The sequence below is a fragment of the Pseudomonas sp. C7.1 genome (genome assembly GCF_056312395.1).
This window is the reverse complement of sequence record NZ_JBWDTL010000003.1, coordinates 1257672-1485597: the sequence shown is the minus strand read 5'-3', so window position 1 is coordinate 1485597 and position 227926 is coordinate 1257672. Positions and strand designations below refer to the sequence as shown.

The following is a 227926-nucleotide window of genomic DNA, read 5'->3' as shown; positions in this document are numbered from 1 at the left end:
GTAGGTCGCTCCCCACGGGCAAGCACAGCGTCTGCAGCAGCGAATACGTCAGTTTCGGGTACGCCTATCGCCACGGGTCACCTCCGACTATATAAGGTCTGATAATAAATGATTATCCGACCTTATTTGTTTAATATTGGAAATATCATACGTTGAACGTATTAAATATTACAGATCAGTTGCCCTTGGTCGACGAATCACCGCTGGACCTGCACGTTCTCGCTGAAAACGCCCAGCACGCCGCAGCCGCCTTTATCGCCGCCGGCACCGCGACCAACACCGTGCGCAGCTACCGCAGCGCCCTGACCTACTGGTCGGCCTGGCTGCAGCTGCGCTACGGACACGTGCTGGGCGATGCGCCACTCCCCGCGACCGTAGCCGTGCAGTTCGTCCTCGATCATTTGGCCCGGCCGTTGGCCGACGGTACCTGGGCGCACCTGCTGCCGCCGGCGATCGACGCGGCGCTGGTGACCGCCCGGGTCAAGGGCGGACTGGGGGCGCTGGCCTTCAACACCGTCAGTCACCGCCTTTCGGTGCTCGGCAAATGGCATCGGCTCAACGGCTGGGCCAATCCATGCGAAGAACCGGCGCTGAAGACCTTGCTGCGCGACGCGCGCAAGGCGCAATCGCGCCAGGGTGTGACGGTGCGCAAGAAAACCGCGATCGTGCTCGAGCCGTTGCAGGCGCTACTCGCCACTTGCACCGACGGCGTGCGCGGGGTACGTGATCGCGCGCTCCTCCTGCTGGCATGGAGTGGCGGTGGCCGCCGGCGGTCCGAGGTGGTCGGCCTGAAGGTCGGCGACGTGCGCCAACTGGATGCTGACACCTGGCTGTACGCTCTCGGCACCACCAAGACCGACACCGGCGGGGTGCACCGTGAGAAGCCGCTGCGCGGCCCAGCAGCGCAGGCCCTCGCTGCCTGGCTGGTGGCGGCACCTGCTGACAGTGGCCCGCTGTTCCGCCGGCTTTACAAAGGTGACAAGGTCGGCACCACAGCGCTGTCAGCGGACCAAGTCGCACGCATTGTCCAGCGCCGAGCGCAACTGGCGGGTCTCGACGGCGATTGGGCGGCGCACAGTTTAAGGTCGGGGTTTGTAACCGAGGCCGGGCGCCAGGGCGTGCCGCTCGGCGAAGTGATGGCCATGACTGAACATCGCAGTGTCACCACGGTGATGGGTTACTTTCAGGCAGGCACCCTGCTCGACAGTCGGGCCAGTCAGCTCCTCGGACCGACACCGGTCGCGAGCGAAGCTGCGCCAGAACCAGCAGCCGGGTCAAAGGGGGCGAGCGCCTTCTGCGCGTCAGCCATGACGAGCGCGGGAGACTGAGGCGGTTGAGTCGCTGATCGATAGGTCTGGTGGAGAGATAAAGCCACTTACGCAGATGCTGCGTACACCTGAAGTTACATGGGGAACAAGTCGATGGCAAAAATGCTCTTGCTGGGAGTACTGCTGTGGTAAGCCGCTCGCGGCACCAGCGAATTCGCTGGTAGGCTACAGGTGAGGTGTCGTTCGACGGAGGCATAGACTGAGAGGAAGAACCGCTCCAACGCATTGATCGCGGTGCCTTCATGATCCTCGTAGAAGTACGAGAGATAGCCCATACCATCGCGATCGTGGATGACCATGCCTTTCTGCAAATGGTAGGAGTGGTCCAGGCCGGTGATTTCGTCCGGGAGGAGCTGGAAAGTATCGTGATCGAACTCCTGATAGCTCTCTGGGTGCCGAAATGAATGAAAGTGCCTGCTGACAGTCCCCAACGTCGGAGCGCTGAACATGAACAAGTATGTCCTCGCTTCCAGTCGCAGGTTTTGGAAACTCTGGAAATAGCGAATGACCTCATGAAACCCGGCCCGGTTGATCGAGGTTTTTACTTCGATAATGGCAATCACCGCCTCCGCCGGTACCACAACCACCCCCCCTACTCGATAGAACGGGGCATACCGGTGCGAGTCGTAAATCAGAATGTCGCACTGCTTGGATAAACCGCCCGCGCTGTCGATGATGAAGCCCTGCTCCACACTGACCGCCCCCGGCAGGTGGTCTTTGAGGAACTGGCGAAGCACCGCTTCGGCCAGTGCGCCAGTGGTCGGGTTGTGGCGGGTGATGTACACCTTGGCCTGGGCGATCTTGCTGTACAGTTCCTGACTCGCATGATCAAAGTAGTGACTCATGCCTTCTCCCTTTAAAGGTAAGCCGCAATGCTGATGGCTGCCGCCGACCAAGCCCCATCGATTGTCGGTATGACGCACCATCTCGACAAGACGCCGCCGCGCGGGCAGTTGAACACCCGCAGCGGTTCATCCTGCGGCACCAACGCAGTGGCCTCCAAAAAATTACTAATGTACCAGTGCATCGTTGCTTATCGCTTGAAGATGACGTGACAGCGGGCTGCTTGCACGTTGCGCGATTTCTTCCGTTTGCTAGGCTGGAAACAGATCTCCGTCAGGCGCAACGCAGGGATCTTGCACGAGCGCCAACGCACTCAATGATCACCACTTGGCGCATCGTGCGCCGCTGCCCCGGGGTATCTATGGCAGCAGATCCTAGGCTGCTTGGGGGCTTCTGGACCGCAACCACAGCCCTGTGGGCATGACCGTTCATAAGTCCTTGGCTCCAGGAAACCCTGCAGCAAGACGTTTCGCTTGATCCGCGAAGTGCGAATCTGTGCAACTGAAAGCCACCCCATGCACGATTCATCAGTGATGATTGCCTGTCGGAGCAGCCCATGGCACTACTGCAAACTCTCTATTTCATCCCCGGTCTCGGTCAGGAAATCACCGATTTTCTGTTGCACACCGTGCCCCTGTGCGGATTCCACGCCATTCGGACACTCAGCCCACGCTGATCCGGACACCTGTTCCACGGTCATCCGGACAGGCAGTCGGAGCGCAGCGACGCAGGATATGCATTGTTAGTCTGAGGTGCCCGGCGTCGTCAATTTCTTCGCCCGCCTGCGCATCGACTCTCCCTTCAGGTTGATCCGGTAGGCGTTGTGCACCAGGCGGTCGAGGATGGCGTCGGCCAGGGTCGGATCGCCGATCAGTTCGTGCCAGTTGTCCACCGGCATCTGACTGGTCACGATGGTTGAGCGTTGGCCGTAGCGGTCGTCCAGCAGCTCCAGCATGTCGCGGCGCTGTTCGGTGGTGAACGGTGCCAGGCCCCAGTCATCGAGGATCAGCAGGTCGGTCTTGGCGTAGCTGCTCATCAGCTTGACGAAGCGGCCGTCGCCATGTGCCAGGCCCAGTTCTTCCAGCAGCCGTGGCAGGCGCAGATAGCGCACGCTGCAGCCGTCCCGGCAGGCCTGGTGGGCCAGGGCGCAGGCCAGCCAGGTTTTGCCGACGCCGGTGGGGCCGCCGATGATCAGGTTGAGGCCGTCGCGCAGCCACTGGCCGCTGCGCAGTTGCAGGATCAGCGCCTTGTCCAGCCCGCGCGGGGCGCGGTAGTCGATGTCTTCGAGGCAGGCGTTGTGCTTGAGCCGGGCCTGGCGTAGGCGGTTGCTCAGGCGCTTGTCGTCGCGCTCGGTCAGCTCGCGATCGACCAACAGGCCGAGGCGTTCTTCGAAGCTCAGGCTGTCGATGTCGGGTGTTTTCAGTTGCTCGGCGAGGGCTTTGAGCATGCCGTGCAGGCGCAGGGTTTGCAGCTTGTCCAGGGTCGGGTGAGGCAGCATGGTGGGATTCCTTTGTTCAGTGGTAGTAGCCGGGGCCGCGCAGGTTGGCGTGGTCGTCCGGTAGTAGGGGTAGGTTCTGTTGAGCCAGCGGCAGGTTTTCCAGGCCTTGGCGCAGAATCGATTCGAGGCTTTTGTAGCTACAGGCACCGAGGCTTAGGGCGCGCTGGCAGGCGGCTTCCAGCCGTTCTTCGCCGTGGTGCTTGCCCAGGCGCAGGATGCCCAGGCAAGCGCGGTAGCCATGCTGCGGATGCACGCGCCGTTCGAGGATGTGGCTGATTACGCCGGCGGTGTTCGGGCCGGTCTGCTCGGCCCAGCGGATAAGCCGTTGAGGCGTCCACTCGGCATGCTCGCGATGGCTCTTGGGCATGTGCTCGGTCTGCGTGCTGTGCCGGCCTTTGTGCAGGGAGCGTACGTGGCTGGCCACCCGCTGGTTGGCGTGGAAGCACTCCACGGTGCGGGCCGTCAGGCGCACCTCCAGCTGCTTCTTCACCAGCTGGTAGGGCACCGAGTAGTAATGCCCGTCAACCTCGACGTGGTAGTCGATGTGCACCCGCGCCTTCTTCCACTCGGCATAGACGTAGGGCTGCTCCGGCAACGGGCGCAGAGCCGGGCGATCCAGGCTGGCGAAGGCCGACTGCCGGGAGCCCGGCAGCTTCTTGAACGGCCGTTGGTTGAGCCGCTCCAGCAGCACGGCGATGGCCGTGTTGAGCTCGTCCAGGGAGAAGAACTGGCGATGGCGCAAGGCGGCGAGGATCCAGCGCTCGACCACCTGCACGCCGACCTCGGCCTTGGCCTTGTCGCGGGGCTTACGCGCCCGCGCCGGCACCACCGCCACGCCATAGTGCTCGGCCAAGTCGCGGTAGCTGGGGTTGATGTCCGGTTCGTAGCGATGGGCCTTGCTCACCGCACTGCGCAGGTTGTCCGGCACCACGATCTCCGGCACCCCGCCGAGGAAGGCGAAGCAACGGGCATGGGAGCCCAGCCAGTCGGGCAACTGCTGCGACCAGGTGGCCTCGGCGAAGGTGTAGCTGGAGGCACCGAGCACCGCGACGAACACCTGCGCCTGACGAATCTCGCCGCTGTGACGGTCGATCACCGGCACCGTCTGGCCGGCATAGTCGACAAACAGCTTCTCGCCGACGCGATGCTCCTGGCGCATCACCACATCCAGTTTGCCCTGCCAGGCCCGGTAGTGGTCGCAGAACCAGCTGTACTGGAAGCCCTGTGGCTGGCCCAGCCGATACTCCTGCCAGAGCAGTGCCAGGGTCACGCCTGGTCGGCGCAGCTCGGCATGCACCCAGGCCCAGTCGGGAGTTGGTCGTTGCTCAGAGGGTACCGCCGGCGGTGGCGGGAACAGGCGCCGCTCCAGCTCTGCGTCGGACAACTCAGTAGGGAGCGGCCAGGAGAGGCCGCAGGCCGTGAATCGGCAAAGGTAATCACCGGCACTGCTGTGACCTATGCCCAGACTGCGGGAGATCTTACGGACAGACAGCCCGCAATCGAACTTGAGGCGCAACACTTCACGGATTTTACGCATGGATAAACGCTCCACGACGACCTCTCTGCTTCGAAAAAGAGGCCAATGGTAGTGAATAAATCCTGCGTAGCTGCCTGCCAGAAAGTGTCCGGATGGCTGTGGAATCAGTGTCCGGATGCTCGTGGAATGGGTGTCCGGATCAGCGTGGAATCACTGTCCGGATGTGCGTGGAATGGGTGTCCGAGTCAGCGCGGAATCCGCACCCCTGCGTAGACGGCGTAAAGTGGCGCGCTACCTTCAGCATGTCGACCTATGGTTGCGCCACACACCGTACAAATCGCTCAGTGAGAGCCTGCTGCCGCTAGAGGCCTATGTGTATTTTTATCTTTCACATATCTCTGTATACCCCGGACCGGCAGAGCCCACAGAGCCCAGGAATTACTACCTTCCAGTGTACATTGATGACTTGCTCATCCAGCGTAAACTGAAGGGCTTGGGTCGACTGAGCAATCGCCAGGCCGCTTCCAGAATCGCCGCCGCTATGAACTGGCAGGAACATCGCTTCGGCAAAAATCTGGACCCCCTGCGTTCCCAGATGAAGAAGCTCTACCGTCAAGCCACTCGCTTTGTCCATGCCACTGAACTCACAGCACACACTAAATTGTACTCAGGCGAAAGCCTGGAACTGATAAGCGGAAGCTGCAGAGGTGTGGAGCACTGGGTGAGGGATCTCGCGATGCTTCGTTTGTTACAAGAAACGGGATGCACCACATCGGATCTGGCCAAAGCAAAATGCGCCGATCTTCTTCACGGATACAATGATGCGTGGTATTTCCAATTCGGCAAGGATAAGGAGATCTGCCTCACCGAAGGGAGCGCCACCCTCTTGCAGGCGTTACTGGGCCGACATCATCATTTGGCGAAATATCGCGTTGATCACCAACAGCTGTTCAGCATGGGAGACGCTGGAGTCGAATTCGAGATGAGTGCCCACGAGATAGAAGTCGTATTGGAACGCCGCTACCGCTTTGCGCTAATGCTGAGCAGCGTGAACTGCCCATCGGTTGTCAATCTTTACGATCCTGGCGCCACGCCCTTTCCGGAAGGATTTGTCAGTGAGCGTGCGGCGCTCATTCCACCCCTTGGAAAAATCCACAAGGTCGTCAACCTCCAATTTACGGCCGACTTTGATAGAGCACTTGAGCGCCCTACCTCCGCAGCCTCAGAAGACCAATATTTTTACGAAGATTGGGACGCTGCGATTCGCAACTCCAGACTGGCATTGGCAGAACCGGAGGATTTACACGCCAATGAAACACCTGCCGAAACACAGAATGCCAACCTGCGACAGAAGTGCGTGCTGATTGCCGGCGAAAGCATCGATGAAACGGCCTGGGCCAATTGGGGCGTAGACTAATTGTTTATCACTGTGACAGCGACGCATACGTCTCTCGCTGCGCCGGTTTGCTCACCTTCCACCGACCGAGCTCAGTGAAAACGGAGCGGGCTGTAAAATGGAATTCACAAGCGGCCTGCTGGGGAAGGACTATCAGCGCCCATGCAGCGGGTCCTACCCACCGGCGATAGACCACTTGACTGGGATTCGCCCTAGAGCAGGTTAGATCCGATTCGGATAGCCGGCGTATCTGCCTGGTCATGAAAAAAATAATTTCATGAGCTAGTATTTTCGTCATCAGCCAATTTCTTTCGCGTTCCCCTTTGAGTGAAGAAAATACTTCGTGCGTCCGTTTCGATTCAAGCCAGGCTCCCAGTTTTCTGTTGACACATGACCTTGCTTTCGCGCACAAATCGGATGGCGTTTGAACCCCGTACCAAAAACATAGCCAGTCAAGATAGCCGACGAATTGATACCCTTGCCTAGGCACATCACACCCCTCGATACTCCGCCAAATTCCGGCAAGCTTTTGCTTACTCAGTTTGATCTCAGGAAGAAAGCGCTTTCTAATTTTTCGGAAGATACACTTCAAAATCGGAACGAGGTCTTTGACTGTCAGCTCTATTACCGATCTTTTAACTGGCGAGCAACGACGGATGTTACTGATTCTGTAAAAGCCCACATTTTTATCACCCTGACCTGATGCCGCCCTAGCCTGAACCTCATTGAACAGCGCACGCTGATGCACCGCAAAATCGGTGATGGCCGAGGAAAACTGAGCGGCATTATCAAAGTAAATATTGGTCGGCTGATTGACATCAAAAAACACCTGACGGTCCCTGCCGCGCTCAAAAATTCGATGGGCCAAAATCAGGCGGTTCAGCCCGGATCTATTCAAATAGGACCGGCTACTCTGACTACCCTTGAGTCGCAGCAGATGGCCACAATGGTTGCAGCCGTATGGTCCACGGAACAACTTGCTGTTTAATGAGTAATCCATCGCCCCGCCGCAGGTCTGACACACTTGGCTCAACTCGACCTGATGGATCGGGCACTGCTTGATGAGTAAATATTGAAATATGGAATAGTGCACGCCACGCACCATGCATACCGGACAAACTCTTAAAGTGAGTGCAATGTGATCATTGCTCGGCACAGCTGACGGCACTAAAAAAAGTGCACTTTGCTGCGCTCTATCCAGGGTAAAGCACTCGTGAATCGCTACGGGGTTCACAGCCGCGCTGTGGGCGAGGTTTGGGAATCGGCTACGCTTGCCGTTACCCTCGCTCTTTGATGGCGCAAAGATTTTAACCAGCGCATCCCCGTGGATGACATTATAAAGTGCAAACCGGCTTAGAATCGAATATGCAGATTCGTAAGCCATGTACAGTGGGGCCACCGGACAGTACCTGGGGTTGATGCTCAGAGTTTTAGTATCCGGGACGATTATCATCATCAGGCGTTCGGATCTGCAGCTTTACTATTGCGCGTTGCGGCTTGAAACCAAGATTCACGGATAGATCGCAAGCTGAACTCCCTGGTAATGGTGTAGCCTGGGTGATCCATGTCGACACTATCGCGCAAAATAATCTCTATCGTTTTACTGAAATACTGCATCGGTATTTCCATTTTGCTTTTCAGCTTCAATTCCTTATAAGCATCACAAAAGGCATCCCACAGTATGTCTTTCACTTGCGCCAGCCTAAATCCATTGGCATATGCCTGTGGGACGAAGAACTTGGTGAACGTCCATGTGGAATTGGCCGGATAAGGGGTACTGTCAAAGAAGCCAAGGCAGGTCGCGAAATCTTCTTTTTCGCGTATGCCGCGGAAAGGGTGCTCGTAAAGCATGAACCTATTAACAATAGCCTCCCCCTCCACCCCGGTTTTGAGGAAGGCTTCCTTCTGGTCCAGCAGTTGCTGCTGCCCTACCAGGATGGGAAGCAATGTCACACCCTTTAGCCGCAGGTCATTGTAGATATCCTTGACCCAGTCAAAATGCTGCTGCTGAAGCCGCTGAGCTTCATCCATGAACAGAATAAAGACCTGCCGTGAGTCCTTACGCGCCGCTTGCTCCATGAAATTCACTAACCGAAGATGTTTTTTTGAGAGGCTAACATTGTCATTCCACTGTTTGTGACCGACCACCGCCAGCAGTGAGTTATAAAAATTACCTTTTGTGGCTGATATTTCTCGCTTCGCGTTGTAAATAACAACAGGAAAATCCGGAAAATCTTGCGTAAGGCATTGCTGGCAATAAAGCATTGCCCAGGTCTTACCGTAACGGGTATGCCCCCAGATGACTAAACCAGAGTCTCTGCGACGAATAACCTTAAGCACAAGCGCGTAAGTCTCACCGATCGAAAATGTCGGAATCAAATACCGCTGATTGCAGACAGGATGAAGATCAACCTCGACGGGTCGCGTATCCTGGATATCCATTTGCACCCTCTATTTCAAAAAGTGAAAACTTTAAACAGCTTTACTCTGTCGACTTGTGATTCCGATGCAGGGGGAGGCGTTTCTTCCTCGGCAGACAAACCTGATGAAACCATGCCAGTGTTTTTGTAGAGGTTCGTCGCGCTCTCTCGAGTCATTTTGTTACCTTTCAATTGAAACCTACGGACAGCTTCAATGAATGACTCACTTTCCGTAAAGCGGAATTGTCCGTCCTTCACGGCCTTTGAAATCTCGGTCTGCAATTTGTAGCTGTGTGGCGTGTTTGAGTAAGGTGGCGGCGGTGTCAGCACACCAATAAATGCACCAGACTCATCAAGCAAATTGATCGAAGAGACATCTCTACGAGAGTACTCAATGATCATTTTTCGCCCCGCCGAATTACTCCGCAATACGTCCGGATTTCGGTATTTCTGGTAAGCAAAGTTAATGAACGCGCCCCCATATTTGGCATTTGACTGCACGATCTTTGGCTCGCGAATTCTCGTAAACGCTGCCTCATTTTGATAACGAGTAGGCAGTGTGTTCGGCGGCAACGCCCTTGCCTCCATACGCATGAGGAACAAGTCCAATGGGGTGTGGCCTTGGATTGACGCGTGCGGCCGACCGTTATAGTCAGAGATCACAATGTCTACGGCACTTTCCAACTCTTCTAGAGACAGCAACATCTTCAAAGGGTTTTTGGACTTTGGCGATAAACGTGCCTTGATCTCGTCTGTGGATTCACTACCCGTGGTACCAATTATTTTGTGAGAAAAATTTTGCACTAAATAGAGAAAAAAACGCTCCACAATAGGGCGATCATTGGGCGTGTGCGGTCTGCCGAACTCCACCACACAGCCAAGCCTATCATTTAGCACCTCAATCACATGCTTCGCCTTATGCGCCCAAGCATTATCCAGTTTTAGTGTGGACCACGTTTGCCACGCGCCCGAACTTTCTGAGGGGAACCCCCCTTCATCGCGATAACGGGTATCAGGAATATTCAGCGGTGGACGAACGTGTGGACTCAGGGCTCGATAAATCGCCGTAAGCAAGTCGACTTGATCATAGTTGTGACCCAGTGCCAATGAATAGCCCAACACGCACCTTGAAAATTTTTCGATCAGACAAATTAGCCAGACCCTGAGAATTTCATATTCAACAGGCTCCCCATAGGCATCCCTTTCGCGAATAACCAAGCGAAGGTCCAATTTGTGTCCATCTACTTCAACTTGTTCCAAGATGTCCGATGGATCAATATCTCGGACGCTCTCGTTAGCTTGTGAGGCCTTCAACTCTTGCTCCGCTTTCAATTCTCGGTGTTTATCCTGCAACCACCTCCTAAGCCCGCTTATACCTTCGGTTTTTTGATTTAATGGGTATTCATGTTCGGTAACTCCAGCCTCAATGCACTTGCGCACGAACGCTTTATGAACCGCTATAAAGTAGTCGCCGCCAGATTTCCGGGGTTTATATCTACGGGCTTGCACTTTCAGCCAATCATCCACATCTGGATGTTTCTCAACGAAGTGCGTAAAAACGCCGGAATACCCTTGCGTTGCGGATGAACTGGGCTGCGCTGTCCGATTATATTTTCTTTCACCGCTGCGCTTATAAGGTATTGCGGCCACCCAGCCAGCGGGACTTCCGGATTTGTCCAGCGCTTCGCATTTGTCGATGACTCGATAAAGCGTTGAGCGGGGTATCCCGTATTTTTCTTGAATTTCCTCTAGCGATGCGCCTTCCTTCAAGAACGCCCGGATAGCTTTGATACGATTCTCCGTCGGACCTCGAAGGCCATCCGGCAGGACCGTTAAGTCAACCGCACGCCACTTATCACAGTCGTAACCTTCTCGTTCGCGTTCGGACCTAGAAAATCGTTGATCACTCATCCAGGGCATCTCCATGGCCTAATTGGGATGCCCCACTTAATTTTGTCGAACTCAAACTTTTGACGTTCAATCGGCCCTTTCTGACCAACTCGAACACCAAAGCTGCGCCCTTTTCGCCAAAATCCTGCTCCACCGCCTGCATAGCGCTGCTCACCGTAAGTCCATGCCTTGGGAGGAGTCTCATCACTTCGCGAAGATTGCGCTCAGTCAGTGCATCTCTCTGCTTGTTGATATAGGAAAGCATGAGCAGGTAGTTTTCGTAGCGGGTACGTTCAGATTTCAGGAAGTCAGTATCTAAAATTTCGCAGAGAAAGCCGTTATTGTCGGCATAATTCTGGACTTCAACGGTCGTGCTGGTTCCCAGGCATGACTTGGACACCACAATGATTGACGCGTGGCTATTCTCGAACGCAAGCGCAACCGGAATTCTAACTTTATCCAATTCGATGAAACGCTGGTTCACGGTCAAATCGCTCACCCAAGGATCAAACTCCACCTCGGCGAATCGCCACAGCGTGGGTCGGCAGAACAAGCTCACCTTTTCGTTTTGCTTATGACTGAACACCACGAATTCTGGAGCACCCGCTGGTCGTGAAGGATGGGAGAGTGGGTCCATAGCCTGCCTTTTTGACTAATACCTGTAAAATCATTAGCTTACGAAGTTGCAAAATTGCACATGCACTCGGAAGTTTCATAATTAGAGAGGAATTATGGGTGACAGATGGCTGATCGTTATATTTTATAAGAATATAAAATATATTATTTATTCTTGGGGAGATGGTTAGTCTAGAGTTTTTATATAGATCGACTTCGATTTATAACTGGATTCGCTTAGAAATGCTTAGGTGAGGTCGTCAAAGACGATGGATGCATTTCAAATGCTGAGTTTCAAATTTTGAAAGTCTCGAATTTTCGAAGTCGCAAGGCCAAGTCACTTGGCCCTCAGTCCCTGTCCAGCAAATGGAAACTGGGCAGTGCCACATGCCAGCGAATGGCGGCCAGGCGTATCAGCAGCACGGTGAGCATGGCCACGCCTGTATCCAGCCAGTGCGGCGTGCCCAACGCGCGCATGGTGATAAACATCACTGCACCAGCTATGCAGGCGGTGGCATAGATTTCTTTCTGGAAGATCAGCGGGATTTCGTTGCAGATCACATCGCGCATCACGCCGCCTGCAACCCCGGTCATCACGCCCATGATCACGGCTGTGCTATGCGGCACGTTGTGTTGCATGGCGACCTCGGTGCCGATCACGGTAAACACTGCCAAGCCAAAAGCATCTGCCAATAGCAGACCTTTTTCGTGAATCGGCTGGGTCAGCCGTACCCAGATCACCGTGCCCACCGCCGCCAGCGAAGCGACAACGATATACAGGTCGTTGCGAATCCAGCTGACCGGATGGTTGTCCAGAATCACGTCACGCAAGGTTCCGCCGCCCAGTGCGGTAACGATGGCAATCACCAGCACGCCGAACAGGTCCATGGATTTGCGCCCAGCCATCAGCGCGCCGGTGATGGCGAATACCGCGACGCCGAATAGGTCGGCCAGATAGAACAGCTGAACCATGCTGACCTCAGGACGACACGGGGGTACGCATGGTGACGAACTCTTCGGCGGCCGTTGGGTGCACGCCAATGGTTTCGTCAAATAGCTGCTTGGTAGCGCCAGCCTTGAGCGCCACAGCCAGGCCTTGCACGATTTCGCCAGCATCCGGGCCGACTATATGGCAGCCCAGTACGCGGTCTGTTGCAGTGTCCACCACCAGCTTCATCAAGGTGCGTTCCTGGCTCTCGGTCAGGGTCAGTTTCATTGGGCGGAAGCGGCTCTCGAACACGCTGACGTCGTAGCCCTCCTCCTTCGCCTGCTCTTCACTGAGCCCAACCGTGCCGATATTGGGCAGGCTGAACACTGCAGTCGGGATCATCTGGTAGTCGACTTTGCGGTATTGCTCTGGCTTGAACAGGCGCCTGGCGACCGCCATGCCTTCGGCCAGCGCGACGGGCGTGAGCTGCACGCGGCCGATCACATCACCAATGGCAAGGATTGATGGTGTGGTGGTCTGATATTGCTCGTCGACTTTGATAAAACCGCGTTCATCGAGCTGCACATGGGTGTTTTCCAGGCCAAGGTTGTCCAGCATTGGCCGGCGACCGGTGGCATAGAAAATACAGTCAGCCTCAAGCACGCGACCATCCTTGAGGGTGGCCAGCAGGCTGCCATCGGCTTGTTTGTCGATGCGGGCAATGTCGCTGTTGAACTGCAAATCCACACCACGCTTGCTCAGCTCTTCCTGCATGTGCCGACGAACTGCGCCATCGAAGCCGCGCAGGAACAGTTCGCCGCGATACAGCAGCGAGGCCTTTGCACCCATGCCGTTAAAGATCGAGGCAAATTCCACGGCGATATAACCGCCACCCACCACCAGCACCCGCTTGGGCAGCTGTTCAAGGAAGAAGACTTCATTCGAGCCAATAGCGTGTTCATGCCCTGGCACCTCTGGAATCTGCGGCCAGCCACCGGTGGCGACCAGGATGTGCTTGGCGCTAAAGCGTTTGCCGCCCAGCTCAACGCTGTGCTCATCAACAATGCGCGCGTGACCTTCCAACAAGGTCACGCCACTGTTAATAAGCAGGTTGCGGTAGATGCCATTGAGTCGCTCGATTTCACGGTTCTTGTTGTTGATTAGCGTGGGCCAGTCGAACTTGGCCTCGCCCAGCGACCAACCAAAGCCCTGGGCCTGCTCGAAGTCATCGGCAAAGTGCGCGCCATAGACCAGCAGTTTCTTTGGTACGCAGCCAACATTGACGCAGGTGCCACCCAGGTAGCGGCTTTCGGCCACCGCCACGCGAGCGCCATAACCGGCGGCAAAGCGCGCAGCCCTTACACCGCCGGAACCGGCGCCGATCACAAACAAGTCGAAGTCGTAGGTCATTTCAGCCTCCAGAACAGGCCACCAGCATACCCCAAGGCGCGTCAGTGCCTAAACTCGACGCATACGGAACAGGAGAACAGCAATGCGCCCTACCCTTACTCATGTGGCCCTGCATGTGCCTGACCTGGATGCCTGCGTGGCTTTTTATCAGCAATTCTGTGCGATGCAGGTGATCCACCAGCGCGCCGGCAAAGGCGCAAAGATTGTTTGGATGGCCGAACCCGGCAAGGAGCACAGTTTTATTTTTGTGATCATGCCCGGCGGGCAGGATCGGCAACTGGCGACAGATGACTACAGCCACTTTGGCTTTGCCCTGGAGAGCCGAGAACAGGTGGACAGCATTGCCGCGCAAGCACGGAGCGCGGGGTGCCTAGTCTGGGAGCCCCGTGACGAGCCCTTCCCTGTCGGCTATTACTGCGGCCTGCGTGACCCGGCAGGCAACTATGTGGAGTTCAGCTTTGGTCAGCCATTGGGGCCTGGCGCCGAGCATGTGCCATTGCCCTGAACGCCAACAGCCACCCTAGGGTGGCTGTGTGTTACCGCGCTAGGGCCTGAATCAATAGGCCTTGCCGGTTTTGTAGAGGTTTTCAAAGCAGAAGTTGGTGGCGTCGATATAGCCTTCTGCACCGCCGCAATCGAAGCGCTTGCCCTTGAATTTATAGGCCATCACGCAGCCATTCTGCGCCTGCTTCATCAGCGCGTCGGTGATCTGGATTTCCCCACCTTTGCCTGGTTCGGTTTGCTCAATCAGCTCGAAGATATCCGGAGTGAGGATGTAGCGGCCGATGATTGCCAGGTTCGACGGCGCATCTTCCGGTTTGGGCTTCTCGACCATGCTGTTAACCCGGTAGATGTCATCACGAATCATCTCACCGCAGATCACACCATATTTGTGGATCTCGTCCATCGGCACTTCCTGAACCGCCACGATAGAGCAGCGGAACTGGTTGTACAGCTTGACCATCTGCGTCAGCACCGCGTCGCCGTCCAGGTTCAAGCACAAGTCATCGGCCAGCACCACGGCGAACGGCTCATCGCCAATCAGCGGGCGGCCACAGAGAATCGCGTGGCCCAAGCCCTTCATTTCCACCTGCCGGGTGTAGGAGAAGCTGCATTCCTCAATCAGACGACGGATGCCGACTAGGTATTTTTCCTTGTCGGTATCGCGGATCTGGTGCTCAAGCTCGTAGCTGATATCGAAGTGATCTTCCAGGGCGCGCTTGCCGCGGCCGGTGATCATGGCAATTTCCGTTAACCCGGCTTCCAGCGCCTCTTCGACGCCGTACTGGATCAGCGGCTTGTTCACGATCGGCAGCATTTCCTTGGGCATGGCCTTGGTGGCTGGCAGAAAGCGGGTGCCGTAACCGGCAGCAGGGAACAAGCATTTCTTGATCATGGGGGACCTTGTGTAGATGGGGTGGAAATTGCGTGGGGCAGTCTATCAGGCTGCACTGGCCTTACAATGCCCCTGCGCGGGCCGACCAATACCTCGGTAGAGAAAACCCAGCTCAGCCAACTGCGCGGCATCGTAGATATTGCGCCCATCAAACAGCACGGGCATACGCATCAAACCACGAATGCGCGCAAAGTCGGGCTGGCGGAATTGCTTCCACTCGGTGACCAACACCAGTGCATCCGCGCCCTCAACAACGCTATAAGGCGATGTACTCAAGCGCAGTTGACCGCTGCTGATCGCCTGGCCGTAACGCTCTTCCAGAGCCGCTGTAGCAACCGGGTCGCACGCCTGAACGGTGACGCCGACAGCCAGTAAGGCATCCAGCAGTACCAGGCTGGGTGCTTCACGCAGATCATCGGTACCTGGTTTGAAAGCCAAGCCCCACAGCGCCACCACGCGCCCTTGCCAATAGCCGGAAAAATGCTCACGCAGCGCCTGGAACAACAGGGTTTTCTGCAGCGCGTTACGGGCTTCGACTGCGCGCAGGATGCCGGGTTCAATGCCCTCCTGCTCTGCGCAGCGAATCAGCGCCCGTACATCCTTGGGAAAGCACGAGCCGCCGTAACCGCAACCTGCGTAGATAAAGTGCGTGCCAATGCGTTTATCGCTGCCGATACTACGCCGCACATCCTCGATATCGACATCCAGGCGCGTGCACAGACTGGCCATTTCATTGATAAAAGAAATCTTGGTGGCCAAAAAAGCATTGGCGGCATATTTGCTGAACTCTGCCGCCCGTAGGCCCATGCACAGCAAACGCTCGTGATTGCGCAGAAACGGCGCATACAGCCGGCGCAACACCTCATGCCCCTGGGGTTCATCGCAGCCGACAATCACCCGGTCCGGCCGCATAAAGTCATCAATCGCCGAGCCTTCCTTGAGAAATTCCGGGTTGCTCGCCAGCGTCACCGCAAAACGCTTGCCGCATTTGCTCAGCCGACTATTAATACGCTGCGCTACACGCTCTGCCGTGCCCACTGGCACCGTTGATTTGTTTACCACCACGCAGCTCTGCCCAAGCAACTCGCCCAACTCATCGGCCACGGCCAGTACATGGGACAAGTCCGCCGAGCCGTCCTCCCCGCTCGGTGTGCCAACGGCGATAAAGATGATCTCGGCCTGCTTGATGCCTTGATACAGATGCTGGCTAAAACTCAGCTGACCGCTGCTCAGGTGGTTTTGCAGCATGGCTTCCAGCCCTGGCTCGTAAATCGGTGACTGGCCGCGTGCAAGCCGCGCCACACGCTGCGCATCACGCTCAACACAAACAACGCGATTACCCATCTCGGCAAAACAGGCTGCCGATACCAGCCCCACATACCCTGCACCAATCACACAAATCCGCATCGCCTGCACTCCTCACTGAGTTAGCGCGATTGCAGCTAAAGCAGATGGCAGACGTATGACATGAATAAGGCGCTCAGGTGACAGACCTTGATCATGGCGGTGCTAATTTTCAAACTTCACTAAACGTCTAGCAGGCCGTTGAAAAACTACCTACGTTGCTGATACTGCGTTGAAAACAGGCTCGGAATGCCACTTGTGGCTAACACGCTTTAGCGCGGCCCGAAGGGCGAGTGAAACGAGTAATGCTCATTTACAGCCAGTAAACTCCGCTTCCTCGCCTGTTTGACCAGCCGGAGGCTGTTACTAACGTAGCGCCTTGTCTCAGCTGCCTCGCCTACATGTAAGCGCGCGCCGTTTTTGGCACTGCTTAGCGCGGGGTTTGGCATAGAGAAAGCCGAGCCGCGCGCATGATTTTAGCTCGATGTTTGGCATAGCCGCAGATTAACCCGCCCCCCCGCCTACAAACTGCGGCACGACTTCCAAGTAGCGCCCCCCAGGCCCCGCAATAGCATGAACCCGCAACCCCATAATCTGGGCCATCGGTATATGCAGCTCATTACCCACAGCAGTAGCGCCGATGTTCTGCCCCATAGCGCCCACTCCATCAAATCCAGCAGAGCATTTCAAAACCAGCTGGCTCGCTGCGGCTGTTGGCCATGCGACGACTGTAAACTCCAGTACGTGCCTTGAAGGTACATTCGGCAACATCAGAACAAACTGGCCTCCCGGCCCTTCACCAACCTCGAATACCTCAACCCGGCCAGCGGTCATCGGCACATCAAGCTGGCCGGCCTCGGTCAACTCATGAAAGGTGTGCACGCCAATCGGGTGGCCCCAGTCTGCTGCCGTTGAAGTACCGTTCGATATGTAGTGAAAGCCTGAAACCAGATCGACGTAGTGGGCCGCTATTGAAGGCGGTGCCCCTGTTGGCGCGCCATTGCCACTCGCCACGTGTTGTACTTCAGCCATCATGTATCTCCTTGTGTAGCAGGGCTAGACCCAGTTGATAACGGAACTCGTAGGAACCTGCGTCAGAGCCGCGCCGGTGCGTGAGTTGTAAGAGCCGCGTAGGCTGGACGTCGGGAAGCCCACAAACTGCTGAGCCGTGCCGGACTTAAACCCCGTAGGGCTGTAAGCGTTTTGCACACTGCATATCGATGCCGGGCCGGACATCGTCCAGAGCGCAAGTAGCTTGTTTGAGTAGAGGTGCAGCCCTGCATATGCTCGGGCAAAACGCGGCCCGCCTAGCTCAAGGTAAGCCGACGGAGGCGATTGAGATTCAAGCAAAGTCCCAACAACAAGCGGCGCGAAGCCATCGTTCCGAATGGCTCTGTCTAACGGCTGTAGGCCGGTACTGGGTAGGTTGCTGCCTATGCCCTGCGCGCCATCCTGATCAACCTGTTCGCTGTCCACTTCCAGCACAACGTCAACCGTGGTGCGGAACTGCGCCACCCCAACCTGGTTAAGTGTGTCGCCGCGCAGCTCAAACGACACATCTGGGTTTGTGCTGCTAAACAGCTCCGGTCCGGCTCTGTAGTTCAGCTCTCTGCGCAACTCTGCCTCAGCGATAACAGCGCCGTTGAGGCTCAGGGTTTGCTTGATAACCTCGGTGGTAGTGCGGTTGATGTTGAACGAAACACTCCCCGCAAAGTACTCCGTGTCAAGCAGGGGCGAGCCCAGATTGGGGATCGGCGAGCCGTCGTCTGCAAAATAGGAGTTCACATTTGATTTTTCAGTGATGCCGGATGCGCTAATGCTAAAAACCGTATTGGCGGTCACCTCATTACTGCCGCCGCGTTCAAGCAATTGCACCTCGCCATCATCGTCAAACCAGGCGGCGATCACTGTGCTGCCATAATCCCAACGCACCACCCCATCGCGGGCGCGCCAGTTAATTGGCCATATCACAATATCCGGCGCATCTTCAGGAGTCACCACGGCTGCGGCGTACGTCACGCGCGGCGTCGTTATTGCACGCCCCTGATACTCGGCAAAAAACTCGGGGCCGTTATCGGTCTCAACCCACACGCCATCCAATAGCCCAACCGATTGCGCGTTCTGGCCCACTCTTGCCCGGTATTCATTCCACTGCACATCGTACTGCGTGCGGCTCGGAGCTATGGGCGCGCTGAGATACTCAAGTTCAGCAGTAAACACCTCATCCACTCGCGCTATGCGCACTAAAAAAAAGTCGGGTCCATAGCCAGTGGCGCGGAATATCGCCGCATCGCCACGGCGGGAGACGTCCGCCAGCTGCATTTGATCGGGCAACATAGCGCCAGTGACACCACCAGGAACCTCCGGATATAGGGTGACCGGGACTGCATCGTCGGGTGCCTGTAGCGACACAATAGACACCTCCACCCGGCGGCCCGTCGGGCCACCCGATACCCCCCTGATGCCCACAAAACAGCACTTTCCAGGTGCCTCGGCATAGATGAAACGAGCAGCCGCCTGCAGCTGATCAGCCACCTTTGACACCTTGCGCCATTCAACGCCATGGACGTAACCGGCACTCCAGCAAAGAATGTCCACCGGCCAGCTCCAACCGCGAGCCTCATCTGCCAGCGCTTCCTCGGGGGAACGAACAGCGCCAGGCGCATCAGGCACCGTTAGCAGCCAGTTGTCCCCGTTCTGCGGTGAGTTAATTTCGACCGTGGCACCGTTCGGCAGGGTCAGCTCTCGCCCACGTACAAGACCATGACAGGGGAAGCCAAAGGCTCGATAGTCAGGGAGGGTCAGCTCGATATCGATCATGGTTCGCCTTTCCCTCCGCCCGGAGTGGCCTTGACTGGGCGTTTAGCAAAGCGAATCTCGCCAACCTCGCCGTTTGCGTCGTGCATCGTGATGGCGTCGACCTGCGGCAGCTCCAGCGCGACCAGCCCGTCCGTTGTAATCAGCACGGTTGAACTGTCGTGATACGTCCGGGCGTACTCGGCGGTGTCACCCACGCTACCCTCAATAAGCGGCCAGGAAATTCCGCCGGCACCTGTCGGTGGGGCAACATCGGGCACGCTGACTCGCTTACCAGCACGCGCGCCGCGACGGGCAGCGACGGGCAGCCCCTCGCGGCGCTCCGGCTGCAACAGGCCCTGCAGGTCACTGATTAGCCGCTGATAATTCATGCAACCTCCATTAAAAGTTGGTCGCTCGGTAGCACAACGGGGTATGTATGCTCGCGCGTTGCCTCGGTCGGGTCACGATGCTCGGCCGCGATATCCGGCGTTGTGATCTGCAAACGGCGGGGGTGGCTTTCCGAACTGGGTGTTTCCCAGCCGTAGTTGCCGGCGAATCCGTCGATATCTTCGCTGTACGGGGGCGACGCGGGCCGGCCGCCCAACTGGGTCGCCAGTTGGGCAATGGACTCGGGCGGCTCGCCAAAATCGAATACAGCTCGGGCCGGCAAGGTGAAGCCAGCACCGGTCGCAACTTGGCCAACGCGGGTCAGCGCCAGCTCTAGTTCGGCCACGGCCTCGCCGCTGTCGTGATCCCAGCGCACGGCCCCGCGCCGCAGCTTGCCTTTTGCGCGCATGCCGAGCGCCTCGACCTGGACGGTATGCACCAGGTCGAACACGTCATCGGTGACCGGCACTTGGAATGCCAGGCGGCTCTGGCGGTGGCTGGCATGCATGCGCGTTTTCTCAAGGGCGAATGCGGTACGTAGGAGGTTCTCGCGGCGGGCCGGCTCGTCCTCATCAAGAATCCAGTCGCCCAGTTCGTCCTGCACCGCCGTATCGGGACGCGGGCCTTCCTCGTCTTCCCAGGCACCGCCGTCAAACTCGACCTCGTCGGAGTGACGGGCCGACCCACCGCGCATGCCGTAAGCCGCTACGGAGCCGGGAACCTCCAGCGCCAGCTTGTAGACTTCGGTCAGCGTCTGTGCCACGCGGGCACCCACACGCGCATTGAAGGCCAGCATATGCGGGTCGGCAGTAAAGCGGTTGCCCCAGGAACCGCCATTGCCGCATGGGTTGGGCATCGAGTGCGGCAGCGCCTCGTAGGTAAGCCCAAGCGTCGTCCAGTTTGCTTGATCGAGCGCCCCGGTCAGCATGCTCACGGTCGGTAACTCGGTGTCGTCGCCCAGCCAAACGCAGAACGACCCGGCCGGGTGCTCCCAGGCGAAGGTGTACTCGCGGTGGCGCAGGCGCTGGTAACGGTACTCGACTGTTAGCTCCACCCGGTTGATCAACTGATCGGCAGTTGCCAGATTGAGCTGCAGCGAGCCGTCAATGATTTCGTCGGCGGTGAAGCGGTAGTGTGCTGCCGGTGCAGCCTCCCACTCCGTCAGACGGAACTGGCCTTCAGCGCTGCAATCGAGCGACAGTGCGCGAGTGCTGAGCAAGTTAGCGGCGTAGCGTTCGGGGTCGTCGATCTGGCCGAACACGCCCTCGGCATAGTCGCCCGGCACCAGGGCGGCGATCTGCTCAGCAGTCATAGCAGCCAGACGCCGCTGGCGCTGACAGGTGGCTGTCATGGTGAGCACCTGGCTGGAAATATCGACGCTCGGCTGCATGGCCTCGCCGGTAAACCACAGCGCCTGCGCGGCGACCAGGTCACCCTCCAGACGTTGGTGATAAAAGGTCACTGGCTGCCCGGTGAAGGCGTCCGGCTCAAATACGCCCGGCTCGGGCAACAGTCGCAGCGTGCAAAGTCGGCTGCCCGACTCTTCGAACTCGATACTCGCCACGCCTGTCAGCCTGGCGGACACGTCTTCGCTACCGATCTGCACGCGCAAGCGCCAGACCTGATTGTCTGGCACGGTCACCACCTGGCTGACCGATGGCGGCCAGGTATTGAGCGAGGCGGTGTTAAGGGCGCTGAGACCGAGCATGCTTAGCCCCCCACCAACACATTGCTGGCCTGATCGACAAGGAGATTGCCGGCCGCGTCCGTCAATGCGCCATCCGGCCCCGGCTCGGGATCGGTGCCACCGTCTTGCTCCAAGGCTTCGACTCTGGCCGTCAGCGCCGCAAGCTGGCTGACCAGGTCGTGCAAGGCACCTGCGGTCAGTTCGATGAATACCGCACTACCGGCCGGCCACTCAGCGGCGGCCGTCCCCTCCTGGGCGCGGTCGATTGTCAGCACGCCTCCCGCCTGGGCCGTCACCGTGACGATTTCCCAGGCGCTACGTGCCGCATTGGTCAGCGTCACCTTGTACCAGGTGCCATTACCGAAGCTCAGTAGACCGGCCGCTGAGACAGGTACTGTCATCTGCTCGGCACCGGCCGGGAGCGTTGCGCTCAGCCCTGTTTGCCAATGGTTGATAAATCGCTGCATCACGCCTCCCGCGCGTCAAAAGACCAATCGACCAGCTCGCGACTGTCGTCTGTTTCGGTAACCGGCCCATCGGTGAGCACCATCAGTCGAGGCAGCCAGCCAACCCGGTACGCGCGGGCACCGGGGATCGGCGCTACGTTGGCCAGGTTGCCGTCCAGCACCAGGCTGGTATCGACCCAGCCGCTGCCCACGGCGGCGATTGCCCAGGGCTGTTCGTCCGGGCGGCGGTGCTGCGCAGACGGCAATTCGTAAACCAGTCCCGTCCCCCACCCACTTGGGGGCAACGCACAGCAGCTCCAGTGGGCGGCTGTAGTCGAGCGACTCAAGGGCTGGGTCGAGATGGCCGGTGGCGCTGATCGAAGTAGCCGTCTTGCGCCAGTGGGTTTGTTTGACGCCTCGGCCGCTGGCCATACGCAGCTCGCGGCTGCCGCCAAAGGATTCGTAGCGCTGCCGGATCGGTCCGGAGTGCGGCAGTATCTCGATGCCACCGAGGACGAGCGGGACAATGTGCTCAGTCATTTCCGACGCATTCCTACCGTGCCGTGCATCAGGCGTGCGCGTTCCAGATCGTCTTGGAAGCGCTGCACTTCGTTCGGTGTACCTTCCAGGGCATAGGAACCGCCCCATGGCATGGCCAAATTGAGCGGCTGGCGTTCGCCCATGCGCTCCAGACCCTGCGGCAATGCGGGGAAGTCGGGCACGAATGGCTCGCGGCCCGGCAGCTCGCCTGTGCGGTTCATGTAGTCGAGGTTTGCCGCGCCCAGGCGCTGGGCCGAGCGGGCGTTGAGCATGAATTCTTTACGCGATGCGGCGACCAGGACGCTGTCACTCACCGTGCTACCGGGGCCGTCGATCCAGCCACCCGTGGCGCGTTTGATCGGTTTGCCGGTGATGATTTCTGCAGCCTGGTCATTAGCTGCGCCGGATGCTTTCGCGGCATCTGCTCCCGCGCCGATGTAGTTGACCGGGATCACCATGTACTTTTTCAGGCGCTCGGCCAGCTCTTTGGCCTGTTGTTCCAGGTACTCGGCGGACTGCTCGAAACCCGTAAACTCGATATTGATTCGCTTGAATGCCTCGGCCTGGGCCAGCAGCTCATCCATGCCTGCCTTGATTTCGTCCACCCTCGCCTGAGCATCGATGCGCTCGACGTCGGCTTGCATGCCCTCCAGGGCCTTGGCCTCGTCACCGATCTTGGCCAACTCGGCGGCAATGCCTGCAAAGCCATAGCTATTGGCCCCTGCTTCTTTCAGCTCGCGCAGGATCTCGCCTGCCTCGCGAGCCTGGCGAATAGCCTCCTCAGTGTCGCCCGCCACCAGCGACTGGCGCGCGCCTGCCTTCAGTGCTGTTACGTCGCCGAACTCGGCCGGACCGTCATCAGCAGCCGGGGCGCGCATATCCTTGACGAGCTGCTCGAACTCTTTTGCCAAGTCCGCGCGAGACTTCATCGCGGCCTGGGTTTTCTGGTTGGCCGCTTCTAACTGTTTGTTGGCCGCTTCGTAAGCCAGGATTTCTTTGCCCAGCGCGTCCTGGATGTTTTTGAGGTTGTCGGCCTTGATCTTGGCTACAGCTGCCGAATGGCGACCCTCGGCGGCCTCGCGCTCGGCGTGCTCATCTTTGATTGCGCCCAACGCCTTGCGGTAATCACTGGCCCTGCGCTGTGACGCCAGCGCGTCCTGGTTGATTTCGTCGGAGGTGTCCTGCCGGCTGATCAACTCGCCCTGGGCGCGGTAGTGTTCCTCGGCCAGGCGCAGGCGCTCGGCATACGCTTTGCGCTCGGCATCGGTCATGCGGGCCAGCGACTCGGCCGGCAGAATCACCGCATCGGCATACTCGGTGGTTTTCGTCACTGTGGCCTGCAAGCTAGCCTGGTAATCGGCCTGGCTTTTTTGCAGCTCGCGGATGCCATCAATGGTGTCGTACAGCTCGACCAGCTTGCCGCCCGTCCAGGCGACCACGCCCAGGGCCAGTGCGCCCTTGGCCAGCTTGGCCACGTCCGCCAGGTTCTTTAGTTTGGGGATCAGGCCAGTTGCCTCAATGCCCATCGCCCCCAGCGCGGCACGGCCTGCGCCGCTCACGGCGGGCAGCTTGCCCAAGTGCCCGCCTAGCAGCAGCAACGGGTTTATCAACCCGCGTACCGCTAACCCGAGCGGCACTACTACGGTGGCCATAGCACCCACTGCCAGCGTGGTATTCCGGACGGCGGGATCTAGCTGGGCGAAAAATGCGGCAACTTCTACCGCACTTTGTCCCAGGCGTAACAACTGCTGCGCAAGGTCAACCAGCCCTTGGGAGACTTGCGGATCGCTGATAGTGGCAGCCAGATCATTGATCGCCTGAATCAACCCACTGGTATCAGCACCGGAAAGCGCCTTGCTTACTGCATCGCGCAGCCGGGTCATGGCTGCGCCCACGGTGTCTGGCAGCCCCTGAGACTCGGCGCGAATCACATCGAACTGGCTAACCAGCGCGTCGGTTACCATTGCTGCAGTTAGCTCGCCCTCGGCTGCCATCTTGCGAAGCGCACCGATAGGCACGCCCAAGCCCGCAGCCAGCGCTTGCATAAGGCGTGGTGCCTGCTCGGCCACGCTGTTAATTCGTCACCGCGCAACGCCCCGGCTCCCAGTGCCTGGGCAAACTGAATTACGCCATTTTGTGCCTCGGCGGCCGTCGCACCGGACACGCGAAACGACAGCGCCACGGTTTCCGTCAGCTTGAGAATGTCGTCCTGACTACGCCCCGCCTCTTTCAGTGGCCGGCTGATACGGCCGTAAAGGGTCACCAGAGAGTCAACCGGCGCAGCACTGCGCTGTGCGATGCCCTCCAGGTTGGCCAAGGTGCTGTTGAACTCTTCTTGTGAGCTGGTGGCCAGGCGCAAGCGTCCAAGCATGGACTGGTACGCATCCACGGTAGTGGTCAGCCCCTCGATACCCCGCAGCGCCGCCGCCATGCCGGCATAGACCCCGACAAAGGCCACAGCCCCCGCCATGCGGGCTTGCCCTAGGGCAGCTGTCCGACCATTGGTTTGAAATACCAGTTCGGCGGTACGCTGGCGTAGCCGCACCTTGGCCTGCGCCAATTCGGCCAGGCTCAGCCCGCCTTGGGTGGCTAACACGCGGTACTGCTGTTGTAGCGCCACGACCTCGTTGCGGATCTCGCGGTGTGGTCGCACGTTCAGCGCCTGGCGCGCACCGGCAATGCGCGCTTGCTGGTCAGCGGCCTGGCTCGCTTGTGCCAAATCAGCCGCTAAACGCTTCTGCTCACTACTCAGGCGGCTGGTATCCACCCCCGCGCTTTTCAGCGCGCCGGACAACTGGGCGAGCTGGCCTTTTTGCCCGGCAATGGCCTGCTCCATTGCCCGCGCTTCGCCCGTCATTGCGCGGTAGGCTTGCTGCTGCGCCCTGGTGGGCTTCTCGGCGCGGACCAGTTCATCGGCAAGCTCGCGGATGCGTGCGCGGGTTGCGTTGAGTTGGGCCTGGTTCTCAGCTAGGCTGGATTGCATATCCCGAAAGGCATTGATCTGCCCTAGCGGCTGCTTGAGGCGTTCCACCAACTCTTGATAGCCGGCACGAAAGTCCTGCAACTGACGGCGACCATCGCGGGCATCGACTGAAATGGAGAGGCGTACATCACTCATGGAAACAACCCTGATTATGCTGGTGTTGGCACTGCTGCTGTTTTACTGGCCGGCTGCATTCATCGGCGCGGCGCTGCTGATCGCTGCTATCGGCCTGTTGGTTGCGCTGGTCGGGTTTTCTCTGCCCAAACTTCATTAACGTCCTTTTTGCGCCGCCTCGGCCGCGCTAGTCGCTTCATCCAACGCCGCTAGCCAGGTGCCCCAGGGGTAACTCCATAACTGGGTGTGGCCGTGCCGGATCAGGGCGCTGGCGTTTCGTTCAAGTCGTTTGAGAGCCGTTCCAGGAGCCGTTTTCCGGTCTCTGTGATTCGCTCCCTTAGGCCGAAAAAATCCTTGTTTACCTCCCGGCAAGCATCAAACAGCTCGCGCACCTGGTTGGGTGTCAGGCTGTCCAGGTCGTTTTGCTTCACATCCGTCATGGCCATCAGGTCGGCCAGGCTGATTTCGGCAATCAGGGTGTCGCCCACCAGGTCGTCACCCGCGCCATCGGCGGTGCGCTTCAACCAGGCGCGAATCTCACCCACGGTCAGCTCGCGCACGGTCACGCTCAACGCGCCGAGGGCAAGGGTCTTTGTCAGGGTCATGCTCATAACCAAAGGCTCCAATGCCGGGCCTGTGCGGCCCGGCGTTGCGGGTGGGTTTAAAGGAAGGTGGCGCGCCAGAAAGGCGACTCACCAGCCGGGCGCGTCGGGTCGGCCAGCACCTCACCCTTGCTCAGCAACTTGCCGGGGTTCTCGCCATCGATCAGCGCCAGTTCCTCGGCGGGCGGTGCCTTCCAGCGGTGAATCTCGACAACTACCGGGCGGCCGCTTTCGGCTTCGTTAAGGCCGTCGAATACCAGACGGTACTCGGCACCGGCTTCTACCAGCGGTTCAATGCGCGTGGCCTGGGTGCTGGTGTAGGCGATGGTGGCCGGGGTCGGCGCGGTGATGACCGCGCTGTCCTTCGGTACGCTCAGGCCGGCCGCCGAAACATTCACCGCCGACAGTGCAATCGGGGTGCTGTCGCTGGTTTTGGTCAGGGTGATCGACTTAGGGCCTGGAAACTCGGTCATGCTCAGACCACCCGGCTGCAGCACGATGGGTTCGGCGGTCACCGTTTCGGGCGGCAGGTCAATAATCTTGCCCTGCAGCACCATGGCGAGGTTTTCCTCGGGCCATTCCTGCATCTGCACGTCGAGCGTGATGCCATCCAGGGTGTCCAGGGTGGCGAGGTTGCCGCCACCCGGTTTGCGGTGTTGCTTCCAGGCCATCTGGTTGGAACGGTTGGCGAACTTGAGCGTTTCAACGTCGCCCAGGTCGCGCAGCGGTGCGTCCACAACGCCCAGGCGCTGGGCGTGAACAACGCCAACGCCCTTAAATACTCGTGGCTGTGCCATGGTCACTTACCCTCTACGTGTTCGCCGACCTTGAAGGTTTCGACGATAAGTTTTGCGTCCGCCTCGGACACGGGAATAACCGCGCCCTTGGGGTGTTTCTCGCCGGCATGGCGGTGGCCGTTATCGCTGGTGATCTTGACCTTCACCTTGGCTGGCTCGGCTGGTTTCGCCTTGTCTGCGGCTTTTGCTTCAGTTGCCATGTGCCCCTCCTAGCGGGTGCGTGGGTGTTCAAATTTCACCGGCCAGGTCAGCACCCAGGCGGCGGTGCCGGCTTTATCCAGCCCGGCGTGGTAAAGGTTGGCGGCGCGCACATCCTTGGCGTTGATGCTGTCCTCAAGCGCCAGGCCGCATCGGCTGCCCGGCAACGCTGCCTGTAGGGTGCTGGCCACCTGCAGCACATTCAGGGCACGGGGTAGGCCCTTGGCATCACCGGCCAGCACCACCGCAACGGCGTGCCCGTAGGCGATCAACTGACCACGGCCATTCAGTTCAAACTTCGAGCCCTTCCAGGGCAATGCGGCAGGCGCGGGCTTTGGTTGCGTAGCGCTCCAGGTCGGCCGGGCTGAACCGCCCGCCATGCAGCGCGACCTCAACCTTGGGCGTAACGCCCTGGTACAACTCAGCGGTCCAGGCTTCGATGCCTTGCAGCACCTGGTCAGCGGTTAACTCAGTCATTGGCCAGGCTCTCTAGGTAGTCATCAATCAAACCCACAACGTCATCGCGATCCTGGCCTTCCAGGCCCAGGAACTCGCGCTGCTCGATCCCTCGGTCTGGGTCGCCGTACTGGTGTGTGGCCGCATAAATCAGCGGGCTACCCACCAACACGCTGTCGCCCTGCACCTCGTACGTGATGCTGTCCAGCAGGTGGCCATTGCCTTGCAACAGGCTCTGGCCGCTGTGCCGGGTTTCGGCGTACTCGGGCGACCAGTCCGGCCATCCCTGGCCGCCTGGGCTGGCTTTATCAACCGCAATGCGCCGCCGCGTCTGGCTCTCGACCTCTGCGCCGATCCCTTCCAGGAGCGGCGCGGTGTCCAGTTGTGCCAAGCGCTCCAGCCGGCCAGCCAGGCGTGGTTCAAACGCTAGGTTGGTGCTGATGGCGGCCCCAGTCACAGCAGGTCACCAAAGCGCTTGGGCTGGCTTTCAAACCAGGCCTCGCCGCTGCTTGCCTGCTCGGGCGGGGTTGGCAGGCCAAGGCCTGCGTCACCCGATGCCACCCGACGCAGGTAGCTGATGGCGTCCTCATAGCGCTTGCGCTTGTCCTCGGTCAGCGCACCGCCCTCGCTCGAAAGCAGGTACAGGGCGATATCGCCGACCAGGCCGGGAAGCGCTCAGGCACCACCGGCAACGGCAAGCGATGCTTGGCGCTGACGTAGCTGTCGATTTCGGCACTGGCGCGGGCCAGTGCGTCCTCAACCACCAGAGCATCAATCACCCCGTCATCATCACGGTCGGCCACCAGCAGCACGGCGTTTTCGCCGTACTGCTTGATAAAGCCCGCCAGGGTTGCGTAGGCCATGGGTTAAGCCTCGCCGCCCTGAGGGTCAGCTGGCGGCGTGTCGTCTTTCTGCTCGCCGTCCTTGGAGGCAGGTGGAGGCTCAGTAGCGGGGGCCGCTGCGGGTTCGCCGCTGCCTTGGCGGCCGGGCTTTTTCGCGGCTGCTTTGGCACTGCCTCCAGCCTTGGCCGCTTTCGCGGCTCGGGGCCTTCGCGGGCTTGGCCGCTGCCGCTGGTTTGGCATCCTTGCCAGGGTCAGCCGAGGTAGAGCCACCAACAGCGTCCGGCTCGGCCAGCTCACCATCGAGCAGCTCAACGGTAAGCACCGGGTCGGCCTGCGAACGCTCCAGCTCGGCCTCGGTAAAGCGGTCGGCCGGGTGATCGGTGGCGACTTTGCTGTGGGCGATGCCACAGCGGCGGAAGCCGTCCAGTTTCGAGGTGATACGAATGATCATGGCGGCGACCCCTTATGCGAGCCACGGGCAAACGAGCACCTTGGCGGTGTGATACCACTCGTTGCCGTCGTCGGTATCCTTCTCCAGGAGCTTGCGCGCGGCACCTTCCAGGCGCGGCGGAACCACCAGCAGGTTTGGCGTAATGCCTAGCGGGCGGCCACCGTCTGCCTTGAACTCACCCATAGCGGCGCGGGCGCTGCCATAAAACTCACCGGTAAGAGGCTGACGCGAGGCGTAGGCCATCTGCCAGAAACCAAAGCCGCCGTTGTTACGGGCACGCACGCCATGCACGTATTCGTCATGGTCAAAGACGTGATCGCTCTTGGTCGGGTCGGTTTTGCTCTTAAGCTCAGGCTTGATGCGCTCCTGGTAGATCAGCGGCTTGATGGCGCGGGTGGTATCCAGCAGGAACCACGCAGGGCCAGGGCTAGCGCCGGGAATATCGACGTTGCTGACCGACTCGGCCGAGCCTGTGCCGTCAACTTCCGGGAATACCGGGTGGTCGGTGTCGAAGAAATTCTGGCCGTCAAAGCACAGCGTGCTAAAGCCCGTCGGCCAACAGGGCAAACATCAGTTCGTCCGGGTGGCTGAGCAGCAGCGCGGCCCATTTCCTCGAACATCGGGCGGTAAATGCCTGCGGCGTCGTCTTCAATGGCGGTGCGTGGAACGGCCACGGTGCCTTCAAATTTCTTGTTGGTGATGGAGTAGCCGTGGGCGGCCATGTCCTTGAGAACACGCGCGCCAATCCATTCACGCAGTTTCGGGAACTGGCCTAGCCAGCCGTAAGTGTTGCTCGCAGTGGTACTGGGCACCACCGTGGCAATTTCTTTGAACAGACCTGGCGCAGACGCCAAGCCGCGTTGGTAGTCAGCGCGGTAGCCGACAAACAATGCTTGCAGCAGTGCGGGGGTTACAACGGCCATTATTTAGCCTCCGGGTTGATCAAGCTGAGGTATTCCGCCTCGGACATACCGAGCAGGCGCGCGGCATCCTTTTGCTCGGAGTTGAGAGCAGTGGTGGTTTTTGGCAGCTCATCACTGAGCACCTGCTCGGTGACGGATGGCGCGGCTTTTACGAACTCGCGGAAGCGCTCCAGACCGCCTTCTTGGTTACACGCTTTGACGTGGTAATCCTTGGTGGCAGGGGTGATCTTGCCGGCCTTGAGCGCGGCGGTGATCTCGCTATTGATGGCGGTTTCCAGCTCTTTTTCGTCGCGCTGGGTCAGGGCCTGCTCGGCGTTTTTGGCGCGTTGCTCCAGGGCGTTGTAATCGCCACGCGGCACAAACAGTTGCAGGGACGGGGATTTCTCGCTGTTCAACGCCGTTTCTTTGGCATCTTTAAGCGCTTGAATTGCCGCCACGGCTTGTTCCTCCGTGGCGTTTTCAGGCAAGCCGAGGGCTGCCCGGATGGCTTCTGTGAGCATCGGGGGTTTCTCCATCGATGGGACTTGTTCGGCGTTAAGCGCCTTGATCAACAGATTCGGCTTGTTGGTTAGGCCGAAACTGGAGAAGCGGTGAATGCGCCCGGTGTCGTCATAGGTGAAGACGGGCGACAGGTAGCGGTATTCGCGTTCGCTGATGGCGTTGCGGGCTTTGGCCGTCCAGTCCACGCGGGCTTCAAGCGCGCCGCGCTCGATTTACCCGGTACTCCCGCGCCCAGCCGGATGCCGGGGCATCATCGCCCTGGGGGGCTTTCAGCTCGGTGGCGTGCAGGTAGTCAAACGGCAGGTCAGCGCCCTTGCTATGCGCCAGGGTGTTGGCCATTACTTCGGCCGGGTCATACGTCCAGGTGCGGCTGTCGCGGCCAACTACGGACGGGCCAGGCGGAAGCACCTCGACCCATTCAGGCACATCAGCGCTCAGCTCAAAGCAGAGGGCTGTGGAAGTGGCGCGATTGTGTGGGGCGTTTTGTGTGTTCATGCCGCTAGTTTCGGCGGCATGACGGGGGCGGGATTAGAGGAAGGGGTTCAGTAACTGGCTAGGGCTGGTAAGCGGGGCGTTACGCCGTCTGCGATCCGGCAAGGGCTGCCCCAGGCTTCGGGTATGGCAGCGGTTCCTTCTTAATCTAGCCCGCCAGCCGGGCTTGATCAGATAGATATAACGGAACTGCAACAAGTTCCGGCGCACAGCACGGTGCAAATTGCCCCGCAAGTACTCCCCACGCTGGCCAGCCTTCTTATGGGCCGTGAGCAGCATCGGGTGATAGGCCTCACCGTCCAGCTCATAGAAGCTGGTGCGGTGGTGGCCCAGGTACAGGAAATTGGCCGCCTGGTACACCACGCCCCAGCCACCACAGCGCTCATCAGCAAACGATTGCTCCCAGGCCACCTTTGGGCAGGCCCGCTTGATGAGCTTGAACGCATAGCTCAGGGCGCGGCTTTCGCTGTTGCGCGGCGCTATGTCATCCAGCCACATGCGGTTTAGCTCCAGGTACTGATCAACCTGGGTCCCTGCCACGATCTTTTGCGCACCGGCCACCGGGTTTAGCGCATAGCCAAACTGCAACACGCCGCGCATCACACCCTCGACCCATACCCCCAAGTGGATGTAGGAGTTCATTACGATGCGGCCTGAATAGTGATTGGCAATGATGATGCGGTTTGCCTCGGCGCGCGGGATCAACGCGATATAGAAGGCGCTGCATCCAAAGCCTGCAAGCGCCAACTGGCCATTGAAATAGCCGACCTGGTCAGTGGTCGGCGGTGTGTACTCACCCGGCTGGGCTGGGTGATGGTCTTTCTTTGTCGCCATGAGCTACCTCGGTATCCAGGCGCTCTAAGGCGCTCTGGATTCGGGCAGCTCACGGCTGTCTGACTATTGATGACCCGGCAACGCGGGCACTTGATTTGCAACAAAGTGAAGCCAGCGGCTTTGGCCAGTAAACGGCCACAGCCACCGCAGCGAATATCAATCACGGCAAGCCTTTAACTGTATGTCTAAACAGTGTTAATTTGCCCGCGCTTCGTCGACGAGGCGGGGGCCTTAGCTGGGCTTGCAGGCTGGTTCTGCGGTTCGGCGGCCGGCCAAGGTGGTGGAACACCTCGGCCGGTCGGCCCTTTCTTATGGCCGCTAAGGGCGGCCAGCCTTTCTGAGTTGTTCTTCACGCCACTCAAGGCGTCCCCCGATACTGCGTTCTCCTTTAGTTCGCCCAGCAAGTGCGAGGCGTGTTCCTTCGATATTGCATACCAGCGTCTCTCGCCTGAACGATCACAAGGGCGTTAGACCCCCGTTAGAACGCAAAACGCCACCAACCCCACACCTTGGTGGCTCCCTCGCCGCCAAACAGCGCTTAGACGGCGTTTTAGGCGGTGTTAGTTTCCGGCTGTTTTTCTTCCAGGAGCTGCTGTGCTCTGGCCTTCCTGGACACGGCTCCGGGGTTGTAGTCCCAGCCTGGCTCGATGCCTTTGGGCACGCTGACTACCTGGCCGGTGCGTTGGTTTATGTACTCCTGCATGCCCAGGTCGGGCGCTTCGGTCATGTACTTGCCAGTGCCAATAAGGCGCTCGGCCTCGCGCTTGCTGATCTGGCGCACCCAGCACTTGCAGCCCCAGCCGTTGGGTGGAAAGTGCGACTGCCACCACGGGTGGTCAGCTGGCAGGATGATCCCGGCCCAACCCACATGCTCCGGCCGGTGCTCGCGGCTTGGCCCCAACTGGTACAGCAAATAAGGTTGCGTTGCCCTGGTGCGCTCGATGCGCTGCCACTGGCCGGCCGCATGGGCCTGGCGCAGGTTCACGTCATAGATGGGTGCGCAAACGGCGCGGGCTGCCCAACTGCACCTCGCGGGTTTCGCCGCTCAGCGGATCGAGCAGCTCGCCACGCCCCCACCATCCGAGTTTCTCCAGCAGCGGCTGTAACTCGCGCTTGAACTGGGCAAAGGTTTGGCCTGATTCGATCATTTCATCAACGTGCGAGCGGATCGCTTCCAGGATGTCCAGGCGCATGGCCTTGGCCACCGTCCAGGCCGTGACGTGTTCTTCGGCCCATACGTCGCGGTGATCAAACCCAACCTTGATGCCCTTGGCGCGGAAGTACTCCAGCGCATCCTTTGGCACTGGTACGGGCACATGTTCCTTGGTTGGGCCACTCACAGTGCGTCGCCTGCATCGCCTTGGCCGCGCGCCTTAAAGGCCGCACGGGCGAGCTGCTCGATCAAGACGCTATCGTCCATCTGCTCAAGCAAGCCGGCCAGGCCAGCCCGGAACGCATCGAAGTCGTCGGAGTCCTGCGCCAACTGCAACACCGGGTCGAGCACCGGCCGCATCACGGGCACCCAGTCGGCGGCGGCTTCATCAACCAGGGTGTCCAGGCTGTCGCGGGCTTTCTGTTCCTGGTTGAGTGCCTGGCGGTGGCCACCACACGCTGGGCAGTTGCAACGCTGCTCGGTATTGAGGGCAGGCCCGGCAACAGGCTGCTGGCCCGTTGGCTTGAGCAGCTGTGCGCCATCAGCCGGGGCGGACAGGCCGAAGCGCTCAAGAATCGCCGACTGTTCGACTTGCAGGCCGCGATCAATAAACGGCGTCAGGGCATCGGCCAGGGCCTTCAAGTCCTCTGGCTCAGTGACCTGGAATGCAACGCTCGGGTAGTTTTCCTGCGGGCCGAAGTTGTAATCGACAAACACGCGCACCAGGTCGCGGTTAATCGTTGCGGCCAGCTGTTTGGCGTCGGCCTTGAGAATGTCGAGGCGCACATCGTTGTGCACGGTGGCCTGGCTCTGGCTCGACCCGTCATCGGTGGTCATGGTCTGGCCGAGTACGGCCTTGCTGACTTGCCTGTCCAGCCACTCGGCCAGGCGCGCGAACAGTTCGGCACCGCCTGTTGAGTTGGCGATCTCCTGAAACTCGATGAGCATTTCTTTCGGCAGCACGGCCGCCGCGTCGGCGGCGAGCTGGGCCACTGCGCGACGTAGCACGGCAATATCGTCCGGCTTAGCACCTGGGCCATAGCGGCCAATGCGCAGCGGCATGCCAAACAGCTCGGTGTAGCGCATCCAGTCCTTGAGGCTGAATGCCTTGCACATATACGACACGGCCACCAGGCGCGCCAACCCGCCACGGATCGGCAGGCCCGACTTTAACTTGGGGATATGGATAATCATCCGGCCGGGCGGAATCTCGCGACCTTCGCCGGCTTCCTCACGGATCAGCAGCTTACGGCCGGTCAGTTTGTCGAACTGGAACCAGCGCGGGTCACGGTGATCGTATTTCACCGGCCACAGCTGCTCGCCTTTCAGCTCCCAGCCGGGCTCTACAGCCGAGAAGCCTTTACCCAAACCATCGAGCAGATCGCTCACCAGGTCGGAAAACTCCGGGGCATCTACCAGCTTGCGCACAGCGTCGGCGATTTCCTCTGACCGGGCATCCTCGCCACCGGCCTCAACACTGACCGGCACGCCCGCTACAGCCCGCTTACGGGTGCCCAACACCGAGGCATAGTGCAGGTCTTTCTCTTCCATCTCTTCGGCGAGTACCAGGTACTCCAGGATGTCGCCGGTAGCAGCGTTCTGCAGGATGGTGCGCAGGCGCGCCGGGTCGAGCGACGACGATACCGAATCAACGCCCCAGGCCTGGTGAACGCCGGTTGTAGTGGCCTGGATCACCTCTTGCAGCATGGACTTTTTCGGGAACGGCTTACCGCTCGCGTCCAGGATTGGCGACTCATCCATTACAGAACACCTCCAGCCGCCCAGGTATTCACCGGGTCGGCGTTGTCATCATCGAATCCGGGTTTGTTGTTGCGGTCAGGGCGCACGGGTTCATAGCCATAGCTTTCAACTTCAAGACGTGTGGCGGCATAACCCAGTGCCAAAGCAATCGCGGCGTCGCCGTGGCGCTGGCCACCTTCGCCCTGGGTGCGGCTCTTACCGAGCTTGAGGATGCCGTCGATCATCTGCAGCGCTCGCAAGTCATCGAGCACCAGGGCATCGCGCGGTATCTCCAGCAAGGCGTCCTCAAAAGCCGCCTTAAACGCTGGCATGTTGTCCATATACCAGCGGTCGGAGAGCTTCACTTGCTGGATGCAGCCGCCATAACGGTGGCCAGCGGCTTCGGCCAGATACCCGCCGTTGCCGGTGGCATCCATGGCCCCACCCATCAGGCGTGGTAAGCGGTCGACGATGTAGAACAGCACCTGTTCCTGTTGGCGATACGGCATATTGCGCAGCTCGACCAGGAACGGCACACGGCAACGCAGATCGAGGCCGACCGCATAGGGCGCGATCACAGTCAGGTCGCCGGTACGGCCGAAGTCTTCACCAAAGGCATGCAGCTGCTGCGGATCGAGTAGCTTGAGCAGGGGCAGCAGCTCGCGCTCGCACCAGTCACGAATCTCGGCCTCACGCAGGCGCTCATCCCAGTGGGTGAACTCATCCCGGCATTTTCAGGCGCACCACTGGCGCTTCGACCATGCGCGACTCGACCAGGGCGCGCGACAGTGCAGCGCCTGCCGACTCGGCCGGGATGCAATCCAGCTCCTCGGCCGCACCGTCGCCATAGAACGCATACACATCAGCGACCCAGGCGTCCTCGGCGGCCTGCGTCCACTCTTTACCCAGGCGCATGCACACGCGCCGGTACAGCCCATGGGCCACCGCATCGCGAAAGGTAATGCGCTGCACCACGCCCTTGCGCTTACCCGCGCGGATGTCCTGAATCAGGGTGTTAAAGGCGTTCTTCACCCCGTTATGGGTCGAGATAACGCGCAGCTGGCCGCCCCAGATCAGCAGCGCCAGGGCGGCTTTTAGCACTTCATCAAGCTGTTCGTGGAATGCCGCCTCATCGAGCACCACCCGACCTTGTCGACCGCGCAGGTTGGACGGCCGGCTGGTCAGCGCCACGATACGGTGGCCGCTGCCTGGGAAGGCAATGCCGAACGTTTTGATGTGCTTGTCGCCATCCTCCCAGATGCCTTCCTCAATTTCGCTGGCGGCGTGGTTGAACATCCGCGCCCACATTGCACAGGCCTGGATGTACTCAATGGTCATGTCCTGGTTGTAGGCGATGTAGTAGGTATTCATCCCGCCCGCGTCCTTGGCCGAGGCGGACAGCAGCACATCGTCTGCCGCTTCGGCCCAGGTGAGGCCGGTGCGCCGGCTTTTCTCGATGACCACCAGCGGGCCTTGCTCGGCGAGCCACTCCTGCTGGTACGGCAGCAGGACGGCCGGCACATCCAGGTCGGCGGTATTGGGGATTTGCTCGGCAAGGTTCACTTGGCCACCCCAAGGATCTCACGGCGCATCTCGGCCACGGTATCGGCGGTGAGGCCTCCTTTTTTGGCGATCTTCTCCACGGCATTAGCGGCGACTTCGGCACGCTCACGCACCTCGGCTTGCCATTTTTTCTGCACAACGGATGCGCGGCCCAGCTCGGCCACGGCCTTGGCCATCTTCGCCAGATCGACCTTGCCGTCCTGAGCCATAAGGCTGTTGAAAATCTGTTCCTGCACCAGGCGCATCAACGCTTCGTTGACTGCACCCTCATCATCAGGGGCGGCCGCTACCATGGCTTTTGCCTGCTCGCTGGCTGTCCTCAACGCGGCCAGGCGGCCTTCGAAGTTCTGGCCATATTCGTGCAGCGCTGATTTGCCGATGCTGTGGCCGCGCTCAGCCAAGGCAGAGGACAGCAGCTCGTATTGGCTGAAATTGTTCTCGATCAACGCCTGGTCAAGCCACGCCTTTACCTCGGCGGCAGAGCGCCAGCACCTTGCTTCTAGGTGGCATAGGTCAAGCGCTCCAGTATTTTTCCGGGCGAGCAATGCCTGCATTGCATTCGATGGTGTACTCGGCGATATCCACTCCATAGTGGGTCAGGCCACAGACCCACGGGCCGGACGGCTGTTTCTTCAGCGTTACCAGGCGGCGGTCGTGCAGGTAGTCCAGCTCGCGGCGCAGCTCCAGCTGCGTGGCGTCTGGATAGATTCCCTGGATGGTAGACAGCACCACCGCCTCATGCGGGTCAACCGGGCGCGAGGTATTCAGGGTCAGCAGGATGTACCAGCGCAGGGTTTCCCGGCGTGCTTTGGCTGCATCGATCATTGCGCGTTCCTTTTGAGCAGGATGTTTTCAAACTTGAGCGCCAAGCCATCCAGCTTGGCCTCGATCACAGACTGGCCACGCACCCAATCCTCGCGCCGGACATATTCCAGCGGCAGTTCAGCCTTGAAGTGGAGGAACGCGCGGTCCAGTTTCTGCAATGCTTCCGCGTCCTTGTCCTGACGCTGCAATACCTTGGCGAAGCTATCTTCCCAGTGTTGGCTGGCGATCTTTCGCGCCTCATCCTGGCCAGCGAAACGCTCACCAAGACGCTTCTCGAACTGCCAGAGCAGCAACTTGACCAGCCCGGTGATGATCGTGGCGAACACACCCATCAACGTGGCGGCGGTGCCTAAATCCATTTGCATCAGTGCGTCTCCTGTACGGCATCAATCAGAAGGTCAAGCTGCGCGGCGGTGTTGCGGCACTGCTCGGCGTAGCGAGTGTGGTGCTCCAGGACGTCGCGCTGGCTGATGCCTGAATCGAGTTGCTCAGCGGCTCGGCCTTCGGCGACTTGCGCAGCAGCTCGGCCGGTATCTGAGGCCGTGGGCATTCCGGGGGCGGCGGCTCCGGTTGCTTCGTCATAAACGCGCACCCAACCAGCAGTGAACACGCAAGCAGGCAGAGGCTTAGGCGGCGCGTCGAGGGCGTCACGATAGAGGTCGTTAACACGGGCAATCTCCCCTGTAAGGCGGTCTGTGGTTTTTCGGTGGGTGCGCTGCTGCTCGGCCAGGTCGGCGGCTAGCTTGTCGTTGTGGGCTTGCTCTTCCTGCAGGCGTTTGGCGGCTGCTTTGGCACTGGCGGCAGCGCGGCGGGTCATATCAAGTTGCGCCCCTGCATGCTCCAGACGCAGCTGTTCTAGGGCCAGCGCGCCGTCACTTTTGGCTTGGGCATGCCCCTGGTCGTAGGCATCTTGCAGAGCTGACAGAAAGAACGAGAGTGCAAGAAGTAATAGGCCAAGCCCCAAGCCTGCCTTGAACCAGGTCGAGCTGAAAGCGCTCATAGGCCCGCCTCACAAAGCTTGCGCTCGGCCGCACGGCGAAGCACTAGCCCACCCAGTTTGCGACCACCGGCGCTCACCCAGTAACTGAGCTGTGCGCAGGCTGGCTGGATACGGCCAGCCTGCAGATGCAGCAGCAGGGTCGAGTGGCGGCCACTCTTGAGCCAGACAAAGCCGTCTTTTACGCCCGGTTTGCCGGGGCCGACGTTGTAGATAAAGGACAGAAAGGCCGCGATGCTTTTGATATCCATGCTCGCGATAACCTTGATGGGCACCCAGCGTTCAAAAACCTCCGCTGCCTCCTGGAGCGCGAGCTGGGTTTTCTGGTCGCACTCGGCATCTGTCGCCACGTCGCCAAGGCGCACGCCATACGTCCAGCCCTCACAGATTGTCGGGATGCCTACAGGGTCGAGGTACGCCAGCAGGTTGCGACCTTCGTAATGGGCGACAACGGGTGTGGCGGCAACGATTGCCAGCGCGATGCGGCTTTTAATGCCCACGGGGTGCACCTCCGATCAGCGCGCGTAGCTCGGCCAGGCGCTGATTGCCGAACTCAGGCGCGGAACTGGTGTGGTGAATGACGCTGTTTTTGGCTTCGCGACGGGGGGCCGCTGCTGGCTTTTCGCGTGCGCTTTGCGCGCGACGGTCGATGTGTGCCCGGTAGCTCTTGACCTTGGCAAAGCCAATCCGCACGTATTCCTCTACCAACGGCCGCAACTCGGCTGGGCAGCGCTCCATCATCAATTGGCGCTGCGCCAACACCGGCTCGGCCAGAATGGCGGCGGCCAGGTCGCGCGGGTTGGGCTGGGATACGGGGGCTTGAATGTTCATGCCGCCATAGTCGGCGGCATGAGAGGGGAGGCTTTAGAGGATGGGGTTCAGCGGTGCGGCTAGGGTTTATGGCCGGATTGATAGCTGGAGCGTGCACAACCATTGCTGTCATAACTTACGTGAGTGACAGCAAGGTACTTATCTTTCCAGTAGGTGCTGCTACCGGCACCCTGCGCGCCATCATTGTTGGGCTTGCCATACATGCTTTCCACATCCTTGCGAGTCATGCCAGGCACCACCTCGCCACGCACTTTCGCGGTGCGTAGATCGCGATCAGACAACCCTGTAGAGCAAGGGGGCGGCGCGACTGATCCACCCACCACCGTAACCCCTCCAGAGGTAGGCCGGGGGCTCGCATATCATCGGCCAGTTGCTTGAACTCCTGGCGCAGTAAGTCTCGCCGACTGCCTGGCTCCGGTGCCATCGTTGACGGTGTGCTGCTACCACTGGGGGCAGCATTGTGAGCCCGCACCACATCGGCCAGCACCTTTCCGTCCGGGCACTGCTGCTGAGTAAATGTCACTTTTCCTGAAGCATCCACACATCTGAACACGGTGGCCGCTTGAGCCGGCAGCGCTGTACAGCACAGTAGAGCAAGCAATAGACGCATGGTTCCCTCCTTAACAGTCAATGCAACTTTAACGCGAGACCCCTCGCAACCCAAGCAGGCGGCTAATCGAACAACCCTGATTGGCTGCTGCTCAAAGGCTGCTTGAGAATAATCCAGACGCGGCGATCACTCAGACGATACGTGCGGGCGAGCTCTGCAACCACCGTATTAGCGGAAACACCGTCACGCACAGCCTGTTCAAACTGGCGATGCATTTCAAGATCGCGCAACCGGCGTAGTGCCACGTCACACCGGGGAATGTACACATCATCACGCTCTGGCATGAGTTGTGTCAGCCGTTGCGCGGCCTCTTCGCCCACAATATCGGCCAAGGCGGCAACCCGCGCCTGCCCCGATGGGCCAAAGCCTTTGGCAAAGAACCAGGACGTGCCGCCAATTTCGTCTACCAGCTTCATCGCCGCTGGTAGCCCTGCAATGTCGGCAATACGGCGGACAGTCTCCGGCAACAACTCGCGTACCTGCTCAATATTCACTGTACAGGCCTCCCGTGGCGTTTGGCATCGTAGGTCAGTGCAGCAATCAGGCGGCGCAGCTGGTCGGCGTCGCACCACTCGACACGCTCAACCTTGAACATGCGCAGGGCCATCGCATCGGCATAGCTCCAGGGGCGATTAGCTTCGGCTAGGAAGGCCTCGATCTTGGATACCTGGGCGGCACGGTCAGGTGCTGGCTTGGGGGCTGCGCGTCGGGCTTTCTTCGCAGGGGCTGGCTTAAAGCCCAGGCGCTCAAACTCGGCCAGAACCTCACTGGTCTGACGCTTGTCCAGGTCTTTTGCCGAACGCACGCGGGCAATGCGAAACAGCAACGCCCGGTAGGTGTCGTCATCGAGGCCGAGCTGCTGCTTGGCAATATGGATTTTAGCCAGGCTCATTGCAGCCGCCCGCGACGCTTCAGAACTGACGGAGTTTCGTAGTAACACGCCTTGCAATGGGCGGCTAAGCCGTCCTTTCTCCGCGTTTCCCGGAAAAAGAACTCTTCGTCAGCAGGCCAGTATTCACTGCACTTGCTGCATAGCTTTTCCGGGCCATACCAGGCGGCTCGTTGAGTGGGCGTCGCATAATCGGCAGGTTGAACATTCATACCGGGTTCCTCGGGTTCATGGCATCGCGGAATGCCTGCGGGTCGCGCCTGGCCATGCCCGCCATGTAGCGGGTCATAAGCGTTATCACTTCCTCGACTTCCTCATACTCACCAACCTGCTGCATCAGCGCCCAGTCGGCACGGGTGCCCCGGTAGGTGGTCAGTTTTGTCACTTCCGCGCCCACACGCTCTCGATGCGCCGCGTCGCGGTTGCGCTTGTCCTGTTGGCGGTCGGCATCCTGCTTGCGGATGCGCTCCGTCCGTTTTGTCTTACTCATCTTGGCTGCTCATCAGTACCGGGCAACCACACCCGGCAGACCGTCGCCCTGGTGGGCGAGGTTTCGCTTAGTGCAGTGCTAGTGGCGCTTGCCCCTGGACACCATGGTTAAGCTGTACATCGCTGGCAGCACATAACCCAGCAGCTGCATCGTCCATGGCGCGCTGGCTCAAAGCCTTAGTTTTGGCATTGCGATCCACCGTCTTGCCCTTCTCGATCTCGGGGTGGTGCTTGAGCATGTACGCATCAGCGGCAGGCGATGGCTCAGCCCCTGCGAACTCGGAGACCTTGGAGCTGACTCCCCACACCCAGGCCTCGCAGAACTGATCGGCGCGCTTGGTTTTGGTTGTCGACTTACAGCGCTTGAGCGCCGTGCCGATGTAGTCGCGACGCGCCTGGCGTACCTGACGTAGCAACACTGCCATCGTGTAACTGGCCAGCTCGGCCATTTCACCGATAAAGCGCCACTCACCGAGTCCAGCCATAAACAGCAGGCGGCAGGCATAGGCTTTAGCCACCGTGCCGGCCAAGTTCGCCTCCCACTGCACGGGCTTCATTTTCGAGCCGCTCCGGGTGCCGTGCTCCTCGATGTCGATCATGTCCACGTCCGACTGTTCGAGCTGGTACTTCTCCATCAGCGCGCGGGCCTGGCGCATTGCTGCAGCGGCTTCGTGCGGGTTGCTGCTATTGGCCAGGCTCAAGCACTTCTTGATCTTGTCCAGGGCTTTCTTGTGATCCATGTTGCTCTCCGTACTCGGCTGCTCATCAGTACCCAGCAACCACGCTGGGCAGACCACCACCGGCTAGGCCGGGGCGGTTTCGCTTAGGGGTTCAGTGCGTCCTCCAGGGCTTTGCCGGTGGCCAGCTTGACCGTGACTTTGGCCGGGATCTCGATGGCCGCGCCGGTTGCCGGGTTGCGACCAGTACGGGCGGCACGCTGGCTGGCCTTGAGTTTGCCGAGACCGGGCAGCGGCACGTCGCTCCCGGCTTTAAGGGTGCGGGTGGCGATGATGGACAGACGGTTAAGCACCGCCTCGACTTGGGTTTTATTGATCGGCGTACCGCTTACACCCACTTCCTGGGTGATGGTGTCGATCAGGTCTTTTTGCGTCAGTTGCATGGTGATTCCTCGCTTAGTGCAGGGTTGGTTTGGGTTCGGTGGTAGTTGCATTGCGCTTGGCCTGGCACTTCGGGCACTGGCACGGCCGCTTGGCTGCCTTGTTCAATATTCCTTGGGCGACCTCGACCAGGCCTTTGGCGAGCAGCGCCGCTGCCGTTTCTTCGCCGCTGCCTTCGTGACGGATGGAAATGCCACCGTCCAGGTCGTTGATGGTGATGGTGTGTTGAGCCATGGCGTGGGCCTCCTAGCGTTGGTGTTTGAAGCTGATGTGATAATCGCGAGCGCGCTGGCGCACGGCCTTTTCGGTCATGTGCAGCTGCTTGGCGATCCACTTCGGCGGTTCGCCCAGGGCGGCGCGCGCCATGATCTGCGCGGCCTGCTTGGTTTCTAGGTCGCTGGCCGTATCTGGTGCTGGTTCAGGCTGCGGTTCCGGTTGCAGCACCGGCTCGGCCACTGGCTGGAACAGATGGGCATAGACCGGCGTTTTCTCGGCGTTGATGACGAATACCGCTGGGGCATCGCTCATGTGGTAGCCGATCTGCTCGATCTTTCCGCCATTGGCCAGAAACGCCTGGGTTGCCTGTTCAATGCGCAGTGCCTCGTTTTCCAGATGCGCGGAACGCTGCGGCAGTGGATCGTTGTGAGTTTCGTTGTAGCGCTGCATTCAAGCCCCCAGCGCCCGGAAACCCGGCCCATTGCGTTCGCCCAGGTACTGGATGTAGCGAGCAAGAGCGGTCATCCCTTCACGCTGACTCGCTGCCTCAGGGACACCAGGCACGAACAGCGTTTCGTTGTCGTGACGAGATAAGCGCGCCGTGACCTCGATGGTGTCGCGGACCTTTTGGTCTGTGCCCGTGGCGATTCCGATGGCTCCATCGGGCACAGACGAGCCGAACTGGATGTGCCCGGAGGCGAAGCAATAGGCGATGACTTTGGCGGTACTGGGCTTAGGCTCGACGGCTTGATCCAGGTATTCGATACCATCACGTGGGTGGTACGGGTTGCTGTGCTTCTCACCGTCCAGCTTGATCAGCAAGTGCGAGCCGCTGGCGCCGGTAATCGTTCCAGGCTTGCCGTAGGCATTGACCCGGCCGCCTTTTTTGGCCGCGACGTGGTAGTTGGTGCGGATGTATTCCAAGCTCATCTCACACCCCCGCAATATCAAGGCTGATCGGGCGGTACTGGTCGGTATCACCCACCCGCTCATAGAGGCGGATATAGGACTTGGAGCCAATCACCTGGCAGGCTTCGCCGATGGCAGTCATGGCGCGCTGCCAGCGTTCGTCACTGATGGCAAATCGGCGCAAGGCCAGCACCCGGGCGGTGCGGATTTCACCGTTGGTGTCCGCACGAAAGGCATCGTTCACCAGGGCGATTACTTCGGGTCGCGCGTTCTGCGTCCACTCCTGGAAGCATTCGTCGATCAGGGCGCGCGCGGCTTGCAGGCGCTCATCAAAGGCAATGCGCTCCTGCACCGCACGCTGGATTTTGTAGCGGCCGTCAAAGCTAAACAGGGTGACATTGCCTTTCTTGCCGCCGACCTTCGCGCCGTACTGCTCGGCGCTCATTTCTACAAAAGCCTCGATGTCGCCAAAGGCCTCCGCCTTGTAGTCGGCCAGCTCGCCGTTTAGCTCGCTGGCACGGTCAACCAGGTGCTGCACCAGGCGGTCGCGCTCGATGTCGATTGGCTTGATCAGGCTTTCAGGAATCAGGTGGCCCTGGGCGTTTTTCCGGTAGCCGGCCGGGGTGCTTTGTTGTGCGTTCATTCTGTTGTCCTCAGTGGAAAGTCAGGTCGATGGCAGCCGGGGCGGCGGTGTTCAGGTTGTCGCGGTAGCTAATGGGTTCGCGCCACTCCAGGGACACGCCCTGGAACATCACGGTGAAACGGGTGCTACCTGCCGATGGGTGACGCTGATAGCCCTCGGTCAGGCGGTCACGCACCAGCCGCTGGCCGTCTTCTGGGCCTACAACCAGCAGGTTCGCCACCGGGTCAATGCGGTGCAGGCGAATACCCATGGCCTGCAAGGTGCGGCTGGCGCTGTTGAACACGCGTAGGCGGTCAGCCAGTTGCGGGGTAAGCACTTTCAACGGCCGTTCAGTGGATGCGTGCATGGGCGTTCTCCTGGGCGGTGCAGGTGGGGTTGTTTGCGCAGAACTGGCAGGCGCGCCAGTGCTGCATCGCGCTGGGGTTGTGGGTTGGCGCTGCTTTTTCGCGGTAGCTTTGGCACTGCGAGCTGGTGACAACCTCGCCCAGGGCCACACATTCCAAGCGGCCAAGCACGTCCATCACACGGCGCTCTACGCCGGCCGTGCTGGGTGATGGGTAACGATTGGCCAGCACCAGACTTACAGCGGTGCGGCTCATACCGATGCGCTGGCCGGTTTTGGTCATGTTGCTGCGGGCCACTTCGGCACCCAGCAGTTGCACAAACAGCGGGGGTTGTTCGCCCCAGGCTTCAAGGCGGGCGGCGTTCATTCGTCCACCTCGGCTGGCTGGCGATAAACCACCTCACCCAGGTTGGGATCGAACACCTGACCAACGCGCTGGATCATCGGCGGGCGCGGGCCGGTGTCGGCACCATGGGCCAGGCGATAGCGCGCCATGGTGGCGGGAGTACCCGGTTTACCGACCACAACCAGCACCAGGTAATCGGCTTTATGCAGCCACTGTAGGTAAGACCTGGCTGTGTTCAGGCTCACGGCCTCGCCGCAGGCAAGGGTGCTCTGCACCAGGTCGCGGGCGTCCACTTCACGCAGGATGCGTAGGCTGCGCCACATGGCCTCAACACCTTGGCCTTGCGTGTTGAGCGTGCCGTCGCGGTTGAGCTTTGGCGCTTCTGCCCCTACGTCCTTTTGCAAGGTGTAGGTAGCCGCCGCGTAGGTCTTGCCGTTTTTCAGCACGTACCCGCCGGCAATCAGGCAGCGTAGGAAGGTCAGGACGGTGTCGTCTTCAACCTTTGCTGCTCTGGCTAGGCCGTACACGCTGGCACCGTCACGGCGCTCGCGCAGGGCTTCCCAAATGCGCTGGCGGTTGCTTTTGCCGCCCAGCATTTGCAGGTCAGCGGGCTTGCGTCCTGTCGCCATTACCCCCCCCCTCCGTGGCGGCTGACCGTTGTACCAGCCACGCTTAGCCCAGGTGGCCAAGTCCATGCTGTTCAGACCCAGCGCCTGGGCTTCGCTGTGGACGCGGTACAGGTTGACCGCCACGCGGCGCAGGCAGCCTTTGACCTCGCGGTGCAGGTCGGCCAACAAATCGTCAGCCATGCTCACTTTCGGGTAACTAACGCGGGCCAGTTGTTGCACATCCACTGTCGTGGCAGGTTGGGCTGGTACCCACTCCAGCACGCGGTTATGCAAACGCTCCAGCTTGGCCAGGCTGGCGGGCACGCGCTCTTCACCGATCAGCACGATGGTGCCCTGGCTGGCGTTATAGAGGTCGGTCAGGACGTTGGCGGCGGCCTTGTCCAGCAGGTACTGCACGTCATCAACAATCAGCGGGCGACCGCTGCGGCTGAGTTGCTCGGCGATCTGGTCAACCATCTCGCTCAGGGTGCGCCCTGGCAGGATGCCCATGTCGCGCAGGATGGCCAGCAGAAAGGCCTTTTTTGTCCAGGTGTCGCGGCACTCAACGTAGTATGCGCGGTGTTGGTTCGCCGCCCAGGTGGCAGCCACCGACTTACCAAGGCCGCTGGCCGCATACATCACGATCAAGCCTGGCAAGCCCTGCGGACGCAACATGGCGCGCTCGATGGCGCTGGCCAGCAGGCCCACATTGGTCAAAGGTACGATTTTAGAAACACTCATTGTTGTAGCTCCCTTGGTCAAGCGCGGGCCTGTTCGTCCGCGAAGTCAAAAACGCTTTGGATAGATTTGAAGCCCTGCTGGCGCGGGTAACTCTCGTGCCACTTGGCTTCGGCTTCGGTCAGCTCGCCACCGCTAGCCTGGCGACGGTCGAGGTCTTGCCAGAACCAGTAGCGGGCCATGTCATCGCCGGGAATTTGGAAGGCGTCTTCTTGCTCGGCCATATGCAGGGCGGTGTACTGCTCGGCTTCCTCCAACTGGGCCAGTAGCAAGTTGCTGCTCGGCGCAATCGCCTTGGGCACCAGTTCCAGCCGTTGGCCTGTAGCCTTCTCAATCTTGTCGATACCGCGCTTGATCTGGCCCTTGGCCAACTTTTCGCGGGCCTTCTGGATGCGGTTCATTGGCAGGTAATCGTCGGCATTGCCGTCGACCAGCGCTTGGCCGATCAGCTCACCAGCCAGCGTGCGCACCCAGATACGGGTTGCGTCATGCACGTCATAGGCAATGCGTACGTCTTCGCCGTGCAGGCTGCGCAATTCGTTCAGGAAGTAGCGGTTGCCGTCCCATTCAATCTCGCCACGCACAGTGCGACGCACCACCTGCGGGCGCATCAGGTCACACACCAGCTCTGCGGGGGCCAGCATTGGCTCCCAGCCAGTACCGCGTGCCGCTTCCCAGGCCTCGTTAGGGCTCATGTGCCGCATGCGACCGGTCTGCAGGTCGCGCATCTTTTCCAAGCCACGGTGCGGCCGGTTGTTGTAGTCCTCGATCTCGACCGAGGCGACATCCATGAACTCAGTCATGGTCGGGATCAGGTGAGTGGTGCCGTGGTCGCGTAGTTGCTGGCGGCTGATCTTGTGCACCTTGTGGCCAGCGTGCCTGTCCATATCGGCACCGATGTAGCTGATCAGCTTCTTGGCAGCAGCCACCCAAATTGTCTGGTGGGAACGTTCGATCAGGCCGCGTGCCTGGCTGTTATAGGGCAGCGCATGCACCATTTCGCCACCTAGGCGATCAACCACCTCGCGCACCGCGTCATTGGCGAAGCCGCTGCCGTTATCGACGTAGAACAGGGCAAACATGCCGCCGCGCTCGATGGCATCGCGCAGGGAGTGCATCACGTCGATGCTGTTCTCTGACTCACCGACCGATACACCTAGGACACGCCGTGTTGCCACGTCCATCGTGGTCGTGACCTCCGGGCGGAACGGTTTACCGGTACGCGGGTTGATCACCTCGGAATCAAACTTGTGTCCGTCAGCCGTGTACACATCACCCGGCAATAGGTTCTTGGTCGTGCGGCGACGGAACGGCTTGAATGCCTTCAATTCCTGGGGGCTGTAGCGTCCGCGCTCGCGGACTTCCGGGCTCATCTTGGCCAGAAAGCGGCGCACCTGATGAATGCTCGGCTTGTCGCCCTGGCACTTGGCGCAGAACTCGGTATAGGCGCGCTCTGCGGCAGGCTTGGTCGGCCGCTGGTAGCAGCGCAGGAAGTCCACTGCCCACGCGGGAATACCCGTGTCTACTTTGCGGCGCACCGGGGCCAGGCCTGTTTCGCCATGCTTGCGGTAGTCAGCCAACCAGCGCTTGAGCGTGCGCTCGCTCAATGAGCGGTCAGCCGTCTTACGGTCATTGGCGCGCTCAACGCGATCAGATAGGTATGTGCTGAGTTGGCCATCACGCGCCAGGCCAATCAGGGTCATGATCGCCCGTTGCTGGCTGACCACCTGGCTCATCCGCTCGATTTCACGCACAAATGCCAGTCGGGCCGTCATCACGTTACGTTGATCATCGGTAAGGCGTGACGCTGATATGTCATCACGCAATACGACTTCTTTAACTTCTATAGGGGCTTGCTCTGCCTGTGGTTCGGCATCGCCAACCAGGCGCGCCAACAGGCCGGCTTGGGTCTCGGCTGGCAACACGGCGAAGGAGTACTCGACGGCCTTGGAACCAAGGCGGCGCTGGCCTTCCCAGCCATCCCTCTTTGCCTTTACTGCCACGTTTTGAGGTGTGCCCGGCATGCCCGGCAGCCCAGCCAACTCCGGGGCGGTGAACCACTTACGCATGGTTATCTCCCAAGATCTTTTTCAGCTCGCGCGCCTTGCGGCTGGCATCCGAAGCAACGCGCTCCAGTCGACCCAGTTCGGCATCCAGTGCTTCGCGGCCGTAGGCCACCCGACCGCCCCGTTGATTGACCTGCCAGTTGGTCAGCAGATGGCTCGCGCACACCTCTTCCAGCAGCGCCGCTCTATAGAAAGGAAGGTTATGGTCGGCGCGGGCCGGGCTGGCCCAGGCGTCCAGCATGTTCTTGCTCACGTCATCGCCGGACAGGCGCGACATCCGGGCGGCGATCTCGTAACGATCCAGATCGGTGGCTTTCAGCAGCTCGCCTACATACTCGCTGACCTGGGCGGCGTAGTTGCCGTGGCCAGGTATAGCCAGCACAGGCTGGGGAACAGCGAAGATGTCCAAGGTGCGGTCGTCTTTTCCGTGACGCATGTCTAGGCCTCCGTGCCGGTTTTACGGTGCCCAAGGGCACAAGCTGGGTTATGCTTTTGCATACGCGCTGGCATAGTTTCTGGGCGCTTTGGGCGCATACGGTTCGGGGTGCCATCGGCATTCCAGCGTTCCGGCCAGAGCTTCTCCACATCAAGGGCAAGAGCTTCGGCAATGGCCCGCTCCATGCGCGGGTAGGCGGTACGTTTCACGTTCTTTACGGCAGGGCCTGAAACGCGCAGTTTTCGGGCGAGTTTGGCCAGTGACGTACCGTTGGTGCGGAGCTGGTACTTGATCCATTCCCAACGCAGGGTGGGATCAAGTGGGATATCGGCTGTGTTCATGCTTGGCGTCCATTGCAACCACCTGGCAGGGTGGTTTTTTGGGGTGTTTAACGTTACCTACGGCATAAACATAGCGCGGATAAAAGTGCATGTAAATCGAATAAGCGCGTATTCGATTCATTTTTACGAGTGGCACGCTCGGAAATATGAATAGGGCTATGTAAATCAATGACTTACGGGGAATTGAACGAATCGAATGCATCAGGCCAAGAACATTCGATTCCTACCAGTGAAATCGAATGCTTTCGTGAGCGGCTAAAAGAGGTGATCGGCGCTGTTGGAGCACGCGCATTTGCGCGTAAGTGCGCGCTATCAGAAGGGGCTATACGCAGTTATCTGAGTGGCGACACCTATCCGACCCTAGACAGGCTTGAGCAGATAGCGGCAGCGGCAGGCGTTTCGGTTGTGTGGCTTGGATTCGGGATTGACGAGCGCCCGGCAATGGTCATCGAAGACGGCGCCTATGCTTACGTCCCTCTCTACGATGCTCGCTGTAGCGCAGGCAGCGGCGCATGGAACGAGCGCACCCGTGTCCTGGTGCAGCTGTCATTCACGCGCTACAGCCTGCGTAAGAAGGGCCTGACGCCCGCTGACCTGGCGTGCCTGCGCGTTGATGGCGACTCAATGACCGGGCTGCTGGATGACGGCGACACGGTCATGATCGACCAAAGCCGCAACACCCTTGAGGGTGAGGGTGTTTATGTAGTGATGCTTGATGAGCACCTGTACGCCAAGCGCTTACAGCGCGACTTCGATGGCTCGGTACGCATCATTAGCCACAACAAGGAGTATCGAGAGATCGTGGTGCCCAAGGATCGCCTGGCCGAGCTGCACATCGTCGGCCGTGCGGTCTGGGCAGGGGGCTGGCTGATCTGAGTTGCTAGGAGTTAGTGCGGTGCCAAAGACTTTGCGAAATCCGGCCTTACCCCTTGAAAACGGCCTGTTTTATTCATGCAGGCCTTTGGCACTGCCAGCGCGACCGGCCAACCGCCCCAACCCGCGCCGCGTCTGGCCCTCCGCCTTAATCCGGCTTCCCCCGCCATCATCCGGCAGCGCCCCCCCTATGCCAAACCTATAACCTCCCCACACTACATTTTTCAACGGCCTGCTAGAACCCCGCGCCCCAGAAATGCAGGGGACACCCCGCTGGCAATTCACTATTTACGTGGCCAGGCCCTGGCCGCTTGCCCTTCAAGCGACGGGTATATCGACTTTGTGCTTGCTCTGAGGCGAGCGTTCGAACTTCAACTTAAACACAGGCGTTGACAGCTCACACGGCAACCTTTACGTTAACGTAAAGGTCGGCAACCTAACACTCTGTACTAAATGCCGAACCAGATAACGACAATCAAGGTGAAACCATGAGCTATCCGTCCCTCAACTTCGCCCTCGGCGAAACCATCGACATGCTGCGCGAACAGACCCAGGCCTTCGTTGCCAGCGAACTGGCCCCCCGTGCCGCCGCCATCGACAGCGAAAACCAGTTCCCGGCAGATATGTGGAAGAAGTTCGGCGATATGGGCCTGCTCGGTATCACCGTCGAGGAAGAGTACGGCGGCTCCGGCCTCGGTTACCTGGCCCACGTGATCGCTATGGAAGAGATCAGCCGCGCCTCCGCCTCGGTCGCCCTCTCCTACGGCGCGCACTCCAACCTCTGCGTCAACCAGATCAAGCGCAACGGCACGCCTGCGCAGAAGGCCAAGTACCTGCCCAAGCTGGTCAGCGGCGAGCACGTCGGTGCCCTGGCCATGAGCGAGCCCAACGCCGGTTCCGACGTGGTTTCCATGAAGCTGCGCGCCGACAAACAAGGCGACCGCTACGTGCTTAACGGCAGCAAAACCTGGATCACCAATGGCCCAGACGCCAACACCTACGTGATCTACGCCAAAACCGACCTGGAAAAAGGCGCGCATGGCATCAGCGCCTTTATCGTCGAGCGCGACTGGACGGGTTTTAGCCGTGGCAGCAAGTTCGACAAGCTCGGCATGCGCGGCTCCAACACCTGCGAGCTGTTCTTCGACAACGTCGAGGTGCCGGAAGAAAACGTACTGGGCCAGCTTAACGGCGGCGTGCGGGTGCTGATGAGCGGCCTGGATTATGAGCGCGTGGTGCTCTCCGGCGGCCCGACCGGGATCATGCAGGCCTGCATGGACGTGATCGTGCCCTATATCCACGACCGCAAGCAGTTCGGCCAGAGTATTGGCGAATTCCAGCTGATCCAGGGCAAGGTCGCCGATATGTACACCCAGCTCAACGCCAGCCGCGCCTACCTGTACGCCGTGGCCCAGGCCTGTGACCGTGGCGAAACCACCCGCAAGGACGCCGCCGGGGTGATCCTCTACAGCGCCGAGCGCGCCACCCAGATGGCCCTGGATGCGATCCAGATTCTCGGCGGCAACGGTTATATCAACGAATACCCCACCGGCCGTTTGCTACGTGACGCCAAGCTCTACGAGATCGGCGCCGGCACCAGCGAGATCCGCCGCATGCTGATAGGCCGCGAGCTGTTTAACGAAACAAAGTAGCCACTGCGGTGGTGATTTATCTGTAGGCGCCAGCTTGCTGGCGATCCGGAATTACGCATCGCCAGCAAGCTGGCTCCTACAACACGCATACAATTCGACGGAGTGCGCCAGATGGCCATCCTGCATACCCAGATCAACACCCGTTCGCCGGAGTTCGCCGCCAATAGCGTGGCGATGCTCGCCCAGGTAAACGACCTGCGCACCCTGCTCGCCCGCGTTCATGAAGGCGGCGGAGCCAAGGCTCAGGAACGTCACACCTCGCGCGGCAAGCTGCTGCCGCGTGAACGGATCAACCGCTTGCTGGATATCGGCTCGCCGTTTCTGGAGATCGGTCAGTTGGCCGCCTATGAGGTGTATGGCGAAGAGGTGCCGGCAGCCGGCGTGGTGGCCGGTATCGGCCGGGTCGAGGGCGTGGAGTGCATGATCGTGGCCAACGACGCCACGGTAAAAGGCGGCAGCTACTACCCGCTGACGGTGAAAAAACACCTGCGCGCGCAGACCATCGCCCAGCAGAACCGCCTGCCGTGCATCTACCTGGTGGATTCCGGCGGTGCCAACCTGCCGCGTCAGGATGAAGTGTTTCCGGATCGCGAGCACTTCGGGCGGATCTTCTTCAACCAGGCCAATATGTCGGCCATGGGCATCCCGCAGATCGCCGTGGTTATGGGTTCCTGTACTGCTGGCGGGGCTTATGTGCCGGCCATGGCCGATGAGGCGATCATGGTGCGCAACCAGGCCACCATCTTCCTCGCCGGCCCGCCGCTGGTAAAAGCCGCCACCGGTGAAGTGGTCAGCGCCGAAGACCTGGGCGGTGCCGATGTGCACTGCAAAACCAGCGGCGTAGCCGACCACTACGCCGACAACGACGAACATGCCCTGGCCCTGGCCCGCCGCTGCATCAGCAACCTTAACTGGCGCAAACTCGGCGTGTTGAATAACCGTACACCGATCAACCCGCTGTACAGCAGTGAAGAGCTGTACGGGGTAATTCCGGCGGACGCCAAGCAACCCTTCGATGTGCGTGAAGTGATCGCCCGCACCGTCGATGGCAGCGTGTTCGATGAATTCAAGGCGCTGTTTGGCGCCACCCTGGTGTGCGGCTTTGCACATATCCACGGCTATCCGGTGGCGATTCTCGCCAATAACGGCATTTTGTTTGCCGAGTCCGCGCAGAAAGGCGCGCACTTTATCGAGCTGGCCTGTCAGCGCGGCATTCCCCTGCTGTTTCTGCAGAACATCACCGGCTTTATGGTCGGCCAGAAGTACGAAGCCGGCGGCATCGCCAAGCACGGCGCCAAGCTGGTCAACGCCGTGGCCTGCGCCAAGGTGCCGAAATTTACCGTGATCATCGGCGGCAGCTTCGGCGCCGGTAACTACGGCATGTGCGGCCGCGCCTACGACCCGCGTTTTCTGTGGATGTGGCCAAATGCGCGCATCGGCGTGATGGGCGCCGAACAGGCCGCCGGCGTGCTGGTGCAGGTCAAGCATGAACAGGCCGCTCGCGCCGGGCAAAGCTTCTCCGCCGAGGATGAAGCCGCACTCAAGCAGCCAATCCTCGAACAGTACGAGCGTCAGGGCCACCCTTACTATTCCAGCGCCCGGCTGTGGGACGACGGTGTTATCGACCCGGCACAAACCCGTGACGTACTGGGTTTGGCGCTTTCTGCCAGCTTGAATGCACCGATTGAGCCGACTCAGTTCGGCGTATTCCGCATGTGACCGTAGGGTGGATGACGCTTCACCCATCCACCAGTTGGGTGATCCAAGGTGGAAGAAAAGAGCGTCTTCCACCCTACATGAGGACAGATTGATGACAACTTTCAACACCATCGAGCTTGAGAAAGACCCACGCGACTTTGCCACGCTCTGGCTTAACCGCGCGGACAAGCACAACGCCTTTAACGCCGAGATGATTCGCGAGCTGATCCTCGCCCTCGATGCGGTGATGGCCGACAAAACCCTGCGTTTTCTGCTGCTGCGCGGCCGTGGCAAGCACTTCTCCGCCGGCGCGGATCTGGCTTGGATGCAGCACGCCGCAACCCTGGATTACAACGCCAACCTCGCCGACTCCCGTGAGCTGGCCGAGCTGATGCACAACCTCTATCAGCTGAAAATCCCGACCCTGGCCGTGGTGCAAGGCGCAGCTTTTGGCGGTGCCCTGGGGCTGATCAGCTGCTGCGATATGGCCATCGGTGCCAATGATGCCCAGCTGTGTCTGTCCGAAGTACGCATCGGTTTGGCGCCTGCGGTGATCAGCCCCTTTGTTGTGCAGGCGATTGGCGAGCGGGCTGCGAGGCGCTATGCCCTGACGGCTGAGCGCTTTAGCGGCGAGCGGGCGCAGGAACTTGGGCTGTTTGCCGAGTGCTATCCGTCTGCTGAACTGGATACCCAGGTAGAAAACTGGATCAGTAGTCTGCTGTTGAACAGCCCCCTGGCCATGCAAGCCAGCAAGGACCTGCTACGCGAAGTCGGCAGCGGCGTACTGACCCCGGCGCTGCGCCGTTACACGGAAAACGCCATCGCCCGTATCCGCGTCAGCCCCGAAGGCCAGGAAGGTCTGCGCGCCTTTCTGGACAAACGTCAACCCGCTTGGCAGGAGTCACAAGCATGAGCCTCAAACCTATCGACACCCTGCTGGTGGCCAACCGTGGTGAAATCGCCTGCCGCGTGATGCGCACGGCCAAGTCCATGGGCATCCAGACCGTGGCGGTACACAGCGCCATCGACGCCAGCGCCCGCCATGTGCGCGAGGCCGATCTGGCGTTCAACCTCGGTGGCGCCAAGCCAGCAGACAGCTATCTGTTGATCGACAAGATCATCGCTGCAGCCAAAGCCACTGGCGCCCAGGCCATCCATCCCGGTTACGGTTTTCTCTCGGAAAACGCCGGTTTTGCCCGCGCCATCGAAGCTGCTGGCTTGCTGTTTCTCGGCCCGCCCGCCTCGGCCATCGACGCCATGGGTAGCAAATCCGCCGCCAAGGCGCTGATGGACGCCGCTGGCGTACCGCTGGTGCCGGGTTATCACGGCGAAGCGCAGGATGTAGAAACCTTCTGCGCTGCCTCGAACGCAATCGGCTACCCGGTGCTGCTCAAGGCTGCAGCCGGCGGTGGCGGCAAAGGCATGAAGGTGGTCGAGCGTGAAAGCGAACTGGCCGAGGCACTGGCCAGCGCCCAGCGCGAGGCGCAGTCATCGTTCGGCGACTCGCGCATGCTGGTGGAAAAATACGTCCTCAAACCACGCCATGTGGAAATCCAGGTATTTGCCGACCAGCACGGTAATTGCCTGTACCTCAACGAGCGCGACTGCTCGATCCAGCGTCGCCACCAGAAGGTCGTCGAAGAAGCACCGGCTCCGGGTCTGTCGCCTGAACTGCGCCGCGCCATGGGCGAAGCTGCGGTCAAGGCCGCGCAAGCCATCGGCTATGTCGGTGCCGGCACCGTGGAGTTTTTGCTGGATGAGCGCGGCGACTTCTTCTTTATGGAGATGAACACTCGCCTGCAGGTCGAACACCCAGTCACCGAGCTGATCACCGGCCTCGACCTGGTCGCCTGGCAGATTCGCGTGGCCCGTGGCGAAGCGCTGCCGATCAGCCAGGATCAGGTACCGTTGCTTGGCCATGCCATCGAAGTACGGCTATACGCAGAAGACCCGGACAACGACTTTCTCCCCGCCACCGGCACCCTGGCGCTGTACCGCGAGGCCAATGCAGGCCCAGGCCGCAGGGTCGACAGTGGCGTGAGTGAAGGCGATGAAGTTTCACCCTTCTATGACCCCATGCTCGGCAAACTGATCGCCTGGGGCGAGAACCGCGAAGAGGCGCGCCTGCGCCTGCTGGCCATGCTTAAGGAAACCTGCGTCGGCGGGGTCAAGACCAACCTGGCCTTCCTTACCCGCGTGCTGGCCCATTCGGCCTTTGCCAATGCCGAGCTGGATACCGGTTTTATTCCGCGACATGAAGCGCAGTTGCTGCCGCCAGTAAGCGAGCTACCAACCGAGTTCTGGCAACTGGCTGCCGAGGCCTTTGTGCAGAGCGAAGCGCCGCTGCAGCGCCACGACGACTATCACTCGCCCTGGTCAACCAATAACGGCCTGCGTCTGGGGCTGCCGGCGGAAACCGACCTGCACCTAAGCTGCAATGGCAGCGAGCGCAAAGTACGGCCCAACAATAGCGCGCGCCTGAACGACGAATGGTTGATCTGTAGGAGCGAGCTTGCTCGCGATACCGTGATCGCGAGCAAGCTCGCTCCTACAGAGGTAGAGCATCGCCTGCGTGCCATTCGCCAGGGAGACACCCTGTATCTGCACTATGCCGGTGAGCTACACGCGGTCACCCGCTTCGACCCGATTGCCGAAGTCGAAGCCAGCCATCAGCATCACGGCGGCCTCACCGCGCCCATGAACGGCAGTATCGTGCGGGTGCTGGTCGAGACCGGGCAGCAGGTCGAAGCCGGCACCGCCCTGGTGGTGCTGGAGGCGATGAAGATGGAGCACAGCATCCGCGCGCCCCATGCCGGCATCGTCAAGGCGCTGTATTGCAACGAAGGCGAGATGGTCAGCGAAGGGGCTATGCTGGTGGAGTTGGACGAGACCAGCGCGTAGGGTGGACATCGCTTTTTATGTCCACCAAGGCATTCTCAGCGAAAGGCCATGGTGGATGTATAAAGCGACATCCACCCTACAACTTTGATGGGTATCGCGCGGCTCAACCCATCCTACAAAAAAGTTGCATAACCGTAGGATTGGTTGAGCGCAGCGATACCCATGCGGCTAAGCACAAGGTTTCATCGCCAGACCGAACAACCAAGGAACACATATGAACCTACCCAAACAAGTCCGCCTGGTCGAAGTTGGCCCGCGCGACGGTTTGCAGAATGAGAAACAGCCGATCAGCGTGGCCGACAAAGTGCGCCTGGTCGATGACCTGTCTGCCGCAGGCCTGGGCTATATCGAGGTGGGCAGCTTTGTCTCACCCAAGTGGGTGCCACAGATGGCCGGAAGTGCCGAGGTATTTGCGCAGATCCAACAACTGCCAGGCACCGTCTACGCAGCGCTGACGCCCAACCTGAAAGGTTTTGAAGGCGCGTTAGAAGCAGGCGTCAAGGAAGTTGCGGTATTTGCCGCAGCAAGCGAATCCTTTTCACAGAAGAACATCAACTGCTCGATCAGCGAGAGCCTTGAGCGCTTTGTGCCGCTAATGGACGCCGCCAAGCGACAGGGCATCCGCGTGCGCGGCTACGTGTCATGTGTACTCGGCTGCCCTTACGAGGGCACCATCGCCACCGCCCGAGTGGCGGAGGTAGCTCGCGAGCTTTACAACATGGGCTGCTACGAGATCTCCCTCGGTGACACCATCGGTGTCGGTACTGCAGGAGAAACCCGGCGTTTGATCGAAGTAGTCGGCAGTAAGGTACCGCGCAACAAACTGGCCGGACACTTCCACGACACCTACGGCCAGGCCCTGGCTAATATCTATGCAAGCCTCTTGGAAGGCATCAGCGTCTTCGACAGCTCGGTGGCGGGCCTGGGCGGCTGCCCTTATGCCAAAGGCGCCACCGGTAATGTCGCGACAGAAGATGTGCTGTATCTGCTGGAGAGATTGGGCATCGAAACCGGTATAGATATGGATCGGTTGATCGCCGCCGGCCAGCGTATTTGCACGGTACTGGATAAATCCAACGGCTCTCGCGTGGCGCGGGCCAGGCTGGCCAGTGCCTGATTGGCGTGTTACGCCAGCTGTACGGTTTTATTTACGCCCTGTAAAGCGCCGCCGTCAGGCTCGCTGCCGCTTGCCTTAGAGCGGTGCGCAGCGGCTACAGCCGCAGTGACTGCCAATCAGGATCAGTCCCGCGCAGCTCGACGCAAGTCATCCGCCAGCCAGTAGGCTTGCAGGTATAAGCCGATGCTAATCGCGCCGGCATAACAAGAACTTGAGGAAGCACGATGCAACAGCCCTTGTGGACACCCTCCAAGGAACGTATCGCGACGACGCGGATGGACGCCTTCCGCCGCTTCGTCAATCAGCGCCACAGCCTGCAACTGGCCGACTATCCAGCCCTGCACACCTGGAGCGTGGAACAGCGCGAGGCGTTCTGGCAGGCGATTGTCGAGTTCTTCGATGTGCGCTTTAGCGCGCAGCCCGAAGCCGTGTTACACGAAGGCAGCGCCATGCCCAGCGCCCAATGGTTTCCCGGCGCAACGCTAAATTTTGCCGAACACCTGCTGCGCCGCCGTGATAATCACCCTGCCCTGATCGCTATTGGTGAAGACGGCAGCCGCGAAGAGCTGAGCTACGCCCAGCTGGCCGCCCATGTTGCTGGTTTGCAACAAAGCCTGCGCGCTGCTGGCGTCGGCAGCGGTGATCGGGTCGCGGCCTTTATGCCTAACACCTGGCAAACCCTGGTCGGTATGCTCGCCGCCAGCAGCTTGGGCGCGACCTGGTCGAGCTGCTCGCCAGACTTCGGCACCCAGGGCGTGATCGACCGTTTCGGCCAGATCGAACCCAAGGTGCTGATCGCCGCCGCCGGCTACCGCTACGCAGGCAAGAACCTCGACCTGACAGTCAAACTCAATGAAATCCTTGAGCGCCTGCCCTCCCTTGAGCAGCTGATTGTGGTGCCCTACTCCAATGCCCAGGCCAAAGCCGCTGACTTCCACTCGGCGGCCAAGGTCGCGCTGTGGCAGGACTTCTACCAGACCGGCGGCGAGCCTGAATTCACCCAGGTGCCGTTCGACCACCCGCTGTATATCCTCTATTCCAGCGGCACCACCGGCGTGCCCAAATGCATCGTGCATGGCACCGGCGGTACCTTGCTGCAGCACGTCAAGGAACTCGGCCTGCACACCGATCTGACGGCTGAAGACTGTTTGTTCTACTACAGCACCTGCGGCTGGATGATGTGGAATTGGCTGGCCTCCGGCCTGGCCCTGGGCGCCACCCTGGTGCTGTTCGACGGCTCGCCCTTCCACCCCGGTGCCGAGCGCCTGATCGACCTGATCGACGCCGAAAACATCAGCATCTTCGGCACCAGCGCCAAATACCTGGCCGCCCTGGAGAAGGCTGGAGCCAGGCCGAGCAGCACGCACAAACTTGCATACTTGAAAGCCATTCTGTCCACCGGCTCACCGCTGTCCCACGAGAGCTTCGAGTACGTTTACCGCGAAATCAAAGCCGATCTGTGCCTCTCGTCGATCTCCGGTGGCACCGATATCGTCTCCTGCTTCGCCCTTGGCAACCCGGTGCTGCCGGTATGTCGCGGCGAGTTGCAGTGCAAGGGCTTAGGGATGGATGTGCAGGTGTGGAATGACGCAGGCAAACCGGTAACAGGCGAGAAAGGCGAACTGGTCTGCGCGCAGCATTTTCCGTCGATGCCGGTGAGTTTTTGGAAGGACACCGATGGCAGCAAGTTTCAAGCAGCCTACTTCGACACCTTCCCCGGCATCTGGGCCCATGGCGACTATGCCGAGATCAGCGAACACGGCGGTCTGGTGATTCACGGCCGCTCTGACGCGGTACTCAACCCCGGCGGCGTGCGCATCGGCACCGCCGAAATCTACCGCCAGGTGGAAAAGGTTGAAGCTGTGCTGGAGTCCATCGCCATCGGCCAGGAGTGGGAAGATGACGTGCGCGTAGTGCTATTTGTGCGCCTGCGCGATGGCGTCGCGTTAACCGATGCGCTGCAAGCGCAGATTCGTCAGGTGATCCGCGCCAACACCACGCCGCGCCATGTGCCAGCCAAGATCATTGCCGTGGCGGATATCCCGCGCACCATCAGCGGCAAGATAGTCGAGCTGGCGGTACGCAATGTGGTACACGGCAAACCGGTGAAAAACACTGACGCCCTGGCCAACCCAGAGGCGTTGGAGCTTTACCGCGACCTGGCAGAACTGCTGGTTTGAACCGCAACAACTGCAAACATGTCATTAAAACCGTGCATATACTCCAACTGTTCCCCGTTGGAGTGATGCTGTGGTTCTACGTTGGCTTGTGCTTGCCATCTCGCTCTTACCCCTGTTTCGGGGTGCTTCGGCAAAGGAAATACTTGAGCTGCATATGCCGGATACCCCGCCCCTGACCTTTATCAGTTTTCAGGGGGGATATGGCATGGTCGGGGATGTCGCGTTATCAGCCATATCCAGGGCAGGTTATTTGAGTCATCTGCACCTAACCCCCTGGCCCAGAGCCCAGCAGCGTGTCAGCAGAGGGGAAAACATGCTGATCATCCCCATGCCGCGATCACCTGAGCGGGAAAGCCTTTACACCTGGATTGCGCCGATCATGGTAATGGAGCGCGCTTTTTTCAGTTTGGATGCTCCCGTGGCAAATTTTTCCGAAGCCCGTGCCCGTTATCAACGTGTGGCCGTTGGGCATGGCACTGCGCATGCGGAAATCCTTAAAAGCCAAGGGTTTACTAACGAACAAATCGTCACTCTCAGGCTGGGAGCAAACCCAGAGCGCATGTTTGAACTGGGTCGCATCGACGCTTGGTTTACCAGCGTCCCCGAGGGTTTATACCAATGGCCCGGCAGCAAGAATGTGCTACGCATGAGCCCTGTAATGTCGAGTGTCGAACTCTACATGGCCTGCTCCAAACGCTGTGACAGCATCATCGTTGAAGAACTGCGCCAATCAGTTGAAGCGCTGTACCGTGAAGGAACTGCGCAAGCCATTCAAGATGCCTACCTGCAATAACGCTGACCGCATCAAAATACTCCTGCCATGTGCCATCTTGTGCTCGCCCAACCGGCATGCTGACTAGTCATAGAGTGATCACACTCAGATTCCCGAACGCCCAGGATCTTCCGGTGGCAGGTCTTCCTCAAGATCCTCCAGCGTCAACTCCAGCCCCCACTCACCTGCCGAAGCAGCAGGCGCTGCCGGCTGTGGCTCGGCAGCAACGGGCGCCGGTGCTGACGCGGCGGCGGCCTGTACCGGTGCAGCTGGATTGTCGCGATAAAGCTTGAGTCTTAGCCGCACGTTGTTCGCCGAGTCGGCGTTTTTCACCGCTTCGTCTTCATCGATTGAACCATCGTTGACCAGGTCGATCAGCGCCTGATCGAAAGTCTGCATGCCAAGATTCTTCGACTTTTCCATGATCTCCTTTATTTCGGAAAACTCGTTACGTTTGATCAGGTCGCGGATGGTCGGCGTACCCAGCAGCACTTCCACCGCCGCGCGGCGCTTGCCGTCGATAGTTTTGACCAGGCGCTGGGAGACAAACGCTTTGAGGTTGTTGCCCAGGTCATTGAGCAACTGCGGGCGGCGGTCTTCCGGGAAGAAGTTGATGATGCGGTCCAGCGCCTGGTTGGCGTTGTTGGCGTGCAGCGTGGAGATCGCCAGGTGGCCGGTGTCAGCAAAGGCCAGGGCGTGCTCCATGGTTTCACGATCGCGAATCTCACCGATCAGGATTACGTCCGGCGCCTGGCGCAGGGTGTTCTTCAGCGCAGCGTGGAAGCTGCGGGTATCCACCCCGACCTCACGCTGGTTGATGATCGACTTCTTGTGCTTGTGTACATACTCCACCGGGTCTTCGATGGTGATGATATGGCCGCCGCTGTTGCGGTTGCGATAGTCGATCAGCGCCGCCAGGGAAGTCGACTTACCTGAACCGGTGCCACCGACAAACAGCACCAGGCCGCGTTTTTCCATCACCGTCTTGAGCAGCACTTCCGGCAGCTTGAGGTCTTCGAACTTGGGGATTTCCATCTTGATATTGCGCGCAACAATCGACACCTCATTGCGCTGCTTGAAGATGTTGATACGAAAGCGCCCCACACCGGCAATGGAGATGGCCAGGTTCATCTCCAGCTCACGTTCAAATTCCTCGCGCTGCGCACTGTCCATCACCGAGTCGGCGACTGCTGCCACCTCACCAGCTTTCAACGGCTCGGCACTAAGCGCCTTGAGCACGCCATTGAACTTGGCGCAGGGCGGCGCCCCGGTGGAAAGATAAAGGTCAGACCCGTCCTGGCTGGACAGGATTTTCAGCATGGCGTTGAGGTCCATAACGAGATTTCCCGCGAGTTGGATGTATTACGTTAGGCCAAGATTACCCATCGCTCCTGGGAAAATCGGCGCGTGTACAGCTCAGGCGCTAAGCGGCTAAAAATGCTGGCACAATATGCCGATTGAATTCCGAGGACCCCGTCATGCCGAAGGCAATGGCCCGCCATATTCTGGTGAAAACCGAAGCAGAAGCCGCCGCGCTGAAAAAGCGCATTGCCGCAGGCGAGGCCTTTGACGTGCTCGCGCGCAAATACTCCACCTGCCCATCCGGCAAGAAAGGTGGCGACCTGGGTGAAGTGCGCCCAGGACAGATGGTGCGCGCCATCGATCAGGTGATCTTCAAAAAGCCGCTGCGTGAAGTCCACGGCCCGGTGAAAAGTCAGTTTGGCTACCATCTGGTGCAGGTTTTCTACCGCGAGTGACCCCGCTATGACACCCGAACACGTTGCTGCTTTTTGCCTGAGCCTGCCAGGTGCCCGCGAGGACATCAAATGGGGCGGCGTGCGAGTGTTCTCCGTGGCAGAGAACAAAATGTTCGCCCTGTTCCACCTGGGTAGCGATGACGGCCTGGCCTTCAAGGTCGATGCCGACCTGTTTCTCGGCTATTGCGACCGCCCGGGCATCTGCCCTGCGCCTTATCTGGCCCGCGCACGCTGGATCAGCATGGCCGCACCCTACCCGCTAAGCGATGGCGAACTGCGCGAGCTGCTAACGCGCTCCCATCAGCTGGTGGTGGCAAAACTGCCCAAACGCCTGAAGCTGGACCTGCTGCTCGATCAGCCTGCAGCGGATTCGTAACAGCCTCGTCATGCCGATGTAACCCTCGCCAAGCAGACTGCGCTGGCGCTGGTCTAGCCCACCCACCTTTCGATCATTCTCGCGGTTAACGGTGACGGGAAGACTGGCCATTCCCCTACCCGGAGGCCACCCTATGCATCGCTGCCTGTTGCCACTGCTGTGTTTCAGTACGCTTGCCCTATCCACCCCAACCTTTGCCCAGGCAAACCCGGATGAGCAGTTCAAACTGCTGGCACATAACGTGTTCCTACTGCCGAGTACGATAAAACCCGGCTGGGGCCAGCAACAGCGCGCGGCGTTGATCGCTGAGGCAGCGTATATCCAAGGCCAGGATGCGGTGATTCTCAACGAGCTATTCGACAACCCAGCATCAAACATTCTGCTCAATGGTTTGAAAAGTCAGTACCCGTTTCAGACGCCAGTGCTCGGCCGTAGCCGCACGGGCTGGGATGCGACGCTAGGCGCCTATTCGGACACCGCGCCGGAAGATGGCGGCGTGGCCATCGTCAGCCGCTGGCCAATCGAGCAACGCGTGCAATATGTCTATAGCCAAGGCTGCGGGGCGGATTACCTGTCCAACAAGGGCTTCGTCTACGTCAAACTCAATCGCAATGGCCAGGCCGTGCATATCATCGGCACCCATGCACAGGCGGCGGACACCGGCTGCCCGGATGGCAAAGGTGCGGCGGTAAGGGCCAGCCAGTTCGATGAACTGCAGAACTTCATCAGTGCCCGAGGCATTGCCCTCGATCAGCTGGTGTTTATTGGCGGCGACTTCAACGTAATCAAAGGCAGCAGCGAGTACCACGACATGCTCGCCCGCCTGCAGGTCAATGCACCCGACAGCTATGCCGGCAGCGACACCACCTTTGATACCCTGCGCAACGGCATCGCCAACTACCAATATCCCAACCACGCCCCGGAATACCTGGATTACATCTTCGTCTCGCGCAACCACCGGCAACTGCCCTTCTGGCACAACCAGGCCCTGGATACCCCGGCGCCACGCTGGACAGTCAGCCTGGCGGGCGCGACCTGGCAATTCCAGGATTACTCCGATCATTCACCGGTGGCCGGCTTTACCCGTGCCGACAGCACGACGCCAACCCGCGCCAGCAAGCCGCAGCAAAACCTCTATGGCGAAGTGGTTCTGCAAAGCACCACCACCGGCAAAACCCTGCGCGCCGGCAGCAGCAAGGCCAACGACTGGGTGAAGATCAGCGGTAATGGGCTGGAGCCAGAAAGCCTGTTCAGCCTGCGCAACTGGTACCACCCGGAGAGTTTCTGCATTCGCAATGGCGACTACATTGAAGTCGAGTCTCGCCGCCACCCCGGCTATTGGCTCAACTGGTGGCTGGGTGGTGGCGGCGGTAACTACGCCTATTACATGAAGGCAGGCGACTCATCCAACCAGCTGCGCATCGAACTGCCCAACAACAGCGGCTGCCTCAAGAATGGTGACACCATTCGCCTGCGCGACCGCGACACCGTGCGTGGGTCTGATTACTACCTGCAGAACTGGGCATCCGGCAGCTGGAAAGAGCACCTGTACCTGTGGAGCAGCTCAGCGGCCAACGCCGAACAGTTCCGCGTACACCTCAAACGCCCCGCACACTACCCAGACTGGAGCAGCAAACTGCACTACTGAGCGCATCACTGCGCGTGACTCGCGTTCAACGGCGACACGCTCACGCAGCGTGTCTAGGAACAGCTTCAGCACCGGTGATTCGTCGTCGGCACGATAGATCGAATACAGCGGCACCTCCGGTAGCGCGGGGGTCAGTGCGCGAAAAATCACCCCGGCCGGTGCCAGCTCGTCTATTCGACCGACCGCAACGACTCCAGCGCCTCATAGGCCCCCTGCGCCCAATGCGTCACCTGACCCTGCAGCAATTGCGAAGCCTCCCGGCGTTTGTCCTCTCCATCGCCGCTAAACGCCTGAACCGGCTGTTTGGCATGCTGCCCAACGGTCGCAAACACGTGCTTGCACTGATCAGCATTGAGCCCGAAAAACGTCGCCAGTCTGCCAGCCATGGCATCGGGCAGTTCGTTGTAGTTCACCGCCACCCCGGCCAATGCCTGGCAGTGTTCCAGCCCTCTGTGTAACAGTCTCCCCAGGCGTCGAGAGATAAAGTCTTCCGGGCTGCTGAACGGTAATCCATCGTCCAGTACGCTCGCGCCGATCATCCCCGGCACCATGTGCATGCCGGGACGACGCAGGTGGGACACAGCAATTTCCAATGGATCGCGGTACACGAATAACCAGGGCGTAGCGGGAAAACAGGCGCGCAGCAGCGGTAATTCACCAATACTCCAGGCGTCTAGCTTGATTACCAAATGCTGCTCAAGGTCTCGCCGCCGCTGGCCATAAGCCGATATCAGTCCCTTGAGCGCCATGCACTGTTCGGCGTGCGCCATGTCGCTGCGCAGCAGCGTATCCAAAGGCGGTGGTTCGGAAATAACGATGTGTTCGTCCAGTTGCGCAAGCATCTGGCTGATTAAGGTCGAGCCGCAACGGGAGGCATGAAAGATAAAGGCAGTGGGCGCCAACCCTGGGCTTTGTTGCTGCCACTGACCGAGTGCGCTTAAGGGCGTCTGGCGACGCAGCGCCTGGTTGAAAGGCAAACGCAGGGCGTCTTCCACGGCGTCACCGAAGAAGGGTTTGGATAATCGCGTATCGCCGAACCAGCACCAGTCAACCTGCCACTGCCCAGCCTCTTGCCACACGCGTATCGGCAGCCAGCCGTCTAGGTTCAGACTTTCCACTGCGCGCTCCATTGCCGGCGGCCGTTGCGCATGGCTGCCTGTAATGCCTGGCGCGTCAAGGGCAGCCCTTTTTCAGCAGCCAACCTGAGGGCGAAGTCAGTAAACGCCTCTACATCGTGGAGGGCCTGTAAGGCTTGGGTGAGCTGGGGATCAGCTTCTACGCAGCGTTGAAAGCGCACAAAGTCGCTTTGCTCGTTACAAGCTGCTGGTGTGCTGGCCAGCCCGTCGATGATCTGCTGTTGTAGCCACGGTCCTGGGCGGCAATCGAGAACCAGGTGAATGCGCGCTTGAGTGCCTCGATTATCGACACGATGAGGTCTCGATAAGTCGAGAAACCAGCACTCGCCTGCTGTCATCGGAATGCGTTGGTCGTCCAGCCAGAAATCCACATCCGCTGGGCTGAGCAGCGGAATGTGCAAGCGCAGGTCAGCGTCCGGCCCGCCCAGGTCGTAGTCACGGTGCTCATGGATACGCCCTCCAGGTCCCAGGCGTAGCAAGCGGGCAGAGACTATTTCCAAAGGCCAGTCGCCGAGCGCCTGGTGCCAACGACCATCTGCTGACCAGGGTGCCCGGAGCACGGGCTGACCGCGCCCTGGAGACAGCTCGGTCAAGGCATCAGCCGGCGCAATCAACGCCACACCGCTCCAGTCACCACTGTAGTAAGCGCTATTGAAATGCCCTTGCCAGCACTCATGTCCAATCGCGGCCAGTGCCTGCAACAGCAAAGGCAGGTCAACTGGCAGCAGCAGTCGGGAAAACGCCGGGCGCCTCATCGGTGCAGGCTGTTACTGAGGCAACGCTGCCATGGGTACGCCTATATCGCCCTCGGCCCAGGCCGCTTCGCGGTTGGCCAATGCTGTGGCAATCGACTGCACCTCGGTCGACTGCACCTCATCGGGCAGCGGGTCAAGACCGGCGCTGGCGAAGATCTGGCCATAGGCGTTACGCAGGTCGGCATAGGACAGGTCCCGGCGCAGATCAGCCTGCAGGGTGTTCAGTTCACCTTGGATCAGCTCCAACTCGCCCAGGCCCGCAGCCTGATAACGGTTGCGCAACTGGCCGACGATTTGCCCATCGATATCCGACAGCTGCTGGTTGGTCTTGAATTGACGCAATGCCTCGCGGTAGTTGGCATTGGCCACGTAGAGCTGCGCGAGCACGGCAATCGACATGGCCTGTCGCCGCGCGGCTGCCACTTCTTCACCAGCCTTGGCCACATTAATTGCGGCAGGCGCGGAGATCACGTTGAACAGATTCCAGGTGACTTTCACGCCGTAGTCGATCCAGCTTTGTTCCACCAGGAAGGAGTTGCTGTCGTAATGCCCCCCAACTGAGAACTCCAGCCCTGGCAACAGGCGCAACATCGCTTTACGCGTTTCGTCCGCACTAATACGTGTCAGATAATCTTGTTCGCGCAGTTCCGGACGGCTGGTCAGGGCTTCCTGCTCAAGGCTCTCCAAGTCGACTTTTAGTTCCGGGATCACGTATTCATCCGGGGTGGCCAGGGTTAGCTGCGTACCCAAAGGCAGATTGATCAGGGTGGCCAGTTCAGTCTTGGCCAGTGACAGCGCTCGCCGCTGCTCCTCAAGCTGACGGGTTGCCTGAATCAGCGAGCGTTGATAGCCCAGAGCCTGGACCGGATCACCGATGCGCTGCTCGCTCATGCTCTGACTATTGTCGCGGGCCGTTTCGACCCGGGCCATCAGGCTGTCGATCTGCTTGAGCAGGCGTTCGGCGGCCATGGCGCGCCAGTAAGCGGAACGTACATCCTGGATAATGGTGTTGATCACTTTGCGCCGGCGTTCCTGCACGATCAGGCGCTGATCACCCGCCTGCTTGGCGCTGATATAACTCACTCCAAAGTCGAGTACGTTCCAGACCATGGTCAGGTCGGCCACTTCACGATCACGGTCTTGCGAAGTCGAGGGTTCCAACGACTGGGTACCGGTTTCCACGCTTTCACTGCTCGATGCACTGACGTTATTGCGGCCCACATAGCCAGCGTCCAGGGCCATGCGCGGCAGCATGTCGAAACTGGCTAGGTCAAGCTGGCGGTTGGCCAGCGCCTCCTCCATGATTTTTAAGCGACCCTCGAGGTTGTACTTCACTGCCCGGGCCATGGCCTGGTGCAGGGTCAGCGGCCCGCTGAGGGGCTCCTGATCCTTGTACATGTTCAGCAGGTCGGTGCGGGCACGCGCCTCGCTGACGCTGCGCTCGATAGGTTCACTGGTGACCGCACAACCGCTCACGACCAACGCCAGCAGACTCATGCCGAATAACTTCTGACTTTTGTTCATTCCTTGGATTACCCCCAAATACCCCAGCTTTTATCATCAGGCCTGTATTTGGCTGATGCCGACCTGTTCTAATGCAGCTGCCAGGCTGTTGACCTGACGTTGTTCAGTGTCTTTAAGGTGTTGCAGTTGCTGGCCCAGGGTGGGTGCGCCAAATAGCCCAGACACGCCTTGGGGCCCATCACCGCCCAGCATCGACCGATTGCCGAAGGCATCCATTGAGTCGCTCTCGGAGGCGAAATCCTGGCTGAATAGGCCCGCAATCGTGCTACTGCCGAATATCCCGCCATCCCCACCACCGAAGCCGAGGAAGCCCTGGCCGGCGCCATTACCTGCCGCCTCGCTGCTGAAAACTTGAGCGATAAAGCTCGGCGCCAGTGCGCCACGATTGATAAAGATATCGCCAATTGGCCGAATACCGCCGCCTAGGTCCCGTTGCTCAAACAGCGGCGGGAAGCCCAGCGGCGAGCCAAGATCACCGGTTGGCGGGGTAAAGACGATCGGTTGCAACGGCACCTCAGCCGGAGGGACAACCGTGACAGGGTCTGAGATCAGAAACTCCGGTGGCGGTTTCACCTCGTTAGGTGCCACGGTATCGATCACATAATTGTTGGATACCGCCACACTCGCTCCGGCATTGCCCGCCAGATCACTGACATTACTGGTATCCAGAGTAATGAAGTTGCTCGGGTCGGTAAGGTCCGCAGTGGGGGTGAAGGTGGCGGTCCAGGTAAGACCGCCATCACTGCTGCTCAGGTTGCTCATCTCGCCGTTGGTAACGCTGAGGTCCGAGAGGTCGAAGTCACTCACCGCTTCGCTGAAGGTGATGGTGACCTGAGTTATCTCTCCCACACTCAGGTTAGGATCGGCCACCACGATGGTTGCGGTTGGCCGGGTAGCGTCGAGCACGTAGTTGGCGGAGATCGCGATACCAGCGCCTGCGTTGCCGGCGATGTCCTGCACATTGCTGCTGTCGAGCAGGATCAGGTTAGTGGTGTCGTTGACGCCGGCGGTTGGCGTCAGGGTCGCCGTCCAAGTCAGGCCGCCGTCACTGCTGGTGAGGTTGGACAAAACACCATTGGCGACGCTGAGGTCCGCCAGATCGAAACCGGTCACCGCCTCGGTAAAGCTAATGTTTACGGTGGTGGTCTGGCCGATGCCCAGCCTGGTGTCAGCCACGGTGATAGTAGCGCCTGGGCGAATGGTGTCGATCGCGTAGTTGTTGGAGTCCACCACGCCAACCCCGCTATTACCCGACCCATTGACCACCCCACTAGTGTCGAGGCTGATCAGGTTGCTGGTGTCGCTGATGTTGCTGGTCGGGGTGAAGGTGGCGGTCCAGGTCACGCCGCCATCGCTGGAGGATACGTTGCTCAATGTGCCGTTGCTGACACTCAGATCAGCATTGTTGAAGCCACTGACGGCTTCGTTAAAGGTGATGGTGACCAGTGAGGTTTCGCCGATAATCAGTGAGGTATCGGCAACCACGATGGTGGCTGTAGGCACCTGCGTATCGATGGCGTAATTGCCGGAATCGGTGGTGCCGGTGCCGGTATTGCCTGCCGCGTCGCTCACGCCGGTGTTGTTCAGCGTGATGAGGTTGGTTGCATCCCGGGTGTTAGCTGCCGGGGTAAAGGTTGCAGTCCAGGTGATGCCACCGTCGCTGCTGCTGACCGCACTTAGGGTGCCGTTAGCCACGCTCAGATCCGAATTGTCGAAGCCGGTCACCGCCTCGCTGAAGGTGATGGTCACCAGTGAGGTTTCCCCGAGACTCAAGGCAGTGTCGGCGACCACGATGCTCGCGGTAGGGCGCACGTTGTCGATGGCGTAGTTGTTGGAATCGGTGGTACCGCTGCCGGAGTTGCCCGCTGCGTCACTAACGCCGGTATTGTCCAGGGTAATCAGGTTGCTGGTATCGCTGATACTGGCAGTTGGGGTGAGCGTCGCGGTCCAGGTAATACCGCCGTCGCCGCTACTGACGGCGCTAAGCGTGCCGTTGACAACTGTAAGGTTGGCGTTGGTGAAACCGGTGACGGCCTCATTGAAGGTAATGGTAACCAACGAGGTTTCGCCCGCCGCGATGCTCGTGTCGGCAACGACTAAGGTCGCGGTCGGACGCACGGTGTCGATGGCGTAGTTGTTGGAGTCGGTGGTGCCGATGCCGGCGTTGTTCGCCGCATTACGTACGCCCGTGTTGTCCAGGGTGATCACGTTGCTGGTGTCGCTGATGTTGCTGGTCGGGATGAAGGTGGCGGTCCAGGTCACCCCGCCATCGCTGGAGGATACGTTACTTAGCGTGCCGTTGCTGACACTCAGGTCAGCGTTGTCGAAACCGCTGACCGCCGAATTGAAGGTAATGGTGACCAATGAGGTTTCGCCGATAATCAGTGACGTATCGGCGACCACGACGGTGGCTATCGGCACGTTCGTATCGACTTGGTAGTTGTTGGAGTCGGTGGTACCGGTACCGGTGTTGCCTGCCGTATCGCTGATGCCGGTGTTGTTCAGAGTGATCAGGTTGGAAGCATCGCTGACGCCCAGTGTCGGCGTCAGTGTTGCGGTCCAAGTGATGCCGCCGTCGCTGCTGCTGACCGCACTCAGGGTGGCGTTAGCCACGCTTAGGTCCGAATTGTCGAAGCCGGTCACCGCCTCGCTGAAGGTGATGGTCACCAGCGAGGTTTCGCCAACACTCAGGGCGGTGTCGGCGACCACAATGCTCGCGGTCGGGCGCAACGTATCGATGGCGTAATTGTTGGAATCAGTTGTACCGGTACCGGCGTTGCCCGCTGCGTCACTAACGCCGGTATTGTCCAGGGTAATCAGGTTGCTGGTATCGCTAATACTGGCAGTTGGGGTGAGCGTCGCGGTCCAGGTAATACCGCCGTCGCTGCTGCTCAAACTGCTCAAGGAGCCATTGGCAACGGTCAGGTCGGCCAGGGTGAAGCCGGTCACCGCTTCGCTGAAGGTGATGGTCACAAGCGACGTCTCGCCGATATTCAGGGCGGTGTCGGCGACCACGATGGTCGCGGTAGGTCGCAGGGTGTCGATGGCGTAATTGTTGGAATCAGTGGTGCCGCTGCCGGCGTTGCCCGCTGCATCGCTGACGCCGCTGTTGTCCAGCGTAATCAGATTGGTGGTGTCGCTCGTGCTGGCGCTCGGCGTGAGCGTTCCGGTCCAGGTGATACCGCCGTCACCGCTGCTCAGGCCGGTGACGGTGCCGTTGGCAACCGTCAGGTCGGCGCTGGTGAAGCCGCTCACGGCCTCACTGAAGGTGATGGTCACCAGCGAGGTTTCGCCGATGCTCAACGCGGTGTCCGCAACAACGATGCTGGCCGTCGGGCGAAGGGTATCGATGGCGTAGTTGTTGGAACTGGTAGTGCCGGTGCCGGTGTTGCCGGCCGCATCCGCCACACCTGTGTTGGCCAGCACGATCAGGTTGGTGACGTCGCTGATGCTCGCGCTCGGCGTTAGTGTCGCTGTCCAGGTGATACCGCCGTCGCTGCTACTCAGGCCACTCAGCGAGCCGTTGGCAACAGTCAAGTCGGCCAAGGTAAACCCGCTGACAGCCTCGCTGAAGGTGATGGTCACCAACGAAGTTTCGCCAACACTCAGGGCGGTGTCGGCGACCACAATGCTCGCGGTCGGGCGCAACGTATCGATGGCGTAATTGTTGGAATCGGTGGTACCGCTGCCGGCGTTGCCCGCTGCGTCACTAACGCCGGTATTGTCCAGGGTGATCAGGTTGCTGGTATCGCTAATACTGGCAGTTGGGGTGAGCGTCGCGGTCCAGGTAATACCGCCATCGCTGCTGCTGACGGCGCTAAGCGTGCCGTTGACAACTGTAAGGTCGGCGTTGGTGAAACCGGTTACGGCCTCATTGAAGGTAATGGTCACCAGCGAGGTTTCGCCGGCGCTCAGGGCGGTATCGGCTACCACGATGGTGGCGGTCGGGCGCTGGGTGTCGATGGCATAGTTATTGGAGTTGGTTGTGCCAACCCCCGCATTGCCATTGAGGTCTGCGACGCCGGTGTTGTTCAGGGTCACCAGGTTGGTGGCATCGGTGATGGGCGCATCCGGCGTCAAGGTTGCGGTCCAGGTGATACCGCCATCGCTGCTGCTTAGCCCGGAGACTGCGCCGTTAGCGACGGTCAGGTCGGCGGCGGTAAAACCGCTCACCGCTTCAGAGAAGGTGATGGTCACCAACGAAGTTTCACCAACCTTCAGCGCAGTGTCGGCCACCACAATGCTTGCCGTGGGCGCAACGGTGTCATTGACAACATAATTGTTCGAGTTAGTGGTACCTACCCCGGCATTGCCGGCCGTATCTTGCACGCCAGTGTTATCCAGGGTGATGACATTGGTGGTATCGGTAATGTTGCTGGCCGCAGTCAGGGTGGCGGTCCAGGTGATACCACCATCGCCGCTACTGACGGCGCTAAGTGTGCCGTTGGCAACCGTAAGATCGGCGTTGGTAAAACCGGTAACGGCCTCGGAGAAGGTGATCGTCACCAGCGAGGTGGCGCCAGAGTTCAGGCTGGTATTAGCCACCACAATGGTGGCGGTGGGCGGCGTCTCGTCTGGTAGGTAGTTGGTGTCGAGGGTACCACCGTCGCCGTAGATGTTATTTACAGATGACGGAGAATTACCTGTGGCACCGCCGGAGCTCGGTCCGCCTAAGCCACTGCCCCCGTTGTTACCGGCCAATGCAGCGAAGTTGGCGGCTGTTATCAGGATCGAACCTTTGTTCCAGATGGCACCGACACCGCGGCCGGCGTCGCCGCCGTTGGCGGAGTTACTGCCCACGCCCCCGCCACCACCCCCGCCTCCGCCTGCCGCAATATTATTGCTGATGACGGACGTGCCAGTAATTTTCAGCGTACCTGTAGCGGCGTTATAGATACCCCCAACGGCATTGCCACCGCTGCCACCGACAGCGTCCCAACCTGAACCTCCACCACCACCGCCGATCGAGATCGTACCGTTGGACGCCACCCCGCCGTTGCCACCATTGCTGTAGTTAAAAGTGCCCAGTCCGCCCAATCCGCTGGTACTACTGCCGCCACGCCCGCCCATGTAGGCAGGTGAGTAGCCACCACCATTACCGCCAGTGCCTCCGCTGCCCGTCCCACCTGCATAAGGGCCGGTGCCCGATCCAGCTGAGCCGCCGTTACCTCCACCCTGACCAGCTACACCGCCGCCACCGCCGCCGCCGCCGCCCACGTAACCTCCTGCAACGCCACCGCCGCCGCCGCCGCCAGCTGCAGCATTGGAGGTGACAGTCACGTTCTTGAGCGTGAGGGTGCCGGCGTTGAAAATCGCACCACCCATGGCTCCTAGCGCTCCTTCGCTGCCGTTACCACCGTTGCCTGACACTAGCCCCTTGGTAATCACCAGGCCATCAAGAGTGGCCGTAGTACCGGTCGTTACGCGGAGTATCTGGGTCCGGTACTGCCCGTCCAGAGTGACATCGGCGACGTTGTCGTTATTAAGGTCGCCATCGATGGTGATGTTTTTGTCGACCACCAGCGCACTGGTCAGCGCGACGGTCATACCGGCATTGAAGGTAACAATGTCACCGTTCTGCGCAGAGACCAGGGCCTCTCGCAAGGAACCAACGCCAGAATTTAGGTTGTTGGTCGCAGTCAAGATCGCCAACCCCCATTGGTATTCGCTCATGGCGCTGGCCGACAACACGTTGGCACTTTCAATGTTGCCGACGGCGATTTCTAGGTCCCAGTCGCCGCCCAGCCCCGTACGGTTATCAGAAGCCGCTACATCACGGCCAGTCAACTGCGCCAAGGATTCGACCAGGCTCAGACCACGATCCCCTTCGGCGGTGTAACAGCCGTAGATCAGGATATCGCCCCCGGCATTCATGTTCTGGCCAATCTGCGCCAGCACCTCGCTACGGGCCTGGACGTTGTCTGCCGACAGGTAGCTGTTGCCCAGCCACAAATCGCCAGCATTACCGTGGGCAATAATCTGCACCGAGCTGATGCCCTGGTGGCTCTTCAGATAGTCATCGATTTGTTGCAGGCCGTCCTTGCTGCCATCCAGTTCCACCACCAGGGTGCCGGGTGCAACGCCGTCGAGCAGGCTGGCGGTATCCTTGACTCGGGAGTCTACAAAAAGCACAGCCTTGCCCGGCAGAGCCGCCTCGGTGGCGTCGGTCTGGCCCTGAGGTGTTTGACTGTCGGAGGCCTGATCAGCCGTCGAGGTTTGGCTGGTGTCGCTGGCGGGCTGGGCGTCCTGCTGTGCGGCATCGGCCACGGTAGCGGCCACGGCACCGTCGAACAGCATTCGCGGCTCCAAGGACATGATCATTGGCGATGCCAGGGCCTGTGCGCCCTCGGTTACCCGCGACTTGTCTTTGCTCCACCACATAAGGTTCACCCGAACTCGAACGTCTCAAACATATCAATGAAAACCACAATCTAAAGGATTGCGGCGTCGGTTTTCATACGAATGACATTGGCCGCGCTGGAGGCGCCATCGCGCCAGAATGACAACGCGGCATACTTTTCAAACAGGTCCGGCGGCAATAGGGTCCGCCGGGCTTGTGGCGCAACTTCGGGCCTGACCTTGTGCAAGCCAGCAACCCCTAGGGACTGATCAAAGGCCGGCGCGTCGTAGGTCAACTGATTGAAGTCGTGCTCGAACCAGGGTTCGCCAATGAACGCGTAAACCAGACGCATCACCCGCTCCGGGGCTTGGCTCAGCAGGTCGTAATCAACGATCAGCAGCGACTCGGCATGCTCACCGTAGTAGGCCTCTTTGAGCGCCGTCCAGGCAAACCCCACCAGACGGTTGCGCTGCGCCAGGGTTTCGCAGCGGCTGTAGACGGTGCTGCGCTCGTCGTCGTCATTGAACAGTTTGGTGTTCTCGAAGGGGTTGGCGCGGTAGATCCGCTCCAGGCTGTCGAGCACCCAAGCGACATTGCGCACGCAGGCGATGGTCTTGGCTTGAGGAAACAGGTCCTGCAGGGCAGGTAGGCGCGCGCACCACTGACGGTTGGTGTCGAAGATGACGGGCTTATCGGCTTTATCGGCGTAGTAGGAGTCGAACAACCCATGTAACAAGCGGCGACGCAGGTCGGTGTCGATCACCGAGCCGAACTCGCTGCCTGCGCTGCATTGCTGGAGGACGCTGTTGAACAGCGAACCGACGGGGCTGGTCATCCCGGCATGAAAGCGCGGGTTCTGCAGGAGAATCGCAGAAAGCAGGGTCGACCCCGAGCGCGGTAAACCGGAAATGAAGTGAAACTGCGACATCCCTTTCACCGTTCGTCATCATTTTGTAGACCAAAGCCTAGACCAGTTAGCACGCATAGCCAGTAGTATTTCGGTATCAAATGCACGGCGCACTGTGAAAAACAGACGCGGGGGCTTGAGCCTGCGCGGATGAATCACTCAGACCAGCGCATAGCAATGTCTGCCCTTGCCGCGCGGCAGAATGAAAAGAGCCCGTCTACGCTAAGCGTGCGTGACTAGGCCGACCGTTGAAAGAACACGGGCTGATCGCCCTTTGTCTTTTCGCAGTCTTGTCACGTACCGCCAGTTCAATCGTTAAGGGATGAAAATTCTATGGAAGTATTTATCGGCACGATCCAGCCGTTCGCGTTTAACTTTGCCCCCAGGGACTGGGCACTGTGCAATGGACAAACGCTGAACATCGCGCAATACCAGGCGCTATACGCACTGATCGGGGTTACCTACGGAGGCAATAGCCAGAACACGTTTTTGCTGCCTAACCTGCAAGGCCGTCTGCCGCTTGGTCAGGGTACAGGCCCAGGTTTGACCCCCCGAATCATCGGCACAGTTTCCGGTACGGAAGCCGTCACCGCCACACTGGCCAACCTGCCCAATCACACACACGCACTTGCGACCATCACGGCTGCGACCACCGTGGAACTGGCAAACCCAGCCAGTAACCCGGTGAGCACGCCAACCGCTACCAACTCGTTTTTGGGGACTTCGGGGGGCGGTCCAGGGGCTGCGACTATTTACTCCGACCAGCTAGGTGCCTCACCCGTGCCGCTCAAGGGCATTAACACTACCGTCAGTGGTACGGTTTCCCCCACAGGTGCCGGTTCACCGATGCCGACCATGAATCCCTTCTTGACGATCAACTTCAGCATTGCCCTTCAAGGCATCTTCCCATCCCGTAACTGATTGACCTGCCGGAGGACGTTGGCCCTCCGGCAGCTTGGAGTACCTCTATGTTGCAACAGGTTCATAGCCGCCATTTCCAGCCGTTGCTGGGTCAAACCAGCAGCCTAACCCTACCCGACGGCAGTTGCTTGCCGGTGCAAATCGAAAACCTCGAAGAACTACCTCGGTCGAAGATGCCGCACAGCGAACGTATGCCATTCAACGTGGTGTTAAATAGTTTGGAGGCGACAGCCTTTGTGGACGGCCTCTGTACCTTGGAGGTGCCTGAACTTGGGCGGCTGGAAGGGCTGTTTGTCTCACGCACCCCTGCCCTGGGCCGCGATCCTGCGCTGGGTTATTTCTATATCGCGTTTAACTAAACGGCGGCATGCAGTGGCTGTATCGTTTTGCCCTGAGGCGGGGCAGCTACGGGGTAGCCAGCGTGGTGGTGAGCGGGCATCGCCAGCAAGCTGGCTCCTACAGGGGCGCTGTTGTGGCTTGATGAGGAGGCATGAGCCACTCAGCTGACGTTTGGGTACCACACCAAACGTTCCGCCGCCGGATTGCGCTGCTCGACCTCAAAGCCTAATGCCAGATAATGCTGGCGCGCGTGGGGATTGCTGGCCCAGACCACGGTCGCTACTGGGCAGCGAATCTGTTGAGCGGCGCTCTGCACGCCTTGTAACACCGCCCGACCATAGCCCTGGCCGCGAGCCTGAGGGATAAAGGCCAGGTACAGCACACGAATTTCATTGGGGCCAAAATCGGTACTCAAGGCGCCGATAGCGGTGCCGAGCTTTTCCACGACGTAATGCATGGCATCGGGAAAATGCTCCCCCAGTCCTTGTTCCTGTACCTGGAACTGCTGCGCAACGACCTGCTGAATGTGCTCAGGCTCGCCATCGATCCATTGCAGATCCGGCCGCGCTGCCTGGTAAAGGCCTTGCAGAAACGGCCCATCACTCGCTCGCGCTGGACGAATTACCAACCCATCTGCCGTCACTGACTTCATCCGTGCTCCTTAAAAACCGCTTTCCCTGACGCCTAACGCGGCTAGCTGACGCCAGACCGCGCTCAGTATTGATTCACCTTGCCCCTGCAACACCACTACACCACGCAAGGGTTGCTTCGGGGCTAGGGTGTCGCCAATAGCACTCAAGCGCACCCCATATTGCGCCTGCACCGGCTCGGCCCGTTGCTGCGCATTGCGGCGCACGGCAATCGGGCCGTGGTGATCGGAGGCCAATGCCTGTTGTTCCAGCCAGGCTACGCCGTTGGTATCGATTTCATCCAATTGCACGGCAATCGAGGGGTGCATCGGGTCATCGGCAATAAAGCGCCCCGTGGCCCCAGGCTCGACCCGCCATAGCTCGGCTTCGGCGAGGTAGCCGCGCAACCGCGAGTCGCGCTGGACCACCCGCGCCAGCGGCTGCGACGGAGACAACCATCGGCCCGCAACCAGATTCGCGAGCAGGTCGCGTACCTCGCCGGCATGGGGGGCACGTAACAACAAGCGCTCGCGCTGGGCGGCTAGGCCACGGTATTCGGCCACCGCTTCGGCTAGCTGCTGTTCGACGATACCGGCATCGGCTGCGGTTTCACTGCGTCCGGCCTGACGGCGCATCTGTAGCTGCAGAATCTGGATTTCCCTGCGCACGATAGCCAGACGCGAGGCCATGTCGGGGGAGTCCAGTTCAATCAACACATCACCCTGTGCAACGCTCTGGCCGTCCTGCACGTTGACCTGCTTAATCCGCGCAGCAACAGGCGCATGCAAGGTGCTGGCGCGCCCGGCTTCAAACATTGCCGGTACTTCTACTGCGCTGCGCCAGGGCAATAACAGAGCCAGCAATACCGCCAGTAACCCCATACCTGTTAGCAGCACCCGCGGGCTGTGAGCCTGTTCACGCTGGCTCCACCATTGCCGCCACTCCTTCGCGATGGGCATAAAAATGAACCACACCAGTTCCACTATCATTAGAAAAATGCCCAGCACCTTGAAGAACAGGTGATAGACCGCCAAGGCAATGCCCAAGAATAAGACGGCCCGCCACAGCCAGGCACCGTAGCCCCAGATCAGTAAGCGACGGCGCATCGTTGCCGACCATGGCTCTGGCGCCGCTGCGCCAGAGCCAAACAGGGCTTCACGCAGGCGCCAGCGACACAGGGCAAAGGCCCGACCTTGCAGGTTGTCCACCGCCCAAAAGTCACTGAGCAGGAAATATCCGTCGAAGCGCATAAAGGGGTTCAGATTAATGATCAGTGTGGTGATCCAGGTAGCGCTGGCCAGCATAAAGGCTGCGGTGCGCGCCGGTCCGTCGGGCAACAGTGACCACGCCAGCAAGGCGATGCACGCCAGGAGCAATTCTGCCAACACACCGCCTGCACCAATCAGCAGGCGTGCCCGCCGATCATTGACCCGCCAGGCGTCACTGACGTCGGTATAAAACATCGGCAACAGCACCATAAAGGCCACGCCCATGCTTTGCACACGGCAGCCGGCACGCTTGGCCATAAACGCATGGCCGAACTCGTGGCACAGCTTGGCAAAAAACAGCGCTACTGCAAATGCCAGCGCACCGCCCAGGCTGAACAGGTGCGGAAAAGTCGCGATAAACCGCTGCCAGTCCCGCGACACCAGAAAAACGCCCAGGCCCAGGGTCAGGGGGATGCCATAGCGCAAGATGCCGGGGCCGAAACGTGCGAGCCACGGCCAGGTGCGGTTGAGAAAAGCGTCCGGACGCCACAGCGGAATGCGGAAAAACAGGTATTGATGCAGCAGGATCTGCCACAGGCTCTGGCGCTGGGCCGCCGTTTTGAACTGATAACTGTCGCGCTGCTGCGGGTCCATCGCGCTGATCAGGTCGTGCCCACGCAAAAACACCAGCAACTGCTCCAGTGATTCCCCTGTGAGCGGCAGGCCCGGCTCACGATTTGCCGCCTGCAGTACCTGCTGTGAATCGCCCAGGGACCAATGACGCAGCAAGCGCATCGCCGCTGCGCCGAGCTTGAAATAGCGCCCGCGCACCGGGTCAGCCAGGGTCCATTGCGATGAGCCGTCCAGGTCGGGCGCGGCGGACGACAGTTGCAGGTCCGACCTCAGGCTAGGCAGGTTCATGCTACAGGCCTACGCTCTGGCGCAGAGCCGCCAGTGGCCGGCGCAGCAGGTAGAGCGCCAGCGGGGCACGGTCGCCAAAGATTTTCGCCGTGCCGCGCAGGCCGATGCGCGGTGCGGCGGCATTGAAGCGCGCATCCAGGCGATAGGCCAATTGCCCGGCAGCAGTGGGCTGCGCCTCATAGGCCGAACGCTCAAGCTTGGCCTGGTGACGCTGTAACGGATCGCTATCTAGAAACAACGACACAGGTGCGCCGGGCTCCAGGGCAATTGCATCGCCGACAGCCAGTTCAATACGTAACTCAGCCTGATTCGGATCAGCAATTTCCATCAACCGTTCTCCGGTCTGCACCGGCTTGCCGAGCCAGCGCTCGGCATCGGCAAACACCGCAATGCCGTCGCGTTCGGCACGCACTTCACTGCGCTTGAGTAGCTCGATGGCGTAGTCATGCTCGGCACGTTTCTGTTCGACCCGCGCCGCCAGCAGATCAAGCCTCGAACTCGACTCCGCATCGGCAAACGAGCGCTGGGAGTTGGCCTTGAGTTCGGCTTCGGCCACGCCCAGCGCACGCTCGGCCACATCGGCCTGAGCCTTGAGGCTGGTGCTTTCAAAGCGCAGCAAGAGGTCGCCGTTCTTGACGCTCTGGTTGGGCTTGACCAGAAATTCAGCGATCACCCCGTCCAGTGGCGCCGCCACCACTTGGCCGCCCAGCGGCACAACTTCGGCCGGGGCCAGTACCGACTGGCGTACCGGGATCAGCAATACCAGTAGCAGTGCTACCAGCAGCGCAGCCTGGCGTTTGCGCGTCCAGCGCAGGCGCCAGGGTTTGCGCGGTTGCAACGCCAGCCAGGCATGGCTGTAGGTATCGCCCAACTGTGACAGCAGCACCTGCTCGGGCGGTGACCAGGGTAAATCTCGCGCCAGCCACAAGCCGCCGAACACCTGGCCCTGATGATCGATCAACGGCAGCCAGAACACCTGGCCGGCCGACAAGCTTTGCCAGTCCGCCTGAATGGGCTCACTCACCTCATCGGGGGCAATGACCCGAGCCTGATTTAGCAGGCTTTGCTTGAACAGGTGCGCCACCGCCTGTTCGACAAAGGCCACGAACGGTGCGTGCGGCTCTACGGCGCTCACCCCCGTGACAGCCTCAACCTTGCCGGCAATCAACAGTGCCGCGTGACGAAAACCAAACAGGGCCTGGCCATCGTTGACCAGGCTGTAACTCAACTGTGCTGGCGTTCGCGCGGCGCGAGTCTGGCGCTCCAGATCGAGAAAGCGGGCGAACGCCTGCTCGGCGCTGCCCTTTAGCGGCGCGTTCACTGCCCCTCCGGGAAATGCGCCGTGCCGCTCATGCCAGACAACAAACCCGTGGCATCCGGCAAGCTCGCCACCAGCAGCAGAGTCTGGCTGCCTTCGTCGATACGCGCGCCCAGGCGCTTGACCGTCGCCTGCAACGGCTGGCCGGTTTCATCGGGGGTAAACGTGAAGGCTTGGCCGGGTTTGAGCCTGCTCATCCAGCGCGAGGGCACCAGCAGGTGGATCTCCAGAGTGCGGTTATCGACCACGTCCAGCAACGGTGCGCCGGCAGCCACACTTTCATAACGCTGGACCTTACGCGCCACCACCTGACCATCGAACGGTGCAATCACGCTGCAGCGTTTAACCTGTACTTGATACACCTGAGACTGCGCCTGGGCTTCGCTGAGTCGGGCCTCGGCCCGCGCCACCTCAAAGCGCCCGACTGAATTCAGCGCTGCCAATTGCCGGTTATGCGCCAACTCTTCATTGGCCCCCCGGCTCGCGGCCTGAGCGGCCTTGAGCTGAGCCTGATAGGCCGCGCAATCGAACCGCGCCAGGGTATCGCCCTTTTTGAAGGACTCACCTTCGCTGAATGGCAACTCAACAATACGCCCGGCCAACTCACTGGCCAGCACCGCCTGGTCCCGTGCGCGCAGCACCCCACGCGCCTCTGCGCCGCTTGGCGCCGTGATCAAGACACTGCTCTCGAGCAACGGATCATCGCTCGCAGAGGTCTGTGCCTGAACCCCGCTCGCCACTAAAGCCAACCCCACTACCCAACCACTCAAACAACGCATAACCGTTACTCCCTGACGGATGGGCGGAGTCTACGACAGCAGCGGGGAGCGTCAAGGGAATAGCCGCAAGGTGGAAGAAATCACGTGGTTGTAGGGGGCGCAGTTAAACCACGTCGACATGACAGATCAACGCAGGGGATGCTGCTTCAACAAATAATCCAGTAGATGCTCAATGCTTTGAGCGGGCGACTCGTGACACGTATTGATAACAAGGTCTGGTGAATCCGGAATTTCATATGGCGCATCAATACCAGTAAAGTCGCACAACTCCCCTGCCCGCGCTTTACGGTAAAGCCCTTTGGGATCACGCGCCTCGCAGGTAGACAAATCCGCTGATACATAGATTTCATGAAACCGCGTCTGACGGCTCGCCCTGCGTGCCAGCAATCGATCTTCCTGATAAGGCGAGATGAACGCAGTGATACAAATCAATCCTGCATCAGCGAATAGCGCCGCTACTTCGCCAACCCGACGGATATTCTCTGCACGATCTGCCGGTGAAAAACCAAGATTGGCATTCAAACCATTGCGGACGTTATCGCCATCCAAGGTGTAACAGGCATATCCAAGCGCTAGCATTTTTTCTTCAAGCCCCATAGCCAGTGTTGACTTACCGGAGGCTGACAAACCTGTTAGCCATACAACTGCCCCTTCGTGCCCGAAATGATGACGTCGCGTATCAGCGGAAACACGATGAGGAACAGACGTAAGATTCTTGCTGTGAGGCATACAGGTAAGGCTCTGATGATGAGGGCGGCTGCAAGAGCTGAGTGCACACGGTTATTGAGTTGACGCTGGTGCATCATGCTGCATAGCCATGGTTTTGTGCATCACCTTACCCATGACTTAGATGGGGCTCTTGAAGTCGAAGCGCTCCGCGACGCTGAGTTCGGAATAAAACATAGGGGCAGCACCTTACCCGGCGTTGCACTAATTCTATGAATTCAGGAAGCAGCATGTCGATCATGCCTTATCCCTAAGAACAGAGATTGCGCAAATCATGCACGCACAAAAAACCGGCTGAGAGTGCCGGTTTTAGTGGGTTTCAGGTTCATTAGGGAACATCTGAAATCATGTCAATGGTGCCCGAAGCCGGAATCGAACCGGCACGGGGTTACCCCCGAGGGATTTTAAGTCCCTTGCGTCTACCGATTTCGCCATTCGGGCGGTAGCGCTGCGTTGTGAGGCTTGGACTATATACAGCCCTTGGATGCCTCGCAAGGTCTCAAGCTTAAATGAAAAAGCCTCGTAAATCAGTGATCTACGAGGCCTTTCTAATTGGAGGCTGAGGTCGGAATCGAACCGGCGTTCACGGATTTGCAATCCGGTGCATAACCACTCTGCTACTCAGCCTTGAAACTAAACGGACCGTGTAAAACGGCCCGTTGAAATCTGGAGCGGGAAACGAGACTCGAACTCGCGACCCCGACCTTGGCAAGGTCGTGCTCTACCAACTGAGCTATTCCCGCTTGTCGTGTTGACGGGCGCCATTCTATAGCTTCAGAACGGCCCGTCAACCCCTTGATTCAAAAAAGCTTATTTCTTTTCCGGGGTGATTCGCAGGTGTGGCCATGCGGCCAGCAGGTACTGCGCCATCGACCACAGGGTCAGTACGGCAGCAATGATCAACAGTGCATAACCCAGCAAAACCCAGGCGGTGTACGTTGGCGGATTGGCCAGCAGGATGACCAGCGCCACCATCTGTGCGGCGGTTTTCCACTTGGCCAAATTGGATACAGCGACATGTGCGCGTGCGCCCAGCTCGGCCATCCATTCACGCAGTGCCGATACCACGATTTCGCGGCCGATGATGATCGCTGCAGGCAGGGTCAGCCAGAGGTTGGCGTGCTCTGCCACCAGCAATACCAGGGCAACCGCCACCATCAGCTTGTCGGCCACCGGGTCGAGGAATGCTCCAAAAGGCGTGCTCTGCTCCCAGCGGCGAGCCAGGTAACCATCCAGCCAGTCTGTTGCCGCAGCAACTGAAAACACCGCGCTGGCGGCCCAATAGCTCCAACTGAAGGGAAGGTAGAACAACAGAATAAACACCGGTATCAGCAATACACGGAGCACGGTAAGCAGGTTGGGGATATTCATCGGCACAACTTGGCGGTAAAGAGAACCGGCATTCTACTCACTGTGCAGGGCTGCATAAATCAACTCGGCGAGTTTTTTACTGATCCCAGGGGCTTTGGCGATTTCTTCGATGCTGGCGCGGGACAGTTCCTGCAGCCCACCAAAGTGGTTGAGCAGCTCGCGTCGACGCTTAGGCCCTACGCCGGCAACTTCCTCAAGAGTCGAGGTGCGCCGGGTTTTGCCACGGCGGGCGCGGTGCCCGGTGATGGCAAAACGGTGTGACTCATCGCGGATTTGCTGAATCAGGTGCAGCGCCGGCGAGTTGCCCGGCAGGGTGAACTCATGGGCAGCATCATTCAGGTACAGGGTTTCCAAACCTGGCTTGCGCGTGGTGCCCTTGGCCACACCAAGCAGGATCAGATCAGGCACCGACAGCTCTTCGAGTACTTCGCGGGCCATGGCCAACTGGCCTTTACCACCGTCGACCAGGAGGATGTCCGGCAGCTTGCCTTCGCCATCCTTGATCTTGCTGAAGCGCCGAGTTAGCGCCTGATGCATAGCGGCGTAGTCGTCGCCAGGCGTTACGCCCTCGATGTTGTAGCGGCGGTAATCGGATTTCAGCGGGCCTTCCGGGCCGAACACCACGCAGGAGGCAACGGTTGCTTCACCGCTGGAGTGGCTGATGTCGAAGCACTCCAGGCGCTGCGGCACTTCATCCATATCCAGCGCCTGGGCCAGGGCGTCAAAGCGCGCAGCAACGTGCTGCCGGTTGGCCAAGCGCGCCGCCAGCGCTTGCTCGGCATTGGTCACGGCAAGCTGCTGCCAGCGTGCGCGAGTGCCGCGCACACGGTAGCTGATGCTCAGCTCTCGGCCACGCAGCTCATCAATGGCGGCAATCAGCGTGGGGAAGTCTTCGTGCTGCGCATTGACGATCAGCTCGCTCGGCAGATCGCGCTCCTGGCTGCTCAGGTAATACTGCGCGAGGAAGGCCAGCAGTACAGCGCTGCCCTCCTCCTCAATCGCCACCTGCGGGAAGAAGTTTTTGCTGCCCAGCACCCGACCGCCGCGCACGCTGATCAAATGCACGCACGCGCCGCCAGGGTTGACCATGGCGGCGACCACGTCCACATCACCAGTGCCACCTTCCATGCTCTGCTGGTCTTGCACGCGGCGCAGTAGAGATATCTGGTCACGCAGGCCGGCCGCCCGCTCGAAGTCGAGGGCCATGGCGGCAGCCTGCATGCCACTGGACAACTCATCGGTCAGGGCATTGCTGCGCCCTTCAAGAAACATCACCGAGTGGCGTACGTCATCAGCATATTCAGCGGGCTCTACCAGGCCGACGCAGGGGCCTTTGCAGCGTTTGATCTGGTACTGCAGGCAGGGCCGCGTGCGGTTCTTGTAGAAGCTGTCTTCACACTGGCGCACCAGAAAGGTTTTCTGCAACAGGTTGAGACTTTCACGGATGGCGCCGGCACTGGGATATGGGCCGAAGTAACGGCCCTTCTGCTTTTTCGCGCCACGGTGGATGCTCAGGCGTGGGAAGTCACCGTCGGAAAGAAACACATAGGGGTAGGACTTATCGTCGCGCAGCAGAATGTTGTACGGCGGCCGCCATTCCTTAATCAGCGTCTGCTCAAGCAACAGGGCTTCGGTTTCGTTGGCGGTGATGGTGGTTTCGATCTGGGCGATTCGGCCTACCAGCGCGGCGGTCTTTGGCGCCAGCCCGCTCTGACGAAAGTAACTGGCCAGGCGCTTTTTTAGGTTCTTGGCTTTACCGACATAGAGCAGCTTGGCGTCCACATCAAACATGCGGTACACGCCAGGGCGGCCGCTGCAGGTGGAGAGAAACGCGCTTGAATCGAAGGCGGCGCGGCTGTCGTCAGCTGGTGGCATCAATCATGCCGTGGCGTACGGCCAGCAGGGCCAGCTCGACATCGCTGGTGATCGACAGCTTTTCGAAGATGCGATAGCGGTAGGTGTTTACGGTTTTCGGCGACAGGCAGAGCTTGTCGGAGATGACCTGAACCTTCTGGCAGCCGGCGATCATCAGGGCGATCTGGATTTCACGCTCGGACAGTAGATCAAAAGGCGAATTGCTGCTCTGCGGCTGGAACGACTTGAGTGCCAGCTGCTGGGCAATCTGCGGGCTGATATAGCGCTGGCCGCTGAATACCATGCGGATGGCCTGGACCATTTCTTCCAGCGCGGCGCCCTTGGTCAGGTAACCGGCGGCACCGGCCTGCAGCAGGCGTGTAGGGAACGGGTCTTCTTCGCACGCGGTGACTGCGACGACTTTAAGGTCGGGATGGCTGCGGATCAGTTTGCGTGTAGCTTCGAGACCGCCGATGCCCGGCATCTTGATGTCCATCAGGACAACATCGGGCTTCAACTCGCGGGCTTTCTTCAGGGATTCTTCGCCAGACTCGGCTTGACCAACCACATGCAAGCCGTCGATATCGGACAGCATCCGGGTGATGCCGGTGCGTACCAGGTCGTGGTCATCAACAACTAGCACCCTGATCAAGCGACACCCCGTTTGCATCAGCCGCCAAGAGCGGCTGGTTGGGTTGGAAGGCTGGAGATTTATTAAAACCCAGCTTGGCGCATAACCGTCAAGATGCAAGCGCCAACAAAGCTGCATTTTGACGGCCAGAGTAATTTGGCGGAAGCGGTGAGATTCGAACTCACGGAAGAGTTTCCCCTTCGACGGTTTTCAAGACCGTTGCATTCAACCGCTCTGCCACGCTTCCGGCGTTTGCGGGCGGCAATCTTACCCGAACGCAACACGCTGTCAAACTCTGTGTATTGGCTCTTTATCTGCCTCTGCTATGATCGGGCCTGACCTTGGTCACGGAACCATCAGCCATTTCAGGAGTGTCGCCATGAACGAACACAATTATGCACTTGACCACACGCAGGTTGAGCAGCAAGAAGTCAGCCGCGTCCTGCGCAACACCTATGGCCTGCTGGCCATCACCCTGGCCTTTAGCGGCCTGGTGGCGTACATCGCGCAGCGTGCCAATGTGCCTTATCCGAATATCTTCGTGGTGCTGATCGGCTTTTACGGCCTGTTCTTCCTTACCGCCAAACTGCGCAACTCGGCCTGGGGCCTGGTTTCGACCCTCGCCCTGACCGGCTTTATGGGCTACACCCTCGGCCCGATTCTCAATCGCTACATGGGCATGGCCAACGGTGCTGAAGTTGTCAGCTCTGCTTTTGCCATGACCGCCCTAGTGTTCTGCGGCTTGTCGGCTTACGTACTGACTACTCGCAAGGACATGAGCTTCCTCAGTGGCTTTATCACTGCAGGTTTCTTTGTTTTGCTGGGTGCGATGGTTGCTGGCTTCTTCTTCCAGATCAGCGGCCTGCAACTGGCGATCAGCGCAGGTTTCGTGCTGTTCTCCTCGGCCTGCATCCTGTTCCAGACCAGCGCGATCATCCACGGCGGCGAGCGCAACTACATCATGGCGACCATCAGCCTGTATGTATCGATCTACAACCTGTTCATAAGCCTGCTGCAGATTTTCGGCATCATGGGCGGCGACGACTGATTCAGGTTGCTGTGAAAGCCCGCTCCGGCGGGCTTTTTTATGCCTGCTGCGCGCATCTTGGCGGCTCAGGCTTTATCATTCCGGCAAATTGGCTTGCCAGGTTTGCTATGAAGTTCGCCATCGCCCTGTTCTCTGCTCCTCATGCGCCCTCCTCGCGCCGCGCACTGCGTTTTGCTCAGGCGGCATTGGCGGGCGGGCATGAGATTGTGCGGCTGTTTTTCTATCAGGACGGCGTGCACAGCGCGTCGAGCAATGTGGTCTGCGCGCAGGATGAAGTGGATCTACCGCGCGAATGGCGAGAGTTTGTGCAAACGCAGCAACTGGATGGCGTGGTGTGCATCGCCGCTGCCCTGCGCCGTGGCGTATTGAACGAAGACGAAGCGCAGCGCTACTCGCGCACTGCCGCCAACCTGGATGCACCCTGGGAGCTTTCCGGCCTCGGTCAGTTGCACGAAGCAGCGCAGCTGGCGGACCGCCTGGTGTGCTTTGGAGGGCCTTGAGATGAGTAAGTCACTGTTGATCATCAGCCGCCAAGCGCCCTGGTCCGGTCCCGGCGCGCGGGAAGCGCTGGATATAGCGCTGGCCGGCGGCGCCTTCGATTTGCCGATTGCCATGCTGTTTCTCGATGACGGGGTATTCCAGCTGAGCGGCGCACAGCAACCGGCCAACCTGCAGCAGAAAGACCTCAGCGCCAACCTACAGGCCCTGCCGATGTTCGGTGTCGAAGCGCTGTATGTGGCCCAGCGCAGCCTGGAAGAACGCGGCCTGCAGAACCAGCCCAGCAGCCTTACTGTCGAGAGGCTGAATGATGCTGGGCTAAGCGCCTTGATTGACCGCTACGACCAGGTGATTACGCTCTGATGGCTACCTTGCACGTACTCTCACACTCACCCTTTACCGATAGCCGCCTGAGCAGCTGCCTGCGCCTACTCGGCAGCCAGGATGCTCTGCTGCTCTGTGGTGATGCGGTTTACGCCCTGCAGGCCGGCAGCGCGCAGCGTCAGGCACTGGAGCTGATGCCCGAAGCCATTGCGTTGTATGCCCTGGATGAAGATGTTCAGGCGCGTGGCCTTACGCACCCAGCCCGCCTTACGCTGGTCGATTACCCCGCGTTCGTTGCCCTGAGCTGTCACTACGACAAGGTAAACACTTGGCTATGACAGCATTGAATGTTGAAGGCCGCTGCCTGGCGCTGGACAACGACGGCTATTTGCTTGACCTGGCAGATTGGTCCGAGGCCGCCGCGCACGCCCTGGCGCATCGTGAAGGCATCAGCCTGAGCACCGAGCACTGGGAAATCCTCTGGCTGGTGCGCAGCTTCTACGACGAGTTTCAGTTGTCGCCGGCCAATCGCCCGCTGATCAAATTTGTTGCCGGCAAACTCGGCCCCGAGAAAGGCAACAGCCTGAATCTCAATCGCCTGTTCAATGGCGCTCCCGCCAAACTCGCCGCCAAGCTGGCGGGCCTGCCCAAGCCGACCAATTGCCTATGAACCTTGTGACTCCGCCGGAACATCCCTTCGCTCAATTTGTGCGCATTCTCGGCAAGGGTAAGCGCGGTGCGCGCAACCTGAGCCGCGAGGAGGCCCGTGACGCCATGGGCATGCTGCTTGACGGTCAGGCCGAAGAAAGCCAGCTGGGCGCCTTTCTAATGCTGCTGCGGCACAAGGAAGAAAGCGCTGAGGAAATGGCCGGCTTTGCCGAAGCCGTGCGTGCGCGTCTGCAGGCGCCGGCCATTCAGGTGGATCTGGACTGGCCCAGCTATGCCGGGAAGAAGCGCCACCTGCCCTGGTTCCTGCTGGCCGCCAAAGCCCTGGCCAATAGCGGCATTCGTATCCTGCTGCACGGTGGCGGCCCGCACACCGCCGGGCGTATGTACAGCGAACAGCTGCTCGAAGCCCTGCACATTCCACTGTGTCGCAACTGGGATGGCGTCGAGCAGGCATTGGCGCAACAGCAGCTGGCGTTTATCCCGCTAGGCGACTGGATGCCGCAACTGCAACGGATGATCGACCTGCGCAATATCCTTGGCCTGCGCTCACCGATTCATTCCCTGGCACGCATTCTCAATCCGCTGGGCGCGCGTTGCGGCCTGCAAAGCATCTTTCATCCGGGTTATCAGGCGGTGCACCGCGAAGCCAGCCAGTTGCTCGGTGATAACGCGGTGGTGATCAAGGGTGAAGGCGGCGAAATCGAGATCAACCCAGATGCCACCAGCCACCTGTATGGCACAGCCAATGGCGACAACTGGGATGAGGAATGGCCGGCGCTGTCGGCGCTGCGCCACGTGAAACCGGAATCACTGCAACCCGCTCATCTAGCAGCATTCTGGGGCGGTGAAGTGGCGGATGATTACGGCCAGCTTGCCGTAATCAGCACCATGGCCCTGGCCTTGCGCGCCCTTGGCGAACCGCGTGAACAAGCCCTGGAGCGCGCAGCGCAGCTGTGGGTCGCGCGCAATCAGACGCTGGCCTGAGCCCCTTCGAACCAGGCCAGCTTCTCGCGCAGCTGCACCACTTCGCCGACTATCACCAGGGTCGGCGCGTGCACCTTATGCTCCGCCACCAACTCGGCCAGATTGGCCAGGGTGCCGGTAAACACCCGTTGGTTCTGCGTGGTGCCTTGCTGGATTAATGCCGCTGGGGTTGTTGCGGCGCGGCCATGGGCAATCAGTTGCTGGCAGATGATCGGCAAGCCCACCAAGCCCATATAGAACACCAGGGTCTGGCTGCTGGCTGTCAGCTCGTTCCAAGGCAAATCACTGCTGCCATCTTTCAGGTGGCCAGTGACAAAGCGCACGGACTGCGCATGGTCACGGTGAGTCAGCGGAATCCCGGCATAAGCGGCGCAGCCTGAAGCGGCGGTGATGCCCGGTACCACTTGGAAGGGAATGCCGTGGGCGGCCAGCTCTTCGATTTCTTCGCCGCCGCGACCGAAGATAAAGGGGTCACCGCCCTTCAGGCGCAGCACGCGCTTGCCTTCTTTGGCCAGGGTTACCAGGCGCTGATTGATCTGCTCCTGCGGCACGGCATGCTCGGCGCGCTGTTTGCCGACATAGATGCGCTCGGCATCGCGGCGGCACAGTTCGATAATCGCAGGCGCTACCAAACGGTCGTAGAGCACTACGTCGGCCTGTTGCATCAGGCGCAGGGCGCGAAAGGTCAGCAGGTCAGGATCACCCGGCCCGGCGCCGACCAGATACACCTCGCCCAGGGTGCGCGGGGCAATCCCGGCAATCTTCTCTTCCAGCAGACGCTGGCCTTCCTGCAACTTGCCGGCGAACACGCTTTCGGCGACCTGGCCCTGGAACACATCCTCCCAGAACACCCGGCGCTGCTGCACATCGGGAAACAGCCCTTTGACCTGAGCACGAAAGCGTTTGGCCAAGCCGGCTAACTGGCCGTAGGTGGCGGGAATCCAGGTTTCGATCTTGGCGCGAATCAGCCGGGCCAGCACTGGTGCATCACCGCCACTGGTGATCGCCACAATCAAGGGTGAGCGGTCGACGATGGCCGGAAAAATTACGCTGCACAGCTTCGGCGCATCCACCACATTGACCGGGATGCCCAAGGCCTGAGCTTCGGCCGATATCTGCGCATTCAGCGGTTCATCATCGGTGGCGGCAATAATCAGCGCCACGCCTTGCAGATCCGTCGATTGATAATCACGCAGCAGCACTTCGCCATTACGGGCGTTGGCCATTTCACGCAATTCATCGCGGATATCCGGCGCTACTACCCGCAGCGTCGCGCCAGCGTCACTGAGCAAGCGCGCCTTGCGCACGGCAACTTCGCCGCCACCGACCACTAATACCAGGCGATCCTGCAGTTTGTGGAACAGGGGCAGAAAATCCATGACGCACGCTCTCGATCGGGTAAACAAAACGGGGCGGCACTGGCCGCCCCGTCGCAGGTAACTGAAGCCTGTTAGCCAATGACTTCGATACCGCCCATATAGGGCTTCAGCACATCTGGCACGCGAATGCTGCCATCGGCCTGCTGATAGTTCTCCAGCACGGCGACTAGGGTGCGACCGACTGCGAGGCCGGAACCGTTGAGGGTGTGCACCAGTTCGGGCTTGCCGGTTTCCGGGTTACGGTAGCGCGCCTGCATACGGCGCGCCTGGAAGTCGCCGCAGTTGGAGCACGAGGAAATCTCGCGGTACTTGTCCTGGCTCGGCACCCAGACTTCCAGGTCGTAGGTTTTTACCGCGCCGAAGCCCATATCGCCGGTGCACAGCGCCAGTTTGCGGTATGGCAGCTCAAGCAGCTGCAGCACGCGCTCGGCGTTGGCAGTCAGGCTTTCCAGCGCTTCGAAAGATTTACTCGGCTCAACAATCTGCACCATCTCGACCTTGTCGAACTGGTGCTGACGGATCATCCCACGGGTATCACGACCGGATGCACCGGCTTCACTGCGGAAGCACGGGGTGTGCGCAACCAGCTTCAAAGGCAGCTGTTTGGCATCGAGAATTTCGCCGGCAACGATATTGGTCAGCGACACTTCGGCGGTCGGGATCAAGTACAGATCGGCTTCGCCTTCGCGGCTGATCTTGAACAGGTCTTCCTCGAACTTCGGCAACTGACCGGTGCCTTGCAGCGCAGGCGCCTGCACCAAATAGGGCGTGTAGGCCTCTTCGTAACCGTGCTCGCTGGTGTGCAGGTTGATCATAAATTGCGCCAGGGCACGGTGCATGCGGGCGATGGGGCCACGCAGCACGGCAAAGCGCGCGCCGGACAGCTTGGCGGCGGTCTCGAAATCCAGCCAGCCGTGCTGCTCGCCAAGGGCTACGTGATCCTGAATCGTGAAATCGAAGCTGCGCGGTGTGCCCCAGCGCGACACCTCAACGTTGCCCTCTTCGTCCTCACCGACCGGCACCGATTCGTGCGGCAGGTTGGGGATATTCAGCAGCAGGGTGTCGAGTTCAGTCTGAATGCTGTCGAGGTCACGCTTGCCCTGCTCCAGATCGCTGCCCATTTGGTCAACTTCGGCCAGCAGAGGCGCAATATCTTCGCCGCGTTGCTTGGCCTGGCCAATGGATTTGGAGCGACTGTTACGTTCGGCCTGCAGCTGCTCGGTGCGGGTTTGCACATCCTTGCGCTGGGCTTCCAGCGCTTCGAAACGCGCAACATCAAGGACAAAACCACGGGCAGCCAGGCGCTCGGCCACTTCATGGAGCTGGGTACGAACGAGTTTTGAATCAAGCATGTTCTGGTCTCAACACATCACAAGGGTTTGCATGGCCTTGGCCATGACGCGCAATGCCGCGCAGTTTAAGGCTTTAACCGGGTTGGGTGCCAGACCGCCCTAGCCAGCCCGGTTAGCAGGCCGTTGAAAAACGTAGGCGAGGCAGCCAGCGCAAGGCGAAAACAGGCGAAAAGCGGAGTTTACGAGCTGTAAATGAGCATTTGAGCCTGTTTTTAACGCCGCGATGGCAACGCAGATAGTTTTTAAACAGCCTGCTACTGATAAAGGCGTGCCAGGGCAAATCCGCCCCAGACGGCAAGTACACCGCCAACCACGCTGCACAGCAAGTAGACGAAGGCCTCGTTGTGGCGGCCGCCTTCAAACAGCTTGAGCAATTCAAGGCTGAATGAAGAAAAGGTGGTGAAGCCGCCCAGCAGGCCGATGATCAGGCCACTGCGCAATTCGATGGGCAGGTCGCTGCGCAGTAGAAACAGACCAGATAGCAGGCCAATCAGCAGGCAGCCGAGGACATTGACGGTGAAGGTACCCAAGTAAAAATGCCGGGGCCAATGCGCCACCACCCAGCTGGCGGTGAGAAAGCGCAACACAGAACCCACAGCACCGCCGAGCGCAACGGCCATCGCGACACGAATCATGGTTTTCTCCGCTGCCTGGGGCTATTACGGTCCTGGCTGTGCAAATGTTGCAGCTTGTCGCGAATCTTCAGTTCCAGGCCGCGCGGCACTGGTTGGTAGTACTCACGCGGTTCGAAGGCCTCCGGAAAGTAATCTTCACCCGCCGCATAAGCCTCGGGCTCATCGTGGGCGTAGCGGTATTCATCGCCATAGCCCAACTCTTTCATCAGCTTGGTCGGTGCGTTGCGCAGGTGCAGCGGCACTTCTTGCGAGCCGTGTTCGGCGGCATCACGCATGGCGGCCTTGAAGGCGTTGTACACGGCATTGCTTTTCGGCGCGCAGGCCAGGTAGACAATCGCCTGGGCCACCGCCAGTTCGCCCTCGGGGCTGCCCAGACGTTCCTGCACATCCCAGGCATTCAGGCATAGGGTCAGGGCACGTGGGTCGGCGTTGCCGATATCTTCACTGGCCATACGCACCACGCGCCGGGCGATATACAGCGGATCACAACCGCCATCGAGCATGCGCGCAAACCAGTACAGCGCGCCGTCCGGGCTGGAGCCGCGTACCGACTTGTGCAACGCCGATATCTGGTCGTAGAAGGCTTCACCGCCTTTGTCGAAACGCCTGCGGGTATCGCCGAGCAGATTGAGCAGCAGTTCGCTGCCGATCTCGCTGCCGTCTTCGGCCAGGTCCGCAGCGTTTTCCAGAAAGTTAAGCAAGCGCCGGCCATCGCCATCGGCGGCGGCCTGGAGGATCTTGAAGCTTTCTTCCGGCAGACTCAGCTGGCGTTCGCCCAGGCCTTTCGGGTCACTGAGGGCGCGGTCGACCAATTTGCGCAGCGCGCTTTCATCCAGGCTTTTCAACACATACACGCGAGCCCGTGAGAGCAAGGCGTTGTTCAGCTCGAACGATGGGTTTTCCGTGGTGGCGCCAATAAAGATCAGCGTTCCGTCTTCCACGTACGGCAGGAAGGCATCCTGCTGCGACTTGTTGAAGCGGTGCACTTCATCGACAAACAGGATGGTCTGGCGGCCATATTGCGCGGCATGCTGTTGCGCCACTTCTACCGCCTGGCGAATCTCCTTAACCCCGGAGAGCACGGCAGAAATCGTCTCGAAATGCGCATCGGAAACCTGCGCCAAGAGCCGCGCCAGGGTGGTCTTGCCGACACCCGGCGGGCCCCAGAAGATCATCGAATGCAGCGCGCCCTGCTCCAGCGCTTCACGCAAGGGTTTGCCGCGCGCCAACAAGTGCTCCTGGCCGACGTACTCATCCAGGCTGGCGGCACGCAGCCGGGCAGCCAGGGGTTGAGCGACGGGAGCCTTGCGAAACAGATCCATGACTGCGGTTTAACGCCTCTTGCTTTGGGCTTTTTACTCTTGAATCACGTCCACGCCGGCCGGGATCTCGAAGGTGAACTGCGCGTCATCCTGCGGCTCATTCATTTTCACGTTGAGAAATAGAATGTTGGTGCGTTGGCCAATGCTGTCGATCAGCTGCATATCGTTGAGCACCTTGTTACGGAACGACAGACGCAGGCTGTCGAACAGGGTGTCCTTGGATTTTGGCTTGAGGATGAAGTCGACTACATTGCCGCCTTCGTTGTGGCTGATTTCGAAGTTCTCACGGATCTTCGACACATCACCAGACAGCAGCAGCGCCGGGGTGTGGGTCAGGCGCTGATCGAGGGTCTGGATGGTCACCTGTTGCAGATCTGGGTCATACAGCCAGACCTTTTCGCCATTGGAGACCAGCAATTGCTCCATCGGCGCATCGGTGTGCCAGCGGAACAGGCCTGGACGTTTTAGCGCGAGCTGACCCGCAGTTTCCTGCAACTGGGTGCCGCTGCCATCCAGGGTCAGCTGAGAAAAGCGCGCATTGATGGTCTGCGCCTGGTTGAGCAGCTCGGTCAGGCGCTGCACGGCGATTTCATCGTCGGCCATGGCGGCAACGCTGGTAAAACTCAGTACGGTCAGTAACAGCATGCGAATCAGGCGCATGGGACTCCTTATCAGGTCGGGCTAGGCGTTAATCGCGAACAGGGCTTGGTGCTATGACCTCGCGAGAGCCATTAGTGTTCATTGAGGTGACGACGCCAGCCATTTCCATGGCCTCAATCATCCGTGCGGCGCGGTTGTAGCCGATCTTCAGCTTGCGCTGCACGGCGGAAATAGACGCACGGCGGCTTTCCAGCACGAAGTTGACCGCCTCATCGTAAAGCGGGTCGGATTCGCTGCCTTCACTGCCCTCGCCGCTGCCACCCTCAAAGCCGCTACCGGACTCTTCGGCGCCGGCCAGGATGTCATCGATATAGTCAGGTGTGCCACGCTGCTTCCAGGCCTCGACCACGCGGTGGACTTCTTCATCGGAAACGAAGGCGCCGTGTACGCGAATCGGCAGGCTGGTGCCCGGCGGCATATAGAGCATGTCACCGTGGCCCAGCAGCTGTTCGGCGCCACCCTGATCAAGAATGGTGCGCGAGTCGATCTTGCTCGACACCTGGAACGCCATACGCGTTGGGATGTTGGCCTTGATCAAGCCAGTGATCACATCCACCGACGGGCGCTGGGTGGCGAGAATCAGGTGAATCCCCGCCGCACGGGCTTTCTGTGCGATACGCGCGATCAGCTCTTCGACCTTTTTGCCGACGATCATCATCATGTCGGCAAACTCGTCGACCACCACCACGATGGTCGGCAGAGCTTTCAGCAGCGGCGCTTCGTCGTGCATGCTTTCGCGCTTGTACAGCGGATCGCTCAGCGGCTCACCCGCCTCCTCGGCATCCTTGACCTTGCGGTTGAAGCCGGCCAGGTTACGCACGCCCATCTTCGACATCAGTTTGTAGCGGCGCTCCATCTCGGCTACCGACCAGCGCAGGGCGTTGGCGGCTTCCTTCATGTCGGTCACAACCGGGCACAGCAGATGCGGAATGCCTTCGTAGATCGACAGCTCAAGCATTTTCGGGTCGATCATGATCAAGCGCGCCTCTTCCGGCGTGGACTTGAACAGAATCGACAGAATCATCGCGTTAACCCCAACCGACTTACCGGAGCCAGTAGTACCGGCCACCAGGAGGTGGGGCATCTTCGCCAAGTCGGTGATCACCGGTTTGCCGCCGATGTCATGACCCAGGGCCAGGGTGACTGGTGATTTGGCTTCGTCATACTCGGGCGACGACAGCACCTCGGAGAAGCGCACGATTTGCCGGTCTTCGTTAGGGATTTCGATACCAACGGTGGTTTTGCCCGGAATCACTTCCACCACGCGCACACTGATGATCGCCATCGAACGCGCCAGGTCCTTGGCCAGGCCGGAAATGCGGCTGACCTTGATCCCGGCTGCGGGTTGTATCTCGAAGCGGGTAATCACCGGGCCCGGATGAACCGACTCGACGATAACCTCGACGCCAAACTCCTTGAGCTTGATCTCAAGCAGGCGCGACATAGCCTCCAGGTATTCGGGGGAATATTTCTTCTGAACCTTTTCCGCCACATCGAGGATGGAAATTGGCGGCAGACTGCCGGCCAGGGCGCTGTCTTCAAACAGGTTGACCTGCTTCTCTTTCAGCACCCGCTTGCTCGGCTCAGGCGCTTTCGGCGCAGCCTGTGGCGCGATAACTGGCGCAGGGCGGTTAACTCGCTCGCTCATATGTTTGTTGAGTGATTCTTCGCGCTCAATCAGGCGCTCTTTGACTTTGGCCTGCTCGCGGCGATCCAGCACGATCGGCGCGGAGACTTCACTGACGCGCTCATCGACCTCGCGCAACTGCGCCACCAGTTGCTTGCGCTCAACCCGCGCACTCCACCAGCGATTGGTCAGACTCTGGATCAGTTCGATCAGGTCGAGGGTGATCTTGCCGGTCAGGTCCATCACCTTGAACCAGGACAGGTCAGTAAACACCGTCAAGCCGAACAGGAACAACGCGATCAGCAGCAGCGTGCTGCCCTGCACATTCAGCGCATTGATCGCCAACGCCCCCAGGCTTTCGCCCAGCGCGCCGCCTGCAGAGGCCGGCATGCTTGAGCCGGCGTGAAAATGAATATAGGCCAGCGCGGCACCGGACAACACCAAGAAAACCAGGCCAATCAGGCGCCAGGAGAACAGCCAACCGCTCCATTGCCACGGCTGATGGCGAGCCCGGAAGACCTGCAAGGTTTTTACCGCCAACAGCAGCGGGAATAGATAGGCGAAATAACCCAGTGCCATAAAGAGGATGTCAGCAAACCAGGCACCGGCGCGGCCGGCGGCGTTCTGTACCTGCTCGACATTACTGGTGTGGGTCCAGCCCGGATCGGCCGCATCGTAGGTCAGCAGGGCCATCCAGAGATAAAGGCAAAGTGCGCCCAGGCCAATAAGTGCGCCTTCTTTAAGCCGAGAAGGCAGCTGCTGACGCCAGAGAGGGGCTTGTGCGGTTGGGCTAGATTTCTTCAAAACGCATCTGTTCCTGCGCCAGAGGCGCCGAATAATTGGTTAACGGCAAAATATGCAGCGATTGTACGGGTTTATCCAAACCATACCAGACCGAGCTGTATGTATAAACAGCTACAGCGGTTGACTCCCGCTCCTTACCCGCTTCGGTGTAGCATATCCGCCAACATCTTCCGTGCGGCTCAATTTCAGTTTCAATTGGAGCATGCATTCTCTTTTGTGACAAAGGCTTATGAGGTGTTTTTATGAGCGAAGTCAAGCATTCACGCTTGATCATCCTGGGCTCCGGCCCTGCCGGTTATAGCGCTGCCGTTTACGCTGCCCGCGCCAACCTCAAGCCCGTGATCATTACCGGCATCCAGCCCGGCGGTCAGCTGACCACCACCACCGAAGTGGACAACTGGCCTGGCGATGTTGAAGGCCTGACCGGTCCAGCGCTGATGGAACGCATGCAAAAGCATGCCGAGCGCTTTGAAACCGAGATCGTCTACGACCACATCCATACCGCCGAGTTGCAATCACGCCCTTTCACCTTGAAAGGCGACAGCGGCACCTACACCTGTGATGCGCTGATTATTGCCACAGGCGCATCGGCGCAGTACCTGGGCCTGCCTTCGGAAGAAGCGTTTTCCGGCAAAGGCGTATCAGCCTGCGCTACCTGCGATGGCTTCTTCTATCGCAACCAGGTGGTAGCGGTGATCGGTGGCGGCAACACCGCCGTTGAAGAGGCGCTGTACCTGTCGAATATTGCCAAGGAAGTGCACCTGGTGCATCGCCGCGACAAGCTGCGCTCGGAGAAAATCCTGCAGGACAAGCTGTTCGACAAAGCAGCCAACGGCAACGTCGTACTGCATTGGAATCACTCACTTGAAGAAGTGCTGGGCGACAACACTGGCGTTACCGGCGCGCGCCTGAAAGATACGCAGAGCGGCGTGAGCAAAGACCTACCCTTGGCCGGCGTGTTTATCGCCATCGGTCATAAACCCAATACTGAGCTGTTCCACGGCCAGCTGGAAATGCGCGACGGCTACCTGCTGATCAAGGGTGGCAATGAAGGCAACGTCACCGCCACCAGCATCGAAGGTGTATTTGCCGCAGGCGATGTGGCCGACCACGTTTACCGTCAGGCCATTACCTCCGCCGGTGCCGGTTGCATGGCTGCGCTGGATGTCGAGAAATTCCTCGACGACAATTGATCCACCCAGGGCGGACGCACAGTCCGCCCTGCCCTCCTCTGTCCAACTCCGGCCCTGCCCATGCTGACGTGGCTGCAACGCGACTCACTGGATTTCCCGCCTCTTAACAAAGCCCTGCGCGAGCCCAACGGCCTGTTGGCTGCTGGCGGTGATCTGCGCCCCGAGCGTTTGATCCAGGCTTATCGGCATGGCTGCTTCCCCTGGTTTCAGGACGGTCAGCCGATTCTCTGGTGGTCTCCGGACCCGCGCACTGTGCTACTGCCTGACAAGCTGCATGTCTCGCGCAGCCTGGCCAAAGTGCTGCGCCAGGGCCGCTACCGGGTAACTTTTGATCAGGCTTTCGCTGAGGTTATCCGCGCCTGCGCCGCACCTCGCAGCTATGCAGCAGAAACCTGGATCACCAGCCCCATGCAGGACGCCTACCTAGAGCTATACAGGCGCGGTATCGCCCATTCGGTTGAGGTCTGGCGTGATGACGAGCTGGTTGGTGGGCTCTATGGCCTGGCCATGGGCCAGCTGTTCTTTGGCGAGTCGATGTTCAGTCGCGCGGATAATGCCTCCAAAGTAGGCTTCGTTACCCTGGTCGAACACCTGAAAAACTGGGGCTTTGTGCTGATCGACTGTCAGATGCCAACCGAACACCTGCTCAGCCTCGGTGCGCAGGCGATTTCCCGGAGCGAGTTCGCCGGCTATCTGAGCGTTCATCTTGATCAACCCAGCCAGGCCGACTGGGTCGCCTAGGCGAGTTTGCCAGCCTGGCTTACACTTGATTTAAGCCCGACCCTGAGAGTCGACCATGACTGAGCTGGCCCGCCTGAAGTTCTACGCCACTCAACCGCATCCTTGCAGCTATCTGCCCGACGAACAGGCCACCACCCTGTTCCTCGACCCCAGCCAGCCCATGGATGCGGATGTTTATGCTGAGCTTTCGGAAATGGGCTTTCGCCGCAGCGGCGACCACCTCTACCGCCCGCACTGCCAACGCTGCACTGCCTGCGTGCCGGCGCGTATTCCTGCCGCGCAGTTCAGCCCGAATCGCCAGCAACGGCGAATTTTCAAGCGCAATCAAGATATTCAGGTGCGCCTGGTGCGCCCGGCATTTACCGAGGAATATTACGCGTTGTACGTACGTTACATTGAGCAGCGGCATGCCGATGGCGATATGTACCCACCTAACCGCGAGCAGTTTTCAACTTTTCTCGTGCGTGATCTGGCTTTCTCGCGCTTCTATGAGTTCCGCCAGAACAACCGCTTGCTGGCAATTGCCGTGACCGATGTGCTGCCCAACGGGCTGTCTGCGGTGTACACCTTTTATGAGCCGAGCGAGGAACGGCGCAGCCTCGGGCGCTTTGCCATTCTCTGGCAGATTGCCGAAGCGGCGCGTCTCGGGCTGCATGCGGTCTACCTGGGGTACTGGATCAAGAACTGCCGCAAGATGAATTACAAGACCCAGTACCGGCCAATAGAGCTGTTCGTCAATCAACGCTGGGTAAGTCTTAACTGAAGCCCTTGGCGCAAACCCCAAATTTCGGGCACAATGCACGCCGCTTTTGCCTGGCGCCAGTTGCACCGGGCCATTCATTGGATACCGAGGGCTTTACTGCATGTCGAAAGAAGACAGCTTCGAAATGGAAGGCACTGTCGTCGACACCCTGCCCAACACCATGTTTCGTGTGGAGTTGGAAAATGGGCACGTCGTTACTGCGCACATCTCCGGAAAGATGCGCAAAAATTACATCCGCATTCTGACTGGCGACAAAGTTCGTGTTGAGCTTACGCCTTATGACTTGAGCAAGGGCCGCATTACTTACCGCGCCCGTTAACAGGCCAACGAAGCCCAGCTTCCTGGCATCTGTTACATCAAGCTCCAGTAAAAACGCCCGGCATTGCCGGGCGTTTTTGTGTGCGTAAGAAAACTACGCCTAGGCCATTTCCGCCGTGGTTTCAAAATCGAAGGTCAATTCACCACCTTCGATATCGATATGCACCACACCGCCGTGCTCAGCCAACTCACCAAACAGGATTTCTTCCGCCAGCGGACGCTTGATCTTGTCCTGGATCAAGCGCGCCATCGGCCGAGCACCCATCTGCACGTCGTAACCGCTTTGCGCCAACCAGTTACGCGCCGCATCGCTGACCTCCAGCGTGACGCGCTTGTCCTCAAGCTGCGCCTGCAGCTCGGTAAGGAACTTGTCGACGATGCTTTTGATCACCTCGTGACTCAGGCGGCCGAACTGAATAATGGTATCCAGGCGGTTGCGGAACTCCGGTGTGAAGCTCTTCTTGATCACTTCCATGGCATCAGACGAGTGGTCCTGATGAGTGAAGCCAATGGAGGCCCGCGCAGCCGTCTCGGCACCCGCGTTGGTGGTCATGATCACGATCACGTTGCGGAAATCCGCCTTGCGCCCGTTGTTGTCGGTCAGGGTGCCGTGGTCCATCACCTGCAGGAGCAGGTTAAAGACTTCAGGGTGAGCCTTTTCGATTTCATCAAGCAGCAGCACGCAATGCGGCGTTTTGGTGATCGCCTCCGTCAGCAGGCCACCCTGATCGAAACCGACATAGCCAGGCGGTGCGCCAATCAAGCGCGAGACCGTATGGCGCTCCATGTACTCGGACATATCGAAGCGAATCAGCTCAACGCCCAAGGCCTTAGCCAATTGACGAGCGGCTTCGGTTTTACCCACCCCAGTCGGGCCAGCAAACAGGAAGGAACCAACCGGCTTGTCAGGTGCTTTGAGTCCTGCACGCGACAGTTTGATTGCCGTCGACAGTGAATCAATGGCTGCGTCCTGCCCAAATACGGTGAGTTTCAGGTCACGCTCAAGGTTGCGCAGCAGTTCTTTGTCCGAGCTGCTGACATGCTTCGGCGGAATACGGGCAATTTTCGCCACGATGTCTTCGACCTGCGCCACATCGATGCGCGTCAGGCGTTTTTCGAGCGGTTGCAGGCGCTGATAGGCCCCGGCTTCATCGATTACATCAATGGCCTTGTCCGGCATATGACGGTCGTTTATATAGCGCGAGGCCAGCTCAGCCGCTGCACGTAGCGCCTCGTCGCTGTATTCGATGCTGTGGTGCTGTTCAAAGCGGCTTCTCAGCCCACGCAAGATGCCAATAGTGTCTTCCACGGAGGGCTCGACCACATCGACTTTCTGGAAGCGACGCGCCAGGGCACGGTCTTTCTCGAAGATGCCGCGAAACTCCTGGAATGTCGTTGAGCCGATGCAGCGAATTTCACCCGAAGACAGCATGGGCTTGAGCAGGTTGGAGGCATCCATCACCCCGCCCGATGCAGCGCCGGCACCAATGATGGTGTGGATTTCATCGATAAACAGAATGGCGTGCGGGCGTTTGCGCAACTCATTAAGCAAAGCCTTGAGGCGCTTCTCAAAGTCGCCACGATATTTGGTGCCAGCCAGCAGTGCGCCGAGATCCAGTGAGTAGACCACGCTGTCTGCCAGCAGGTCAGGCACCTGGTTATCGACAATGCGCTTGGCCAGGCCTTCTGCGATTGCGGTTTTACCGACACCCGCCTCACCCACTAATAGCGGATTGTTCTTACGCCGACGCGCCAAAATCTGCGCCACACGCTCGACTTCAGACTCACGGCCGACCAGCGGATCAATACGGCCCTGGCGAGCCAGCTCGTTCAGGTTGCTGGCATAAGCGTCCAGCGGATTGCTGGAGCTTGCGGACTCCCCACCCTCGTCGTCCTGCATTTCTTGTTCGGCTTCCGAAGGGCCGCCATGACCCGGCACCTTGGAGATGCCGTGGGCAATAAAGTTGACCACATCGATACGCGCAACGCTCTGCTGCTTGAGCAGAAACACCGCCTGACTTTCCTGCTCGCTGAAAATCGCCACCAGCACATTCGCACCGGTCACCTCACGCTTGCCGGAACTCTGTACGTGGAAAACCGCACGCTGCAAAACGCGTTGAAACCCCAGCGTAGGCTGCGTCTCGCGCTCTTCATCGTGTTGAGGGATAAGCGGCGTGGTGGAGTCAATAAACTCCTGCAGATCATGGCGCAGCTTATCCAGGTTGGCCCCGCACGCGCGCAGTACGCTGGCGGCGGCCTCGTTATCCAGGAGAGCTAGCAACAAATGCTCAACCGTCATAAATTCATGACGCTTGGTACGAGCCTCCTTGAAAGCCAGATTGAGGGTGACTTCGAGCTCTCGATTTAACATAGCTTCACCTCATGCCCAAGTGGCCGGCGTTAACCGTCCTTCTCTATTTCACAGAGTAGCGGATGCTGGCTCTCTCTCGCATATTGATTCACCTGTGTTGCTTTGGTTTCAGCAATATCGCGGGTAAACACTCCACACACTGCCCGCCCCTCTGTATGGACGGTCAGCATGATTTTGGTCGCCATCTCTCGATTCAGGTTGAAGAAGACCTCGAGAATCTCGACCACGAAATCCATGGGCGTGTAGTCGTCGTTAAACAAAATCACTTTATACATAGGCGGCGCCTGCAGGGCGGGCTTGGATTCCTGAACGGCTAAGCCGTAGGAATCGTCCTCATGCTCTGCGGGGCTATCCTGATTGAATGTTAGTCGAATCTGGCTACGTGCATGCATGCTGAATAGCTTCGTTGATGGGCGAATAGTCTGTGCTAGACAGAGTTTGAACGGCTTCTCAGCCAGATACAGCATTGCCTTGACTATCGGCAAAACGGTGTTACAAACAATGAATACCCAGCGTGGGTATTAAGGGGTTTCACAGCTTTGCTGGCTCACGTCAAGCACAGCGTGAAATTGAAGTGGATGATACTCCAGTGATGGAGTCCTTTGCAGAGGGATATCAGCATGGTTAGCGGTAAGGTCAAGTGGTTCAACAACGCCAAAGGCTATGGGTTCATCCTGGCCGATGGTCGAGATGAGGACCTGTTCGCCCACTACTCGGCTATTCAGATGGACGGCTATAAAACGCTGAAGGCTGGCCAGCCGGTAAGCTTCGATATTATTCAAGGTCCAAAAGGACTCCACGCCGTAAACATCAGTGCGGCTACTGCCGCCAGTGAAGTGCCCGCCGCAGTTAAGCAACATCAGGGCTCAACGGTTGAAGTCTGATTAGAGTCACCTGGGCAGTTAATCGCCCACAAAAAAGGCCGGTCATATGACCGGCCTTTCTTTATATGGCTGATTTGCTTACATGTGCGAAATCATTGCATCACCGAATGCCGAGCATGACAGCAGCTTGGCACCGTCCATCAGGCGCTCGAAGTCATAGGTCACGGTCTTGGCCGAAATCGCGCCGTTGGTGCCCTTGATGATCAGGTCAGCCGCTTCAATCCAGCCCATGTGACGCAGCATCATTTCGGCGGAGAGAATCAGCGAACCTGGGTTCACCTGGTCCTTGCCAGCGTATTTCGGCGCGGTGCCGTGGGTGGCTTCGAACATGGCAACGGTGTCGGACAAGTTGGCGCCCGGCGCGATACCGATACCACCTACCTCAGCCGCCAAGGCGTCGGACAGGTAGTCACCGTTGAGGTTGAGGGTGGCGATCACGTCGTACTCGGCCGGACGGAGCAGAATCTGCTGCAGCATAGCGTCGGCGATGGCGTCTTTGACAATGACGTTCTTGCCGGTTTTCGGGTTCTTGAACTGCATCCAAGGACCGCCGTCGAGCAGGGTTGCGCCGAATTCTTCAGCAGCAATTTCGTAGGCCCACTCTTTGAAGGCACCTTCGGTGAACTTCATGATGTTGCCTTTGTGCACGATGGTCAGCGAGTCGCGGTCGTTATCGACCACATACTGCAGGGCCTTGCGCGCCAGGCGACGAGTGCCTTCTCTGGAAACCGGCTTGACACCGATACCGCAGTTTTCGTCAAAACGAATCTTGGTAACACCCATTTCCTCTTTGAGGAACTTGATGACTTTGGTCGCTTCAGGGGAACCGGCTTTCCACTCGATACCGGCGTAGATGTCTTCCGAGTTCTCGCGGAAGATGGTCATGTCGACATCACCAGGCTTCTTCACCGGGCTCGGCACGCCTTCAAACCAGCGCACAGGACGCAGGCAGACGTACAGGTCAAGCTGCTGACGCAGGGCAACGTTGAGGGAGCGGATACCGCCACCGACTGGCGTGGTCAGCGGGCCCTTGATGGAAACGACGTAATCTTTGACCGCGTCCAGGGTTTCCTGGGGCAGCCAGGTGTCTTGATCGTAAACCTGAGTAGCTTTCTCGCCCGCGTAAACTTCCATCCAGGAGATCTTGCGCTCGCCGCCGTAGGCTTTCTGTACGGCAGCATCAACGACTTTGATCATCACTGGGCTGATATCGACACCGATACCATCACCTTCGATAAAGGGAATGATTGGGTTGTTCGGGACGTTCAGGGATGTATCGGCATTAACGGTGATTTTGTCACCGGTGGCAGGCACCTGGATCTTTTGGTATCCCATGCTGGACTCCGTCTTGTGGTTAAAACAGTCATATCGCCCCAGAGTAACCCACTTGAATCGGGCGAAACCATCTGTTCGTTGGTCTTATGCGCCAAGGCATTCTGCGACGTGTTGGCGCGGTGGTATACTTCGCAGATGACTAACAGGTCATAAGGCGCGGATCGTTCAAACACGCTGTCCGCCTCTTGAAACCGTCGAATTGCTACAACGATTCAATGGCTCGAAACGCTCAACACTCTACTGGTGCATCCAACATCACCGCGGCAAGACCTCGACTTCGGGCCCGTTCGCATGGGCCTCAGCGCTTACCTGCGCATGTCGAGTGCCTGTGCACGCTCAGCAAAGAAGAGAGTTAATTCAGAATGTCCACCCCTTCGAAGATCATCTATACCTTCACCGACGAAGCCCCGGCCCTTGCGACCTATTCGCTTCTGCCTATTGTAGAAGCCTTCGCAGCCTCTGCTGAGATTGCCGTCGAAACCCGCGACATCTCTCTTGCAGGGCGCATTCTTGCAAGCTTTGCCGACCAGCTGGATGCCGATAAGCAGATTGACGACGACCTCGCCAAGCTGGCCGCACTGGCCACCTCGCCAGACGCCAATATCATCAAACTACCGAACATCAGCGCCTCGGTGCCGCAACTCAAGGGCGCAATTGCTGAGCTGCAAGCCCAGGGCTACAACATCCCGAATTTTCCGGAAGATCCGCAAACTGACGCCGAAAAAGACGCCAGCGCCCGCTACAGCAAGGTGCTTGGCAGTGCCGTGAACCCAGTGCTGCGTGAAGGCAACTCCGACCGCCGCGCGCCTGCCGCAGTCAAAGCCTTCGTGCGTAAGCATCCGCACTCCATGGGCAAATGGAGCATGGCTTCGCAGTCCCACGCCGATTACATGCGCGGCGGCGATTTCTTCTCCAGTGAGCAGTCGATCACCATGGCCAAGGCCGGTGACGTGCGCATTGAGTTCGTCGGTAAGGACGGTCAGGTCGAGGTCAAGAAACAGCTCGCCCTGCAGGAAGGCGAAGTTTTCGACAGCATGTTTATGAGCTGCCGCAAGCTGCGCGATTTCTTCGAGCGTACCCTGCAGGACTGCAAGGAAAACGGCGTGATGTGGTCCCTGCACGTCAAGGCGACCATGATGAAGGTCTCCCACCCGATCGTCTTCGGCCACGCTGTCAGCGTCTATTACAAGGACGTGTTCGACAAATACGGCAAGCTGTTCGAAGAGCTGGGCGTAAACCCGAACAACGGCATCAGCAGCGTCTACGACAAGATCAAGTCGCTGCCGGCGTCGCAGCAGGAAGAAATCCTCGACGATATTCACGCCTGCTACAGCCACCGCCCAGAAATGGCCATGGTTGACTCGGTCAAGGGCATCACCAACCTGCATATCCCAAGCGACGTGATCGTCGACGCCTCGATGCCAGCGATGATTCGCAGCTCCGGGCAGATGTGGGGCAAGGACGGCAAGCTCAAGGACACCAAAGCGGTGATGCCGGAAAGCACCTACGCCCGTATCTACCAGGAAATGATCAATTTCTGCAAAACCAACGGCGCCTTCGACCCGACCACCATGGGCAGCGTACCGAACGTTGGCCTGATGGCGCAGAAAGCCGAAGAGTACGGCTCCCACGACAAAACCTTCGAAATGCGCGCCGACGGCACCATGCGTGTAGTGCTGGCCGATGGCACCGTATTGATGCAGCACGAAGTCGAAGCGGGCGACATCTGGCGCGCGTGCCAGACCAAAGATGCACCGATCCGCGACTGGGTCAAACTGGCCGTAACCCGCGCTCGCCAGTCCAATACCCCGGCCATTTTCTGGCTCGACCCAGAGCGCGCCCACGACCGCGAACTGCAGAAGAAGGTCGAAGCCTATCTGCAGGAACATGATCTGACCGGCCTGGACATCCGTGTTATGGACTACAACCAGGCCATCCGCGTCAGCATGGAGCGCCTTATTCGTGGCCAGGACACCATTTCGGTGACCGGCAACGTACTGCGCGACTACCTGACCGACCTGTTCCCGATCATGGAGCTGGGCACCTCGGCCAAGATGCTCTCCATCGTGCCGCTGATGGCCGGTGGCGGCATGTACGAAACCGGTGCCGGCGGCTCGGCCCCCAAGCATGTGCAGCAGCTGATCGAAGAAAACCACCTGCGCTGGGATTCGCTCGGCGAGTTCCTGGCCCTGGCGGTTTCCCTGGAAGAAACCGGGATCAAGACCAACAACCCGAAAGCCAAGCTTCTGGGCACCACCCTGGATGCGGCCACCGGCAAGCTGCTGGATAACAACAAGTCGCCATCGCGCAAAACCGGTGAGCTGGACAACCGTGGCAGCCATTTCTACCTGGCGCTGTACTGGGCTCAGGAACTGGCCGCACAGAACGATAATGCCGAATTGAAAGCGCAGTTCACGCCACTGGCCAAAACCCTGACCGAGAATGAAGCAACCATCGTTGCCGAACTCAGCGCCGTGCAGGGCAAGCCCGTGGACATCGGTGGCTACTACCGTTCCAACCCACAACTGACCAGCCAGGTCATGCGCCCGAGCGCGACCTTCAACGCTGCGCTCGCGGCTCTGAACTAAGGCGTAACGCCCTGCGCCCTCGGGCGTAGCAACACCGCAAACCCCGACCCCTGCGCCGGGGTTTGTGCATTCAGGGCAGTGCGAATCAGGATAAGATCGCCTTTTCTCATAACAGGTAGCACGCTTATGCAGTGGCAGCCGCACATCACCGTGGCCACGGTTATCGAAGACCAGGGCCGTTTTCTGTTAGTCGAAGAAATGGCCGAAGGTCGCGCCGTGTTCAACCAGCCTGCCGGCCATCTGGAAGCCAACGAGAGCTTGTTGCAGGCCGCATTGCGCGAAACCCTCGAAGAAACTGGCTGGGATGTCGAGCTGACTGGCGTCACCGGCATTTATCTGTATACCGCGCCGAGCAATGGCATCACCTACCAGCGCGTGTGCTTTGCCGCCAAAGCGCTGCAACAACGGCCTGACTATCAGCTGGATGACGGCATTATTGGCCCGCGCTGGCTGAGCCGTGACGAACTGGCTGCGCAACCCGAGCGCTGGCGCAGCGAATTGGTGCTGCGCTGCATTGATGACTACCTGAGCGGCCAGTGTTTTCCCCTGAGCCTGATCCGCGATTAACGGCCACGCCTCTGCGCCTGCTAGAATCGCCCTCTTTTTAAGCCCGTGCCCAGTATCCCCATGCCAGATCCAACTACTCAGCGCGTAATCGTCGGCATGTCCGGCGGCGTCGACTCCTCCGTTTCCGCCCTACTCCTGCTTGAACAGGGCTATCAGGTCGAAGGCCTGTTTATGAAGAACTGGGACGAAGACGACGGCACCGAATACTGCACCGCCATGGACGACCTGGCCGACGCCCAGGCCGTGTGCGACAAAATCGGCATCAAACTGCACACCGCCAACTTTGCCGCCGAATACTGGGACAACGTGTTCGAGCACTTCCTCGCCGAATACAAAGCCGGACGCACGCCAAACCCGGACATCCTGTGTAACCGCGAGATCAAATTCAAAGCCTTCCTCGACTACGCCCTGATGCTCGGCGCCGACCTGATCGCCACCGGCCACTACGTGCGCCGCCGTGATGTCGATGGGCGCACTGAGCTGCTCAAGGGCCTCGACCCCAACAAGGACCAGAGCTACTTCCTGCATGCGGTGGGCGGCGAGCAGATCGCCAAAACCCTGTTCCCGGTTGGCGAGCTGGAAAAGCCGGCGGTACGCGCCATCGCCGAGAAATACGCACTGGCAACAGCGAAGAAGAAAGACTCCACCGGCATCTGCTTTATTGGCGAGCGGCGCTTCAGTGATTTTCTCAAGCAGTACCTGCCGGCCCAGCCGGGCAATATCGAGACCACAGATGGCGACGTGATCGGCCGCCATCACGGCTTGATGTACCACACCATAGGCCAACGTCAGGGCTTGGGCATTGGCGGTTTAAAAGACGCCAGTGACGAGCCCTGGTACGTCCTGCACAAGGACCTGACGCGCAATGTGCTGGTGGTTGGCCAAGGCAATGAACACCCCTGGCTGTTCAGCCGCGCCCTGCTCGCCTCTGACATTTACTGGGTCAACCCGATTGACCTGAGCACGCCACGCGAGCTGACCGCCAAGGTGCGTTATCGCCAGAGCGATCAGGCCTGCACGCTGGAGAAAACCGCCAGTGGCTACCGCGCCGTATTCAACGAGCCGCAGCGCGCCGTGACCCCTGGACAGTCCGTGGTGTTCTACGACGGAGAAATCTGCCTGGGTGGCGGCGTGATTGAAACCGCCGAGCCCTGGACTGCGCGGGAGCAGCAAGCGTGAATCCAATCCGCGAACAATTGATCGCCCTCGGCGCGGTATTTGAATCGGCAGTGCTGGTCGACAAACTGGCGCACACCGGCCAGGTCAGCGAGCCGGCCGTGGCCTGCATGATTAACAGCCTGCTGGTACGCGACCCGAAAGACACACTGGACGTTTACGGCGGCGATGACCTCAACCTGCGTGACGGTTACCGCGCCCTGGTCAGTGCCCTGGAGCGCGACCCGGCCAGCCTGCAGCGTGATCCGCTGCGTTATGCCCTGGCCTTGTTGGCACTGGAGCGTCAGCTGGATAAGCGTGGCGATATGCTGCAAGTCATGGGCAGCCGCCTCGACCAGGTGCAGCAACAGGTCGAGCACTTCGGTCCGACCCATGAAAACGTCATAGCCAACTGCGCCAGCCTGTATCAGGACACCATCAGCACCTTCCGCCAGCGCATTCAGGTGCAAGGCGACATGCGCCACCTGCAACAGACCAACAATGCCGCGAAGATTCGCGCTCTGCTGCTCACCGGTATTCGTTCCGCGCGTCTGTGGCGGCAACTGGGCGGCCATCGCTGGCAGATGGTGTTCAGCCGCAGCAAGCTGCTTAAAGCGCTTTACCCACTGTTGCGCGCTTGAGCGCAGGCACACCCGCTCTTAGCGCCTTTTGCACCTGAGCTGCTGGCTGCGCTGTCGATTGCGCCCAGCAAAGGCAGCTCAACGGTCACCGTCCACGGCGATCAAGCCGTCGATTTCATGTATGATACGTGCCCTTTTCAATGCCCGACTGTCCGAGAACGCCCTCATATGCAGCCTTCCTCGCTCATGCAGCTTTCCTCGCTCACTGCGGTTTCCCCCGTTGATGGCCGCTATGCCGGCAAAACCAGCGCCCTGCGCCCGATTTTCAGCGAATACGGCCTGATCCGTTTCCGCGTACTGGTTGAGGTGCGCTGGTTGCAGCGCCTGGCCGCCCATGACGGTGTTGCCGAAGTCGCGCCCTTCTCCGCTGAAGCCAATGCCGTGCTCAATGAGCTGGCCGATAACTTCGCCGTCGAGCACGCCGAGCGCGTCAAGGAAATCGAGCGCACCACCAACCACGACGTCAAAGCCGTGGAGTACCTGCTCAAGGAACAAGCTGCCAAGCTGCCGGAGCTGGACAAGGTCAGCGAATTTATCCACTTTGCCTGCACCAGCGAGGACATCAACAACCTGTCCCACGCCCTGATGCTGCGCGCCGGCCGTGACGACGTGCTGCTGCCGCTGATGCGCCAGACAGCCGAAGCCATACGCGAGCTGGCGATCAAATTCGCCGACGTGCCAATGCTTTCGCGCACCCACGGTCAGCCTGCATCGCCGACCACTCTGGGTAAGGAGCTGGCCAACGTGGTTTACCGCCTGGAGCGGCAGATTGCACAAGTGACCGCCGTGCCATTGCTGGGCAAGATCAACGGCGCCGTGGGCAACTACAATGCCCACCTGTCGGCTTACCCGCAGATCGACTGGGAAGCCAACGCCAAGCAGTTCATCGAAGGTGACCTGGGCCTGCAGTTCAACCCCTACACCACGCAGATCGAGCCGCACGACTACATCGCCGAGCTGTTCGACGCCATCGCCCGCTTCAACACCATCCTGATCGACTTCGATCGTGATATCTGGGGCTATATCTCCCTGGGTTATTTTAAGCAGCGCACCATCGCGGGCGAAATCGGCTCCTCGACCATGCCGCATAAGGTCAACCCAATCGACTTCGAGAATTCCGAAGGCAATCTGGGGATCGCCAACGCACTGTTCCAGCACCTGGCCAGCAAACTGCCGATCTCGCGCTGGCAGCGCGACCTGACTGACTCCACCGTGCTGCGCAACCTCGGTGTTGGCTTCGCCCACAGCGTTATCGCTTACGAGGCCAGCCTCAAGGGAATCAGTAAGTTAGAGCTTAATACTCAACGTATTGCTGATGACTTGGATGCCTGCTGGGAAGTCCTCGCGGAGCCGATCCAGACCGTGATGCGCCGCTACGCCATCGAGAACCCCTACGAGAAACTCAAGGAACTGACTCGCGGTAAGGGCATCAGCCCCGAAGCGCTGCAGACCTTTATCGATGGTCTGGACATGCCCGCAGAGGCCAAGGCCGAGCTGAAACTTCTGACCCCGGCCAGCTACATCGGCAACGCGGTTGCTCAGGCCAAGCGCATCTAAACGGCAGTAGCCCTCTGACGCCCGGCTATGCCGGGCGTTTTATTTTCCAGGTTTTTATTTATTTCAAGGGCTTAGCGATGAATCCTGATACTCCGCTACAACTGCTGGGTGGCCTTACTGCGCGTGAGTTCATGCGTGACTACTGGCAGAAAAAACCTTTGCTGGTACGCCAGGCCATCCCCGGTTTCGAGAGCCCGATTTCCCCGGACGAGTTGGCCGGCCTGGCGCTGGAAGAAGAAATCGAATCGCGCCTGGTGATCGAGCATGGCGCTCATCCCTGGGAACTGCGCCGCGGCCCGTTTGCCGAAGACGCCTTTAGCGAGCTGCCCGAACGCGACTGGACCCTGCTGGTGCAAGCGGTCGATCAGTTCGTCCCGGAAGTGGCCGAACTGCTGGAAGAATTCAAGTTTCTGCCCAAGTGGCGTATTGATGACGTAATGGTCAGTTTCGCCGTGCCCGGTGGCGGCGTAGGCCCGCATTACGACAACTACGATGTGTTTCTGCTGCAGGGTTACGGCAAACGCCGCTGGCAGGTTGGCCAGCAGTGCACTACCGACAGCCCGACGCTGCAACACGCGGATCTGAAGATCCTTGCCGAATTCGTTAAAACTGAAGAATGGGTTCTGGAACCCGGCGACATGCTCTACCTGCCGCCGCTCCTGGCCCACTGTGGTACCGCTGAGGATGACTGTATGACGTATTCCGTAGGCTTCCGGGCGCCAAGCGCTGCTGAAGTCCTGACCCATTTCACCGATTTTCTCGGCCAGTTCCTGCCTGACGAAGAGCGCTACAGCGACGCAGGCGCCGAGCCGACCAACGACCCGACGCAGATCCAGCGCGACGCCCTGGATCGCCTCAAGGCCCTGCTCACCGAACACATGAGCGATGAGCGCCTGCTGATGACCTGGTTCGGCCAGTTTATGACCGAACCCAAGTATCCAGAGCTGATTGCCGGAATTGAGATCGACGAAGAAGGCTTCCTCGCAGGCCTCGAAAATGGCGCGATCCTGATCCGCAACCCCAGCGCCCGTATGGCCTGGTCGGAAGTCGGCGACGATCTGGTGCTGTTCGCCAGCGGTCAGAGCCGTCTGCTTTCGGCCAGCCTGCGTGAACTGCTGAAGTTGGTCTGCTCCGCTGATGCCCTGCATATCGAAAACCTCGGCGCGTGGCTTGCCGATGACGAAGGGCGTAACCTGTTGGTTGAACTGGTCAAACAAGGCAGCCTGGAGTTTGCTGATGAGTGAGATACACGTTCGTCTGGCCGACTGGCAGAAGGACAACGCTGACCTGCGGCGCATTCGCGAAACCGTGTTTATCGCGGAACAAGCGGTGCCGCCAGAGCTCGAATGGGATGCCGAAGACGCTGATGCTGTGCATTTTCTCGCCCTGGAAGGCGACTACCCGATCGGCACCGCACGACTGTTGCCCGACGGCCATATCGGCCGGGTATCGGTACTCAAGGACTGGCGCGGCCTGAACGTGGGTGTGGCACTGATTCAAGCGGTGGTAGCGGAAGCGGAAAAACGCGGCCTGACGCAACAAATGCTCAGCGCCCAGGTGCACGCCACTGCCTTCTATGAAAAGCTCGGGTTTGCCATCGTCAGCGGGGAATACCTGGACGCGGGCATCCCCCACGTGGACATGGTACGCCATAGCGCCTAGAGGCCAAGATGAACGACGAAAACGCCCCGAGTGACCCCGCCGAGCCGCTGGAGCCCCTAGAGCTTCCCGCCATCGAGTTTCAGTCACCGGGGCGTTTTGCTGTGCACAACCCAGGCAGCCCCAGCCCAGATAGCCCGCGCGCAGAGCCTGCACCCTTTATCCTCGGTGCACATGCAACGCTGGAACGCTTCAGCCAGCCCGAACAGGCTCGCGCCCATGCACTGGCGTTGCTGCAACAAGCGCAGCGCAGCCTGTACATCTACAGCCACGACCTGGAGCCCTGGCTCTATCACCACAGCAGTGTGCAGGACGCCTGCACCCGTTTTCTCTTGGCCAGCCCGCGCAATCAACTGCGCATTCTGCTGCGCGACCCCAGCCGTGCGGTCAAGGAAGGCCACCGTCTGCTCAGTCTTTCGCGCCGGCTGTCATCCAACCTGCAGATCCGCAAGCTGCACCCGGACTACCCTAATGAGGAACTGGCGTTTCTGTTGGCCGATGATCGCGGCTTGCTGCTCTTGCCGGAAATTGGCCAGGCCAGCGGCTATGCCCTGTACCAAGATCCCGGCCGCAATCGCCAACGCCGCGCACAGTTTGATCAAGCCTGGGACACCAGCATCACCGACGCTGACTTACGGAGTTTTCTGCTATGAAGGTTCGTGCCCTGCTCGCCGCCACGCTGTTTGCTTGTAGCCTGTCCCTCAGCGCCGCTACCGAAGTGATTCCGCTGAATTTCCGCACGGCAGATGAGGTACTCAGCGTGGTGCAATCGGTGCTCGGCCATGAAGGCAAGGTCAACGCCTATGGCAACCAGCTGATCGTCAATGCCGAGCCGGCGAAGATTGCCGAGGTGCGCGCCCTGCTGCAGCAACTCGACACCGAACCACGGCGCCTGCTGATCAGCGTCGACACCAATGAATCGGGCTTTCAGTCCGATCGCGGCTACCGCGCCGATGGCACAATCAGCGCCGGCGATGCCGAGGTGCAGATCGGCCAGGGCGAAATCAATGGCCGCGACCAGGTGCGTATCATCCGCCGCAGCACCGACAGCCGCAGCGGCGGTACTCAACAAGTGCAGGCCACTGAGGGTTATCCCGCACTGATTCAGGTCGGCCAAAGCGTGCCGCTGACCACGCGCGGGCGCGATGCCTACGGCCAGCCGTACAGCAACACCCAGTACCGCAACGTCACCCGTGGCTTCTACGTGACTGCCAGTCTCAGTGGCGAGCGGGTACATATCAACATCAGCAGCAACCGTGACCGCCTCAGCCAGTCACAACCCGGCGCCATTGATGTGCAAAGCACCGATACGCGAGTCAGCGGGCGGCTGGGCGAATGGATCAGCATCGGCGGCGTCAGCGAGCAGAGCCAGGGGGAGCAAGGCGACTTTATGCAACACCGCTCGACCCAGGGCCGCGAAGACATGAGCATGCGCGTCAAAGTTGATGTAATGAACTAATAGGCCGTTGAAAAACGTAGGCGAGGCAGACAAGACAAGGTGCAAGCCGCCGGATAGAGCGGCAAAAGCTGACTTGTCGGTCGCTTCTGGATTTATGTAGTAGTCATGCGAAAAGCACTACAAAATAATTGACGAACACTTTTTGCAGAGGCATGATGGCCCCGCTCCCGCTAATCAGAGGTGCTGAAAGGCCCTCCGAATCGCGCTCCAACTTACCGTCCGAGCCGATTTGCGTTGTAAAGCCCACAAGGCCGTTCGATGAGATTGCGACTGGAACGAAGTTGTCCTGAGGGACGGGGAAGCGTTTAGCAACAGCACGCATCACGCACAGCACGTTGAGTACGTCTAACGGCATCTTTGTCGGTAAACGCTAAATGGCCCTGTCATTTGCAACAGCTGAAGCCCGCGAACTGTTTAGCTCGTCACCCTCCCCCGGATCAATTCCGTCTCAAGTCGATGTCTCGACGTTCTGCAGTTGGCTACAACAACCTCCAGCAACATTGCTGTTCAAGCATTGGTGCTCAGTGGGGAAGTCGGTGCTCAACCAAACACATACTTTGAAGGATTGACCATGTCAGCTTATCAAAACGACATCAAAGCCGTTGCCGCCCTTAAAGCCGCTGCTGGCAGCAGCTGGAGCGCTATCGACCCTGAGTCTGTGGCCCGCATGCGCGCCCAGAACCGCTTCAAAACCGGCCTTGAAATCGCTCAGTACACTGCCGACATCATGCGCAAAGACATGGCTGAGTACGATGCTGACTCCTCCGTCTACACCCAGTCCCTGGGCTGCTGGCATGGTTTCATCGGTCAGCAGAAGCTGATTTCGATCAAGAAGCACCTGAAGACCACCAACAAGCGCTACCTCTACCTGTCCGGCTGGATGGTTGCTGCTCTGCGTTCGGATTTCGGTCCGCTGCCGGATCAGTCCATGCACGAGAAAACCTCGGTTTCCGGCCTGATCGAAGAGCTGTACACCTTCCTGCGCCAGGCTGACGCCCGTGAGCTGGACCTGCTGTTCACCGCTCTGGACGCTGCCCGCGCTGCTGGCGACAACGCCAAAGCCGCTGACCTGCAGAACCAGATCGACAACTACGAAACTCACGTAGTACCAATCATCGCCGACATCGACGCTGGCTTCGGTAACCCGGAAGCCACCTACCTGCTGGCCAAGAAGATGATCGAAGCGGGTGCTTGCTGCATCCAGATCGAGAACCAGGTTTCCGACGAGAAGCAGTGCGGCCACCAGGACGGTAAAGTAACCGTTCCTCACGCCGACTTCCTGGCCAAGATCAACGCTGTTCGCTACGCATTCCTGGAACTTGGCATCGACAACGGCGTAATCGTTGCACGTACCGACTCCCTGGGTGCTGGCCTGACCAAGCAGATCGCGGTGACCAACGAGCCGGGTGACCTGGGCGACCAGTACAACTCATTCCTCGATTGCGAAGAAGTTTCCCCAGCCGACCTGAAGAACGGCGACGTGGTTCTGAACCGCGAAGGCAAGCTGCTGCGTCCTAAGCGTCTGCCGTCCAACCTGTTCCAGTTCCGTGCTGGCACCGGTGAAGCGCGCTGCGTACTGGACAGCATCACCTCGCTGCAGAACGGCGCTGACATGCTGTGGATCGAAACCGAGAAGCCACACGTCGGCCAGATCGCAGAAATGGTTAACGAAATCCGTAAAACCATCCCGAACGCCAAGCTGGTTTACAACAACAGCCCATCGTTCAACTGGACCCTGAACTTCCGTCAGCAGGTATTCGATGCCTTTGTTGCTGAAGGCAAGGACGTTTCCGCCTACGACCGTACCAAGCTGATGAGCGTCGACTACGACGAAACCGAGCTGGCTCAGGTTGCTGACGAGAAAATCCGCACCTTCCAACGTGACGGTTCTGCTCAGGCTGGTATCTTCCACCACCTGATCACTCTGCCGACTTACCACACCGCCGCGCTGTCCACCGACAATCTGGCCAAAGGTTACTTCGCAGAGCAAGGCATGCTGGCCTACGTGAAAGGCGTTCAGCGTCAGGAGATCCGTCAAGGTATCGCCTGCGTTAAGCACCAGAACATGTCCGGTTCCGACATCGGCGACGCTCACAAAGAGTACTTCGCTGGTGAAGCGGCCCTGAAAGCCGGCGGCAAAGATAACACCATGAACCAGTTCAGCTAAGAACCGGCTCACTCAACCGAGGCCACGATCAAGGTTGAGGGTGTTAAGAAAATCCCAGCAGAAATGCTGGGATTTTTTTATGGCCTGCCATCCATGGCGGCCACCCTTCTGGCCGTCGCTGTGCGACGTTAAAAATGGCTCCCGGCCATTTTTTTACCCGCGATTCGCCCTTCTCCCGGTTTTGTGCGCGTTCGCACAGCCGCTGTCATGATTACGTCAATTTCATTGGATAGCGTCAGGCACCCGTCGATTAATCCAAGGAGCCTGCATGAGCCTCGCTAATGACCAACCCGTGCTGTTCGGCAATGGCGATGAATTGCCCAGCAATGCGTCCAATAACCCGCATATCAATCAACTGATTGATTGCATTAGCCGCCGGCAGGTATTGGCCGCAGGCGCCGCGTTTGGCACCCTGACGTTTCTCGGCAGCGCTCTGCCTGGCACTGCGGTTGCGGCAGAGCCCGCCGGCAACGGCCTGGAAAAACTGCGCTTTAGGCCGCGCAGCAAACTGCCGTTCACTGCAGTCGCCACCAGTCGCCTTGATGGCATCAGCGTACCGGCCGGTTACCGCGCCACGACCTTTATCCCCTGGGGCACACCCATCACCGGCAGCTACCCAGCCTACCTGAATGACGCCAGCAACAGCGCTCAGGACCAAGCCGAGCAACTGGGCATGCACCATGACGGCATGCATTTCTTTCCGATTGACGCCCAGCGCGGCGGCAAGAAAAGCGATCACGGCTTGCTGGTGCTCAACCACGAATACGTCGATGCGCCGCTGCTGCACCCCAACGGCCCGACGCTGGTGGCTGGCAAACGCAACAGCGCCGAAGAAGTACGCAAGGAAATCAACGCCCACGGCGTTTCAGTGGTGGAAGTACGCCGCGACCTGAATGGCGAATGGGCGGTATTGCCCAGCGCTAGAAACCGCCGGATTACCGGGGCCACGCTTATGCACATCAGCGGCCCGGCGCGCGGCCATGTGCTGCTGAAAACCCGTTACAGCCCAAAAGGCACCGCCACTCGCGGCACCCTGAACAATTGCGCCCACGGTTTTACTCCGTGGGGCACCTACCTGACCTGCGAAGAAAACTGGGCCGGCTACTTTGCCAGCCGCGATAGTGACTTGCCGCGCGAGCTGAGCCGCTATGGCTTGCGCAGCAGTAGCCGCTACGGTTGGGATCACCTCAGGGGGGATGAGTTCGAGCGCTTCGATGCCACGCGCATCACCACCACCGCCAGCGCAGACTACCGCAACGAGCCAAACCACTTTGGCTGGATTGTCGAAATCGACCCGTTCGCGCCGGAATCCGTCCCCGTCAAACGCACGGCACTCGGCCGCTTCGCCCATGAAGGCCTGGTGTTCGCCCCAGTGAAATCGGGTCGCCCAGTGGTGTGCTACTCCGGCGATGATTCGCAGAACGAGTACATCTACAAATACGTCAGCCGCGGCAAGTACTGCCCTGGGCGCAGCAATGGCCGTTTACTCGATGAAGGCACGCTGTATGTCGCGCGTTTCGATGCCAGCGGCAAGGGTGAATGGCTGGCGCTGGATATTAACGACAAGAAGTTCCAGAAGGCCTGTAAGGCCGCCGCAGTGAGTTTTGCCGACCAGGGTGAAGTGTTGATCAATACTCGCCTGGCCGCTGATGTGGCCGGCGCAACCAAGATGGACCGGCCGGAATGGGGCGCAGTCAACCCGGATAACGGCGAAGTGTATTTCACCCTCACCAACAACAGGGCTCGGACCAGCACCGATGCCGCCAATCCGCGCCCAGCCAACGCGTTCGGCCATATCATCCGCTGGCGCGAATTGAGCAAGGATTACGCCGGCCGGCAGTTTGTCTGGAGCCTGTTTATGTTGGCTGGGCCTGAGACCGATAGCGTCGGCCCGAATGGCAAACCGCTGACTGCCGATAACCGCCTGGCAAGCCCCGACGGGCTGTGGTTCGACGAAGAAGGCCGCCTGTGGATTCAGACCGATATGAGCGGCAGTCAACTTAACAGCGGCCCGTTCGGCAATAACCAGATGCTGGTTGCCGAGCCGCGCACCGGTGAACTGAAGCGCTTTCTAGTCGGGCCTGTCGGCGCCGAGGTTACCGGTATTACCGCGACCCCGGACTTCCGCACCCTGTTCGTCAACATTCAACATCCGGGTGAAGGCTCAACGTCTACCAATCTGCTCAGTACCTGGCCCGATGGTTCTGGTCAGCGTCCGCGCTCGGCTACGGTGATCATCACCCGCGAAGACGGCCGTCGGTTGCTCTAACCGACGGGCAATAACGTGACCGGCCAGCCCTGGCCGGTCACATTTCGCTGTGACAGACTCATGCCCTTCCCTTTGCGCAAAGAGCATCAGCATGTCCAGCAACCGCTTGAGCCGTATTGTCGGCAAAATACAGCAACTGCCCAGCGCCCTGCAAAGCCCCGCTCTGTCGCTGCTGTTTGGCTCCCAAGTGAAGTTCGCCGGCACCGCCAAGGTGCGCGTGCATACGCTGACCCAACAGCAGGCGGTGATGAGCATCGCTAACAAGCGCAAAGTGCAAAACCACATCAAAGGGGTGCACGCCGCCGCCATGGCGCTGCTGGCTGAATCCGCCACGGGCTTTCTGGTCGGCATGAACGTCCCGGACGACAAGCTGCCGCTGATCAAAAGCCTCAAGGTCGACTACCTTAAGCGCGCCACTGGCAGCCTACGCGCCGTAGCCAGCCTGACACCCGAGCAGATTCAAGTCATCCACACCCAGGAAAAAGGTGAAGTACTGGTTGCCGTAACCGTGACCGATGAAGCCGGCATCCAGCCAATCCAGTGTGAAATGCTGTGGGCCTGGGTCAGTAAGAAGCGCTGACTGCAGACTCGACTAAGCTGAAAACGCCGCACTGTGCGGCGTCATTCAGGAGATCGCGGTGCAGGGAAAACCTCTTTTAATCGGCGGCGGGCTGGTGCTGGTTGCGGTGTTCGGCACGCTGTACTGGCGCTTGCACAACGAGCCGCAAGTAGTAGCGATGGCCAGTCAGGCCGATAGCCCAGCAAGCGTGATTATTGATGACAACCCTTCAACGCCGATGCCCACAGAGGCGCAGCTACAGGAACTGCTGCAAAACCCCGCCGTGAAAAACCAGGAACAACGCCTAGCGTTCCATCAGGCCTACCGCAGTTTTGTCAGCGGCGCCGCCGAGCTAACGCCGGCACAACGTGAGAGCCAGGCACAAGCCTTGCGCGAGCAAATCGAAACCTACGAGCAGCGCAGCGAATTGGCCATGAGTGAGTCCCTGTTACTGCAACTGGGCCTGATTCAGCTCACCACTGACGATGAACACGCGCAGAAAGACCAAGCCGCCGCACTGATCGCCCACTACAAGGCGATCAGTGCCGAACGCGAAGCCAAGGCCGCGACACCAAGCGCCGAGTTTCGTCGTTACAAGACCGATGAGAAACGCATCGTCGAGGAAGTCCTGAGCATGGACAGCTTCCCCGATGGTTTGAGCCGTGATGAGTACCTGCGCCAACGCCTGCAACAGGCACGCGAACAGCACTATCAATAACCCGACCTGAGCAGGCTGCTCAGGCCGGGGGCTGGCGCTACAGCAGTTGGTCGAGCGCGTAATACAGCAGGTTAAAGGGTTTGTTGCGGTCGGCGGTGTCGCTCTGCTCAGAAGCATCCAGTACCGGGCCGCTGCCATTCATCACGTTATTAACGAAGTCATCCAGTTGCAGGTTCTGCTCCTGAATATCCGCGTTGGCAAACTCGATGATGCTCGTGCAGTGGCTTTCATTAACCGCGCGGTACTGCGGGAAGTAACCGCCGACATTCGGCAGGTTGGCCAGCTCGTTACGCAGCCTGCCGGTATCCACCTCCCATTTAGCGTGGATTAGCGCCTCCTTGGCGGCCTGGTTTGGTGCATTGATAATCTCCGGATAGAAGCGCTCATAGGAATAGGACGAGTAATTCAGGTCCTTCCAGAAATGCGTATGGCCCATGCGGTCACCCGCCAGGTTACTCGACAGCGCCGGGTAAATAGTGCCCAGATTGTTCAGGTTAAGCCCTGGTAAACGCGCCTGCAGGTACGGCAGCGGCCCGGCGTCCAAGCCCCAAGCAGTGCGGATAAAACCCTGCAGCGGCAAGGACGGGTAAGCCCCGTTACCACCACTGCTGATGGCCGAGAACACCGGACCGGAATCATTGATCAAGAAGCTGCGCGTCGGCGCTATGTCCTGCCGGGTTGGCGCGTAGTTGGTCAGGCTGCCGGCACCTCCGGCGCTGCACCCGGTGGTGAGCATTTGTGTGGGTCGCGGCAGGTTGTCTTTCAGCCAGCCCACCACCGCACGCATATTGCGCAAGCCGTTGTGGTGCCAGATCAGCGGCGCTTGCTGGTTCTGCGGATCTTCATAGACCGCAACCTTGTCACCTGAATAAATGTCGCCGGTGCAATACGGCACATAGACCATATTCCAGTTCTGGGTCTTCACTCGCGTCCAGGGATGCAGGCGTACCACAAACGGGCTGACTAGACTGGCCCCCGGATTGAGCAGGCTCATGTAGTCATTGGGAATGCCATCGGGGTTACGTGCGCCACGAATACCGCTCTGACCAGTACAACTGGCGTAGTCCCAGCAGGCCCCGCCACCCTCCAGGTAGATGATGGTGTTGCGGGTATTGGGTACGCGGTTAACGAAGAATTTGTAAGGCGAGCCGTTACCGCACACCGCACCGGTTTGCGGAGCCATCTGCACGGTTTGCCAGGCGTAGTAATTGGCTGGTTTGAAGCCGCTGTTGAAACCGCCCGGGTTGGCCAGCAGCGGATATGGCCCGAGGCGTTGCGCCGGAGTGACCTTGTTATCCGCAGCCGGTGCCACTACCAGGTTGCTCAGGGTTTGCCAGAAGTTGTAATCGCCCTGCTCGGCCTGCACTGGCATGGCCAGGGCCGAAACTATCAGCGGCGCGGCACAGCGCCGAAGTGCTATCGCTACAGACATGGTGAGTCCCTCATCTTGTTGTTATCGATGGGTCCACATACCCGAGCCGTTGTACGAATCCCCTCCAGTTGTCACCCAAAAAAGCCCATCACCTACTGGAGACTGCTCATACACCGCGCCGAAGCAGCAGTAACTGCGCGTACCCAAACGTGTCGCCATGGTTCCTAAAACAGGCTGACGTGGCGATTTATGCACGCTAGTCCAAGAAACTCCCACTAACCACAGGGCTACATATTTATTGGATATAGCTCGTCAGGTTTTAAGCTATTGCGGTTATCTGCCGCCGCGTTATTTCTGTAGGAGCGGGCCATGCCCGCGAAACGATTATCGCGGCCATGGGCCGCTGCTACGGACTCATGCCTAGAACAATAAAAAGGGAAGCCTGGCTTCCCTTTTTATGCCGCAGCTTATATGCCGCAGCAGCAGCTGCTAGATGCGGAACTGGCGCACCAGAGCGCCCAGTCGATCGCCCAACCCAGCCAGGTTGCGTGCGGTCTGTGCGCCCTGTTGGGTTTCGTCGGCCACGCTGTCGACCGCCACGGCAATCTTGTGCACGCTGCGGTTGATCTCTTCGGCCACAGCAGTTTGCTCTTCGGCGGCGCTGGCGATCTGCGCGTTCATCGCGTTGATGGTGCCGATCAGCTGCGCGATGGCATCCAGCGACGTGCCGGCACGATTGGCCTGCTCGCTGGTGACATCACCGGCATCGCTGGAGCGGCGCATCGCGGTCACAGCATCCTCAGTACCCTTCTGCAGGCGGTCGATCATGCCCTGAATTTCCTGGGTGCTCTGCTGCGTGCGACTGGCCAGCGCCCTCACCTCATCGGCGACCACGGCAAAGCCACGCCCCGCTTCACCTGCGCGCGCAGCTTCAATGGCGGCGTTGAGGGCCAGCAGGTTGGTTTGTTCGGCGATGGAGCGAATCACATCAAGCACACTGACAATCGACGTCACGTCTTTCTGTAGGCTATCGAGGGACACGCCGCTGTCGCGGATATCCTGCACCAAGGTGTGGATGCGCTCGATACTGCCATCGACCACCTTTTTCGCCGCCTGGCCTTCGGTGTCGGTCTTCTGCGCCGCTTCTGCTGCGCCCTGGGCGCTTTGCGCGACTTCATGGGCAGCTGCGGACATTTCATTGATGGCAGTCGCCACCTGATCGGTTTCATGGCGCTGACGCTCCATGGCCTCCTCGGAACGCTGCGCCTGGGACGATACCTGGCTGACCAGTTCGGTGAGCTGACCCGTCATGTCAACGATCTGCCGTACCAGGCCGTGGATCTTCTCGACAAAGCGATTGAACGAGCCGGCCAGCTGTCCAAGCTCATCGTCGCCGTTGATCGGCAGGCGGCGGGTCAGGTCGCCTTCACCAGCGGCGATGTCGTCGAGGTTGTCCTTGATCTGCTGCAACGGCCGCAGGAAAGTATTGCTCAGCACCACACCAACAATGCCGAAGACCACCAGCAGCACGGCGGCAATCACCATGATGCTGGTAATGATGGTGCCGATGCGCTCATCGATTTCCACCTGCACCTGCGCGATCTGCGCCTCGACGCCGTCAAGGTTGATCACTGTGCCCAGGGCCATGTCCCATTTCGGCAGGTAGTAGCTGTAGGCCATTTTTGGCACCAGCACCGAATCATTGGTCGGCAGTGGCGAGCTGTAATTAACGTAGTAGCTGTTGTTCTTGGCAACACTTACCAGCTCACGATTGATGTATACGCCATTCGGGTCGCGTCGGTCGGCCAAGCTTTTGCCCACATCCACCGGGCTGTCGCCCCGGAACAGACGCACCACATTGGAGTCGTGAGCGAAGAAGTAACCGTCCTTGCCAAACTTGATTTTCGAGAGAACGGCGATGGCCTGCTCTCGGCTGGCCATATCGCCTTGCGCGGCGCCGTCATACAGGGTTTGCACCGAACCCAGGGCGATCTGCACGTAATGCTGCAGCTCGTTGCGGCTTTCCTGCAGCAGGCGCTCGCGAGTTTCGCTGACCTCCTCGGCCGCCAGGTTTTGCAGCACCTTGGCAGCGGCACCACTGAGCACCAGGGCAAATAGCACCACCGGAATCAGTGCCAGCAGCACGACTTTTGATTTCAATGTAAGACGCATCGGACAGGTCCTTGATAAGCAGTACAGCGGAATAAAAACGGGGCTACCGGTTTATCGGTAGCCCCGCTGAAAGGTTGAGCCGTCTGGCGCTGTCGCGCTGCAGACGAGCAATGCCCCGGTCAAATCACCATAGCTGCTGCCCAACCGAATACCAGCAACGGCAGGTTGTAGTGCAGGAAGGTCGGCACCACGCTGTCCCAGATATGGTTGTGTTGGCCGTCGGCGTTGAGCCCTGCGGTTGGGCCGAGGGTCGAATCGGAAGCTGGCGAACCGGCATCGCCCAGCGCACCTGCAGTGCCGACGATGCACAGGATGGCCAGCGGGCTAAAACCCAGCTGCAGCCCCAGCGGCACGAAGATCGCCGCGATAATCGGCACCGTGGAGAACGATGAACCGATGCCCATGGTCACCAATAGGCCGACCAGCAGCATCAGCAGCGCACCGAGGGCCTTGTCGTGGCCAATCAGTGCGGCGGAACTGTCGACCAGGTTTTTCACCTCGCCGGTGGCTTTCATCACCTCGGCAAAACCGGCGGCGGCGATCATGATGAAACCGATCATCGCCATCATCTTCATGCCTTCAGTAAACAGGCCGTCGGCTTCTTTCCAGCGCACAACGCCAGATACCGAGAAGATGATAAACCCGACCAGGGCGCCGATGATCATCGAATCCAGCCACAGCTGCACAACAAACGCTGCGACAATCGCCACGCCTGCCACCAGCAGGCTTAGCGGGTTGTAGGCAACATCCACACGCTCGACCTGCTCAATCTTGCTCAGGTCATACACGCGCTTTTTGCGGTAGCTGAACAACACCGCCACCAGCAAGCCGAACAACATGCCCAACGCAGGAATTGCCATGGCCTTGGTCACATCAAGGCCGTTGGTATCGACGCCGCCCCTGGCGACATTGGCCAACAGAATGTCATTGAGGAAAATCCCGCCAAAACCCACCGGTAGAAACATGTAAGGGGTAATCAAGCCGAAGGTCAGCACGCAGGCAATAAGACGGCGGTCGAGCTGTAGCTTGCTCAATACATACAGCAGCGGCGGCACCAGCAGCGGGATAAAGGCGATATGAATCGGCAGGATGTTCTGCGAGGAAATCGCCACCGCTAACAGCAGCGCAATCAGCAGCCACTTGAGCAGACCGGCGCCTTTGGCATCCTGCTTGCCAACCATGGCCAGCGCTTTGTCAGCCAAGGCATGGGCCAAGCCAGACTTGGCAATCGCCACCGCAAAGGCACCCAGCAAGGCGTACGACAGTGCCACCGTAGCGCCGCCGCCCAACCCTTTATTGAAGGCTGCCAACGAGCCTTCAATACCCAGGCCGCCAAGCAGACCGCCAGCCAGGGCGCCGACGATCAGGGCTACCACCACATGCACACGGCACAAACTGAGAATCAGCATGATCCCCACTGCCGCAACGACTGCGTTCATCGATTTACTCCCGCCATTTAAGTAGGTCCGCGAAGGTTTCGACCTTCTCTGGATGCTGCGCCGGCTCGGCGAAGGGCGCGTACTCTGCACAATGCTGACTGACCTGTCAAAACACCCGTAAACTATTCTGTACAAGGCGTTGCTAATTTCGATTACCCTGCCATTTCCAAGGCGCTGCTGGCCTGCAATTAACTCTGCTTTAATTAACGTGAAACTTAAAGAAAAGCGCCTAAGCGCCGATAGGCGCCCTAAGCCTCTGCCATAAAAAGGTTCTGAAAATGCTGTTCAGCCGACTCTCCATCCAGTTGAAGATCACCCTGCTGGCAGGCCTGTGCTTGCTGGCCATTGTTGCCGTGCTGGTGTCTGCCTCGGTTATCCAGGCATCACGCAGCGCGGTACTGGTCAAGCAGGCCAGTACGGCAATGCTGCAAGAGTCCGCGCAACTACGTATGTCGGCACGCGGCGAGTCTCAGGCCCTGCAGATGCAGCGTTACTTTATGGACGCCTACCAATACGGGCGCGGCGCAGCCACCCAGGTGCTGTTTATCCGCGAGCAGGCGGAAAAGCGCTTTCTCGATGCTTTCGACCTACGCGAAGACCTGACCCGTCAGGTGCGCAGCGCGCTGGAAGCCAACCGCAGCTTGCTGGGTATTTACGTGGCGTTCGAGCCCAATGCTTTGGATGGCAAGGACGAGCTGTTTACTGATCTAGAAAACCTGGGCAGTAACGACAAGGGCCGTTTTTCGATCTATTGGTCGCAAGGCGACGACGGCGAACTCAGCTCCGAGGCCATGACGGAAGAAAACTTGAATGACACCACCCCAGGTATCAGCGGCGCGCCCTATAACGCCTGGTACAGCTGCCCCCTGCAGCAAAAAAAGGTGTGCCTGCTCGACCCTTATATCGACGAGGCTGACGGGGTGAAAACCCTGATGACCAGCATCGCTTTCCCCTTGATTCAGGGCGACAAGGTTATTGGTGTGCTAGGCGTGGATATCAGCCTGGCCAGCCTGCAGGAACTCAGCACCAGCGCACACCAGGGCCTGTTCGACGGCGCCGGGCATGTCAGCATCATCAGCCCTGCGGGTTTGCTCGCCGGGCATAGCCGTGACAGCAGCCTGCTGGGCGGCAAGCTGGAAAAAGCATTCGCCGATCAGCACCAAGAAATGATCCGCATGGTGGCCAGCAATCGTCCGGAGGTTCTGCACCACGAAGATGCGCTGCAGGTGCTGCAACCGTTGCTGCCGATCCCTGAATCCCAGCCCTGGGGCGTGTTGATGGAAGTACCGGAAAAAGTCCTGCTGGAGCCGGCTACCCGTCTAGAAGCGCAAATGGATGAAGTGGGCACCCGCGATACCGTGATCTCTCTGGGCCTGGGCCTGGCTGCCGGGGTGGTGGGTATTCTGCTTATCTGGTTGACGGCGTTGGGCGTGACCCGGCCGATTCTCGGTGTTGCGGCAATGCTGAAGAATATCGCCAGCGGTGAAGGCGATCTGACTCGCCGCCTGGAATACGCCAAGAAGGATGAGCTGGGCGAGTTGGCCAGCTGGTTCAACCGTTTCCTCGACAAGCTGCAGCCGATCATCGCTGACGTAAAACTCAGCGTACAGGACGCCCGCAGCACCGCCGACCAGTCCGCGATGATCGCCAGCCAGACCAGCGATGGCATGCAGCAGCAGTTCCGCGAAGTCGATCAGGTGGCTACCGCGTTCCAGGAAATGAGCGCCACTGCGCAAGATGTTGCACACAACGCAGCCCAAGCCGCAGAAGCGGCGCGCACAGCCGACCATGCCAGTCGCGAAGGTATAAGCGTGATTGGCAAGACCACCTCAACCATCGAACTGCTAGCCAATGAAATGAACGTGGCCATGCAGGAAGTCGAAGGCCTGGCCAACAGCAGTGAGAAGATCGGCTCGGTACTCGAAGTAATCCGCTCAATCGCCGAACAGACCAACCTGCTGGCCCTTAACGCCGCGATTGAGGCCGCCCGCGCAGGGGAAGCCGGGCGCGGTTTTGCCGTTGTCGCCGATGAAGTACGCAACCTGGCCAAGCGCACCCAGGACTCGGTGGAGGAAATCCGCCAGGTGATCGAAGGGCTGCAAAGTGGCACCAAGGAAGTGGTCAGTACCATGCACAGCAGCCATCGCCAGGCGCAAGGCAGCGTCGAGCAGGTGGAACAGGCGGTGGCCGTGCTGCAACGCATCAGCCAGGCAGTCAGCGTGATTACCGACATGAATCTACAAATCGCCAGCGCCGCCGAAGAACAAAGCTCGGTGGCCGAAGAGATCAACCGCAACGTGGCCTCGATCCGCGATGTTACCGAGTCGATTTCTGCCCAGGCCGATGAGTCGGCGAAAATCAGCCAAGGTCTGAACAAACTGGCCAACCACCAGCAGAGTCTGATGGACCAGTTCCGCGTCTAAACGCCGGGCATGGCACCATCGGACCGCCACTCTGGCGGCTGTTTCCTTGTGACGCAGGCTAGCAATCGTTAGCCTGCGTTTTTCATTTCTGACTTCTCAAATAACGAGGTGCACGATGCTCAATATCGCTCTGGTGGCCGGTTCCAGCCGCAGTAACAGCCAATCGGGCAAGGTCGCCCGCTTCTTGCGCCAGCGTCTGATTCAGTTGGGGCATACTGATGATGCGCAGAGTCATGTCATTGACCTGGGCCTCGCCCCGCTGCCGCTCTGGCCCGCCGACGACACCGGCCCCTGGGGGCTGTACAGCAAACAGCTGGCGGCCGCCAATGCCGTGGTGATCATCTCTCCGGAGTGGAATGGCATGGCCTGCCCGGCAATCAAGAACTTCTTTATCTACGCCAGCAAGGCCGAACTGGCGCACAAGCCAGGGTTGCTGGTGGGGGTATCGTCCGGGGTTGGCGGGGCTTATCCGATCAGCGAATTACGCGCTTCCAGCTACAAGAACTGCCGTCTCTGCTACCTGCCCGAACACCTGATTGTGCGCAGCGTCGAGAAGGTGCTGAACACGCCATCGCCAAGCAGCGAAGACGATCAGCGCCTGCATGCGCGCATCGATTACGCGCTGGATATTCTGGCCAAGTACGCGCACGCTCTGCTTGCGGTACGCACCAGTATCGACATGAGCAACCCGGCATTTGCCAACGGCATGTGAGGTTGCGTTGGGCGCGCCTGATCAACTCAGGTGTGCTTGACGGGCAAGCTGACCGTTACGCGCAGCCCGCCCAGCGGGCTGTCCGTCAGCTGCATACGTCCAGACCAGGCATCGACGATATCGCGCACGATACCCAGGCCCAAGCCATGCCCGGCCACCTGCTCATCGAGACGACTGCCACGGCTAACCACGTCGTCGCGCTGCGCGGCCTCGATGCCCGGCCCATCGTCATCAATCGCTAATTGATAGCCCTCTCCCGTCTTACTGATCTGCAACTGCACCTGGCTATCGGCCCACTTGCAGGCGTTATCCAGCAAGTTGCCGAGCAGTTCCAGCAGGTCTTCACGGTCCCAGGGCAAGCGCAAGCCAGACTCGGCCTGCCAGTCCAGCTCCAAGTGAGAGCCATGGATCATCACCAGGGTCGAGAAAAGCTCCGGCAGCTCATTGGCGCAGTCAAAATGCGCGCCTGGCAAAGCTTCACCGGCTAAACGAGCGCGGCCCAGTTCACGGGCGATGCGCTGCTCAATCTGTTGCAGCTGGCCATTCAGGCTCTCGCGCAGTTGCGGTAACTGCTTGAGCTCTTCGCGCGTAGCCAGACTGACCAGCACCGCCAGCGGCGTTTTCAGTGCATGGCCGAGGTTGCCCAGAGCATTGCGTGAGCGTTTGAGGGTGTCTTCGGTATGCGTCAACAGGTGGTTGATCTGCGCCACCAGCGGTTCCAGCTCCTGCGGTACTTGCTGGTCCAGCTGGCTGCGCTGGCCTTGTTGCAGCTGCATAAGCTGCCTGCGGGCCTGTTCCAGCGGGCGTAGCGCACGACTGACGATCAGCCGCTGCAGCAACAGAATCAGTGCCAGGGCGGTAACCCCCAAGCCCAGAACGACTTTCTGCACCTGATTGAAACTGTTAAGTATCGGCCGGTAATCGCGCGCTACGTGAATCACGATGGGCTGGCCATAGCGCTGAAAGTCGGCGCGGTACACCAACCACTGCTGACCTTGCGGCCCGTCACCTAGCGCGTCCTGCAAACCAGCGGCTTCAATTGTATGCAACTCACGGTCCCAGAGTGAGCGCGAGCGCCAGCTCTGTTCCTCCAGGTCGATGCGAAAATACTGACCGGAATAAGGCCGTTTGAACGCCGCACTCAGGCGACGCTCATCCAGTTGCAGGCCGCTGGGCCCACGCACAATCGCGCCTAGCAGGGTTTGCGTTTCATCCTGCAGGGTTGTCTGCAGGTAACTGCGCAGGCTGCGGTCGAACAGCCAGAGACTGCTTTGCGCCAGCAGCAAACCGATAATCAGCAATACGCTGATCAGGCCCAAGCTCAAACGCCGCTGAATCGACCTCAAGCAGCATCCCCGCTAAAGCGGTAACCCTGACCGCGACGGGTTTCGATGATTTCGCGCCCCAGTTTTCGCCGCAGATGATTGACGTGCACCTCGATCACATTCGAGTCACGTTCGTTCTCACCATCATACAAGTGCTCAGCCAGATGGCTCTTGGACAGTAACTGCCCGGCATGCAGCATAAAATAGCGCAGCAGGCGAAACTCAGCGGCAGTCAGCTGAACCTCTTCGCCATTACGTTGCACCGACTGCCGACTTTCATCCAATTGCAAACCCGCCGCTTCCAGCTGTGGCTGATTGGCCAGGCCATGGGCACGGCGCAGCAACGACTGGATGCGCAGTTGCAGCTCTTCTGGGTGGAAGGGTTTGCTCATGTAGTCATCCGCGCCCGCCTTGAGCCCCTCAATCCGCTCGGCCCAGGAGCCACGCGCCGTAAGGATCAATACCGGTGTGGTAAGGCCGCCCGCACGCCATTCCTGCAACACTTCAAGCCCCGGTTTGCCAGGCAAACCGAGGTCAAGAATGATCAGGTCATAGGGTTCGGTCGCGCCCTGGTAGGCGGCATCACGGCCATCGGCCAACCAGTCCACCGCATAGCCCTGTCGGGTCAAGCCGGCTAGCAGCTCGTCCGCCAGGGGCACATGGTCTTCAACCAGTAACAGGCGCATTCAGTCTTCCACCTCGTCCTTGAGCACTTCGCCGGTGCTGGCGTGCAATTCCAATTCGCGCACGACGCCTTGCTCGGTCACCAGCTCGACTTCGTAGACCAGTACGCCGTCCTCTTCTTCCAGCTCAACTTCCAGCAAAACTGCACCGGGATAAGGCTTCAAGGCCATCTGCAGCAACTGTTCAAGGGGCATGATCAGCCCCTCGCGGCGCAGGCGTAATGCCTCATCCTGGTCCAGATCACGCGCATTGCTGCTGAGCGTGACCGTCAGCAGCAGGCAGGCCAGGAGCGCGCGGGCAAGCCAAGCAGTGCTGTTCATCAATCGTCTCGTTGGTTCTTCAGCACTTGAGCGTTAGTGGCATCCAACTCTACGTCCCACTGCACGCCCTGGGCGTCGCGCACTTCAACCTGGTAGATGTAGCGGCCGTATTCTTCTTCCAGTTCTGTATCTTCGGTCTTGCTACCTGGGTGCAGCGCCAAGGCTGCGGCATTGAGCTTTTCGAAGGACTGGATGGTGCCGGCGTCACGCAGTTTGAGTGCTTCATCCGGACCCAAGTCACGGGCTTGCGCCAAACCAGCAGTCAGAGTCAGGGCAGCAGCAAAAACGGCTGTCAGGGCTTTCATATTCAAGTTCCTTGTAGGGTTGGCTTTCGACGAAGCCCAAGTTACTGCACAGGACTTAACTCAAGCTGAATTTGCTTAAGGCTTAGCTCAGCACTGATTTATCCCGACCCACGCGTGCGTCACTCACGCGCTGAAGTCGCTTGGCCTGGCAATCTCGCGCTCTATAATCGCTGCCTTGCGCGATGGAGGCCAGCATGAGTGCGATATTAATCAAGTCCCCTGCTTGGACAATCAAGGCTGGTAAACGCGCCCTCGCGCGCAATCGTGAGCACGGCCTGCAACCGGCGGATGTAGGCAGGACGTTTGGCTGCTGGCGCCCTCGCGTGACTACCTGGCGCGCTTGCCCCATGGCAAACTTCCAGACCGCAAAGACTTCAGCCGTTACCTGGGCGATGATGCCGGCCGCGAACGCTATTGGCGCACGACCACGAGCGAAAGCCAGCGGCTTGGCGACGAGTTTCTCGAACTGGTCGACAGCGCTCGCCTCAGCGAGCGCCTGCAAGCATTTTGATAATCCGTGGTGCGAAGTACTTTCGCCACGTAGACATGACCAGGGATGGCCAGGATGAAACTCGCAGTCGCTATTATCCACGGCATCGGCACGCAACCCGACCTGCGTGATGACGAAGGCCAGCATGCCTTTGCCCAGAACCTGATCGCCGGGTTGCGCCAACGCCTCGGCGCTGAGGCCGACCAGGTAGCCTTTCAGACCTTGTATTGGGCCAGCGTGCTGGACAAGCGGCAAATGGCTTTTCTCGACAAACTGCGTGACCAGCCGGTGCGCTGGCGTTGGTTGCGCCGCATCGTCACGCTGTTTCTCGGCGATGCCAGCGGCTATCGCAAAGTCAGCCAGGCCTACGACACCACCTACGAAGAAGTCCATCAATGCCTGCGCCGCGGCTTCAATGCCTTGCGGGCGAAAGTAGATGCCGATACCCCGCTGGTGGTGCTAGCGCATTCACTGGGCGGGCATATTTTCTCCAATTTCGCCTGGGATCAGCAGCGCATCAACCAGGCTGAGGAGTGCCCGCTGGATCCTTTTATGGCCCTGGAAACTCTCAGCGGGCTGATCACCTTCGGCTGCAATATCCCACTGTTTACCTTTGCCTATGACACGGTCGTGCCCATCCGCTTTCCGGGTCACTGCCTGACCGATGCGGTCACCGAACAGGCCCGCTGGCTCAATCTTTATGCCCCAGCCGACCCACTGGGTTATCCGCTGCGGCCACTGCCCGCGTACGCCGCAGTGGTCGCCGAAGACCGCGCCATGCCAGTGGGGCCTTGGTACAAGCGGCATACGCCGCTTAGCCACCTCGGTTATTGGGATGATCGCGGCTTTCAGCGCTATATCGCTCGGTATCTGCAGCAATTATTGGCAGTCTGCCCAGGGTCAGAGAGGGACTGACACCTCGCTTGCTCGCCCTGTTTCTCGGCTTACACCATTAAAACTGTGATTTATCGGACAATAGCGTGCAATTTTTCGCCAACATGTGACTTAACGGTCAGCTTCGTTCATCAACGCATATGACTGGCAAGCGTGAATCTACCGTTTGCCCCTTTGTGTATTTGGGATCACCTCGGAGAAACCGACCCCATGAACGCACCGCTGCGTTTTAACGAAGCTTTGCTGATCGCCGACCGCGCCTTTCAACCTTTCCAATGCGTCGCCTGGGCCCCGCAAGATGGCACTGGCAACCTCAGCCTGAGTGTGATCGACCGTACTAGCACCCGCCTGCTCGGCCGTACTCAACTGTCCAGCACCATCTACAGCGACCCGGTGCAATTTGCCGACGTGCTCAAGCAGTCCCGTGAGCAGCTCAGTCAGCAAGGCTTCACCCTGGAGCCATGGAGCATGCCGGAGTAAGCGGCTGCAACAACAAGGGCTCTGAGCTGCCAATCGGCTCCTCTTATCAGAGCCCTTCTCTCCCATCTTTGCCCTGTGTCGAACTTACCCCAGCCCTTGCGCTCATTTTTCTGGCTGAGCTTTGCTGCGCCTGCACATAAGCGCTTATGCTCAAAGCCAGATACTTAGCAAAACCAGTCAGAGCAAAGCAGGAGGTGGCGATGAACGATGACGAAAACAAACCCCTGACGCTATGGGAGATGCTGCAGAGCGTGCTGAGCGCCGCGATAGGCGTGCAAAGCGGGAAGAACCGTAGCCGCGACTTCTCACGGGGCAAGCCCAGCCACTTCATCATTCTCGGCGTGTTGTTCACGGCCGTATTTGTGCTGGTGATCTTCGGCATCGTCAAACTGGTGCTGCACCTGGCGGGCGTCTGACTTACTGCAACAACGGCTGGATGGAAAATCTCTAACCCTTGATCTGCGGTTGATGCTCCGCGCTGAACGTTGCGCCATATGCGGCCAATACCAGCCTGACATGCGTGGCCTTTCAGCCGAGACGGCGCACAACGCAATCGCTACAATCGCCAACCACTCCCGCCCTGCTCACCGGTGTTTTATGTCGCCTCTGGAAATCATCGCATCAGCCCTTGGTGTATGGGCCGTCTGGCTGACCGTGCGGCAAAACCGCTGGTGCTGGCCGCTGGGTTTGCTGATGGTGTTGATGTACGCCTGGATCTTCTACGACGGCAAGCTGTACTCGAACATGCTGTTGCAAGGCGTGTATGCCGTACTGCAAGGCTACGGCTGGTGGCAATGGACGCGCGGCGGCAGCAGCCATAGCGGGGTGCAGGTCAGTCGGCTGAGCCAACAGAACATAGTGATCAGCTTAACCATCGGTGCAGTCGGTGCACTTGCCCTCGGTTACCTGATGGCCACCTTCACCGACGCTGCCGCGCCCTGGCAGGATGCGGCGCTAAGTGCATTCAGCCTGGTTGCCCAGGTGTGGATGGCGCAGAAACGCGTCGAGTGCTGGCCGCTGTGGATCGTCCTTGATCTGTTGTTTGTTGCGCTGTTTGTGCAACAGGGTCTGTACCCGACAGCAGCACTCTATGGACTGTTTACCCTGCTGGCGGTCAGCGGCTGGCTGACCTGGCGGCGTGATCGCGCGCTGGTTAACGCATGAAGCCCCAAGCATGAAGGTACTGGTACTCACCGGGCCGGAATCCAGCGGCAAAAGCTGGCTGGCCGGGCATATCCAGGCGAACTTTGGTGGAGTGCTGGTTGGCGAGTACGTGCGGCACTTTATCGAGCGCGAGCAGCGTGACACCTGCTATGCCGATATCAGCGCCATCGCCCAGGGCCAACTGGCCTGGGAAGACCAGGCCAGGGCGGCGCGGCCAGAGCTGCTGATTCTCGACACTCATTTGTTGAGCAATATGCTCTGGAGTCGTGAACTATTCGGCGATTGCCCCGCCTGGATCGAGCAAGCTTTGCTCGAACGTGAGTACCACCTGCACCTGCTGCTCGACCCCGCAGATGTGCCCTGGATCGACGATGGTCAGCGCTGCCAGCCGGAATTGGCCCAGCGCATGGCGTTCTACCAGCAGTGTGAGCATTGGCTACGGCTACACCAACAGCCGTTGCAGTGCATTCAGGGCGACTGGGTGCAGCGGCGTGAGCAGACTCTGGCGACAGTGGCGCACTGGCTCAACTCAACGCAGCAGCACACTGGCCCATGCCAGTAGCAGGCTCAGGCAGACGATAATAGTCAGCGGCCGCCGTAAGCTGGGATACCACTGCGGCGCCAGCCCCAGCTTGACCGCCCGCAAGTCGGCGGCATACAAGCCGCCAAACGCCAGCAAACATAACGGTAACGCCAGGCTGATCGGCATGCCGCCACTGATCGCCAGCCAACCCAATAATGGCGGCACCACAGATAGCCCCAGTTGTACCTGCGCCGACTCCCCCGCCGCCTCCGCACGCATGGCCAGCCCCCAGTGAATCGCTCCCATAAAGGCCAGGATCACCGCTGCGTAATCCAGCAGGGCCGCTAAAACCAGCACTCGCCAGCCTTCGGGTGTCACCCAGATGCCCAATGCCCCGGTTACGAAAGGCACCAGGCCGGCATAGCCCAGCAGTAACGCCAATTTAGGCGGTTGCGGCGCGTCGAATGGATGCATGAACTCACTCCAGCGGATTAATTCGTCATAAACCGCACTGTAAAGCCATCTTAGGACCAAAAAGAAGACTATTTCCTGGGTTTCGTCGTAATGGCTGCTTGCCATTGGCTGCGCCAATTGGCATAAAAACAACAAATAAAAAACGCCACAAGGAAGTACCCATGCGCATTCTCCGTCGGGCTTTGTATGGCCTTCTTTTGTTGCTGGTGGTCGGGCTGCTGATTGCCCTGTACTTCATCGCCAACCCCAACCTGCCGGGTTATCAACAACCCGACAAGCTGCACTACCTCGATCAGTGGTCGGCAGAAGAACGCCAAACCTACTACTACACCCCGCAGGGCACCCAGGTGAAAGGCTTGCGTTATGAATGGTTCAGCGCCCTGGAGCTGCCATTTAACAGCAGCAAGTTCGCCACCCCGGATTATCTGGCGCGTTTCGGCTTCCTTGTAGATCCCGCGCAACAGCCTACGCCATTGAACCCCGGCAATTTGCCGGTCGGTTTTGCCCGGCATGCAGATGCCGAGAGCGGTGAGCATTACCTGGATATCAGCTGCGCCGCCTGCCACACCGGCGAGCTGCGTTATAAAGGCCAGGCCGTGCGCATCGATGGCGGCGCCGCGTTGCATTCGCTGGCCTCCACCGTACCCACCGTACGCGGCGGCAGTTTTGGCCAAGCGCTCGGTATGAGTATGGCCTTCACCTATTACAACCCCCTGAAATTCAGCCGTTTCGCCAAACAAGTGCTCGGTGATGAATACAGCAGCCACAAGGCGCAGTTGCGTGACGAATTCAAAGTGGTGCTCGATCGCCTGCTGGGCACCGCGTTCAATGACTGGCATCGCGGTCTTTACCCAACCGAGGAAGGCTTTGGCCGTACCGATGCCTTCGGCCGTATTGCCAACAGCGTGTTCGGTGATGCCATCGACCCCAGCAACTACCGTATCGCCAATGCACCAGTGAGCTACCCGCAGGTTTGGGATATCTGGAAATTCGACTGGGTGCAGTGGAACGGCTCCGCCATGCAGCCCATGGCCCGTAACGTCGGCGAAGCCCTGGGCGTCGGCGCCACCCTGCGCTTGCTCAATACCGAGGGCCATCCGGTTGCCGAAGCCGAGCGCTATGCCTCCAGCGTGCGCTTGCGCGATTTATTCACCCTGGAGGAAACCCTCAAACAACTGCAGCCACCCGCCTGGCCAGAAGAAGTGTTCGGTAAAATCGACCTGCCCTTGGCCAGCCGTGGTCGCGCGCTGTTTGCAGAAAACTGTGCTTACTGCCATGCCCCCGACCCGAAGAAAGCGGATGAGCGTTTTGCGCCCGCCCGCGATCCGGAATGGCGTATGCGCGTGGTACCAACCTCAATCGTCGGTACCGACCCAACCACCGCGGACAATATCGCCGACCACCGCTTTGATATCAGCAAGCTGGGCTGGACCAAAGCCGAGCTGAGCAAGCTGGATGTGCGCCTGTTTGGCGCGACGCTGGACGATATCGACATGCGCAGTATCTCCAGCGCCAAGGCTCTGGCCTATGTCACCGCCTATGTAGAAAACCGCGCCTACCAGGATGCCGGCATTTCCGAGCGTGAACGCTGGCGCATGGACGGTTTCGGCTTGCCAATCGGCGTGCAGGAAAAACGCGGCTACAAGGCGCGCCCGCTGGATGGCATCTGGGCCACCCCGCCGTTTCTGCATAACGGCTCGGTGCCGACCCTGTTCCAGTTGCTGTCACCGGTCTCGGAACGGCAAACCCAGTTCTGGGTCGGCAACTTCGAGTTCAACCCCAAACAGATTGGCTACCAGAGCGAAAAATTCCCCGGTGGCTTCCACTTCGATACCCAGGTCACCGGCAACAGCAATCATGGCCATGAATTCCGCGCTGGCTGCCGTGAAGACGGCGTAATCGGCCGCGCCCTGCAACCGGAAGAGCGCTGGGCGCTGATCGAATACCTCAAGGTCTTGGGCAACGCGGCGCTGGAGCAGCAACTGCAGCCAGTCGAAGCCAAGGAGTGGACACCAGGCCCGTCATGCCAGAACTGAAGCGTACGCGGCCTGTGAGCGCGCACTGAGAATAACTAAAAGGAATTGCCCCCATGTTTAAACGATTCTGGCTCTGGTTCGGCCGTGTACTTGGCAAATTGCTAGCGCTGGTACTGGCCATCGGTATCGGCAGCTGGGCCATCGGTGCGGCCTACTACGGCTGGACATTCTCCGGCCCGGTGTCCACTGAAGAACAGATCCCGGCTGATGAAGCCGCGCTGACCCAGGGCATCATCGAAGATGCTATCCGCGTGGTCGAACAGCACCGCGACAATACCCGTGTGCTGCGTGATGCCCACGCTAAGGCCCATGGCTGCATAAAGGCCGAAGTCACCGTCAACGCTGATATCGACAGCAGCCTGCAGCGCGGTGTACTCAGCGAGCCAGGGAAAACCTGGCAGGCCTGGATGCGTTTATCCAACGGCAATGCCTACCCGCAGTTCGACCGGGCCCGCGATGCGCGCGGCATGGCGCTCAAACTGCTCAATGTACCCGGTGAAAAACTCACACAAAGCCCACAGCACGCCAGTGAGCAGGATTTTGTGATGTTCAATCACCCGGCCTTTTTCGTGCGCGATGTGGCCGAGTACAAAAGCAATTTCGCCGCCCAGGCCGACGGTAAAAAGGCTATGGCTTTCTTCCCCAGCTGGAACCCCAACACCTGGGAAATCCGCCATCTGATTATCGCCCTGAAGACCCTGTCCCCTGCCCCGGAAACACCACTGGCGACCACCTACAACTCCATCGCCCCATTCAAATTGGGCGAACACAACATCAAATACAGGGTCATTCCCCAACCAGAAGCTTGCCCCGAGTATCAGCTGCCTGAGCAGAACCGCGACCTGCCGAACTTCCTGCGTAACGCGCTGTACCAGCAGCTGTCGCTGGACCGTGCCCCGGCCTGCTTTGCCCTGCAAGTTCAGCGGCAGAACGCCGAGTACTACATGCCCATCGAAGACCCCAGTGTCGAGTGGAGCGAAGCCATCTCGCCATTCGAAACCGTCGCCACCATCAAGGTGCCGGCGCAGGATTTTGATAGCCGCGAGCAGAATCTGTTCTGCGATAACCTGTCGTTCAACCCCTGGCATGCGCTGCCCGAGCACCGTCCGATTGGCGGTATCAACCGTCTGCGCAAGGCTGTTTACGAGGCCGTCAGCATCTACCGGCTGGAGCGCAACCAGCCATAAAACTGTATCCAATCCTCTGTGTTACTCGGTTAACAGCCGTTGAGCTGGTAAGATTCGCGCCTTGCTAAACACGCTGTTAGCAGGCTGTTGAAAAACTACCTGCGTTGCCATTGCGGCGTTAAAAACAGGCTCAAAATGCTCATTTACAGCTCATAAACTCTGCTTTTTCGCCTGTTTTTGCCTTGCACTGGCTGCCTCGCCAACGTTTTTCAATGGCCTGTTAGCCGCGCACCACCTGAGAGAAAGACCGTGGAATTGTTCAAAGAGTTTATGTTCGAGGCCGCCCACCGCTTGCCTCACGTCCCCGAAGGCCACAAGTGCGGGCGCCTGCACGGTCACTCCTTCAAGGTGGCGGTATATATCGAAGGTGAAGTAGACCCTTATACCGGCTGGATTCGCGACTTCTCCGAGATCAAGGCCATCTTCAAGCCGCTCTATGAGCAACTCGACCATAACTACCTGAACGATATTCCGGGCCTGGAAAACCCCACCAGTGAAGTGCTGGCCAAGTGGATCTGGCAGCAACTCAAGCCGCTACTGCCAGAGCTGTCGCGTATCCGCATCCACGAAACCTGCACCAGCGGCTGCGAATACCGCGGCGACTGATTGCACCTTGCCTGGCTTCTGATCGAAGCGCCAGGCAACCTTCCCCTGCTCCTCACTATTCTCCATTTAACAGCCGCACCATTGCGCTGAACGCAAGAACAACGGCGGCCGAAAAATCCACCGAAAAATTTCATAAATTTGAAACCGGTTTGAAAAAGAGCAGGCGAACTTGTTATTGCCCAGGCACTGCTTTAGGGTGCTGGGCACTTTATCTGGATGGGTAAAGTTTCTTATGGATAAGCGAAAAGGAATCACATTATGTTGAAGAAAATTGCTCTGGCTGCCGGCCTGGTTACCCTGCTTAGCGGTTGCGCCACGGGCATGTCGCCAGTCAGCGTTGGCTTGATCACCGACGTCAAAGGCCCGATCACTGCCACTACCGCTTCCGGTAACAAAACCGGCACCGCTTGCGCCACCACCATCATTGGCCTGATCAACAAAGGCGACGCTTCCATTGCTGCCGCCAAGGCCAATGGCAACATCGGCACTATCGCTACCGCTGATTACCACACCAAAGGCTTCTACCCGTTCTTCGGCGAAACCTGTGTGAACGTAACCGGTAACTAAGGTTGCCCTACTGCCCCCTAACACTGCTTAGGGGGCAGTACAGAAAACCCGCTTTTCTAGAGGCCATAGCCTGCCAAGGCTGACAAGAACTGCGCCTCGTCCATTACTCGTACACCCAGCTCACTGGCTTTCGTCAACTTCGAACCTGCGCCCGGCCCTGCGACCACGCAACTGGTTTTCGCTGACACTGAACCAGCTACCTTGGCACCCAAACTCTCCAGTTTTTCTTTAGCCGCGTCGCGACTCATCACTTCCAGGCTGCCCGTCAGCACCCAAGTCTGCCCAGCCAACGGCAAGCCTTCGATAACTTTTTTCTCACTCTGCCAGTGCATGCCGAACGCCTTTAATTGCGATTCGATGGCCCGTGCACGTTCAGCATTGGCCGGCACATCGAAAAACTCGTGCACCGACCTAGCTTGCTTCTCAGGCAGAGTCTGGCGCATGTCCAGCCAGTCAGCTGCCAGTACAGCCTCAAGGCTGCCAAACTTGTCCGCAAGCTTCTGTGCACCACCTGGCCCCACGGAAGGGATGTTCAGCTTGTCGAGCATGCCCGCCAGGGTGGCGCTGGCACTGAACTCGGCACTCAGCTCACCTTGCTCCTGCAACTGCAGCCCGCACTGGTCGCTGGCCAGCAAAGCTGCGATCACCTGCTGGTTATGGCTGTCGGCGAAGAAGCTGTGAATCTCATGCGCCACCTCCAGACCAACATCCGGCAGATAGGTCAGCACTTCAGGCAGGGCCTGCTGCACACGCTCCAGGGAGGCCAGCGCACGGGCCAGCACCTTGGCGGTTTCCTCGCCCACATCGGGGATGCCGAGGGCATAGATAAAGCGCGCCAGAGTGGGTTGCTTGCTGTCGGCAATCGCCTGCAGCAGCTTGTTGCTGGACACTTCGGCAAAGCCTTCCAGGTTGATGATCTGCTCATATTTCAGTTGATACAGGTCGGCCGGCGAGGCAATCAACTGCTCATCAACAAGTTGTTCGATGGTCTTGTCACCCAGGCCCTCAATGTCCATGGCCCGGCGTGAGACAAAGTGGATGATCGCCTGCTTGAGCTGGGCTGCACAGGCCAGGCGGCCGACGCAGCGGTACACCGAGCCCTCGCTAAAGGTTTCCTTGCCCTTGCTGCGCTTGACCAGCTGGGTGCGCTCGACTGCCGAGCCGCACACCGGGCAACTTTCGGGGATCTGTATGGGCCGCGCATCGGCAGGGCGGCGCTCAGGCACCACCTGCACCACCTGCGGAATCACATCACCGGCGCGGCGAATAATCACCGTATCGCCGATCATCACGCCTAGGCGCGCTACTTCATCCATATTGTGCAGCGTGGCATTGGACACCGTAACGCCCGCCACCTTGACCGGCTTCAACCGCGCCACCGGGGTGACCGCACCGGTGCGGCCAACCTGAAACTCCACATCCAGCAGCTCGGTCAACTCTTCCAGTGCTGGGAATTTATGGGCAATCGCCCAGCGCGGCTCGCGGGCACGAAAGCCCAGCTCGCGCTGATAGGCCAGGCTGTTGACCTTGAACACCACCCCATCGATCTCGTAGGCCAGCGAATCCCGGCGCTCACCGATATTGCGGTAGTAGGCTAGGCACTCATCTGCGCCTTTGGCCAGTTTCAGCTCACGGCTGATTGGCATGCCCCAGCGCTTCAGAGCTTCAAGAATGCCGATATGGGTCTGCGGCAACTCGCCCTGTACCTGGCCGATGCCGTAGCAGCAGAACTCCAGCGGCCTGCTGGCGGTGATTTTCGAATCCAGCTGACGCAGGCTACCGGCAGCGGCATTGCGCGGATTGGCGAAAGTCTTGCCGCCCTGCTCCAACTGGCGCGCGTTAAGCGCCTCGAAACCAGCCTTGGACATAAACACTTCGCCACGCACCTCAAGCACGGCCGGCCAGCCCTCGCCCTGCAGCTTTAGCGGCACATTGCGAATGGTGCGCACATTGACGCTGATGTCCTCGCCGGTGCTGCCATCACCACGGGTCGCACCACGCACCAGCAGACCATCGCGGTACAGCAGGCTGACTGCCAGACCGTCGAGCTTGGGTTCGCAGCTGTATTCAACCTCGGTGCCGCCGCCAAACAGATCACCCGCAGGCAAATCCAGCCCATCGCGCACCCGGCGGTCGAAGTCGAGCAGATCGGCCTCTTCGAAGGCATTGCCCAGGCTGAGCATCGGCACTTCGTGCTTGACCTCACCAAAGGCCGAAAGCGCCAGGCTACCGACGCGCTGGGTCGGTGAATCGGCCGTGACCAGCTCGGGGTATTCAACTTCCAGGGCTTTTAGCTCATGGAACAGGCGGTCATATTCGGCGTCAGGAATACTCGGCTCATCGAGTACGTGATAGCGATAGTTGTGCCCATTCAGTTCAGCACGCAGTTGCAGAATGCGCTGGGCAGCAAGCGAGGCGTCGGTCATTGCGGTGTGCTCTCAAACGACAAGAGCAGCCTTGGCTGCTCTTGGTATTTCATCGGTTAAATCAGCGCTTATTGGTCAGTTGCTTGCGTTCGTATTCGACGATGCGCTGGCGGTAGTGTTCGATGGTTTGCGCGGTCATCACGCTGCGCTGGTCATCCTTCAATTCGCCACCCAGCTCATGGGCCAGTTTGCGCGCGGCTGCCACCATCACATCAAATGCTTGCTTGGGGTGGCGCGGCCCTGGCAGGCCGAGGAAGAAGCTCACAGCGCGGGTGCTAAAGCCTTCAATATCGTCGAGATCAAAGGTGCCAGGCTTTAACGCGTTAGCCATGGAGAACAGCACTTCACCATTTCCTGCCATGCTTTCGTGGCGATGGAATATGTCCATCTCGCCGAAACGCAGGCCACTTTCCAGAATGTTCTGCAACAGCGCTGGGCCTTTGAAGCCCTCTTCATCGCGGGCGATTACGTTGATCACCAGCACTTCTTCAACCGGTGGCAATTCCTTGTTGCTGTCCTTGGCCTGACTGGCGGGTTTGGCGACCTCGTCATCAACCGGGTTAAGCAGCATCGGCACAGGTTCTTCCAGACCCAGGTTCAAGTCACCCTGATGCGGCTCACCGCTGCGACGACGATTCAACTCACGAGCGCTTAGCGACGGCAGGTCTTCTTCATCAAAAGCCGGCTCGTGACTGCGGTCGATAACCCGCGGCGGGCTGAGCAGATCAGGATCACTGTCTTCATCCGGCAGATTGGAAAAACTGCGGTCAAGTTTAAACTTGAGTTTGCCCTTGCCGCCGCGCATCCGCCGCCAACCATCAAATAGGATGCCGGCAATCACAATAATGCCGATGACTATCAGCCACTCGCGCAGACCGAATTCCATGAAATACCTTAACCCCTAATAAAAATGTGATGAAAAAGGCCTTCCTGGCCCATTTTGCTAATTCTTTTACGTGACGCCAAGCCTATGTTCTGACAGGCCTTTCCCTGATTAGAACGCCACGTGTAATAACAATGCGCATTAAGCTAGCACGACGAAAGATAACTTTACACCGCCCAGCGCATTAGGATTCCACCAACGCCAGCGCTTCCTCCACATCCACGGCTACCAATCGTGAACAACCTGGCTCGTGCATGGTTACGCCCATCAACTGGTCGGCCATTTCCATGGCGATTTTATTGTGGGTGATATAGATAAACTGCACGGTTTCCGACATCTCTTTTACCAGCCGTGCATAGCGCCCGACGTTGGCGTCATCCAGCGGCGCATCCACCTCATCGAGCATGCAAAACGGCGCGGGATTGAGCTTGAAGATGGCAAATACCAGGGCCAATGCGGTCAACGCCTTTTCCCCGCCGGACAATAAATGAATGGTGCTGTTCTTCTTGCCAGGCGGACGCGCCATGATGGTGACACCGGTATCCAACAGGTCTTCACCGGTTAGTTCCAGATAGGCGTTGCCGCCACCGAATACTTTCGGGAATAGCGCCTGCAAGCCGCCGTTGATCTGATCGAAGGTTTCCTTGAAGCGGTTGCGCGTTTCCTTGTCGATCTTGCGAATAACGTTTTCCAGGGTATCCAACGCTTCGACCAGATCAGCATTCTGCGCATCCAGGTAACGCTTACGCTCAGACTGCTGCTGGTATTCGTCGATAGCGGCCAGGTTGATCGGGCCGAGGCGCTGAATCCGTGCTGCCAGACGCTCCAGTTCGTCTTCCCAGACTTTCTCGCCGGCCTCTGCCGGCAAACTGGCGAGTACGCCATGCAGGTCGTAATTGTCTTCTAGCAGTTGGTCTTGCAATGCTTTACGCCGCACGGTCAGCGATTGCCACTCCATGCGCTGCTGCTCCAGCTGGCCGCGCAGTAACTGCGCCTGCTGCTCGGCCTGGGTGCGGCGCTTCTCCGCATCACGCAGCTCGCGGTCGGCATCTTCCAGGGCCAGGCGCGCCAACTTGAGCTCGTCTTCCACGGCCATACGCTTGTCGAGCTGCTCTTCCAGCTTCATGCGCAGCTCTTCCAACGGGGCTTCACCCTCCTCCAGATTCAGATTGAGCTGTTCACGCTTTTCATGCAGACGCTCGGCCTGTAGCTCCAAGCGCTCCAGAGCCTGGCGGGTGGAATCATGCTGAGCCTTCAGTGAGCCCAGACGCACGGCCAGTTGGTGGGCGTGGTCTTTATGCTGACGGGCTTCCTGGCGCACGCGGTCGAGGCGTTCGCGCAGGCTGTCGCGGCGGGCCAGCAAGCTTTCACGCTGTTCGTTGTCGGTTGCCATGGCATCCAGGGCGTCCTGCAGCTGCAGGCGCGACTCACCCAGTTGCTCGTGTTCGATTTCGCGCTGCTCGCCTAGCTCCAGCAACTCGCTGTCCAGGCGGGTGCGACGCAGTATCAACTGCTCGACCTTGGCTTGCCCGGCAGACAGCTGCGCCTTTAACTCACCCAGGCGACGGGCCAGATCCTGGGCCTGACGGCGCTGCTGCTCGCGTTGTTCTTCCTGAGTGCGCTGGTTTTCGCGCAGATGGGTCAAGCGCTCATCCAGCACGGCCAACGCGGCTTCGCGCTCATCACGCTCCAGAGTAAGCCGCTCGATCTCCTGACCACGGGCCAGCAGGCCACTTTCCGCCTCGCTGGCGCGGCGTACCCGCAGGAAATGCCGGCCAACCCAATAGCCATCACGGCTGATCAGGCTTTCGCCTTCGCCTAGGCTCAAACGCGCAGCCAGCGCCTCATCCAGGCTCTGCACCGGCCTGACCTTGGCCAGCCAGGGCGCCAGATCGACATTGGCCTCGACCTTGTCCAGCAAACTACCGGCCACCCGCGCGCCGCCCTTGCTCGGGCTGGCCAGGCGCAGATCGCCCTGGGTCAGGCCGGCAAAATCCAGGCCGCTCAGATTTTGGAAAAAGCCATCGTCCAGCAGCACGGCCTGCAGGTCGGCGCCCAGCACGGTTTCCACCGCTAATTCCCAGCCGGCTTCAACCCGCAGACCTTCAGCCAGAAGCGGGCGCTCGCTCAGCTGCTGCTCGCGCAGCCATTCGCTGGCACCTTTACCTGGGTCCAGCGCCGCTTGCTGCAAGGCTTCCAACGAGGCCAGACGGCCATTCAGGCGTTGCAATTCACCCTGCGCCTGCTGCTGAGCCTGACCGCTGTGCTGCAGATCATTGCGCAGCTGTTGCAGGCGTTCGGCCTGCTGTTCTTCTTCCAGCTGCAGGTCTTCCAGGCTGATTTCGCCGGCAGCGATCTGCTCGCCCAGTTCGATAATCGCGGCATCTTCCGGGTCGGCGGCCAGCTGCTGCAGCTCCTCGGTGAGACGGCGCTGACGTTCGGCCAGGCGCTCCAGGCTCTGTTCCAGTTGGGCGATGCGTGATTGCTGCACCTCGGCCTGGCGTCGTGGTTCGGCGCTGCGCTGGTTGAAGCTGTCCCACTGTTCCTGCCAGCCATGCATGGCTGTTTCGGACTCTTCCAAACCGGCGGCGGACTCTTCGGCGGCAGCGGCTGTCAGCTCCTGCTCGGGTTCGAGCATGGCCAACTCTTCGCCCAGGGTCGCCAGCAGCGTGCGGTCGTGCCCAAGGTGCGATTCGGTTTCCAGGCGCGCGCGCTCGGCTTCGTTAAGATCGTCCTGCAACTGGCGCAGGCGCTGCTGGCCATGCTGGATGCTCTGCTCGATACGCGCTATATCGCCGCCCACCGAGTAGAAACGGCCCTGCACCAGGTTGAAACGCTCGCTCAGCTCGTGATGCCCATCGCGCAGGCGCTCAATACTCGCATCGGCGTTGCGCTGCTCGGCAATCAGGGCTTCGAAGCTGACTTCCTGGTTGCTGATCACCGCCTCGCGGCTACCCACCTGCTCATTCAGCGCTTGCCAACGCAGTGCGGTGAGCTGGGCCTTGAGCTGACGCTCTTCGGCCTTGTATTCCTGATACTTCTCCGCCGACTGGGCCTGACGGTGCAGGCGATCGAGCTGGCGCTCCAGCTCTTCACGCAGGTCGGTCAGGCGCGCCAGATTTTCATGGGTGCGGCGGATGCGGTTCTCGGTCTCGCGGCGGCGCTCTTTGTACTTGGAGATGCCGGCGGCTTCTTCGATAAAGTTGCGCAGGTCTTCTGGCTTGGCTTCGATCAGCTTGCTGATCATGCCCTGTTCGATAATCGAGTAGCTGCGCGGGCCCAGGCCGGTGCCGAGGAAAATGTCGGTAATGTCGCGGCGACGGCATTTGGTGCCGTTGAGGAAGTAGGTGTTCTGGCTGTCGCGGGTGACACGGCGGCGGATCGATATTTCGTTATAGCCGGCGTATTCGCCAGTCAGGGTGCCATCGGAGTTGTCAAAAATCAGCTCGATGGACGCCTGGGTCACCGGCTTGCGCGTATTTGAGCCGTTGAAGATGACGTCGGTCATCGACTCGCCACGCAGGTTCTTCGCCGAGCTCTCACCCATCACCCAGCGTACGGCGTCGATGATGTTCGACTTGCCACAGCCATTGGGCCCGACCACTGCCGCCATATTACTGGGGAAGCTCACCGTGGTCGGGTCAACGAATGACTTGAAGCCGGCCAGTTTGATGCACTTGAGCCGCATAGACAGCCTTCCTTAAGCGTCGGCCAGTGCGGCCAGCACCAACTGGCAATTGTGCTCGCCATAGCCCAGCAATACCTCGCGGATAGCCTGATGGTCACGGGCGATAATCGCCTGCAGCAAGGCGGCAAAGGTGTTGAGGAACTGGCTCATCTCGCCTTTGCGTCGTTCCAGCGCCAAATGGTAAGTGCGGCTGATGGCTGGCAATAGGTTCTCTACGGTTTCCTGCAGATAGGGGTTGTCGGCGAAGGGAAACGCCGCGCGCATGATATCGAAACTGCTTTCGACAAAGGCGTGGATATCTTCGCGCTGCAAGCTGTCCTGCAAACGCTGCTGAATCACCAAAAATGGCCCCAGATCAGCCTCGACCTGCCAACTGTCCGCCACCGACTTGCCCAGCAGGATGTACAGCTCCATGACCAGGGCATAGAGGCTCTTAACGTTATGCGCCGTCAGCTCGGCCACCTGAGCGCCGCGACGCGGCGGAATCACGATCAGGTGTCGGCGCTCAAGAATCAACAGTGCTTCACGCACCGAACCCCGGCTTACATTCAACGCCTGGGTGACTTTCTGTTCTTGAATTCGCTCACGGGCTTTCAACTCACCACGAATGATGCGTTCGGCAAGGTGATGGGCGATCTGCTCAGCGAGGCTATCCGGTGCCTTGAACGTCATGATGATCCTTAGGTTCTATCTGACCTAATTGAAGGGCTTAAAGCGGCTAAGCCCGCGCCAGTACTGGCCTGAGTGGTCGAGAGCCGGCGCGAGTGTAACACAGGGTGTTACCGGGCCAAGGGCACCGGCGCCCTGCTTTCAAACCAAAAGGTGGGCAGCCAGGGGATGGGCAGCAATACGGATTGTCCTACAATCAAGCCAACGCCCTACTCCAACAATAATAAGTACGGAGCCACCATGTTCGAACGCCTGCCCTCCAACTGGATGCTTATGATTAAAAGCATCGGCTACTGGTTCTGGTTGATCCCTGTATTGGGCATCCCGCTGAGCTATTACTGGTCACTGAATAGCCAATACGCCAACGCCTGGCCCTGGCTGGTGGTGCTGGTGGTGTTCGGCGTTATCCCGCTGCTCGACTTCATCATCGGCCGCGATCCGGCCAACCCCGATGAAGCGTTGCAAGTGCCGCATATGGAGCAGCAGGGTTATTACCGCCTGCTTAGCCTGATCACAGTACCGGCCTTGCTTGTCATGCTCGGCTGGTCCGGCTGGGTATTCGTCAATCATGAGGCCTGGAGCTGGGTTGGCCAGCTGGGCTGGGTTCTGTCCGTTGGCACCGTGACTGGCGCCATCGGCATCACCGTGGCCCATGAATTTATCCATAAGGACCCGCAGTTGGAGCAGAACGCTGGCGGCTTGCTGCTGGCAGCAGTGTGCTACGGCGGCTTCAAGATCGAGCATGTGCGCGGCCATCATGTACACGTATCGACTCCGGAAGACGCCAGCTCCTCGCGCTACGGCCAGAGCCTGTATGCCTTTCTGCCGCACGCCTATGTGCATAACTTCCTCAATGCCTGGAAGCTTGAAGCAGAGCGGCTGAAGCGCAAGAACCTGCCCGCTCTGCACTGGCGCAACGAGCTGATTGGCTGGTACGCGGTCAGCATGCTGTTTCTGCTCGGTTTCAGCCTGGCCTTCGGCTGGCTCGGCGCGCTGTTCTTTATCGCGCAGTCAGTGGTCGCCTTCACCCTGTTGGAAATCGTCAACTACGTGGAGCATTACGGCCTGCACCGCCGCAAGCTGGAGAATGGGCGCTATGAGCGCACCAATCCGACGCACTCCTGGAACAGTAACTTCCTGCTGACCAACCTGTTTCTCTTCCATTTGCAGCGCCATTCTGACCACCACGCCTATGCCAAACGGCGCTACCAGGTGCTGCGCCATTTCGACGACAGCCCGCAGTTGCCCAACGGCTATGCCGGGATGATCGTCCTGGCGCTGTTCCCGCCGCTATGGCGCGCGGTGATGGACCCACGCGTGCGCGCCTATTACGCGGGCGAGGAACACCAACTGACTGATTCACAGCTAACTCACTCCTGACTGCAACCGCAGCAACAGAAAACGCCAAGGGCTTATACCCTTGGCGTTTTTTTGTGGCCGGCTCATTTCTCTGCAGGCCTTGCTTGGCATAAAAACGGCTAGCGTTTAAACGCGCGGGCGGTCATTCATGCTCATAACTGAATCGCATGACAATAACCTGACCAAAGAGTCAAATATTTATTGACCCGAAAGTCAGAAAACTCTAGATTCGCCGCATGCCAAGCCGTGTCATAACGCCGCATGCTGCTGTGCCGGCGTTCTAGCAGAGCCTGAAACGAGAACAATAAAGTGCCTGGAGGTCGTCCTTGATCCAGTTTTTACTCAACCGGGAGCTGCGTACTGAGCATGCCCTGGACCCAAATATCACCGTGCTCAACTACCTGCGTGAGCATGTCGGTAAATCCGGAACCAAAGAAGGCTGCGCTTCTGGCGATTGCGGTGCCTGCACCGTAGTGGTCGGTGAGCTGATTGGTGAACGCGTGCGCTATCGCACCCTCAACTCCTGCCTGACCTTCGTTTCCTCCTTGCACGGCAAACAGCTGATCACGGTTGAAGACCTCAAGCACCAGGGCAAGCTGCACAGCGTGCAACAGGCCATGGTCGACTGCCACGGTTCGCAGTGCGGCTTCTGCACCCCAGGCTTCGTTATGTCGCTGTTCGCTTTGCAGAAAAACTCCGAGGGCTTCGACAAGGCCGACACCCTGGAAGCGCTGGCCGGCAACCTCTGCCGCTGCACCGGTTACCGTCCGATTATCGACGCCGCCCAGCAGGCCTGCTGCCAGAAGCAGCCGGATCAGTTCGACGCGCTTGAGCCGCAAACCGTCGCGCAACTGAAAGCCATCGCCCCGCAGGACACCGCCGAGCTCAACAGCGGCGACAAACGCTGCCTGCTGCCGCTGACTGTCGCCGACCTGGCCGACCTCTACGCTGCCAACCCCGAAGCGCGCCTGCTCGCCGGCGGCACCGACCTGGCCCTGGAAGTGACCCAGTTCCACCGCGAGCTGCCGGTGATGATCTACGTCGGCCATATCGAAGCGATGAAGCGCGTGGAAGTCACCGCCGAGAGCATCGAAATCGGCGCCGCCACCGCCCTGTCCGATTGCTACGCCGCCCTGGCGCAGGACTACCCGGACTTCGGCGAGCTGCTGCACCGCTTCGCCTCCCTGCAAATCCGCAACCAGGGCACCCTGGGCGGCAATATCGGCAACGCCTCGCCCATTGGCGACGCCCCGCCGCTGCTGATCGCCCTCGGCGCGCAGATCGTTCTGCGCAAAGGCAGCGAGAGCCGCACGTTGCCGATCGAAGACTACTTTCTCGACTACAAGGTGACTGCACGCCAGGAAGCCGAATTTATCGAGAAGATCATCGTGCCGCGCCAGCAGGCCAGCCAGGCATTCCGCGCCTACAAGGTGTCCAAGCGCCTGGACGATGACATTTCTGCCGTCTGCGCCGCCTTCAATCTGGTGGTCGAAGATGGCGTGGTGCAAAGCGCGCGTATCGCCTTTGGCGGCATGGCCGCGATCCCGAAGCGCGCCGCTGCCTGTGAAGCTGCGCTGCAAGGTTCGGCCTGGTATCCGGGTGTGATCGAACGCGCCTGCGCCGCGCTGGCCGAGGACTTCACCCCGCTCAGCGATTTCCGCGCCAGCAAGGAATACCGCCTGTTCACCGCACAGAACCTGCTGCGTAAATTCTTCCTTGAGCTGCAAGCTCCCGAAGTCGAAACCCGGGTGACCGCCTATGTCTAGCCATCACACAACCAGCAAAACTCAAGAACAGCTCGCCGAACTGTTCCGCGCCGATATCACCACCGGCGTTGGCAAGAGCGTGAAGCACGAGAGCGCGGACAAACACGTCTCCGGCGAAGCCATCTACGTCGACGACCGCCTGGAATTCCCCAATCAGCTGCACGTTTATGCCCGCATGAGCGACCGCGCCCATGCGCGCATCGTCAGCATCGACACCGCGCCCTGCTACGCATTTCCCGGTGTGACCATTGCGATTACCAGCAAAGATGTGCCCGGCCAACTGGATATCGGCCCGGTAGTCGCCGGTGACCCGCTGCTGGCGGACGGCAAGGTCGAATACGTCGGCCAGGTGGTCATCGCCGTGGGCGCCGACAGCCTGGAAACCGCGCGCAAGGCAGCCATGGCCGCGATCATCGAATACGAAGATCTGGAGCCGGTGCTCGACGTGGTCGATGCGCTGCGCAAGAAGCATTTCGTCCTCGACAGCCACCAGCACAAGATCGGCAACTCCGCAGCCGAGCTGGCCACCGCGCCGCGTCGCCTGCAAGGCAGCCTGCATATCGGCGGGCAGGAACACTTCTACCTGGAAACTCAGATCTCTTCGGTAATGCCGAGCGAAGACGGCGGCATGATCGTCTACACCTCCACGCAGAACGCCACCGAAGTGCAGAAGCTGGTCGCTGAAGTGCTCGGCGTACCGATGCACAAGATCGTCATCGACATGCGCCGTATGGGCGGCGGTTTCGGCGGCAAGGAAACCCAGGCCGCCGGTCCGGCGTGCCTGTGTGCGGTCATCGCCCATCTCACCGGCCGGCCGACCAAGATGCGCCTGCCGCGCGTTGAAGACATGCAAATGACCGGCAAGCGCCATCCGTTCTATGTCGAATACGACATCGGCTTCGACGACAACGGCCTGCTGCACGGCATCCAGGTCGATCTGGCCGGCAACTGCGGCTACTCACCGGATCTGTCCGGCTCGATCGTCGACCGTGCGATGTTTCATTCGGACAACGCCTACTTCCTCGGCAACGCCACCATCAATGGCCATCGCTGCAAGACCAACACTGCCTCGAACACCGCCTATCGCGGTTTCGGCGGCCCGCAGGGCATGGTCGCCATCGAAGAGATCATGGATGCGGTCGCCCGCAGCCTCGGCAAAGACCCGCTGGAAGTGCGCAAGACCAACTACTACGGCAAGACCGAGCGCAACGTCACCCATTACCACCAGACCGTCGAGCACAACGTTATCCACGAGATGACCGCCGAGCTGGAAGCCAGCAGTGAGTACAGCAAGCGCCGTGAAGAAATCCGCGTCTTCAACGCCAAGAGCCCAGTGCTGAAGAAAGGCCTGGCGCTGACCCCGGTTAAATTCGGCATCAGCTTTACCGCCACCTTTCTCAACCAGGCCGGCGCGCTGATTCATATCTACACCGACGGTTCGATTCACCTGAACCACGGCGGCACCGAGATGGGCCAGGGCCTGAACACCAAGGTCGCGCAGATCGTCGCCGAAGTGCTGCAGGTGGATATCTCGCGCATCCAGATCACCGCCACCAACACCGACAAGGTGCCCAACACTTCGCCGACTGCCGCAAGCAGCGGCGCCGACCTTAACGGCAAAGCCGCACAGAACGCCGCCGAAACGCTCAAGCAGCGCCTGGTCGACTTTCTGGTGCGCGAATACAAGGTCACCCCGGAAGATGTTGAGTTCCGCAACAGCCAGGTGCGCGTACGTGACTTGTTCCTGAGCTTTGAGGAAGTGATCCAGAAGGCCTACTTCGGCCAGGTATCGCTGTCCAGCACCGGGTTCTACCGCACGCCGAAAATCTACTACGACCGCGACAAAGCAGCCGGCCGCCCCTTCTACTACTTCGCCTACGGCGCAGCCTGTTCGGAAGTGATAGTCGACACCCTGACCGGTGAGTACAAGATGCTGCGCACCGACATCCTGCACGACGTCGGCGCTTCGCTGAACCCGGCTATCGATATCGGCCAGGTCGAAGGTGCCTTCGTCCAGGGCATGGGTTGGCTGACCATGGAAGAACTGGTGTGGAACGGCAAGGGCAAGCTAGAGACCTGCGGCCCGGCCAGCTACAAGATCCCCGCCATCGCCGATATGCCGCTGGATTTGCGCGTCAAGCTGGTGGAAAACCGCAAAAACCCGGAAGACACCGTGTTCCATTCCAAGGCCGTCGGTGAGCCACCCTTTATGCTCGGCATCGCCGTGTGGTGTGCGATCAAGGACGCCGTGGCCAGCCTGGCGGACTACCGCGTGCAGCCGAATATCGATGCGCCGGCCACGCCCGAGCGCGTGCTCTGGGGTGTGGAGCAGATGAAGAAGTTGCAGCAAGCGGCCAAGGCCGTAGCAGCAGAGGTCGAACCGGCGTAACGCCAGCCACCGTGGTGGATGTGCTGCGCGACATCCACCCTACGAACCTTCGTAGGGTGGACAACCGCGAAGCGTTGTCCACCAGAGGCGTGAATGAACAACGAAGCAGGTGTACAACAATGACAAAACACACCGACGCGAAACCGCAAACACCGCGACCCATTCCAGTACCCATACTGGACCCGTCGCCGAGCAACTGGCGCCTGCCGCGCCCCGGACAACTGCCACCTACCTGGAGGCTGAGCAAATGAGCTGGATCAGCGCCCTCGCCGAACTGCAGCAGCAAGGTCAGCCTTGCGTGCTGGTGACCATCATCGAAGAACGCGGCTCAACCCCGCGCAATGCCGGCTCGAAAATGGTAGTCACCACTGACCGCATCTTCGAGACCATCGGTGGCGGTCATCTGGAATTCAAGGCGATGGAGCTGGCCCGCGACATGCTCAGCTCGTGCTGCCAGGACACCCGCCTGGAACGCTTTAGCCTGGGCGCTAGCCTTGGCCAGTGCTGCGGCGGTGCCACCGTGCTGCTGTTCGAGCCTATGGGCCAACCGCAGGCGCAGATAGCGGTATTCGGCGCCGGCCACGTTGGCCGCGCCCTGGTGCCGCTGCTCGCCAGCCTGCCGTGCAAAGTGCGTTGGATCGATTCGCGGGAAAACGAGTTTCCCGAGCAGATTCCCGCAGGCGTGGAAAAGGTGGTCAATGACGAGGTGATCGACGAGATCGAACGCATGCCCGCCGGCAGCTACTTTATCGTTATGACCCACAACCATCAGCTCGACCTGGAGCTGACCGCAGCCATCCTCAAGCGCAACGATTTCGCCTACTACGGGTTGATCGGCTCGAAGACCAAGCGCGTCAAATTTGAACACCGCCTGCGTGATCGCGGCTTTGACCCGACAGTGGTAGCACGCATGCGCTGCCCCATGGGCCTGGCTGAGGTCAAAGGCAAGTTGCCGGTGGAAATTGCCGTGTCCATCGCCGGTGAAGTAATCGCCACCTATAACGCTGCCTTTGGCCAAGAGAGCAAAAAGGGCCAGCCCAGCGTTGCCAAGCTGCTACCCGCCTCGCGCCGAAGCGCAGCCGAACACTCGTAGGTTGGTGTTGAGGAACGAAGCCCAAAAGGGAGTGTGCAGCACTCCGCCCGGCGGCCTGGTTTGTGACAGCGCCAGGCTCGCGAACTTAGTGCTGGGCTTCGCAGGCCCAGCACCAACCTACATCCGTACGCCGAACCAATTGATTGCAACGAGAGCCCCATGACCACCAACGTACAAGCCTACCGCGCCGCCATCCTGCACAGCATTGCCGACCCTGCCGTGGTGGGCGTTGAGCAATCCTATGAGTATTTCGAAGACGGCCTGCTGGTCATCGACAACGGTCAGGTGGCCAATGTCGGCCATGCCGCCGAATTGCTGCCAAGCCTGCGCGATGTGGAGATCAAGCACTACGCCAATGCCCTGATCACCCCCGGCTTTATCGACACCCATATCCACTACCCGCAGACCGGGATGATCGCCTCCTACGGCGAACAATTGCTCGATTGGCTGAACACCTACACCTTCCCCACCGAACGCCAGTTCGAGGACAAGGCCCACGCCGCCGATGTGGCCGGCATCTTCCTCAAAGAGCTGCTGCGCAACGGCACCACCACTGCCCTGGTGTTTGGCAGCGTGCATAAGCAGTCGGTGGACGCCTTCTTCGAAGCCGCCGAAGCGTTGAACCTGCGCATGATCGCCGGCAAGGTGCTGATGGACCGCAACGCCCCGGACTACCTGACCGACACCCCGGAATCCGGCTACGCCGACAGCAAGGAGCTGATCGAACGCTGGCACGGCAAGGGCCGCCTGCACTACGCCGTCACCCCGCGTTTCGCCCCGACCAGCACCCCGGAGCAACTGACCCTGGCCGGCAAGCTGCTGGGCGAGTACCCGGACCTGTATATGCACACTCACCTGTCCGAGAACCGCAAGGAAATCGAATGGGTAAAAGCGCTATTCCCCGAGCGCAAGGGCTACCTGGATGTATACGACCACTACCAGTTGATCGGCCCGCGCGCGGTATTCGCCCACGGCGTGCACCTGTGTGACGACGAATGCAAACGCCTGGCCGAAACCGGTTCGGCCGTGGCCTTCTGCCCGACCTCCAACCTATTCCTCGGCAGCGGCCTGTTCGATCTGAACAAGCTGGAAGCGCACGGCGTACGTGTTGGCCTGGGCACCGATGTCGGTGCCGGCACCAGTTTTAGCCAGCTGCAATCGCTGAACGAGGCGTACAAGGTGATGCAGCTGCAGGGCAAGAAGCTCGACCCGTTCAAATCGCTGTACCTGGCCACCCTGGGCGGCGCCCATGCGCTGTACCTGGACGACAAGCTGGGCAACTTCCTGCCCGGCAAGGACGCCGACTTTGTGGTACTTGACTACAACGCCACGCCGCTGATCAGCTACCGCATGCAGCAGGCCAAGACCCTGGACGAAAGACTCTTCGCCCTAACCATGCTTGGTGATGACCGCGCGGTGAAAGAAACCTTCGCTGCCGGCCAGTCGGTGCATCGCCGCGACTAAACCCGGTGAGTAAAAACGCAGGTCAAAAAAATCCCGCTCACTCAGCGGGATTTTTGTTTGTGCCGGTTGCGCCGATCAGCGGCTCGCGGCTTTCTTCTTGCTGCCCGGCAGCAGGTGCGAGAACACCGCGTGCAGGTCATCGGAGGCGGTTTCGCCATCCAGGTTGAGCTTGGCGTCGACGCTGTCCATATGGCGCATCATCAGGTCCACCGCCACTTCCACGTTGCCGGCTTCGATGGCGTCGATCACCTGATCGTGCTCGACATCCGAGCAATGGGTACGGCTGTTGCTTTCGTACAGGGCGATGATCAACGAGGTCTGCGAAATCAGGCTGCGCAGAAAGCCCAACAGAGTCAGGTTACCGGCGGCTTCGGCGAGTTTCAGGTGGAATTCACCGGACAGGCGAATGCCCATGCCGCGATCACCACGGGCGAAGCAGTCGCGCTCATCGATCACCATCTGGCGCAGCGCGGCAATCTGTTCCGGCTTGGCGTTCTTGCAGGCCAGTTCGGTAATAGCCCGCTCGATCATCCGGCGCACATAGAAGATCTGCCGGGCTTCTTCCGCACCTGGGCTGGCCACTACCGCGCCACGGTTGGGACGCAGCAGCACTACGCCTTCGTGGGCCAGACGCGACAACGCACGACGAATAATGGTGCGGCTGACGCCGAAGATTTCACCGAGCGCTTCTTCACTGAGCTTGGTGCCAGGAGCCAGACGCTGCTCAAGAATGGCATCGAAGATATGCGCGTAAACGACATCGTCCTGAGTCCCGCTGCGAGTGCTTTTGCCTTCGCGCGTCTGCTTCTTAAGGGGCTGCAATTGTTCGTTCATTGGGGCTCGCGTGATCAAGGTTCGGCGGTTGCTGATGCAACTTTACTGCGCGTCACCCACCGTCTGGCAAGCAGAGCATCAGTGAAAAGTCACAAATAAAAAGCCTTTTCATTGTACACAATGTAACCAACACGTACACCGCCAGCCACGCACAACGAGCCTGTAAACGTGCATTGATACGCGCTTTCTGGTCGTACCTCTCCCGCAAATAGTGTGCAGTTGGCAGATTAATTTCTTATATGCAGCATTTGTCTTGTTCGGGAATCTGCTTAGCAGCCGCCCAGGTGAGTCAGGGCAGCAACGCCACGATGCCCGCGATTATTGCCGAAGACCCGCTGAGCATGGGGGTATCAGCGCCTCGCCAGGCCGGCCAAGTGGATGCTCCGGTACACATCAGGAAAAGGACTGGTATTGCATAGGTAAAAAAGCCGAGTACATAGCGGATTTTAACCGGAAACATTATTTGCTTTTTTTGTATACAACATCATAATCGGCCTCAGCGTTATTTCTTGACCTAAAGGTCAGCTAAGCACGCCAGCAAGGCAAAAAACACCACCTACCTCAAGAGTCGAGCAGTGCGCAGCACAGGCTCTGGGTGGCACACAATAAGAGATGAGGAGTACCCCTGTGGAAAGCGCTAAACAAGAACAACAGGCGACGCAGATGCAAGACCTGATCAAGCCCGGCCTACTCGACCGCTTCTTCAAGCTGACCGAACACCGCACCACCATCAAAACCGAGCTGCTGGCGGGCCTGACGACTTTCGTCACCATGGCTTACATCATCTTCGTTAACCCCAACATCATGGCCACAGCTGGCGTCGATCACGGCGCCGCGTTTGTCGCCACCTGCATCGGCGCGGCCATTGGCTGCTTTCTGATGGGCCTGTATGCCAACTGGCCGGTGGGCCTGGCCCCTGGCATGGGCCTGAATGCCTTCTTCACCTACACGGTGGTCGGCGAGATGGGCTACAGCTGGCAGATCGCTCTGGGCGCGGTGTTTATCTCCGGCGTGCTGTTTATGATCATGAGCCTGTCACGCATCCGCGAGTGGCTGCTTAACAGCATCCCCATGAGCCTGCGCTTTGCCATGGGTGCGGGGGTGGGTCTGTTCCTCGGGCTGATCGGTTTGAAAACCGCAGGCATCGTCGTCGACAGCCCGGCCACTCTGCTGACCATGGGCTCGTTCGGTGAACCGAATGCAATCCTCGCCGCTGTGTGCTTCCTGCTGATTGCCGTGCTTAGCCACCGCAACGTGTTTGGCGCCATCCTATTCAGTATGCTGGGCGTTACCGCCGTCGGCTGGGCCATGGGTATCGTTGAATACAGCGGCCTGGTTTCCATGCCACCCAGCCTGGCACCGACTTTGATGGCACTGGATATCGCCGGCGCCTTCAACATTGCCATGATCAGCGTGATTCTGGCCTTCCTCTTCGTCAATATGTTCGACACCGCTGGCACCCTGATGGGCGTGGCCCATCGTGCCAATCTGGTGGATGAAAATGGCAAGATCCAGAACCTGTCCAAAGCGCTCAAGGCCGACAGTACCTCCAGCGTGGTCGGTGCCTTTGTCGGTTGCCCGCCGGTCACCAGCTATGTGGAAAGCGCTGCGGGTGTTGCCGCCGGTGGCCGTACTGGCCTGACGGCTGTTGCGGTGGGCGTGCTGTTTCTCTGCGCGATGTTCTTTGCCCCGCTGGCTGGGATGATCCCCGCCTACGCCACCGCCGGCGCGCTTATTTATGTGGCGATGCTGATGATGAGCGGCATGGCGCATATCGACTGGAAAGATCACACCGACACCATCCCCGCGATCGTTACCGTGGTGATGATGCCGCTGACCTTCTCCATCGCCAACGGCATTGCCCTGGGCTTCCTGACCTACGCGACGCTGAAACTGCTGACCGGTCAGCGCGACAAGGTATCGCTGAGTCTGTACGTTCTGTGCATCATTTTTATCGCCAAGTTCGCCTTCCTGTAAGGTTGGCCGGCTGGTAACCAAGCCCCTACGCACGCGTTGGGGCTTTTGCACATTTGGAGAATAGGAATGAGCCTGGAAACCTGGCTGTTGTTCGCGAGCGCTGCATTGGTGGTGATTCTGATCCCTGGGCCGCTGTCACTGCTGATGGTCAGCAACAGCCTGAACTATGGCCTGCGTCGCTCGGCCCCGGCTTTTATTGGCGGCGTGTCGGCCTCGATCTGTTTGCTCAGTGCTTCGGCGCTGGGCCTTGGCGCGCTGCTGCTGGCCTCCGAGCAGTTGTTCAGCTTGCTGAAGATTGTCGGCGCGCTGTATTTGTTTTATCTCGCCTGGCAAAGCTGGCAGCAATCGCGCAAAGCCGCCAAGCCGGTGACGGCCGAAGAGCAGCCGGTCAACCCGAGCTTTCGCGCCATGTTCTGGAAGGCCTTCGGCCTGGGCGCCAGTAACCCCAAGGACATCCTGTTCTTCGCCGCCTTTCTGCCGCAGTTCATCAGCGCCGAACGGCCCATGCTTGGCCAGTTGCTGGCGATGATCGCCACCTGGGCGGTGTTGGACCTGGCCTGCAAGCTGTTCTACGGCCTCAGCGCCCAGGGCGCCGCGCGCTACCTGCGCTCGGGCAAGGGCCAGGTGTGGTTCAACCGCATTAGCGCGGGTTTGTTCGGTGGTGCGGGTGCGGCTTCGTTGCTAAGCAGGTAGACCGGGTTTTATCTTGTTGGGCTTCGCTACGCTCAGCACCAACCTACAAAAGCACTCCGCGCACCGTAGGTTGGCGCTGAGCCTGCGAAGCCCAACGCTGGCCCACAAACGCACGATCCGTACGTAGATCCAGATGTAATCCGGAAAGCTCACCACTCGCTGAAATCTCCCCGGATTGCATCCGGGCTACAAAAAGCATTCTGCATCCAGGCGTATGGCAGCACCTCAAATCGCAGCCGAAAAAAAAGCCCGCAGTGTGTGCGGGCTAAGGACTCTTAAACCGAGTCAGAGGGTGACAAGCATTCGGTTCAGCTACCGCGATAGGTGGAGTAGCTGTAAGGGGAAATCAGCAGTGGCACGTGGTAATGCTCCTGCCCGGCATCGATGCCGAAGCGCAGCACCACAACATCCAGAAAAGCCTGCTCAGGCAATTTGACGCCGCGCGCGCGGTAGTAATCGCCGGCATGGAAATGCAGCTGGTAAACGCCGCTGCGGTAGTCATCACCCTGCAGCACCGGCGCATCACAGCGGCCGTCATGGTTGGTGACAACGCTATTGAGCAGCTCCAGCTGAGCTCCTTCAACGCGATATAACTCAATCTTCAGTTCGCTGCCCGGGCAACCATGAGCTGCATCCAGTACGTGTGTGGTCAATCGTCCCATCGTTTATGGGCACCTGTGCAGACAAACCAGCACAGATGCCGCACCTCCTCTACTTTTATTGAATTCGGCAGATTTATCAGGCTACGCAGCCTCGACTGAGCTGAAGCATAGCATGTTGAAATTCAAAAATAAGACACTTTCACAAAAAACTGTACACAATAAATCGATCATTACGCCTGCTTAGTGCACCGTAAACGGGCAGCAAATCGACCATAAGTGCTTGCGAGCACTGCTTTTGCACAGCAACAGCTGACGCACTGGACAGATTCAGCAATAAGGCAAAATTTCGCAAAATAAGTGAATTTTAGATTTACAAGATGCAAGGCACTTTGTATACAATTATCCCATCACGGTCGTGCAACGCATCCATGCCTGCCCAATGACCGCCACAAACAGCAAGAAGGAAGACTGCAGTGAGCGCTGACTACCCACGCGACCTGATCGGTTACGCCAACAACCCACCCCACCCGCACTGGCCTAACGATGCACGCATCGCCCTGTCGTTTGTGCTCAATTACGAGGAAGGCGGTGAGCGCAACATCCTGCACGGCGACAAGGAATCCGAGGCGTTTCTCTCCGAGATGGTTTCCGCGCAGCCGCTGCAGGGCGCGCGCAATATGAGCATGGAATCGCTCTACGAATACGGCAGCCGTGCCGGCGTCTGGCGTTTGCTGAACCTGTTCCAGAAACACAACATCCCGCTGACCATTTTTGCCGTGGCCATGGCCGCACAACGCTACCCGGATGCCATCAAGGCCATGGCAGCCGCCGGCCACGAGATCTGCAGTCACGGTTACCGCTGGATCGACTACCAGTACATGAGCGAAGCCGAAGAGCGCGAGCATATGCTCGAAGCCATCCGCATCCTCACCGATATCACCGGCGAACGCCCCCTGGGCTGGTACACCGGCCGTACCGGGCCGAATACCCGGCGCATCGTTATGGAGGAAGGTGGCTTTCTCTACGACTCGGACACCTACGACGACGACCTGCCCTATTGGGACCCGGCCAGCAGCGCAGCCAAGCCGCACCTGGTGATCCCCTATACCCTGGATACCAACGATATGCGCTTCACCCAGGCGCAGGGTTTCAACACCGGCGACGACTTCTACCAGTACCTCAAGGACGCCTTCGACGTGCTCTACGCCGAAGGCGTGGTCGGTGCGCCGAAGATGCTCTCAATCGGCATGCACTGCCGCCTGCTCGGCCGCCCGGCGCGCATCGCCGCCCTGGGGCGCTTTATCGAATACGTCAAAGGTCATGAAAAAGTCTGGTGCGCGCGCCGCGTCGATATCGCCCGGCACTGGCACGCCACCCACCCCTTCTCCTTGAATCAACAGCAAGAGAACAGCCAATGAGCCGCTTTCAGACCCTGACCCCTTCGAGCCTGAGCCGCGAGGATTTCGTCAAAGCCTTCGCCGATATCTACGAGCACTCACCCTGGGTGGCGGAAAAGGCCTTCGACCTGGGCATGGACGCCAGCATCGATACGGTCGACGGCCTGCACCAGCGCATGGCCGACATTTTGCTTAGCGCCAGCCATGAGGCTCAGCTGACCCTGATCAACGCCCACCCGGATCTGGCCGGCAAAGCCGCCATTCGTGGCGAGCTGACTGCATCCAGCACCGCCGAGCAGGCCGGCGCTGGTATCAGTGAATGCAGCGCAGACGAATTCGCCCGTTTCACCGAACTCAACGACGCCTACAAGGCCAAGTTCGGCTTCCCCTTTATCAAGGCGGTCAAAGGCAGCAATCGCCACGAGATTCTTGCGGCCTTCGAGCAGCGCATCCACAACTCGGCCGAGCAGGAATTTGCCACCGCCCTGGCCGAGATCAACAAGATCGCCCTGTTCCGTTTGCAAGCCCTGTAGCCCACCACTCTCAGGCCCTCACTATTAAGGCAGACACAACATGAAAGCTTACGCCGTACCCTTTGAGAAATACGTCAACCTCGCCGACGCACGCCTGGGCACCAAGGCCATCTCGGTCACCGACGACTGGTTTGCCGACGTTAACCGTCTGTTCCAGCCGACCCCGGCCGTATGGAAGGAGGGCGTGTTTGATGACAACGGCAAGTGGATGGATGGCTGGGAATCGCGCCGCAAGCGCTTCGAAGGTTACGACAGCGCGGTAATCCGCCTGGGCGTACCAGGCTCGATCAAGGGTGTGGACATCGACACCAGCTTCTTCACCGGTAACTTCCCGCCGTCGGCGTCCCTGGAAGGCTGCTTCGTAGCCGAAGGCGACCCGACCGACGCCACCGAGTGGACAGAAGTGCTGGCCGCAGTCGAACTGCAGGGCAACAGCCACCACTACCATGAAATCGCCAATGCCCAGGCCTTTACCCACCTGCGCTTCAACATCTACCCGGACGGCGGCGTCGCCCGCTTGCGCGTCTACGGCGTACCGTTCCGCGACTGGAGCAACGTCGGCGACAACGAGGAAGTTGACCTGGCTTCCGCACTGAATGGCGGTCGCGCCCTGGCCTGCTCGGACGAACACTTCGGCCGCATGAGCAACATCCTCAACCCGGGCCGTGGCATCAACATGGGTGACGGTTGGGAAACCGCGCGTCGCCGTACCCCAGGTAACGACTGGGTGATTGTCGCCCTCGGCCATCCGGGCGAGATCGAACGCATCATCGTCGACACCCTGCACTTCAAGGGCAACTACCCGGACAGCTGCTCGATCCAGGCGGCCTTCGTCAAAGGCGGCACCGACAGCCAGATCGAAACCCAGAGCCTGTTCTGGCGCGAACTGCTGCCGAGCCAGAAGCTGCAGATGCACGCCGAGCACGCGTTCAGCGAGCAGATCAAGGCGCTGGGCCCGATCACCCACGTACGGGTGAACGTGTTCCCGGATGGCGGTATCAGTCGGCTGCGTTTGTTCGGAAAAATCAAGTAACCGTAGGAGCCAGCTTGCTGGCGATGCTTTTTAGTCATTGATCGACCATTGATCGCCAGCAAGCTGGCTCCTACAAAAGCAACGATATTAGCGAGTCAACATGCGCACATTGATCATCGAGCCGCTGAGCAAAGAAGCCTTCGCCCCCTTTGGTGACGTTATCGAAACCGACGGCAGCGAATTCTTCATGATCAACAGTGGCTCCACTCGCCGCTATCACAAACTGGCCACGGTCGAGACCGCCCAGCCAGAGGATAAGGCGATCATCAGCATCTTCAGCGCCGAGGCCCTGGATATGCCGCTGACCATTCGCATGCTGGAGCGTCATCCGCAGGGCAGTCAGGCGTTTATTCCGCTGCTCGGCAATCCCTTTCTGATTGTGGTCGCGCCAGTTGGCGATGCACCTGAATCGGAGTTGGTCCGCGCCTTCCGCAGCAACGGTAGGCAGGGCATTAATTACCATCGCGGCGTTTGGCACCACCCGGTGCTGACGATCGAAAAGCGGGATGACTTCCTGGTGGTTGATCGCAGTGGTTCTGGCAACAACTGCGATGAGCATTTCTTTAGCGACGAGGCGCAACTGCTCCTCGCCCCCCACCAATAAGAGAAGCCCAGCACCGGCGTGCCGGCACTGGGAAAGAGGTACTGATTGTGGAAGCACATTTGATTGAGTGGCTGAACCTGAGTATTCGCTGGGTGCATATGATCACCGGCGTGGCCTGGATCGGCGCATCCTTCTATTTCGTCTGGCTGGAAAACAACCTCAACCGCGTCAACCCACGTGATGGGCTGTCCGGTGACCTCTGGGCGATCCACGGTGGCGGTATCTACCACCTGGAAAAATACAAGCTGGCTCCGCCGAAAATGCCGGAGAACCTGCACTGGTTTAAATGGGAAGCCTATTTCACCTGGCTGTCGGGCGTGGCCCTGATGCTGGTGGTCTACTACCTCAACCCGAGCCTGTACCTGGTTAAGCCGGGCGTTGATCTGGCACCGGAAATGGCCATTGCCATCGGCTTCGGCTCAATGATCGCGGGCTACATGGCCTATCACTTGCTCTGCGATTCGCCCCTAGGCAAGCGCCCGGCCCTGCTTGGCGCCGTGCTGTTCGTGCTGTTGATTGCCGCTGCCTATGGCTTCAACCTGATTTTCAGCGGCCGCGCCGCCTATATCCATGTTGGCGCGATCATCGGCACCATCATGGTCGGCAACGTGTTCTTCACCATCATGCCGGCCCAGCGCGCGCTGGTTAAGGCCATCGAAGACAACACCACGCCCGACCCAACCCTGCCAGCCAAAGGCCTGTTGCGTTCGCGCCACAACAACTACTTCACCCTGCCGGTGCTGTTCATCATGATCAGCAACCACTTCCCGAGCACCTACGGCAGCCAATACAACTGGCTGATTCTGGCGGGCATCGCGATGTTGGCGGTGCTGGTGCGTCACTACTTCAACACCCGTCATGACAGCAGCAAGTACATCTGGACCCTGCCCGCCGCCGCACTGGGCATGATCTGCCTGGCGTTTGTCACCGGGCCAAACATGAAGGCTGCAGCACCGCAGGAGCCACAAGCCGCAGTGATCAAGTACGCTCCAGTGCCAGCCACTGGCATCAGCGGCAATCCGGAAGTGGCCAAAACTACCGAGCAAACCGCACCGCCCCCTGAAGCCAGCGCTCCAACTTCAGCGGCGACTGGCAGTGGCGACTTTGCCCAGGTCAACAGCGTGATTCAGGAACGCTGCAGCGTGTGCCACTCGGCAACGCCCAGCAGCGCGATGTTCAGCGCCCCGCCTGCCGGCTTTGTGCTGGACACGCCGGAGCAGATCAAGGCACAGGCCGCGAAGATTCACGCACAAAGCGTTGCTTCGCAGATCATGCCGCTGGGCAATATCACCCAGATGACCCAGGAAGAACGTGAGCTGATCGGCGCCTGGATCAACCAGGGCGCCCAGCTCGAACTGATCCGTCCAAGCGCCGCACCCTGCTCGGGGTACGGCGCTTTTCTATGGGTTCCGTTAGATGTTGCGCGATTGAAATGCTTGATGCCTCTGTAGGAGCCAGCTTGCTGGCGATGCTGTTGCACTGCGCCTAGCAGGGATTGCCAGCAAGCTGGCTCCTACACTGACTCAAACGCGCTCCGTCGAAGATGGCGCGCGTCCCCTGCAAACGTTGCTGCATGCGTGGAAGTAACCCTTCTCTCAATTTTCTCTTCTCGCCCCCCTCTCCCAGCCGCTTAAAGCCTAACTGCACGTCATCAGACTAACGGTCGAATATTTGTACACAATCTATAAATAAATTGTTTTTATCGCTGTAAACAAATTGCTATAGTCGGACCATTCTGACCTGGTGGACAACTTCCACCCAGACGCAGAACAGAGGCGCCGTGAAGCCTCGCCAAGCCCATGACCGTATAAAAACAACTGGCAGGCTCTGATATGACCACGACTCGCAGCACAGACACCCCAGCTCCGCCCGTAGTAAACAACGACCTGATCTACCAACTGCACGACACCCCGGCCTTTGCTCCGGCGATCTTCGCCGCGCTGCAGCATGTACTGGCCAGCTTCGTCGGCATCATCACCCCTACCCTGATTGTCGGTGGCGTCCTCGGCCTCGGCGCCTATGTGCCCTATCTGGTCAGCATGGCGCTGTTCGTCTCCGGCCTCGGCACCTTTATCCAGGCCAAGCGCATTGGCCCGGTCGGCTCCGGCCTGCTGTGTTTGCAGGGCACCAGCTTCGGTTTTCTCAGCGTGATTCTCAGCGCCGGGTTTATCGTCAAGGGTCGTGGCGGCAGTGAGGAAGAAATTCTCTCGACGATCTTTGGCGTGTGTTTTTGCGCAGCTTTTGTCGAGATCGCTTTCAGCCAATTCATCAACAAGCTGCGCCGAGTGATCACCCCGGTCGTTACCGGCACCATCATCTGCCTGATGGGTTTATCACTGATCAAAGTCGCCATGACTGATATCGCTGGCGGCTACGGCGCAGCAGACCTCGGCGCCCTGCACCACCTGGGCCTCGGTGGCCTGGTGTTGGTCACCATCGTCATTCTCAATCGTTTCCCTTCACAGGCAGTGCGCCTGTCGGCGGTGATCATTGGCCTGGCACTGGGCTTTGGCGTGGCCTGGTTCACCGGCAAGGTGGACTTCGCCAACATGGCCCAGGTGCCGTTGATCAGCGTGCCAGTGCCGTTCAAATACGGCTTCAATTTTGACTGGGTAGCGTTTGTGCCGATTGCGGTGATCTTCCTGATCACCCCGCTGGAAACCGCAGGCGACCTGACCGCCAACTCGATCATCTCCAAGCAGCCGGTCAAAGGTCCGCTGTATATGCGCCGGATCAAATCCGGGGTACTCGCCGATGGTTGCAATTCGGCCATGGCGGCGATGTTCAACAGCCTACCGATGACCACCTTCAGCCAGAACAACGGCGTGATCCAGCTCACCGGTGTGGCCAGCCGCCATGTGGCCTTCTATATCGCCGGTATTCTGGTGCTGCTGGGCCTATTCCCGGCGGTTGGTGCGGTATTGCAACTGATGCCCAAACCAGTACTCGGCGGCGCCACCTTGATCATGTTCGGCACCGTCGCCGTGGCGGGCATCAAGATCCTTACCGAGGCCGGCCTGCACCGTCGCAACGTACTGATCGTGGCTATATCGCTCGGCCTCGGTTTGGGTGTTGCAGCCGTGCCGGAAGTGCTCTCGCAGATGCCGGATACCTTGAAGAACATCTTCGGTTCGCCCATCACCATCGGTGCCTTCAGCGCGATCTTGCTGAATATCTTCCTGCCGGAAGAACACCTGCAGCTGGAAGAAAACGACTACGACCCCGAAGCGCACCTGCACACCGTGCTGCAAAACCCGCAGGACGACAATGCAGCAGACGCCGCAGACAGCAGCCGCAACGAACTCAATGCGGTCCCGCGTACCAGCTAAACAACCGCCCTTTGCTTAATAGGTCCTGCGGTTCGCCGCAGGGTCGAGAAACCCTGTAAGTCCCAAAATAAGGAAACCCTGATGAAACTGAAGCACCTGCCCCACGGCATCGCCCTCTCGGCCGGGTTGTTTTCCGGTCAACAGGCCTTGGCCAGCGATGCCTTTCTTTGGCAAGACACCAGCCTCTCCTACCTCTATGGAAGCAACTTCCAGCGCCTGAACTTCAACGAAGGTGAGCAGCGCTCGCAAACCACCTTTAGCCTGGAAAATGCCAGCGGTTGGACCTGGGGCGACACGTTCTTCTTCCTCGACTACATCGACGCAGACAACGCGCAGGCGCGCGGCAGCAACTTCGGCAACCTGGATGTCGACGAGAAGAGCAGTTTCTACTACATGGAATTCTCGCCGCGCGTTAGCCTCAGCTGGCTAACCGGACAGGACCTGTCCGCTGGCCCATTAAAAGATGTGTACGCAGCCTTTACCTATGAAAAAGGCAGCGGCGGCCCTGGTACCGAAAACTACCTCTACGGCATCGGCACCGCCTGGAACGCTCCAGGCTTCGCCTACCTGAACGCCAACCTGTATGCAGTGAAGGTCAACAACCATATCTTCTTCGACCATGACTTCAAGGCTTCGGACAAGGGCAACGGCCACACTTACCAACTGACCGTGAGCGGCGCGTACCCATTCGCCGTTGGCGAACAGGACTTCGTGGTCGACGGCTTTATCGACTGGCGCGCCCCGTCCAAAGACGCCGGTACCCAGACCTCGGTCGGCTCTTCGATCCAGATCAAATGGGATGCCGGCAAGGCGCTGTTCGGTGAAGGGCGCAAGCTGTATGTCGGCACCGAACTGAACATGTGGCACAACAAATACGGCATCCGCCCAATCGACGGCTCCACCGATGGCTTCGATCAGACTGCAGTTCAAGCGCTGGTGAAGTATCACTTTTAAGCCTACGAGCTTGGTGCGGATCGCCGGGTAGGCGGCAACATAAATAAAAAGGGGATGGCAAAATTGCTATCCCCTTTTTATTGCTGCAGTACTGAGCCTAGAGCGGCCCATGGCTGCGATCACGAGCTCGCGGCCATGGGGCGCTCCTACAGAAGACTCAGGCAATCACTGAGCTGCAGACGCGCGAGGGCTTCACAGCAAACCTCCTGCTTAATTGTAAGAGTGGTACGAATGGAACCCGCCCAAGGCGGTGAGAAAGCGGCTAAGGGCTAGCCACCGGTCATGCTCATAAAGCGCACCACTTGCACCTGAGCATCGGTCTCGAAGTGATGACGCTCAGGCTTCAGTTGCAAGGCCTGCATCAAAGCTTCACTCAGGCGCTGGCTATCACCGGGGTGGGCACGCATCAGGCCTTTCAGATCCAGAGCATTTTCATGACCCAAGCAGAGCACCAGTTTGCCCTCGGCTGTGACCCGCACGCGGTTGCAGTCGCCGCAGAAGTTGTGGCTGTGCGGTGAGATAAAACCGACCTGGGTGTCGCTGCCGACCACCTGCCAGTAGCGTGAAGGCCCACCAGTCAGCTTGCTGCTGCGCACCAGGGCATAGCGCTGCTCAATACGCTCGCGCACCTCGTCACTGGAACAGAAGGTCTGCTCGCGCTGGTGGCTTGAAATACTGCCCAGTGGCATTTCTTCGATAAAGCTGATGTCCAGGCCACGCGCCATGGCGAACTCGACCAGGTCGAGCACTTCGTCATCGTTGCGGCCTTTCTGCACCACGGCATTGAGTTTGATCTTGCGAAAACCGGCGGCGCGCGCCACCTCGATGCCTTCCAGTACCTGGTCAAGCTTGTCGCGCCGGGTAAAGGCAGCAAAGCGTTCACGTTGCAGGGAATCCAGGCTGACATTCAGGCGCTTGACCCCCGCTGCGCGTAGTTGCGGCGCCAGCTCGGCCAGCTGTGAGCCATTGGTGGTGATGGCCAGGTCTTCCAGCTCCGGGCGCTGGCCCAGGCGGGCCAGCAGGCTGAGCAGGTTCTTGCGCACCAGCGGTTCGCCACCGGTGATGCGGATGCGTTTGACCCCCAGGCCGATAAAGGCGTCCGCCACCGCATAGAGTTCCTCAAGGCTGAGGATCTGCTCGCGCGGAGCGAACACCATGTCCTCACTCATGCAGTAGGTGCAGCGAAAATCACAGCGATCGGTAACCGATAACCGTAGATAGGTGATACGCCGACCGAAGGGGTCAACCAGCTGATTACTCACTACCTGTCTCCTAGAACTCAACGAGCCGAGACTTTTGTTATGGATGCATGTGTTATGAATGCATAGGGCGAGATAAAAACAGAAAAATCAAATTTTGTATACAACAACCTGACCCGCAAGTCAGATAGTCCGCCAGAGCCCAGGCCACAAGCCTTGAGCGCCGCGCAAAGCCGGTGCTACCATCCCGGCGCTGCCCAGCGACGGGCGTTCGACAGAAGCAACGAGGCTTATGACCAGTATTCGCGAGCGTAACAGAGAGCTGATTTTACGCGCAGCCAGTGAAGAGTTCGCCGACAAAGGCTTTGCTGCCAGCAAAACCAGCGATATCGCCGCCAAGGCCGGGGTGCCCAAGCCCAACGTTTACTACTACTTCAAGTCGAAAGAAAACCTCTACCGCGAAGTGCTGGAAAGCATTATCGAACCGCTGCTGGAAGCCTCCGCGCCGTTCAACCAACCCGGCAAGCCCGCCGACGTGCTGCGTGCTTATATTCGCTCGAAGATCCGCATCTCCCGCGAACTGCCCTTTGCCTCCAAGGTGTTTGCCAGCGAAATCATGCACGGAGCGCCGCACCTATCCGCCGACCAGACCGCGCTGCTGAATGCCCAGGCCAAGCACAATATTTCCTGCATCCAAGGCTGGATTGATCAGGGCCTGATGGCCAATGTTGACCCGCACCACCTACTGTTCAGCATCTGGGCCGCAACCCAGACCTACGCCGACTTCGACTGGCAGATTTCCACCGTCACCGGCAAAGCCAACCTGGATGAAGCCGACTACGAAGCCGCCGCACAAACCATCATCCGCCTGGTGATCAAGGGCTGTGAAATTGACGAAAGCCAGCCTGCCACCTCCGAGCGGGTAACCCGCGCCTGAAGCGACGATGCAACGCCAACCCCTAGGATGGCGTTGAGCGTAGCGATACCCATCAAGCGATTTCTGCTCGTACTCTCCGGCATGGCGACTGTCGATGATGGGTTACAGCACCTTTGTTCTGCTAATAGCAGGTCAATTCGCGGACGCCTAACCTATCCTACGGTCTTGATCCTTGAGCACCCTGTTTGCTGCGCGACAAGGCTTCGGTATCCGCCGCCCCTACGCCACTCCCGCATCCGCCAGCAGCCCCAGCGACTGCACTGCACTGACCGCGCACTGCTCATCGATATCCGAGGTGTCACCGGTGATGCCCACAGCACCGATCACTTCGCCGCGCTCATCACGAATCAACACACCACCCGGTGCCGGCACCAACTGACCATCGGCCAGGTTGTTGACCGCACCGATAAACGCCGGGCGCTGCTGGGCATCGGCGGCGATCAAACGGGAACCCTTGCCCAGTGCTAGTGCGCCCCAGGCCTTGCCGATGGCGATTTTCGGGCGCAGCAGGCTGGCGCCGTCTTCACGCTGCAGACTGATCAGATGCCCACCGGCATCCAGCACGGCCACGGTCAGCGGTGCTGCAGAGATTTCCCGGCCGACAGCCAGGGCGCGATTACTGATGGTGGTGGCGATTTGTAGATTCAACGTACTCATGTTGGGTCTTCCTCGATGCTGATAAATCCTACGAAACACCCGGAACCACAGCGCCTACAGGGCGATTGACAGCGGCCGGGCAATCCAAAGCTCAGCGCCACTATCCCACCAGAAACAAAAAACTCAATAGCCGAATACAATACAAGTAGTATTTGTATACAGTACATCGACTTATTTTCTACATAAAATCAATAGAGCCGGCTAAAACAGTTGTTTTAAAAGATTTTTGCCAGACAGCGCCTCGAGAACAAAACTTATTGACCGCAAGGTCAAGTTATGAATAGAATCCATGACAGATGTTTTGTATACAATCTGATAACAAATGAGGCACAAGATAATGGCCAAAATGAGAGCAATCGAGGCCGCCGTACTGGTGATGCGCCGCGAAGGCGTTGACACTGCGTTCGGCATCCCCGGCGCTGCCATCAACCCGCTGTATGCAGCACTGCAAAAAGTCGGCGGTATCGACCACGTCCTGGCTCGCCACGTCGAAGGTGCCTCGCACATGGCTGAGGGTTACACCCGCACCAATGCCGGCAATATCGGCGTGTGCATCGGCACCTCCGGCCCTGCCGGCACCGACATGGTCACCGGCCTGTACTCGGCATCGGCCGACTCCATCCCGATTCTGTGCATCACCGGCCAAGCGCCGCGTGCCCGCATGCACAAGGAAGACTTCCAGGCCGTCGACATCACCAGCATCGTTAAGCCTGTGACCAAGTGGGCGACCACGGTAATGGAGCCGGGCCAGGTGCCACGCGCCTTCCAGAAAGCTTTCTATGAAATGCGCAGCGGCCGCCCCGGCCCGGTGCTGATCGACCTGCCGTTCGACGTGCAGATGGCCGAGATCGAATTCGACATCGACGCCTACCAGCCGCTGCCACTGGCCAAACCCACGACCAACCGGGTGCAGGCTGAAAAAGCCCTGACCATGTTGAATGACGCCGAGCGTCCGCTGCTGGTTGCTGGCGGCGGTATCTTCAACGCCGACGCAGCCGACAAGCTGGTCGAGTTCGCTGAACTGACCGGCGTACCGGTAATCCCGACCCTGATGGGCTGGGGCGCGATCCCCGACGATCACCCGCTGATGGTCGGCATGGTCGGCCTGCAGACTTCGCACCGCTACGGCAACGCCACCCTGCTGGAATCCGATCTGGTATTCGGCATCGGTAACCGTTGGGCCAACCGCCACACCGGCAGCATCGATGTGTACACCGAAGGCCGCAAGTTCATCCACGTCGACATCGAACCGACGCAGATTGGCCGCGTATTCAACCCGGACCTGGGCATCGTTTCCGATGCTGGCGCCGCTCTGGACGCCTTTATCGAAGTGGCCCGCGAGTGGAAAACCGCTGGCAAGTTGAAAGATCGCAGCGCCTGGGTCGACTCCTGCCGCGAGCGCAAGCGCACCCTGCAGCGCAAAACCCACTTCGATAACGTGCCGGTCAAGCCGCAGCGCGTCTACGAAGAGATGAACGAGTTCTTCGGCAAGGACACCTGCTACGTCAGCACCATCGGTCTTTCGCAGATCGCCGGCGCGCAGTTCCTCCACGTCTACAAGCCGCGCCACTGGATCAACTGTGGCCAGGCCGGCCCGCTCGGCTGGACCATCCCGGCAGCCCTGGGTGTGGTCAAGGCTGATCCAACCCGCAAGGTCGTGGCGCTGTCGGGCGACTACGACTTCCAGTTCATGATCGAAGAACTGGCCGTGGGCGCGCAGTTCAACCTGCCTTACATCCACGTGGTGGTGAACAACTCCTACCTGGGCCTGATCCGCCAGGCGCAACGCGGTTTCGAGATGGACTACTGCGTGCAGTTGGCCTTCGAGAACATCAACGCACCGGAGATCAACGGTTACGGCGTCGATCACGTTGCCGTAGTGGAAGGCCTGGGTTGCAAGGCCGTGCGCGTATTCGAGCCGAACGACATCCAGGCTGCACTGGCCAAGGCCAAGGCGCTGATGGAGGAGTTCCGCGTACCGGTGGTGGTGGAAATCATCTTGGAGCGTGTCACCAACATCTCCATGGGTGTGGAAATCAACGCGGTCAACGAGTTCGAAAAACTCGCCGAACGCGGCGCCGACGCCCCGACTGCGATCTCGCTGCTGGATTGATGCGCCTCGCTCCCCTCTCCCTCTCCCTCTCCCTCTGGGAGAGGGACCGGGGGTGAGGGCTGTGTGCTGCACACGGTCTTTCCTTGACCCAACTACCGCTCCCCTCACCCCAACCCTCTCCCGAGGGGAGAGGGAGCTAGATCAGAGGAGGCTTATATGCCCCGTTTTGCCGCCAACCTGTCCATGCTGTTCACCGAAGTGGACTTTCTGGACCGTTTCGACGCCGCCGCAGCCGCAGGCTTCAGCGGTGTCGAATACCTGTTCCCCTATGACTTCGCTGCCGAAGAAATCAAAGCGCGCCTGGATGACAACACGCTTGAGCAGGTGCTGTTCAACCTGCCAGCCGGCGACTGGGCCAAGGGCGAGCGCGGTATCGCCTGCCACCCCGACCGCGTAGAAGAATTTCGCGCCGGGGTGGACCAGGCCATCGCCTACGCCAAGGTACTGGGCAACCAGCAGATCAACTGCCTGGCCGGTGTCCGTCCACAGGGTTATGACTGCGCCACCATTGAGGCGACTTTCGTCGACAACCTCAAGTTTGCCGCCGAAAAGCTGCAAGCCGCGGGCATCAAGCTGGTCATGGAAATGATCAACACCCGCGACATTCCAGGCTTCTACCTGAACACCACGAAGCAGGCGCTGGCCATTCGCGACAAGGTCGCAAGCCCCAACCTGTTCCTGCAATACGACATCTACCACATGCAAATCATGGAAGGTGACCTGGCGCGCACCGTCGAGGCCAACCTGGCCGTGATCAACCATGTGCAGTTGGCCGACAACCCGGGCCGCAACGAGCCGGGCACGGGCGAGATCAACTACCGCTTCCTCTTCGAGCACCTGGACCGCATCGGTTACCAGGGCTGGATCGGCTGTGAATACAAGCCTGCTACCACCACCGCTGCCGGCCTCGGCTGGATGAAAGCACATAACGCAATCTGACCTGTAACGCCCCTCTCACGCAGATGCGAGAGGGTCACCCGTAGGATGGGTGGAGCGAAGCGATACCCATCGGGACCAGTGATGGGTATCGCAGGCCCACGCCATCCTACGCAACTCTTTAGGAGAGCACTCTCATGGCTAAAATCGGATTTATCGGCACCGGCATCATGGGCAAGCCCATGGCGCAGAACCTGCAAAAAGCTGGGCACACCCTGTTTTTCTCCGAGCACTTCGACAAGGCCCCGGCCGACCTGCTGGGCGACAACGGCATCGGCCTGGCCAACCCGCGCGAAGTGGCGCAGGAAGCCGAATTCATCATCATCATGGTGCCGGACACCCCACAGGTTGAAGACGTACTGTTCCGCAAGGACGGCGTTGCCGAAGGCGTGGGCGCCGGCAAGGTGGTGATCGATATGAGCTCGATCTCCCCTACCGCCACCAAGGTGTTCGCAGAGAAGATCAAGGCCACTGGCGCTGCCTACCTGGACGCGCCGGTCTCCGGTGGTGAAGTCGGTGCCAAGGCTGCCACCCTGTCGATCATGATCGGCGGTTGCCCGAATGCCTTCGAACGCGCACTGCCGCTGCTGCAGGCCATGGGCAAGAACATCACCCGCGTCGGCGGCAACGGTGACGGTCAGACCGCCAAGGTCGCCAACCAGATAATCGTTGCCCTGAACATTCAGGCAGTAGCCGAGGCCCTGCTGTTCGCCGCCAAGAACGGTGCCGATCCTGCCAAGGTGCGTGAAGCGCTGATGGGCGGTTTCGCCGGCTCGAAGATTCTTGAAGTGCACGGTGAGCGCATGATCAAGGGCACCTTCGACCCAGGCTTCCGCATCAGCCTGCACCAGAAGGACCTTAACCTGGCCCTCGCTGGCGCCAAGGAGCTGGGCCTTAACCTGCCCAACACCGCCAACGCCCAGCAAGTGTTCAGCACCTGTGCGGCCATCGGTGGCAGCAACTGGGACCACTCGGCGTTGATCAAAGGCCTGGAACATATGGCCAACTTCAACATCCGTGGTGAGTAAGCAGCACCGTAGGATGGGTGGAGCGTAGCGATACCCATCGCGTGAGATATCGACCCCTGATGGGTATCGCAAGCTCAACACATCCTACACAACCCTTTCGATCTGCCCGGCAGGCGGTGTCACGGCCTGCCGGCCGGGTGGGTCGATTCTAGTGCGCAGCGGCCTTGAACGAGGCCGCTGCGCACTAGAATCACAGTTGAACAACCAGAGAGATCGCCATGTCCATCGATCCGTCTTTCAATCCAACGTCTCTGCTGCGCGAGCTGTTCGCCAGCGCCATCGACGCCGCCCACCCGCGCCAAGTGCTGGCCGACTACCTGCCGAACGACCGCAGCGGGCGCGTTATCGTCATCGGCGCCGGCAAAGCCGCCGCGGCCATGGCCGAAGTGATCGAGCGGGAGTGGCAAGGCGAGGTCTCCGGTCTAGTGGTCACCCGTTACGGGCACGGGGCCAACTGTAAAAAGATCGAAGTGGTAGAAGCTGCCCACCCGGTGCCGGATGACGCCGGTGAGCGCGTGGCGCGCCGCGTGCTGGAGTTGGTCAGCAACCTAAGCGAAGCGGATAAGGTGATCTTTCTGCTGTCCGGCGGCGGCTCGTCCCTGCTGGCCCTGCCGGCTGAGGGCATCTCGCTCTCCGACAAGCAGGCAGTGAACAAGGCGCTGCTTAAATCCGGCGCGACCATCGGCGAGATGAACTGCGTGCGCAAGCACCTCTCGGCGATCAAGGGCGGGCGCCTGGCCAAGGCCAGCTGGCCGGCCAGCGTCTACACCTACGCGATTTCCGATGTACCGGGCGATGAAGCCACGGTGATTGCCTCCGGCCCCACCGTGGCCGACCCGACCACCTCGGCCGAAGCCCTGGCCATTCTCGCCCGCTATCAAATAGAGATCCCGGCCAACGTACGCGCCTGGCTGCAGAACCCGGCCTCGGAAACCGTCAAACCCGGCGACCCGTGTCTGGCCCGCAGTCATTTCCAGCTGATCGCCCGCCCGCAACAATCGCTGGATGCTGCCGCGGCCAAGGTGCGCGAAGCCGGGCTGGGCGTGCTGATCCTCGGCGACCTGGAAGGCGAATCCCGCGAGGTGGCCAAGGTTCACGCCGGTATCGCCAAGCAAGTCGTCCTGCACGGCCAACCACTGAAAGCACCCTGCGTGATTCTCTCCGGTGGCGAAACCACGGTGACCGTGCACGGCAATGGCCGTGGCGGGCGCAACGCCGAGTTTCTGCTGAGCCTCACCGACAGCCTCAAGGGCTTGCCAGGGGTGTACGCCCTGGCCGGTGACACCGACGGCATCGACGGTTCGGAAGACAACGCCGGGGCCCTGATGACACCGGACAGCTACGCCCGCGCCGCCGCGCTGGGGCTAAGCAGCAGCGATGAGCTGGATAACAATAACGGCTACGGCTACTTCGCCGCCCTCGATCAGCTGATCGTCACTGGGCCGACGCGTACCAACGTCAACGATTTTCGCGCCATTCTGATCCTCGAAGGTTCTGCCCAATGAATGCCAACAAGAAAGTAAAAATCCTCGCCACCCTTGGCCCAGCAATCAAAACCATCGACGAAATCCGTCAGTTGGTGGAGGCCGGGGTCAATCTGTTCCGCCTCAACTTCAGCCACGGCGAACACGCCGACCATGCTCAGCGTTACAACTGGGTGCGTGAAGTCGAGCAGCAGCTGAACACCCCAATCGGCATCCTCATGGACCTGCAAGGGCCGAAGTTGCGCGTGGGTAAATTTGCCGACGGCAAGGTCATGCTGGAGCGCGGCCAGAGCCTGCGCCTGGATCTAGACAGCACCCCAGGCGACGTTAACCGGGTCAACCTGCCGCACCCGGAAATCATCGAGGCGCTGCAACCGGGCATGAGCCTGCTGCTGGACGATGGCCGTCTGCGCCTGCAGGTCACCGCCAAGCACAGCGATGCGGTGATTACAGAAGTGATCGCCGGTGGCGAGCTGTCTGATCGCAAGGGCGTCAACGTGCCGGAAGCGGTGCTGCAGCTCTCCCCGCTGACCGAGAAGGACCGCCGCGACCTGAGCTTCGGCCTGGAGCTGGGCGTGGACTGGGTCGCACTGTCGTTCGTGCAGCGCCCCGAGGACATTATCGAAGCCCGCCAGCTGATCGGTGATCGCGCATTTCTCATGGCCAAGATCGAGAAACCCTCTGCCGTGACTCACCTGGAAGCAATCACCAAGCTGTGCGACGCGATTATGGTTGCCCGTGGCGACCTGGGCGTGGAAGTGCCGGCGGAAAACGTGCCGCGCATCCAGAAGGATATTATCCGCACCTGCCGCCAGTTCGGTAAGCCGGTGGTGGTGGCCACCCAGATGCTCGAATCCATGCGTTTCTCCCCGGCACCGACCCGCGCCGAAGTTACCGACGTGGCCAACGCCGTGGCGGAAGGCGCCGATGCCGTGATGCTGTCTGCCGAAACCGCCTCCGGCGACTACCCGCTGGAGGCCGTACAGATGATGAGCAAAATCATTCGCCAGGTGGAAAGCGGCCCGGACTTCCAGGCCCAGCTCGACGTCAGCCGCCCCGAGGCCGAGGCCACCGCATCGGATGCGATCAGTTGCGCGATCCGCCGCATCAGCAGCATCCTGCCGGTGGCCGTGCTGGTCAACTACACCGAGTCGGGCAACTCCAGCCTGCGCGCCTCGCGCGAGCGGCCGAAAGCGCCGATCTTGAGCCTGACCCCGAGCCTGGATACCGCGCGCCGGCTGAGCGTGGCCTGGGGCGTGTACTCGGTGGTCAACGAACGCCTGCACAAGGTTGAAGAAGTCACCCGCACTGCCCTGGAAATTGCCCAGGCGCAAGGCATGGCCAAGGCCGGCGACACCCTGGTGATTACCGCAGGCGAGCCGTTCGGCCAACCGGGCAGCACCAACAGCCTGCGTATCGAAATCCTCCACTGATGAACGCTGCAAGCTTTACGTAGGGTGGGTTAGCGGCGCAGAACTGCGTTACCCAAGTCGGCTACAACGAAGGAGCGCCGCGTAACCCACCGTTTTTTCCGTCCGCCTGGCAGATCGTCTGCATGTCGCCATTACCTGTCTTGCAAGGCTCTCGCGCGCTGCTCAACGGCTTTAGCCAGATCTTTCTGCAAGCCCATCCCGGCTTCGGCTTGCTGGTGCTGTTGGCGATAGCCATGCCGTTTATCCTCACCTGCTGGCTGATCAGCGCCACCCAGCGTTTGCTGCGCAAAGCTGCAGCCGACTGCACACCGCTACCGCCCAATAAAGGTAAAGGCTTGCATCGTCAGGACAAAACTCCCTAGGCTGCCTGCCTGTTCGCACGATCAGCGAGCACCGCATACGGAGCAGTCAGACCACCATGGACACGCGGCAAAACCTGTACAGCATCATCTTCCACACCGACACCCCAGCCGGGCAACGTTTCGACCGTTACCTGCTACTGGCCATCATGGCCAGTCTGGTGGTGGTGATGCTCGACAGCATCGACAGCATTCATAGCCAGTACGCACCGCTGCTGGCCGGTATTGAATGGGGCTTTACCGCGCTGTTCGCCGTTGAATATGTGGTGCGCTTGTACTGCTCGCCAAAACCGCTGCGCTACGCTTTCAGCTTCTTTGGCCTGATCGACTTGCTGGCGATCTTGCCGGGCATCCTCGCCCTGTTCTTCGCCGATGCGCAGTACCTGCTGATCATCCGGGTGATCCGCATGCTGCGGGTGTTCCGCGTGCTCAAGCTCAGCCCCTATCTGCGCCAGGCCAACTTTCTGCTGACCGCGCTGCGCGGCAGCAAGCAGAAAATCATCGTGTTCTTTGCTTGTATCGCCACCATGGTTACCGTATTCGGCACACTGATGTACGTGATCGAAGGCCCAGCGCACGGCTTTACCAGCATCCCCAAAGGTATCTACTGGGCGGTGGTTACTCTCACCACCGTCGGCTTCGGCGATATCGTCCCGAAAACCCCACTGGGCCAGGCACTCTCGACCCTGGTGATGATCGCCGGTTACTCGATCATCGCCGTGCCCACCGGCATTTTCACCGCCGAACTGGCCAACGCTATGCGTGGCGGTGATCAATTGATTCACGACTGCCCAAGCTGCGCCAAAAGCACCCACGAACACGGCGCCGCCTTCTGCACCCGTTGTGGTAACCCGCTGTTTCCACGGCAAGTCGATAAAAGCTAAGTATTTTTTATATGCGCGAGATTAGTTTCAGCCGCGTTCGATGGGCGTCGAGGTCAACTCAAACGGGCTGTTGCTGCGCCGTTGGTTGCGGTCTTCGCGCGGGGTGGCGCCGAAGAAGTTGCGGTAGGCGCTGGAGAAGTGTGGACCGGAGGAAAAACCGCAGGACAGGCCGATTTGGATAATCGACTTGCTGGTTTGCATCAGCAGCTGGCGGGCTTTGTTCAGGCGCAGTTCCAGGTAGTACTGGCTGGGCACGCGGTTGAGGTATTGCTTGAAGATGCGTTCCAGCTGACGGCGTGACACGCACACATGCTGGGCAATTTCGTCGGTGGTCAGTGGCTCTTCGATATTGGCTTCCATCAGCAGCACGGCCTGGGTCAGCTTGGGGTGGCTGGAGCCCAGACGGTTCTGCAACGGAATGCGCTGACGCTCGCCGCCTTCGCGGATGCGCTCGACTACCAATTCTTCTGACACCGCACCGGCCAGCTCGGCGCCGTGGTCACGGGCGAGCAAGGCCAGCAGCAGATCGAGCACCGCCATACCGCCACAGGCGCTCAGTCGATCACGGTCCCAGTCGAACAAATGGCTGGTGGCAATCACCTTGGGGAAGCGCTCAGTAAAGTCATCCTGCCAGCGCCAATGCACCGAAGCGCGGTAGCCATCAAGCAGGCCAAGTTGCGCCAACGGATAAACCCCTGCGGCAATCGCGCCGATCACGCAGCCGCCACGTACCAGTTGCTTGAGCGCGCCGGAGAGCGCGGCAGGCATCGGCCCTGGTGGCTCGTCGGCAAGCAGGAAGAGCTTCTGGCAGCCGTCCAGCTTGCCAACCCAGGATTCGCCCGGCAGCCGCCATGCGCCTTCAATCGGTGCCTCGGCTTGCAAAAACACCAGCTCGTAGACCACCTCCGGGTGAACGCGCTGAGCAACGCGCAGCGCTTCTTCTGCCAAGGCCAGGGTCAGGGGCTTGGTGGTGGGCCAAAGCAGGAAGCCAATTCGGTGGGCATTCATGGGGGGCAGTTTAGGCTCTGTTGGCGATTGTGGGCATAGCGCGGGTGCGTGCAGATGTTGCCGCGGGTTATTTGAGACTGCCAGAGAGGAACTGCTGCAAACGTTCGGATTGCGGATTAGCCAACACTTCTCTCGGGCAACCGCGCTCTTCCACCACACCTTTGTGGAGGAACACCAGCTGGTTGGACACCTCACGGGCAAAGCCCATTTCGTGGGTGACCACGACCATGGTGCGGCCTTCCTGGGCCAGGTCCTGCATGACTTTCAGCACTTCGCCGACCAGCTCCGGGTCCAGCGCCGAGGTGGGTTCGTCAAACAGCATCACTTCCGGCTCCATGGCCAGGGCACGGGCAATCGCCACACGCTGCTGTTCACCGCCAGACATATGCGCAGGGTAAGCGTCCTTGCGATGGGCCACGCCGACCTTGTTCAGGTAGTGCTCGGCCTTTTCCAGGGCGTCCTTCTTACTCATGCCGAGCACATGCACGGGCGCTTCCATGACGTTTTCCAGGGCGCTCATATGCGACCACAGGTTAAAGTGCTGAAACACCATGGCCAGGCGCGAGCGCATGCGCTGCAACTGTTTGGGCTCGGCGGCCTTGAGCGCGCCGTCCTTATTGGCCACCAGCTTCAGCTCCTCGCCGTTGAGCAGGATCTTGCCGCCGTGGGGCTGCTCGAGCATGTTGATGCAACGCAGAAAGGTACTCTTGCCCGAGCCGCTGGAGCCGATGATGCTGATCACATCACCGGCCTTCGCCGCCAGTGACACGCCCTTCAATACTTCATGGCTGCCGTAGCGCTTGTGCAGATCCTGAACTTCAAGTTTGTACATGGTTTCCACTCTCTTGAATCAGTCGCTGAGCAAGCGACCCTGGCGAATAGGGGTACAACCGGCCACTTTTGCCAGCCATAAACCGGGCTGAGCAAAACGCAACCGCTCGCGCGCATAGAGCACACCATCTGTAGCGGCACAGACAGTTGTGTGGCGATCATCCAGAGGATCGATCACTTCAAACAATGGGTCGCCGGCCAACACCCGCGCGCCCACCGGTTGCAGAAAACTCACCACCCCAGCATGCGGGGCATAGGCGTACTGAGCGCCGCTAAACGGCGTGGCGTCGCAGCTTGTAGCGGGCGCTGGTGGCCAGTCACCGGCAATCAGGCCCTGCTCGGCGAGGAATGCCAGAATGCGTTCGGCACTGGCCTCGGCCTCGGGTTTGCCGGTATCGGCCATGCCGCCCAACTCGACTGTTACCGCCAGACAAGCCAGCGGCACAGCGGCCTGCGGAAATTGCCGGGCCAGATGCACCCAGGGCAAGGCGCAGGCTTCATCGAAGGAGCTGCCACCGGAATCCTCGACGGTCAGCGCTGCACCTGCCTGCAAACGTGCGGCCAGCGAACGCAACTGCGGCCACTGTTGCGGCAGCAGGTAAAGGTGCACCGCCGCATCAAAATCACAATGCAGATCAAGCACCACATCGGCATCGCATGCATGCTTGAGCAGCAGGCGCTGCATACCTTGCAGCTCCGAGCCGGCTGGCGGCAAGGCTTCCAGCGCGGCCTGCATGGCCGCGCGAATCAGCCGCACATTGTTCGGGCCGTCACTGCCCAGGCAATCTTCCAGCGCCGGTGCAATAGCGGCGGCCAGATCAAAGAAGTCGCGGTTGAAGTTCTTCCCGCTACCCAGCTCGAAGCGGCCTTGATGAGCCGCCTGGAACATCTGCCCCAGGCCAACCGGGTTGGCTACCGGCACCAGTTCGATCACCCCAGTCAGACGCCCTTGAGCCTCCAACTGACGCAAACGGCGCTTGAGTTCCACCGCCACGCGCATTCCTGGCAGCTCATCGGCATGCAAGGATGCCTGGATATAGGCCTTGCACGGGCCATGGCCGAAACGGAACACGCTCAAACGGCGTTCGGTTCCGGGGCAGCCCCAGGGCAGTGGGTGATCAATACGCTGCATGCTTTATTCCTCAGGCCTTACGCGGGGCCAAGTAAGCCAGCCAGCGGCGTTCGGCCAGCTTGAACAGGCGCACGAGGATAAAGGTCAAGCACAGGTAGAACAGGCCGGCAGTGATAAACGCCTCGAAGGGCAGGTAGTACTGCGAGCTGACGGTACGCGCCGCGCCGGTGATGTCGATCAGCGTCACAATCGAAGCCAGCGAGGTGGTGTGCAGCATCATGATCACTTCGTTGCTGTACTGCGGCAGTGCGCGGCGCAACGCCGACGGCAGCAGGATGCGCCGGTACAGTTTGAAGCGCGACATGCCCATGGCCTTGGCAGCTTCGATCTCGCCATGGGGCGTGGACTTCAGGCTGCCGGCAAGGATTTCCGCGCTATAAGCGCTGGTGTTGATGGCAAACGCCAGGCAGGCACAGAAGGTAGCGCTGGAGAAATACGGCCAGAGGAAACTCTCACGCACCGCCTCGAACTGGGCCAGGCCGTAATAAATGAGGAACAGCTGCACCAGCATCGGCGTGCCGCGAATCACGTAGGTGTAGAGCCAAGCCGGGAAGTTGACCAGAGCCGACTTGGAGACGCGCATCAAGCCCAGGGGAATGGCCAGGGCCAGACCACATGCCAGGGAGATCAGCAGAATTTTCAGGGTGACCAGTACACCGCCAAAGTACAGCGGCAGGTTTTCCAGGATTACGTTGTAGTCAAAGATCATTGTTGCGCTCCCCCGCCTACAGATCAGCGGCTTTAATGCCGACCGAGTAACGTTTTTCCAGGTAACGCAAAGCCAGCAGCGACACGCTGGTCAGCACCAGATACAGGGCCGCAACGGCCAGGTAGAAGGTGAATGGCTCGCGGGTGGCATCGGCGGCACTTTTCGCCTTGAACATCATGTCCTGCAGGCCAACCACGGAAATCAGCGCGGTGGCCTTGGTCAGTACCAGCCAATTGTTGGTAAACCCAGGAATGGCGAAGCGAATCATCTGCGGCACCAGGATGCGGAAAAACACCTGCATGCCACTCATACCATACGCCGCACCCGCCTCAGCCTGCCCCTTGGGGATGGCCATGAAGGCGCCGCGAAAGGTCTCCGACAGGTAAGCACCAAAGATAAAGCCCATGGTGAACACCCCGGCAATAAAGGGGTTGATATCGATGTAGTCGTCGTAGCCGAGCAGCGGCGCCATACGGTTTACCAGGTCCTGACCGCCGTAGAAGATCAGCAGGATCAGCACCAGATCAGGAATCCCGCGGATCACCGTGGCGTAGGTTTCACCCAGCAGCGCCAGCCACTTGATGGGTGACAAGCGAAACGCGGCACCTAGCAAACCCAACACGATGGCCACTGCCATCGACGTTAGCGCCAGAATCAGGGTGAGCCAGGCACCCTCCAGAATGGTCGAGCCGTAGCCGTTGAGCATGCTCTGCTTACCTCATGCAAACGCCGGGCGGCGCCTGGGAGTACTACGAAAAAGTGGCGCAAGCTCAGTTATAGCCAGCCTGCGCCACTTTCAGTGAAAGCGACTGAGCGAACTCAATCAGTCGCCGTAGACGTTGAAGTCGAAGTACTTGTCCTGCAGTTCCTTGTACTTGCCGTTGGCGCGGATGGCATCAATGGCGTTGCTGATCTTGTCCGCCAGTTCCTTGTCGCCTTTACGCACGGCGATACCGGCGCCATAGCCGTAGTACTTCTCTTGGGTAAAGTCCGGGCCTACCAGGGCGAAGTCTTTACCGGCGTCAGTCTTGAGGAAGCCTTCGTCGATATTGACCACGTCGGCCAGGGTAGCGTCTACACGGCCGGAAGCCAGATCGAGGAAAGCTTCGTTCTGCGAGCTGTAACGCACGACTTCAACGCCAGCTGGCTCGAACTCATCGGTGGCATGACGATCGTAGATAGACGAGCGCTGCACACCGACTTTCTTGCCCTTGAGGTCGACCAGCGGATCGTTGATCACGGTGCCGGCCTTCATCGCCAGCTTGCCGGGGGTGTGGTAGTACTTCTTGGAGAAGTCGACCGATTTCAAGCGGTCTTCGGTAATGCTCATGGACGACAGCACAGCGTCGAACTTGCGCACCTTCAGGGCCGGGATCAGGCCGTCGAACTCCTGCTCGATCCATTTGCATTCCACTTTCATCTCTTCGCACAGAGCGACACCGATGTCGTAGTCAAAACCGCTGATGGCACCTTCAGGAGTTTTGAAGGCGAACGGTGGGTAAGCTGCTTCGATACCGATACGCAGAGGCTTGGCCTCTTCAGCCATAGCCAGCGGCGACAGCATGGATAGCGCCAGTGCGCCGAGAAGTGCAATCTTCTTCATTTTGTGACTCCTTCGAATGGGAATGGCCTGAGAGGGTACAGCGCTGCGGCAGAGATTGTTCAGGTATGCATCCAGCCTTGCATGAATTGTAGTGAGTCGCCACCAAGCTGCGCGCTGTGCACAAGCAGGACGGCCCCAGCCGGGTGAGCGGCATTCTAGCGACAGCTCGAAAGTCGATATTTCTTCAATGCGACAAGTAATTACAAAAGGCCAGGACGGCTATAGCGAGGATATTGACAGTCCCTGGAATTTATGCAGAGACAGAAAAGACAGTTAACCATTGATTAAAGCAATTAACGCGCCCAGTTTTAATCAAGTCTTTGTTTTCGGGACCTGGCGGCGGTTTTTATTTTTACAGCAACATCGAACGATGCATCATCTTGGCGCGGAACGTTCCCGCACACCCCATAAAAGTGCGCGTTGTTACGCTCAAGTGACAAGCAAATACCCAGATGAAAATCGATAACAGCGCACAAAGCACAACGCCCTGCCCGGCTTGTGGCCGAAACAGGGCGTTGCTTACAGGCGTTTCAAGCGAAGTCAGGCAGCCTGCATCTGGCGGTGGGTGTCGATAAGGTGCTGCACCACACCAGGATCGGCCAGCGTGGAGATGTCGCCGAGCGCATCGTATTCGGCGGTGGCGATCTTGCGCAGGATACGGCGCATGATCTTGCCCGAGCGGGTTTTGGGCAGACCTGGGGCCCACTGAATCACGTCCGGTGAGGCAATCGGACCGATTTCCTTGCGCACCCAGTTTTTCAACTCCTGGCGCAACTGCTCAGAAGGCTGCTCGCCACCATTCAAGGTGACGTAGACATAAATGCCCTGCCCTTTGATGTCGTGCGGCACGCCAACCACAGCGGCCTCAGCGACTTTCGGGTGAGCAACCATGGCGCTTTCGATTTCAGCGGTACCCATGCGATGGCCAGAGACGTTGAGCACGTCGTCTACACGACCGGTGATCCAGTAGTAACCATCCTCGTCGCGGCGTGCGCCGTCGCCAGTGAAGTACATGCCCTTGAAGGTCTTGAAGTAGGTGTCGACAAAGCGGTCGTGATCGCCGTACAGCGTACGCGCCTGACCCGGCCAGGAATCGATAATCACCAGGTTGCCTTCGGCAGCACCATCAATCAGGTTACCTAGGTTATCCACCAGCGCTGGCTGCACGCCGAAGAACGGACGGGTCGCCGAGCCAGGTTTAAGTGCGGTTGCACCCGGCAGCGGGCTGATCAGGATGCCACCGGTTTCGGTCTGCCACCAGGTATCAACAATCGGGCAACGCTCTTTGCCGACAGTCTTGTAGTACCAGTTCCAGGCCTCCGGATTGATCGGCTCACCGACCGAGCCAAGCAGGCGCAGACTGGAGCCATCAGCACCGGCAACCGCCGCCTCGCCTTGAGCCATCATCGCGCGGATCGCAGTAGGTGCGGTGTAGAGGATATTGACCTTGTGCTTGTCGATAATCTTCGACACACGGGTGATGTCCGGGTAGTTCGGGATACCTTCAAACAGCAGCGTGGTCGCGCCATTGGCCAGCGGGCCGTAGACGATATAGCTGTGGCCGGTGACCCAGCCGACATCGGCGGTGCACCAGTAGACATCACCCGGCTTGTAGTCGAACACCCGCTCATGGGTCAGCGCGGCATACACCAGATAGCCGCCGGTGGTGTGCTGCACGCCTTTCGGCTTACCGGTGGAGCCCGAGGTGTAGAGGATAAAAAGCGCTTCCTCGGCACCCATTTCCTTCGGTGCGCAGACGCTACCGGCCACGGCCATCAGGTCTTCGTACCAGATGTCGCGATGCTGGTTCCACTTGATCGGGCTGCCGGTGCGCTTGCACACAATAACCTTCTGGATGCTCGCGGTTTCCGGGTTGGTCAGGGCGTCGTCGACGTTGGCTTTTAGCGGGGTTTTCTTGCCGCCGCGCAGGCCTTCATCGGCGGTGATCACCACCTTGGATTGGCAATCGATAATCCGCCCGGCCAGCGCTTCCGGGGAGAAGCCGCCGAACACCACCGAGTGGATCGCGCCGATACGGGTACAGGCCAGCATCGCCACCACCGCCTGGGGAATCATCGGCATGTAGATGGTCACTACATCGCCACGGTGCACATCCTGGCCACGCAAGGCGTTGGCGAACTTGCAGACCTGCTCGTGCAGCTGGCGGTAGGTGATTTCCTCGTGCTCGGACGGGTCATCGCCTTCCCAGATGATCGCCACCTGATCGCCACGCTCTTCCAGGTGACGGTCCAGGCAGTTGTAGGAAACGTTAAGGGTGCCGTCGGCAAACCATTTGATATCGACGTGGTGATCGTCGAAGGAGGTTTGCTTGACCTTGGTGAACGGCTTGATCCAGTCCAGGCGCTGAGCCTGCTCACGCCAGAAACCGTCAGGGTTGATCACCGACTGCTGGTACATGGCTTTATAGGTGGCTTCATCAGTCAGCGACTGGGCCGCCGCCTCCGGACGCACGGGATACAAGGACGCAGCACTCATCAGAAACACCTCGGTGGGTAGTTGTTGTTCTATGGCCCATTTTGTAGCCAGGACCCCACCTTTGAGCCATTCGACCATGGTCTTAACGCTCTACGACCATGGTTGCAGACGTTTTCTCAGGACGAAAAAATTACCGGGAGCAATTTTTAACGTCGCGAAGCGACGGGCCGCAGGGTGGCGACCAGGGATAGCACGCCAATAAAAAAGGCTATGTCTAAGTTAACTGTTGCGATGGTCTAAACTGAGTTGTGATGTCTCCGAATGCGAGGGATTGATCATGAAAGCGATTCAGTTTTCACGGTGGGTAGCCCAGCTGCCCACCCTAACGCCAGAGCAGCGTCGTCAGTTGAGCACCAGCCTTTCACATACCGGCGTGCTTACGCAGGACGTAATCAAAGCCCCCAGCCACTGCCCACATTGCCAGTCCAAAGAACTGCGCCCGTGGGGCACCAGTGGCGACCTGCCTCGGTATCGCTGCAAAGCGTGTGGCAAAACCAGTAATGCTCTGACGGGCACTCCTATGGCGCGATTGAGAAAGCGTCATCTGTGGCAAGACTATGCCGAGGCGTTGACCCAAAGCCTGAGCGTACGCAAGGCCGCAATCCATTGTGGCGTCAGCAAGAACACGGCTTTCCTGTGGCGGCACCGGTTTCTCTCTCGAATTGCTGATCACCAGGCCCGGCATGCATCGGGCATTGTCGAGGCGGATGAGACCTTCTTCCTGGAGTCCTTCAAGGGCCAGAGAGAGCTGCCCCGCCCACCTCGTAAGCGCGGTGGAAGTGCCAAGCGGCGCGGGTTGTCTGCCGAGCAGATCCCAGTGTTGGTGGTGAGAGATCGTAGTGGCCAGCAGGCTGACTTCAAGCTGGAAAAGCTTGATGCACGCCACGTCGGGGAGCGACTGCGCCCGCTGATAGACGCGGACGCGATTCTTTGCACCGACAGCGCAGGTGTCTATGCCCACTTTGCCAAAGCAGAGGGCATTACTCATCGACCGATAAACCCGAGTCAGAAACGCCGAGTTGATGGCGCTTTCCACATCCAGAACGTGAACGCCTACGATAGTCGGCTCAAGAGCTGGATGATTCCTTTTCATGGTGTGGCCACCAAATACCTGACGAATTATTTAGGCTGGCGGCGCCTGCTTGAACGCTACAAAACGCAGCTCAACCCGTTGATTTGCTTGGGTGAGTCGCTGGGATATAGGGCCACGCAACAGTTAACTCAGACATAGCCATAAAAAAAGCGGTCATCTGACCGCCTGCCCAAATCATTCCAGGGAGAGGAATGGAGAAACGCTTGCACCCAAACCACGCAGGATTGGAACGCCGCCACTTTCACCCAGCACGCCGCGCCGAGCTATTGCACCTTGGTCGCAGGCTGCGCTGCGCTCACTTCTCTGGCGCTTAAATCAATAAACCAGGGTTCCAAGCGCCGGCCGAATGCAACTTCAGCGTTAAACAGCTTCTGATAACTCGGGTAATCAACACCGAGCTCCTCGCCGTGCTGCGGCAGGCTGGCGAACGTCGCATGCCAGCGCTGTGGTAGGTTGAGGCTCTGCACCCCTGGGGTATCGGCAGAGCCGCCGAGTTGCCAGGTCCAGCGCTGGTTGTCGGGGCGCGGGTCATCGTCCTCGCCCTTCCAATCAGTCGCTACACTGCTGGCCTGCACCTCGATAATGCTGCGCACAATGGCGTACCGCGTACGATCAGGGTAACGCGCACGCAGCGCCTGCTGATCAAGCCCGACATCGACCACCAGCAAGCGACTGGCACGCCGTTGCTCGTAATCCAGTGCATTGGCGGCATGCTGAGCCGCCTCTCGCAGCTCTTTGCTGTCCGGCACGGATTTGTGCAAACGCAGCGCCTCGGCATGGGCGGCAACCAGCAGCGCGACTTCACGCTGATAGGCCGGGCCATTGAGCTCCAACACCAGCAGCGCATCACGGTCCAGCTGACGGCGGTAGCGCCGTACTGTCTGCTCGTTCAGCTCTGTGGGCACCTGGAAGCCCAATTCGACCATCTTCTCAGCACTGATCGACAGGTAGTAATGGTCATCATCCGCCTGGCTTGGCCAGCGATAATCCAGGCGCAGCGCCAGGCTGCTGTTGTCCTTGCGCCAATAGGCGTAGGTAGCGGCCAGCTCGCGTTCGGACAGTTGTAGATGGCTTTCCTCTGGCGACTGGCGATTCCAGGCCACACCCGCCAGGACGACGGCGTTAACCAGGCCAATCAACACCAGACCGGCGATTAGATAACGCGGGCGAATGCTGTTCATTGTGCACCTCCCAGCAAGCCATGGCGGCTACGCAGACGCCGTAACACCAGCAAAATCAGCACCGCACTCAGGCCCAGCACCAGGAAGAACAGGTACTTGGGCATGCTCTCCCACCACCAGTCGAACAGCTTGGTGTAGAGAAAGATCACAAAGAAGCTCAGCCCGGTATTCACCACATCCGGCCACTCACGGCGTACACCGAGCCAGATCACCAACGCCGCCAGCACGAAGCCCAGCAGCTGATACGCGTTTTCGATATAGCTGGCGGGATAGTCGAAATAGCTGCCCTCCCCCCAATGCGCCAACAGCAGCACCGGCAGAAACAGCGCCAGCAGCGCGAACACCCGGTAGATCACGGTAAAGCCGTCGTAGCGGCGCTGATCAATCACTAACGGCACCGCGAAGATCAGTAAAGCTCCCGGAATAAAGTTCTCCGGACGCTGACCAAAGCCCAGCCAATAGATGCCATTCCAGACACCGACACGGGCGGCGATAAACGCCAGCAGACAGATAATCCCCGCCGCCAGCAGCAACCTCGCGCCACAAGCATAGGCCAGTAACAGCGCATACGCGGTCCAGGGCAGCAGCGCCTTGTCTGATGGGGTGATATTGAAGATCTGCCCGAGCATGACGATGTTCAGCACAAAGCAGGTAAAGGCCACCAGAGCCGCCAACTTGCTGAAATAGCCCGAGCTATCGAGGCGCTGCACCCACAGCGTCAAGCCGAACGAGGCGATGCTCGCCGTCAGCAGAATCGCCACCTGGCTCTGCGTGCCGAACAAACCCCAGAACTGATAGAACAGAAAAAACACACTGGCCGCCAACGCCAGCGCGCCGAGAAACGAGGCGATACGCATGCCCAGCGACAGCTGACGGGCCTGGGTATCGTGATCGATATCAAAAGCCGCCAGGTAGCTGTTGAGCAATTGCTGCTGGTAGCCGTGCAGACTGCTGCGCTGCTCGTCACTCAGGCGCAGCACTTGCTCGGCCTCAAGGCGCGCTAATTCACGGTTGAATACGCTGATCTCATCGGCACGTTGCTGGGCATCACTGCGGTTTATAGTTGGCATGGCAATCCTTGCTGTCGCTCCATCAGGTCATTGGCTAATTCAGCACACTCTAGCGCTAAAGTTTCGGTTGTGGGCTGACCCAGTAGAGGGTTTGTAACCGCGAGCAGCGCTCACGGCTAAAGCCCCTCCTGCATACAACACGCTCATGACTAAACTGCTCCTCAGCATCCAACCCACGGAAGACCGATGAATAGCGCCCATGCCGACCTGCTGCAACACGCGCCGCACAGCCAAAAACCGGCCGACATCTGGGCCAGGCTTTGCTGTGAACAGGCGCTGTTGGCGGTGGAACAAGGCTGTTATGGCGTAGGGGCTGTGCTGGTTAAGCAAAACCAGGAGCTGCTGTGCAGCGCCCGCAATCAGGTATTTGTCGATGGACACTACAACAGCGCCGCTCACGCCGAAATGCTACTCCTCGATCAACTGGAAACTGAGTACCCAGAGCAGGACCGCAGCGCTCTCACCCTGTACGTCAGCCTGCAACCTTGCCTGATGTGCTACGGCCGTATTCTGCTGGCAGGTATTACCCGCGTGCGCTTTCTGGCCCAAGACAAACCAGGCGGCTTTAACGGCAAACACCTGCCTGCAGCCTGGGCCGAACTGGCCGCACATACCTCGGTATACCAGGCAGATGTGGACCACTACTGGATCAAGCTGGCTGAGCAGGCGATCAACCAACTGCAGGATCGCCAAGCATTACGCAAGCGCGTGGTTGCTGCCTGGCGTGGGGCGCCTGAAACCTAGGTTTGCCATTAACACCCGCGAGACTCCATGCGTGTGCTCCTGCCTCCGCAATCTGATGCTCCAGATGCGGATATATCGGCTGGACATTGGAGCGATCACGCAGCACAGCACGCTGCCATTGCACGCATAGCATCAAATAGCCAGTACATCTGGCAAACCATTCTGATGCCGATTAGAATCGCCGCCGCAGGACGCATCCTCCCCCACCTTCTGGACTTACCGTCATGGATAGACTTATGCCGTTATTCGCGTTCAGCACATGCAGCAGCAAGCGCCCCCAGCGTTAGCACCTTGTGAAAACCCTGACGGCTCCGACCCGGTCTTGCTTTCCCCTGTCTATTAATCCAATGAGATTCGTATGAACAAAATCATCACTGCCAGCCTCGCAGGCTTGCTTGTACTGCTTAGCGGCTGCGCCACTGAACAATCGCGCACCCTGGAAGTTGCAAAAGTCACCACTGCCAGCAGTCACTACAGTGGCCCACGCAGCCCGATTGCCGTGGGCAAGTTTGATAATCGCTCCAGCTATATGCGCGGCATCTTCACTGACAATGTCGACCGTCTCGGCGGGCAGGCTAAAACTATTCTGATCACCCATTTGCAACAGTCCAATCGTTTCAATGTGCTTGACCGCGACAACCTGGCCGAACTGCAACAGGAATCAGGCTTTTCCAAACAGGCTCAACAGGTGCGCGGAGCAAACTTTGTCGTCACCGGCGATGTCACCGAATTCGGCCGTAAAGAAGTAGGCGACCACCAGTTGTTTGGCATTCTCGGACGCGGCAAACAGCAGATTGCCTACGCCAAGGTCAACCTGAATATTGTCGATGTACAGACATCCGAAGTGGTCTATTCCGCCCAGGGCGCGGGCGAGTACAGCCTGTCCAACCGCGAGATCGTCGGTTTCGGCGGCACTGCCAGCTATGACTCGACACTCAACGGCAAGGTACTGGATCTGGCGATTCGCGAAGCCGTGAACAACCTGGTCAATGGTGTCGATAGCGGCGCTTGGCGCCCAGCCAAGTGAACATGGAGAAACCGACCATGAACTTCACTCGCCCCATACTTTTTCTCGCGGCCTCAATGGCCGCAGCCACTCTGAGTGGCTGTGTGACGCAGCCGCAGCCACTTTATTATTGGGATGGCTATCAGCAACAGGTTTACCAGCGTTTCGAGAGCACCAGCAGCGCTCAAGAGCAGATTGCCGCCCTTGAAGCAAGCCTGCAAAAGGCACGGGCCGCAGATCGTGCGCTACCACCTGGCTTCCACGCCCATCTGGGCATGCTGTATGCGGAAATCGGCAAAGCCGATCAGGTACGCCAGCAATTCGAGACCGAGAAAACCCTGTTCCCCGAGTCCGCCCAGTACATGGACTTCCTGATGCGTAAATTTGCCAAGTGATCAGCATGCCCTTTCTAAACCCACTTAAAGCGCTCGCAGCGCTGGCGCTATCCATGCTGCTGAGCGGCTGCGTCACCCAGCAGCCTTACGATTACAGCGCCTTCAAAGAGAGCAACCCGGCCTCTATCCTGGTTCTGCCGCCCGTCAACAAGTCGCCTGATGTCAAAGCGTCTTACAGCGTTTACTCGCATATCACCCTGCCACTGAGTGAGGCTGGCTATTACGTACTGCCTGTTGCTGTGGTCGATGAAACCTTCAAGCAGAATGGCCTGATGAATGCGGATGAAATCCGCGAGGTTTCGCCGCAGAAACTTCACGAGATTTTTGCCGCGGATACCGTGCTGTATATCGACGTCACCGAATACGGCAGCAGCTACATGATCATCAGCAGCGAGGTTGCGGTCGCGGTCACCGCAACACTGGTTGATTTGCGCAGCGGTAAAGAGCTTTGGAAGGGCGTCGCGCGCGCCAGCACCGCCGAGCAGCAACAGAACAGCGGCGGCGGATTGGCGGGCATTTTGATCACTGCCCTGGTCAACCAAGTGGTGAATACCTTGAGTGATCGCGGCCATGAAATCGCCGGTATAGCCAGTCACCGTTTACTCTCGAGCAACCCGGTGAATGGCATTCTGCCTGGGCCAAGAGCACGGCCGACAACACCTCGCTAAAGCAACAACATGCCAAGCGCAGCCCCTGGCTGCGCTACTCCTTCCCCAACCCATGCTGACGCAGCTTATTGGCGATGGTGGTGTGTGATACACCTAGGCGCTTGCCCAGTTGACGGCTACTCGGATGGTCGTGGAACAGGCGCTCCAGCACGGCTTTTTCAAAGCGGCCGAGGATGTCATCCAGCCCGCCCTCAACTGAAAACTCACCGAGCGGCTGCGGCGCGCCGTAGTCCGGCAGGCGGATATGTTCGCCTTTGACCACACCGCCGTCGCACAGTGAAACGGCCTGAAACAGTACGTTCTCCAGCTGACGCACATTGCCCGGCCAGTGGTAATGGCTGAGCTTATCCAGCACCTGCGGCGCAAGCTTGGGCAGCGGGCGGCCTATCTGCCGGCTGGCCTGATCGAGAAAGTGCTCCACCAGCGGCCCCAGGCCATCCAGGCATTCGCGCAGCGGCGGGATATGCAGGCTGAGCACGTTGAGGCGGTGATAGAGGTCCTGACGAAACTCGCCCTTGGCGCACAGCTCGGACAGGTCGACCTGAGTGGCGCAAATCACCCGCACATCCAGGTAGACCTCTTCATCGCTGCCGACCCGGCGGAAACAGCCATCCTGCAAAAAGCGCAAGAGTTTGGCCTGCAGGCGCGGGCTCATCTCGCCGACGCCATCGAGAAACAGCGTGCCGCCGGCGGTCAGTTCCAGCAGGCCAAGTTTGCCTTCCGGCCGCGCGCCTTCGAAGGCGCCGGGGCCGTAGCCGAACAGCTCAGTTTCGGCCATGGATTCCGGCAAGCCGGCGCAGTTGAGCGCCATAAACGGCGACTGCCCGCGCGGGCTGGCCAGGTGGCAGGCGCGTGCCAGCAGCTCTTTACCGGTGCCGGTTTCGCCCTCGATCAGCAATGGCGCATCCAGCGGTGCCATACGCCGCGCCTCACGCACCACTGCGGCCATCACCTTGGAGCTTTGGAAGATCGAATCGAAGCCGCGCAGCTCTTGCTTGCGCACGTTGTAGATGCGCTCGCCGACGCGATCGGCGCGGTGCAGGGTCAGCACCGCACCGGCCAGGGCATCGCTCTCGTCGTGCTCGGTCTGCAGCGGGGCGATATCGGCGAGAAACACATCGCCCTTGACTTTCACCCGCAGGCCGTTGATCCGCGACTTGTTGGCGCGCACCAGCTCAGGCAGGTCAAAGTCCTCGGCGTAACGCGACAGCGCAATGCCCGGAACCTCATCCACCCGCACGCCCAAGAGCTGCGCAGCGCTGCGGTTGGCCGCGACAATCGAGCCACCCATATCGATGGACAACACCGGAAAATCCAGCGCGCCGAGCAAAGCATTCAGCTCCAGATGGCGGCGTTCGCTTGGCATCAGGCCAACGCGCTTGACGCCGAACACCCCGGATATCGCCTCAAACTTGGGCCGTAGCGACTGGAACTGTAGGTTGATCAGGTTCGGGCAGTGCAGGTAGATGGCATTGCCCTGCTCGCCACCCACTTCGCCACGGGCGACGTTGATGCCGTATTCGACTAGCAGGTTGAGGATGTCGCGCAGGATGCCAATTCGGTTCTGGCAGTGGACTTTGATACGCATGGCAGGGCTCTGATCAGGCTTCTTATAGACCGCACGGCGTAAGAATCGACGCTGGCGGCGGATTATTCGTCAAGAATATGTGACAGATTAGCGCAGCGGCAAGACGATACTTCGCCGCATCGGCGCGCACGTAATCAATTCTTTACGAAATAACCGCCTTTCCCTTGCACACCACACTCAGTCGAGGGCTGCATAAGCACGACCACTGGAGTATTTCTGGTTCAAACACAACAACAAAGCCCCAGCAGGAGGCAGCAGCATGAGCACCCAGTACATGGCGCGGGAACCTGATGACAGTGGTTTTATCCATTACCCGGAGGCCGAGCATCAGGTGTGGAATACCCTGATCACCCGCCAACTCAAGGTGATCGAAGGTCATGCCTGCCAGGAATACCTGGACGGTATCGAACAGCTCGGCCTGCCCCATGAACGCATTCCGCAGCTCGGCGAGATCAATCAGGTCTTGCGGGCCACCACCGGCTGGCAGGTGGCGCGGGTGCCAGCGCTGATTCCGTTTCAGACCTTCTTCGAGCTGCTGGCCAGCAAGCAATTCCCGGTCGCGACTTTTATCCGCACACCCGAGGAACTGGACTACCTGCAAGAGCCGGATATTTTCCACGAGATCTTTGGCCACTGCCCGCTGCTGACCAACCCCTGGTTCGCCGAATTCACCCACACCTATGGCAAGCTCGGCCTGGCCGCAACTAAGGAAGAGCGTGTATACCTGGCGCGGCTGTACTGGCTGACCATCGAGTTCGGCCTGGTTGATACCAGCCAGGGCCAGCGCATCTACGGCGGCGGCATTCTCTCCTCGCCGAAAGAAACCCTCTACTGCCTGTCCGATGCGCCGCAGCGTTTGGCTTTTGACCCAATCGAGGCGATGCGCACGCCGTATCGCATCGACATTCTGCAACCACTGTATTTTGTTCTGCCTGAGCTTAAGCGCCTGTTCGAACTGGCCCATGAAGACATCATGGGTATGGTCCAGCAGGCTATGCGCCTGGGCCTACACGCACCGAAATTTGCGCCGAAAGCAGCGTAGCTGCTTTTGTAGGATGGGTTGAGCGCAGCGATACCCATCACCCATCGATCAGCTACGTGATGGGTATCACGATGCTCAACCCATCCTACGGTTCTTTGCTTACCCCCAAATTCAGGAGAAACCCCATGAGCCTTGCCCAAGCCCAATGCGAAGCCTGCCGCGCCGATGCGCCGAAAGTCTCGGACGAAGAACTGGCCGAACTGATCCGCGAGATTCCGGACTGGAATATCGAAGTGCGTGACGACCATATGGAGCTGGAGCGGGTTTATCTGTTCAAGAATTTCCGCCACGCCCTGGCCTTTACCAACGCCGTCGGCGCCATTGCCGAGGAAGTTGGCCACCACCCGGCGCTGCTCACTGAATGGGGCAAGGTCACCGTGACCTGGTGGAGCCATGAAATGCGTGGCCTGCACCGTAACGACTTCATCATGGCTGCGCGCACCGATGTGTTGGCCGCCGACGCCGAGGGCCGCAAGTGAGCCATTTCCATAGCATCAAGCGGGTGCCCGGCGACCCGATTCTCGGCCTGATGGACGCCTATCGCAGCGACCGCAATCCGGCCAAGCTCGACCTCGGCGTGGGCGTGTATAAGAACGCCCAGGGTCTAACGCCGATTCCACGCGCAGTGAAGCTCGCCGAGCAGCGGCTGGTGGAAAGCGAAACCACCAAGAGCTATGTCGGCGGCCACGGCGACCCGCTGTTTGGCAGCCTGCTGACTCAGTTGGTACTGGGCGCCTTCAGCCCGCTGCTGGCGGAGCGCGCTGCTGCCACCCAAACCCCTGGCGGCACCGGTGCGCTGCGCTTGTGCGCTGACTTTATCGCCCACTGCCTGCCGGGCCGTGGCATCTGGCTGAGTGACCCGACCTGGCCGATCCACGAAAGCATCTTTGCTGCCGCAGGCTTGCGCGTTGGGCATTACCCCTATGTCGGCGCGGACAACCAGCTAAATGTTGAGGCCATGATTGCCGCCCTCGCCCACGTACCCAAAGGCGATGTGGTGCTGTTGCACGCCTGCTGCCACAACCCCACCGGCTTCGACCTGACGCCACGGGACTGGAAGCGTGTGCTGGAGGTGGTAAAAGCCCGCGAGTTGCTGCCGCTGATCGACTTCGCCTATCAGGGCTTCGGTGATGGCCTGGAACAGGACGCCTTTGCCGTACGCCTGTTCGCTGCCGAATTGCCTGAGCTGCTGATCACCAGCTCCTGCTCAAAGAATTTCGGCCTGTACCGCGAACGCACCGGCGCGCTGATTGTCTGCGCACAGACTGCGACAAAGTTGCAGGATGTACGCAGCCAGCTGGCGTTCATCGCCCGTAACCTGTGGTCCACCCCGCCGGCCCATGGCGCGGCAGTGGTGGCCAGCATTCTGGCTGACGCCGAGCTGAACAGCCTGTGGGTCAGTGAACTGGACGCCATGCGCCAGCGCGTTGCCAGCCTGCGTGCCGGCTTGGTCGAAGCGTTGCAACCTTACGGGCTGAATCAGCGTTTTGCCCATATCGCGGCGCAACGCGGGATGTTTTCCTACACAGGCCTTAGCCAAACTCAGGTGCAACGCCTGCGCGATGAGTTCAGCGTTTATATGGTCGGCTCAGGCCGAGCGAATATGGCGGGGCTCGACGTCGAGCGACTGGATCAACTGGCCAACGCGATTTCGCGCGTCTGCAACGACTGAAACAGACCTGGGCCTGCAGCAGCGAGGCTCAGGTTGCAGCCTCTCCCGGCAAGCTTGCTATAGTCGCAGTACATCCATCGTACCGAGACGCCCGTGCCGCGCTTGTTGAATTTTACCTTCCGCCTGTACCAACGCATATTGCACAGCCTGGCCCTGTATCCGACGCTGATCGCACTGGGTTTCCTAGGTTTGTGCCTGTTGAGCATGAGCATCGAATACCAGCCCTGGATGATGTCGCTTAAACGGAACATTGATGTGGGCCTGGTGCGCAATGCCGAAAATGCTCGGCTGATTCTCGGCACGCTGGTCGGCGGCATCCTGTCGCTGATGGTGTTCAGCTTCTCCATGGTCATGGTGGTGCTCAACAATGCGGCGGCGGCGCTGTCACCGCGCGTGGTTCCGGGGTTGATCAGCGATAAAAGTCATCAGAAGACCCTGGGGTTCTATCTTGGCACCATTCTCTTCTCGCTGCTGCTGATCACCACGATTGAACGGGACAACTCGACCCATGTACCCAGTCTCGGCGTATTCATGGCCTTGACGATGGGCATTGCTTGCCTCGGGCTGTTTGCGCATTTCATCCACTCGATTTCCCGCTCGATTCAAGTGGAATACATCCTCAACAACCTGTACCACACCACCCTAGCGAAACTTGCCGCTCGCGAAGCCAAACTAGCCTCTATCGACAACATCCCTAACTGGCCAGAGGATCAGCACTGGCCTGAAGTTTGCGCGCAACGCAGTGGTTACTTCAAAGAGCTAAACGTCAATACGATCAACAACATTCTGTGCAAACACGACTTGCGCATGACCGTGATGATCCATCGCGGGGTCTTCGTCATGAGCTGCCGACCGCTGTTCAAGCTCAACCGTAAGGTTGAGCCGGCAATTAGCGATGCCCTGCTCGACTGCTTCGATTTCTTTCTTGAGGAATACGCCCACACCCATTACCTGTTTGGCTGTACGCAGATGTCGGAAATTGCCGTCAAGGCACTCAGCCCAGGTATTAACGACCCCGGCACGGCGATAACGGCCATTGACCTGCTCAGCGTACTGATTAGCAAGCGCCTGCCCCTGCCAGATCTGGATGCCAGCTTGGTGGACGACGGCCCGCCACGCCTGTTGCATTACGAGTTCCCGCTGGATGATTTGTTGCTACTGGTCTTCGGCCCTATTCGCCACTACGGCTGCGCCGATGTCAGTGTGTTGATCAGCTTGCTGCAGGCCTTCAAAAACCTGCTTCACCAGCCGTTACGCGAGCAGCAGAAAATCGATCTGCTGCGCCATGTGTGCAGCGTGCAGGAAACCGCCGATCAGCACCTGAGCAATAGCCGCGATCGCCAAGCCATCAACCAAGTACTCGAACGCATCAACCAGAGCAGTGCGGCCCTGCAACCTGTTGCATTGCTGGCAGTACCCAGCAATGCCATCGCGCAATAGCAGCGGCTTTGGCCGCGATCAGTCGTGGTGCAGCGCGGCTTTGTAACGCCCTCGGCACGCACACAGGCAATCGCCGAAATAATCAAAAGACCGTTTGTCTATATAAATAATCATTTAAAAACAATAGCTTAAATAGTTATCATGCTAAGTGCTGGCACCTTTCGTGCTTGCACTAAAGGGCATAGTTCCCTAGGGTAGTTCGCCATGTGGTCCCTGATTGCCCCTATCAGCTCGTTGCTCGGTGGGGTTGCTTTACTCCTCCTTGGCAATGGCCTGCTCAACACCCTACTGACCCTGCGTGGCGTGGCCGAAGGCTACTCCACCTCGATGCTCGGCCTGATTATGTCCGGGTACTTTGTCGGTTTTCTCCTTGGCACCTGGCTGGCGATTCCGCTGGTCCGCCGCGTTGGGCATATCCGTGCGTTTGCCTTTTGCGCCGCGTTGGCCGCCATCACCGCCCTGCTCCATGTGCTGATCGTCGACCCTTGGGTCTGGCTGGGTCTGCGCGTGCTCTACGGCCTGGCGTTGGTTAGCCTGTATATGGTGATCGAGAGCTGGCTGAACGCCCAGGTGCCGAATGACAAGCGTGGCCAGGTGTTTGCCGTGTACATGGCGGTCAACCTCGGTGCACTGGCCGCCGCGCAGCAATTGCTCAACCTGGCGTCGCCGAGCGACTTCGTGCTGTTCGTACTGGCCGCCATGCTGATCAGCGCCGCCTTGATGCCCATCACCCTGACCCGCCAGATTCAGCCCAGCGTGCCAGACACCCTGCACACCAACCTGCGCCAGATCGTCAGTATCGCCCCACTGGCGCTGGCCGCTGCAGGTTTATCCGGCCTTGCCCTTGGCGCGTTCTGGGGTATGGCGCCGGTGTACGCCAGCCTGAACGGCTTCGACGCCACCGGCGTGGGCTTGCTGATGAGCAGCGCGATTCTTGGCGGTGCCTTGCTGCAATGGCCGATTGGCATCTACTCGGATAAACACGACCGCCGCCTGGTGCTGTTCTGGGTAGTGGCGCTGTCGGTAGTGGTCGCGGTGCTGATGAGCCTATTGCCTGCCGGTCGCTTACTGCTCGGGCTGATGTTTCTCTGGGGCGGCCTGGCCTTTGCCATCTACCCCATCGCTGTGGCGCAGCTGATTGACCAGTTGCACAGCGATGAAATCCTCGCCGGCTCCAGCAGCCTGCTGATGGTCAACGGCATCGGCTCGGTGTGTGGCCCATTGCTGGCTGGCTTGTTGATGCAGCACATCGGCGCTCAAGCGCTGCCGCTGTATTTCGCCGCCACCCTGGGTCTGCTCGCAGCGTACACCCTCTATCGCCTGCGCCATGTCAGCGACCTGGTCAGCGCACCGGCCGGACACTTTATGCCCATGCTGCGCACCAGTCATACGGTGCTTGAGCTGATGCCCGACGCACCACCCACAGACGACCCAGACTCAACTGACTCAAATGAGAACCCGCCCAACCCGGCGCCGCAGACGCCAGGGTAAATCAAGAGGCGAACGCCATACGGCGCAATCACCCATAGCTCGTCGGCTTTTGTCGGCGCGTCACTGCACCCACTTAACTGGACAGGAAGACAGCGCATGTTACTTGCCACCGATCTCGATGGAACCTTTCTCGGCGGCGATCCCAAGGATCGCCTAAGCCTCTATCAGACCATCGCCGCCCACCCGGAAATCCGCCTGGCCTATGTCACCGGGCGCAGCCTGGAGTCGGTCTTACCACTGCTGGCAGACCCCACCCTGCCGCAGCCGGATTTCATCATCTCCGACGTTGGCGCCAGCCTGGTGCATGGCGATACCCTGCAGCCGATCCAACCGCTGCAAAGCGCGGTAGACGCCCTCTGGCCCGGCGACAGCCAGGTTGCCAGCGCCATTGAACGCTTTAACCTGGAGCGCCAGGACGTACCGCAGGTGCGCCGCTGCTCGTACTTCTGCAGCCCCGAGCAGGCGGCCAACCCGCAGCTTTTGGAAATAGCCGAGAGCCTGGGTTGCGACCTGCTCTACTCCGCCGAACGCTACCTGGATTTTCTGCCCAAGGGCGTCAACAAGGGCAGCAGCCTGCAGGCGCTGATCGATTGGCTGGAGTTGGACAACGACCAGGTACTGACCGCCGGCGATACGCTCAATGACCTCTCCATGCTCAGCGGCCAGTTCAAGGGCGTGTGCGTGGGCGAATCCGAAGACGGCCTACTGCAGGCCACCCGCCAGTATTCGCGGGTTTTCCACGCCGAGCGCGCCGGGTGTGGCGGTATTCTCGAGGCCTTTGTGCATTTTGGCTTTCTCGGCAAACAGGGCATCGCCGCCGAGGGCAAGCAAGTCGCCGACCCCGGCAAAGCCGACTTGGTAATGGTTTACCACCGCCTGCCCTATGAAGAATTCCGTGGCGCCGATGGCAAGTTGCAGCGCCGTCGCCCGACTTCCCCCAACGGCATTATCCCGACCCTGCTGAGCTTTTTTGGCGATGGTCGCGCCGGCTCTTGGGTGGCCTGGGCCGAGCATGATGAAACCAGCGGCGAAATCTTCGACAGCCACACCACAGTGGATGCCGAACGCTACCCCCGGCTGACCGCCGCACGGGTGGCGCTGAGCAAGGAAGAAGTCGACATTTTCTACAAGCGCTTCTCCAAGGAAGCCTTCTGGCCGACCCTGCACACCTTCTGGGAGCGCGCGCAGTTCCGCGAGGACGACTGGCAGGTGTTCCTCAAGGTCAACCGCGCTTTTGCCGAACGCACCGCCCTGGAAGCCGCCGAAGGCGCCACGGTGTGGCTGCACGATTACAACCTGTGGATGGTGCCCGGCTACCTGCGCGAGCTGCGCCCGGACCTGCGCATCGCCTTCTTCCACCACACCTACTTCCCCTCGGCGGATGTGTTCAACGTGCTGCCATGGCGCCGACAGATTATCGGCAGCCTGCTGCAATGCGACTACATCGGCTTTCATATCCCGCGCCAGGTGGAAAACTTCGTCGATGCGGCGCGCGGCGTGATGCCCCTGCAAACCATCAGCCGACAGAACTGTGCACCGCGCTTTATCACCTATGGCTGCGCCGTGGGCCTGGAGCGCATGACCACCGCCGTGGACACCGGTAGCCGCGTGGTCAAACTCGGCGCCCACCCCGTGGGTCTGGATATCGAGCGGGTACGCAGCGCCCTGGCCGCGCCGAAAATCAGGGAGATGATGGAACGCCTGCGCGCCGAGCTAAGCGGGGTCAAACTGATTCTTTCAGTGGAACGCCTCGACTACACCAAGGGCATTCTGGAAAAACTCAACGCCTACGAGCGCCTGCTGGAAGAGAATCCCGAACTGCTGGGCAAGGTCACCCTGGTGACTGTATGCGTGCCGGCGGCCAAGGAAATGACCATCTACGACGAGCTACAGGGGCAGATCGAGCAGGCCGTGGGCCGTATTAACGGCCGCTTTGCGCGCATTGGCTGGACGCCGCTGCAGTTTTTCTTCCGCAGCTTGCCGTTCGAAGAAGTCAGCGCCTGGTACGCCATGGCCGATGTGATGTGGATTACCCCGCTGCGCGACGGCCTCAACCTGGTGGCCAAGGAATTCGTCGCGGCTCAAGGCTTGCTGGATGGCCGTGGCGTGCTGGTGTTGTCGGAGTTTGCCGGCGCTGCCGCCGAACTCAAAGGCGCACTGTTAACCAACCCACACGACCCAATGGATATGGCACAAACCTGCTATATCGCGCTGAATATGCCCAAAGATGAAGCCCAGGCACGCCTGCGAGAACTGTTTGATATCGTCAGCTACAACGACATCCGCCGCTGGGGCGATGAGTTCCTCGCCGCCGTCAGCGACCCGGAGGATCAACTGGATCGCGCCCTCGGGCTGGTGGGTTAGTTATCGGCCCGTAGCCCGGATTACATCCAGGCTACGGGGTGCACCTTGGTAGGGAGGACATGGCGCAGCCTTGTCCGCCATTGGTATCCGCAAGGTGGACAAGCCTTTGGCATGTCCACCCTACGAGGCTAACCCACAAAAGCGGCCTGTTAGCCCATCTGCGCATCAATATCGCAATTGATCATCCAACTCACGCCAAAGCGGTCGGTGAACATGGCAAAGCGCGTGGCCCAGAAGGTCGACTGCAACTCCATTTGCACCGAGCCACCTGCCGACAGCGCTTTATACAGGCGCTCGGCCTCCGGCACGTTTTCCACCTGCAGGGAGACCGAACTACCCTTGATGCCTTCATACGGCATACCGGGAAGGGTGTCGGAGGCCATCAACAACTGATCGCCCACGGTCAGGCACAGATGCATCACGCGGTCGTGAAACTGCTCCGGCACATTGCCCGCTTCCGGGCTTTCGCCCATGCGCATCAGTTCCAGACTACCGCCCAGGCACTCGGCGTAGTAGTTAAAGGCCGCTTCGCACTGGCCATCGAAGGTCAAGTAGGTATGGAATTTCATCTGCACTCTCCTTAGAACTTGCGTACTTGATTGATCAGCCTGCCGCTAGGGTTTTATCCGGGCATGTATGGCAGACCGTAAACCCAAGGCTGGGTTCTATAAGGTAGTCGAACGGCAAAATGACAAATCGACAGGCGTGCCCAAAGCAGTGGATTAAATCCAGATCTGCGGATTCCGCGCTGACTCGGACACCCATTCCACGCACATCCGGACAGTGATTCCACGCTGATCCGGACACCCATTCCACGAGCATCCGGACACTGATTCCACAGCCATCCGGACACTTTCTGGCAGGCAGCTACGCAGGATTTATTCACTACCATTGGCCTCTTTTTCGAAGCAGAGAGGTCGTCGTGGAGCGTTTATCCATGCGTAAAATCCGTGAAGTGTTGCGCCTCAAGTTCGATTGCGGGCTGTCTGTCCGTAAGATCTCCCGCAGTCTGGGCATAGGTCACAGCAGTGCCGGTGATTACCTTTGCCGATTCACGGCCTGCGGCCTCTCCTGGCCGCTCCCTACTGAGTTGTCCGACGCAGAGCTGGAGCGGCGCCTGTTCCCGCCACCGCCGGCGGTACCCTCTGAGCAACGACCAACTCCCGACTGGGCCTGGGTGCATGCCGAGCTGCGCCGACCAGGCGTGACCCTGGCACTGCTCTGGCAGGAGTATCGGCTGGGCCAGCCACAGGGCTTCCAGTACAGCTGGTTCTGCGACCACTACCGGGCCTGGCAGGGCAAACTGGATGTGGTGATGCGCCAGGAGCATCGCGTCGGCGAGAAGCTGTTTGTCGACTATGCCGGCCAGACGGTGCCGGTGATCGACCGTCACAGCGGCGAGATTCGTCAGGCGCAGGTGTTCGTCGCGGTGCTCGGTGCCTCCAGCTACACCTTCGCCGAGGCCACCTGGTCGCAGCAGTTGCCCGACTGGCTGGGCTCCCATGCCCGTTGCTTCGCCTTCCTCGGCGGGGTGCCGGAGATCGTGGTGCCGGACAACCTGCGCAGTGCGGTGAGCAAGGCCCATCGCTACGAACCGGACATCAACCCCAGCTACCGCGACTTGGCCGAGCACTATGGCGTGGCGGTGGTGCCGGCGCGGGCGCGTAAGCCCCGCGACAAGGCCAAGGCCGAGGTCGGCGTGCAGGTGGTCGAGCGCTGGATCCTCGCCGCCTTGCGCCATCGCCAGTTCTTCTCCCTGGACGAGCTCAACACGGCCATCGCCGTGCTGCTGGAGCGGCTCAACCAACGGCCGTTCAAGAAGCTGCCGGGCTCCCGGCAGTCGGCCTTCGCCAGCCTGGATCGCCCGGCTCTGCGCCCGTTGCCGGAGCAGCCCTACGTCTATGCCGAGTGGAAGAAGGCGCGGGTGCACATCGACTACCACGTCGAGGTTGACGGGCATTACTACTCGGTGCCCTACCAGCTGGTGAAGAAGCAGCTGGAGGTGCGCCTGACGGCCCGCACCGTGGAGTGCTTCCACGCCAACCAGCGGGTGGCCAGCCACGTACGCTCCCTGCACAAAGGCCGGCACAGCACGCAGACCGAGCACATGCCCAAGAGCCATCGCGAGCATGCCGAGTGGACGCCTCAACGGCTTATCCGCTGGGCCGAGCAGACCGGCCCGAACACCGCCGGCGTAATCAGCCACATCCTCGAACGGCGCGTGCATCCGCAGCATGGCTACCGCGCTTGCCTGGGCATCCTGCGCCTGGGCAAGCACCACGGCGAAGAACGGCTGGAAGCCGCCTGCCAGCGCGCCCTAAGCCTCGGTGCCTGTAGCTACAAAAGCCTCGAATCGATTCTGCGCCAAGGCCTGGAAAACCTGCCGCTGGCTCAACAGAACCTACCCCTACTACCGGACGACCACGCCAACCTGCGCGGCCCCGGCTACTACCACTGAACAAAGGAATCCCACCATGCTGCCTCACCCGACCCTGGACAAGCTGCAAACCCTGCGCCTGCACGGCATGCTCAAAGCCCTCGCCGAGCAACTGAAAACACCCGACATCGACAGCCTGAGCTTCGAAGAACGCCTCGGCCTGTTGGTCGATCGCGAGCTGACCGAGCGCGACGACAAGCGCCTGAGCAACCGCCTACGCCAGGCCCGGCTCAAGCACAACGCCTGCCTCGAAGACATCGACTACCGCGCCCCGCGCGGGCTGGACAAGGCGCTGATCCTGCAACTGCGCAGCGGCCAGTGGCTGCGCGACGGCCTCAACCTGATCATCGGCGGCCCCACCGGCGTCGGCAAAACCTGGCTGGCCTGCGCCCTGGCCCACCAGGCCTGCCGGGACGGCTGCAGCGTGCGCTATCTGCGCCTGCCACGGCTGCTGGAAGAACTGGGCCTGGCACATGGCGACGGCCGCTTCGTCAAGCTGATGAGCAGCTACGCCAAGACCGACCTGCTGATCCTCGATGACTGGGGCCTGGCACCGTTCACCAACGAACAGCGCCGCGACATGCTGGAGCTGCTGGACGACCGCTACGGCCAACGCTCAACCATCGTGACCAGTCAGATGCCGGTGGACAACTGGCACGAACTGATCGGCGATCCGACCCTGGCCGACGCCATCCTCGACCGCCTGGTGCACAACGCCTACCGGATCAACCTGAAGGGAGAGTCGATGCGCAGGCGGGCGAAGAAATTGACGACGCCGGGCACCTCAGACTAACAATGCATATCCTGCGTCGCTGCGCTCCGACTGCCTGTCCGGATGACCGTGGAACAGGTGTCCGGATCAGCGTGGGCTGAGTGTCCGAATGGCGTGGAATCCGCATCCAGATCAAGAAATTTCAGTGGTGGGATAGAAGTGCAGGCTCTTGCGCGCAAGCAGTTTTCAACAGCCTGCTAGAAATCCACCTTGCCGCGCCCTGCCTTAATCGTGCCGCGAATGCTCTTGCCTTCCAGGCGGCGCTTTTTCGACCCCAGGGTTGGCTTGGTCGGACGGCGGGCTTTTTCGGTTTTAGCGGCGCTGCGAATCAGCTCGGCCAGGCGCTCCAGGGCATCGGCGCGGTTCTGTTCCTGGGTGCGGTACTGCTGGGCCTTGAGAATCACCACGCCTTCGCCAGTGATGCGACTGTCGCGCAATGCCAGCAGCCGCTCCTTGTAGAACGGCGGCAGGCTGGACGCCTGGATATCGAAACGCAGATGGATCGCACTGGACACCTTATTGACGTTCTGCCCGCCTGCGCCTTGGGCGCGAATGGCGGTCAGCTCGACTTCATCGTCAGGCAGGTGAACGCTGTTGGAGATAACCAGCATGGACAGGCTTCAGGGCAGGAAAGGACGCTCAGGATAACGCGAACATACACATGATGCCTCTTGGTGGGAGGCCTCCGGCCTAAGTATTTCATCGCGAACCGTCAGCAGCGTTCGCTGACGCATTGACGAGCATGCCAGTTGCGCCCAGGGTAAATCCTCACCGCGCCAGCCAGGCTCACGGCAGGAGCCGCCGCACGTAGAGCTAGCGGCGACTTTAGCGCCAGAGAGAAATGCAACAGCCTGCTAGAGCAGATACCCGCCAAACTGAGCGGGTATCCCCAGCAACAGAGCTGATTAAGCGACTATCGCACCCACGTCAGGGCGCTCAGTCATACGGTGTTTGGCTATGGCTGCAATGAAACTTTCCACAAAGTCGCCATTGGCCATTTTCCCGGATGCAGTGATCACCCCTGGGCCCTCAAAGGCCGCACTCTTAGTACCTGCTGCAGCGGCAGCTTTCTCGATCAGCATGGCGCCGTCGTCTGTGGCGGCAATGGCCTTGCCGTGCTTATAGGCCTCTTTGACGAACAGCAACGCATGCGCATTCTTGCAGAGCGCATCGACACTCTGCGCGCCACCTGGCACATAGACGGCATCGAACAGCACGGAGCCCACGGTCGGCAGGCTGTGGTCTACCTTGAGGGCTTTGCCGGCGCTGCTTTTAATCTCACCCAGCTGCGGGGCAATTACTTTCAAGGTGCCGCCGCTGGCCAGCAGCGCGGCACGCAAGGTCTCGATGGTGGTGCCATCGACGCCGTTGGCTACCAACACCGCCACCTTGCGCCCAGCAATGGAGTTGCGCCGGGTATTGGCCATGCTCAGAGCGGCATCTACGTTTGGCTGATCGGTGCGCGGCAGGTTTTGCACACCCACCGGCGGCGGTGGCACAGCCATGCCCAAACCATCGGCCACCCGTTGCGCGAGCGCGGCATCGACCTGAGTCAGGTTCGCCACCATACGCTCGCGAATGGCCGGCACGCTGACCTTGCCCAGTTCAAAGCAGAAGGCATCAACAATATGTGCCTGCTCCCAATCTGCCTGGCTACGCCAGAACAACCCCGGCTGGGAGAAGTGATCGGCAAAGCTGGGGCTGCGCACCCGGATTTTTTCACCCTGCATCGGCTCGCCATAGCTGACGAAACCGCCCTGCTCCCACGGCCGCTGCATAGGGCAACCACCGCCCAGGGTGTTGGGCTCATAACTGACTCGCCCCTTAACGATGGTCTGACGCATATGGCCGTCGCGCTGGTTGTTGGCAACGGCTGCAATTGGCCGGTTGATCGGGATTTCATGGAAATTAGGGCTGCCGAGGCGCGACAACTGGGTGTCCGAGTAGGAGAACAATCGCCCTTGCAGCAACGGGTCGTTGCTGAAGTCGATACCTGGCACCAAGTGACCCGGATGGAAGGCCACCTGCTCGGTTTCCGCGAAGTAGTTATCGGGGTTTCGGTTCAGGGTCAGCTTGCCAATCAACTGGACTGGTACCAAAGACTCAGGGATCAGCTTGGTGGCATCGAGCAGGTCGAAATCGAATAGGTGCTCATCCGCCTCGGCGACGATTTGCACGCCGAATTCCCACTCCGGGTATTGGCCCTGATCGATAGCCTCCCAGAGGTCGCGGCGGTGGAAGTCGGCGTCTTTACCGGCCAGCTTGACCGCCTCGTCCCAGACCAGCGAATGCACACCGAGCACCGGCTTCCAATGGAATTTGACAAAGCTTGCGCTGCCTGCGGCGTCGATAAAGCGGAAGGTGTGTACGCCGAAACCTTCCATCATTGCGAAGCTGCGCGGAATGGCGCGGTCCGACATCAGCCACATCACCGTGTGACTGGTTTCCGGCACCATGGAGATAAAGTCCCAGAAGGTATCGTGGGCGGAGGACGCCTGCGGTATCTCGTTATGCGGCTCTGGTTTGACCGCATGGATGAGGTCGGGAAACTTGATCGCATCCTGGATGAAAAATACCGGCATGTTGTTGCCGACCAGGTCGAAGTTGCCTTCTTCGGTATAGAACCGGACCGAGAAGCCGCGCACGTCGCGGGCCGTATCCATCGAGCCACGCGAGCCGGCCACGGTGGAGAAGCGCACAAACACCGGGGTTTGCACACCGGGGGTTTGCAGGAAGCCGGCCTTGGTCAGGTCACTCATCGACTCATACACCTCAAACACACCATGGGCACCAGCACCGCGGGCATGCACCACACGCTCCGGGATGCGCTCATGGTCAAAGTGCATGATCTTTTCACGCAGGATATGGTCTTCAAGCAACGTCGGGCCACGCTCGCCGGCGCGTAGCGAGTTCTGGTTGTCGCTGATCAGCAAACCCTGATTGGTCGTCAGCGACTCGCCTGGCTGTTCAGCGAGCACGGCTGCTGCCTGCTCCGAGCGATTGGCATCGGCGGGGGACGGATCAAGACCGGTCAGGTTCTGCGTAACGGGTTCGTCTTTAGTGCGTTTGCTCATGGGAACGCTCCTGAAAAAATTGAACGTGGCCAGCGCCCGCCTCAAACAACAGGGTCACGGGCTGCACGCGTTATAGACGGCGGTATGGGGAGCATGCTTAGGGCAATCAGTGGCAGCACTGATCACGCACATCAAGCGACTACAGGAAAGCCGGGGACATACAGCTGAGTGTCATTTGCTGACACCTTTTATCGCGCGTTCTTTGATGCTCAGGCGAAAGCTCTTTTCCTCCGGCTGCAACACATGGGTGCGCAAATGCCGATTGCAAATAAACCAGACTTCGTCGCGATCATTGGAGAGCACAAAATAGGCATCGCTGGTTTCCGAGGGGTTGTACAAGCCCATCGCGCGATAGGCATTACCCGTTGAAAAACCACTGTCCAGTGGCAAGGGTTTGGGGCCGTCGGGCATTTCCTCAACACGCAGATAAAGACCCTGTTCGAAGAACATCATGCTGCCTGCTCCTGTGCATCCAACGGCCAGGTTGCAGGCAGTTCGACATAGTCGACAGCAAGCGAGGCTGGCATTACTTTTGCGCTAAAAGCCGACCTGAGCAGCATAAATAATCGCGTTATCAGGCTCTGTTGTGCATGCCAGTAAACGACTGACTGCGGCGTGAACTTGAGCAGCATCGCGTTGCTCGGCAGTGCCTGCACATTGGAAGGTAAATGCTCTGCGCAAACCTCCACCCGCCCGGAAAGCGACACACGCCGCGTACCCGCCGCATCAGCGAAACTCAGGTTAATGCTCTGCAGATGCACTGACGGGGGACACTGCGGATCGGTGAATAACCACAAAGCTGCGCAGTCATCCATTTCCCAGCGCGAGATACTGCTGCTGAGCAATACACCATGCTCATCGACGCTGCTAAGCGTGGCCGCAGACATGCTTTGCATCATGTGGCGCAGGTGCGACAGCTGCGCGCCGGGTTGGTGTTGAGTATTCACTGGCGACTCCTTCACGTTAGAGGTTGAATGCATCAGAGCACTCACCCGCGCTAACCGCGTGCGGCCATCAGCTCTGCTTTGCGCTCGGCGATTTGGTCGCCTAGGGCCATCATGTCCAGATCAGCCGCTTTGGCTTTCGGGAACATTTCGCTCTGTTCTTCTTTGACATGATGCTTGACGTACTCGGACAGTACTTTGATCTTCGCGTCGAACATTTCGCCATCGGGCTCAATGCCTTCAACCTGAGCGATCAGATCCTTCAAGGTGGCGTGCTCTACAGTCGCCTCGGGAACCAGCTCTTTATCCTTCAAGGCCAGTTTTACCGCCGGGTAGAAAATCTCTTCTTCCACCTGGGCATGCACGCTGAGCTCGGTGCAGATCTGCGCTACCAGCTGCTTCTTCTTGCTCACCGAACGGGCTTTGTCATATTCGGCAAAAAGCTCGCTGACCAGCTTGTGATCGGCGCGCAGCAAGGCGGTTGCGCCCTGTCGCTTGGCTGTGCTTTCCGGTGCTGTGGTTTTCTTCGCTGTAGTAGTCATTTGCATATTCCTTTAAGTGAAATGTCACTGCGATAAATGCCTGGTAAACCCCGGAGCAGACTGCCTCGCGAGAAGCAGTCAGGCCACCGGGCTCCTAGAGCACAAAGATGGCTAGCAGGATGATGATGGGGATCGGAACCCCGAGAAATAACAACAGTAGTGAGCGCATGGCAGTCTCCTAAGGGTGGATGGAAGGCGTGATTAAGCGTCGCGCTGACGGCCGCCATAAGGCGCGGCGAAGCTGGCCACGAAGGCGCCGATCAGCAGCGAGATAAACAACCAGATCGCCGCATATGCCGATGCTTTGCGCGCACTATCGGCGGCTTCCCGCGCACTGGCTTCAGCTTCGCTGAGGGCAGTTTGTACCCGCGTAAACGTCTCGTTTACCCGCTGCTCAGCTTCTGGCTGAGTCAGGCCAGTACGCTGCGCGACAACCTGGCCGACGTAACTAACATCCTCGGCGGGCATGGCACCGGTACGAATCGAGTTCATAAAGATGCGCGTGACTTCGGCCATGGAAACCGCCGCTTCTTGCCGTGGCGTTAGTGTGTTTTGCTCGGCGCCCAGCGGAGTTGCAACCGCGTTGAGGTCACGGCGAAACAGGGTGTCGAGGAAGTAGCCAATAGCGCCGCTGTCAGTCTCGCGGGTCGCCATATCGGAGTTAGCAGCTGCACCGGCAGTCGCAACCAACGCAGTAGTGGCAACGCCACCGGCCACAGCGGCACCGGCCTGAACGCCACCATTGACGATGGAGCCGATCACCGAGGTGAGCAACGTAGCGGTTACCAGTGAGGCAATAGCCCAAGCCAGAAAGCCATGGGCGGTATCGCGGAAGTACACCTCGTCGGTGTGCACTTCAAGCCACTTGGTCCTCAGGCGCCCGGCCAGGTATCCGCCCATACCAGCGGCCAACAGCTGCGTCAGGGTGATCCAGATAATCGTGGTCACGCCGAACGTCGCGGCGCTGACCCCGTGGTTGGCCCATGGCGATACCGATGACAAGCCCAAACCGGTGCCCAGTATCAGCAGAATCAAAGAGAGCGCAGCTGCTGCCGCAGCACCGGCCAATATGGCGCCCCATGAAACTGCACTGGCTGAAAGCTGTGTGGTGTCGACGGCCGTTCGTACTGAGCCGTACATCGCGTTCTGTTCACTTACTGTGTTCATGGCGATCTCGATTGAACCAACGTCGCGCGAGATTGCAGCGAGTCGGGACCAAGACCATTGCATCGCGCTACTGCACTGTCGGTGCGCTGTCGCGCACAGGCACTTTGATGCTGCTTGCAGTCACACACTGGGGGCGGCGGTACGCCCGCACATACCCGAGGCCGTAGCTGAGTGCCACGGCCTCTAGGCTTGCGCGTTAAACGCGGAAGCGGCTGACCAGCATTTGCAGCTGATTGCCCAGGCGCGCCAGCTCGGCGCTGGAGGCGGCGGTTTCGTCGCTGGCGGTGGCAGTCTGCTCGGAGATATCGCGCACACTGAGGATGCTGCGACTGATTTCCTCGGCCACCGCACTTTGCTCTTCGGCGGCTGCGGCGATCTGCTGGTTCATCGACTGAATGTTGGACACCGCATGGGTGATGTTGCCCAGCGAGTCGCCGGCCTTGCGCGTCAGCTCGACGCTGCTGTCGGTGAGGCTGCAGCTGTTGCGCATGGCTGCTGCCACCTGCTTGGTGCCGCTCTGCAGGCCGGCGATCAGCGCTTCGATCTCTTCGGTGGATTTCTGTGTGCGCTGGGCCAGGCCGCGCACCTCATCGGCGACCACGGCAAAACCGCGTCCGGCCTCGCCCGCGCGCGCCGCTTCAATGGCAGCATTGAGCGCCAACAGGTTGGTCTGCTCGGCCACGGCCTTGATCACGTCCATCACGCTGCCAATCTTGTTGCTCTCCTGCTGCAGGCCGTTCATGGCCTCGCTGGAGCGGCTTACCTCGGCGGCCAGGCGTTCGATCTGGGCGATCACCTCGCCCACCACCTGGTCGCCCAAACGCGCCTGGCCGTCCGCCTCGTTGGCGGCCTGGGAAGCCTGTTCGGCGTTACGCGCCACCTCCTGCACGGTGGCCGACATTTCATGCATGGCGGTGGCCACTTGGTCGGTCTCGCTTTTCTGGCTATTGGCACCGGCACTGGTCTGCTCGGTCACGGCGGACAGTTCTTCGGCAGCGCTGGCGATCTGTGCCACGCCATCACGGATACCGCCAATCAACTCACGCAGGGTCGTGGCCATATGCTGGATGCCTTGCTGCAGCTGGCCCATTTCATCGCGACGGTCGACCTGCACACTGGCAGTCAGATCACCGGCGGCGATGCGCTGCACCGCGCTCAGGGTGTCCTGCAGCGGACGGGTGATCTGCCGGGTGATAAGCCAGGCGGCAAGTACGCCGAAAAGCATCGCCAGCAAGGTGGCGCCGATCTGCAGGCTGCGCGCCTGGGTGCTCTCGATAGCCAGGCGGTCCATCTGGAACTGGTACAGGGTCTCGCTGATACGCACGATCTCGCCCTGCTGGGCGGTCATTTCCTGGCGAGTGCGGGCAATATCGCCGGTAGCGAGTTTGAACGCCTGCAGCGTCTCCTGGTACTGACCCAAGGCCGTCGCGATGCGGCGTACCGCATCCTGCTGAGCAGCGCCGAAGGCCTGCTCCAGCGGGCCGAGGCTGGCACGGGCAGCGGCGAGATGCTCAACCAGCGCCTGCTCGGTTTGCGCATCAGGAGCACTGTCGTAACGCTCAAGCAGGTAGCGCAAACGCAGTACCTCGTTTTGGGTGCGGGTCAGCGCCTGCAACTGGGTAAAACGGCCGCCATCGGATTCCGGCAACAACGCCACGCTGCGCTGCATAGCGCCCAACAGGTCGCCGAGTTGTTGCGTCTCACCGGCCACCTGACGCCGTGCGGCGTCAGCCGCCGCATAAGCGGCGCGCATGCCGCCAAGCGAACGCTGGTAATCCTGGTTATAACGATCCTGCTCTTGCAGCAGCTTGACGTTGACTGGGTTAGTGAAGCTGCCGAGCAGTTTCTTTTGCTGCTGCAAATAGATATCGAGGTTGCTCAGCACCCGATCACTGCTCACTGCATCACCTTTGGCCAGCATGAACTGCAGGCGGGCAATGCGCAGATTGGTCAGGGTGGTGTTGAGCTGGGTGATATCGCTCATCCAGGTGCTGCGCTGGATAACGCTGCCCAGGCCGGTCCAGGCGCCCCAGGCCAGGGCAAGAGTCAGGGCCAGCACCAGGCCGAAGCCGAGGGCCAGCTTGCGGGTGACACTAAGGTTGGCAAACCAGGTGTTCATACGAATTCTCCAACTGTTGTTAAAACAGGCAGTTCAGGTTTCGCTGGAGAATTGTTTTTGTTGAGGCCAGCACAAGGCTTGTGCTGACGCTCTAACGCGGGCTTTCGACACACATTTATAGCGCTTACTGACGCTCGCGCACTGCTACTGCCCGCTGGCTTGCTCGTACCGACGCTGGATGCGCTCCAGTTCGCCTGCCTGGCGCAGCTGCTCCAGAGCACTGGCCCAGGCGGCTACCCGCTCATCGTCAGAGTCGAGACTGAAAGCGATGTACAGCGATGCGCGGTAGATCTCGATGGGAACCTGCCGCAGCGTGCCGGGGGCAATGTTCAACTGGCGGCTGTAGTGGGCTATCCCCGCCTCGGTGTCGCCGATGATGATGCCGGTGCGCCCGGCCAACAACATGAGGTAGAGCTGCTGACTCTCGGTTGCACTTTTGTCGAGGTTTTTGAAACCCAGCGACTGCAACATCTCAGGCACCAAGCCGGCATGTCGCGTGGTGACTTTGTGGGCGTGCAGCAATTGCTCCAAGGAGTTCACCGGCTGCGGCGCATTGGCCAGCTGATAGGGGTGAATGGACTCTTCCACAATCGGCCCGACCCACTTGTACAACGACTCGCGCTCAGCCGTGCGGAAGATGGAGTACATAATGGTCTTGGGCCGGATCTGCAATATGCGGGTGGCTCGCATACTGGGCTGCAGCACCATCTCAAAATCATCACCGGTCAACGCAATGATGGCCCGAACGATCTCCGTGGCCATGCCGGTGAGCTGATTGTTCTCCCGGTAGTTGTATGGCCCCCACTCTTCGGTCACCACCTGATACGGCTCGGCACGGACAGAAGCACCGAGCAGTGGACAGAACAGCACTGCAGTAAGTATCAAAAGTTTCACATGTTCTGCCTGATGGGTCGCGCGGCCCCAAGGGGGAATCTGATTGCATGGCAAGAGAGGCACAGATACTGACACGCCTCTAACACCTGCAGCTGTACTACTGAGGGTAGGACCGCTATTGCTGAGCAGGGTTGCATTCGGCACGGCCTGGCTCGACTGGGACGGTCGCAAAGCCGTGCCGTGGGACCTGGCCGAGCACCGCTACTAGATCTTCGGTGCGACTTTCTGGCCGCAGGATTTCATCTTGCTCTCGGCGCTGCCGATCATCGCAGCCTTCGGTTGTTCGCCATCACCGTGGTGGCCTCATCCCACCCCGCCCAGCCCACCATGTACAACTTTCGTATAAAGCTGACGGTCATCCACTACTCTGCTGAACAGGCTGTGTTCGTCGTGTGAGCACGCCAAGCAGCTTTTATCTGCGGGCATTACAGCCATTTCGTGGACGTCCATGCAGCACGAATACCGGCCATCGGCCACTACCGCTAAAACTCAAAATAAATTGTACAACTGCAAAGTATTGTATAAGGTTTGCGCAAGAAGGAATTTAATACCTTGCTGAGTCTCCCCTGACACGCAGTAAGCAATCGCAGCCCCACGGGGCAAGAGGAATCGATTCCATGCAGTCACAATTGAGCATTGCACAACGCCTGAGCCTTGGGTTTGGGCTGATACTGTCACTGATGATTCTGATTACTCTGATCGGCGTGCAACGCGTGGGCTTTATCGACGAAACCCTGACCACGGTGAGTGAAGGGGCTTCGCTTAAGCAGCGCTATGCCATCAACTTCCGTGGCAGCGTGCATGACCGCGCCATCGCCATTCGCGACGCGGTACTGGTGGATACTGACGCAGCGCTGAACCGCCAACTGGCAGAAATTCAGCGGCTCAAGGACTTCTATCAAGAGTCTGCCCAGGCCATGGACAGCCTGCTGCGCGAGCAAGCGCCAACAGCCACCGAGCAGCGCCTGTTGAGCGACATTCAGGCCATCGAGCGCAGTACCCTGACCTTGACCGAGCAGCTGATCAGCCTGCGCCGCCAAGGCGATGCACAGGCCGCTAAACGCCTACTGCTGGAGCAAGCTTCGCCGGCTTATGGCGAATGGCTCAAGCGCATCAATGCCTTTATCGACCATGAGGAACAAGGTGTTGGCCAGGATATTGGGGCGGTGCGCGAGGCCGCTAGCGGCTTTCGCTTGCTGATTCTGTTGGTCAGCGCTGCCGCTGTGGTGCTAAGCATCGGCGTATCGCTGATTATCATCAACAAGCTGAAATCCACCCTCGGCGCCGAGCCGCATGAAGTGGCCGACGTCATCCAACGCCTGGCCAATGGTGAACTTAACCAACGTATCCAGACCCGTTACCCGGACAGCGTCATGGGCGCCCTGCAGGACATGGTCAAGCACCTGGCCGAGACCATTACCCAGGTGCGCAGTGCAGCTGGTGAACTGACCTTGGCCTCGGACCAGTTACTAACTACATCCGACAGCAACAACCAGCAGATTCGCCTGCAATCGAGCGAGGCTGAACAAATGGCCACCGCAATCAACCAAATGGCCGCCACCGTCAATGAAGTGGCTAACTACGCCGCCAGCGCAGCCAGCGCCACCCGCAATGCCGACAGCGAAGTGGCCACCGGCAATCAAGTCGTCAGCGCTACCGCCAGCGCCATCCAGAACCTGGCGCGCACCCTGGAAAGCGCCGCCGAAAGCGTGCAGCAGGTCTCCACCGACAGCGCGAGCATCGAGAAGATCATTGAGGTGATTACCTCCATTGCCGAACAGACCAACCTGCTCGCCCTTAACGCTGCCATCGAGGCTGCACGGGCCGGCGAACATGGCCGCGGCTTTGCCGTGGTGGCCGACGAGGTACGCTCCCTGGCTACTCGCACCCAGGACTCGACTCGGGAAATTCGCGGCATGATCGGCAAGCTGCAGGAAGGTGCAGGCAAAGCCGCCGAAGTGATGCGCAACAGCCGCCAGCTAGCACAGCAAACAGTCGAGCAAACCGGCCAGGCGGAAACGGCGCTGAACAAGATCCGCAGCGAAGTCACGGCCATTAACGAAATGAACGCGCAGATCGCCAGCGCTTCAGAAGAACAGAGTTCGGTGGCCGAAGAGGTCAACCAGAATATCAACCGCATCCACAGCGCCACCCTGGAAACTTCAGCCGGCTCCGCGCAAGTGGCCTCCTCCAGCCGCGAACTGGCCACCCTGGCCAATCGCCTGACGGATAAGGTCAGCTTCTTCAAGCTCTAATAAACGCTGACAAGATGCCGCGACCACCGGGCGGGACACGACTGCCCAGGCGCTGAAACCTTTACTCGAAAATTAGCCGCTGCCAAAACCTGGGCGTTCGGCTAATTTAGCCGCCTGTTTAATTCAGAGATCAGTCATGGACTCGATAACCCAGGCGGTACTTGGCGCCAGTATTCAGGGCGCACTGCTCGGCCGCTGGCAGGGACGCAAGGCACTGCTGTACGGCGCCATGCTCGGCACGTTGCCGGACCTGGATGTGATTATCGATTACGGCGACGCCGTGGCCGATATGACCTACCACCGTGGCTTCAGCCACTCGTTGTTTGTCCTGACCGGGCTGGCGCTGTTATTGACCTGGATGACTCGACGATTCAGGCATAACCCCGGCTATTCAGCGCAGCGGCTATTTATCACCCTGTGGCTGGTGCTGATTACCCACCCGCTACTCGACAGCTTCACCAGCTATGGTACCCAACTGCTCTGGCCCCTGACGCCGATCCCCACCGCCTGGTCGAGCATTTTTATCATCGACCCGCTCTACACCATCCCGCTGTGCATCGCCGTGGCGCTGGGGCTGCTCTACGGCCTGCGTGACAACGGCCTACAGAATAGGGCAACCAAGGCGCCGGCCCTTGCGCTGCTGGTTTCCTCGCTGTACTTAGGCTTTACCCTGGGCGGTAAATACATGGCCGAGCAACGCGTGGAAGTCGAACTGGCGCGCCAGGGTATCGAAGCGCAACAAGTCTTCAGCACCACCACGCCGTTCAACAGTCTGCTGTGGCGGGTGATTGTGCTTGATGGTGAGGATTACCACGAAGCGCTGGTCAGCTGGTTTGACGATACGCCACCGACGCTCGCGCGTATCCCCCGTGGCACGCACCTGGCAGCGGCCCTGGTCGATTCGCCGGCGCATGCGCGGCTGGCCTGGTTTACCAATGGTGTGCTGCGCTACGACCAGTTGGGCGAGCAGTTGGTGGTGACCGATATCCGCCTGGGCATGACCGGTTTCCACCCCTTCCGCTTCGACTTCGCCACCCTGGAAAACGGCCAGTGGCGCGTGCATGACAACATCCAGCGCCTGCCGATGGATCGTGGCGACTTCTCGCGCCTGCAGCTGTTGTGGGCACGTATCTGGCAACCCGAGGTACAAGTCCCGCTGCTGGCCTGGGCCGATGAACTGCGTAAAGCGCCGCTGGCCAGTAGCGGCGTGCAATAGCGTGATGGCTGATCAGCTGCGGAACTGAGCCACCAGCCCTTCGATTGCTTCGGTGGAGTCCTGCGCACGTTTGGCCAGGGCACACACTTCATCGGCCACCACGCCATAAACAATAAAAAAACTAATCCCATCATGTGTGGCCGGTAGCTTTTGTAGGTTGGCGTTGAGCGCAGCGAAGCCCAACGGACAGCGGCATATCGGGTTGGGCTTCGTCGCGCAGCGCCTCAACCCAACCTACCCACTGTTAACCTCGCTTGGCGACGGCCCGATGGGTGACAAGCAGACATTGCAGACATAAAAAGGGCGCACGGCTTTTGCCCGTGCGCCCTTCTCGACTGCCGCTCAGCGTGGCGTGCTTAGCGTCCGGCGAGCGCCGGCATGACCCGTGGTCGCAGCACTTCACCGAGTACTGCGAGCAGGCCGATGGCTCCGGCAATCCAGTACCACTGGGCCACCGGGTCAATCATCAACCAACCCAGGGCGTGGAGGAACACCACCATGATCAGCACCGGGCTGACGTAACGCACCATAAACAGCCACAGGGCATAGCCCAGCGGTGGCAAGTTAAGCTCGTCGCGCATGATTTCGTCGCGCAGGGCATAACCGGCCAGCAGCACGATAAAGATCCCGCCCAGCGGCATCATCCAGCGCGAAGTCAGGTAATCCAGCCAGTCGAAGAAGTTCTTGCCCAGTGGCGTCCAGCCGGCCAGCAGGTTGAACGAGAGCATGGCCAGCAGGCTGATCACCAGCAGCACCGCGCCGGACATAGCCGCAGCCTTGATGCGGCTGATGCCGTGTTTTTCATTTAGATAAGCCACCGTGGCTTCGATCATGGAAATCGCCGAGGTCAACGCGGCAATCGACACCATGGCGAAGAACAGCACGCCGAAGGCGGTGCCGAACGGCATCTGCTGGAAGGCCAGCGGCAGGCTCATAAAGATCAACCCCGGCCCGGCTCCCGGATTCATGCCGTTGGCGAAGATAATCGGGAAGATCGCCAGCCCCGCCAGCAACGCCACGCAGGTGTCGCACAGGGCGACGACAAAGGTGGTGCGGGCAATCGACTGGCCGTCAGGGATATAGGAGCCGTAGGTGAGAATCGCCCCGGAGGCCAGGCTCAAGGTAAAGAACGCATGGCCCAGCGCAGCTAGCAAGGCTTCACCCGTTATTTTCGAGGCATCGAAGCTAAACAGAAAATCGAAGCCAGCGCTGAAACCACCACTGGTAAAGGCATAGCCCACCAGAATCAGCAGCATCACAGCCAGCCCCGGCATCATCCAACGCACGGCATTCTCGATACCCCGCTGCACGCCTTTGGCGACGATCCACAGGGTCAGCAGCGCCACCAGCACGCTCCAGCCGCCGAGCTGCCAGGGGTTGGCGTTATGTGCTTCGAACACCCCACCGAGGGCCTCGACACTGGTAGCCGCCAGCGAGCCATCGAGCATTTTCACCGTGTAGGCAAAGGCCCAGCCGGCTACCACCACGTAGAAACACAGGATCATAAAACCGGCCAGCATGGCCATGCCGCCGACCGCCTTCCACAGCGGGTTACCGCCGTTTTCCTTGACCACCCGACCAATCGCATCGATGGGGCTGCCACGGCCGCGCCTGCCAATGGCAATTTCGGTCATCATCACCGGAATACCGATGGCCAGGATGCAAGCCAGGTACATCAGTACAAACGCACCACCGCCGTACTCGCCGGTGATGTAGGGGAACTTCCAGATATTGCCCAGGCCCACAGCGGAGCCGGTTGCAGCAAGGATAAAGCCCCAGCGCGAGAGCCAGAGGTTCTTGGGTTTTTCACGGGTCATGCGTCACCTGTTTGTTTTTATCTGTGACGAAATAGAACCCGCAGCGCTTGTGGCGCGGCGGAGTGGCAAGGCATTCAGAGTTTGAAGGCAGCCGATCTGGCCACATGTCACGCTCTGCAAAACCGGATTCGCCTGACCCTAGCGGCGGCGAAGCCGGCAGGATCACTGGGCGTCGGGTTGCACCTCCGGCGCAGCCTGTTTAAAGGCGTCCAGAGATTCACAACGCGCCGCCATGGCGAGGATGCGTGGGTACGCATCAAGGTCACAGTTAAAGCGGCGCGCATTATACAGCTGTGGAACCAGACAGGCTTCCAGATATCCGGGCCGCTCACCGAGCGACAGGCGATCACCGAATACCGCCAGCCCAGCCTCGACCGCAGCCAGGCCCTTGTGCAGCCAGTGTTGATACCAGGCGTCCTTGGCCTGATCACTCACGCCCAGCTCGCTGGATAGATACTGCAGCACCCGTAGGTTGTTCAGCGGGTGGATATCGCAGGCGATATGCAGCGCCAGAGCACGCACCTGAGCACGTTGCGCCGGCTCGCGGGGCAGCAACGCTGGCGCCGGGAACCTCTCATCGAGGTATTCGAGAATCGCCAAGGACTGGGCGACGCGCACCCCGCCGTTGTCTTTGTCCACCAGCAAGGGCAACAACTCCTGCGGGTTCAGCGCTTGGTACTCGGCCGAGTGCTGCTGGCCACCGTCCTTGACCAAATGTACCGGCACTTGCTGATAGGCCAGGCCCTTGAGGTTCAGCGCGATACGCACGCGGTAGGCGGCGCTGGAGCGCCAGTAGGAATAAAGCGTCAGCATGGACATTCTCCCATCCTACGAACTCACGATTCGTACTTTTCCACCAACTGGTCGATAGCACCGAACAGGCTATGGCCAGCGGCGTCGAACATTTCGATACGCACCCGGTCACCGAACTTGAGGAACGGGGTTTTCGCCTCGCCGCTTTCGATGATTTCCAGCATGCGCTTCTCCGCCAGACAGGAAGAGCCGGCGCTGCGGTCGTAGTTCGACACGGTGCCGGAACCGATGATGGTGCCGCAGCCCAGCGGCCGGGTCTTGGCCGCGTGGGCGACCAGGGTCGGAAAGTTAAAGGTCATGTCCACGCCAGCGTCCGGCTGGCCGAACAGCGCGCCGTTGATATGCGAGACCAGCGGCCGATGCACCTTGCCACCCTCCCAAGTATCGCCCAGCTCATCCGGGGTAATCGCCACGGGCGAAAAGCTCGACGACGGCTTGCTCTGGTAGAAGCCGAAGCCCTTGGCCAGCTCGCCGGGGATCAGGTTGCGCAGCGACACATCATTGACCAGCATCAGCAGCTGGATATGCCCGGCCGCCTCGGCAGGCGTCGCACCCATCGGCACGTCATCGGTGATCACCGCGATCTCGGCTTCCAGATCGATGCCCCAGGCCTCGTCGGCCATCTGAATCGGGCTGTGCGGCGGGATAAAGCAGTCGGCACCGCCCTGGTACATCAGTGGGTCATGCCAGAAGCTTTCTGGAATCTCGGCGCCGCGCGCCTTGCGCACCAACTCCACATGGTTGACGTAGGCGCTGCCGTCGGCCCAGTGATAGGCACGCGGCAATGGGCTATGACAGGCCGCCTGATCGAAGGCGAAGGCACCCTCCTCCAGGCCATCGTTCAGGCGCTGATACACCGCATCCAGCTTGGGCTTGGCCGCTGTCCAGTTATCCAGCGCGGCCTGCAGGGTGGCGGCGATCTGCGGCACCTTGAGCGCCCGAGTCAGGTCACGGGAAACCAGGATCAGCACGCCGTCGCGGCCTTGATTGAGTGATGCAAGTTTCATAAGCAGCTTCCGTCAATGTGTAGGAGCCAGCTTGCTGGCGATCAGCGAAGCAACAGCATCGCCAGCAAGCTGGCTCCTACAGGTTTGTTCAGTCTGGTTTGCCTGGCGCACGCCAGGAATTCACATATTCGGGAACATCCACACCGGCAGCGGCTTCGCCGACTTCCAGGGCGCGACGGGTGTCGATCATCACCGCCACCTCATCGATAAAGGTGGCCGGATCGGTCTGCGCCTTTTTCAGTGCCTTGGGGTGCGGGCCGTGAGGGAAGCCGCAGGGGTGCAAAGTGACCATGCCCTGCTCGATATTGTCGCGACTGAAGAAATTGCCCCGGTGGTAGAACAGCACTTCGTCGTAGTCATCGTTGTTGTGATAGAACGGCACCTTGAGCGCGCCGGGATCGCTCTCGACCGGGCGCGGGGTAAAGGTGCAGATCACAAAACCATTGGCGACAAAGGTGGTGTGTGCCGATGGCGGCAGGTGATAACGGTGGCTCATCAGCGGGCGAATATCGCGCCAGTTGAGACGCACCACGGTGTTATCGCCATGCCAGCCGACCACATCCAGCGGGTTGTAGGGATAGGTCACGGTGCTGATCTGACCACGGCGCTTGATGCGAATCTGCCAGGTGTTTTCATCCTGCTGGGCTTTGAAGGCATCATCGATGCGCGGATGATCGAGCACCGCCGGGTCGAAGATCGCCTGTGGGCCAACCAGCCCTTTTTCCGGCAGCTGATAGGCGCCGTCGGTGCTCTCGATCAGCAGCATAAAGGTCGGCTCGCTAGCCTCAATGCGCCAAGCGGTGCCGCGCGGAATCAGCAGGTAATCGCCGTCGCGGTAGGTCAAATGGCCGAAGTCGCAGTAGAAGTGCCCTGCCCCTTCATGGATAAACAGCAGGTCATCACCATCGGCGTTGCGCACCAGATGACGCATGGCGCCGTGGGTCTTCCACACGCGCAGCTTCACATCGCTGTTATGCAGAGTCAGCGGCGCGGCCAGCGGGCAATCACGCTCGCTGGAAATATCATTGAAATTGAACGCATGCGGGCGCAGCGGCCCCTGCCAGTCGATCCACCCGGTGGGCGGATGCTTGTGGTGCAGGTGCGCCGTAGGGCCGAAAAAACCCTCGCGGCCCATCTCGCGCTCATAGGTGCCTTCGGGAAAGTCGCAGTGCGCCTGGCGCGAACACTCGCCTTCACGCAGGGGAAAACTGATCCAGTTACGGCTCATGGCCGGTATCTCCTAAATGCAACGCTGGCGTAGGGTGGATTAGGCGCAGGCACGATGTTCGAAATTAACCATGATGCCGGTGCGCCGTAACCCACCATTGCGGTGCCGGCTTGGTGGGTTACACGGCGCGCATACTCCGCACCGCTCCCAAGCTCCTGCGGCACGCGCCGCTAACCCACCCTACATTTATGTGCCTAATCGGCGCTGATCACGCCGCGCTTGATCTGGTCTTCCTCGATGGACTCGAACAGCGCCTTGAAGTTGCCCTCGCCAAAGCCCTGGTTACCCTTGCGCTGGATGATCTCGAAGAAGATCGGGCCGATCACTGTGTTGGTGAAAATCTGCAGGAGGATGCCGTCATCGCCAGGCGCACCGTCAATCAGGATGCTCAGATCACGCAGCACATCGGTCGGCTCGCCATGCCCTGCCACGCGGGTATCGACCTTGTCGTAGTAGGTGCCGGGGGTAACCATAAACTGCACGCCATTGGCGCGCAGCTGGCGCACGGTGGCGTAGATGTCCTCGCTGCTCAGGGCGATATGCTGGATGCCTTCGCCCTGGTATTCGCGGATAAATTCCTCGATCTGCGACTTGTCGTCGGCCGATTCGTTGATCGGGATACGGATCTTGCCGCAGGGCGCAGTCATGGCGCGCGACAGCAGGCCAGTGAGCTTGCCTTCGATATCGAAATAGCGGATCTCGCGGAAGTTGGCGATACGCTCGTAGAAGCCCGACCACACGTCCATCTGCCCGCGTTTGACGTTGTGGGTCAGGTGGTCCAGCTCTTTCAGGCCGACCGAATTGTCATTCGGCGTGCGGCCCTCGATGTATTCGAAGTCGACGTCGTAGATGCTCTTGTCGCCGAAGCGATCTACCAGATAGAGCAAGGAACCGCCGATACCCTCGACGCAGGGGATATTCAGCTCGCCGAAGTTGGCGTGGCTGCCCACCAGCGTGGCACCCTGGGACTCCACATAAGCCGCAGCCTGGGCGGCATTTTGCACGCGGAAGGCCATGGCGCAGGCACTCGGGCCGTGCTTTAGACCGAACTCGCGCACATGCCCGGTGGGGCTACCGTTCAGTACGAAGTTGATATCGTTCTGCTGGAACAGCCAGACCTCTTTGGAGCGGTGCTTGGCGGTTTCGGTAAAGCCCATGGCAGTGAACAGCTCGCGCAGCTGCTGGATGCCTTCCGGGGTCGGCGCGGTGTACTCGACAAACTCAAAGCCGTCGGTGCCGATAGGGTTGTGCTGTTCGATCTTGTTCACGGCGTTCATTGCGCCTCCTCGTTGTTGTTTTGATCAACCGCTGCGTAGCGGGATTGACCTCATAACAACCGAGCGCATACCGCCAAACAAGCGGGTTCAGAGCACCCTGCCCCAGGCTTGGCTCAGGCTTTCGGCAAGTTTTTAATACAGCCAGAGAAACAGCGCAAATGCTGGCCGAAAGCACTCACCATGCGTAACGATAAATTTACAAAGCGGTCGATTTAACTGCCAGGTGCGGTGCCGCAGTCTTAGCCCGGATGCAATCCGGGAACAATACAGACGATCACCGACCCTCCCGGATTGCATCCGGGCTACTGGCTGTTTGAAATCCGCGAGAAAGTGTCGTGCTCACAAGAACCGTAGGGTGGATGACGCTTTTTTCATCCACCGCAAGACCGCACAGGTGGATGGGTGAAGCGTCATCCACCCTACTGCCCAGCGTAGCTATCAGTGCTGCAGATGCCCATACAGCTTGGCGTACAACCCGCCATCGGCGATCAGCTGCTGATGGCCGCCGTCTTCGGCGATGCTGCCGCCATCGAACACCAGCACGCGGTCGGCCTGTTTCACCGCGCTCAGGCGGTGGGCGATGATCAGCGTGGTACGGCCCCGCAGGAACTGATTGAGCGCCTGGTGCAGGGCGTACTCGGTGGCGGCGTCCAGGGCCGAGGTGGCTTCGTCGAGAATCACCACTTTCGGCTCGGCCAGCACCATGCGAGCAATCGCCAAGCGTTGACGCTGACCGCCGGACAGGCGCACACCGCTGCGACCGACCATGCTGTCCAGACCTTGCGGCAAACCGCGAATGGTATCGGCCAGTTGAGCAATTTCCAGGGCACGCCAGCAGGCGTCATCCGCGCGCTCACGGCCCATGCACAGGTTGGCGCGCACCGTGTCGTTGAACAGTGCCGGATGCTGCAGCACCACCGCGACATGCTCGCGCACCGCTTCCAGGCCTATTTCTTCCTGGCTGCTGCCGCCGAAGCGGATGGTTCCGGCCTGGGGCGTATAGAGCCCGAGCAACAGTTGCACCAGGGTGCTTTTGCCGCCGCCGCTGGCCCCGACTATGGCGACCTTCTCACCGGGTGCAATGCTCAGGTTGAGGTGATCCAGCACAGGCTCATCGTTGTAGGCGAAGATCAACCCGCTGACCTCGATGCCCACGGTGTCGCGACCCTTGAATGGATTAACACCGCCGGGGTATTGCGGCTCATCTTTGCGCGCCAGCAACTCGTTGATCCGCGTCAGGGCGCCGCCAGCGGCGTAGAAGGCGTATTGCAGGCTGAGCAGCTGCTCGACCGGGCCGATCATAAACCACAGGTAGCTGAACACTGCGAGCATCTGGCCAATCGAAAGGTCGGAGAACAGCACGGTAAGCATGGCGGCGGCGCGGAATACGTCGATACCGAACTGGAACAGCAGACCGCTGGCGCGGTTGGAGGCGTCGGTCTTCCACTGCGAAGCAACGGCGTAGTCACGCACCTCCTTGGCGCGGCCACCGAGGCGACCGAGGAAGAAGCCCTGACGGTTGCCGGCGCGGATTTCCTGAATGGCCTCTAAGGTTTCAGTCAGCGCCTGGGTAAAGCGCCCGGTGCTGTCGTTTTCCAGCTTTTTCAGGTGTTTGACCCGCTTGCCCAGCAACACCGTGGCGTAAATCACCAGCGGATTGAACAGCAGGATCAGCAGCGCCAGCTGCCAGTGCATCCAAATCAGGATCGCCGAGGTGCCGGCCAGGGTCAGCACCGCCACCAGAAAACGGCTCAGGGTTTCGCCAACAAATTTATCGAGGGTCTCCAGATCGGTGACCAGGTGAGTGGTTACGGTGCCACCGCCCAGGCTTTCGTATTCACCGAGAGAAATCCGCTTAAGCCGCTCGATCAGGCGAATGCGAATACGGTAGACGATGTCTTTCGACAGCCGAGCAAACAGCCGCGCCTGTAACACGTTGAAGATCAGCGCACCGCCACGCAGAAAGAACGTCAGCACCAGCATCAGGCCGATATAGCCGGCGGCGCTCTGCCAGGCGATGGGCAGGAAGTTGTCCATCACCTTGAGCGCCGCATCGCCGTCCTGCAGCAGTACTTCGTCAACCAGCAGCGGCAGCAATAGCGGGATCGGCACGCTGCACAGGGTGGCAAACACCGCCACCAGGTTGGCCAGGATCAGGGCTTTTTTATGGTGCAGGGCCAGCCGGCGAATTTCTGCCCAACTCAAGCGATCAGGCATGGGCGGCGCGCTCCAGCCAGCGCGCAAGCAAGGGCTGCAGCACATCCAGGGGTTGATAACCGTTGGTCAGCAGCGCCAGTTGGCCGTCGCGCTCGGCCAGCAGGGTGGGAAAGCCGGCGATCCCCAGATCCTGCACCCAGCTGACATCGGCTGCAGTGGCGGCGCGCTGTGCGGCGCTGTCGAAGGCTTCGGCAAACACGATGCGCGGAATGCCGGCGCGCTCGGCCAGCTCCACCAGCACACTGGCGCGGGTTACATCCACGCCTTCGGTATAGAACGCGCGCTGGATCAACTGCGCCAGCGGCCAGACCATTTCAGGAGCCAGGCTGCGCGCCGTAACCAATGCACGGCAGGCCGGCTCGGTGTCGTACACCAGGCCTTCGGGCAGGCCCTCATTGAAGTTGAACAGCTGGCCTGTGCTGGCATTCACCGCCTGCCAGTAGCCCAGGTAGCGCACCCGCGCCGCCGCATCGATGGCCACGCCATCACGGCGCAAACCGCCCAGCACCAGCTGCAGGCCGACGCCTGCCGCAGCGGCCTGCTCGGCGAGGGACTCCAGCACCGGGGCAAAGCCCCAGCACCAGGAACACATCGGGTCCATCACATAGAGCAGGCGTGCGTGCATGCTTAAGCCTCGCGCGATTGTCGGGGGTTGTAGCCCAGCGGGTGCGGCTGATTACGTTCTTTCGCCAGCTCGATCTGCCGCTGACGCTCGCGGGCCCCGGCGCGGGTCTTCTCCGGCAGCGAGTCCCAGCAATGCGGGCAGCTAACGCCAGGGGTGTAGCGCTCGGACTGACGATCTTCCACCGACACCGGCGTGCGGCAGGCGTGGCACTGGTCGTAGTCGCCTTCGCTCAGGTCGTGACGCACGGTGACGCGGTTATCGAAAACGAAACAGTCGCCCTGCCACTTGGTCTGTTCCTGCGGCACTTCTTCCAGGTATTTGAGGATGCCGCCCTTGAGGTGATAGACCTCGGCATAGCCCTCGCCGAGCATATAGCTGGAGGCTTTTTCGCAGCGGATGCCACCGGTGCAGAACATTGCGACTTTCTTGTGCTTGGCCGGATCGAAGTGCGCCTTGATGTACTCGGGGAACTCGCGGAACGACTTGGTCTTCGGGTCTACCGCGCCTTCGAAGGTGCCAATCGACACTTCGTAGTCGTTGCGGGTATCGATCAGCAGCACCTCGGGGTCCGAGATCAGTGCGTTCCAGTCCTTGGGCTCGACGTAGGTACCGACCTTCTGGTTCGGGTCAACGCCTGGCACGCCGAGGGTGACGATTTCCTTCTTCAGCTTGACCTTGGTGCGATAGAACGGCTGCTCATCACAATAGGATTCCTTGTGATCGATATCGGCCAGGCGCGCATCCAGGCCAAACCAGGCCATTAGGCCATCGATAGCGGCACGCGAGCCGGAGACGGTGCCATTGATACCTTCTTCAGCGAGCAGCAGGGTGCCCTTGATGCCGTTATCCAGCATGGCCTGCAGCAGAGGCTCGCGCAGCTCATGGAAGTCAGTCAGGGAAACGAATTTATACAGCGCGGCGACAACGATCTTGTCAGTCATGTGCATGTCCTTCAGTAGTCGCCCACGTAAAGGGCGGACCGGGATACAAAAAAATACGCCGGCCCAGGTTTGTTCACCTTGAGCCGGCGGCGGCGCAGTTTACGTTTCTTCAGACCTGGCGTGTAGGGGCCAATTGTCTCAGTGGCCGCCCTTGCAGGTTGGCGAAGCCGGAGCCACGCCCTGCTGCGACCATTCATCGGAGGTGTAGGTGTGCAGCGCCAGGGCATGGATCTGGCCCATCAGCTCCCCTACGGCGGCATAGACCTTCTGGTGGCGTTTGACCGCGTTCAGGCCGGCGAACTGCTCGCTGACGATCACCGCCTTGTAATGGGTTTCCAGGCCACGGCTGTGCATATGGCTTTCATCCAGCACCTCAAGGTGCTGGGGCTGCAGGCTCGCCAGAGCGGCTTGCAGCAAATCGATTTTCGGCATGGGTACAGTCACTCAGGGCTTTTTCGGCGTTAGTTTGGTGGTCATTTCCGCCAGCAGCTGGTTGACCTTGGGTACGGCGGCTTCCAGCTTGCCCTGGGTCAGCTGCGCCGACTGCGCGGTCAGCGTCGGCATCTTCTCCAGGACTTTCTTGCCCAGCGGCGATTCGTAGAAGCGAATCAGGTCTTTCATTTCCTGCTCATTAAAGTTGCTGGTGTAGAGCTTGACCATGTCCGGTTTAAGCTTGCCCCAGCCCACGGCCTGTTCAAGCGCGACATTGGCCTGGGCCTGATAGGTTTCCAGCACAGCCTTCTCGCTCTGCGGCGCATTGCTCTCGGCAAAACGCTGGGCAAACATCTGCTGCACCTGGGCGTACACCGGCACCGCCAGCTTGTCGGCGCGGGCCAGCAGCAGGAAACGCTCGGCGTCGGCGGCATGGCTTTTGGCATCGGCAAACACCTGAACACTACCGCACGTCAGTATTAGGGCAGCGCAAAAGGCAGGTAAACGAGACATGTACTACTCCTGAGGAAGGGAAAGAGTCCTGTTGGACTCGATTGCCAGTATTTTGTGCCCAAGCGCTTGCCACACTCAAGTATGCGAACAGCGCCAACCAACTCACACTACAACTGTGCACTGGCGCACTGCTTGCTTAAAGGCCAAAATGCCAGCACTTGCCGAGCAGGCCAACGCCTGTGCATGCTCGACGGGATAATCCATCTTCTGCTTCAGCGTGCCCAGCCCACAAAGCGAAGCACCAGCACACACATGGACGTGTCGATGAACAGCTTCACTCACCCAGAGCCTCTTGCCGCCATCGCGCTATGCGACAGCCACGGCCGCCTTAACCCGCAGGCGATTGGCTGGTCGCCCAGGCCCATGATCGATTGTGCGATACCCGGGCACTTCGGCCGACGCAAACGCTGGAACCATTGGTGCATCACCACCCCACAGTGGATGCTTTCGTTTACCCAGGCCGACCTCGACTACCTGGGTTACGCCGCCGCTTACTTCCTTGATCTGCAAAGCGGCCAAGCCGTCGCTTACAGCCAGTACCGCCTGTTCGGCCGTGGCTGCGACCTACCAGATCAGCCGCAGGCAAGCCACGAATTCAACCACGCTCGCTTGCAACTGCGCGTAGCTGAACACACTGGGCGCACGCGCATCACCATCAATGCGCCGGATATTGGCGGGCAACCACTGTCGGTTGCCCTGGATATTCATCGCCCTGCCCACCTGGACTCGGTCAACCTGGTCGCCCCGCTTGGCCCGCAAAGTTTTCACGCCACCAGCCGCCAGTTGGGCCTGCCCTGCAGTGGCAGTGTGCAGCTAGGCAAACAGCATTACAGCTGCGTGACTGGGCAAAGCTTTGCCTCGATGGATTTCGGCCGTGGCGTCTGGCCACTCAACAGCCACTGGACCCGCGCTGCCTTTGCTGCGCCCGGCGGCATCGCCGGCAACTTCGGCGCCGGCTGGACAGACCACAGCGGCCTGTCAGAAAACACCCTGTGGTTTGGCGGCGAACTGCAGCACCTGGATATGCCCATCACCATTACCCAGGCACCACACAACCCGCTGGCGCCCTGGCAGTTGCGCAGCCCGAATGATGCCGTACAACTGACCTTCACCCCACGTCAGCGCCACCAGGCCTACCGCCGGCTCGGGCCGTTCTATGCAAATACGCAG

The 227926-nt window shown here is 59.7% G+C and carries 219 protein-coding genes, 4 tRNA genes, 2 other RNA genes and 11 pseudogenes (2 of these 236 only partly in view); 95 read left to right on the top strand and 141 right to left on the bottom strand.

Annotated elements, in window-relative coordinates:
* Positions 1–74, bottom strand: the 5' end (the start) of a protein-coding gene (locus AC0T4W_RS10390) for a DNA-binding protein (protein WP_476318901.1). It extends 799 nt beyond the left edge of the window; the window shows 74 of its 873 coding nt (coding positions 1–74); the start codon lies at positions 72–74; the stop codon falls past the left edge of the window.
* A gap of 78 nt (positions 75–152) precedes the next feature.
* On the opposite strand from AC0T4W_RS10390, the gene AC0T4W_RS10385 reads away from it, so the two are divergent.
* Positions 153–1328: a site-specific integrase gene (locus AC0T4W_RS10385; protein ID WP_476318900.1), complete on the top strand. Its 1176-nt coding sequence runs from the start codon at positions 153–155 to the stop codon at positions 1326–1328.
* A gap of 74 nt (positions 1329–1402) precedes the next feature.
* Here the strand turns inward: AC0T4W_RS10385 and AC0T4W_RS10380 are convergent, their stop codons facing one another.
* Positions 1403–2173: a DUF6602 domain-containing protein gene (locus AC0T4W_RS10380; protein WP_476318899.1), complete on the bottom strand. Its 771-nt coding sequence runs from the start codon at positions 2171–2173 to the stop codon at positions 1403–1405.
* A 27-nt stretch (positions 2174–2200) separates the two neighbouring features.
* Here AC0T4W_RS10380 and AC0T4W_RS10375 point away from each other — a divergent pair, with 27 nt between their 5' ends.
* Positions 2201–2383 carry a hypothetical protein gene (locus AC0T4W_RS10375; protein WP_476318898.1) on the top strand — a complete coding sequence of 61 codons (183 nt, stop codon included), beginning with the start codon at positions 2201–2203 and terminating at the stop codon, positions 2381–2383.
* 530 nt (positions 2384–2913) lie between these two features.
* Here the strand turns inward: AC0T4W_RS10375 and istB (AC0T4W_RS10370) are convergent.
* Positions 2914–3669, bottom strand: a complete 756-nt coding sequence (gene istB, locus AC0T4W_RS10370) for an IS21-like element helper ATPase IstB (RefSeq protein WP_476314780.1) — start codon at positions 3667–3669, stop codon at positions 2914–2916.
* A gap of 16 nt (positions 3670–3685) precedes the next feature.
* A complete protein-coding gene (gene istA / locus AC0T4W_RS10365; protein ID WP_476314783.1) occupies positions 3686–5206 on the bottom strand; it encodes an IS21 family transposase in 1521 nt (506 codons plus the stop codon).
* A 223-nt stretch (positions 5207–5429) separates the two neighbouring features.
* Here istA (AC0T4W_RS10365) and AC0T4W_RS10360 point away from each other — a divergent pair, with 223 nt between their 5' ends.
* Complete coding sequence (locus AC0T4W_RS10360; RefSeq protein ID WP_476318897.1) at positions 5430–6563, top strand: hypothetical protein; 1134 nt, start codon at positions 5430–5432, stop codon at positions 6561–6563.
* A 7-nt stretch (positions 6564–6570) separates the two neighbouring features.
* Here the strand turns inward: AC0T4W_RS10360 and AC0T4W_RS10355 are convergent, their stop codons facing one another.
* The 6 genes from AC0T4W_RS10355 to gorA form a co-directional block, all read right to left on the bottom strand.
* Entirely contained in the window at positions 6571–7926 is a 1356-nt protein-coding gene (locus AC0T4W_RS10355) for a hypothetical protein (protein ID WP_476318896.1), read from the bottom strand.
* 71 nt (positions 7927–7997) lie between these two features.
* Complete coding sequence (locus tag AC0T4W_RS10350) at positions 7998–8984, bottom strand: ATP-binding protein (RefSeq protein WP_476318895.1); 987 nt, start codon at positions 8982–8984, stop codon at positions 7998–8000.
* 14 nt (positions 8985–8998) lie between these two features.
* Entirely contained in the window at positions 8999–10873 is a 1875-nt protein-coding gene (locus AC0T4W_RS10345) for an integrase (RefSeq protein ID WP_476318894.1), read from the bottom strand.
* Positions 10866–11489, bottom strand: a complete 624-nt coding sequence (locus AC0T4W_RS10340) for an SPFH domain-containing protein (RefSeq protein WP_476318893.1) — start codon at positions 11487–11489, stop codon at positions 10866–10868. Before AC0T4W_RS10340 ends, AC0T4W_RS10345 begins: the two co-directional genes overlap by 8 nt.
* A 326-nt stretch (positions 11490–11815) precedes the next feature.
* The gene (locus AC0T4W_RS10335; RefSeq protein WP_476318892.1) at positions 11816–12439 is read right to left on the bottom strand and encodes a trimeric intracellular cation channel family protein; all 624 of its coding nucleotides are present in this window, start codon (positions 12437–12439) and stop codon (positions 11816–11818) included.
* 7 nt (positions 12440–12446) lie between these two features.
* Positions 12447–13805, bottom strand: a complete 1359-nt coding sequence (gorA, locus tag AC0T4W_RS10330; protein ID WP_476318891.1) for a glutathione-disulfide reductase — start codon at positions 13803–13805, stop codon at positions 12447–12449.
* Positions 13806–13887: 82 nt separating this feature from the next.
* On the opposite strand from gorA, the gene AC0T4W_RS10325 reads away from it, so the two are divergent.
* Positions 13888–14310, top strand: a complete 423-nt coding sequence (locus AC0T4W_RS10325; protein ID WP_476318890.1) for a VOC family protein — start codon at positions 13888–13890, stop codon at positions 14308–14310.
* 51 nt (positions 14311–14361) lie between these two features.
* Here AC0T4W_RS10325 and galU read toward each other — a convergent pair whose 3' ends face one another.
* The 9 genes and pseudogenes from galU to AC0T4W_RS10280 all read right to left on the bottom strand — a co-directional run bounded on the left by galU (position 14362) and on the right by AC0T4W_RS10280 (position 24775).
* On the bottom strand, positions 14362–15201 hold the full coding sequence (gene galU, locus AC0T4W_RS10320; protein WP_476318889.1) for a UTP--glucose-1-phosphate uridylyltransferase GalU: 840 nt from the start codon (positions 15199–15201) through the stop codon (positions 14362–14364).
* 45 nt (positions 15202–15246) lie between these two features.
* Positions 15247–16608: a UDP-glucose dehydrogenase family protein gene (locus tag AC0T4W_RS10315; protein WP_476318888.1), complete on the bottom strand. Its 1362-nt coding sequence runs from the start codon at positions 16606–16608 to the stop codon at positions 15247–15249.
* Between the two features lie 441 nt (positions 16609–17049).
* The gene (locus AC0T4W_RS10310; protein ID WP_476315895.1) at positions 17050–17577 is read right to left on the bottom strand and encodes a hypothetical protein; all 528 of its coding nucleotides are present in this window, start codon (positions 17575–17577) and stop codon (positions 17050–17052) included.
* A 24-nt stretch (positions 17578–17601) separates the two neighbouring features.
* A complete protein-coding gene (locus tag AC0T4W_RS10305) occupies positions 17602–19365 on the bottom strand; it encodes a hypothetical protein (RefSeq protein ID WP_476315897.1) in 1764 nt (587 codons plus the stop codon).
* On the bottom strand, positions 19362–19733 hold the full coding sequence (locus AC0T4W_RS10300) for a hypothetical protein (RefSeq protein ID WP_476318887.1): 372 nt from the start codon (positions 19731–19733) through the stop codon (positions 19362–19364). Before AC0T4W_RS10300 ends, AC0T4W_RS10305 begins: the two co-directional genes overlap by 4 nt.
* On the bottom strand, positions 19730–21439 hold the full coding sequence (locus tag AC0T4W_RS10295) for a hypothetical protein (protein ID WP_476318886.1): 1710 nt from the start codon (positions 21437–21439) through the stop codon (positions 19730–19732). The genes AC0T4W_RS10300 and AC0T4W_RS10295 overlap by 4 nt, the downstream gene beginning before the upstream one ends.
* A 2-nt stretch (positions 21440–21441) precedes the next feature.
* A complete protein-coding gene (locus AC0T4W_RS10290; RefSeq protein ID WP_476315906.1) occupies positions 21442–21819 on the bottom strand; it encodes a hypothetical protein in 378 nt (125 codons plus the stop codon).
* Between the two features lie 65 nt (positions 21820–21884).
* Positions 21885–22130 (bottom strand): hypothetical protein, encoded by a 246-nt coding sequence (locus AC0T4W_RS10285; RefSeq protein WP_476318885.1) that lies wholly within the window; start codon positions 22128–22130, stop codon positions 21885–21887.
* 270 nt (positions 22131–22400) lie between these two features.
* Positions 22401–24775: pseudogene (locus AC0T4W_RS10280) on the bottom strand (tape measure protein).
* A gap of 745 nt (positions 24776–25520) precedes the next feature.
* Between AC0T4W_RS10280 and AC0T4W_RS10275 the strand changes: the two are divergent.
* Positions 25521–25661 (top strand): hypothetical protein, encoded by a 141-nt coding sequence (locus AC0T4W_RS10275; RefSeq protein ID WP_476315914.1) that lies wholly within the window; start codon positions 25521–25523, stop codon positions 25659–25661.
* 100 nt (positions 25662–25761) lie between these two features.
* Here the strand turns inward: AC0T4W_RS10275 and AC0T4W_RS10270 are convergent, their stop codons facing one another.
* The 46 genes and pseudogenes from AC0T4W_RS10270 to AC0T4W_RS10045 form a co-directional block, all read right to left on the bottom strand.
* The gene (locus tag AC0T4W_RS10270) at positions 25762–26112 is read right to left on the bottom strand and encodes a hypothetical protein (protein WP_476318884.1); all 351 of its coding nucleotides are present in this window, start codon (positions 26110–26112) and stop codon (positions 25762–25764) included.
* 50 nt (positions 26113–26162) lie between these two features.
* Complete coding sequence (locus tag AC0T4W_RS10265; protein ID WP_476315920.1) at positions 26163–26900, bottom strand: phage tail tube protein; 738 nt, start codon at positions 26898–26900, stop codon at positions 26163–26165.
* A 2-nt stretch (positions 26901–26902) separates the two neighbouring features.
* Positions 26903–27100 carry a DUF7210 family protein gene (locus tag AC0T4W_RS10260; RefSeq protein WP_476315923.1) on the bottom strand — a complete coding sequence of 66 codons (198 nt, stop codon included), beginning with the start codon at positions 27098–27100 and terminating at the stop codon, positions 26903–26905.
* A 9-nt stretch (positions 27101–27109) separates the two neighbouring features.
* On the bottom strand, positions 27110–27415 hold the full coding sequence (locus AC0T4W_RS10255) for a hypothetical protein (protein WP_476318883.1): 306 nt from the start codon (positions 27413–27415) through the stop codon (positions 27110–27112).
* Positions 27390–27575 (bottom strand): hypothetical protein, encoded by a 186-nt coding sequence (locus AC0T4W_RS10250; protein ID WP_476318882.1) that lies wholly within the window; start codon positions 27573–27575, stop codon positions 27390–27392. Before AC0T4W_RS10250 ends, AC0T4W_RS10255 begins: the two co-directional genes overlap by 26 nt.
* A complete protein-coding gene (locus AC0T4W_RS10245; protein ID WP_476315929.1) occupies positions 27568–28011 on the bottom strand; it encodes a phage virion morphogenesis protein in 444 nt (147 codons plus the stop codon). Before AC0T4W_RS10245 ends, AC0T4W_RS10250 begins: the two co-directional genes overlap by 8 nt.
* Positions 28008–28169: a phage protein Gp36 family protein gene (locus AC0T4W_RS10240; RefSeq protein ID WP_476323563.1), complete on the bottom strand. Its 162-nt coding sequence runs from the start codon at positions 28167–28169 to the stop codon at positions 28008–28010. Before AC0T4W_RS10240 ends, AC0T4W_RS10245 begins: the two co-directional genes overlap by 4 nt.
* Complete coding sequence (locus AC0T4W_RS10235; RefSeq protein ID WP_476318881.1) at positions 28166–28417, bottom strand: phage protein Gp36 family protein; 252 nt, start codon at positions 28415–28417, stop codon at positions 28166–28168. The genes AC0T4W_RS10240 and AC0T4W_RS10235 overlap by 4 nt, the downstream gene beginning before the upstream one ends.
* A 79-nt stretch (positions 28418–28496) precedes the next feature.
* Positions 28497–28847, bottom strand: a complete 351-nt coding sequence (locus tag AC0T4W_RS10230) for an HI1506-related protein (RefSeq protein WP_476318880.1) — start codon at positions 28845–28847, stop codon at positions 28497–28499.
* A 12-nt stretch (positions 28848–28859) separates the two neighbouring features.
* Complete coding sequence (locus AC0T4W_RS10225; RefSeq protein ID WP_476318879.1) at positions 28860–29414, bottom strand: Mu-like prophage major head subunit gpT family protein; 555 nt, start codon at positions 29412–29414, stop codon at positions 28860–28862.
* Positions 29415–29485: 71 nt separating this feature from the next.
* Positions 29486–29770, bottom strand: a pseudogene (locus AC0T4W_RS10220) (Mu-like prophage major head subunit gpT family protein); the annotation flags it as partial.
* Positions 29770–30456, bottom strand: a complete 687-nt coding sequence (locus tag AC0T4W_RS10215; protein ID WP_476318878.1) for a phage protease — start codon at positions 30454–30456, stop codon at positions 29770–29772. The gene AC0T4W_RS10215 and the pseudogene AC0T4W_RS10220, both read right to left, overlap by 1 nt.
* A gap of 7 nt (positions 30457–30463) precedes the next feature.
* Positions 30464–30766 (bottom strand): phage protease, encoded by a 303-nt coding sequence (locus tag AC0T4W_RS10210; RefSeq protein ID WP_476318877.1) that lies wholly within the window; start codon positions 30764–30766, stop codon positions 30464–30466.
* Positions 30767–30799: 33 nt separating this feature from the next.
* Positions 30800–31597 carry a Mom family adenine methylcarbamoylation protein gene (locus AC0T4W_RS10205; protein WP_476318876.1) on the bottom strand — a complete coding sequence of 266 codons (798 nt, stop codon included), beginning with the start codon at positions 31595–31597 and terminating at the stop codon, positions 30800–30802.
* A gap of 56 nt (positions 31598–31653) precedes the next feature.
* Positions 31654–31761, bottom strand: a pseudogene (locus AC0T4W_RS10200) (Com family DNA-binding transcriptional regulator); the annotation flags it as partial.
* A 386-nt stretch (positions 31762–32147) separates the two neighbouring features.
* The gene (locus AC0T4W_RS10195) at positions 32148–32582 is read right to left on the bottom strand and encodes a phage head morphogenesis protein (RefSeq protein ID WP_476318875.1); all 435 of its coding nucleotides are present in this window, start codon (positions 32580–32582) and stop codon (positions 32148–32150) included.
* Position 32583: 1 nt separating this feature from the next.
* On the bottom strand, positions 32584–32937 hold the full coding sequence (locus AC0T4W_RS10190; protein WP_476318874.1) for a phage head morphogenesis protein: 354 nt from the start codon (positions 32935–32937) through the stop codon (positions 32584–32586).
* Positions 32934–34511, bottom strand: a complete 1578-nt coding sequence (locus AC0T4W_RS10185; RefSeq protein WP_476318873.1) for a DUF935 domain-containing protein — start codon at positions 34509–34511, stop codon at positions 32934–32936. Before AC0T4W_RS10185 ends, AC0T4W_RS10190 begins: the two co-directional genes overlap by 4 nt.
* A complete protein-coding gene (locus tag AC0T4W_RS10180) occupies positions 34511–35068 on the bottom strand; it encodes a hypothetical protein (RefSeq protein WP_476318872.1) in 558 nt (185 codons plus the stop codon). Before AC0T4W_RS10180 ends, AC0T4W_RS10185 begins: the two co-directional genes overlap by 1 nt.
* A gap of 142 nt (positions 35069–35210) precedes the next feature.
* A complete protein-coding gene (locus AC0T4W_RS10175; protein ID WP_476318871.1) occupies positions 35211–36053 on the bottom strand; it encodes a hypothetical protein in 843 nt (280 codons plus the stop codon).
* Positions 36050–36499 carry a DUF3486 family protein gene (locus AC0T4W_RS10170; protein ID WP_476318870.1) on the bottom strand — a complete coding sequence of 150 codons (450 nt, stop codon included), beginning with the start codon at positions 36497–36499 and terminating at the stop codon, positions 36050–36052. The genes AC0T4W_RS10175 and AC0T4W_RS10170 overlap by 4 nt, the downstream gene beginning before the upstream one ends.
* A gap of 67 nt (positions 36500–36566) precedes the next feature.
* Positions 36567–36878, bottom strand: a complete 312-nt coding sequence (locus AC0T4W_RS10165) for a hypothetical protein (protein WP_476315964.1) — start codon at positions 36876–36878, stop codon at positions 36567–36569.
* Positions 36875–37243, bottom strand: a complete 369-nt coding sequence (locus tag AC0T4W_RS10160; protein WP_476315967.1) for a hypothetical protein — start codon at positions 37241–37243, stop codon at positions 36875–36877. The genes AC0T4W_RS10165 and AC0T4W_RS10160 overlap by 4 nt, the downstream gene beginning before the upstream one ends.
* Positions 37243–37878, bottom strand: a complete 636-nt coding sequence (locus AC0T4W_RS10155) for a DNA-packaging protein (RefSeq protein ID WP_476315970.1) — start codon at positions 37876–37878, stop codon at positions 37243–37245. Before AC0T4W_RS10155 ends, AC0T4W_RS10160 begins: the two co-directional genes overlap by 1 nt.
* Positions 37875–38375: a lysozyme gene (locus tag AC0T4W_RS10150; RefSeq protein WP_476315973.1), complete on the bottom strand. Its 501-nt coding sequence runs from the start codon at positions 38373–38375 to the stop codon at positions 37875–37877. The genes AC0T4W_RS10155 and AC0T4W_RS10150 overlap by 4 nt, the downstream gene beginning before the upstream one ends.
* Positions 38365–38706: a hypothetical protein gene (locus AC0T4W_RS10145; protein ID WP_476318869.1), complete on the bottom strand. Its 342-nt coding sequence runs from the start codon at positions 38704–38706 to the stop codon at positions 38365–38367. Before AC0T4W_RS10145 ends, AC0T4W_RS10150 begins: the two co-directional genes overlap by 11 nt.
* Before the next feature lie 59 nt (positions 38707–38765).
* Positions 38766–38933: a hypothetical protein gene (locus AC0T4W_RS10140; RefSeq protein WP_476318868.1), complete on the bottom strand. Its 168-nt coding sequence runs from the start codon at positions 38931–38933 to the stop codon at positions 38766–38768.
* Entirely contained in the window at positions 38930–39316 is a 387-nt protein-coding gene (locus tag AC0T4W_RS10135; RefSeq protein WP_476318867.1) for a DUF4124 domain-containing protein, read from the bottom strand. Before AC0T4W_RS10135 ends, AC0T4W_RS10140 begins: the two co-directional genes overlap by 4 nt.
* A gap of 62 nt (positions 39317–39378) precedes the next feature.
* Positions 39379–39810, bottom strand: a complete 432-nt coding sequence (locus tag AC0T4W_RS10130) for a Mor transcription activator family protein (protein WP_476315982.1) — start codon at positions 39808–39810, stop codon at positions 39379–39381.
* Positions 39807–40208 (bottom strand): gp16 family protein, encoded by a 402-nt coding sequence (locus AC0T4W_RS10125; RefSeq protein WP_476315985.1) that lies wholly within the window; start codon positions 40206–40208, stop codon positions 39807–39809. The genes AC0T4W_RS10130 and AC0T4W_RS10125 overlap by 4 nt, the downstream gene beginning before the upstream one ends.
* Positions 40205–40417, bottom strand: a complete 213-nt coding sequence (locus AC0T4W_RS10120) for a hypothetical protein (protein WP_476315988.1) — start codon at positions 40415–40417, stop codon at positions 40205–40207. Before AC0T4W_RS10120 ends, AC0T4W_RS10125 begins: the two co-directional genes overlap by 4 nt.
* The gene (locus AC0T4W_RS10115) at positions 40414–40695 is read right to left on the bottom strand and encodes a hypothetical protein (RefSeq protein ID WP_476315991.1); all 282 of its coding nucleotides are present in this window, start codon (positions 40693–40695) and stop codon (positions 40414–40416) included. The genes AC0T4W_RS10120 and AC0T4W_RS10115 overlap by 4 nt, the downstream gene beginning before the upstream one ends.
* Positions 40695–40764: hammerhead ribozyme type II (locus AC0T4W_RS10110), an RNA gene on the bottom strand. The genes AC0T4W_RS10115 and AC0T4W_RS10110 overlap by 1 nt, the downstream gene beginning before the upstream one ends.
* Complete coding sequence (locus tag AC0T4W_RS10105; protein WP_476315994.1) at positions 40763–41434, bottom strand: DUF2786 domain-containing protein; 672 nt, start codon at positions 41432–41434, stop codon at positions 40763–40765. The genes AC0T4W_RS10110 and AC0T4W_RS10105 overlap by 2 nt, the downstream gene beginning before the upstream one ends.
* 12 nt (positions 41435–41446) lie before the next feature.
* An RNA gene (locus AC0T4W_RS10100) (hammerhead ribozyme type II) lies at positions 41447–41519 on the bottom strand.
* Positions 41518–41814, bottom strand: a complete 297-nt coding sequence (locus tag AC0T4W_RS10095; protein WP_476315996.1) for an HU family DNA-binding protein — start codon at positions 41812–41814, stop codon at positions 41518–41520. The genes AC0T4W_RS10100 and AC0T4W_RS10095 overlap by 2 nt, the downstream gene beginning before the upstream one ends.
* A 13-nt stretch (positions 41815–41827) precedes the next feature.
* Complete coding sequence (locus AC0T4W_RS10090) at positions 41828–42046, bottom strand: hypothetical protein (protein WP_476315999.1); 219 nt, start codon at positions 42044–42046, stop codon at positions 41828–41830.
* 12 nt (positions 42047–42058) lie between these two features.
* Positions 42059–42478, bottom strand: coding sequence for a hypothetical protein (locus AC0T4W_RS10085; protein ID WP_476318866.1), 420 nt, complete (start codon positions 42476–42478; stop codon positions 42059–42061).
* The gene (locus AC0T4W_RS10080) at positions 42479–42958 is read right to left on the bottom strand and encodes a hypothetical protein (protein WP_476316005.1); all 480 of its coding nucleotides are present in this window, start codon (positions 42956–42958) and stop codon (positions 42479–42481) included.
* 1 nt (position 42959) lies between these two features.
* Entirely contained in the window at positions 42960–43580 is a 621-nt protein-coding gene (locus tag AC0T4W_RS10075) for a DUF3164 family protein (protein WP_476318865.1), read from the bottom strand.
* A 10-nt stretch (positions 43581–43590) separates the two neighbouring features.
* Complete coding sequence (locus AC0T4W_RS10070; protein WP_476318864.1) at positions 43591–43926, bottom strand: hypothetical protein; 336 nt, start codon at positions 43924–43926, stop codon at positions 43591–43593.
* A complete protein-coding gene (locus AC0T4W_RS10065; RefSeq protein ID WP_476318863.1) occupies positions 43910–44290 on the bottom strand; it encodes a hypothetical protein in 381 nt (126 codons plus the stop codon). The genes AC0T4W_RS10070 and AC0T4W_RS10065 overlap by 17 nt, the downstream gene beginning before the upstream one ends.
* A complete protein-coding gene (locus tag AC0T4W_RS10060; protein WP_476318862.1) occupies positions 44287–45618 on the bottom strand; it encodes an AAA family ATPase in 1332 nt (443 codons plus the stop codon). The genes AC0T4W_RS10065 and AC0T4W_RS10060 overlap by 4 nt, the downstream gene beginning before the upstream one ends.
* Positions 45619–45635: 17 nt before the next feature.
* A complete protein-coding gene (locus AC0T4W_RS10055; protein WP_476318861.1) occupies positions 45636–47684 on the bottom strand; it encodes a DNA-binding protein in 2049 nt (682 codons plus the stop codon).
* A complete protein-coding gene (locus AC0T4W_RS10050) occupies positions 47677–48117 on the bottom strand; it encodes a hypothetical protein (protein WP_476318860.1) in 441 nt (146 codons plus the stop codon). The genes AC0T4W_RS10055 and AC0T4W_RS10050 overlap by 8 nt, the downstream gene beginning before the upstream one ends.
* 2 nt (positions 48118–48119) lie before the next feature.
* Positions 48120–48458, bottom strand: a complete 339-nt coding sequence (locus tag AC0T4W_RS10045; RefSeq protein ID WP_476318859.1) for a helix-turn-helix domain-containing protein — start codon at positions 48456–48458, stop codon at positions 48120–48122.
* A gap of 441 nt (positions 48459–48899) precedes the next feature.
* On the opposite strand from AC0T4W_RS10045, the gene AC0T4W_RS10040 reads away from it, so the two are divergent.
* The 8 genes from AC0T4W_RS10040 (at position 48900) to AC0T4W_RS10005 (ending at position 59672) form a co-directional block, all read left to right on the top strand.
* A complete protein-coding gene (locus AC0T4W_RS10040) occupies positions 48900–49334 on the top strand; it encodes a S24 family peptidase (protein WP_476318858.1) in 435 nt (144 codons plus the stop codon).
* Between the two features lie 485 nt (positions 49335–49819).
* Complete coding sequence (locus AC0T4W_RS10035; RefSeq protein ID WP_476318857.1) at positions 49820–50983, top strand: isovaleryl-CoA dehydrogenase; 1164 nt, start codon at positions 49820–49822, stop codon at positions 50981–50983.
* Between the two features lie 111 nt (positions 50984–51094).
* Entirely contained in the window at positions 51095–52702 is a 1608-nt protein-coding gene (locus AC0T4W_RS10030) for a carboxyl transferase domain-containing protein (RefSeq protein WP_476318856.1), read from the top strand.
* 91 nt (positions 52703–52793) lie between these two features.
* Positions 52794–53594, top strand: a complete 801-nt coding sequence (locus AC0T4W_RS10025; RefSeq protein WP_476318855.1) for a gamma-carboxygeranoyl-CoA hydratase — start codon at positions 52794–52796, stop codon at positions 53592–53594.
* Entirely contained in the window at positions 53591–55582 is a 1992-nt protein-coding gene (locus AC0T4W_RS10020) for an acetyl/propionyl/methylcrotonyl-CoA carboxylase subunit alpha (RefSeq protein ID WP_476318854.1), read from the top strand. The genes AC0T4W_RS10025 and AC0T4W_RS10020 overlap by 4 nt, the downstream gene beginning before the upstream one ends.
* A 214-nt stretch (positions 55583–55796) precedes the next feature.
* Positions 55797–56699 (top strand): hydroxymethylglutaryl-CoA lyase, encoded by a 903-nt coding sequence (locus tag AC0T4W_RS10015; protein ID WP_476318853.1) that lies wholly within the window; start codon positions 55797–55799, stop codon positions 56697–56699.
* Positions 56700–56923: 224 nt separating this feature from the next.
* Entirely contained in the window at positions 56924–58879 is a 1956-nt protein-coding gene (locus AC0T4W_RS10010) for an acetoacetate--CoA ligase (RefSeq protein WP_476318852.1), read from the top strand.
* Between the two features lie 313 nt (positions 58880–59192).
* Positions 59193–59672: a substrate-binding periplasmic protein gene (locus tag AC0T4W_RS10005; RefSeq protein WP_476318851.1), complete on the top strand. Its 480-nt coding sequence runs from the start codon at positions 59193–59195 to the stop codon at positions 59670–59672.
* 84 nt (positions 59673–59756) lie between these two features.
* Here AC0T4W_RS10005 and AC0T4W_RS10000 read toward each other — a convergent pair whose 3' ends face one another.
* Positions 59757–60986, bottom strand: coding sequence for a PilT/PilU family type 4a pilus ATPase (locus tag AC0T4W_RS10000; RefSeq protein WP_476318850.1), 1230 nt, complete (start codon positions 60984–60986; stop codon positions 59757–59759).
* A gap of 143 nt (positions 60987–61129) precedes the next feature.
* On the opposite strand from AC0T4W_RS10000, the gene AC0T4W_RS09995 reads away from it, so the two are divergent.
* The 3 genes from AC0T4W_RS09995 to sph all read left to right on the top strand — a co-directional run bounded on the left by AC0T4W_RS09995 (position 61130) and on the right by sph (position 63432).
* Positions 61130–61408, top strand: a complete 279-nt coding sequence (locus AC0T4W_RS09995; protein ID WP_476318849.1) for a peptidylprolyl isomerase — start codon at positions 61130–61132, stop codon at positions 61406–61408.
* A 7-nt stretch (positions 61409–61415) separates the two neighbouring features.
* The gene (locus AC0T4W_RS09990) at positions 61416–61784 is read left to right on the top strand and encodes an MmcQ/YjbR family DNA-binding protein (RefSeq protein ID WP_476318848.1); all 369 of its coding nucleotides are present in this window, start codon (positions 61416–61418) and stop codon (positions 61782–61784) included.
* Positions 61785–61917: 133 nt separating this feature from the next.
* Entirely contained in the window at positions 61918–63432 is a 1515-nt protein-coding gene (gene sph / locus AC0T4W_RS09985; RefSeq protein WP_476318847.1) for a sphingomyelin phosphodiesterase, read from the top strand.
* A 170-nt stretch (positions 63433–63602) separates the two neighbouring features.
* On the opposite strand, the gene AC0T4W_RS09980 is transcribed toward sph, so the two are convergent.
* From AC0T4W_RS09980 to AC0T4W_RS09960, 5 genes are read right to left on the bottom strand one after another with little or no spacing between them, the layout of a single operon-like run.
* Positions 63603–64550 (bottom strand): sulfotransferase family protein, encoded by a 948-nt coding sequence (locus AC0T4W_RS09980; protein WP_476318846.1) that lies wholly within the window; start codon positions 64548–64550, stop codon positions 63603–63605.
* Complete coding sequence (locus AC0T4W_RS09975; RefSeq protein ID WP_476318845.1) at positions 64538–65323, bottom strand: aspartyl/asparaginyl beta-hydroxylase domain-containing protein; 786 nt, start codon at positions 65321–65323, stop codon at positions 64538–64540. The genes AC0T4W_RS09980 and AC0T4W_RS09975 overlap by 13 nt, the downstream gene beginning before the upstream one ends.
* 12 nt (positions 65324–65335) lie before the next feature.
* The gene (locus AC0T4W_RS09970) at positions 65336–66847 is read right to left on the bottom strand and encodes a TolC family protein (RefSeq protein ID WP_476318844.1); all 1512 of its coding nucleotides are present in this window, start codon (positions 66845–66847) and stop codon (positions 65336–65338) included.
* 36 nt (positions 66848–66883) lie between these two features.
* Positions 66884–73228: an Ig-like domain-containing protein gene (locus tag AC0T4W_RS09965; RefSeq protein WP_476318843.1), complete on the bottom strand. Its 6345-nt coding sequence runs from the start codon at positions 73226–73228 to the stop codon at positions 66884–66886.
* Between the two features lie 50 nt (positions 73229–73278).
* Positions 73279–74115, bottom strand: coding sequence for a sulfotransferase family protein (locus AC0T4W_RS09960; protein ID WP_476318842.1), 837 nt, complete (start codon positions 74113–74115; stop codon positions 73279–73281).
* A gap of 312 nt (positions 74116–74427) precedes the next feature.
* Between AC0T4W_RS09960 and AC0T4W_RS09955 the strand changes: the two genes are divergently transcribed.
* Complete coding sequence (locus AC0T4W_RS09955) at positions 74428–75015, top strand: phage tail protein (protein ID WP_476318841.1); 588 nt, start codon at positions 74428–74430, stop codon at positions 75013–75015.
* Positions 75016–75062: 47 nt separating this feature from the next.
* Positions 75063–75374, top strand: coding sequence for a DUF6916 family protein (locus AC0T4W_RS09950; protein ID WP_476318840.1), 312 nt, complete (start codon positions 75063–75065; stop codon positions 75372–75374).
* Between the two features lie 140 nt (positions 75375–75514).
* Here the strand turns inward: AC0T4W_RS09950 and AC0T4W_RS09945 are convergent, their stop codons facing one another.
* The 12 genes from AC0T4W_RS09945 to AC0T4W_RS09890 all read right to left on the bottom strand — a co-directional run bounded on the left by AC0T4W_RS09945 (position 75515) and on the right by AC0T4W_RS09890 (position 85038).
* On the bottom strand, positions 75515–76006 hold the full coding sequence (locus AC0T4W_RS09945; RefSeq protein WP_476318839.1) for a GNAT family N-acetyltransferase: 492 nt from the start codon (positions 76004–76006) through the stop codon (positions 75515–75517).
* Positions 76007–76015: 9 nt separating this feature from the next.
* Positions 76016–78112, bottom strand: a complete 2097-nt coding sequence (locus AC0T4W_RS09940; protein WP_476318838.1) for a site-2 protease family protein — start codon at positions 78110–78112, stop codon at positions 76016–76018.
* Position 78113: 1 nt separating this feature from the next.
* Positions 78114–79433, bottom strand: coding sequence for an efflux RND transporter periplasmic adaptor subunit (locus tag AC0T4W_RS09935; RefSeq protein ID WP_476318837.1), 1320 nt, complete (start codon positions 79431–79433; stop codon positions 78114–78116).
* On the bottom strand, positions 79430–80209 hold the full coding sequence (locus AC0T4W_RS09930) for an efflux RND transporter periplasmic adaptor subunit (protein ID WP_476318836.1): 780 nt from the start codon (positions 80207–80209) through the stop codon (positions 79430–79432). The genes AC0T4W_RS09935 and AC0T4W_RS09930 overlap by 4 nt, the downstream gene beginning before the upstream one ends.
* 126 nt (positions 80210–80335) lie before the next feature.
* On the bottom strand, positions 80336–80938 hold the full coding sequence (cysC, locus tag AC0T4W_RS09925; protein WP_476318835.1) for an adenylyl-sulfate kinase: 603 nt from the start codon (positions 80936–80938) through the stop codon (positions 80336–80338).
* A gap of 351 nt (positions 80939–81289) precedes the next feature.
* Positions 81290–81376: transfer RNA gene (locus AC0T4W_RS09920), tRNA-Leu, on the bottom strand.
* Between the two features lie 112 nt (positions 81377–81488).
* Positions 81489–81562 (bottom strand) — tRNA-Cys (locus tag AC0T4W_RS09915).
* 40 nt (positions 81563–81602) lie between these two features.
* Positions 81603–81678 (bottom strand) — tRNA-Gly (locus AC0T4W_RS09910).
* Positions 81679–81745: 67 nt separating this feature from the next.
* Positions 81746–82306, bottom strand: a complete 561-nt coding sequence (gene pgsA, locus AC0T4W_RS09905; protein WP_476318834.1) for a CDP-diacylglycerol--glycerol-3-phosphate 3-phosphatidyltransferase — start codon at positions 82304–82306, stop codon at positions 81746–81748.
* 33 nt (positions 82307–82339) lie between these two features.
* Complete coding sequence (gene uvrC / locus AC0T4W_RS09900; RefSeq protein WP_476318833.1) at positions 82340–84181, bottom strand: excinuclease ABC subunit UvrC; 1842 nt, start codon at positions 84179–84181, stop codon at positions 82340–82342.
* Positions 84168–84812: a response regulator transcription factor GacA gene (gacA, locus tag AC0T4W_RS09895; RefSeq protein WP_476318832.1), complete on the bottom strand. Its 645-nt coding sequence runs from the start codon at positions 84810–84812 to the stop codon at positions 84168–84170. Before gacA ends, uvrC begins: the two co-directional genes overlap by 14 nt.
* A gap of 136 nt (positions 84813–84948) precedes the next feature.
* Positions 84949–85038 (bottom strand) — tRNA-Ser (locus AC0T4W_RS09890).
* 132 nt (positions 85039–85170) lie between these two features.
* Between AC0T4W_RS09890 and AC0T4W_RS09885 the strand changes: the two genes are divergently transcribed.
* The 6 genes from AC0T4W_RS09885 (at position 85171) to AC0T4W_RS09860 (ending at position 88314) form a co-directional block, all read left to right on the top strand.
* On the top strand, positions 85171–85839 hold the full coding sequence (locus tag AC0T4W_RS09885) for a Bax inhibitor-1/YccA family protein (RefSeq protein WP_476318831.1): 669 nt from the start codon (positions 85171–85173) through the stop codon (positions 85837–85839).
* A gap of 107 nt (positions 85840–85946) precedes the next feature.
* Positions 85947–86339 (top strand): sulfurtransferase complex subunit TusD, encoded by a 393-nt coding sequence (tusD, locus tag AC0T4W_RS09880; RefSeq protein WP_476318830.1) that lies wholly within the window; start codon positions 85947–85949, stop codon positions 86337–86339.
* Position 86340: 1 nt separating this feature from the next.
* Positions 86341–86700, top strand: coding sequence for a sulfurtransferase complex subunit TusC (gene tusC / locus AC0T4W_RS09875; RefSeq protein ID WP_476318829.1), 360 nt, complete (start codon positions 86341–86343; stop codon positions 86698–86700).
* On the top strand, positions 86700–86999 hold the full coding sequence (tusB, locus tag AC0T4W_RS09870; protein ID WP_476318828.1) for a sulfurtransferase complex subunit TusB: 300 nt from the start codon (positions 86700–86702) through the stop codon (positions 86997–86999). Before tusC ends, tusB begins: the two co-directional genes overlap by 1 nt.
* Positions 86996–87331 (top strand): TusE/DsrC/DsvC family sulfur relay protein, encoded by a 336-nt coding sequence (locus AC0T4W_RS09865; protein WP_476318827.1) that lies wholly within the window; start codon positions 86996–86998, stop codon positions 87329–87331. Before tusB ends, AC0T4W_RS09865 begins: the two co-directional genes overlap by 4 nt.
* Positions 87328–88314 (top strand): glycosyl transferase family protein, encoded by a 987-nt coding sequence (locus AC0T4W_RS09860; protein ID WP_476318826.1) that lies wholly within the window; start codon positions 87328–87330, stop codon positions 88312–88314. Before AC0T4W_RS09865 ends, AC0T4W_RS09860 begins: the two co-directional genes overlap by 4 nt.
* Here the strand turns inward: AC0T4W_RS09860 and cysG are convergent.
* The 7 genes from cysG to AC0T4W_RS09825 form a co-directional block, all read right to left on the bottom strand.
* Entirely contained in the window at positions 88299–89693 is a 1395-nt protein-coding gene (gene cysG, locus AC0T4W_RS09855) for a siroheme synthase CysG (RefSeq protein WP_476318825.1), read from the bottom strand. The two genes, AC0T4W_RS09860 and cysG, sit on opposite strands and share 16 nt — an antisense overlap.
* 71 nt (positions 89694–89764) lie before the next feature.
* Positions 89765–91045, bottom strand: a complete 1281-nt coding sequence (gene serS, locus AC0T4W_RS09850; protein ID WP_476318824.1) for a serine--tRNA ligase — start codon at positions 91043–91045, stop codon at positions 89765–89767.
* Between the two features lie 254 nt (positions 91046–91299).
* The gene (gene crcB / locus AC0T4W_RS09845; protein ID WP_476318823.1) at positions 91300–91680 is read right to left on the bottom strand and encodes a fluoride efflux transporter CrcB; all 381 of its coding nucleotides are present in this window, start codon (positions 91678–91680) and stop codon (positions 91300–91302) included.
* Complete coding sequence (locus AC0T4W_RS09840; RefSeq protein WP_476318822.1) at positions 91677–93002, bottom strand: replication-associated recombination protein A; 1326 nt, start codon at positions 93000–93002, stop codon at positions 91677–91679. Before AC0T4W_RS09840 ends, crcB begins: the two co-directional genes overlap by 4 nt.
* A gap of 33 nt (positions 93003–93035) precedes the next feature.
* Positions 93036–93662: an outer membrane lipoprotein periplasmic chaperone LolA gene (gene lolA / locus AC0T4W_RS09835; protein ID WP_476318821.1), complete on the bottom strand. Its 627-nt coding sequence runs from the start codon at positions 93660–93662 to the stop codon at positions 93036–93038.
* A gap of 28 nt (positions 93663–93690) precedes the next feature.
* A complete protein-coding gene (ftsK, locus tag AC0T4W_RS09830; RefSeq protein WP_476318820.1) occupies positions 93691–96093 on the bottom strand; it encodes a DNA translocase FtsK in 2403 nt (800 codons plus the stop codon).
* Positions 96080–96367, bottom strand: a complete 288-nt coding sequence (locus AC0T4W_RS09825; RefSeq protein WP_476318819.1) for a hypothetical protein — start codon at positions 96365–96367, stop codon at positions 96080–96082. Before AC0T4W_RS09825 ends, ftsK begins: the two co-directional genes overlap by 14 nt.
* On the opposite strand from AC0T4W_RS09825, the gene trxB reads away from it, so the two are divergent.
* The 4 genes from trxB (at position 96336) to infA (ending at position 99109) form a co-directional block, all read left to right on the top strand.
* Positions 96336–97286 carry a thioredoxin-disulfide reductase gene (gene trxB / locus AC0T4W_RS09820; RefSeq protein WP_476318818.1) on the top strand — a complete coding sequence of 317 codons (951 nt, stop codon included), beginning with the start codon at positions 96336–96338 and terminating at the stop codon, positions 97284–97286. The two genes, AC0T4W_RS09825 and trxB, sit on opposite strands and share 32 nt — an antisense overlap.
* Before the next feature lie 60 nt (positions 97287–97346).
* A complete protein-coding gene (gene aat, locus AC0T4W_RS09815) occupies positions 97347–98027 on the top strand; it encodes a leucyl/phenylalanyl-tRNA--protein transferase (RefSeq protein ID WP_476318817.1) in 681 nt (226 codons plus the stop codon).
* 55 nt (positions 98028–98082) lie between these two features.
* Positions 98083–98790, top strand: a complete 708-nt coding sequence (locus tag AC0T4W_RS09810; protein WP_476318816.1) for an arginyltransferase — start codon at positions 98083–98085, stop codon at positions 98788–98790.
* 100 nt (positions 98791–98890) lie between these two features.
* Positions 98891–99109 carry a translation initiation factor IF-1 gene (gene infA, locus AC0T4W_RS09805; RefSeq protein WP_002553999.1) on the top strand — a complete coding sequence of 73 codons (219 nt, stop codon included), beginning with the start codon at positions 98891–98893 and terminating at the stop codon, positions 99107–99109.
* 99 nt (positions 99110–99208) lie between these two features.
* Here the strand turns inward: infA and clpA are convergent, their stop codons facing one another.
* The gene (clpA, locus tag AC0T4W_RS09800) at positions 99209–101479 is read right to left on the bottom strand and encodes an ATP-dependent Clp protease ATP-binding subunit ClpA (protein ID WP_476318815.1); all 2271 of its coding nucleotides are present in this window, start codon (positions 101477–101479) and stop codon (positions 99209–99211) included.
* A gap of 29 nt (positions 101480–101508) precedes the next feature.
* Positions 101509–101871, bottom strand: a complete 363-nt coding sequence (clpS, locus tag AC0T4W_RS09795) for an ATP-dependent Clp protease adapter ClpS (protein WP_476318814.1) — start codon at positions 101869–101871, stop codon at positions 101509–101511.
* Positions 101872–102099: 228 nt separating this feature from the next.
* Between clpS and cspD the strand changes: the two genes are divergently transcribed.
* A complete protein-coding gene (gene cspD, locus AC0T4W_RS09790; protein ID WP_476318813.1) occupies positions 102100–102363 on the top strand; it encodes a cold shock domain-containing protein CspD in 264 nt (87 codons plus the stop codon).
* A 78-nt stretch (positions 102364–102441) separates the two neighbouring features.
* On the opposite strand, the gene icd is transcribed toward cspD, so the two are convergent.
* Positions 102442–103698, bottom strand: a complete 1257-nt coding sequence (gene icd / locus AC0T4W_RS09785) for an NADP-dependent isocitrate dehydrogenase (protein ID WP_476318812.1) — start codon at positions 103696–103698, stop codon at positions 102442–102444.
* Between the two features lie 362 nt (positions 103699–104060).
* On the opposite strand from icd, the gene AC0T4W_RS09780 reads away from it, so the two are divergent.
* The 13 genes from AC0T4W_RS09780 to AC0T4W_RS09720 all read left to right on the top strand — a co-directional run bounded on the left by AC0T4W_RS09780 (position 104061) and on the right by AC0T4W_RS09720 (position 119037).
* Positions 104061–106286, top strand: coding sequence for an NADP-dependent isocitrate dehydrogenase (locus AC0T4W_RS09780; RefSeq protein ID WP_476318811.1), 2226 nt, complete (start codon positions 104061–104063; stop codon positions 106284–106286).
* A gap of 126 nt (positions 106287–106412) precedes the next feature.
* Entirely contained in the window at positions 106413–106853 is a 441-nt protein-coding gene (locus AC0T4W_RS09775; RefSeq protein WP_476318810.1) for an NUDIX hydrolase, read from the top strand.
* Positions 106854–106913: 60 nt separating this feature from the next.
* Positions 106914–108032, top strand: coding sequence for a tRNA 2-thiouridine(34) synthase MnmA (gene mnmA, locus AC0T4W_RS09770; protein WP_476318809.1), 1119 nt, complete (start codon positions 106914–106916; stop codon positions 108030–108032).
* Positions 108029–108649, top strand: coding sequence for a high frequency lysogenization protein HflD (gene hflD, locus AC0T4W_RS09765; protein ID WP_476318808.1), 621 nt, complete (start codon positions 108029–108031; stop codon positions 108647–108649). Before mnmA ends, hflD begins: the two co-directional genes overlap by 4 nt.
* Positions 108650–108835: 186 nt before the next feature.
* The gene (gene purB / locus AC0T4W_RS09760; protein ID WP_476323560.1) at positions 108836–110206 is read left to right on the top strand and encodes an adenylosuccinate lyase; all 1371 of its coding nucleotides are present in this window, start codon (positions 108836–108838) and stop codon (positions 110204–110206) included.
* Between the two features lie 77 nt (positions 110207–110283).
* Entirely contained in the window at positions 110284–111450 is a 1167-nt protein-coding gene (locus tag AC0T4W_RS09755) for a ribosomal protein uL16 3-hydroxylase (RefSeq protein WP_476318807.1), read from the top strand.
* Positions 111443–111868 (top strand): GNAT family N-acetyltransferase, encoded by a 426-nt coding sequence (locus tag AC0T4W_RS09750; RefSeq protein WP_476318806.1) that lies wholly within the window; start codon positions 111443–111445, stop codon positions 111866–111868. Before AC0T4W_RS09755 ends, AC0T4W_RS09750 begins: the two co-directional genes overlap by 8 nt.
* An 8-nt stretch (positions 111869–111876) precedes the next feature.
* Positions 111877–112518 (top strand): DUF7931 domain-containing protein, encoded by a 642-nt coding sequence (locus AC0T4W_RS09745; RefSeq protein ID WP_476318805.1) that lies wholly within the window; start codon positions 111877–111879, stop codon positions 112516–112518.
* Positions 112515–113324 (top strand): secretin N-terminal domain-containing protein, encoded by an 810-nt coding sequence (locus AC0T4W_RS09740; RefSeq protein WP_476318804.1) that lies wholly within the window; start codon positions 112515–112517, stop codon positions 113322–113324. The genes AC0T4W_RS09745 and AC0T4W_RS09740 overlap by 4 nt, the downstream gene beginning before the upstream one ends.
* A 571-nt stretch (positions 113325–113895) precedes the next feature.
* Positions 113896–115491, top strand: a complete 1596-nt coding sequence (locus AC0T4W_RS09735; protein ID WP_430695809.1) for an isocitrate lyase — start codon at positions 113896–113898, stop codon at positions 115489–115491.
* Positions 115492–115759: 268 nt separating this feature from the next.
* On the top strand, positions 115760–117760 hold the full coding sequence (locus AC0T4W_RS09730; protein WP_476318803.1) for a PhoX family protein: 2001 nt from the start codon (positions 115760–115762) through the stop codon (positions 117758–117760).
* Between the two features lie 91 nt (positions 117761–117851).
* The gene (locus AC0T4W_RS09725; RefSeq protein WP_476318802.1) at positions 117852–118340 is read left to right on the top strand and encodes a DUF4442 domain-containing protein; all 489 of its coding nucleotides are present in this window, start codon (positions 117852–117854) and stop codon (positions 118338–118340) included.
* Positions 118341–118398: 58 nt separating this feature from the next.
* Positions 118399–119037 (top strand): hypothetical protein, encoded by a 639-nt coding sequence (locus AC0T4W_RS09720; RefSeq protein ID WP_476318801.1) that lies wholly within the window; start codon positions 118399–118401, stop codon positions 119035–119037.
* Positions 119038–119074: 37 nt separating this feature from the next.
* Here AC0T4W_RS09720 and AC0T4W_RS09715 read toward each other — a convergent pair whose 3' ends face one another.
* The 4 genes and pseudogenes from AC0T4W_RS09715 to AC0T4W_RS09700 form a co-directional block, all read right to left on the bottom strand.
* Positions 119075–120469, bottom strand: coding sequence for a pectin acetylesterase-family hydrolase (locus AC0T4W_RS09715; protein WP_476318800.1), 1395 nt, complete (start codon positions 120467–120469; stop codon positions 119075–119077).
* Between the two features lie 429 nt (positions 120470–120898).
* Entirely contained in the window at positions 120899–121603 is a 705-nt protein-coding gene (locus tag AC0T4W_RS09710; protein ID WP_476323557.1) for a methyl-accepting chemotaxis protein, read from the bottom strand.
* Between the two features lie 201 nt (positions 121604–121804).
* A pseudogene (locus tag AC0T4W_RS09705) lies at positions 121805–122581 on the bottom strand (cache domain-containing protein); the annotation flags it as partial.
* 119 nt (positions 122582–122700) lie between these two features.
* Complete coding sequence (locus AC0T4W_RS09700) at positions 122701–124020, bottom strand: Na+/H+ antiporter family protein (protein WP_476318799.1); 1320 nt, start codon at positions 124018–124020, stop codon at positions 122701–122703.
* A 278-nt stretch (positions 124021–124298) separates the two neighbouring features.
* On the opposite strand from AC0T4W_RS09700, the pseudogene AC0T4W_RS09695 reads away from it, so the two are divergent.
* The 3 genes and pseudogenes from AC0T4W_RS09695 to AC0T4W_RS09685 all read left to right on the top strand — a co-directional run.
* Positions 124299–125585 (top strand): annotated as a pseudogene (locus tag AC0T4W_RS09695) (PDC sensor domain-containing protein); the annotation flags it as partial.
* A gap of 75 nt (positions 125586–125660) precedes the next feature.
* Positions 125661–126443 (top strand): methyl-accepting chemotaxis protein, encoded by a 783-nt coding sequence (locus AC0T4W_RS09690; RefSeq protein WP_476323554.1) that lies wholly within the window; start codon positions 125661–125663, stop codon positions 126441–126443.
* Positions 126444–126558: 115 nt separating this feature from the next.
* On the top strand, positions 126559–127155 hold the full coding sequence (locus AC0T4W_RS09685; protein ID WP_476318798.1) for an NADPH-dependent FMN reductase: 597 nt from the start codon (positions 126559–126561) through the stop codon (positions 127153–127155).
* 26 nt (positions 127156–127181) lie between these two features.
* On the opposite strand, the gene AC0T4W_RS09680 is transcribed toward AC0T4W_RS09685, so the two are convergent.
* From AC0T4W_RS09680 to AC0T4W_RS09665, 4 genes are read right to left on the bottom strand one after another with little or no spacing between them, the layout of a single operon-like run.
* Complete coding sequence (locus tag AC0T4W_RS09680) at positions 127182–128501, bottom strand: ATP-binding protein (protein ID WP_476318797.1); 1320 nt, start codon at positions 128499–128501, stop codon at positions 127182–127184.
* Complete coding sequence (locus AC0T4W_RS09675; protein ID WP_476318796.1) at positions 128498–129166, bottom strand: response regulator transcription factor; 669 nt, start codon at positions 129164–129166, stop codon at positions 128498–128500. The genes AC0T4W_RS09680 and AC0T4W_RS09675 overlap by 4 nt, the downstream gene beginning before the upstream one ends.
* On the bottom strand, positions 129167–129484 hold the full coding sequence (locus AC0T4W_RS09670; RefSeq protein ID WP_476318795.1) for a PepSY domain-containing protein: 318 nt from the start codon (positions 129482–129484) through the stop codon (positions 129167–129169).
* On the bottom strand, positions 129484–129789 hold the full coding sequence (locus AC0T4W_RS09665) for a PepSY domain-containing protein (RefSeq protein ID WP_476318794.1): 306 nt from the start codon (positions 129787–129789) through the stop codon (positions 129484–129486). The genes AC0T4W_RS09670 and AC0T4W_RS09665 overlap by 1 nt, the downstream gene beginning before the upstream one ends.
* Positions 129790–130075: 286 nt before the next feature.
* Here AC0T4W_RS09665 and AC0T4W_RS09660 point away from each other — a divergent pair.
* From AC0T4W_RS09660 to AC0T4W_RS09635, 6 genes and pseudogenes are all read left to right on the top strand, one after another.
* A pseudogene (locus tag AC0T4W_RS09660) lies at positions 130076–130300 on the top strand (patatin-like phospholipase family protein); the annotation flags it as partial.
* A gap of 54 nt (positions 130301–130354) precedes the next feature.
* Positions 130355–131194, top strand: coding sequence for a hypothetical protein (locus tag AC0T4W_RS09655; protein ID WP_476318793.1), 840 nt, complete (start codon positions 130355–130357; stop codon positions 131192–131194).
* Between the two features lie 189 nt (positions 131195–131383).
* Positions 131384–131653 (top strand): hypothetical protein, encoded by a 270-nt coding sequence (locus tag AC0T4W_RS09650; protein ID WP_108487995.1) that lies wholly within the window; start codon positions 131384–131386, stop codon positions 131651–131653.
* Between the two features lie 200 nt (positions 131654–131853).
* The gene (locus AC0T4W_RS09645) at positions 131854–132069 is read left to right on the top strand and encodes a DUF2970 domain-containing protein (protein WP_476318792.1); all 216 of its coding nucleotides are present in this window, start codon (positions 131854–131856) and stop codon (positions 132067–132069) included.
* A 181-nt stretch (positions 132070–132250) separates the two neighbouring features.
* Positions 132251–132817 carry a nicotinamide riboside transporter PnuC gene (gene pnuC, locus AC0T4W_RS09640; protein ID WP_476318791.1) on the top strand — a complete coding sequence of 189 codons (567 nt, stop codon included), beginning with the start codon at positions 132251–132253 and terminating at the stop codon, positions 132815–132817.
* A gap of 10 nt (positions 132818–132827) precedes the next feature.
* Positions 132828–133379 carry an AAA family ATPase gene (locus tag AC0T4W_RS09635; RefSeq protein ID WP_476318790.1) on the top strand — a complete coding sequence of 184 codons (552 nt, stop codon included), beginning with the start codon at positions 132828–132830 and terminating at the stop codon, positions 133377–133379.
* Here AC0T4W_RS09635 and AC0T4W_RS09630 read toward each other — a convergent pair.
* Together AC0T4W_RS09630 and AC0T4W_RS09625 are read right to left on the bottom strand one after the other, a co-directional pair.
* On the bottom strand, positions 133347–133814 hold the full coding sequence (locus AC0T4W_RS09630) for a DUF3429 domain-containing protein (RefSeq protein WP_476318789.1): 468 nt from the start codon (positions 133812–133814) through the stop codon (positions 133347–133349). The genes AC0T4W_RS09635 and AC0T4W_RS09630 overlap by 33 nt on opposite strands.
* A 25-nt stretch (positions 133815–133839) precedes the next feature.
* Positions 133840–133977, bottom strand: a complete 138-nt coding sequence (locus AC0T4W_RS09625; RefSeq protein ID WP_476318788.1) for a hypothetical protein — start codon at positions 133975–133977, stop codon at positions 133840–133842.
* Between AC0T4W_RS09625 and AC0T4W_RS09620 the strand changes: the two genes are divergently transcribed.
* The 4 genes from AC0T4W_RS09620 (at position 133976) to AC0T4W_RS09605 (ending at position 138210) form a co-directional block, all read left to right on the top strand.
* The gene (locus AC0T4W_RS09620) at positions 133976–135850 is read left to right on the top strand and encodes a di-heme-cytochrome C peroxidase (protein ID WP_476318787.1); all 1875 of its coding nucleotides are present in this window, start codon (positions 133976–133978) and stop codon (positions 135848–135850) included. The two genes, AC0T4W_RS09625 and AC0T4W_RS09620, sit on opposite strands and share 2 nt — an antisense overlap.
* Positions 135851–135903: 53 nt before the next feature.
* Positions 135904–137037 (top strand): catalase family protein, encoded by a 1134-nt coding sequence (locus tag AC0T4W_RS09615; protein WP_476318786.1) that lies wholly within the window; start codon positions 135904–135906, stop codon positions 137035–137037.
* A gap of 249 nt (positions 137038–137286) precedes the next feature.
* A complete protein-coding gene (queD, locus tag AC0T4W_RS09610; protein WP_090241991.1) occupies positions 137287–137643 on the top strand; it encodes a 6-carboxytetrahydropterin synthase QueD in 357 nt (118 codons plus the stop codon).
* 258 nt (positions 137644–137901) lie between these two features.
* Positions 137902–138210: a TRL-like family protein gene (locus AC0T4W_RS09605; RefSeq protein ID WP_411174862.1), complete on the top strand. Its 309-nt coding sequence runs from the start codon at positions 137902–137904 to the stop codon at positions 138208–138210.
* A 56-nt stretch (positions 138211–138266) separates the two neighbouring features.
* Here AC0T4W_RS09605 and ligA read toward each other — a convergent pair whose 3' ends face one another.
* From ligA to AC0T4W_RS09585, 4 genes are all read right to left on the bottom strand, one after another.
* On the bottom strand, positions 138267–140636 hold the full coding sequence (gene ligA / locus AC0T4W_RS09600) for an NAD-dependent DNA ligase LigA (protein ID WP_476318785.1): 2370 nt from the start codon (positions 140634–140636) through the stop codon (positions 138267–138269).
* Positions 140637–140697: 61 nt separating this feature from the next.
* Positions 140698–141522, bottom strand: coding sequence for a cell division protein ZipA (gene zipA, locus AC0T4W_RS09595; protein WP_476318784.1), 825 nt, complete (start codon positions 141520–141522; stop codon positions 140698–140700).
* 181 nt (positions 141523–141703) lie between these two features.
* Entirely contained in the window at positions 141704–145207 is a 3504-nt protein-coding gene (gene smc, locus AC0T4W_RS09590; RefSeq protein WP_476318783.1) for a chromosome segregation protein SMC, read from the bottom strand.
* 12 nt (positions 145208–145219) lie between these two features.
* Entirely contained in the window at positions 145220–145879 is a 660-nt protein-coding gene (locus AC0T4W_RS09585; RefSeq protein WP_476318782.1) for a GntR family transcriptional regulator, read from the bottom strand.
* Between the two features lie 237 nt (positions 145880–146116).
* Here AC0T4W_RS09585 and AC0T4W_RS09580 point away from each other — a divergent pair, with 237 nt between their 5' ends.
* From AC0T4W_RS09580 to guaD, 5 genes are all read left to right on the top strand, one after another.
* On the top strand, positions 146117–147256 hold the full coding sequence (locus AC0T4W_RS09580; RefSeq protein ID WP_476318781.1) for an alkane 1-monooxygenase: 1140 nt from the start codon (positions 146117–146119) through the stop codon (positions 147254–147256).
* 305 nt (positions 147257–147561) lie between these two features.
* Positions 147562–149001 (top strand): xanthine dehydrogenase small subunit, encoded by a 1440-nt coding sequence (gene xdhA / locus AC0T4W_RS09575; protein ID WP_476318780.1) that lies wholly within the window; start codon positions 147562–147564, stop codon positions 148999–149001.
* Positions 148994–151390: a xanthine dehydrogenase molybdopterin binding subunit gene (gene xdhB, locus AC0T4W_RS09570; RefSeq protein ID WP_476318779.1), complete on the top strand. Its 2397-nt coding sequence runs from the start codon at positions 148994–148996 to the stop codon at positions 151388–151390. Before xdhA ends, xdhB begins: the two co-directional genes overlap by 8 nt.
* 247 nt (positions 151391–151637) lie before the next feature.
* Complete coding sequence (gene xdhC, locus AC0T4W_RS09565; RefSeq protein WP_476318778.1) at positions 151638–152483, top strand: xanthine dehydrogenase accessory protein XdhC; 846 nt, start codon at positions 151638–151640, stop codon at positions 152481–152483.
* 159 nt (positions 152484–152642) lie between these two features.
* Positions 152643–153947 carry a guanine deaminase gene (guaD, locus tag AC0T4W_RS09560; protein ID WP_476318777.1) on the top strand — a complete coding sequence of 435 codons (1305 nt, stop codon included), beginning with the start codon at positions 152643–152645 and terminating at the stop codon, positions 153945–153947.
* Between the two features lie 75 nt (positions 153948–154022).
* On the opposite strand, the gene AC0T4W_RS09555 is transcribed toward guaD, so the two are convergent.
* Positions 154023–154781, bottom strand: a complete 759-nt coding sequence (locus AC0T4W_RS09555; RefSeq protein WP_476318776.1) for a GntR family transcriptional regulator — start codon at positions 154779–154781, stop codon at positions 154023–154025.
* A 627-nt stretch (positions 154782–155408) separates the two neighbouring features.
* Here AC0T4W_RS09555 and AC0T4W_RS09550 point away from each other — a divergent pair.
* Positions 155409–156758, top strand: a complete 1350-nt coding sequence (locus AC0T4W_RS09550; protein WP_476318775.1) for an NCS2 family permease — start codon at positions 155409–155411, stop codon at positions 156756–156758.
* 66 nt (positions 156759–156824) lie between these two features.
* Positions 156825–157451 carry a LysE family translocator gene (locus AC0T4W_RS09545; RefSeq protein ID WP_476318774.1) on the top strand — a complete coding sequence of 209 codons (627 nt, stop codon included), beginning with the start codon at positions 156825–156827 and terminating at the stop codon, positions 157449–157451.
* Between the two features lie 308 nt (positions 157452–157759).
* Here AC0T4W_RS09545 and uraH read toward each other — a convergent pair whose 3' ends face one another.
* Entirely contained in the window at positions 157760–158113 is a 354-nt protein-coding gene (uraH, locus tag AC0T4W_RS09540) for a hydroxyisourate hydrolase (RefSeq protein WP_275962911.1), read from the bottom strand.
* Positions 158114–158526: 413 nt separating this feature from the next.
* Between uraH and puuE the strand changes: the two genes are divergently transcribed.
* The 7 genes and pseudogenes from puuE (at position 158527) to AC0T4W_RS09505 (ending at position 165903) form a co-directional block, all read left to right on the top strand.
* Positions 158527–159471 (top strand): allantoinase PuuE, encoded by a 945-nt coding sequence (gene puuE / locus AC0T4W_RS09535; protein WP_476318773.1) that lies wholly within the window; start codon positions 158527–158529, stop codon positions 159469–159471.
* On the top strand, positions 159468–159983 hold the full coding sequence (uraD, locus tag AC0T4W_RS09530; RefSeq protein WP_476318772.1) for a 2-oxo-4-hydroxy-4-carboxy-5-ureidoimidazoline decarboxylase: 516 nt from the start codon (positions 159468–159470) through the stop codon (positions 159981–159983). Before puuE ends, uraD begins: the two co-directional genes overlap by 4 nt.
* Before the next feature lie 40 nt (positions 159984–160023).
* Positions 160024–161016: an allantoicase gene (alc, locus tag AC0T4W_RS09525; RefSeq protein ID WP_476318771.1), complete on the top strand. Its 993-nt coding sequence runs from the start codon at positions 160024–160026 to the stop codon at positions 161014–161016.
* 100 nt (positions 161017–161116) lie between these two features.
* Positions 161117–161620 (top strand): ureidoglycolate lyase, encoded by a 504-nt coding sequence (locus AC0T4W_RS09520; protein ID WP_476318770.1) that lies wholly within the window; start codon positions 161117–161119, stop codon positions 161618–161620.
* A 47-nt stretch (positions 161621–161667) separates the two neighbouring features.
* A pseudogene (locus AC0T4W_RS09515) lies at positions 161668–162969 on the top strand (urate hydroxylase PuuD); the annotation flags it as partial.
* A gap of 483 nt (positions 162970–163452) precedes the next feature.
* On the top strand, positions 163453–164949 hold the full coding sequence (locus AC0T4W_RS09510; protein ID WP_476318769.1) for a nucleobase:cation symporter-2 family protein: 1497 nt from the start codon (positions 163453–163455) through the stop codon (positions 164947–164949).
* Positions 164950–165030: 81 nt separating this feature from the next.
* Positions 165031–165903: an outer membrane protein OmpK gene (locus AC0T4W_RS09505; RefSeq protein WP_476318768.1), complete on the top strand. Its 873-nt coding sequence runs from the start codon at positions 165031–165033 to the stop codon at positions 165901–165903.
* A gap of 269 nt (positions 165904–166172) precedes the next feature.
* On the opposite strand, the gene moaA is transcribed toward AC0T4W_RS09505, so the two are convergent.
* On the bottom strand, positions 166173–167165 hold the full coding sequence (gene moaA, locus AC0T4W_RS09500; RefSeq protein ID WP_476318767.1) for a GTP 3',8-cyclase MoaA: 993 nt from the start codon (positions 167163–167165) through the stop codon (positions 166173–166175).
* Positions 167166–167394: 229 nt separating this feature from the next.
* On the opposite strand from moaA, the gene AC0T4W_RS09495 reads away from it, so the two are divergent.
* A complete protein-coding gene (locus AC0T4W_RS09495) occupies positions 167395–168039 on the top strand; it encodes a TetR/AcrR family transcriptional regulator (protein WP_476318766.1) in 645 nt (214 codons plus the stop codon).
* Between the two features lie 219 nt (positions 168040–168258).
* Here the strand turns inward: AC0T4W_RS09495 and AC0T4W_RS09490 are convergent, their stop codons facing one another.
* Complete coding sequence (locus AC0T4W_RS09490; protein ID WP_476318765.1) at positions 168259–168696, bottom strand: GlcG/HbpS family heme-binding protein; 438 nt, start codon at positions 168694–168696, stop codon at positions 168259–168261.
* 337 nt (positions 168697–169033) lie between these two features.
* Between AC0T4W_RS09490 and gcl the strand changes: the two genes are divergently transcribed.
* From gcl to AC0T4W_RS09455, 7 genes and pseudogenes are all read left to right on the top strand, one after another.
* Complete coding sequence (gene gcl / locus AC0T4W_RS09485) at positions 169034–170809, top strand: glyoxylate carboligase (protein WP_476318764.1); 1776 nt, start codon at positions 169034–169036, stop codon at positions 170807–170809.
* 156 nt (positions 170810–170965) lie between these two features.
* Positions 170966–171748: a hydroxypyruvate isomerase gene (gene hyi, locus AC0T4W_RS09480; RefSeq protein WP_476318763.1), complete on the top strand. Its 783-nt coding sequence runs from the start codon at positions 170966–170968 to the stop codon at positions 171746–171748.
* Positions 171749–171882: 134 nt separating this feature from the next.
* Positions 171883–172773: a 2-hydroxy-3-oxopropionate reductase gene (locus AC0T4W_RS09475; RefSeq protein ID WP_476318762.1), complete on the top strand. Its 891-nt coding sequence runs from the start codon at positions 171883–171885 to the stop codon at positions 172771–172773.
* A gap of 218 nt (positions 172774–172991) precedes the next feature.
* Positions 172992–174278 carry a glycerate kinase type-2 family protein gene (locus AC0T4W_RS09470; RefSeq protein ID WP_476318761.1) on the top strand — a complete coding sequence of 429 codons (1287 nt, stop codon included), beginning with the start codon at positions 172992–172994 and terminating at the stop codon, positions 174276–174278.
* Complete coding sequence (gene pyk / locus AC0T4W_RS09465) at positions 174275–175690, top strand: pyruvate kinase (RefSeq protein ID WP_476318760.1); 1416 nt, start codon at positions 174275–174277, stop codon at positions 175688–175690. Before AC0T4W_RS09470 ends, pyk begins: the two co-directional genes overlap by 4 nt.
* Before the next feature lie 122 nt (positions 175691–175812).
* A pseudogene (locus AC0T4W_RS09460) lies at positions 175813–175921 on the top strand (urea transporter); the annotation flags it as partial.
* Between the two features lie 187 nt (positions 175922–176108).
* A complete protein-coding gene (locus AC0T4W_RS09455; RefSeq protein WP_476318759.1) occupies positions 176109–176933 on the top strand; it encodes an ion transporter in 825 nt (274 codons plus the stop codon).
* A 27-nt stretch (positions 176934–176960) separates the two neighbouring features.
* Here the strand turns inward: AC0T4W_RS09455 and argR are convergent, their stop codons facing one another.
* From argR to acs, 7 genes are all read right to left on the bottom strand, one after another.
* Positions 176961–177941, bottom strand: coding sequence for a transcriptional regulator ArgR (argR, locus tag AC0T4W_RS09450; RefSeq protein ID WP_476318758.1), 981 nt, complete (start codon positions 177939–177941; stop codon positions 176961–176963).
* A 67-nt stretch (positions 177942–178008) separates the two neighbouring features.
* Positions 178009–178773 carry an ABC transporter ATP-binding protein gene (locus AC0T4W_RS09445; protein ID WP_476318757.1) on the bottom strand — a complete coding sequence of 255 codons (765 nt, stop codon included), beginning with the start codon at positions 178771–178773 and terminating at the stop codon, positions 178009–178011.
* Between the two features lie 18 nt (positions 178774–178791).
* The gene (locus tag AC0T4W_RS09440; protein WP_476318756.1) at positions 178792–179904 is read right to left on the bottom strand and encodes a succinylglutamate desuccinylase/aspartoacylase family protein; all 1113 of its coding nucleotides are present in this window, start codon (positions 179902–179904) and stop codon (positions 178792–178794) included.
* Positions 179905–179914: 10 nt separating this feature from the next.
* Positions 179915–180613 carry an ABC transporter permease gene (locus AC0T4W_RS09435; protein WP_476318755.1) on the bottom strand — a complete coding sequence of 233 codons (699 nt, stop codon included), beginning with the start codon at positions 180611–180613 and terminating at the stop codon, positions 179915–179917.
* A 16-nt stretch (positions 180614–180629) separates the two neighbouring features.
* Positions 180630–181319 carry an ABC transporter permease gene (locus AC0T4W_RS09430; RefSeq protein ID WP_476318754.1) on the bottom strand — a complete coding sequence of 230 codons (690 nt, stop codon included), beginning with the start codon at positions 181317–181319 and terminating at the stop codon, positions 180630–180632.
* A 117-nt stretch (positions 181320–181436) separates the two neighbouring features.
* Complete coding sequence (locus AC0T4W_RS09425) at positions 181437–182216, bottom strand: ABC transporter substrate-binding protein (protein ID WP_476318753.1); 780 nt, start codon at positions 182214–182216, stop codon at positions 181437–181439.
* A 540-nt stretch (positions 182217–182756) separates the two neighbouring features.
* Positions 182757–184712: an acetate--CoA ligase gene (acs, locus tag AC0T4W_RS09420; protein ID WP_476318752.1), complete on the bottom strand. Its 1956-nt coding sequence runs from the start codon at positions 184710–184712 to the stop codon at positions 182757–182759.
* A 277-nt stretch (positions 184713–184989) separates the two neighbouring features.
* Between acs and AC0T4W_RS09415 the strand changes: the two genes are divergently transcribed.
* Complete coding sequence (locus AC0T4W_RS09415; RefSeq protein ID WP_476315460.1) at positions 184990–185943, top strand: IS1595 family transposase; 954 nt, start codon at positions 184990–184992, stop codon at positions 185941–185943.
* Between the two features lie 125 nt (positions 185944–186068).
* Here the strand turns inward: AC0T4W_RS09415 and AC0T4W_RS09410 are convergent, their stop codons facing one another.
* Both AC0T4W_RS09410 and AC0T4W_RS09405 read right to left on the bottom strand, forming a co-directional pair.
* Entirely contained in the window at positions 186069–186986 is a 918-nt protein-coding gene (locus AC0T4W_RS09410) for a DUF4824 family protein (protein ID WP_476318751.1), read from the bottom strand.
* On the bottom strand, positions 186983–188056 hold the full coding sequence (locus AC0T4W_RS09405; protein ID WP_476318750.1) for a DUF2157 domain-containing protein: 1074 nt from the start codon (positions 188054–188056) through the stop codon (positions 186983–186985). The genes AC0T4W_RS09410 and AC0T4W_RS09405 overlap by 4 nt, the downstream gene beginning before the upstream one ends.
* 186 nt (positions 188057–188242) lie before the next feature.
* On the opposite strand from AC0T4W_RS09405, the gene AC0T4W_RS09400 reads away from it, so the two are divergent.
* The 4 genes from AC0T4W_RS09400 (at position 188243) to AC0T4W_RS09385 (ending at position 190869) form a co-directional block, all read left to right on the top strand.
* Entirely contained in the window at positions 188243–188800 is a 558-nt protein-coding gene (locus tag AC0T4W_RS09400; protein ID WP_476318749.1) for a nucleoside deaminase, read from the top strand.
* 358 nt (positions 188801–189158) lie between these two features.
* Positions 189159–189827: a CsgG/HfaB family protein gene (locus AC0T4W_RS09395; RefSeq protein WP_476318748.1), complete on the top strand. Its 669-nt coding sequence runs from the start codon at positions 189159–189161 to the stop codon at positions 189825–189827.
* Between the two features lie 17 nt (positions 189828–189844).
* A complete protein-coding gene (locus AC0T4W_RS09390; protein ID WP_476318747.1) occupies positions 189845–190201 on the top strand; it encodes a DUF4810 domain-containing protein in 357 nt (118 codons plus the stop codon).
* A gap of 5 nt (positions 190202–190206) precedes the next feature.
* A complete protein-coding gene (locus AC0T4W_RS09385; protein WP_476318746.1) occupies positions 190207–190869 on the top strand; it encodes a DUF799 domain-containing protein in 663 nt (220 codons plus the stop codon).
* Between the two features lie 34 nt (positions 190870–190903).
* Here the strand turns inward: AC0T4W_RS09385 and AC0T4W_RS09380 are convergent, their stop codons facing one another.
* Positions 190904–192457 carry a sigma-54-dependent transcriptional regulator gene (locus tag AC0T4W_RS09380; RefSeq protein ID WP_476318745.1) on the bottom strand — a complete coding sequence of 518 codons (1554 nt, stop codon included), beginning with the start codon at positions 192455–192457 and terminating at the stop codon, positions 190904–190906.
* Positions 192458–192716: 259 nt separating this feature from the next.
* On the opposite strand from AC0T4W_RS09380, the gene phhA reads away from it, so the two are divergent.
* The 6 genes from phhA (at position 192717) to ggpS (ending at position 200466) form a co-directional block, all read left to right on the top strand.
* The gene (gene phhA, locus AC0T4W_RS09375) at positions 192717–193499 is read left to right on the top strand and encodes a phenylalanine 4-monooxygenase (RefSeq protein ID WP_476318744.1); all 783 of its coding nucleotides are present in this window, start codon (positions 192717–192719) and stop codon (positions 193497–193499) included.
* Positions 193500–193624: 125 nt separating this feature from the next.
* Positions 193625–193978 carry a 4a-hydroxytetrahydrobiopterin dehydratase gene (locus AC0T4W_RS09370; RefSeq protein WP_476318743.1) on the top strand — a complete coding sequence of 118 codons (354 nt, stop codon included), beginning with the start codon at positions 193625–193627 and terminating at the stop codon, positions 193976–193978.
* The gene (locus AC0T4W_RS09365) at positions 193975–195171 is read left to right on the top strand and encodes an amino acid aminotransferase (RefSeq protein WP_476318742.1); all 1197 of its coding nucleotides are present in this window, start codon (positions 193975–193977) and stop codon (positions 195169–195171) included. Before AC0T4W_RS09370 ends, AC0T4W_RS09365 begins: the two co-directional genes overlap by 4 nt.
* Positions 195172–195264: 93 nt before the next feature.
* Complete coding sequence (locus AC0T4W_RS09360) at positions 195265–196611, top strand: DUF2254 domain-containing protein (RefSeq protein ID WP_476318741.1); 1347 nt, start codon at positions 195265–195267, stop codon at positions 196609–196611.
* 204 nt (positions 196612–196815) lie between these two features.
* Positions 196816–198102 (top strand): MFS transporter, encoded by a 1287-nt coding sequence (locus tag AC0T4W_RS09355; protein WP_476318740.1) that lies wholly within the window; start codon positions 196816–196818, stop codon positions 198100–198102.
* A 96-nt stretch (positions 198103–198198) separates the two neighbouring features.
* Positions 198199–200466 (top strand): glucosylglycerol-phosphate synthase, encoded by a 2268-nt coding sequence (ggpS, locus tag AC0T4W_RS09350; RefSeq protein ID WP_476318739.1) that lies wholly within the window; start codon positions 198199–198201, stop codon positions 200464–200466.
* A 149-nt stretch (positions 200467–200615) separates the two neighbouring features.
* On the opposite strand, the gene AC0T4W_RS09345 is transcribed toward ggpS, so the two are convergent.
* Positions 200616–201035 (bottom strand): VOC family protein, encoded by a 420-nt coding sequence (locus AC0T4W_RS09345; RefSeq protein ID WP_476318738.1) that lies wholly within the window; start codon positions 201033–201035, stop codon positions 200616–200618.
* A gap of 368 nt (positions 201036–201403) precedes the next feature.
* Between AC0T4W_RS09345 and istA (AC0T4W_RS09340) the strand changes: the two genes are divergently transcribed.
* Both istA (AC0T4W_RS09340) and istB (AC0T4W_RS09335) read left to right on the top strand, forming a co-directional pair.
* The gene (gene istA, locus AC0T4W_RS09340) at positions 201404–202924 is read left to right on the top strand and encodes an IS21 family transposase (RefSeq protein WP_476314783.1); all 1521 of its coding nucleotides are present in this window, start codon (positions 201404–201406) and stop codon (positions 202922–202924) included.
* A 16-nt stretch (positions 202925–202940) separates the two neighbouring features.
* Positions 202941–203696, top strand: coding sequence for an IS21-like element helper ATPase IstB (gene istB, locus AC0T4W_RS09335; protein WP_476316371.1), 756 nt, complete (start codon positions 202941–202943; stop codon positions 203694–203696).
* A 176-nt stretch (positions 203697–203872) separates the two neighbouring features.
* Here istB (AC0T4W_RS09335) and arfB read toward each other — a convergent pair whose 3' ends face one another.
* The 9 genes and pseudogenes from arfB to AC0T4W_RS09290 form a co-directional block, all read right to left on the bottom strand.
* Positions 203873–204286, bottom strand: a complete 414-nt coding sequence (gene arfB / locus AC0T4W_RS09330) for an alternative ribosome rescue aminoacyl-tRNA hydrolase ArfB (RefSeq protein WP_476318737.1) — start codon at positions 204284–204286, stop codon at positions 203873–203875.
* Between the two features lie 294 nt (positions 204287–204580).
* Positions 204581–206749, bottom strand: a complete 2169-nt coding sequence (locus AC0T4W_RS09325) for a catalase (protein ID WP_476318736.1) — start codon at positions 206747–206749, stop codon at positions 204581–204583.
* A 171-nt stretch (positions 206750–206920) separates the two neighbouring features.
* Positions 206921–207202, bottom strand: a complete 282-nt coding sequence (locus AC0T4W_RS09320) for a hypothetical protein (protein ID WP_476318735.1) — start codon at positions 207200–207202, stop codon at positions 206921–206923.
* On the bottom strand, positions 207199–207636 hold the full coding sequence (locus AC0T4W_RS09315) for a pyridoxamine 5'-phosphate oxidase family protein (protein ID WP_476318734.1): 438 nt from the start codon (positions 207634–207636) through the stop codon (positions 207199–207201). Before AC0T4W_RS09315 ends, AC0T4W_RS09320 begins: the two co-directional genes overlap by 4 nt.
* Before the next feature lie 110 nt (positions 207637–207746).
* Positions 207747–208235: a hemerythrin domain-containing protein gene (locus AC0T4W_RS09310; protein WP_476318733.1), complete on the bottom strand. Its 489-nt coding sequence runs from the start codon at positions 208233–208235 to the stop codon at positions 207747–207749.
* A 201-nt stretch (positions 208236–208436) separates the two neighbouring features.
* Entirely contained in the window at positions 208437–209375 is a 939-nt protein-coding gene (locus tag AC0T4W_RS09305; RefSeq protein ID WP_476323551.1) for a hypothetical protein, read from the bottom strand.
* Between the two features lie 223 nt (positions 209376–209598).
* Complete coding sequence (locus AC0T4W_RS09300) at positions 209599–210303, bottom strand: methyl-accepting chemotaxis protein (RefSeq protein ID WP_476323548.1); 705 nt, start codon at positions 210301–210303, stop codon at positions 209599–209601.
* A 198-nt stretch (positions 210304–210501) separates the two neighbouring features.
* A pseudogene (locus AC0T4W_RS09295) lies at positions 210502–211386 on the bottom strand (methyl-accepting chemotaxis protein); the annotation flags it as partial.
* Between the two features lie 279 nt (positions 211387–211665).
* Complete coding sequence (locus AC0T4W_RS09290; RefSeq protein ID WP_476318732.1) at positions 211666–212415, bottom strand: substrate-binding periplasmic protein; 750 nt, start codon at positions 212413–212415, stop codon at positions 211666–211668.
* A 130-nt stretch (positions 212416–212545) separates the two neighbouring features.
* On the opposite strand from AC0T4W_RS09290, the pseudogene AC0T4W_RS09285 reads away from it, so the two are divergent.
* From AC0T4W_RS09285 to AC0T4W_RS09270, 4 genes and pseudogenes are all read left to right on the top strand, one after another.
* Positions 212546–212718 (top strand): annotated as a pseudogene (locus AC0T4W_RS09285) (cytochrome c oxidase accessory protein CcoG); the annotation flags it as partial.
* Between the two features lie 314 nt (positions 212719–213032).
* A pseudogene (locus AC0T4W_RS09280) lies at positions 213033–213548 on the top strand (MCP four helix bundle domain-containing protein); the annotation flags it as partial.
* Between the two features lie 240 nt (positions 213549–213788).
* Positions 213789–214670 carry a methyl-accepting chemotaxis protein gene (locus AC0T4W_RS09275; RefSeq protein ID WP_476323545.1) on the top strand — a complete coding sequence of 294 codons (882 nt, stop codon included), beginning with the start codon at positions 213789–213791 and terminating at the stop codon, positions 214668–214670.
* Between the two features lie 136 nt (positions 214671–214806).
* Positions 214807–215886 carry a metal-dependent hydrolase gene (locus AC0T4W_RS09270; protein WP_476318731.1) on the top strand — a complete coding sequence of 360 codons (1080 nt, stop codon included), beginning with the start codon at positions 214807–214809 and terminating at the stop codon, positions 215884–215886.
* Positions 215887–216242: 356 nt separating this feature from the next.
* Here AC0T4W_RS09270 and AC0T4W_RS09265 read toward each other — a convergent pair whose 3' ends face one another.
* From AC0T4W_RS09265 to AC0T4W_RS09220, 10 genes are all read right to left on the bottom strand, one after another.
* Positions 216243–217703, bottom strand: a complete 1461-nt coding sequence (locus tag AC0T4W_RS09265; protein WP_476318730.1) for a sodium-dependent transporter — start codon at positions 217701–217703, stop codon at positions 216243–216245.
* A gap of 162 nt (positions 217704–217865) precedes the next feature.
* Complete coding sequence (maiA, locus tag AC0T4W_RS09260) at positions 217866–218516, bottom strand: maleylacetoacetate isomerase (RefSeq protein ID WP_476318729.1); 651 nt, start codon at positions 218514–218516, stop codon at positions 217866–217868.
* 23 nt (positions 218517–218539) lie between these two features.
* Positions 218540–219523, bottom strand: a complete 984-nt coding sequence (locus AC0T4W_RS09255; protein ID WP_476318728.1) for a fumarylacetoacetate hydrolase family protein — start codon at positions 219521–219523, stop codon at positions 218540–218542.
* 88 nt (positions 219524–219611) lie between these two features.
* Positions 219612–220751, bottom strand: a complete 1140-nt coding sequence (locus AC0T4W_RS09250; RefSeq protein ID WP_476318727.1) for a homogentisate 1,2-dioxygenase — start codon at positions 220749–220751, stop codon at positions 219612–219614.
* A 194-nt stretch (positions 220752–220945) separates the two neighbouring features.
* Positions 220946–222028, bottom strand: coding sequence for a 4-hydroxyphenylpyruvate dioxygenase (gene hppD / locus AC0T4W_RS09245; protein WP_476318726.1), 1083 nt, complete (start codon positions 222026–222028; stop codon positions 220946–220948).
* 438 nt (positions 222029–222466) lie between these two features.
* Positions 222467–224245, bottom strand: a complete 1779-nt coding sequence (locus AC0T4W_RS09240) for an ABC transporter ATP-binding protein (protein WP_476318725.1) — start codon at positions 224243–224245, stop codon at positions 222467–222469.
* A complete protein-coding gene (locus AC0T4W_RS09235; protein WP_476318724.1) occupies positions 224238–224870 on the bottom strand; it encodes a DsbA family protein in 633 nt (210 codons plus the stop codon). The genes AC0T4W_RS09240 and AC0T4W_RS09235 overlap by 8 nt, the downstream gene beginning before the upstream one ends.
* Before the next feature lie 2 nt (positions 224871–224872).
* Complete coding sequence (gene trhO, locus AC0T4W_RS09230) at positions 224873–225811, bottom strand: oxygen-dependent tRNA uridine(34) hydroxylase TrhO (protein WP_476318723.1); 939 nt, start codon at positions 225809–225811, stop codon at positions 224873–224875.
* Positions 225812–225949: 138 nt separating this feature from the next.
* Positions 225950–226243: a BolA family protein gene (locus tag AC0T4W_RS09225; protein WP_476318722.1), complete on the bottom strand. Its 294-nt coding sequence runs from the start codon at positions 226241–226243 to the stop codon at positions 225950–225952.
* Between the two features lie 12 nt (positions 226244–226255).
* Complete coding sequence (locus AC0T4W_RS09220) at positions 226256–226756, bottom strand: DUF2059 domain-containing protein (RefSeq protein ID WP_476318721.1); 501 nt, start codon at positions 226754–226756, stop codon at positions 226256–226258.
* 264 nt (positions 226757–227020) lie between these two features.
* On the opposite strand from AC0T4W_RS09220, the gene AC0T4W_RS09215 reads away from it, so the two are divergent.
* Positions 227021–227926, top strand: the 5' portion of a protein-coding gene (locus AC0T4W_RS09215) for a DUF2804 domain-containing protein (RefSeq protein ID WP_476318720.1). 105 nt of this gene lie beyond the right edge of the window; only the first 906 of its 1011 coding nucleotides appear in the window; its start codon is at positions 227021–227023; its stop codon lies off the right edge, out of view.

Coding starts and splice junctions, on each gene's coding strand:
- mnmA (WP_476318809.1), top strand. CDS start 106,914: ATGCCAGATCCAACTACTCAGCGCGTAATCGTCGGCATGTCCGGCGGC.
- AC0T4W_RS09965 (WP_476318843.1), bottom strand. CDS start 73,228: ATGTGGTGGAGCAAAGACAAGTCGCGGGTAACCGAGGGCGCACAGGCC.
- AC0T4W_RS10315 (WP_476318888.1), bottom strand. CDS start 16,608: ATGCGGATTTGTGTGATTGGTGCAGGGTATGTGGGGCTGGTATCGGCA.
- AC0T4W_RS09865 (WP_476318827.1), top strand. CDS start 86,996: ATGACAGCATTGAATGTTGAAGGCCGCTGCCTGGCGCTGGACAACGAC.
- pgsA (WP_476318834.1), bottom strand. CDS start 82,306: ATGAATATCCCCAACCTGCTTACCGTGCTCCGTGTATTGCTGATACCG.
- cspD (WP_476318813.1), top strand. CDS start 102,100: ATGGTTAGCGGTAAGGTCAAGTGGTTCAACAACGCCAAAGGCTATGGG.
- AC0T4W_RS09670 (WP_476318795.1), bottom strand. CDS start 129,484: ATGAACAGCACTGCTTGGCTTGCCCGCGCGCTCCTGGCCTGCCTGCTG.
- clpA (WP_476318815.1), bottom strand. CDS start 101,479: ATGTTAAATCGAGAGCTCGAAGTCACCCTCAATCTGGCTTTCAAGGAG.
- AC0T4W_RS10350 (WP_476318895.1), bottom strand. CDS start 8,984: ATGGATATCCAGGATACGCGACCCGTCGAGGTTGATCTTCATCCTGTC.
- AC0T4W_RS10290 (WP_476315906.1), bottom strand. CDS start 21,819: ATGACAGTACCTGTCTCAGCGGCCGGTCTACTGAGCTTCGGTAATGGC.
- AC0T4W_RS09940 (WP_476318838.1), bottom strand. CDS start 78,112: ATGAACCTGCCTAGCCTGAGGTCGGACCTGCAACTGTCGTCCGCCGCG.
- AC0T4W_RS09735 (WP_430695809.1), top strand. CDS start 113,896: ATGTCAGCTTATCAAAACGACATCAAAGCCGTTGCCGCCCTTAAAGCC.
- AC0T4W_RS09970 (WP_476318844.1), bottom strand. CDS start 66,847: ATGAACAAAAGTCAGAAGTTATTCGGCATGAGTCTGCTGGCGTTGGTC.
- sph (WP_476318847.1), top strand. CDS start 61,918: ATGCATCGCTGCCTGTTGCCACTGCTGTGTTTCAGTACGCTTGCCCTA.
- AC0T4W_RS09710 (WP_476323557.1), bottom strand. CDS start 121,603: ATGTCCGCAGCTGCCCATGAAGTCGCGCAAAGCGCCCAGGGCGCAGCA.
- AC0T4W_RS10080 (WP_476316005.1), bottom strand. CDS start 42,958: ATGAGCTTGGAATACATCCGCACCAACTACCACGTCGCGGCCAAAAAA.
- AC0T4W_RS10340 (WP_476318893.1), bottom strand. CDS start 11,489: ATGGACCCACTCTCCCATCCTTCACGACCAGCGGGTGCTCCAGAATTC.
- maiA (WP_476318729.1), bottom strand. CDS start 218,516: ATGCTGACGCTTTATTCCTACTGGCGCTCCAGCGCCGCCTACCGCGTG.
- AC0T4W_RS09395 (WP_476318748.1), top strand. CDS start 189,159: ATGAACAAAATCATCACTGCCAGCCTCGCAGGCTTGCTTGTACTGCTT.
- AC0T4W_RS10115 (WP_476315991.1), bottom strand. CDS start 40,695: ATGAGTAAGACAAAACGGACGGAGCGCATCCGCAAGCAGGATGCCGAC.
- AC0T4W_RS09885 (WP_476318831.1), top strand. CDS start 85,171: ATGAACGAACACAATTATGCACTTGACCACACGCAGGTTGAGCAGCAA.
- AC0T4W_RS10295 (WP_476318886.1), bottom strand. CDS start 21,439: ATGCTCGGTCTCAGCGCCCTTAACACCGCCTCGCTCAATACCTGGCCG.
- AC0T4W_RS09305 (WP_476323551.1), bottom strand. CDS start 209,375: ATGTACGGCTCAGTACGAACGGCCGTCGACACCACACAGCTTTCAGCC.
- trhO (WP_476318723.1), bottom strand. CDS start 225,811: ATGACTGACAAGATCGTTGTCGCCGCGCTGTATAAATTCGTTTCCCTG.
- AC0T4W_RS10025 (WP_476318855.1), top strand. CDS start 52,794: ATGACAACTTTCAACACCATCGAGCTTGAGAAAGACCCACGCGACTTT.
- AC0T4W_RS09690 (WP_476323554.1), top strand. CDS start 125,661: ATGATCGCCAGCCAGACCAGCGATGGCATGCAGCAGCAGTTCCGCGAA.
- uraD (WP_476318772.1), top strand. CDS start 159,468: ATGAGCCGCTTTCAGACCCTGACCCCTTCGAGCCTGAGCCGCGAGGAT.
- AC0T4W_RS09315 (WP_476318734.1), bottom strand. CDS start 207,636: ATGTCTGCGGCCACGCTTAGCAGCGTCGATGAGCATGGTGTATTGCTC.
- AC0T4W_RS09380 (WP_476318745.1), bottom strand. CDS start 192,457: ATGCGTATCAAAGTCCACTGCCAGAACCGAATTGGCATCCTGCGCGAC.
- AC0T4W_RS09275 (WP_476323545.1), top strand. CDS start 213,789: ATGGGCGCCCTGCAGGACATGGTCAAGCACCTGGCCGAGACCATTACC.
- AC0T4W_RS10045 (WP_476318859.1), bottom strand. CDS start 48,458: ATGAACACAGCCGATATCCCACTTGATCCCACCCTGCGTTGGGAATGG.
- clpS (WP_476318814.1), bottom strand. CDS start 101,871: ATGCATGCACGTAGCCAGATTCGACTAACATTCAATCAGGATAGCCCC.
- gcl (WP_476318764.1), top strand. CDS start 169,034: ATGGCCAAAATGAGAGCAATCGAGGCCGCCGTACTGGTGATGCGCCGC.
- phhA (WP_476318744.1), top strand. CDS start 192,717: ATGAGCACCCAGTACATGGCGCGGGAACCTGATGACAGTGGTTTTATC.
- AC0T4W_RS10070 (WP_476318864.1), bottom strand. CDS start 43,926: ATGCACGCATCCACTGAACGGCCGTTGAAAGTGCTTACCCCGCAACTG.
- zipA (WP_476318784.1), bottom strand. CDS start 141,522: ATGGAATTCGGTCTGCGCGAGTGGCTGATAGTCATCGGCATTATTGTG.
- AC0T4W_RS10305 (WP_476315897.1), bottom strand. CDS start 19,365: ATGATCGATATCGAGCTGACCCTCCCTGACTATCGAGCCTTTGGCTTC.
- AC0T4W_RS09975 (WP_476318845.1), bottom strand. CDS start 65,323: ATGAGGCGCCCGGCGTTTTCCCGACTGCTGCTGCCAGTTGACCTGCCT.
- AC0T4W_RS09740 (WP_476318804.1), top strand. CDS start 112,515: ATGAAGGTTCGTGCCCTGCTCGCCGCCACGCTGTTTGCTTGTAGCCTG.
- istA (WP_476314783.1), bottom strand. CDS start 5,206: ATGCGTAAAATCCGTGAAGTGTTGCGCCTCAAGTTCGATTGCGGGCTG.
- AC0T4W_RS09945 (WP_476318839.1), bottom strand. CDS start 76,006: ATGAAGTCAGTGACGGCAGATGGGTTGGTAATTCGTCCAGCGCGAGCG.
- istB (WP_476316371.1), top strand. CDS start 202,941: ATGCTGCCTCACCCGACCCTGGACAAGCTGCAAACCCTGCGCCTGCAC.
- AC0T4W_RS09810 (WP_476318816.1), top strand. CDS start 98,083: ATGACTGAGCTGGCCCGCCTGAAGTTCTACGCCACTCAACCGCATCCT.
- AC0T4W_RS09545 (WP_476318774.1), top strand. CDS start 156,825: ATGAGCCTGGAAACCTGGCTGTTGTTCGCGAGCGCTGCATTGGTGGTG.
- guaD (WP_476318777.1), top strand. CDS start 152,643: ATGACCACCAACGTACAAGCCTACCGCGCCGCCATCCTGCACAGCATT.
- AC0T4W_RS10205 (WP_476318876.1), bottom strand. CDS start 31,597: ATGGCGACAAAGAAAGACCATCACCCAGCCCAGCCGGGTGAGTACACA.
- AC0T4W_RS10335 (WP_476318892.1), bottom strand. CDS start 12,439: ATGGTTCAGCTGTTCTATCTGGCCGACCTATTCGGCGTCGCGGTATTC.
- AC0T4W_RS10380 (WP_476318899.1), bottom strand. CDS start 2,173: ATGAGTCACTACTTTGATCATGCGAGTCAGGAACTGTACAGCAAGATC.
- AC0T4W_RS09505 (WP_476318768.1), top strand. CDS start 165,031: ATGAAACTGAAGCACCTGCCCCACGGCATCGCCCTCTCGGCCGGGTTG.
- AC0T4W_RS09430 (WP_476318754.1), bottom strand. CDS start 181,319: ATGCTCAACGGCTACGGCTCGACCATTCTGGAGGGTGCCTGGCTCACC.
- AC0T4W_RS10000 (WP_476318850.1), bottom strand. CDS start 60,986: ATGGACCTCAACGCCATGCTGAAAATCCTGTCCAGCCAGGACGGGTCT.
- AC0T4W_RS09300 (WP_476323548.1), bottom strand. CDS start 210,303: ATGTCGGCCACCGTGCAGGAGGTGGCGCGTAACGCCGAACAGGCTTCC.
- AC0T4W_RS09415 (WP_476315460.1), top strand. CDS start 184,990: ATGAAAGCGATTCAGTTTTCACGGTGGGTAGCCCAGCTGCCCACCCTA.
- AC0T4W_RS10275 (WP_476315914.1), top strand. CDS start 25,521: ATGGAAACAACCCTGATTATGCTGGTGTTGGCACTGCTGCTGTTTTAC.
- AC0T4W_RS09630 (WP_476318789.1), bottom strand. CDS start 133,814: ATGCATCCATTCGACGCGCCGCAACCGCCTAAATTGGCGTTACTGCTG.
- AC0T4W_RS10375 (WP_476318898.1), top strand. CDS start 2,201: ATGCTGATGGCTGCCGCCGACCAAGCCCCATCGATTGTCGGTATGACG.
- tusC (WP_476318829.1), top strand. CDS start 86,341: ATGAGTAAGTCACTGTTGATCATCAGCCGCCAAGCGCCCTGGTCCGGT.
- AC0T4W_RS10060 (WP_476318862.1), bottom strand. CDS start 45,618: ATGAGTGTTTCTAAAATCGTACCTTTGACCAATGTGGGCCTGCTGGCC.
- AC0T4W_RS09955 (WP_476318841.1), top strand. CDS start 74,428: ATGGAAGTATTTATCGGCACGATCCAGCCGTTCGCGTTTAACTTTGCC.
- AC0T4W_RS10120 (WP_476315988.1), bottom strand. CDS start 40,417: ATGAATGTTCAACCTGCCGATTATGCGACGCCCACTCAACGAGCCGCC.
- hyi (WP_476318763.1), top strand. CDS start 170,966: ATGCCCCGTTTTGCCGCCAACCTGTCCATGCTGTTCACCGAAGTGGAC.
- AC0T4W_RS09235 (WP_476318724.1), bottom strand. CDS start 224,870: ATGCACGCACGCCTGCTCTATGTGATGGACCCGATGTGTTCCTGGTGC.
- alc (WP_476318771.1), top strand. CDS start 160,024: ATGAAAGCTTACGCCGTACCCTTTGAGAAATACGTCAACCTCGCCGAC.
- AC0T4W_RS10050 (WP_476318860.1), bottom strand. CDS start 48,117: ATGCGTCACGGAAAAGACGACCGCACCTTGGACATCTTCGCTGTTCCC.
- AC0T4W_RS09650 (WP_108487995.1), top strand. CDS start 131,384: ATGAACGCACCGCTGCGTTTTAACGAAGCTTTGCTGATCGCCGACCGC.
- istA (WP_476314783.1), top strand. CDS start 201,404: ATGCGTAAAATCCGTGAAGTGTTGCGCCTCAAGTTCGATTGCGGGCTG.
- pyk (WP_476318760.1), top strand. CDS start 174,275: ATGAATGCCAACAAGAAAGTAAAAATCCTCGCCACCCTTGGCCCAGCA.
- AC0T4W_RS09685 (WP_476318798.1), top strand. CDS start 126,559: ATGCTCAATATCGCTCTGGTGGCCGGTTCCAGCCGCAGTAACAGCCAA.
- ggpS (WP_476318739.1), top strand. CDS start 198,199: ATGTTACTTGCCACCGATCTCGATGGAACCTTTCTCGGCGGCGATCCC.
- AC0T4W_RS09730 (WP_476318803.1), top strand. CDS start 115,760: ATGAGCCTCGCTAATGACCAACCCGTGCTGTTCGGCAATGGCGATGAA.
- AC0T4W_RS09490 (WP_476318765.1), bottom strand. CDS start 168,696: ATGAGTACGTTGAATCTACAAATCGCCACCACCATCAGTAATCGCGCC.
- AC0T4W_RS10235 (WP_476318881.1), bottom strand. CDS start 28,417: ATGGCCTACGCAACCCTGGCGGGCTTTATCAAGCAGTACGGCGAAAAC.
- AC0T4W_RS09775 (WP_476318810.1), top strand. CDS start 106,413: ATGCAGTGGCAGCCGCACATCACCGTGGCCACGGTTATCGAAGACCAG.
- AC0T4W_RS09615 (WP_476318786.1), top strand. CDS start 135,904: ATGTTTAAACGATTCTGGCTCTGGTTCGGCCGTGTACTTGGCAAATTG.
- xdhB (WP_476318779.1), top strand. CDS start 148,994: ATGTCTAGCCATCACACAACCAGCAAAACTCAAGAACAGCTCGCCGAA.
- AC0T4W_RS09520 (WP_476318770.1), top strand. CDS start 161,117: ATGCGCACATTGATCATCGAGCCGCTGAGCAAAGAAGCCTTCGCCCCC.
- AC0T4W_RS09425 (WP_476318753.1), bottom strand. CDS start 182,216: ATGAAGAAGATTGCACTTCTCGGCGCACTGGCGCTATCCATGCTGTCG.
- AC0T4W_RS10135 (WP_476318867.1), bottom strand. CDS start 39,316: ATGCGTCTATTGCTTGCTCTACTGTGCTGTACAGCGCTGCCGGCTCAA.
- AC0T4W_RS10300 (WP_476318887.1), bottom strand. CDS start 19,733: ATGAATTATCAGCGGCTAATCAGTGACCTGCAGGGCCTGTTGCAGCCG.
- AC0T4W_RS10020 (WP_476318854.1), top strand. CDS start 53,591: ATGAGCCTCAAACCTATCGACACCCTGCTGGTGGCCAACCGTGGTGAA.
- istB (WP_476314780.1), bottom strand. CDS start 3,669: ATGCTGCCTCACCCGACCCTGGACAAGCTGCAAACCCTGCGCCTGCAC.
- AC0T4W_RS10035 (WP_476318857.1), top strand. CDS start 49,820: ATGAGCTATCCGTCCCTCAACTTCGCCCTCGGCGAAACCATCGACATG.
- AC0T4W_RS09585 (WP_476318782.1), bottom strand. CDS start 145,879: ATGACGTTCAAGGCACCGGATAGCCTCGCTGAGCAGATCGCCCATCAC.
- AC0T4W_RS09240 (WP_476318725.1), bottom strand. CDS start 224,245: ATGCCTGATCGCTTGAGTTGGGCAGAAATTCGCCGGCTGGCCCTGCAC.
- AC0T4W_RS09390 (WP_476318747.1), top strand. CDS start 189,845: ATGAACTTCACTCGCCCCATACTTTTTCTCGCGGCCTCAATGGCCGCA.
- AC0T4W_RS09645 (WP_476318792.1), top strand. CDS start 131,854: ATGAACGATGACGAAAACAAACCCCTGACGCTATGGGAGATGCTGCAG.
- gorA (WP_476318891.1), bottom strand. CDS start 13,805: ATGACCTACGACTTCGACTTGTTTGTGATCGGCGCCGGTTCCGGCGGT.
- cysC (WP_476318835.1), bottom strand. CDS start 80,938: ATGCCTCACAGCAAGAATCTTACGTCTGTTCCTCATCGTGTTTCCGCT.
- smc (WP_476318783.1), bottom strand. CDS start 145,207: ATGCGGCTCAAGTGCATCAAACTGGCCGGCTTCAAGTCATTCGTTGAC.
- crcB (WP_476318823.1), bottom strand. CDS start 91,680: ATGATTCGTGTCGCGATGGCCGTTGCGCTCGGCGGTGCTGTGGGTTCT.
- AC0T4W_RS09400 (WP_476318749.1), top strand. CDS start 188,243: ATGAATAGCGCCCATGCCGACCTGCTGCAACACGCGCCGCACAGCCAA.
- AC0T4W_RS09715 (WP_476318800.1), bottom strand. CDS start 120,469: ATGTCTGTAGCGATAGCACTTCGGCGCTGTGCCGCGCCGCTGATAGTT.
- AC0T4W_RS09995 (WP_476318849.1), top strand. CDS start 61,130: ATGCCGAAGGCAATGGCCCGCCATATTCTGGTGAAAACCGAAGCAGAA.
- AC0T4W_RS10260 (WP_476315923.1), bottom strand. CDS start 27,100: ATGGCAACTGAAGCAAAAGCCGCAGACAAGGCGAAACCAGCCGAGCCA.
- AC0T4W_RS10015 (WP_476318853.1), top strand. CDS start 55,797: ATGAACCTACCCAAACAAGTCCGCCTGGTCGAAGTTGGCCCGCGCGAC.
- AC0T4W_RS09470 (WP_476318761.1), top strand. CDS start 172,992: ATGTCCATCGATCCGTCTTTCAATCCAACGTCTCTGCTGCGCGAGCTG.
- AC0T4W_RS09495 (WP_476318766.1), top strand. CDS start 167,395: ATGACCAGTATTCGCGAGCGTAACAGAGAGCTGATTTTACGCGCAGCC.
- AC0T4W_RS09725 (WP_476318802.1), top strand. CDS start 117,852: ATGTCCAGCAACCGCTTGAGCCGTATTGTCGGCAAAATACAGCAACTG.
- AC0T4W_RS10010 (WP_476318852.1), top strand. CDS start 56,924: ATGCAACAGCCCTTGTGGACACCCTCCAAGGAACGTATCGCGACGACG.
- AC0T4W_RS10355 (WP_476318896.1), bottom strand. CDS start 7,926: ATGGCTTACGAATCTGCATATTCGATTCTAAGCCGGTTTGCACTTTAT.
- tusB (WP_476318828.1), top strand. CDS start 86,700: ATGGCTACCTTGCACGTACTCTCACACTCACCCTTTACCGATAGCCGC.
- AC0T4W_RS09840 (WP_476318822.1), bottom strand. CDS start 93,002: ATGGATCTGTTTCGCAAGGCTCCCGTCGCTCAACCCCTGGCTGCCCGG.
- AC0T4W_RS09225 (WP_476318722.1), bottom strand. CDS start 226,243: ATGCCGAAAATCGATTTGCTGCAAGCCGCTCTGGCGAGCCTGCAGCCC.
- AC0T4W_RS09385 (WP_476318746.1), top strand. CDS start 190,207: ATGCCCTTTCTAAACCCACTTAAAGCGCTCGCAGCGCTGGCGCTATCC.
- AC0T4W_RS09625 (WP_476318788.1), bottom strand. CDS start 133,977: ATGGGTACTTCCTTGTGGCGTTTTTTATTTGTTGTTTTTATGCCAATT.
- AC0T4W_RS09655 (WP_476318793.1), top strand. CDS start 130,355: ATGAAACTCGCAGTCGCTATTATCCACGGCATCGGCACGCAACCCGAC.
- AC0T4W_RS09250 (WP_476318727.1), bottom strand. CDS start 220,751: ATGAGCCGTAACTGGATCAGTTTTCCCCTGCGTGAAGGCGAGTGTTCG.
- tusD (WP_476318830.1), top strand. CDS start 85,947: ATGAAGTTCGCCATCGCCCTGTTCTCTGCTCCTCATGCGCCCTCCTCG.
- AC0T4W_RS09405 (WP_476318750.1), bottom strand. CDS start 188,056: ATGCCAACTATAAACCGCAGTGATGCCCAGCAACGTGCCGATGAGATC.
- AC0T4W_RS10065 (WP_476318863.1), bottom strand. CDS start 44,290: ATGAACGCCGCCCGCCTTGAAGCCTGGGGCGAACAACCCCCGCTGTTT.
- aat (WP_476318817.1), top strand. CDS start 97,347: ATGCTGACGTGGCTGCAACGCGACTCACTGGATTTCCCGCCTCTTAAC.
- hppD (WP_476318726.1), bottom strand. CDS start 222,028: ATGAACGCCGTGAACAAGATCGAACAGCACAACCCTATCGGCACCGAC.
- AC0T4W_RS10345 (WP_476318894.1), bottom strand. CDS start 10,873: ATGAGTGATCAACGATTTTCTAGGTCCGAACGCGAACGAGAAGGTTAC.
- AC0T4W_RS10210 (WP_476318877.1), bottom strand. CDS start 30,766: ATGAACACACAAAACGCCCCACACAATCGCGCCACTTCCACAGCCCTC.
- pnuC (WP_476318791.1), top strand. CDS start 132,251: ATGTCGCCTCTGGAAATCATCGCATCAGCCCTTGGTGTATGGGCCGTC.
- AC0T4W_RS10030 (WP_476318856.1), top strand. CDS start 51,095: ATGGCCATCCTGCATACCCAGATCAACACCCGTTCGCCGGAGTTCGCC.
- AC0T4W_RS09700 (WP_476318799.1), bottom strand. CDS start 124,020: ATGAACGCAGTCGTTGCGGCAGTGGGGATCATGCTGATTCTCAGTTTG.
- AC0T4W_RS10040 (WP_476318858.1), top strand. CDS start 48,900: ATGGTCATCGAAGACGGCGCCTATGCTTACGTCCCTCTCTACGATGCT.
- AC0T4W_RS09580 (WP_476318781.1), top strand. CDS start 146,117: ATGTTCGAACGCCTGCCCTCCAACTGGATGCTTATGATTAAAAGCATC.
- infA (WP_002553999.1), top strand. CDS start 98,891: ATGTCGAAAGAAGACAGCTTCGAAATGGAAGGCACTGTCGTCGACACC.
- AC0T4W_RS10090 (WP_476315999.1), bottom strand. CDS start 42,046: ATGGCTCAACACACCATCACCATCAACGACCTGGACGGTGGCATTTCC.
- AC0T4W_RS09370 (WP_476318743.1), top strand. CDS start 193,625: ATGAGCCTTGCCCAAGCCCAATGCGAAGCCTGCCGCGCCGATGCGCCG.
- AC0T4W_RS09750 (WP_476318806.1), top strand. CDS start 111,443: ATGAGTGAGATACACGTTCGTCTGGCCGACTGGCAGAAGGACAACGCT.
- AC0T4W_RS10105 (WP_476315994.1), bottom strand. CDS start 41,434: ATGGATCACAAGAAAGCCCTGGACAAGATCAAGAAGTGCTTGAGCCTG.
- cysG (WP_476318825.1), bottom strand. CDS start 89,693: ATGGATTTTCTGCCCCTGTTCCACAAACTGCAGGATCGCCTGGTATTA.
- AC0T4W_RS10055 (WP_476318861.1), bottom strand. CDS start 47,684: ATGCGTAAGTGGTTCACCGCCCCGGAGTTGGCTGGGCTGCCGGGCATG.
- AC0T4W_RS10075 (WP_476318865.1), bottom strand. CDS start 43,580: ATGAACGCACAACAAAGCACCCCGGCCGGCTACCGGAAAAACGCCCAG.
- AC0T4W_RS10125 (WP_476315985.1), bottom strand. CDS start 40,208: ATGAGCCTGGCTAAAATCCATATTGCCAAGCAGCAGCTCGGCCTCGAT.
- AC0T4W_RS09755 (WP_476318807.1), top strand. CDS start 110,284: ATGAATCCTGATACTCCGCTACAACTGCTGGGTGGCCTTACTGCGCGT.
- xdhC (WP_476318778.1), top strand. CDS start 151,638: ATGAGCTGGATCAGCGCCCTCGCCGAACTGCAGCAGCAAGGTCAGCCT.
- icd (WP_476318812.1), bottom strand. CDS start 103,698: ATGGGATACCAAAAGATCCAGGTGCCTGCCACCGGTGACAAAATCACC.
- AC0T4W_RS09440 (WP_476318756.1), bottom strand. CDS start 179,904: ATGCAGCGTATTGATCACCCACTGCCCTGGGGCTGCCCCGGAACCGAA.
- AC0T4W_RS09780 (WP_476318811.1), top strand. CDS start 104,061: ATGTCCACCCCTTCGAAGATCATCTATACCTTCACCGACGAAGCCCCG.
- AC0T4W_RS09860 (WP_476318826.1), top strand. CDS start 87,328: ATGAACCTTGTGACTCCGCCGGAACATCCCTTCGCTCAATTTGTGCGC.
- AC0T4W_RS09345 (WP_476318738.1), bottom strand. CDS start 201,035: ATGAAATTCCATACCTACTTGACCTTCGATGGCCAGTGCGAAGCGGCC.
- AC0T4W_RS10005 (WP_476318851.1), top strand. CDS start 59,193: ATGCTGATCATCCCCATGCCGCGATCACCTGAGCGGGAAAGCCTTTAC.
- AC0T4W_RS09435 (WP_476318755.1), bottom strand. CDS start 180,613: ATGATCTTTGACTACAACGTAATCCTGGAAAACCTGCCGCTGTACTTT.
- argR (WP_476318758.1), bottom strand. CDS start 177,941: ATGAATGCCCACCGAATTGGCTTCCTGCTTTGGCCCACCACCAAGCCC.
- AC0T4W_RS10230 (WP_476318880.1), bottom strand. CDS start 28,847: ATGATCATTCGTATCACCTCGAAACTGGACGGCTTCCGCCGCTGTGGC.
- AC0T4W_RS09675 (WP_476318796.1), bottom strand. CDS start 129,166: ATGCGCCTGTTACTGGTTGAAGACCATGTGCCCCTGGCGGACGAGCTG.
- ligA (WP_476318785.1), bottom strand. CDS start 140,636: ATGACCGACGCCTCGCTTGCTGCCCAGCGCATTCTGCAACTGCGTGCT.
- AC0T4W_RS09265 (WP_476318730.1), bottom strand. CDS start 217,703: ATGACCCGTGAAAAACCCAAGAACCTCTGGCTCTCGCGCTGGGGCTTT.
- AC0T4W_RS09255 (WP_476318728.1), bottom strand. CDS start 219,523: ATGAAACTTGCATCACTCAATCAAGGCCGCGACGGCGTGCTGATCCTG.
- AC0T4W_RS09605 (WP_411174862.1), top strand. CDS start 137,902: ATGTTGAAGAAAATTGCTCTGGCTGCCGGCCTGGTTACCCTGCTTAGC.
- AC0T4W_RS10095 (WP_476315996.1), bottom strand. CDS start 41,814: ATGCAACTGACGCAAAAAGACCTGATCGACACCATCACCCAGGAAGTG.
- purB (WP_476323560.1), top strand. CDS start 108,836: ATGCAGCTTTCCTCGCTCACTGCGGTTTCCCCCGTTGATGGCCGCTAT.
- uraH (WP_275962911.1), bottom strand. CDS start 158,113: ATGGGACGATTGACCACACACGTACTGGATGCAGCTCATGGTTGCCCG.
- AC0T4W_RS09510 (WP_476318769.1), top strand. CDS start 163,453: ATGACCACGACTCGCAGCACAGACACCCCAGCTCCGCCCGTAGTAAAC.
- lolA (WP_476318821.1), bottom strand. CDS start 93,662: ATGCGCCTGATTCGCATGCTGTTACTGACCGTACTGAGTTTTACCAGC.
- serS (WP_476318824.1), bottom strand. CDS start 91,045: ATGCTTGATTCAAAACTCGTTCGTACCCAGCTCCATGAAGTGGCCGAG.
- AC0T4W_RS10310 (WP_476315895.1), bottom strand. CDS start 17,577: ATGGCTGAAGTACAACACGTGGCGAGTGGCAATGGCGCGCCAACAGGG.
- AC0T4W_RS09825 (WP_476318819.1), bottom strand. CDS start 96,367: ATGATCAAGCGTGAATGCTTGACTTCGCTCATAAAAACACCTCATAAG.
- AC0T4W_RS09665 (WP_476318794.1), bottom strand. CDS start 129,789: ATGAAAGCCCTGACAGCCGTTTTTGCTGCTGCCCTGACTCTGACTGCT.
- AC0T4W_RS09325 (WP_476318736.1), bottom strand. CDS start 206,749: ATGAGCAAACGCACTAAAGACGAACCCGTTACGCAGAACCTGACCGGT.
- AC0T4W_RS10145 (WP_476318869.1), bottom strand. CDS start 38,706: ATGAACATTCAAGCCCCCGTATCCCAGCCCAACCCGCGCGACCTGGCC.
- AC0T4W_RS09455 (WP_476318759.1), top strand. CDS start 176,109: ATGGACACGCGGCAAAACCTGTACAGCATCATCTTCCACACCGACACC.
- AC0T4W_RS09410 (WP_476318751.1), bottom strand. CDS start 186,986: ATGAACAGCATTCGCCCGCGTTATCTAATCGCCGGTCTGGTGTTGATT.
- AC0T4W_RS10160 (WP_476315967.1), bottom strand. CDS start 37,243: ATGCAAATGGATTTAGGCACCGCCGCCACGTTGATGGGTGTGTTCGCC.
- uvrC (WP_476318833.1), bottom strand. CDS start 84,181: ATGCCACCAGCTGACGACAGCCGCGCCGCCTTCGATTCAAGCGCGTTT.
- AC0T4W_RS09320 (WP_476318735.1), bottom strand. CDS start 207,202: ATGATGTTCTTCGAACAGGGTCTTTATCTGCGTGTTGAGGAAATGCCC.
- AC0T4W_RS09555 (WP_476318776.1), bottom strand. CDS start 154,781: ATGAACGAACAATTGCAGCCCCTTAAGAAGCAGACGCGCGAAGGCAAA.
- AC0T4W_RS10250 (WP_476318882.1), bottom strand. CDS start 27,575: ATGACTGAGTTAACCGCTGACCAGGTGCTGCAAGGCATCGAAGCCTGG.
- AC0T4W_RS10270 (WP_476318884.1), bottom strand. CDS start 26,112: ATGAGCATGACCCTGACAAAGACCCTTGCCCTCGGCGCGTTGAGCGTG.
- AC0T4W_RS09620 (WP_476318787.1), top strand. CDS start 133,976: ATGCGCATTCTCCGTCGGGCTTTGTATGGCCTTCTTTTGTTGCTGGTG.
- AC0T4W_RS09635 (WP_476318790.1), top strand. CDS start 132,828: ATGAAGGTACTGGTACTCACCGGGCCGGAATCCAGCGGCAAAAGCTGG.
- AC0T4W_RS09990 (WP_476318848.1), top strand. CDS start 61,416: ATGACACCCGAACACGTTGCTGCTTTTTGCCTGAGCCTGCCAGGTGCC.
- AC0T4W_RS09930 (WP_476318836.1), bottom strand. CDS start 80,209: ATGCGTTGTTTGAGTGGTTGGGTAGTGGGGTTGGCTTTAGTGGCGAGC.
- AC0T4W_RS09270 (WP_476318731.1), top strand. CDS start 214,807: ATGGACTCGATAACCCAGGCGGTACTTGGCGCCAGTATTCAGGGCGCA.
- AC0T4W_RS10085 (WP_476318866.1), bottom strand. CDS start 42,478: ATGCAGCGCTACAACGAAACTCACAACGATCCACTGCCGCAGCGTTCC.
- AC0T4W_RS09220 (WP_476318721.1), bottom strand. CDS start 226,756: ATGTCTCGTTTACCTGCCTTTTGCGCTGCCCTAATACTGACGTGCGGT.
- AC0T4W_RS09475 (WP_476318762.1), top strand. CDS start 171,883: ATGGCTAAAATCGGATTTATCGGCACCGGCATCATGGGCAAGCCCATG.
- AC0T4W_RS10185 (WP_476318873.1), bottom strand. CDS start 34,511: ATGGATGAGTCGCCAATCCTGGACGCGAGCGGTAAGCCGTTCCCGAAA.
- AC0T4W_RS09960 (WP_476318842.1), bottom strand. CDS start 74,115: ATGTCGCAGTTTCACTTCATTTCCGGTTTACCGCGCTCGGGGTCGACC.
- galU (WP_476318889.1), bottom strand. CDS start 15,201: ATGATCAAGAAATGCTTGTTCCCTGCTGCCGGTTACGGCACCCGCTTT.
- AC0T4W_RS09745 (WP_476318805.1), top strand. CDS start 111,877: ATGAACGACGAAAACGCCCCGAGTGACCCCGCCGAGCCGCTGGAGCCC.
- AC0T4W_RS09355 (WP_476318740.1), top strand. CDS start 196,816: ATGTGGTCCCTGATTGCCCCTATCAGCTCGTTGCTCGGTGGGGTTGCT.
- acs (WP_476318752.1), bottom strand. CDS start 184,712: ATGAGTGCTGCGTCCTTGTATCCCGTGCGTCCGGAGGCGGCGGCCCAG.
- AC0T4W_RS09310 (WP_476318733.1), bottom strand. CDS start 208,235: ATGACTACTACAGCGAAGAAAACCACAGCACCGGAAAGCACAGCCAAG.
- AC0T4W_RS10325 (WP_476318890.1), top strand. CDS start 13,888: ATGCGCCCTACCCTTACTCATGTGGCCCTGCATGTGCCTGACCTGGAT.
- trxB (WP_476318818.1), top strand. CDS start 96,336: ATGAGCGAAGTCAAGCATTCACGCTTGATCATCCTGGGCTCCGGCCCT.
- AC0T4W_RS10155 (WP_476315970.1), bottom strand. CDS start 37,878: ATGAGCGCTTTCAGCTCGACCTGGTTCAAGGCAGGCTTGGGGCTTGGC.
- AC0T4W_RS10140 (WP_476318868.1), bottom strand. CDS start 38,933: ATGACTCGCAAGGATGTGGAAAGCATGTATGGCAAGCCCAACAATGAT.
- AC0T4W_RS09950 (WP_476318840.1), top strand. CDS start 75,063: ATGTTGCAACAGGTTCATAGCCGCCATTTCCAGCCGTTGCTGGGTCAA.
- AC0T4W_RS09445 (WP_476318757.1), bottom strand. CDS start 178,773: ATGTACAAACTTGAAGTTCAGGATCTGCACAAGCGCTACGGCAGCCAT.
- AC0T4W_RS10165 (WP_476315964.1), bottom strand. CDS start 36,878: ATGATCGATGCAGCCAAAGCACGCCGGGAAACCCTGCGCTGGTACATC.
- arfB (WP_476318737.1), bottom strand. CDS start 204,286: ATGCTGGTTATCTCCAACAGCGTTCACCTGCCTGACGATGAAGTCGAG.
- AC0T4W_RS10265 (WP_476315920.1), bottom strand. CDS start 26,900: ATGGCACAGCCACGAGTATTTAAGGGCGTTGGCGTTGTTCACGCCCAG.